Consider the following 230,686-nt stretch of genomic DNA (forward strand, 5'->3'; position numbering starts at 1 on the left):
ACTGAACGGGCCCGACGGCCGAGCGGGCACGCCGACGCTGCCCGCCGGTGCGGCATCTGCCCAGGGCAGGTGGGGCAGCCGAGCCGCCCACGCGGGTACCCCCCGGCCTTCTTTCAGCGGCGACGACGAAAGGCGCCGCATGGCCCGTGAGGGTGGGCGGAAGGCCCCTCGTGCCACTGGGACCACCGGCCCTGTTCACCCGGAACGCCAAGCCCGGTCAGCGGCCGCGCGCCCTGTGAGGCCCCGGGGCCGGTGGCAGGGGAGCGACGAACATCGAAGGTGAGGCCGGGCCCTCGCCCGCCTCGCCGGCCGACGTCCCTTGGAGTTGACGACATGACCGTGACCGTGCAGCCTTCCGCCGCCACCCGACCCACCGACTCCGCGTGGCGCGCTTTTACCGGTGGGCAGTGGCAGCAGGCGTCGACGTGCGGGCTTTCATCCAGGCGAACTACACGCCGTACGAGGGTGACGCCGCGTTCCTGGCGGGTCCCACCGACCGCACCCTGGCCGTGTGGCAGGCCGTCGCCGCCCTCTTCCCCGAGGAGCGCCGCAAGGGCGTGCTCGACGTCGACACCGCGACGCCCTCCACCATCACCTCCCACGCCCCCGGCTACATCGCCGAGTTGGCGGCCGCCTACGACCGGATGCTGGGCTGGCTCGCCGCGACGTACGTCAGCGCCCTGAACGTCATCCACTACATGCACGACAAGTACGCCTACGAGCGCATCGAGATGGCACTGCACGACCACCCGGTCCACCGCACCATGGCCTGCGGCATCGGCGGCCTGTCGGTCGCCGCCGACAGCCTCTCGGCCGTCAGGCACGCCCGCGTGCACGTCGTTCGGGGCGCCACCGGCATCGCCGTCGACCACCAGGTCCACGGCGACTACCCGGCCTACGGCAACGACGACGACCGCGCCGACGGCATCGCCGTCGACCTGGTCCGCTCCTTCATGGCCAAGGTGCGCCGGCACTCCACCTACCGCACCGCCGAGCACACCCAGTCGGTGCTCGACCTGGCCGGCGGAGGAGTAGTCACCGGGGGCGAGCCCCTGCTCCAGTCCGCCTTCACCGCCGAAGTGCTGCACCGGTGCAAGGAACTCGGCCTGCACACCGCCCTGGACACCTCCGGCGCGCTCGGCCCCCGGGCCGACGACGCGCTGCTTGCCGACACCGATCTGGTCCTGCTCGACATCAAGTCCTTCGACGCCGCCGTCTACCGCCGCCTGACAGGCGGCCATCTGGCCCCGACACTCGACTTCGCCACCCGCTTGAACCGACTGGGCGTCCCCGCTCGGATCCGCTACGTCCTTGTCCCCGGCCGGACCGACGAGCCCGCGGCCATCGACAGCCTGGCCGGCTTCCTGACGAAGTTGGACAACATCGACCGGGTCGACGTCCTCCCCTTCCACAAACTCGGCGCACCCAAGTACGGCACGCTCGGCACCCCCTTCCCCCTCCGGGACAACCCCGTACCGGACGGTGCCCTGGTCGACCGCGTGCGCGACCAGTTCCGCGCCCACGGCCTCCGAGCACTGTGAGGCACTGTCACTCCTTGGCCGTCGGTCACCGAACCAGCGGGCCTGCGCCGCGGACCCGATGACGCACGCGGCGATCCATCGTGGGCGGCCCTGGGCCATGCGGTCATCACGGGGACCCGACCGCCGGGGCCGGAAGTCGTACGGGTCCGGGTGCCGCCTGACGCCAACGCCCTGCTGTCCTGGGCCGGCCACGCCTGCTCGACCCGAAAACGTCAACGTCATCTGCGCGGGGAAGCAACCCTGCCTCGGTTGGCCGGTGAGGGAGCAGGCCAAGGCACACTGCGCGCGTGGTGCCGGCATCCGGGGACCTGAGGTGGTACCGAGACGGCGCTGGTGAACCAGACGTCGTGTTCGTCCACGCGGGCGACGTATCCCCCCCCCAGAAGGTCCGAACGTCCCGCTCACCACGGGCTGTTCAGCCCATGGTCGTGGACCATTGGCGCCCGGCGCGGCCCGGCGCCGGCCGGGAGAGTCGGTGGTGTCAGGAACCGAACGGAACGTCCTCGAAGGGATCATCACCATGGCCGTGCACCAGCACCCGAACCCGAAGGCCGGATACCACCTGCCGTTCAAGCGCCGGAACCAGGCCGCCTCCGCCCCGGAGTCCGCAGCGCCTGCGCGCATCGACACGGACACCGCACGGGCCTACGTCTTCTCCTCGGTCCGCGTGCTGATGGGATTCGTCTTCCTGTGGGCCTTCCTCGACAAGACCTTCGGACTGGGCTACGCCACCCAGTCCGGCAAGGGCTGGATCGACGGTGGCTCGCCCACCGAGGGGTTCCTCGGTCACGTCGCCGTCGGACCGATGGAATCCGCCTTCCACTCCTGGGCCGGCGCCGCCTGGGCGGACTGGCTGTTCATGCTCGGTCTGCTCGGCATCGGCCTCGCCCTGACCGCCGGGGTGGCGCTGCGCCTGACGGCCCTCGCGGGCACCGTGATGATGGCGCTGATGTGGGTGGCCGAGTGGCCACCCGCGCAGCACCTGTCCGACGGCTCACGGAGCATGTCGACGAACCCGTTCATCGACTACCACCTCGTCTACGCGGTGGTGCTCATCGCCCTCGCCGCCGCCTCCGCCGGCGACGCCCTGGGCCTGGGGCGGCCGTGGGCCAGGCTCCCCTTCGTCCGCGACCACAGATGGCTGCGCTGAACGCCGCCTGCGCGGTGGGCCCGCTGACGGGCCCACCGCGCCGGTTCGCCAAGAGGGCCCAACGGTCCCCGCCCGGGACCAGCGGTCCCTGCCCCGGACGGCCACCGACCGAGAAGCTCGAAGCAGATCACACAACGCAGGAGGTGGGCTCTGTGCCCGGAACGATTGTTGTGGGACTCGACGGCTCGACCGAGAGCCGTGCCGCCGCGGAATGGGCCGCCCGTGAGGCGGAGTTGCGCGACCTGCCGGTGAACCTGGTCCAGGTGTGGCAGCCGGTGCCGATGGCGCAGGCGCCGCTCCTCGGGGCCGAGACCCACCAGCACTGGACCGAGCGCGTCCTCCGCGAGGTCGCCGAAGACCTGCGGCAGCGTCACCCCGGCGTCGAGGTGAGCACCGAACAGCGCAACGGAACCCCGGCCGGTGTCTTCCTGGACGCCGCACTGGAGGCGGAGTTGCTGGTCCTCGGCTCCCGCGCGCTGAGTGGTATCGGCGGCTTCCTCGTGGGGTCCGTCGGCCAGTCCGTGACCGCCCACGCCGAGGTGCCCGTGGTCCTGGTCCGGGCCGGTGAGCAGGCCGTCGACGAGCACCTCAAGGACGCCGTCGGCATCGCGTCGGGTGCCCCCGGCTTCCGGCCCGTCGTCCTGGGGCTGGACACCGGCAGCTCCGACGACCGGGTGCTCTCCTTCGCCTTCGAGGAGGCACGGCGCCGCAAGGCCACCCTCACCGTCGTCCACAGTTGGGACCTGCCGCCCTCCTATGCGTACAGCATGGCCGGCGGGTACGACCCCCGCGCGGACATATCCCGTGCACAGGCAGGCGCCCTCACCGAGGTGCTCCTGCCCTGGCGGGAAAAGTACCCGGACGTCAGGGTGGACGAGATGTCCCGCATGGGTAGCCCCGCCGGCCACCTTGTCGACGCCTCCCGCGACGCCTCGCTCGTCGTCGTCGGCCGTCGCGTGCGTCGTGTACCGTTCGGCATCCACATCGGTCCCGTGGCGCACGCGGTATTGCACCATGCCGCCGCCCCTGTCGCCGTCGTCGCCCACGACTGACACGGCTGAGCGCGCAAGGCGATACACCACTACGGTGGCAGTCGCAGGGGAGCCCGGCGCACCCCCGCCGTGAACCGGCGACATGACTTCGAGACGGAGAGCCCGGCATCGGCCGTGACGCCCATATGACGCTCCGGTGCCGCGCAACCGACGTGGGAGAGCCTGGAAACGGCTCTGACCTGCAGGAGTGCGTGGTGATCCTGCAACGGTGAAGTAGGGGCGCCCACCTTCGGTTTTATGCTTGCGCACTGTATGCGGTGCGGGCGTTACGGGCGACGCTCCGACGCTGAAAGATCACCAAGTCAGTGGCAGGCGCCGTTGCTGAAGGTCGCGTGGGAGAGGTGGAAGGCGAGCATGCCGGGGCTGGGCGGCAGCCGGTCCTGGGCCCCCGGAAAGACCACCGGGGGCTGCTCTTCCAAGGTCAGCGTGATGCGGACGCAGTACTCCGTTCCGGTGTCCTCGGTGCTGACGGTGTAGCCCCCGTCCTCCGTCTCACGCGTGTCGACGCCATGTCCCGGCCCTATGCCGCTTTCCCTGATCGCCGCCGAGACAAGGGCGCCGTGGTTGCTCTCCAGGCTCGTGTAGTGCCGTTTGCCTTCCAGGTCCTGGACGCCCTTGCGGACGGCGTCGTGAAGCTCGCCCTCACTCCACGTCGACTCGGCCTGCATACCGAACAGCACGCCGAGCGCGATGAGCGGCGTGAGGATGATGAGTGCGAGACCAACCGGGTTGCGGTGGTTGTAGACGTACCTGCTGGTACCCCACTTGCTCCGGATGAAGACGGGTTCCTCGCTCAACGTGCGGCCTGTGCATCGCCGATGTACGCCGCCCAGGCAGCTGCCCCGAGCGCGAACTTCGGGACGTCGGGGCTCTGGCGGGGCACGCCCTCAAGCGGTCCGTCGAACTCGGCTTCGGCTCGGCTGATGAGGGCCGGGAACCTCCGGTGAGGTGCGGTCATCATGGGGGAACTGTAGCGGCGAGGGTGATCACCTCGGAAACCGCCGGCCGAGACGGCCTCGGATTCGGCGAGCCCACCCGTCCGAGCGCTCGTCGGCCGCGAACGCTCAGACTGGCCACGTGGAATCCCACCGGCCGACTCTGGCGCTCGGCGTGCGACACGAGGCCGCTCCCGCTCCAAGCAAGCAAGGACAGCCACGTGAAGGACGTATCGCTCGGCTGGACTTCGGGCCTGTGTCCAAGGCCCGTCCCGTCCCCGCGCTCCCCGGCGTCGCCCGAGCCCGGTGGGGCGGACACCGCTCTCCCGAGGTAAGAGGGGCGCCCACCCCGGCCGCGTCTCACTGGTGGGGAACGCGAAACCCCGTCGGGGTCCGGGCGATCAGCCTGGTGGGCCGGCTGGCCGAAAAGACCAAGCCCTGCGCGCCGCAGGATCGGCGAACCTCTGAGGACATCCGTCGGCCGAGAGGGAGCATACGGGCTTCCCGGTGCGCGGTCCGCCCTTCGCGTACGGCTTTGACGGCGATCCGACGGATCATGCCGAACGCGTCAATGCGGCGTCAGAATCGCCCGCTCCGGCGGAAGGAGGACGTCAACGCACCCCGGTGCGGTGGCGCGCGCGGTTTCCTGAGCGGGACGGATTCGGGTGGGGCAGTCGGCAGCAAAGGGAGTTGATCGCTCATGAGCGAGGAGAACTGGGTCGGGCTGATCGTGGCCGTGTCCCTCGTCGGCTATCTGGCCGCCGCCGTGATGCGGCCGGGGAGGTTCTGAGAGTCGCTCGGACGGGTACCTCGTGCCGCCCGCTGCCCGGTCCGGGGCGCCGAGGTAGGGTGACCGCCGCCGGTTCGTTGACGGGTTCGATACGCCCCCCGGCCATGGAGCGGTGAACCGAGGGAGGCCGGCGGGTGGCTGGGCAGCTGACGAGAGTGCGGCGGTCGCTGTTCGCCGTGCACCCGGCCCGGACCCTGGTCATGGCCTTCGGCGCGGTGATCCTGCTGGGCGCGTTTCTGCTGACACTGCCGGTGTCCTCGGAGGAGGGCGCGGCGACCGGGTTCGTGACGGCCCTGTTCACGTCCACCTCCGCAGTGTGCGTGACCGGTCTGGTCGTGGTGGACACCGGCACGTACTGGAGCGGGTTCGGCGAGGGCGTGATCCTCGCGCTGATCCAGGTCGGCGGCTTCGGCATCATGACCATGGCCTCGCTTCTCGCGCTGCTGGTCTCGGGCAAGCTGCGGCTGCGGATGCAGTTGACGGCCCAGGCGGAGACGAAGAGCCTGGGGATCGGCGACGTACGCCGCGTCCTGCTCGGCGTCGCGGGAACCACGCTCGCCGTGGAACTCGCCGTGGGGGCCTGGCTCGCGCTGCGCTTCCGGTTCGGCTACGACCAGTCCATCGCCGACGCGGCGTACTCGGGGCTCTTCCACGCCGTCTCCGCCTTCAACAACGCGGGCTTCGGCCTGCACGTCGACAGCCTCACCCCGTACGCGCAGGACCCCTGGGTGACGCTGCCCATCGCCCTGGCGGTCATCCTCGGCGGGCTCGGCTTTCCCGTCCTGCTGGAACTGCTGCGGCACCGCACGCGCCGGAGGCTCACCGGCCGGCGCACCTGGTCGTTGCACACGCGGATGACGCTGGTGACCACCGTCGCGCTGCTGCTGACCGGCACGGTGCTCACCTGCCTGCTGGAGTGGACCAACCCCGGGACTCTGGGGCGGTTCGACTGGGACGAGAAGTTCCTCAACGGGTTCTTCCACTCCGCGATGAGCCGCACGGCCGGGTTCAACGCCGTCGACATCGGCGCCATGCACGCCTCCACACTGCTGATGACCTGCACGCTGATGTTCATCGGCGGCGGCAGCGCCGGTACGGCCGGCGGCATCAAGGTGACCACGTTCGCGGTCCTGGCCGCCGCGATCTGGGCGGAGGTGCGGGGCGAGCCGAACTCCAGCGTCATGGGCAGGCGTCTGGCCCCCCACGTGCTGCGCCAGGCGCTGACCGTCGCTCTGCTGGCCGTGGGACTGGTGATCGGTGCCACGCTCGCCCTGCTCACGGTGTCCTCGGCCCCGATGGAAGCCGTCCTGTTCGAGGCGGTGTCCGCGTTCGGCACCGTCGGTCTGTCCACCGGCATCACGGCCGACTTCCCGGATTCCGGACAGTTGGTGCTGATCCTGCTGATGTTCGTCGGCCGGCTCGGTCCGGTCACTCTGGTCTCGGCCCTCGCCCTGCGCGAGCGGACCCGCCGCTACCAGCTTCCCGAGGAGCGACCTGTCATTGGGTAACTATCTGCACTCCCTTCGCCGGCGCCGCCGCAAGCGGCTCGCCGCCCAGTACCCGGAGATGAGCGACCAGCGTGTGGCGGTGATCGGTCTGGGCCGCTTCGGCAGCTCCCTGGCCCTGGAACTGACCCGGCGCGGCTGGGACGTGCTCGGAATCGACACCGACCCCGCGCTCGTCCAGCGCCACAGCGATACACTCACGCACTCCGCGGTCGCCGACTGCACCGACCCGGAGGTGCTGCGGCAGCTCGGCGTGCACGAGTTCACCAGCGCGGTCGTCGGTATCGGCACGGACATGGAGGCCAGCATCCTGATCGCCTCCAACCTCCTGGAGGAGAACGTCCCCAACATCTGGGCGAAGGCGATCAGCCGCCAGCACGGCCAGATCCTGGAGCGGCTCGGCGTCCACCACGTCGTTCTGCCCGAGCACGAGATGGGCGAGCGGGTGGCCCACCTGGTGACGGGCCGGATGCTCGACTTCATCGAGTTCGACGACGACTACGCCCTGGTGAAGACCGTTGCCCCGGACAGCGTCACAGGCGTTCCGCTCAGCCAGAGCGGCGTGCGCAGCAAGCACGGGGTGACGGTCGTCGGGATCAAGCGGCGTGGTGAGGACTTCACCCATGCGACCGCCGAGACGGTGGTCGCCAAGGGGGATGTCGTCATCGTCACCGGCAAGACCCGTGCGGTGGAGACGTTCGCCGAGATGAGCTGAGACCGGCACGGGCCACGGCCACGGCCGACCCGGTCGTCGGCTCAGGTGGTCGCATCAGCCGGAAGCTCGGGGCGGACCGGCTGATGGGCCGCTGACTTCGGGAGGGCGATCACCATCGTCAGACCTCCGCCGGGAGTGTCCTCGGCGCCGACGGTGCCGCCCATGGCCTCCACGAACCCCCGCGCGACCGCGAGGCCGAGCCCGACACCGGCGCCGCGAGGCGCGTCGCCGTACCTCTGGAACGGCTCGAAGACGGCGTCCTTGGCCTCGTCGGGGATACCGGGCCCGCGGTCGACGACGCGCAGTTCCACCCGGTCGCCGATCGCGCTGGCGGCCACCAGGACCGGGGTGCCGGACGGGGTGTACTTGACGGCGTTCTCGACGATGTTGGCCACGGCCCGCTCCAGCAGGCCCCGGTCCACCGTGACCATCGGCAGGGTCTCCGGGATGTCCAGGGCGACGCTGTCCTCCGGTACGCCGCCCAGCGCCATCGGCACGACCTCGTCGACGTCGGTCTCGCGGAACACCGGCATGACCGTCCCTGTCTGCAGCCGGGACATGTCGAGGAGATTCCCGACCAGGTGATCAAGACGGTCGGTGCCCTCCTCGATGCCGACCAGCAACTCGGCCCGGTCCTCCTCCGACCATTCGACGTCGTCGGCGCGCAGCGAGGTGACGGCGGCCTTGATGCCGGCCAGCGGGGTGCGCAGGTCGTGGCTGACGGCGGCGAGCAGGGCGGTACGGATCTTGTTGCCCTCTGCGAGCTTCCTGGCCTCGGCCGCCTCGCCCACCAGTCGCTGACGGTCCAGGACGACGGCGGCCTGGGAGGCGAAGGCGCCCAGGACACGACGGTCCTCGGCGGGCAGGACCCGGCCGGTAAGGGCCAGGGCCAGACGGTCGTTGACGGGCATGTCGACGTCGGCGTCCTCGGGCCGGGCGACCGGACGGGCCTGGCCGACACTGCCCACGCAGGTCCACGGCTCGACGTCGCTGGTGCGCTTGAGCAGGGCGACGGACTCCATGGCGAAGGTCTCCCGCACCCGGTCGAGCAGCGTCTCCAGGCTGGTGTCGCCGCGCAGCACACTGCCCGCGAGCAGGAACAGGGTCTCGGACTCCGCCCGCAGCCGGGCTGCCTGCTGGGTGCGGCGCGCCGCGAGACCGACGACCGAGGCCACGGACGCCGCGACGGCGAAGAAGACGAAGAAGGCGAAGATGTTCTCGGGGTCGGCGATGGTCCACGTGTGGACGGGGGGCGTGAAGTACCAGTTCAGGAGCAGTGAGCCGACGGTGGCCGAGGCGAGCGCCGGCCACATCCCGCCCAGCAGCGCCGCCGCGACGGTCACGGCCATGAAGAGCTGCATCTCGTTGGCCAGCCCCGTCCCGCCGCCCGTCGACGTCAGCACCAGGGTGAGCAGGAGCGGCCCGGCGACGCCGACCAGCCAGCCCGCCACGAGGCGCGGGCCTCCGAGGCGGCTGCGCTGCCGTCTGGGCAGCCCCCGGCCCTGGCCGACCGCGTCGTGCGTGACGATGTGGACGTCCAGGTCGGGGCCCGACTCACGGGCCACGGTGGCGCTTACCCCGGGCCCGAACACGTACTGCCACGAACGGCGGCGGCTCGCGCCCAGCACGATCTGGGTGGCGTTCACCCCGCGGGCGAACTCCAGCAGCGCGGAGGGGATGTCCTCGCCTATGACGTGGTGGAACGTTCCGCCGAGGTCCTCGACAAGGGTCCGCTGGACCGCAAGCTCCTTCGGCGAGGCCGAGGTAAGACCGTCGCTGCGGGCGATGTAGACGGCCAGCACCTCGCCGCCCGCGCCCTTCTCGGCCAGCCGGGCGGCCCGGCGGATCAGGGTCCGGCCCTCGGGACCGCCGGTGAGGCCGACGACGATTCGCTCCCGGGACCCCCAGATCGCGGAGACCCCGTGGTCCGAGCGGTACTGGTTGAGGTACTCGTCGACTCGGTCGGCCACCCACAGCAGCGCCAGCTCGCGCAGGGCGGTGAGGTTGCCGGGCCGGAAGTAGTTGGACAGGGCGGCGTCGATCTTGTCCGGCTTGTAGATGTTCCCGTGTGCCATCCGCCGCCGCAACGCCTCCGGCGACATGTCGACGAGTTCGATCTGGTCCGCGCGGCGGACGACCTCGTCGGGGACGGTCTCCTTCTGCCGTACGCCGGTTATCGACTCGACGACGTCGCCGAGTGACTCCAGGTGCTGGATGTTCGCCGTCGATATGACGTCGATGCCGGCCGCGAGGAGGTCCTCGACGTCCTGCCAGCGCTTGCTGTTGCGCGAGCCGGGGATGTTGGTGTGCGGGAGCTCGTCCACCAGGGCGACGGCCGGACGGCGGGCCAGGACGGCGTCGACGTCCATCTCGGTGAAGACGGTTCCCCGGTACTCGAGCTCGCGGCGGGGAATCTGCTCCAGGCCGTGCAGCATGACCTCCGTGCGCGGCCGGTCGTGGTGCTCGACGAAGGCGACCACACAGTCCGTGCCCCGCTCGACACGGCGGTGGGCCTCGGAGAGCATCGCGTACGTCTTGCCGACGCCCGGCGCCGCGCCGAGGTAGATCCGAAGCTTTCCGCGTCCCATGGGTGCGATCTTTCGTGTCGAAGCAGATGGTTCCGTGGCCGGCGCGGACGATTCCACGGCCTGCCCTGGGCGAGCGCCACTCAGCCTTCGAAGCGGTGGCCCATCCCCGGTTCCGTGATCAGGTAGCGCGGGTGGGAGGGGCCGTCTGCGCTCGGCGGCAAGCCGTGGTGCGGTGGTGCCGTCGGGGGCCGCGTCCACCTCGTACGCGCGCGCCCGGAGGTTGACCGTCAGGGCCACGGGCGGCGGTTCGTCCTCGACCACCAGGACCGGGTCATTGAGGGTGCCACCTTTCTTGTCGTCTCCTCGTTCAAGGATCCGTCGGCGGGTACGGGAACCGCCGGGCGGGTGGAGTCCCGGCCCGGCGGTTCCCAGCGGCCTGCCGACGGGACCGTCAGTGGGCGGCCAGGTCCTTCAGCGCGAGGTTGAGCCTGAGGACGTTGATGTGCGGCTCGCCGAGGAAGCCGGCGGTGCGGCCCTCGGTGTGATCGTCGACCAGCTTCGTGACCTGCTGCTCGGACAGCCCGTTGGCCTTGGCGACCCGCTTGATCTGGATCTCCGCGTACTCCGGGGAGATGTGCGGGTCGATCGCGGAGGCCGAGCCGGTGACCGCGTCCTTGGGGACCTCGGACTCCGGTACGCCGTTGAAGGAGGCGACCTGCTTCTTCGCGTCGCCGACCATCTTGGTGAGCTTGGCGTCGGAGGCGCCGAGCTGGCTGGAGCCGGTGGCCAGCGGGTCGTAGCCGCTGTTGGACGGGCGCGGCTGGAACCACTTCGGGTCCGGGTTCTCCGTGCCCCTGATGTTCCAGGTCTGGCCGATGAGCTCGGAGCCGACCTCCCTGCCATCGGCCTTCACGATCGAGCCGTTGGCCTTGTCGTTGAAGAGGCCCTGGGCGATGCCGGTGACCGCGAGGGGGTAGAGGACGCCGGTCACGACCGTGAGGACGAGCAGCATGCGCAGCGCGGCCCAGGCCAGGCGTCCCGTGTTCGCTACGGAGTTGTTCATAGCCGATCAGCCGATTCCGGGGATGAGGGAGATGAGCAGGTCGATGAGCTTGATCCCGATGAACGGGGCGACGAGGCCGCCGAGGCCGTACAGGCCCAGGTTCCGGCGGAGCATCTTGTCCGCGCTGGTCGGCCGGTAGCGCACGCCCTTCAGGGCGAGCGGGACGAGGGCGAGGATGATCAGTGCGTTGAAGACGACCGCGGAGAGGATCGCGGACTCGGGCGAGGCCAGGCCCATGATGTTGAGCTTGTCCAGCGACGGGTAGGCCACCGCGAACATCGCCGGGATGATCGCGAAGTACTTCGCGACGTCGTTGGCGATGGAGAAGGTGGTCAGCGCGCCTCGGGTGATGAGGAGCTGCTTGCCGATCTCGACGATCTCGATGAGCTTGGTCGGGTTCGAGTCGAGGTCGACCATGTTGCCGGCCTCCTTCGCGGCCGACGTGCCCGTGTTCATCGCCACGCCGACGTCCGCCTGGGCGAGCGCCGGGGCGTCGTTCGTGCCGTCGCCGGTCATCGCCACGAGCTTGCCGCCGGCCTGCTCGCGCTTGATGAGCGCCATCTTGTCCTCGGGCGTGGCCTCGGCCAGGAAGTCGTCGACGCCCGCCTCCTCGGCGATGGCCTTGGCGGTCAGCGGGTTGTCGCCCGTGATCATGATCGTCTTGATGCCCATGCGGCGCAGCTCGTCGAACCGCTCCCGCATGCCCTCCTTGACGACGTCCTTCAGGTGGACGACACCGAGGACACGGGCACCCTTGTCGTCCTTGGCGGCGACGAGCAGCGGCGTGCCGCCGGCCTGCGAGATGCGGTCGGTCAGCTCACGGGCGTCGGGGGCGACGGTGCCGCCCTGCTCCTCGACCCAGGCCACGACCGAACCGGTGGCGCCTTTACGGACCTGACGGCCGTCGACATCCACACCCGACATACGAGTCTGCGCCGTGAAGGCGATCCACGCGGCGTGGGCCAGTTCGCCCTGGTGGCGCTCGCGCAGCCCGTACATCTCCTTGGCGAGGACGACGATCGAGCGGCCCTCGGGGGTCTCGTCGGCCAGCGAGGAGAGCTGGGCGGCGTCGGCGACCTCGGCCTCGGTCGTACCGCGTACGGGCACGAACTCGGCGGCCTGGCGGTTGCCCAGGGTGATGGTGCCGGTCTTGTCGAGCAGCAGCGTCGACACGTCACCGGCGGCCTCGACCGCACGCCCGGACATCGCGAGGACGTTGCGCTGGACCAGTCGGTCCATACCCGCGATGCCGATCGCGGAGAGCAGCGCGCCGATGGTCGTCGGGATGAGGCAGACGAGCAGGGCCGTCAGGACGATCAACGACGTCTGCTGGTCGGCACCGGCGTAGATCGCGAAGGGCTTCAGGGTGACGACGGCGAGCAGGAACACGATGGTGAGGGACGCCAGCAGGATGTTGAGGGCGATCTCGTTGGGGGTCTTCTGCCGCGCCGCGCCCTCGACCAGGTTGATCATCCGGTCGATGAACGTCTCGCCGGGCTTCGTCGTGATCTTGATGACGATCCGGTCGGAGAGGACCTTCGTTCCGCCGGTCACGGCCGAACGGTCGCCGCCGGACTCGCGGATGACCGGGGCCGATTCGCCGGTGATGGCGGACTCGTCCACGGACGCGACGCCCTCGACGACGTCACCGTCGCCGGGGATGATGTCGCCGGCCTCGCAGACCACCAGGTCACCGATCTTCAGCCCGGTGCCGGGGACCCGCTCCTCGTCCTCGCCGATGATGCGGCGGGCGACCGTGTCGGTCTTGGCCTTGCGCAGGGTGTCGGCCTGCGCCTTGCCGCGGCCCTCGGCGACGGCCTCGGCCAGGTTGGCGAAGATCGTGGTGAGCCAGAGCCAGGCGGTGATCGCCCAGCCGAACCAGTCGCCCGGGTTCTTGACCGCGAGCACGGTGGTGACCACCGAGCCGACCAGAACCACGAACATGACCGGCGACTTGACCATCACGCGCGGGTCGAGCTTGCGCAGCGCGTCCGGCAGGGACTTCACCAGCTGCTCGGGGTCGAACAGGCCCCCGCCGACCCGGCCTGCCGGTTCCTTGCGCCCGGACGGGCCGTCGGTGTGGGGGGCCAGTGTCGGAGTGACCGTCGTCTTCTGGGGCACAGCGTCCTGCTTCGCTACGTCGGTGGTCATGCCGCGAGCCCTTCGGCGAGCGGGCCCAGCGCGAGGGCCGGGAAGAACGTCAGACCGGTGATGATCATGATCGTGCCGACCAGGAGGCCGGTGAACAGCGGCTTCTCGGTACGCAGCGTGCCCGCGGTCTCGGGGACGGGCTTCTGCTCGGCGAGCGAGCCTGCGAGCGCGAGGACGAACACCATCGGCAGGAACCGGCCGAGCAGCATGCACAGGCCGAGTGCCGTGTTGTGGAACCCGGTGTTCGCGCCGAAGCCGGCGAAGGCCGAACCGTTGTTGTTCGAGGCGGAGGTGTAGGCGTACAGCACCTCGGAGAAGCCGTGCGCGCCGGTGTTCGTCATCGACGACTCGCCGTTACCGGTCGCCATCGCGACGGCGGTGCCGATCAGGACGAGGGCCGGGGTGACGAGGATGTAGCAGGCCGCGTACTTCATCTCGCGGGTGCCGATCTTCTTGCCCAGGTACTCCGGGGTACGGCCGACCATCAGGCCGGCGACGAACACGGCGACAACAGCCATGATCAGCATGCCGTAGAGGCCGGAGCCGACACCGCCGGGCGCGATCTCGCCCAGCATCATGCCGAGCAGCAGCACGCCACCGGACAGACCGCCGAAGGAGTCGTGGAAGGAGTTCACGGAACCGGTCGAGGTCATGGTCGTGGAGACCGCGAACAGCGACGAGGCGCCCTCGCCGAAGCGCTGTTCCTTGCCCTCCATCGCGCCGCCCGCGAGCTGCGAGGCGGTGCCCGGGTGGGCGAACTCCAGCCAGGTCACCAGGACCACGCCGACGAACCAGATCGTGGCCATCGCGCCGACGATCGCGTAACCCTGCCGGACGCTTCCGACCATCCTGCCGAAGGTGCGCGGCAGCGAGAACGGGATGACGAGCAGCAGGAAGATCGTCAGGAGGTTCGAAAAGCCGTTGGGGTTCTCGAAGGGGTGCGACGAGTTGGCGTTGAAGTAGCCGCCGCCGTTCGTGCCCAGGTCCTTGATGGCCTCCTGGGAGGCGACAGCGCCGGGGCTGATGGACTGCGTCTGCCCGGTGACAGTGGTCAGCTCGTGGATGCCGGCGAAGTTCTGGACGGCGCCCGCGGCGACCAGCAGGACAGCGGCGACCACGGAGATCGGGATCAGGATGCGGACGGTACCGCGGACCAGGTCGGCCCAGAAGTTGCCCAGTTCACCGGTGCGGGACCGGGCGAAGCCACGGACCAGCGCGACCGCGACGGCGATGCCGACGGCGGCCGAGGCGAAGTTCTGCACGGCGAGACCGGTGGTCTGGGCGACGTGGCCCATGGACGACTCACCCGAGTACGACTGCCAGTTCGTGTTGGACACGAACGAGGCGGCCGTGTTGAACGCCTGGTCCGGTGTGATCGCCGCGAAACCGAGCGACCCCGGAAGGCCGTTCTGTATCCGCAGGATCAGGTAGAGGAACAGCACGCTCACGGCGGAGAACGCCAGCACGCCGCGCAGGTAGGCCGGCCAGCGCATCTCCGTGTCGGGGTTGGCTCCGACAGCGCGGTAGATCCACTTCTCCACCCGGAGGTGCTTGCCGGAGGAGAAGACGGCGGCCATGTAGTCGCCGAGGGGGCGGTGTACGAGGGCGAGCGCGACGATCAGCGCGGAGACCTGGAGCACGTCAGCAAGAACGGGGCTCATATCCGTACTCAGAACCTCTCCGGCTTGACGAGGGCGAGCACGAGGTAGCCCAGCAGGGCGACGGCCACGACGAGGCCGATGATGTTCTCGGCGGTCACAGCTTCGCCACCCCCTTGGCGATGAGGACCACCAGCGCGAACACCGCGATCGTGGTGACGACGAAGGCCACGTCGGCCATCGCATGCTCCTAGAAGAGGTTCGAGAGGAACGGACACCACGAGAAAAGCGCACCCTGGCGCGAAACCGACCCCCGTTGACGACGCCCTTACGCCTCCGAAGGCCCCCTTAACGGCATCCATATGCCGCAGTGCTCTGGATCATGCGCACGGCGGGCGCCGGCGACCGCGCCGCAGCGGCAGCCGGACAAGAACGACGGTCGCGAGAACAAGTACGGGCAGAAGAGAGACGGCCATTCCGACGGCATCCATGCCCACAGCAACACACCCTGAGATCGGTGGGCCCACCCGACTCCTCGGCCGAAGCCGCACGCGCGCCCGTTCACCCCAGAGTGGTCCCCGTCGGTGTGGGGGCGAGCAGGGTTGACGCAGCTCTGATGCCTGCGGCGCCGGGCCTGATGAGCTTCTGACGGCAGGAGGCCACCCCATCGAGCTGTGAGACCACCGCCCTGGTGGCCGGAGCGGGGTGTGACGACCGACTGCGGTGTTCGACTACCAGGCCGCCCAGGGCGTGGGCACCTCAGCTCGGCCGGCCGGTCATCACCTTCCACGGCGGGCACAAAGGCAACACCACCCACCTGCGGGCCTGGGCGGCACAGCTCCGCTCCACCCCGCTCGTCCACTGACCGTTGGCGATTCACACGGCAGTTGGCCCGACTTCAGGCGGCCGAGTGGCCGCGAGTCCTCGCATACGGCGATGACGTCGGCGACCCGGCGTTGCCCGTGCCGCGTACGCAGCCATGGCCGCGGGAGTTTCCCCCGGCTGTGAGTCACGGGACCCAGCTCCTGGCACCTGACCGGGCCCCCGTCGACCACCTCCGGTGGGGGCCCCGATGCCGCCGCTGCTCACCGTCGACAAAGGGGAGTGCGACGGCGGCTCCGAGGAGCTGGCTGCCCGTCGAGGAGGGCGCCGACGACGCCCCGGGAGTCGTCGATCCCGTCGGGGCGATCGCACATGACGCCCGTCCGACGCTCCGGATCGACGCCATCACCCCGGCCCCCGGCGAGTCCGCCGGGGCGCTGGCGTTCATGGAGATCGTCCGCGACTGCGCGGTCGATGTCGTGGCTCGCGAACGCCGACCGGCCCGCGTACGGGGTCAGCGCGAGGTGATCCAGGTGTGGATGCGCGCCGCGAGGTCGGCGCCGGAGCGGGCCCAGCGGATGTGGCCCGGGGCGGGGCCTTCCGCGGGGGCGTAGTGCCAGCGGTCGACCGAGGCTCCCGGCAGTTTGGCGCAGAGGCGGTCCACCGCCGTGACCGGTGCCAGGTCGTCTCCCTCGACGGAGATCGCCAGGACCGGGAGGCGGACCTGGGGGAGCAGGGCCTCGTAGTCGACGTCCGCGCCGGACGGCCTGAACCGGCCGGTGCGGCAGATACGGGCCCAGTCCCTCATCCGGCGGGCCGGCTGGCGCCCGCCGAAGCCGAGGCGGTGGCCCGGGAAGTAGCCCCACACCGTGCCGATCAGCGCCACGAGTTGCGTGCTGAGCAGAATGCGCACCCCGTGAATCCCCGGAAAGCCGCGGTGGTCGACGGAACCGGCCGCCACGAACAGCAGGCCGTCCACGCCCTTCGGCTCCCGCGCCGCGTAGAGCACCGACGCCTGGCCCCCGATGCTGTGCCCGAGCAGATGGAGCGGGACGGAGGGGAAGCGCTCCCGGACCGCCGCGACCATCGCCGGCCAGTCCACCGCGGCCAGATCCTGGTATCCGTCCCGGGACGACCGGCCCGCTCGGGGACGGCTCGCACCCTGGCCGCGCAGATCCGCGGCGACGACGGCGATGCCGCGTTCCGCGAGTTCCGAGCAGAACGGGTCGTAGTACGAGGCCGTCACACCGAGCGCCGGCCACAACAGGACCACGGCCAGCGGCTCCCCGGCCGGCTCCGTCACCCGGCCGACGAGCCGTGCCGTCGTGTCCTCGAGCGGTACCTCGATGAGGTCGGGGGCCTCGCTCACCGCTGCCCCCCGCCCAGGAGCATGTACGCGAGCCGCTGCTCCTGGGTCTCCCGTGACCATCGTTCCGCCGCCTCCATACGCTCCTCGATCCCCGTGTCGACCAGGCGCCGGCCGGGCCAGATCTCGTAGTCGCCGACCAGATGACCGTGCTCCGACAGGCCCTGCTGGAAGAGCGACTCCCGCCGGAACAGCAATTCCACCATGGGAAGCTCCTCCCACAGCCGGCGTCCCTCCTCGATGATCTCCTGCAACCGGGCCCGCTCGTGCGGATGTTCCGACAGATACCGGCGTACGACGGCGCTGCCGACCGCAAGGTGCCGGATCTCGTCCATGTTGGCGCCGCGCTCGACCAGCGCGGCGGCGGGGTCGAGCGGCCGCCACTTGCGTTCGCTGAGCTCGGCGGCCGGTGCGAGGACACCCTCCACCAGCACGGTCAGCACCAGGACGCCTCCGTAGAAGTCACCGCTGTCCCGGAGGACGCGCAGGCCGAACTCCTCCAGCGGGTCCAGGACGGCGGCCGACGCCGCACCCGCCGTCTTCTCGACCGTGGCCGCGAGTTCCGACGCCGGTACGCCGACCCGCAGCAAGTGGTCCCGGAAGGCCCGGGCATGGCGCGCCTCGTCGATGAGCTGGGTGGAGAAGAACTCCAGGCAGTCGCCGTCCGGGGCGTGGAACACGAGGAAGGACAGGGCGCGGGTGGCCTTCTCCTCGGCGATGTGCCGGAAGCAGAACTCGTCCAGCAGGGCGTCCCGCAAGGGGCCGGGAGCCGTGACCGCCGGTGTCGGGGCGGGGTCCGGGACGCTGCCGTCGGACAGGCGGCGCAGCATCCCGCCCGCCACGTGCTCCAGCCAGTAGGGCAGATTGCACTGCTGCGGCGTCAATTCCAGTGAGCGGGCGCCTTCGAGGACACCGGGGGCGTTGTCCCAGTCGGCTTCCGCGGGGATCGGGGCGGTCGTCATGGTCGTCTCCGTTCGTGGGTGGGGAATGGCGGGGAGCGGCCGGCGCGGTCCGGTCAGACGGCGCCGGTGACGCGCAGCAGGTTCCAGACGGCCGGAAGCCGCGCGCCGCCCTGGAAGGCGGCGTACTCGGGCTCGACCACGTGCGGCGCCCACTTCCGCTTGAACGCCTCCTGGCTGCGCGCCGGGTAGACGACGCGGCCGTGCTCGCCGAGCTGACCGACGATGCGGCTCAGCGTCCTCGACGAGCAGTCCGGCTCGTGGGCCGGGTCCAGACCGGCGAAGGGCGTGAAACCGAGGTGGAGCCAGCCCGCGCCCTCCTCCTGGAAGCGCTGGAGGGCGGTGAGGTTGACCAGTTCGATGGTGCCGACCGGAGCGGCCGTCGACCTGCGGGTGAGGTCGTACAGCATTCCCGGTCTGCTGCCCCAGACCGGCGAGTAGGTGATGTACGCGACGGTGCGGTCCTCGTGCCGGGCGAGGAACGTGCGCCTCAGCGGTGCACCGGGCCCTCCGCGCTCGCCGACGAGGAAGGTCAGCTCCTTCACATGACGGCCCTTGGACCGCAGCCATTCGGCGTCGATGGCGTCGAGTTCCGCGCGGCCGCGTACGTCGTCCCCGGTCACCTCGGTGACCCGAACGCCCTCGCGCCGGGCGCGGGAGACGTTCTGCCGGATCTTGGCGAGGGCCTTGCCGCCGAGGGTGAACCGCCGCAGGTCGACGCTGTACGAGCTGCCGATCTGGTTGACGGCGAAGCCGCGCGCCGCGTAAGGGCCGATGTCGTCGCGGCGGAGCTGCACTGCGGTGAGCCGCCGGCGCCCCGGGCCCGCGGCCAGCCCGCCGAGGAACTCGTCGAGCAGCGCGTCCCGTTCGGCCGGCGGGGCGAACGGGCCGCCGAACTGGACCGCGTGCCGGCGGCCGGTCCGGTGGGCGATCAGCCCCGACGCAACGCGCCCGAGATGGTGGGACGTGCCGTCGTTCAACGCCAGGAAGGCGCTGGGGTGGTCGGCGTGGCTGCGCAGCAGTCCGAGAGCGGCCTCCGTCCGCGATGCGGTGTTCATCGGCGGCTTCCCGCGCCGGCGGCCACCTCGGCCGTGAAGGCGGTGAACGCCGGGTGCGGGGCGGGCTCGAAGGGGACCGAGAACGGCTTGAGGAAGTTGCCGAGGAGCCCGCGGTCGCCGCACAGATGGATGGGGACGGCCAGGAGGGCCCACTCCGGGCGCACCAGCCACGACCACAGCGCCACCACTGCGCCGGCGGTCAGCCAGCTGTGCATGGTGTTGTAGAGGACGTAGTAGACGCGGGGTGTCGCGCCGCCGCGCGCCCTGCGGTGCGCGATCGCTCCCGGGAGGTAGCCGATGAGGTCGATGTAGGCGAACATCGCGATCGCGACCGGCCAGCGCACCTCGTCGAGGTGGGCGAGGAACAGGCCGGCGCTGATGGCGAGGCCGACGCAGTACTCGGCGCGCAGCAGCCGGTACGTCACGGTGGATTCGAAGCGGTTGGCCGCGTCCATCAGGCGATCCGTTCCGCCTGGACGTGCCGGACCGGCGCCACGGCTGCGCCGGCGGCCGTTGCGGGTTCCGGCGGAACGGCCGCGGCGCCGAGGAGCGAGGTGAGCACCAGGCGTATGTTCTCGCGGAGCACGCGCTCGGCCACCGGGTCGATGATGCCCGCGAGGCTGGGCAGCCCGAAGTCGAACCGCGCCGTGAACCGTACGGCGCAACCCGTGGGCCCGTCCGCCGTGACCTCCCAGCGGCCGCTGAACTCCTCGAAGTCGCCGTCGGTCTGGGTGAACGAGATCGTCAGGCCCTCGTCGTCGAAGACGTCCTCCTCGGTCCAGCCGAGGACGCCGTTGCGGAAGTTCACCTCCCAGTCGCTGCGCACCGGGCCGCCCGGTTCGCCCGGATGGACGGTGACCTCGCGCACCGTGTCCACCAGGTCCGGGTAGCGCGCGAAGTCGCGGATCCTCTCGTACGCCTCGTGCGGGCCGGTCGTCGACGACCGGTGCTCAAGTTCCACGGACCGCATCTCAGCTGCTCCTTGCCTCGTTCGGGCCGTCCTCGGCCGGGAAGCGCCCGGCGAGGGCACGTGCCGCTCCGTCGATGGCCGCCGCGAGCTCCTCCGTCTCGGCGTCCGTGAGGACGGCGGGCGGTGTGAGGCGTACGACGGCGTGCGCGTTCAGCGAGTGGTTGACGATCACTCCGCGGTCCAGGAGTTCCAGCAGGAACTCGCCGGCGAGACCGTCGTCCCGGAACTCCACGCCGAGCAGCAGGCCGACCCCGCGGACGTCCGCGACGAGATGCGGGCAGTGGGTCTCGAGCGGGGCACGCAGTGCGGTGAGCACCGTGTCCCCCAGCGCGCGGGCGCGCTCCACCAGGCCCTCTTCCTCGATCACGGCGATCGAGGCCTCCGCCGCAGCCATCGCGATGGGGGCCGCGGAGAAGGTGGACGTGTGGAGGAACGGGTCGCGGTCGAACGCCCGGAAGGCCCGGGCGGTGGCGATCGCGGCCGCCACCGGGACGACCCCGCCGCTCAGGCTCTTGCCGACGAGCAGGACGTCCGGAACGACGTCCTCACGCTCCGCGCCCCACCAGTGGCCGAGGCGGCCCAGACCGGTCATCACCTCGTCGAGGACGAAGAAGGCGCCCGTGCGCGCGCACAGCGCGGCGACCTCCCGCAGATATCCCTCGGGCGGGACGACCACGCCCGCCTCGCCCTGGACCGGCTCCAGCAGCACGACCGCGTCGGAGCCGTCCGGACCGACCGCCTCCGCGAGGGAGTCCGTGTCGCCGTACGGCACATGAACGCTGTCCGGCAGAAGCGGTCGGAACGGGTCCTGGTACAGGGCCTTGCCGGTCGCCGAGAGGGCGCCGAGCGTCTTGCCGTGGTAGCCGCCGACGGCCGAGACGATCCGGCGGTGCCCCTGGCTCCGCGCGAGCTTCAGCGCCGTCTCCACGGCTTCCGCCCCGGAGCCGGTGAAGTGGACCCGTTCGAGGCCCGCCGGGGCGACCCGGCTCAGGGCCGAGGCCGCGTCGGCGGCCCTCGGCTCCAGCAGCAGCCGCGTCGACAGCGGATGTGTTCGGATCTGCCGCTCCACCGCGGCCACGACCCGGGGGTGGCAGGCGCCCGTGAGGAAGACGCCGTAGCCGCCGCAGTTCAGATAGTCGCGCCCCTGTGCGGTGCGCACCCGGGAGCCTTGGGACGAGACCTCGACGTCGCCGCCGAACATCTCCCCCAGCTTGGCGCGGCCGCGGCTCAGATGCGCCCGGTAGCGGGCGGCGACATCGCCGAGGTGCCCGGGGGACACCGGGGCGCCGGTGGCGGGGGAGGCTGTGGTCGTTCCGGCAGTCATCCCGTGTCACCGCACCCGCAGCGGAGCGCCGTCGTGGTGGTCCAGCAGCGCCTGGGCGGCGCTCAGCCGCGACGGCGGGTGGAAGGCCAGCGCGCGGCTGACGGCCAGGAGCTGCCCGACCTCCGGGGAGGTGACGAATGCCAGGCCGCCGAGGAGCTCGGCGGACCGGTCCGCAAGATCGACCAGCAGGTCCTGGACGGCGTAGCGGGCGGTGAGCGCCGCCCCCAGCTCGTCGTTCCCGACCGTGCCGGAGTCGATCGCACCGGCTACGTTCTCGGTGAGCGCCGCGGCCGCCTCCATACCGATGACGAGGGCGGCCCGGTCGCCCGCGCTGCCCCGCCCGGCGCGGATGGCCCGCTCCGCAAGACCGCCGACCGCACCCGTGTAGGCCGAGGTGACCAGCAGCTCGAACCAGACGAACCCGACGGTCTGCAACGTGTCGAGTCCGGAGCCCAGTTCGACCTGGGGGCGCAGCATCAGCTCTTCGGCCACGAGGACGTCCCGGAGGACCAGTTCGTCGCTCTCGGCGCCCGCGAGGACGGGCGTTCCCCAGAACGGATTGCGGCTGATTCCGGGGGAGCCGGCGGGTATCAGGGCGACGCCCAGCTGGGTGGAACCGTCGTCCCCGGTGAGTGCGACGCTCGCGGTGAGCAGGTCCATCGAACGGGAGAGGCTGCACGGCTTCTTGCTTCCGTTGACGACGTAACCGTTCTCGGCGCGCCGGGCGGTGACCGCCGACTCGAGGATGCCGGAGCCCGTCCGGCCCTCGGCGAAGCCCGAGGCGACGAGCAGCCGGTCCCGGGCGATGCCCTCGATCAGCATCCATTCGAGACCGGAGGCCCCGGCCGAGCCGACGAGCGCGACGAGACCCGCAACCGAGAAGTTGTGCATGGCGCTCGCCACGCCGAGCGAGGGGGAGAGGGCGCCGAGCGCACGGGTGATCCGCGCCGCGTCGACGGCGCTCACCCCGGAGCCGCCGTACGTCGTCGGGATGAGCAGCCCGGGTCCTCCGGCGCGACGGAACGCGTCGAGTGCCGGCCCGCCCGGGGACTCCAGGGTGGTGGGCGGTACGTCCGCCAGTTCGTCGTACAGATGGGGCAGGTGCTTCTCGCACGCCTCGCGCGCGCGGTCCATGGAGCGCATCAGTGACGCTTCCTCTCGTTCTGGTCGCCGGGAAGGGCCGCCTCGGTCCGGGCGTCGCCGAACACCGCCTGCCGGGGGAGGACGCCCCGGGCGACGCTGACTCCCTGGAGGTGCGTGGTGCGCAGCAGCGGGAAGTTGGCCTCACCGCCCGGGCCGCCGGTCAGGCCGGTGCCGCCGTGCGTCGGCAGCAGGGGCAGGAAGCCGATGTGGGAGTCGTTGACCTTCAGCAGCCCCCCGCCGCGGATCGCGGCGAGGTAGCCGGCGATGACGTCCTCGTCCTCGGCCCACAGCGAGTTGCGCAGCCCGTACTCGTTGGCGCTGGTGAACGCGGTGACGGCGTCGAGGAGTTCGGCGTCCGGGCGGTCCTCGGGCACCACGACGGGCAGCAGGGGGAAGAACGTCTCGTGCCGCACGACGTCCAGGTCGCGGGCGCCCTTCAGCCCGTCCACCCGCACCACGGTCGGTTCCAGGAACACACCGTTCATGTCGTCGGCCTCGCCGTGCACGTCCAGGCGCCGGCCTCCGCACACCAGCCTGCCGCCGCCGTCCGTGGCCTGGCGCAGTACCTCGAAGAAGCGGTCGGTGCGCAGCACCGGCGAGAGGAGGGCTTCCGGCTCGTCGGGGAGGCCGGGACGGATCGCCCTCGCCCGGTCGGCGAGCAGGCCGAGCAGCTCGTCGGCCACGGCGGGGTGCACGACGGCGCAGTTGGGGACCATGCAGATCTGCCCGGAGCCGTAGAACGCCTCCGCCAGCGCGTCCGCCGCGCGCTCCAGGTCCGCGTCGCGCCACACGACCACGATGTCGTTGCCGGCGAGCTCCAGGACCGGCTTCTTGCCCCGCGCCACGCACTCGGCGCCGAAGGCGATGCCCTTCTCGCTGTCCCCGAAGTACATGATGTCGTCGACCAGCGGGCTGTCCAGCCACTGGGCCAGTGCGGGCCCGGCCGGTGAGCAGATCGCGGAGAGGACCCCGGGGGGTGCCCCGGTCCGTTCGAGCGCCGGCACGATCAGTTCGTGCAGTGCGTGCATCACGCCGAGCGGTGCGCTGCGGGGTGCCCGGACGACGAGGGAGTTGCCGCCCGCGAGGACCCAGATGCCGAGGAGCGCGTTGGCGACCGTGGCGTTCTGCGGGGGGTTGAGGCACACGACCCCGTCGGCGACCCGGCGGAGCGTCAGCTCACGGGGCCCCAGCCGCCGGCGGTGCTCCATCTGTCCCGCGATCCACTCCCTGGTCTCGGGCCCGGTGTTCGCCAGCATCCCGGCGACCTCCCAGCGGGCGAGCATCCGGGGGTGGCCCTCGGCGACCATCACGTCGATGATCTCGGCGCTCTTCTCACGGACGAGGTGGTGGAACTCCTCCACCACCCGCAGCCGGGTGGCCGGTGGAACCGCCGACCAGGCCCGGGCTGCCCCCGCGGCGACGTGGAGAGCCGCGTCCATGTCGTGGCCGTCGCCGACCGCCACCCGGCCGATGACGTCGTCCGTGGCGGCCTCCGGTGCGATCCGGCCCCGCTCCAGGCCCCGTTTGAGCCGGACCGAGCCCATCGTGTCCCGCAGCATCGCCGACGAGTGCACGGTGTAGACCCACTTGTCCGAGGGCCGCTCGTGGCCGTCCACGTAGGTGCCGTAGCTGCGCATTGCCGACTCCGTCCTCATCCCAGGTCCCCGTCTTTGCCGGCCGGTTCGGCGATCCGCGCCAGTGCCCGGTCGAAGGTCGCGGCGAGAGCTTCGAGCCGCCCGCCGTCCTCGAACATGCTGAAGTGGTCGCCGGGCGTCTTCAGGACCTCGACCCGGCCCTCGACGTGACCGCCCCAGAGGGACGCCTTGTCGAGGCGCCGGATGCGCATGGTGTCCAGAAGCGCGCCGTCCTCGTCCTCCTCGGCGACCACCAGCACGATGTCGCCGTCGAACCGGCGGTCCGGGTAGTGGCCCTTGAGCAGATCGTGGTTGTGCCGCCAGGCCGCGACGAAGCCCTCGCGGCGCAGCAGCTCCATCTGCTCCTCGTCGGCAGCGGCGGACGTGAGCAGCAGCGGAACGGCGCGCTCGAACTCGTCGTCGCCGATGTGGCCGCCGACGTACGCCTCCGGCGGGTGGCTGTCCAGCATCAGCAGCGTGTCGACCTCCTCGCCCGCAGCCCGCAGCTGGAGCGCCATCTCGAACAGCACATTGCCGCCGAAGGAGTAGCCGCCCAGCCGGTACGGGCCGTGGGGCTGCTCGCGCCGGATCTGTTCGACGTAGAGCGCCGCCAGTTCACGCAGCGTGCCCGGTCGCCCGTCCTCCTCGCCGGGGTAGGACACCGCGGCGAGGGGCTCGGCGGAGCGGGAGTGGACGGCCATCCGGAAGTAGACGAAGTTGGTGCCACCGGCGGGGTGGACGAGGAACAGCGTCCGGCCCTCGCCCTGGCGGATCGGCACGACGCGCCCGATGCGGTCCCGGGCACCGCCCGGGGCCGCGCCGACGGACACGACGTAGTCGGCCAGTTCGCCCACCGTGCTCAACTGCGCGAAGACATCGAGGTCGATCGGCACGCCGAACGCGTCGCGCAGGGAGGTCGCGATCTCGACCGCGAGCATCGAGTCCCCGCCGAGGTCGTAGTAGTCGTCGTCCTCGGCGATTCCGGTCACCCCGAGGTGCTTCCCCAGCAGGGCGGTGAACTGTTCCCTGGTCACTCCCGTGCCCGTGCCCGTGCCCGTGTCCACGGACTCGTCGGCCGTGACCGCCCCACCGGTCGGCGGGGCCGCCTCGATCCAGTGGCGGTTGCGCTGGAAGGGGTAGGCCGGCAGGGCGATCTTCCGTGCCGAGCGGAAGTCCCAGGCCTCGGCCCACTCGCCGGCGGGCAGGTCGCGCCCGGCCAGCCAGCTCCGCACGGCCTGTCCGGTGACACCGGAGTCCGCGGCCGCCCGGCCGTCCGCGCGTTCGTCCAGGAACGCGTCGAGCTCCTCCAGTACCTCGTCGATGTCCGCGGCGGCGAACGCGTGCCGTACGGGCATCGGCTGCCGGCCTGCGAGCAGCGTGTACGCGAGGTCGCGCACGGTCGGGCGGTGCCGCTCGGCCGCGAGGTGGTCCCGCAGCCGGCGCGCGACGGCCCGCAGACCGCGGTCGTCCTTCCCCGAGAGCACGACCGGGTAGCGCACGCCGGTCGGCCCGGACTCCGCGACCTGTGGCCGGGGCGCGGCCTCCAGTACGCAGTGCGCGTTCGTACCGCCCAGGCCGAAGGAGCTCACGGCCGCGGCCCGCAGACGCAGTTGGTGAGGGCCCTCGGCGGTGGTGCGCACCTGGTAGGGGAGTGCGTCCAGACCGATGTGAGGATTGGGCGCGGTGAAGTTGATCTGCGGCGGGACGGTCTGGTGGTGCAGCACCAGCGCCGTCTTGATCAGTCCGGCCACGCCCGCGGCGGCGTCGAGATGGCCGATGTTGGCCTTGAGGCTGCCGACGGCGCAATCGGGGGCCGGTCCGCCGGCGGCGCGGTGCGCCGCGGCGAGCGCCCGCAGCTCCAGCGGGTCGCCGAGCGCGGTTCCCGTGCCGTGCGCCTCGACGTACCCGATGGAGTCCGCCGGCACGCCGGAGTCCCGCAGGGCCGCTTCGATGACGGCCTGCTGCCCTGCGGGGCCCGGGGCGGTGAAACCGATCTTGTCGGAGCCGTCGTTGTTGACGGCGCTGCCGCGGAGCACCGCGTAGACGCGGTCTCCCTCGGCGAGTGCCCTGTCCAGCGGCTTGAGCACCACGACTCCGCAGCCGTTCCCCTTCACCGTGCCGCCGGACGCGGCGTCGAAGACCCGGCAGTGCCCGTCCTGGGAGAGGATTCCGCCTTCCTGGTACAGGTAGCCGCTGGTCTGGGGCACGGTGATGCTGACGCCGCCGACGAGGGCAGCGTCGCAGTCGCCGCGTTCCAGTGCCGTGCAGGCGAGGTGCACCGCGGTGAGCGAGCTGGAGCAGGCGGTCGCCACGCTGATGCCCGGGCCGGTCAGACCGAGCTTGTAGGCGACCCGGGTGGCGAGGAAGTCCTTGTCGTTCCCGATCAGCACCGGGTAGTTCATCGCCTCGTCGGCGTGGTCGGCCGACCGCAGGACCTGGGAGAGCAGATACGTGCTCAGGCTCGTGGCGGCGAAGACGCCGATCCGGCCGTCGCTCCAGTCCGGGCGGGTGCCCGCGTCCTCGAGCGCCTCCCAGGCGCAGGTCAGCAGGATTCGGTGCTGCGGGTCCATCAGGGCGGCGTCACGTCCGGTGATGCCGAAGAACTGCTCGTCGAAGAGGTCCGCGCCGGCCATGTCGGCACCCGCGGGGACGCGGTTGGGATCGGAGATCCCCGCCTCCGGTACGCCGGCGGCGCGCATCTCGTCGGCGGTGAACTCCCGCACGGACTCCTGGCCGTTCAGCAGGTTCTGCCAGAACTGGCCGATGTCGTCCGCGCCGGGGAAGCGGCCGGCCATGCCGACGACGGCGACGGGCGTGCCCCGGCCGGATCGCCGGGACTGCTCGGGTGCGAACTCGGTCACTGGGTCGCTCCTTCCTGGGCAGCGTGGGAGCCGGCGGCACCGGGGGCCTTCCCGTCCGCTCCGAGGGTGTCGATGTGTGCGGCCAGTCTGCGCACCGTGGTGTGCGTGAACAGGGCGATCATGTCGAGGGAAACTCCCGGGAGTTGTTCCTGGAGCCTCGTGTGCACGTCGGCCACGTGCATCGAGGAGCCTCCGATGTCGAAGAAGTTGTCGTCCTCGCCCACGCTCACGCCGGGCAGGACGTCACTCCACACGGAGAGCACCAGGTCGGTGGTGGTGCGACCGGTCGGCGTGCGCCCGAGCGGCGCCGGTGCGGCGTCGCCGAGGGCGGGCCAGGGCAGCGCGGCGTCGTCCACCTTGCCGTTCACGGTCAGCGGCAGGGCCGTCAGCCGCACCGTCCTGGCGGGAACCATGTAGGCGGGGAGCCGTTCGCGCAGCAGCCGCAGCAGGGGCCTGTCGTCCGGCACCGCCGCCGAGTCCACGACGAAGGCGACGAGGGACGGATGCTCCGGGTCGCGGCCGTCGAGCCGGACCGCGGCTTCGCGCACGCCGTCGACGGACAGCAGCGCCGACTCGACCTCACCGAGCTCGATGCGGAAGCCGCGCAACTGGACCTGGGTGTCGATGCGGCCCAGATGCACGAGAGATCCGTCCGGCCGGGCCAGGGCGAGATCGCCGCTGCGGTACGCCGTGACTCCGTCCGCGACGACGAAGCGCTCGGACGTCAGGTCGGGCCTGCCGAGGTAGCCGAGCGTCACACCCGGACCGGACACGACGAGTTCTCCGGGTACGCCGGGCGGGCAGTGGTGGCCCTCGCCGTCGACGACGCTGACGGTGAGATCGGCCAGGGGCCTGCCGATCAGCGAGGACCTCTCCATGAGGGCGTCCGCGGGAGTGACCGCGTGGTGGGTGACGTGCACGGTGGTCTCGGTGATCCCGTACATGTTGACCAGCCGTGCCTGCTCGCCCATCAGCTCGTACCAGGGGCGCAGGGCGGCGTAGCGGAGGGGCTCGCCGCCGAAGACGACGTACCGCACGTCGAGTGCGGTCCGGTCGCCCGGCCGCAGCACTTTCAGCAACTGGCCGAAGGCGGAGGGGGTCTGGTTGAGCACGGTCACGCCGTACTCGGCGAGGAAGTCGCGGAACTGCTGCGGTGAACGGGCCGTGTCCGCCGGCACCACGGCCACCTGGCCGCCGTACAGCAGGGCGCCGAAGATCTCCCAGACCGAGAAGTCGAACGCGTAGGAGTGGAACAGACTCCAGACGTCGTCGGGACCGAAGTCGAAGTGCTCCTCGCAGGCCCGGAAGAGGCGGACGACGTTCCTGTGCGTGACCTGGACACCCTTGGGGCGGCCGGTCGAGCCGGAGGTGAAGATGGTGTACGCGCAGGCGTCCGGGTCCTTCACCGGCTCCGGTGCGGGAACCGGTTCCCCGGGCACCAGCAGGGCCGAGGCGTCGAGGTGGCGCACCGCCCGGTCAGGCCAGCGCTCCTCGTCGGCGACGACGGGGAGACCGTCGGGGAAGCTCTCCAGGATCCGGCCGACACGGCTCGCGGGCGATCCCGGGTCGAGCGGCACGTACGCCTTGCCCGCCTTGAGCACACCGAGGATCACCGCGAGCAGGTCGGACCCGCGCCGCATGGCCACACCCACGTGTTCGCCCGGCACCTCGCGGCCGAGGGCGTGGGCCACCCGGTCGGCACGGGCGTCCAGTTCGGCGTAGGTGACGGACTCGTCACCGTCGCGCACGGCGACGCGCTCGGCATGGGTCCGTGCCACGTCCGAGAACCACGTCGTCAGGGACGGGAACGGGCCGTCGTCCACGACGCGCGCGCCGGGGTTGATGCGCCGGGACAGCTCCCTCTCCGCCTCGGGGGGCATCGCGGGGATGTCGCGCAGGGGCACGTCCGCACCGGCGGCGGACACCGTTTCCAGGACCTGCCGCATGCAGGCGAGCGGGTCGGTGCCCCACTGCTCCTCGGAGCACTCGACGTTGACGTTGAAGCTGGTACCGAAGTCCTCGACGTTCATGACGAGGGGGTACTTGGCGTACCGGCGCGGCAGTTCGATCGACTCGATGGTGCAGCCCGGGATCCGGATCTGCAGGGGTTGCTTGTAGTAGGTGAAGGCGCTGTTGAACGCGAGCGAGCCGCCCTCGGCACCGGGGCACACCTCCCGCACCTGGGCGGCCACGTCGAAGCCCTGGTAGCGGAGCATTCCGAGCGTGGTCTCCTGCACGTCCCGGCACAGGTCGCCGAAGCTGCCGAAGTCGGACAGGTCCACCGCGAGGGGAAGGATGTTGACGAAGTATCCGGACGCCTTGCGCTGGCGGATGCCCCGGCGGTTCGCCAGGGGGAGGCCGGTGACGACCTCGCGCCGGCCGGTGACGCGGGCGTGGACGAGGAGGTACGCCCCGAGGAAGAAGGCGAAGGGGCTGACACCGATGTCCTCGGCCCTGGCGCGGATCAGGCCGCTCTCCTCCTCGGTGAGGATGAGGTGACGCTGGTGCCCCCGCAGGGCGCCGCCGGCCGAACGGCTGCCCTGGAGACGGTCGTCGGAGAACGTCGTCACTCCACCGAGCCGCTTGCGGAAGAAGTCGACGGCGGCGGACGACGCGGGTGCGGCACCGGTGACGAGCGAGCCGGGCTCGTCCAGGGCGGCCGGGGTCAGTTCGGCGTCCGGGTCGGCGTACAGGCGCTCCAGCTCGGTGACGAACATGTAGAAGGTGTAGGCGTCGCAGATCAGGTGTGAGAACAGGAGCGTGACGAACACTCCGTCCGGAGCCCGGAAGATCTCGAAGTCGTACTGGCGGGGTGCCTCGGGAGGGATGGGGCGGTCGGCCTTGGCGGCGAACCGCCGGGGTGCCTCGCGTAAGCCCTCGCCGTGGAGTTCGGTCACCGTCACCAGGTCGGCCGGATCGGCGATGTCGGGGACGCGGTGGACCGCGTACACGATTCCGCCGCGCTCCTCGAATGAGGTGTTGAGCGCGCGGATTCCCGCCCCCAGCCGCCCGATGACCGTCCTCAGCCGGTCGACGTCGACCGGGCCCGTGATGTGGAACGTGCCACCCAGGTTGAACGACGGGTCTCTGGGGAACACCCGTGCGTGTGTGTAGAGCTTGAGCTGCGCCGGGGTCGCCGGCGTCACGCTCTCTTGGCTTCCCATGCTTCCCCCAAAAGTGCTTTCGTGTGCCCTCATCGGTGCGGATGGGCGCTGATGTCCCAGGCGCCCTGGCGTGTCAGCGATCGCGGCAGGTGCCGCAGCATCCAGGCGGCGGCCTTGTAGCGAAGGCTGGGCACGCTGATGACCTTTCCCCTGTGCAGGTCACGGAGCGCGGTGCGCACCACGTCGTCGGCGTCCAGCCACAGCCAGGCCGGCGGGAACGTCGTCGGGATGCCGGCGCGCTGGTGGAACTCGGTGCGGGTGTATCCGGGGAGGACCGCGGTCATGCGGACGCCGGCCTCGCGCACCTGGCGGGACCACGCCAGGGACTCGGTGAAGGCGATCACCCACGCCTTGCTCGCCGGATAGGTGGAGCTCAGCCACGACGGCCCGACGCCGGCGACGCTGGCGACGTTGAGGATCGCGCCCCCGCGGCGGTCGGTCATGGCGGTCAGTGCCGCGTCGGTGAGGCGCAGCACGGCCCTTACGTTGAGGTCGAGGAGTCGTTCTTCCGAGGCGGTGCCGTTCGTGAGGAAGGGGCGTTCGTGTCCGATGCCCGCGTTGTTGACGAGCAGATCCACTCGCGGCCCGGAGACGAGGCGGGCGCGGACCGCGTCGCAGCCCTCGTCGGTGGAGAGGTCGGCCGCGAGCACCTCGGCCGCCGTGCCGTGGGCGTCCCGCAGCTCTTCGGCCGTCTTCGTGAGCGCGGGTTCGGAACGGGCGACCAGGACCAGGCCGTATCCGTCCCGGGCGAGAGCCCGGGCGAAGGCGCGGCCGAGCCCGGCGGTCGCTCCGGTGATGAGTGCGGTGGGCATGGGTTCCTTGCCTGTCGAACGGCCGGTGGTCACGCGGCGTCTGTCAGCACGGGGCCGAGGTCACTCCGCACGGTCGCGAAGGCGGCGAGCGTCCGCTCGAGGTGCTCGTCGGTCTGGACGGCGGTGTAGCTGGTCCGCAGCCGGGGCGACGCGGCGGGTGGCAGGACGGCGTTGACGTACACGCCCTCCTCCATCAGACGCTTCCACCCGATGACGGTGTGCAGTTCGTCGTGGGTGTCGACGGGTACGACGGGGGACTCGGAGTTGCCCGTGCGGTAGCCGAGCGCGGCCAGTTCCCGCCGCATGTAGTCCGCCTTCTTCACCACGGTTTCGCAGCGCCAGGGCTCGTCACGGACGATGTCGAGCGCCGCCAGCGCCGCAGCGGTGTTGGCCGGGCTGCTGCTGGCGGAGAAGAGCAGGCTGCGGGCGTGGTGACGGAGGTACTCGATGACGGCCTCGTCACCGAGGACCGCTCCGCCGATGGATCCGAAGGCCTTCGAGAACGTCAGGGTGATGAGGGGCACCCTGTCGGTCAGGCCGAAGTGGTCACAGGTGCCGCGGCCGGCGCTGAGGACTCCCGCGCCGTGCGCGTCGTCGACGAGCAGCGTGGCGTCGAACTCCTCGCAGACCCGAACCAGTTCGGGGAGCGGGCAGAGGTCGCCCTCCATGCTGTAGACGCCGTCGACGGCGACGAGTCGGCCGCCGCGGCCCGGATGCCGGGCCAGCTTCGCCGCCAGATCGGCCGTGTCGTTGTGGTCGAACCACTGCAGCCTGGCGCGGCTGAGCCGGACCGCGTCGATGAGCGAGGCGTGGGCGTCCTTGTCGACGAACACGGTGTCCCCGGGACCGCACAGCCCCGCGACGGCCCCCAGGTTGGCCTGATACCCGGTGGTGAGGACCAGTGCCGCCTCCTTGCCGAAGAAGGCTGCGAGCTCGCGCTCCAGTCGTTCGTGCAGTTCGAGGTTGCCGTTGAGCAGGCGGGACCCGGTGCATCCGGCGCCGAGGTCGCGTGCGGCCTCGGCCGCGGCACCCGTCACGCGGGGATCGGTGCTCAGTCCCAGATAGTCGTTGGAGCCGCACATCACGAGTTCGCGGCCGTCGGAGAGCCGCGCCACCCCGTCGGTGCGGCCGTCGAAACTGACAAAGAAGGGGTAGTAGCCGCTTGCTTTCCCTTCCCGGGAACGGGTGTAGGAATAGCACTTTTCAATGACGCCCACGGTTCGCCTTTCGACAGGTCTCATCAAGGCATGGCGGTACGGAAATCTTCACCGGCGATTTCTATTTCCGAGCAGCCTTGAGCCGGCAATCGGCCCGCAGGGCACACACGGCACCGCATACCTGAAGACGGTGGCGTCCGGTGAGAAAGAGAAGAAAGTAAGAGTGCTCAGGCGCGTGAGCGCGCCAAGGCGATGGCCTCGTGCATGTGTACTCCCCCGTACGTTTGCAGACCGGCACTGGCTGGGCACGGACCGAGCACCAGGCCTGTCAGCAGCAGAGTCCCCCTGATGAGCCGACGGCCAGAACGATCCGGCTCGTTCAATCTAGGCCGCTGCCACCAACTCCGTCAAGTAAACCTTTGGCCGCCGCTTTGACCTGGACTTTTCCTTCGGTCGTGCCGAGGTGTCCGTAAGCGGGGGAAGGCGCTCCGGGAAAGTGGAGCCTTTCCGTCCGTCCTATGCAGGTTGACACTCTCCGGCCGGGTCGGCTTTGCTGGCTTTCAATTCTGCGAGGCCGCGATATTCCGGGAATGGGTGTCGCGCCCGCCGCCGGTGACAGCAGGCCGGCCATCAGTCGCCTTCCTTTGGAACACCGGTCAATCGTCGACGGCCGGCCGCGTACGCCGCGGGTCGTCCGCTCATCTTCGGAGGTTTATCCGCCCATGTCCGGACGCACCGCCCTCGTCAGCGGGGGGAACCGGGGGATCGGTCTCGCCGTGGCCCGGGCACTGCACGCCGGCGGCGACTCGGTCGCCGTCACCTGCCGGAGCTCCCCGCCACCCGACGACTTCCTGGCGGTCAAGTGCGACGTCACCTCGAAGCAGGAGGTGGACGACGCGGTCGGCCAGGTCGAGGAGGCCCTCGGTCCCGTCGAGGTGCTGGTGGCCAACGCCGGCATCACCCGCGACGCGTTGCTGGTCGGCATGGGCGAGGACGACTTCCTCGACGTGGTCGACACCAACCTGATGGGTGCCGTGCGCCTGGTCCGCCGCACGCTGCGCGGTATGGTCCGCCGCCGGCACGGCCGCATCGTGCTGATCTCCTCCACCTCCGCCCTCTCCGGCTCGTCCGGCCAGACCAACTACGCCGCGGCGAAGGCGGGGATGGTCGGGTTCGCCCGATCCCTGGCCCGCGAGCTCGGCCGCCGGGACATCACGGTCAACGTGGTCGCACCCGGCTGGATCGACACCGACATGACGGCCGCGCTGCCGGAGGAACTGCGCAAGGAAGCCGCCGGGGCGGTGCCGCTCGGGCGCTTCGGCACCCCGGAGGACGTCGCCGCCACCGTGCGGTTCCTGACCAGCCGGGAAGCGGGCTACATCACCGGAGCCGTCGTGCCCGTCGACGGCGGAATCGGAATGGGGAACTGATGGGACTGCTCAGCGGAAAGACCCTGCTGGTCACGGGGGTCATCACCGACTCCTCGATCGCCTTCCACGCCGCCCGGGCGGCTCAGGAGCAGGGCGCACGCGTCGTCCTCACCGGCTACGGACGGCTCAGCCTCGTCCAGCGCATCGCCAAGCGGCTGCCCGAGCCCGCCCCGGTCATCGAGCTGGACGTGACCGACGCGGAACAACTGGCCTCGCTGGCCGACCGCGTGCGCCCGCACGCCGACCGGATCGACGGCGTGCTGCACTCGGTCGCCTTCGCCCCGCCCGGGGCGCTCGACGGCAACTTCCTCACCACGTCGTGGGACGAGGCCGCCACCACGTTCCGTATCTCCACCTACTCCCTCCAGGCGCTCACCAGCGCCGTGCTGCCCCTCATGGACCGCGGCGGATCGGTCGTCGGGCTCGATTTCGACGCGTCCTCCGCGTGGTCCGGCTACGACTGGATGGGTGTGGCGAAAGCCGGCCTCGAGTCGTGCACCCGCTATCTGGCGTCGCATCTCGGCGCGCGCGGCATCAGGGTCAACCTCGTGGCGGCCGGGCCCCTGTTGACGATGGCCGCACGGAACATCTCGCCCACCGCCGAGTCCGAGGGCGCCGCGCCGTTCGGCTCGGAGTGGTCGGAGCGCTCGCCCCTCGGCTGGGACCCGTCCGACTTCGAACCGGTCGCCCGCGCGTGCGTCGCGCTGCTCTCCGATCTCTTCCCGGCGACCACCGGCGAGATCGTGCACGTCGACGGCGGGGCGCACGCCATCGGGGATCGCCCTGCACGCCTCGCGGCGGAGGTGGCGGGATGACGACGGCGGCAACACGGTCCTTCACCACCGAGGAGCTCGCGTCGCTGCCGACGGGGGAGCACCTCGGACACAGCACCTGGCACGGCGTCCCCCAGAGCCGGATAGATCTGTTCGCCGAGGCCACCGGCGACCACCAGTGGATCCACACCGACCAGGCCGCCGCGGCCGAAGGCCCCTTCGGCGGCACGATCGCCCACGGCTTCCTCACGCTCTCCCTGCTGCCCCTGCTGACATCCGAGGTGTACGACGTCACCGGTGTGTCGGCGGCCGTCAACCACCGTGTCGACAAGGTGCGTTTCCGCTCCCCGGTCCCCGCGGGCGCCAGGGTGCGGGCCGGAGTCGACCTCGTCTCGGTGCGCCCCCGCCCCCGCGGCTACACGGAGGTGACGGTGAAGGTCGCCATCGAGCTGGAGGACGGCGGAACCGCCTGCACCTGCGAGCAGACCACGCTCTACCGGGCCTGAGCGCCGGCCCACGCGCCCCGTTCCACGGGAGCCGCAAGACCTTCGCACCTTTTCCGGACGGCCCTGCGGGCCGTCCACCACCCAACAGAGAAAGGCAGTCTCATGGCACTCGACCTGAACGAGATCCTCACCGGCCTCAGCGAGATCGTGAACGAGGTAACCGGCACCCCGATCGAGGACGTCCAGCCCGACAAGTCGTTCGTCGACGAGCTGGACGTGGACTCGCTGTCCATGGTGGAGGTCATCGTCTCCGCCGAGGAGCGCTTCGACATCCGTATCCCGGAGGAGGAGGCCAAGACCTTCAAGACCGTCCGGGACGCGGCCGACTTCATCCTGCTGCACGCAGGCTGAGCGGCACTCCGTGGCGGAGCCCCCGGTCCTTCGGGGGTCCGCCGCGGAGGGGCTGGGGCAGCGCCCCGGATCGGCTCAGGCCTTCGCCGCCCCTCCGGTCAGCCGGTCGTAACCGGACCGCAGGATGCGGGTAAAGCCCTCGGGGTCGGTCAACGCCAGAATGTGCGTGCCCTTGACGTGCGTCAGCTCGGCGGTCGAGCCCGCGCTGTGGGCGGCCTCCAGGAACGCGCGCTCGTCGGCCGTGAGCAGGCGGTCGCCCCGGCAGTTCACGATCTGGAGAGGAACCGTGCACCGGCGGGCCATGGCGATGAAGTCGTGGCGCGGCAGTTCGTCCACCGCTTCGGAGAAGCCCCGCATGGAGAGCCCGCCGGCCAGCACCGCCTCGGCGCTCTCCTTGGGCAGCAACTTCCTGAAGAGCGCGGCGTTCAGCCGTGCCGACCGCTCCTCGCCGGCCCAGCGCATGAGCCGGCCTGCGTTGCGGTAGAGCCGGGCGGCCACTCCGCGCGGCTGGGCGGTCGAGTTGTTCACGAGCAGTCCGGCAACCAGCTCCGGATGGGCGGCGGTCGTGGCGAGCGCCGCGAAGCCGCCGAGCGACATGCCGGCCAGGACCACCGGACGGCCGGTGGCGGTCGCGGCCTCCTGAAGGGCGGCCCGGACCTGGGCCACCGCTCCGTCGAGGGTGAACCGTGAGCCGGCGAGGGCGCCGTGCCCCGGAAGATCACATGCGGTGACCCTGAAATCAGGGGCCAGCAGGCGGGCGTGCGGCTTCCACATGTGCGCGGAGACGCGGATTCCGTGAACCAGTACCAGTGGCTTTCCCGTTGAGCTGCCGGCGGTCCAAATTCCGGGCTCACCGGCCTTCCGCCATGGGCTTTCAGAATGCACCCAAGTCCCCTTCCCGAAAGCTGTCGTGAGGGCTCGTCAAATAGTCTCGAATTCCTTGACGAGGCCAGCCCCCACACTCTAGCCTGAACGAGTCGGATCGTTCCAGAGCGGTCCGCGTGCGAGCTCACTCACGGGGGAAGTTCTATGAAGAGGATCGCAAACGCGCTGTTCGGCGTCGCGCGCGACATCGTTTGGCTGGGGCAGACGCTCTGGTACTCCTGGCAGCGCCGGTAGCGTCGGCGCGGGCGGCTGCGCATCGCGCGGCGCCCCGTGGCAGCCATGCCGTTCACTCTTGAGCCGCGCTCTGCGCATTGGCTCGGGAGCTCTTGCACGCTCGAAACCCCTGGCAGTGATTTCGCCATGCCGCATTTCCATGACGGCCGCAAGAGAAATCGGAATTGCCGTGACGTCAAAGCTATTCACTCCGCATTCGGAAACGACCTACGACGAAGTCGAACGCCAGGCACTCGGCCTGGCGGAGGCGCTGCGCGCGCGTGGCATCGAAGCCGGTGACCGCGTCACTCTCAAGGCGGGCAATTCGGGCGGTTTCGTCGTCGTCCTCCTCGCCCTGATGCACACCGGGGTCTCGATCGTGCTCCTCGACGACCTCCAGCAGGACGCCGTCACCGAGCGGGTCGTGACCCTGGCCCGCTCCCGGCTGACCATCACCGACGGCGCGAACCGGGCACCGGCCGGTGCGACGGTCTCCGTGGACGAGCTGCTCGCCGAGGCGGCCGGCGGCCCGTCCACGACGGGCCATGAGGCGGGCGAGCTCTCCTTCACCGCCTGGCGCGCCCTCCCGGACGGCCTCATCACCTGGTCCTCGGGGTCGACCGGGGAGCCCAAGGGCATCGTCAAGTCCGGCGAGGCGATGCTCCGGAACCTCGACCGCTCCATCGAGCGGATGGGGCACCGCCCGGACGACGTGCTCCTGCCGCTGCTCCCCTTCTCCCACCAGTACGGCCTGTCCATGCTGCTCACCGCGTGGCTGGCCCGCTCGTCCCTGGTCATCGCCCCGTACCGGCGGCTCGACCACGCGGTGCGCATGGCAGGCATGTTCGGTGCCACCGTGGTCGACGCCACGCCGGCGGTGCACCTCAGCATCCTCAACCTCGCGGAACGCCGGCCCGAGATGGCGGCGGACCTGCGCAAGGTGCGGATGTACTGCACGGGCGGCGCCCCGCTCGACCGATCCGCGGCCGAACGGTTCGTCGCCGCCCTGGGCCTGCCGCTGCTCGACGGCTACGGCAGCACCGAACTGGGGAACATCGCCTTCGCCACTCCGGACAACCCGGTGGGCTGCGGTCCCGTACTCCCCGGCATTGACGTGCGGCTGGAGTCCGGCCCCGGCGCGGAGGCCCCCGGCATCGGAGAGGTGATGGTCCGCACTCCGGACCTCTTCTCCGGCTATCTGGGCGCGGACGGGCAGGTGGAGCCGGTGTCCGGCGACTGGTACCGCACGGGCGACCTCGGGCGCTTCGACGACGAAGGCAACCTGTTCGTCCTCGGCCGCAAGCTCGCCGTCCACCGCATGGGCTACACGCTCTACCCGGAGGTCATCGAGCGCACGGCCGGCGGTTGTGGAGCACCGGTCAAGATCGTCCCGCTGCCCGACGAACGGCTCGGCAGCCGACTGGTGTTCTTCGTCCAGGACCCCGAGGGCCGGGACGTCCTGTACTGGCGCGAGCGCATCTGCGCCCAGCTCTCGCCCTTCGAATACCCCAACCGCGTCGTGGTCTGCGGCGCCTTCCCGCTCAACCGCAACGGAAAGCCGGACAACAAGCAGCTCAGGGCCATGGCACTGGCCGGATCAGAAACACCCGAGGATCGGAGTTCACTCTAGTGCGCGCACACGAAACCCGACCGCTCAGGCGGGTGGTCGTCACAGGAACCGGTGTCATCACACCGATCGGCAACACCGTCGAATCGTTCTGGCAGTCCCTGATCGACGGCCGGAGCGGCATCTCCGCCATCGAGTCCTGGGACGCCTCGGACCTGCCGGTCCGTATCGGCGCCGAGGTCAAGGACTTCGACCCCGCGGCCTACATGCCGCACAAGGTGAGCCGCCGCATGGACCCCAGCGCCCAGTACGGGCTTGCGGCCGCCATGGAAGCGGTCCGCGAGGCCAAGCTCGAGATGAGCGACGACCTCGCCGCCCGTACCGGCGTCTATCTTGGCTCGTCCGTGGGCGCCGCACAGATGACCTACGACACCACGGTCAAGCTCCACGAGCGGGGAGCCCGGGCAGTCAGCCCGTTCTTCTTCGCCACCAGCGGATCGGAGAGCGCCGCCGGTGAGGTCGCCATGTGGCTGGGCGCGCGCGGTCCTTCGTCGAGTCTGAGCACGGCATGCGCCTCCGGTGCGACCTGCATAGGCGAAGCGGCCCGGCTCATCCAGTTCGGGGTGACGGACGTCATGATCGCGGGCGGTGCGGAGGCGCCCGTGACCAGGCTGAACATCGCGGGGGCCGCCGCCTGCCAGGCGCTGTCCCGCCGCAACGACGACCCGTCGCTCGCCTGCCGCCCGTTCGACCGCGAGCGCGACGGCTTCGTCATGGGCGCCGGCGCCGGTGTCGTCGTCCTGGAGGAGTACGAGCACGCGCTGCGTCGCGGTGCGCACATCCTCGGTGAGCTGGCCGGCTACGGCGCCACCACCGACGCGTACCACCTGACCGCACCACATCCCGACGCGCTGGGCACCAAGACGGCGATGCGCATCGCGCTCGAGTCGGCGGGCCTGCAGCCGCAGGACGTCGACTACATCAACGCCCACGGCACCAGCACGCAACTCAACGACTCCACCGAGGTGTCCGCCATCCGCGGGGTGTTCGGCGAGCACGCCACGCGCATCCCCGTCAGCTCCACCAAGTCCATGACGGGACACCTCATTTCCGCCACCGGCGCCGTGGAACTCATCGCCGCGCTGCTGGCCGTCCGCCGCGACGTCGTCCCTCCCACCCTCAACTGCAACGACCCGCTGGACCCCGACATCAACTTCGTCCCGGGCGTGGCCCAGGAGTGGGAGGTCGATGTCGCCATGAGCAACTCGTTCGGCTTCGGCGGCCACAACGCCGTCCTCGTAGTGCGCAGCCTCAAGGAGGAAGAGAGTTATGCCGCGTAACGATCTGATGGACACCGCAACGCTTCCGTCCGGGGAGAAGGGCTACGTCGCCCGGCAGGACGTTCCCGCAGGCGCGGTCGTCGGCTCCTGGGAGGAGTCGGCGGTCGACTCCGAGCCCACCAAGTTCACCATCCAGGTCGGCCGCGACCGTCACGTCGACGCCGACGCGGTGCGCTACCTCAACCACTCCTGCGTGCCCAGCACGTTCGTCGACGCCTCGACCGGCAGCGTCGTGGCCCTCCGCCCGCTCGCCGCGGGTGACGCGCTGACGTTCTTCTACCCCTCCACGGAGTGGGAGATGACCACGCCGTTCGACTGCGCCTGCGGTCACGCCGGCTGCCTCGGCAAGATCACCGGCGCCGAGGCGCTCTCCGCCGACGTGCTGCGGCGCTACGCCGTGAACGACCACATCCGCGCCCTGGTCGCCGACCGGGACGCCGTCGCGGTGGACTGACGTCCCACCCGTACCGACCTGCGCCGAACGGCCGTCCGGGTGCCGACCCGGGCGGCCGCTCCGGCCGGACCCGCTCTCCCTCCCCGAAGAGGAGCCCTTCACCGTGCCAACCGTCGGAGAACTACTGGTCTCCTCACTGCACGAGCACTCCGTCGACGTGGTGTTCGGCATTCCGGGAACGCACAACCTCGGGATCTACGCCCACCTCGAGCGGTACGGGCTGCGCCATGTCACGCCGCGGCACGAGCAGGGAGCGGGCTATGCCGCGGACGGCTACGCCCGGGTGTCCGGCCGCCCCGGTGTGGTGATCACGACGAGCGGTCCCGGCGTGCTCAACGCCGCCGCCGCCGCCGGCCAGGCGTACTCCGACTCCGTCCCGCTGCTGGTGATCTCACCGGGCATGCCGTCGGAGCACCACAGGGGCGACGGGCTGCTGCACGAGACCAGGGACCAGTCCGCGGCACTCGCCGCGGTCTGTTCCGCCTCGTACCGCGTGACGCGTCCCCAGGACCTTCCCGTTCTCGTCGCCGCGCTGTTCGCGGAGTTCGCCTCGGGCCGGCCGCGCCCGGTGCACCTCGAGATCCCCTACGACCTGCTGGACGCCGACGTCGACCCCGTACCCCTGCCGCCGCCCCTGCCCGTCGCGCTCCCGGCCCCCGACGAGGGGGCCGTGGCCGCCGCGGCCCGCACCCTGACGGCCGCCCGCCGCCCGGTGGTCGTCGCCGGGGGCGGCGCCCGGGCCGCCGCCGCCGAGCTGTGCCGGATCGCGGAAGCGCTCGACGCGCCCGTGGTGACCACCGCCAACGGCAAGGGCGTGCTCTCCGAGAGCCATCCGCTCTCCCTCGGCGCCGCCCTGCACGTGCCCCGGGTGCAGGAGCTCCTCGCGGCCGCCGACGTCGTCCTGGCCGTGGGCACCGAACTGTCCGAGACCGACACCTGGAACGGCCCCCTGCGCCTCTCCGGTCGCGTCGTCCGCGTCGACGTCGAGGCCGGCCAGATGCACCGGAACGCCGTCGCCGCCCATCCCCTGACCGGGGACGCGGCGCAGGTGCTGTCCGGGCTCCTGAAGCATCTCCGCTCCGCCCCTTCCATCCCCCGTGCCCCCGGGCGGAGCGGAGATACCCCCGTCGCCCCCGCGGTCCGTTCCGCGGTGCGCGCCTACGGGCGACGCTGGCGGGACGTCGTCGACGCACTGCGTAATGCCCTGCCCGCCGATGCCGTCCTGACCAACGACAGCGCGATGGCCTGCTATTTCGGAGCCATCGCGGGCTTCCCCGTGGAACGGCCGGGACGATTCCTGTACCCGACCGGCTTCGGCACGCTCGGCTACGCGCTCCCCGCCGCCATCGGCGCCGCCGTGGCACGCCCCGGCCGGCCGGTCGCCGCGCTGAGCGGGGACGGCGGGCTCCAGTTCACGGTGAACGAGCTCGCCACCGCCGTGGAGCTGGGCGCCCCCCTTCCGATCGTCGTGGTGTCCAACGGCGGTTACGGCATGATCCGCCAGGAGATGGCGGAACGGGGCCAGCCGGCCGTCGGAGTGGACCTCACCACCCCCGACTTCGCGGCCATCTGCCGTGCCTACGGAGGCCACGGCAGCCATGTCACATCACCCGACGAACTGCACGACGCCGTGGCGCGTGCGCTCACCGTTCCGGGCCCCACGGTCGTGGTCGTCCCGGAGCCACCCGCATTGTCCGAACCGCCATCCGCCTGACACGCATTCGGGAGCCCCCGTGGGACAGCAGCCCTATCTGCACGTGACCTGGACCGACGACACGACCGGCGCGACCGGCCACCTGGTGATCGACCGCCTGCTGCGCGGAGCGTCGAGCGGCGGGTTGCGCATGCGGTCCGGTTGCACCCTCGAAGAGGTCGCGGACCTCGCCAGGGCCATGACCCTGAAAGAGGCCCTGGTCTACCGGCCCGAGGACCACTACGCACCCTTCGGCGGTGCCAAGGGCGGTATCGACTTCGACCCGTCGCACCCGGACGCCCCCGCCGTGCTCGAACGGTTCCTGCGGGCCGTCCGCCCCCTCGCCGAGACCTACTGGTCGGTGGGCGAAGACCTCGGCACCCGGCAGGAGGACATCGACCGGGCCTTCGAGCGGATCGGCCTCCGTTCCTGTGTCCATGCCGCGCTGCCGTTCGTCGAGGACGGTGCCGACGCCGGTCTCACCCGGATCTCCGACGCGTTCGCCGTGGAGGTGGACGGTCTCGGACTCGGGGACACCGTGGGCGGCTACGGAGTGGCCCAGTCGGTCCTGGCCGTGCTGTCGGAGCACCATGAACTGCCGGGCGAGCAGACCGCGGTGGTCCAGGGCTTCGGCTCCATGGGGGGCGCCACCGCGCGCTATCTCGCCCGCGCGGGGATCCGGGTCGTCGCGGTCGTCGACCGGGACGGCGTCGTCGTCGACGAGCGGGGTGTCGACGTGGAGCGGCTGCTGGCCGACCGCAGCCCGGCCGGCCTGGTGAACCGGGAGACCCTGCCGCAGGGGGTCACCCTGCTCCCGGTCGAGGACTGGCTCACGGTCGAGGCCGACATTCTCGTCACCGCCGCCGCCTCGTACGCCGTCGACGACACCAACCACGCCGATGTGCGCTGCCGTTATCTGGTCGAGGGTGCGAACGTCTCGGTACTGCCGGGCGCCGAGGCGGCACTCGCGGCGCGCGGCGTCGTCGTCGTGCCCGACTTCGCCGCGAACTTCGCCGCCAACAGCTGGTGGTGGTGGACCCTCTTCGGGGACATCGGCCCGGACGCCGACCAGGCCCTTACCAAGATCGAGAAGACGATGAGGGAGATCACGACCGCGATCTTCCAGCGGGTCAGGGAGACCGGGGCGACCCCGCGGCAGGCCGCGACGGCGATCTCCGAGGAGAATCTGCATCAGGCCCGGGTCCGCTACGGCGACCTCCCGGCCTGACGCCGCTCCACACGGGTTCACACGGGAGGCGGCTCCTGTCCGTCCCCGTCCCCGTCGGGTCCGCGCGGTCCCGGGTGATCCGGCCCGTCCGGCCACCCCGGGACCGCAGGGCGTTCCGCGCCCGTGGGGCGCCGTTCACCGAACGGCGCCCCACGGGCGCGGTCGCATTGGGGCGGTCGCATCGGCGCCGGCAGCTCCCGCGCCCCACCGCGGCGGCCACGGGAGCGGGAACGGTGCTTCGCAGGTCAGCCGACGGGCTGGGAACCGCCCGTGCGGGGCGGGGACGCGATGGTGGCGTCGACGAACCGCTCGATGGTCTCGTCGTCCATGGCATCCGCCGAGAAGAGCGCGCGGAACAGCATCGTGCCCGCCCACATGTCGAGAACGAGCGAGACGTCGGTGTCGGCGGGCAGGTCGCCCCGGCCCAACGCCCGCTCCATGACGGTCATCGACTGCTTCTTGCGGGCCTCGACGATCTCCTCCCACAGCCGCTGGCGCAGCGCGGAATCCTCCGACAGGTCACCGACCAGGGCCGGCAGCACGGTCCTGATCCGCTCCGAGCCGTAGAACTGGCCGAGCGCCTGCGACGCCAGCGCTAGCATCTCGGCACGGCTGTCGCCCAGGTCCTCCGTGGGCACGTCCCGGAGTTCGCCACGGATCACGTCCAGCACCAGTGCCGCCTTGTTGGGCCACGACCGGTACAGCGTCGCCTTCCCGACGCCCGCCTCGGCCGCCACGCCACCGATGGTAAGTTTCGAGTAGCCGTGTTCGCCGAGCATCTTCATCGCGGTGGCAAGGACGCGGTCACGGGCGTCCAGGTCCCTTCGGTGGGCTCCACTGGAATCCACCACCACACCAAGGGTGCGCTTCTGTCCCATGGTTCCTCCTCTCCGGAAGCAAGCTCCTGCTTCGAGTCCCCTGCACGGGGAATTGTGAGAACGGTACGTTCCGTTCAAGATTCGATCAACTCGGCAGGCGTCACGGTAGGCCGGACGGCCGCCGGATGGGAATGCGCTGCGGTCGGGTCACACGACCGGTTTCACGGACCGGTGGCTGCCCGCTGCGCGGAGTCCGCCACCAGCACGAGCGTGTCCGGGTCACCGGACGACCGTGCGGGAGGCGTCGCGGGAGCGGCCTCCTCGCCGGCGCTCTCCGCGGGGCCCGGCGCAGGGGCCCCGCGCAGGGCGATCCATGTGGCCACCATCACGATCGCGGCCAGTGCCGAGCAGGCCGCCACCGTCGCGTGGAACCCGTCGATGAACGCCTCACGCGCCGTCGTCGCCAGCGCCGCGCCCAGATCGGCGGTCAGCCGGCCCGCGACGTCCATGGCGCCGGCGAGCGACTCCCTGACGACGGCCCCGTGTTCCCCGGGGATCCCCGGCGGCATGTCCAGGCCGTCGCGGTAGACACGGCTCAGCACACTGCCCAGCACCGCGATACCCAGGGCGCCACCCATCTCGTACGCCGTCTCGGAGATCGCCGAGGCGGCTCCGGCGCGTTCCCTGGGGACGGACTCCAACACGCTGTCGGCGGTCACGGTGAACGTCATCGCCACCCCGGAGCTGGTCACGATCAGCGCCGCGAGGACCGCCGGGTAGTAGACCTCCGTCGACAGCCACAGGTACTGCAGCAGTCCGACGGACACCAGCGTCAGTCCCAGCCCGACCGTGCGGGCCCGGCCCGCGGCGGCCGCCAGCTTCGGCGCCAGAACCGCCCCGGCCACGGCCCCGGCCACGCCCGGCAGTTGGGCGACCGCGGAACGGAGCGGCGACCAGCCCAGGACCACCTGGAAGTACTGCGAGCCCACGAACCCCACTCCGGCCAGGGCGAACATGGCCATCACCGTGGCGCCCACCGAGGCGCTGAAGCCCCGGTTCCGGAACAGTGCGACATCGATCAGGGGCGTCTCCAGGCGCCCTTGCCGCCAGGCGAAGAGCGTCAGGGCCCCGACGCCGACGACACAGGCCACCGCCACATCGGTCTGTGCGAACCCGTCGTGCGCGGCGTCCTTGATCGTGTAGATCACGGCGGCGATGCCGGTCACCGAGAGCAGCACACTGAGGGCGTCCAGCCGCCCGGGCCGCGGGTTCTTCGACTCGGGCAGCACGAAGAAGCCGACGACGAAGATGAGCAGCATCACCGGGATGTTGATCAGGAAGACCGAGCCCCACCAGAAGTGGTCGAGCAGCAGGCCGCCGATCAGCGGCCCGACGGCGAAACCCGCGGAGCTGACGCTCGACCAGATCCCGATCGCCCGGGTCCGCTCGACCGGATCCGTGAACGTGTTCCGGATGATCGAGAGCGTCGACGGCATGAGCGTCGAGCCGGCGACCCCCAGCAGGGCACGCGCCACGATGAGCAGTTCCGCGTTCCACGCGTACGCCGTCAGCCCGGATGCCGCACCGAACCCGAACGTGCCCACCAGGAGCAGTCGTCGGCGGCCGACCCGGTCGCCCACGTTGCCCATGGTGATGAGCAGCCCGCCGAGCGCGAAGCCGTACACGTCGGCGATCCACAGCAGTTGGGTGGACGTCGGCCGCAGCTCCGCGGTCAGCCGGGGAACGGCCAGGTGCAGGACGGTCAGGTCCACCGAGAGCAGCAGCATCGTGAGGCAGGCGGTCGCCAGCGTGGCCCATTTCCGGCGTTCGCTCAGCAGCGCGTGTTTCCCCATGTGCTCAGCGTGGCCGCCGCCGCTCACCGCTCACTCACGGATCTCTGACAGCGCCCTCGCGAGCAGTGCGAGACCCTCCTGCCGGGACAGCGCGGACCCCGCCCCGTAGGCCTGGCGGAACGCCCGCGCTCCCAGGTGCCGGCGGGCGTCCCGGACGGCGAGCACCGTGTCCTGGTCCGTGGCCCGCACTCCGCGGAGCGCGGTGCTCGCGCCGAGGACGGTGGCCGCCGTGACCGGGCTGTCGGCCACGAGAACGCCGGCCAGGCCGTCGGCCGTGTCGGCGATGGTCGCCAGGTCCCAGCCGACGAGAACGACGTCCAGCGCACGTCCGTGCCGTTCGCGCGCCCCGCCCTGGTCCCCCTCGGCCTGGCTGACCCGGCCGAGGGCCGTGAGCGTCCTGACCCGGATCTCCTCGCCGAGCCAGGTCCCCCCGCAGCCGCGGAGCGCCGACTCCAGAGCCCGTCGCGCACTCGCGTGGTCCCCGCGCAGCCGGGCGGTCTCACCGGCGTGATGCTGCGCCGCAGCGACCAGTTCCGGCGCGTCCGCGGCGCGTGCCAGCCGTCCGGCTGCCGCGCTGTCGGTCTCGGCACCGGCCAGGTCGCCGACGCTGCGGCGTTCGGCGGCCCGACGGCCGAGGAGATAAGCCTCGTTGGTGGTGGAGCCGAGCTGGACCGCCAGGGCGAGAGCCTCGTCGACGAACGCCACGGCACGCTCGTGGCGACCGTTCCACCCGGCGATCCGGGCCAGTTCGGGCAGGACCTGGATGGCGCCGAGACGGTCGCCCGACGCCCGGAAGCCGTCGAGCGCCACGGTGAACCAGCGCTCCGCGCGGTCGGGCCGGCCGCGTCCCTGGTGGAGCATGCCCAGCAGCTGGTGCATGGCGGCCCGCAGTGCCGGGTCCCCGTCCGGGGCGTTCGGCTCGGCCCGGCCCGTGTGGGGGAACGGGGGCAGTTCGGCGTCGTGGTCGCCGGTGGCGAGCGCGACGACCGGCCGGATCAGGGCGACCAGCGGATGGGCGCCGTCCGGGTCCAGGCCGTCTCCCAGGGCGACGGCGGCCCGCAGGTGCGAGTGCAGATCCGGCGTCGGACGCATGGAGAGCACGGTGCCGGCCACGCAGATGACGTACTGCGCCGCGAGATCGGGGGGCGGAGTGGTACCGGCGGACACCAGGACGTCCCGCATCCGCTCGGCGCCCTCACCGGCCGGGCCGCGCAGCCACCAGTAGGACCACAGTGCTGCGGCGAGCCGCAGGGCCCGGGCGGGGTCCGCGCGAGTGGACCAGTGCAGGGCGGCGACGATGTCGTCGTGGACCGCGGTCAGGCGGGAGAGCCAGTCGAGCTGGGCCGCGTCGCGCAGATGGGGCGCGGCTGCCTCGGCGAACTCGGTGACGTGCGCGGCGTGCGCGCGGCGGATCCACTCCGTCTCCCCGGCCTCGGCCAGCCGTCGTGCGCAGTAGGCCCGCACGGTCTCCAGCATTCTGTAGCGCGGCTCGGCCTCGCCCGTCGCGGTGACGAACGACTTGTCGCTCAGGGAGCTGAGCAGGTCGAGGGTGCTGCCGGAGAACGGTCCGCAGACGCGCTCGGCCGCGGCCTGCGTCGCGCCGGCGGGAAAGACCGAGAGGCGGCGGGCCAGGATGCGCTCCTCCTCGTCGAGAAGGTCCCAGCTCCAGTCGACGACCGCGCTGAGGGTGCGGTGCCGCGGCGGCGCCGTGCGGCTGCCGCGGGACAGCAGCGCGAAGCGGTCGTCGAGCCGTGCGGCGAGTTCGCCCAGGGGAAGTGAGCGCAGTCTCGCCGCCGCGAGTTCGATGGCGAGCGGAAGCCCGTCGAGTGCGCGGCAGATCTTCAGCACCGGCCGGACGGTGTCCGCGTCGAGGGCGAAGCCGGAGCGCACGGCCCGGGCGCGATCGGAGAACAGCCGCACCGCCGCATAGCGCAGCGCGCGCTCCGGGTCGGTGCCGCGGTCGTCCGGCGGCACCTCCAGGGGCGTCACGGCGAGAAGCGTCTCACCGGTGATGCCGAGTGCCTCGCGACTGGTGACCAGCACGGTGAGGCCGGGACAGCCGTCGAGCAGCTCCTGGGCGAGGCGGCTGACGTCCTCGACGACGTGTTCGCAGTTGTCGAGCACGAGGAGGGAGCGGCGGTCGGCGAGGGCCGAGACCAGCCGTTCGGTCACGGGCGACCCGGCGCGCCTGCGGCCGGCCGGCGCCACCGGCAGCACGGGCGCGTCGTGGATGCCGAGGGCGTCGAGGACCGCCCGCGGGACGTCGGTCGCAGGGGCCTGGCCGGCCAGTTCGACGAGGTACACGTCCTCGTCGCGGCGGGTGGCCGTCTCGATCGCGAGACGGGTTTTCCCCGATCCGCCCGGGCCCGTGAGCGTGACCAGGCGGACCTCGTCGAGGAGGTCGCCGAGGCGCCGTACCGGTTCGTCGCGGCCGACGAAGCTCGTGAGCGGCGCGGGCAGCCGGTGCCGCCGGGCAGGACCCGGTGCGGTGGGCGCGGTGGGCGCGGTGGGCGCGGGGGGCCGCCGGGCCCCGGCCGACGGTGCGCCGGGGGCGGCCGGTACCGGGTCCGGCCGGCTGCGCGGTGGCGGGGTTCCGTGGGCGCGGGGCGCCACCGGGGGCGGGGTGTCCGCGGGCTCGTCGCGCAGGACCGCAAGGTGCACGGCCCGCAGTTCGGCCCCCGGTTCCGTGCCGAGTTCGGCTGCCAGGACCCGGCGGGTCTCCTCGTAGAGGGCGAGGGCCTCGGCGGTCCGCCCGGAGGCGTGGAGCGCGCGCATGAGCTGGCCACGCGGACGTTCCCGCAGCGGGCCCGCGCAGATGCGCTCGCGCAGTTCCGCGACCAGGCCGTGGCAGCGGCCCGCCAGCAGTTCGGCGTCCGCCCTGTCCTCGAGCGCGGTGAAGCGCAGTTCCTCCAGGCGTGCGGCCTGGGCGGCGAGGAACGGCGTGTCGGTGACCCCGGAGAGCGCCGCCCCGTGCCAGAGCGAGAGCGCCTCGTCGAGTGCCTCGGTGGCACGGGCGGACTCTCCCGAGTCCAGCGCCCGTCGTCCGGCGGCGGCCAGCTGTTCGAAGCGATGGGCGTCGACGGACTCGGGTTCCACGGCGAGCCGGTATCCGGACTGGTGGAACTCCAGCTCCGCGTCGCCGTCCAGCGCGTGGCGGAGCCGCCACACCTGCGACTGGAGGGCCCGGGTCGCGTGGCGCGGTGGGCGGTCGCCGTACAGGCCGTCGATCAGGCGCTCCGTGCGGACGACCTGGCCGGCGCCGAGGAGGAGCAGCGCCAGCAGGCCGCGCACCCTCGGGCCGCCCACCGGCACCGCCGCTCCGTCGGCCCTCCTCATCTCCACGGGGCCCAGTACGTCGAAACGCATGAGGCGGTTATCCGAAGACGTCAGCCGACTGCCGGCGTCTGTTTTCCCGAACCATTGCGAATGGCTTCAAGAGGCCCTCCGGAGAAGATGGTCCCGAGAATCTCGGGAAGGGTGGGAATTTCGAGGAGGAAAGGCTCCTCGGGCATGTCGATGTCGGGCCGGACGGTATCGTCACGGCCCTGTTCAGGTCGCGTCAAAGCAGCGTTCCCCCGTTTCATCCCCGTGTCCCGCGTCCAGTCGCTCGAGACATAAGCACTGGTCACGCGAGAATCAGCCGGACGGAACGATCCGGCTCGTTCCAAGTTAGACGCTTGACAACGCACCGTCAAGCGAATGGGCGGAAACGTTCCCCGTGGAGAGCGGCATTCCGCTCCGGCGCGGCCCGAATGAATATCGGATCCGCCACGGAAAAACTTTCACGGGAAATCATTGCCGTCGACTTGATGGTCTGATTAGCATCTGCCGGGCGTCGCCATCGTCCCGTTCCCGTCGACCGGAGGAGATCCCATGCAGCGGCTGTGGGAAGTGGAAGAAAGCATTCACATCAAAGCCGCGGCGGACACGCTCTACGACTCCGTTGCGGACGTCAGGGCGATGGGCAGATGGAGCCCGGAGTGCCGGAGGGTCTGGCTGCCCCGGCCGCCGGCCCGCCGGGGCAGCGGCTTCGTCGGCTTCAACCGCAAGGGGCCGTGGGTGTGGTTCACCTGGTGCCGTGTCGTGCGTGCCGAGCGGCCCCACGCCTTCACCTTCCGGGTCAGCACCTTCGGACTGCCGGTCGCCGAGTGGGGCTACCGCTTCACCCCCACCGACGACGGCACCCGGGTCACCGAGCACTGGACCGACCTGCGCACCGGACGCGGGGCCCGGCTCACCGAACTGCTCGGGCTGGTGTTCACGGGCACCCGTCCGCGCCTGCGCGCCGCACGCAACCGGGCCGGCATGCGCACCACACTCCACCGACTGAAGCAGGCCGCCGAAGGCTGAAGCCGCCGGCGGCCCCCATCCGGGAGACGACCCGACCACCATGGAACCGACCACCACCACACCGGCGTCCGGTGTCACCGCGTCCTTCGAGCCGCTCCGGCGCGCGGTGCGCGAAGCCGGTCTGCTGGCACCACGACCCGCCTACTACGTACAGAAGTTCGTCACGAACACCGCACTGCTCGCCGGCGCCTGGACCGTGTTCTTCCTGCTCGGCGACTCGTGGTTCCAGCTGCTCACCGCCGTGCTGCTGGCCTTCGCCTACGGGCAGACCGGACTGCTCGGCCATGACCTGGGTCATTCCCAGGTGGTGCCCGGCCGCCTGGCGACGGAAGTGCTCGGACTCGTCCACGGCAACCTGCTCCTCGGCTTCAGCTACGGCTGGTGGATGAACCACCACGGGCGTCACCACAGCCATCCCAACCACCTCGAACTCGATCCGGACATCCTGCGCCGGGTGGTCGCCTTCTCCCCGGAGCAGGCGCGGAAGAGCCGCGGCACACGGGCGTTCGTCATCCGCCACCAGGCGGGGCTGTTCTTCCCGCTGCTCACCCTGGAGGCGTTCGGCCTCCGCATCGCCAGCGCCGTTGCCATACGCCGCGGAGCCGTCCGCAGGCCCGGGACGGAAGCCCTGCTGATGGCAGTCCATCTCGCCGCGTACAACGCCGCCCTGTTCCTCACCCTCCCCTTCGGCCTGGCGCTGGCCTTCTTCGCCGTTCACCAGGGGCTGTTCGGCGTCTACCTGGGCTGCGTCTTCGCCCCCAACCACAAGGGCATGCCGGTGCGGGACAGCGGCGAGGAGCCCGGCTGGCTCGCCCGCCAGGTGCTCACCTCGCGCAACATCCGCAGCTCCCGACCGCACGACTTCTTCTACGGCGGCCTCAACTACCAGATCGAGCACCACCTGTTCCCGACCATGCCGCGCCCGAACCTGAGGCGCTGCCGGCCGCTCACCATGGCCTACTGCGCCGAAGTGGGCCTGCCGTACCACGAGGTCTCCGCGACCCGTTCCTACGCAGAGGTCCTGCGCCACCTCCGGCTGATCGGTGGCAGCGCCGTCCCGGACCTCGGCCGTCCGTCCCCCGCAGCACCGTGACGGGCACGCACGCGTCCGCACCACCACGACCGGCCCGAACCGCCGACCGCAACCGACCGCCGAGGAGTCTCATGTCCCGCCGTCTGTTCACGTCCGAGTCCGTCACCGAGGGGCACCCCGACAAGATCGCCGACCAGATCAGCGACACGATCCTCGACGCCCTGCTGCGCGGAGACCCCACGTCCCGCGTGGCCGTCGAGACCATGATCACCACCGGTCTCGTCCATGTGGCCGGGGAGGTCACCACCACCGCGTACGCGCCGATCGCCCAGCTGGTCCGCGACAAGGTCCTGGAGATCGGCTACGACTCGTCCGCCAAGGGCTTCGACGGCTCCTCGTGCGGCATCGAGGTCTCCATCGGAGCGCAGTCGCCCGACATCGCCCAGGGCGTCGACACCGCCTACGAACAGCGGGTCGAGGGTGCCTCGGGCGGGGTCGCCGACGAACTCGACCGGCAGGGCGCCGGCGACCAGGGGCTGATGTTCGGCTACGCCTGCGACGAGACGCCCACGCTGATGCCGCTGCCCCTGGAGCTCGCGCACCGGCTCGCGCGCCGGCTCACCGAGGTCCGCAAGGACGGCACGATCCCCTATCTGCGTCCGGACGGGAAGACCCAGGTCACCATCGAGTACCTGGGAAGCCGCCCGCAGCGCCTGGACACCCTGGTCGTCTCCACGCAGCACGCCGCGGACATCGACCTCGACACCCTGCTGACCCCGGACGTCCGGGAGTTCGTCGTGGAGCCGGTCCTCGCCGCCCTCCACGAGGACGGCATCAAGCTGGACACCGAGGGCTACCGGCTGCTGGTCAACCCGACCGGGCGTTTCGAGATCGGCGGCCCGATGGGCGACGCCGGCCTCACCGGTCGCAAGATCATCATCGACACCTACGGCGGTATGGCCCGCCACGGCGGCGGCGCGTTCTCCGGCAAGGACCCGTCCAAGGTGGACCGCTCGGCCGCCTACGCGATGCGCTGGGTCGCCAAGAACGTCGTCGCGGCCGGTCTCGCCTCCCGCTGCGAGGTGCAGGTCGCGTACGCGATCGGCAAGGCCGAGCCCGTCGGGCTGTTCGTCGAGACCTTCGGCACCGCCCGCCATCCGCAGACGGCCATCGAGCGGGCCATCTCCGAGGTCTTCGACCTGCGCCCGGCCGCGATCATCCGCGACCTCGACCTGCTCCGCCCGATCTACGCCCAGACCGCGGCGTACGGTCACTTCGGCCGCGAACTGCCCGACTTCACCTGGGAGCGCACCGACCGCGTCGAGGCCCTGAAGGCGGCCGTCGCATCGAAGGGCGGCGACGCGCGGTGAGCGCGCTCGGCGACCTCATCAGCGCCGACGAACCCACCTTCTCCTTCGAGTTCTTCCCCCCGAGGACCGAGGCCGGGCAGCGGTCGCTGCTCCGCGCGATCCGCCGCATCGAGGCCCTGACGCCGTCGTTCGTGTCCGTCACCTATGGCGCAGGCGGCTCCTCGCGCGACCGCACCGTCGAGGTGACGAAGCGCATCGCCGCGGAGACCACCCTGCGCCCGGTGGCGCATCTGACCGCCGTCGGCCACTCGGTGGCGGAACTGCGGCACATCATCGGCCAGTACGCGGACGCCGGCATCCGGGACGTGCTGGTGCTGCGGGGGGACCCGCCCGGCAGCCCGCGCGGACCGTGGACGCCGCACCCGCAGGGCTTCGACTACGCCCATCAACTGGTCTCCCTGGTCCGGGGACTGGGGGACTTCAGCGTCGGTGTCGCGGCCTTTCCCGAGTGCCACCCGCGCTCTCCCGACCGCGACAGCGACATCCGCCACTTCGTCGCCAAGTGCCGGGCCGGGGCCGACTACGCCATCACCCAGATGTTCTTCCACGTGGAGGACTACCTGCGGTTCCGCGACCGGGTCGAGGCCGCCGGCTGCGAAACCCCGATCATTCCGGAGATCATGCCGGCCACGGACGTGCGCCAGATCCGACGGTTCTCCGAGCTGAGCGACGCCGCGTTCCCGGAGGACCTCGCGCACCGGCTGGAGGCCGCCCGCCAGGACCCCGGCACCGCCCACCGCATCGGCGTCGAGTACGCCACCGGCATGGCGCTGCGGCTCCTCGCGGAAGGCGCTCCGGGGCTGCACTACATCACCCTCAACCGCTCCGACGCCGCAGCCGACATCCACCGCAACGTCATGAGTTCAAGGAGTTCCGATGTCCTCTCAGGACACCGCTGACACCGTTCTTCCCGAGGAGGGGCCGGACGGGGGCGCCGACCTGCGCATCGCCGTCACCGGCTCCATCGCCACGGACCAACTCACCACCTTTCCCGGACTGTTCGCGGACCAGTTGATCGCCGATCAACTGGACAAGGTGTCGCTCTCGTTCCTCGTGGACGACTTGGAGGTCCGCCGCGGAGGGGTGGCGGCGAACATCGCCTACGGCATGGGCTGCCTCGGCCTCCGCCCGATCCTGGTCGGGGCGGTCGGAGCCGACTTCGCCGAGTACCGCGTGTGGCTGAAGGAGCACGGGGTCGACACCGAGTCCGTCCACGTCTCCGCCGAGCGCCAGACGGCTCGCTTCATGTGCATGACGGACCAGGCGCAGAACCAGATCGCCTCCTTCTACACGGGTGCCATGGAAGAGGCGGCCGGTATCGACCTGCACCCCGTCGCCGAGCGGTCGGGCGGAATCGATCTCGTGCTGGTCTCGCCGAACGATCCCCGGGCCATGCTCCGGCACACCGCCCAGTGCCGCGAGCTGGGCCTCCCGTTCGCCGCCGACCCCTCGCAGCAGCTGCCGCGACTGAGCCGCGACGACGTACGCGACCTGGTCGACGGCGCCCGGTGGCTGTTCACCAACGAGTACGAGGCGTCTCTCCTGCTGGAACTCACGGGATGGCGGCACCAGGACGTCCTCGCCCGCGTGGGCCTCTGGGTCGTCACCCGTGCGGAAGCGGGTGTCACGCTCCACCGCGACGGCGACGCCCCCGTCACCGTCCCTGCCGTACAGGCCGGCCCGATCGCGGACCCGACCGGCGTGGGCGACGCCTTCCGGGCGGGTTTCCTCGCTGCCGCCGGCCGCGGTCTGGAGCCGGTCGGGGCCGCCCGGTTCGGGTGCGCGATGGCCGTGCTCGCCCTGGAGAGCGTCGGTCCGCAGGAGTACACCGTCGCGCGAAGCGCACTCCTGCCCCGGATCGAGTCCGCGTACGGGCCGGTCACCGCGCAGGCGGTGGATGCGAGTGGGCTGCTCGGCCCCGGGAAGCGTCGCCCGGCTGAGTCTTCATGATCTGAAGTCAATGCTCTGGCGAAATCCGACTCCTGCTGGTCTTTGATGGCACACACTGGGTGCTGACATTCAACTAATGAAGTCGGAGATCCCATGCGACAGTTGGTCGGTTCAATAATCGGCGGCGCAGTGTTCATGACGCTCTCCGCGGCCGGAGCAGGGCACGCGGCGCCGGCGACCGAAGGAGGCGAGCCCGCGCCCGAGTGCGTCCGGTACGCGGCGAGCTGGCGCTACACCCACGTCACCAACGACTGCGGCACCGCGCACCGGGTGACGGTGGAGTACACGGACGGAGCCGAAGTGCCCTGCCGCGAGGCGCAGCCGGGGGCGACGGTCACCTTCCCCGGGTACGGCACCGGCGGCAACGGCGTTCTGCGCGTGCTGCTCTGCCCGCCGCAGCCCGTCTGAGCCCGTCCCCGACTGCCCACCGGCCGGCCGGCGCCGTTCACGCCGGCCGGCACCGGGCCCGCCTGCCCTTAGGGTCGCCCCATGGACACACGATTCCGCGAGGGCGAGGTCATCGTCCGCCGGGAGATGCTGGACGGCCGCGAATGGCTGGTCTACCCCGTGCGGGTGGCCGGTGACGACGAGCACGCGCTCGCCGTGTACCTGGCCCAGGGGACGCCGCTGACCTTCGGCCGCGGCGACTTCCGCTGGGGCCCGCACACCTGGCTCGAGTTCGCGCACGTGTGGCAGTCGAGCGGGGTGCTCCAGCTCCAGCGCCCCGGCGAGGGCTACGCGGTGTGGGGCCGCTGGGAGAGCGGCGAACTGTGCGAGTGGTACGTCAACTTCCAGGCCCCGTACGCCCGTACGGAGCGCGGGTTCGACACGCTCGACCACGAACTGGACCTCGTCATCCCCGGCGACGGCTCCCCGTACCGCTGGAAGGACGTCGAGCACTTCGAGGAACGGGTGCGCACGGGCGGCTTCACGAGCCGGGAGGCCGCCGCCGTGCGGACGGCCGCTGCCCGGGTCGTCGATCTCGTCGAGCGCGGCGAATGCTGGTGGGAGCGGTGGCGGGAGTGGACCCCGCCCGCCGGGTGGGACGTTCCCGGACCCGTCGCCCTGACGGACGGCGGCACTCCGGCCGCTCGCTGAGGACCCCTATGCCTTGGTTCCGCCGGGGCGCGAAGCGCCCCTCCTCGACGTCGCGGCCCGCACCAGCACGTGCAGGGCCCACTCCAGCGGTCCCCGCCCCGGCGCCCTGCCGCGGAAGACGCGCGCCCACAGTGCGCAGGCCGCCAGGGAGACCAGGCAGAACGCGCCCAGCGCCACCCAGCCGTGCTGGGGCCGCAACTCGGCACGGGCCAGGACGTGGACGGCGTACACCGAGAGCCCCATCGTGCCGACGGTGGCCAGGGGCCGCAGCAGCGGCCGGAGGGGCCCGCTGCGGGCGGCCGCGACGGCGAGGCCCAGGAGCAGCACACCCGCGCCGGTGTTGGCGACGGTCTCGAAAGGCGTCTGGCTGTACGGTCCGTCGACCAGCAGCCAGGCCCAGGAGGTGCTCGGTATCGCGCCCGCCTGGGCGGCGAGAACCGCCTGCACCGGATCGGGGGCGCTCAGCGCGAACGGATGGCTGTCGGCGACGGCCCGCAGCAGCGCCTCGCGCCCGCCGCCCGGCCCCAGCGCCAGCGCCGACAGCCCGTGCCCGGCCAGCGCGGCCAGGGCTCCCCAGCCGATGAGCCGGACCGCCGTCCCCGGCCTGCGCAGATCCACCACGCGGCCCAGCGCCATGCCCATCGCCACATACGGGAAGTAGGTGAGCCACGGGTACGCGCCGGACAGCAGCAGGGTGTCCAGCGCGTCGCGGAACCCCGGCAAGCTCGTGACCGCCTCGAACCCCGGATAGCGGCCGCGGCCGGACACGCGGTGGCCGAAGTACGGCCCCAGCACGTACGACAGCACGGGCCCGAGCACCGGCGACACAGCCGCCCCCACGAGCAGATTGCGCGTCCGCAGCCGGGCGAGCGGCTCGGCGGCCAGGAAGTACACCGCGAAGAAGGCCAGGATGACCGCGATCCCGGACCTGAGTTCCGCGAGAGCCAGGCCCAGCGCCGCGAGGGCGGCGCAGCGGACCAGCGTGCCGCGCCGGGCGCCCCTCGCCGCGGGACGCGGGCGGGTTCCGCCCCGGGACAGCGACAGCGACAGCCCCGCGATCAGGGTGAAGACCGCAGGCGCGCGCCCGTCGAAGGCGACCAGCAGATGGCCCGCCCCCTCGGGTCTCGCCGGCGGGCCGATGTGCGCCGCGAACATCGCGAAGACCGCGACGGCGCGGGCGGCGTCCACGCTCGTCAGCCGGTCTCCCGTTCGCCCCGGGCCCGCTGCTCCCCCCGGCCCGCCCGTTCTCCGGGCCCGCCCCGTTCCCCCGGGGTCTCGTGCCGCTCCCGTTTGCCCGGCTCCCGTGCCGTGGGCACCGCTGCACCGGCTGTACGTACCACCTGATCCGCCCCCGCGTCCCCGGTCGTGCCGCCGAACCGGTCGTACGGCCACGGTTCTGCCGTACGGCCCGGATCGGCCCTGCTGGTCGACCCCATTTGTATCGGTACGCGACGGGAGGCCCGGAACCGGGGGCGTTCCGGGTTCGCGTTGCGCCCGGCATCCCGGGACGGCAGCATGGTGAGACGGCCCGCGGGACGGGCCCCCGCCGGTGAGCCGGCGGCGACCGCCGGAAACCCCCCGGCGTGCCGGCGATGCGGCGATTTCCCCCAGATCAGCCGGACATCCCCGGGACCGGCTGAGCGGGCGCCTCGGGCGCCATGGAAGTCCGAGCGACTCCACCACGAGACCGATCAGCGTTCTTGCACGAGACGGTTCTGCCACTCGGGTACACCGGAGGCGTCGTCGCAGAAGCGGCCGATGCGGGCCGCGGCGCGGTACACCGCGCGTGGCGTCGTCCGGTACGGCGGCCATGTCGGCTCGGCAATGCACCGAAGGACGACGTGTCCGTTCACTCATCGCTCCGGACGAAGCTGGGAGTGAGCCATGACGACTGGGACCGCGTTGCACTGGATCGACGGCACCTGGGTCGGTCCGGGAAGCCGTGACGGCACTGACGTCCGTCCGGCGCCGGGGGAGCAGAGGACTGACGGGACCGCGGGCGACGGACGCGAGATGGCGGCACGGGCGGTCGCGGCGGCCCGGCGGGCCTTCGGCGAGACGCGCTGGAAGGACGACCGGCATCTGCGGGCCAGGACCCTGCACGAGATGGCGGACGTCTTCGCCGCGCACGTCGGGCAGTTGACCGAGGTGCTCGCCCTGACGGACGGAAGGCGCAGGCAGCACGCGCGCTTCGAGGCGGAGGCGGTGCCGTCGCGACTGCGCTACTTCGCCTCGCTCGTGCGCACCGAGCACGGCCGTGCCCTCGAAGCCGCCCCGGGGAAGTGCTCCCTGGTCCTGCGGCGCCCCCGAGGCGTGACGGGAATCGTCGTACCGCGCCGGTCGCCCGTCGTCGTGCTCATCTGCTCCCTGGCCCCGGCCCTGGCGGCCGGTACGACCAGTGTGGTGGGGATGCCGGAGCAGACGGCCCGCGTCAACTCCCTGGTCTTCGGGATCTTCTCCGAGATCGAGTCCCTGCCGCGTGGCGTCGTGAACGGGTTCACGGAGGAGGACGGCGCGGGCGCCCGGTATCTGGTGGCCGCCGCGGACGTGCCGTGCGCCCTCGACGGCAGCTCCCGGGAAGCGTCGGCGATGGAGGACTTCGTCGAGTGCGAGCGCGTGACCATCACCCCCGGAACCATTCAGCGATAGCCGCGTCCCGGGCCTGCTCCGCGCACGCGGGGAGCGGTTGACGGAGCGTCATGCACACCGGTGCGACCCGGCCCCGATCCGGTGCGGACGGGGACCGGCACCACCGCCGCGGCCCCGCCCCGGTGCACGATCGCCACCGCGGCCCACGGCGCCACCCCCCCCCGGGCGGCGCCCGCGTCGGCGACCGTGACCACCGCGACACCGAGATCCCCAGGAGCAGGCCGCACCACTGCCGCCGGGGACGCGCTGCCGCAGCAGCGGCCCGGCGAGCGCGCCTGCGACGAGCGGCTGTGCGGCGTCGACCAGGGCCGTGGTCCCCTCGTCCCGGCCGGCAGCCCCGGCGCATCACCCTGACCTCGGCGCCCGCCGCGTCCTGGAAGCCGCCTCACGGCTGTTCTACGAACACGGCATCCACGCAGTCGGGGTGGACCTGATCGCCGCCGAGGCCGGAGCGACCAAGAGGACCCTCTACGGCCCGTACGAGACCCGCCCGTACGAGACCCGCCCCTGCGAGGTGGACGCCCGTGCTCACTCCCGCACACGCGCGATGAGCAGCGCGACGTCGTCCTCCACCGGACCCCGCCGCAGCGAGTCGAGGAGGCGGTCGCACGTCTCCTCCAGCCCGGCGGCGGGCCCCGCCATCAGCGTGAGCAGCACATGCAGCCGGGCGTCGATGTCCTGGTCGCGCGTCTCCACCAGACCGTCGGTGTAGAGCACGAGGGTGTCCCCGGGGCTCAGGGCGAAGTCGACGGAGCGGAACTCCACTCCGCCGACGCCCAGCGGCACCCCGGTGGGCAGATCGAGCAGCACGGGCGCCTCACCGGGCCGCAGCAGCACCGGCGGCAGATGACCGGCCGTGGAGATGCACACACGGCCCTTGTGCGGGTCGTACAGCGCGTACAGGCACGTCGCGATGTACGGCTCCAGCTCACCGGTGATCGAGTCCAGGTGCCGCAGCACCTCGTCGGGCCCCAGGCCCAGGGAGGCGAGCGTCTGCGTGGCGGTGCGCAGCCGGCCCATCGCCGTCGCCGCGTTGATCCCGCTGCCCATCACGTCGCCCACCACCAGCGCGGTCTTGCCGTCGCTGAGGGGGAGGATGTCGAACCAGTCGCCGCCGACCTCGCTGACCGCTCCCGCGGGCTGGTAGCGGGAGGCGACCTCCAGCCCCACCAGGTTCGGCGGATGCCGGGGCAGCAGACTGCGCTGGAGGGCGAGCGCCGCGTTGCGCTGCTGCTGGTACCAGCGGGCGTTGTCGATGCACACCGCGGCCCGGCTCGCCAGTTCGCTCGCCAGCAGCACGTCGTCGGAGTCGAACGGGACCGGGTTGCGGAACCGCTTCAGGTCGAGCGCCCCCAGCACCTCCCCGCGGGCGATCAGCGGCACCGCCATGTACGAGTGCACCCCCGCCGCCGCCAGCAGCACCGACGCCGAGGCGTCCCGCGCGATCCGCGGCAGGTCCTCGTTCGCCACGTGCGGCACCACGATCGGCTCGCCCGTCTGCACGCACTGGGTGACCAGCCGGTCCGCCTCGTAACGGGTGATCTCGCCCGGCGGGTCGGCGGCCTGCACGGCGACGGTCGGATACGCGGCCGCCACGGCGAGCGCGCGGAACACCGCCGTGCTGCCCTCCTGCACCGACTCGCGGCGCCCCTCGACCGCGGAGTCCAGCACGTCCACCGCGGCGATGTCGGCGAGCTCCGGCACCGTGACGTCGGCCAGCTCCCGGGCGGTCTCCCACAGGTCCAGGGTGGTGCCGATGCGCATCGACGCGTCGGCCACCAGGGAGAGCCGGTGCCGGGCCCGCTCCGCCTCCTTCGCGGCGTGGTGCCGGTCCGTCACGTCCACCACGGACGCGGCGACCCCGAGGATGCGGCCGCGCGGGTCCTCCAGCCGGTACAGCGACACCGACCAGGCGCGCTCGGTGTCCAGGTCGGACGGCGTGCGCCCGAGCACCTGGCGGTCCACCATCGGCGTGCCGGTCTCCAGCACCCGGCGCATGGCCGCCTCGAGCCGGGCGGCGTCCAGGAACGGCAGGGTCTCGCTCACGCGGCGGCCCACGTGCTGCTCCGCCGGAAGTCCGCTGACGCCTGCCAGGGCGGGGTTGACCGTCACGCACCGCAGGTCGGGGTCCAGCACGGCCAGACCGATCGGCGACTGGTCGACCAGCCGCACTGACAGGGCCAGGTCCCGTTCCACCTGGCGGAGGGTCTCCTGGCTGGTGGACAGCCCCAGGGCGTAGAAGCCGCCGTGCTGGTCCTGGAGCCGCATGTTGCGGAACTCCAGCTGACGGACCGCGCCGTCCTTGTGCCGCACCGGAAACACCCCGGCCCAGTTCTCGCCGCTCTCCATCACGCTCGAGAACAGCTCGAGGACGGTGCCGATGTGATCCTCCTCGACCAGCAGCGGCAGCGCGTACTGCCCGAGCGCCTCCTCGGCGGTGTAGCCCAGCAGTTCCTCGGCCTGCTGGCTCCACAGGGCGATCCGCCCCTCCGCGTCCAGCACCACCGGTGCCAGGCCGAGCACGTCGAGCAGCCCGCCGGGCGGGGCGGGGCCGACCTCCACGCTCGGTACCAGGTCACCGGGGAACGCTTCGGTGCCACCCATCCGCAGCTGCTCCTCCCGCCACCGTCACAGGGTATTTGTGCAGGTCATGCCCACCCCGCCGGAAACCTGGGCGCTCTCATCGTCCCTCCGCGCCCGGATCCGTGCAGCTTCGGCCCCACCGGTCAGCCCGGCAGCTCCTGCTCGGTCCAGACAGTCTTGCCCTCATGTGCGTGCCGTGTACCCCACCGTGACGTCAGTTGTGCCACGAGCAACAGCCCGCGGCCGCCCTCGTCGGTGCTGCGGGCCCGCCGCAGATGCGGTGAGGTACTGCTGGGGTCGGAGACCTCGCAGATCAGACGGTGCAGACGGATCAGTCTCAGGGTCACCGGGCCGCCTGCGTAGCGGTAGGCGTTGGTGACGAGTTCGCTCACGATCAGCTCGGTGGTGAAGATCATCTCCTCCAGGCCCCACTCGGTCAGCTTCTCCGCGGTCAGCACCCTGGCCCGCGCCGGGGTGGTCGGCTCGGCGGGCAGTACCCAGGTCACGACCTGCTCGGGCGCCAGGGTGCGGGTCCTGGCCAGCAGCAGGGCCACGTCGTCGGTGGGCCGTGCCGGAAGCAGCGCGTCCACCACGGACTGGGCCATGTCCTCCAGCGGCCGGTCCCGGCCGCTCAGGGCCTCCGCCAGCCGGTCGAGACCCGCGTCGATGTCGTACGCGTCGCCCTCGATGAGCCCGTTGGTGTACAGGGCGAGCACGCTGTTCTCCGGCAGTTCCAGATCCTCGGACTCGAACGGCAGCCCACCGAGACCCAGCGGAGGCCCGGCGGGCAGATCGGGCAGGCTCACCTCGCCGTCCGGCGAGACGAGCGCGGGCGGCGGATGGCCGGCGCGGGCCACGGAGCAGATCCGGGACACCGGGTCGTACACGGCGTACAGACAGGTGGCGCCCACCACCTGCTCGCCGGGCGAGCCCTCGTCGCCGTGCTCCTGCTCCCCGGCCAGCCGGGTGACCAGGTCGTCGAGGTGGGACAGCACCTCGTCCGGCTCCAGGTCCAGATCGGCCAGGGTGTGCACGGCGGTGCGCAGCCGGCCCATCGTCGCGGCGGCGTTGATGCCGTGGCCCACGACATCGCCGACGACCAGCGCGACCCGGGCCCCGGACAGCGGGATCACGTCGAACCAGTCCCCGCCCACCCCCGCGGAGCCGCCGGCCGGCAGATACCGGTGCGCGACGCGCACCGCCGGCTGCGAGGGGACCTCGCGCGGCAGCAGCCGGCGCTGCAGGGCCAGCGCCGTCCGGTGCTCCTGGGTGTAGCGGCGGGCGTTGTCGATGGCGACCCCGGCCCGCGCGGCGAACTCGTTCGCCAGCGTCAGGTCGTCCTCCTCGAACGGCTCCGGGACGACGTACCGCCACAGGCAGACGAGGCCCAGCACCAGGCCCCGGGCGGTCAGCGGCACGACCATCAGCGAGTGGACGCCCAGCGCCCGCGCGTGCTCGCCCCGTTCGGCGTGCAGGCCGAGCTCCGCGTCGTCGGGATCCATGTGCGGCACGAGCACGGGGCGCCGGCTCACCAGGCACCGGGCCTGCGGCGAATCCTTCGGGAAGGATCTGAGCGTGCCCACCGGGTACATCACCCGCTCGGGGTACGGTGCGACCGACTTGAAAGCGGCCCTGCGCAGCGGACCGCCGCGCTCCGGGAACAGCGCCTCCCCGAGTCCGACGGCCGGCAGGAGGTCGACCGTCACACAGTCGGCGATACCGGGCACGGCGACGTCCACCAGCTCCTGCGCCGTGGTCTCCACGTCCAGCGTGGTGCCGATCAGCTCGCTCGCCTCGTTCAGCATCGCCAGCCGGCGGCGCGCCCGGTGCCGGTCGGTGACGTCCTCGACCAGCTGGGTCACCCCGAGCGTCCGCCCGCCCGAGTCCTCCATGCGGAAGGCCGACACCGCGACGTAGCGCTCGATGCCCGGCTCGATGAGCAGCCGGCACGGCTGCTCAGTGAAGATCATCGGCGTCCCGGTCTCCAGGACCTCCTTGAGCCGCGACTCGATCGTCTCGGCGTCCGCGGCCACCAGGAAGTCACCGATGCGATGGCCCCGGGCCTGGTCGCTGGTGATCCCGCCGATGTGCGCTATCGGCCGGTTGATCCGCAGGATCGCCAGATTCGGGTCGTGCACCGACAGACCGATGGGGGAGCGGCGGAACAGCCCCTCCATCACCGACCGGTCGATCTCCCACTGGGCGACCTCCTCGGCCGGCGCGCCCACCAGCAGCCACTCGTCCGCCCGGCCCTCCCGTATCACCCGTCGGGCCCGGACCCCGAATCGGGACCTGCGGCCCTCCTTGTCGACGACCGGCACCACCCCGAACCAGCCGCCGTCCCGCACGCAGTCGACCGCGGCCTCCCGCACGAGGCCGCGGTCACGCGCGTCGACGAGGAACTGCTCCGCGGGGCGGCCGAGTGCCTCCTGGTCCGTGAACCCCAGGACTTCGCGCGCGCGCTCGCTCCAGCCGACCACCGACCCCCGCTCGTCCAGCACGACGGAGACGGCCCGCCCCAGCGAGAACGGGTCCTCCGGGCTCTCACTGATCAGGGTCACGGATCCGGTCATCACTCTCATGCTCCACCGGCTCCGACGGTTGCGCACGCCCCGTGGCCCGTTTGACGCCGATTCACGGGGGCGAGGCCCCGGTGCGGCACCGGCGGGCACGCCGGCATGCGATCTTGATCGCCGCGGCGCACCCTGGAGCCATGGCGGCCGTCCGCCCGTGAAGTGTGCTCCCGGGCATGCCCGTGTGCCAACAGGCGTGCGCGCACTCTCCGTTGGCGCGGCCCCGGCGCTGCCCTCGCTGCGGGGCAGCGGCGGGGAGCCGCACACGCCTCGACTCGGCGCGGCCCCGCGCACGCTGACCTCGTGGATCTCGCCGGGGCTGTGCCCCGCCGCACCGCCGGAGCCGTGGCCCCGTCATATCGCCGGGTCCGCGGTCCCGTTCCGCACCCGGTGCCGCTCCCATGGGCCGGCTGCGGACTCGTTCGTGTCGCTGTTGGGCCGAATGGGTGAGGAGCGCGAAGATGGTCGCATGAGCAGGTACGAGAGGTACGACGTCACCGACGAGCAGTGGGAGGGCCTGGCCCAGGTCGTGCCGCTGCGCGGCCGCAACGAGTGGCCGTCACGCGTGGACCACCGCACGATCCCCCGGGACGGCCTCGCCGCCGCCGGGGCCGGCGCGGAGGCGGAGCAGCGCCGGATGGTCGTCCTGCGCGTCCAGGTCTTCGCCGACGCCCGCGAGGTCGCCGAGTACCTCATCGCCCGCATTCCCGTGCTGCTCGACCTCACCGGCGCCGACGCCGAAGTCGCCAAACGCATCCTCGACTTCAGCAGCGGAGTCGTCTTCGGGCTCGGCTGCGGCATGCACCGCGTCGACCGCAACGTGTTCCTGCTCGCACCCGTCGGCACGGAGGTCGACGGTCTCGCGGCCGCCGCCGTCCCCCATTCGTAGGAAGCGTTTCCAGAGGTAACGGTTCGGCGTGCCGGGCGCTGCGTAGCGTCCGCCGCATGGACGCATCCGCCATCCGCCCCACCGTCACCGAACTGCGACTCTCCTCCTTCGCCGCGCACCGGGGGAGAGTCCTTCCGCTCGGCCCCGTGACCCTCTTCGCCGGGCCGAGCGGCAGCGGCAAGTCGACCGCACTGCGCGCGTACGAGGCACTGGCCCGGCTCGGGTCCGGCGCCGCGCTGGGCGAGGTGTTCCCCGATCCGGCGGGCTGTGTGCCCGAGGTCGCGGCACCCGACGAGCAGGGCAGGCGGGGCTTCAGGATCGGCTGCACGGTCGACGGCCCGGAGGGGCCCGTCCGGCTCGACGTCGCCGTGCAGGCCGATCCCGCGCTGCGCATCGTCGGCGAACGGCTGACCGCGGGCGGGCGCACGCTGCTGAGCACCGCCCTGCGCGACCCGGGACGTGCCTGCGTCCAGGCCGAGTGGCACACCGCGGGCGACGCGCTGGTCACTCGTGCGCCGCTCCCCGACGACCTGCTCGGCACGGCGCTCCTGCCGCTGCGGGTCGCCGGGACGACGGACGGGCAGCGGCAGGTGCTCGCGGCCGCCGAGCAGGTCGTGGTGGCGCTGCGCTCGGTGTTCCCCTGCGATCCCCGGCCCGAGCGGATGCGCGAGCCGGTCCCGCCGGGGGAGGGGCGGCTTCGGCGCGGCTGCGACAACCTGGCCGCCGTGCTCCACCGCACCCGCCACGAGTGCACGCGCCGCCACGCCCGGCTGACGTCCGTCGCCCGCGCGGGGTGCGCCGGCCCCGTCAGCGAGGTCGGGGTCGAGGAGCTCACGGACGGGACGGTCCGGGCGGTCCTCGGCCGGGCCGCTGCGGACGGCCCGGCGCGGGCCACCCCGCTCGGCCGGCTCGGCGACGGCGAACTGCGGTTCCTGGCCCTCGCCCTGGTCCTGCTGACCGGTCCCGGTGTGCTGGCGGTCGACCAGGCCGCGGAGGTCCCGCGGGCCCTGCAGTCGCTGACCGTCCTCGCCGAGAACCTGGACCGCGCCCTGGACACGGCCCAGTTCCGCGCCCTCCTCGCCCTGGCCGCGTCCATCTGCGCCGACGGGCACCTGCGGCTGGTGGGGGAGGTGGGAGAGGCGGCGGCCGCGCGGGGAGTCCACGGCGTGACGGTGGTAGACCTGGTGCGATGACGGAACCGGACGTGCAGGCACTGCAGCGCAGACTGGCCGAGTTCGCCGCGGAGCGGAACTGGCAGCCGTACCACACCCCGAAGAACCTCGCCGTGGCGCTGACGGTCGAGGCGGCGGAACTCGTCGAGATCTTCCAGTGGTTGACGCCGGAGGAGTCGGCGCGGGTGATGGACGATCCCCGCAAGGCCCATCGGGTCGCCGACGAGGTCGCCGATGTGCTCGCGTATCTCCTCCAGTTCTGCGAGGTGGTCGGGGTCGACGCGCTCCGGGCGCTCTCGGAGAAGATCGACCGGAACGAGCTCCGCTTCCCTCCGGCCGAACGGGCGTCCGAGGGTCCTTCCGTACGGGATCGTCACTCTGCGGAGTGACTGATCTTTCCCCAAGCGGCCACCTGTCCACAGATTTCCGAATTCCCCTGGCTTTTCGTCTGGAGCGCCTTCACTCTGGGTAGTGACTCAGTGGGCAGAAAGTCGTACGAACGGGGGCGGCGTACATGGATGCGGAACGGCTCGTGGCGATCGGCAGGCGCGCACTCGCGGAGTGCCGCGCGGCGCTCGACGTCGTGGCGGAGGCCTGGCAGGCGCAGGCCCTCGCCCAGGCGATCGGAAGCCGACTGGCGGTGGACGGACCGCAGGAGCTCAGAGGCGAGGCGCGCGGCCTCAGCGAGGCAGGTGGCCGGGCCGGCATGCTAGCCGACCCGGCCGTCCTGCGCTCGGGCGGTCCAAGAGCCGCCCAGCTCACGGCAGTCGCGGATCCCGGACGGTCGTTGGACGCGCTCGGGACCCTGCTGGGCGAGGTCGGCATGGCGCTCGTCGGCGTCGCCTGCGCCACGGACGAGGAGGGGCTGTACTGGCAGTGCATCGAGGCGATCGACGCCGCGGACGAATCCAGCGACCACGTCCGCGCCATGCTCCACCGCCTCTCCCTGTGCGAGCGCGACAGGGAGCGCCGAAGAGACCGCGACCGGGAACGGGAAAGGGAGCGAGGCGGGTACGGGTACGGGTACGGGGACCGGGACGGCGGCCCGGTCACCGCCCGCCGGCCGGATCCGGCCGAACCGACGGCGAGCCCGCCTTGAGCCAGGAGGCCCCACGCCCGCTTCGCCCCGCAGCCGGGACGTCGCGGAGCCTGGACGGCGCGGCACGGCACGGCACGACGTGACCGGCGCGGCACGGCGCGGTGAGGTTGAAGCACGGACCGAGGTGCAGGATGGATGTATGGACCTGCGAATCTTCACCGAACCCCAGCAAGGGGCCTCCTACGACACCCTGCTCACCGTGGCCAAGGCCACCGAGGACCTGGGCTTCGACGCCTTCTTCCGCTCGGACCACTACCTCAGCATGGGCTCGGCGGACGGTCTGCCCGGACCGACCGACGCCTGGATCACCCTGGCCGGCCTCGCCCGGGAGACCAAGCGGATCAGGCTCGGCACACTCATGACGGCCGGCACCTTCCGGTTGCCCGGTGTGCTCGCCATCCAGGTGGCCCAGGTCGACCAGATGTCCGGCGGCCGGGTCGAGCTCGGGCTCGGCGCCGGCTGGTTCGAGGAGGAGCACAAGGCCTACGGCATCCCCTTCCCCAAGGAGAAGTTCGCCCGCCTCGAGGAGCAACTGGCCATCGTCACCGGCCTGTGGGGCACCGAGACCGGCAAGACCTTCAGCCATGACGGGCGGTACTACCAGCTGCAGGACTCACCGGCGCTGCCCAAGCCCGCCCAGCGGAAGCTCCCGGTGCTCATCGGCGGCCACGGCGCCACCCGCACCCCGCGGCTGGCCGCGCAGTACGCCGACGAGTTCAACATCCCCTTCGCGTCGCTGGAGGACACGGAGCGGCAGTTCGGCCGCGTCCGCGCGGCCGCCGAGGAAGCCGGACGGTCCCCCGACGACCTCGTCTACTCCAACGCCCTCGTCGTCTGCGTCGGCAGGGACGACGCGGAGGTCGCCCGCCGCGCCGCCGCCATCGGCCGCGAGGTCGACGAACTGAAGGCCAACGGCCTCGCCGGCTCGCCCGCCGAGGTCGTCGACAAGCTCGGCCGCTACGCCGCCGCAGGCTCCTCCCGCGTCTACCTCCAGGTCCTCGACCTGGACGACCTGGACCACCTGGAGCTCATCTCCTCCCAGGTCCAGCCCCAGCTGGGCTGAGGTCCCTCTCCCAGCCGCCCCCGCCACCGGAGCCAACCCGTGAAGCCCGCCCGCAGCCTGGCCGCCGCCCTCGCCGGGGACCGCCCGCTCGTCCTCGACGGCGGACTGTCCAACCAGTTGGAGGCGCAGGGCTGCGACCTGTCCGACGACCTCTGGTCGGCACGGCTCCTCGCCGACGGGCCCGAGCAGATCGAAGCCGCTCACACGGCCTATGTGCGGGCGGGCGCCCAGGTGCTCATCACCTCCAGCTACCAGGCCACTTACGAAGGCTTCGCCAGGCGCGGCACCGACCGGGGCGAAGCGGCCGCGCTCCTCACCCGCAGCGTGGCACTCGCGCGCGCAGCGGCGGAGGGGTCAGCACGGGAGGTGTGGGTGGCGGCCTCGGCGGGTCCGTACGGTGCGTTCCTCGCGGACGGCAGCGAGTACCGCGGCCGCTACGGGCTGACGGTGCGGGAGCTGGAGGCATTCCACCGGCCCCGCGTCCGGACCCTGGCCGAGGCCGGCCCGGACGTGCTCGCCCTGGAGACCGTGCCGGACACCGACGAGGCGGAGGCGATGCTGAGGGCCACGGCGGACCTGGGCGTGCCGGTGTGGCTCTCCTACACCATCGACGGCGGACGCACCCGCGCCGGCCAGGACCTCGTGGCCGCCTTCGCCCGCACCGCCCCGCACGGACACGTCATCGCCGTCGGCGTCAACTGCTGCGAGCCCGCCGACGCGGACCGCGCAGTGGAGATCGCGTCCCGGGAAACGGGCAGGCCGGTCGTGGTCTACCCCAACAGCGGGGAGCGGTGGGACCCCGGGGCCCGTGCCTGGGCCGGCGACACCGCCTTCGACCCGGCCCGGCTGACCGCCTGGGCCGCCGCGGGCGCCCGCCTGGCCGGCGGCTGCTGCCGCGTCGGCCCGGACCGTATCGCCGAGCTGGCCGCGCTCACCCGTGCCCTGCGGCCGTGAGCCGTCCTGTCTTTCCGCTCGGTCCGATGCCCCGGAAAAGTGCTGGTCGGCAGGGGAGGACTCGGTGATACTCGGACACGTGTTCCTGACGATCAGTACGACCGGCACCCCCGAGCGCCCCGCCACCGACCTGGGCTTCCTGCTGCACAAGCACCCCGACAAGGCGCAGGCGTTCTCCACCTCGCACGGCACGGCCCACGTCCTCTACCCCGAGGCGAGCGCCGAACGCTGCACGGCCGCACTGCTCCTGGACGTGGATCCGGTGGCGCTGGTGCGGCGCGGCAAGGGCAAGGGCAGCGGCGGGGCACCCGACTCCGCCCTCGCCCAGTACGTCAACGACCGCCCCTACGCCGCGTCCTCGCTGCTCTCCGTCGCCATGAGCACCGTCTTCAAGAGCGCGCTGCGCGGAGTGTGCGCCGCGATGCCGGAGCGGGCCGCCGGCCGGCTGCCGCTGCGGATCGAGGTGCCCGCACTGCCCGCGCGCGGCGGCGCCGAACTCGTCCGCAAGCTGTTCGGACCGCTGGGCTGGGACCGGGTGGAAGCCGAGCCGGTCGCGCTCGACGAGCAGTTCCCGGAGTGGGGCGACTCCCGCTACGTACGGCTGGCCCTCGAAGGCGAGCTGCGCCTCGCCGACGCGCTGCGCCAGCTCTACGTCCTGCTGCCGGTCCTGGACGACGCCAAGCACTACTGGGTGGCACCCGACGAGGTCGACAAACTGCTCCGGGCCGGCGAGGGCTGGCTCGCCGACCACCCCGAGCAGAAGCTGATCACCAGCCGCTACCTGTCCCGCCGCTGGAGCCTCACCCGGCAGGCCGCCGAACGGCTCGAGCTCGTACGGCTCGCCGAGAGCGACGACCTCGAAGTGGAGGACGTCGACAACGCCGTGGACGAGACCAAGGACACCGAGGAGCGCCCCGTCCCGCTCGCCGAGCAGCGGCGTGCCGCGATCCTGGACGCCCTCCGCACGGCGGGCGCGTCGAGCGTGCTCGACCTCGGCTGCGGACAGGGCCAGCTCGTCCAGGCACTCCTGAAGGACATCCGGTTCACCGACATCGTCGGCGTCGACGTGTCCGTGCGGGCCCTGGCGATCGCCGCCCGCAGGCTGCGCCTGGAGCGCATGGGCGAGCGGCAGTCCGGTCGCGTCACCCTCATGCAGGGCTCGCTCACCTACACCGACAAACGCCTCACGGGCTACGACGCCGCGGTCCTCAGCGAGGTGATCGAGCACCTCGACCTGCCGAGGCTGCCCGCCCTCGAGCACGCCGTGTTCGGCTCCGCACGCCCGCGCACGGTGATCGTCACCACGCCCAACGTCGAGTACAACGTGCGCTGGGAGACACTGCCCGCCGGACACGTACGCCACAGCGACCACCGCTTCGAGTGGAACCGCGAGGAGTTCTCCGCCTGGGCGTCCCGGGTCGCCGAGCGGCACGGCTACGGCGTGGCGTACGTACCGGTCGGCGACGAGGACCCGGAGGTGGGCCCGCCCACGCAGATGGCCGTGTTCACCCTGACCTCCGCGGACCCGGCGCCCGGCGGCCCGGACACCGGAGCACGGAGGGCCGGGAACCCGGACGGGCACACGACGTCCGCGACCGGCACGACCACCACGACCACCACGAAGGAGGGGGCGGCATGACCACCACCACCCGCGAACTGCCCGTCACCGACCTGTCCCTCGTGGTCCTCGTCGGCGCCAGCGGCTCCGGCAAGTCCACCTTCGCCCGCAAGCACTTCAAGCCCACCGAGGTCATCTCCTCCGACTTCTGCCGCGGGCTGGTCGCCGACGACGAGAACGACCAGAGCGCCAGCGGCGACGCCTTCGACGTCCTCCACTACATCGTCGGCAAGCGGCTCGAAGCCGGCCGGCTGACCGTCGTCGACGCGACCAGCGTCCAGCGGGAGAGCCGCCGCGAACTCGTCCAGCTCGCCCGCCGGTACGACGTCCTCCCGATCGCCATCGTCCTCGACATGCCCGAAGAGGTGTGCGCCGCACGCAACGCCGCCCGCCCGGACCGGGCCGACATGCCCCGCCACGTCATCCAGCGCCACCGGCGAGAGCTGCGCCGCTCACTGCGGGGCCTGGAACGCGAGGGCTTCCGCAAGGTCCACGTCCTGCGGAGCGTCGAAGAGGCCGAAGCCGCCGAGATCGTCCTGGAGAAGCGCTTCAACGACCTGCGCCACCTCACCGGTCCGTTCGACATCATCGGGGACGTCCACGGCTGCAGTTCCGAGCTGGACAGCCTGCTCGGCCGCCTCGGCTACGTCGACGGCGCACACCCCGAGGGCCGGACCGCCGTGTTCGTCGGCGACCTCGTCGACCGTGGACCCGACAGCCCCGGCGTACTGCGCCGGGTGATGGGCATGGTCGCCGCCGGCAACGCCCTGTGCGTGCCCGGAAACCACGAGAACAAGCTCGGACGCTGGCTCAAGGGCCGCAACGTCCAGCACACCCACGGACTCGCCGAGACCATCGAACAGCTGGAGCGCGAGGACGCCACCGACCCCGAGTTCCGGGAGCGGGTCGCGCGGTTCATCGACGGGCTCGTCAGCCACTACGTCCTCGACGAGGGCCGACTCGTCGTCTGCCACGCCGGCCTGCCCGAGAAGTACCACGGCCGTACCTCCGGCCGCGTCCGCTCCCACGCCCTGTACGGCGACACCACCGGCGAGACCGACGAGTTCGGCCTGCCCGTGCGCTATCCGTGGGCCGAGGACTACCGCGGCCGCGCCGCGGTGGTGTACGGACACACTCCCGTGCCCACGGCCTCCTGGGTCAACAACACCATCTGCCTCGACACCGGCGCCGTCTTCGGCGGCAAGCTGACCGCGCTGCGCTGGCCGGAGCGGGAACTGGTCGACGTCCCCGCCGAGCAGGTCTGGTACGAGCCCGTCAAGCCGCTTGCCACCGAGGCGCCCGGCGGGCACGAAGGCCGCCCGCTGGACCTCGCCGACGTCCACGGCCGGCGCATCGTCGAGACCCGCCACATGGGACGGGTCGCCGTCCGCGAGGAGAACGCGGCCGCCGCGCTGGAGGTGATGAGCCGGTTCGCGGTCGATCCGCGGCTGCTCGCGTACCTGCCGCCGACGATGGCGCCCACCGCCACCTCGCAGAAGGAGGGCTACCTGGAACACCCGGAGGAGGCGTTCGCCCAGTACCGGGCCGACGGGGTCGAACGGGTCGTGTGCGAGGAGAAGCACATGGGCTCCCGGGCCGTCGCCCTGGTCTGCCGCGACGCGGAAGTCGCACGGGACCGTTTCGGCGCCGACGGCGTCACCGGCGCCCTGCACACGCGCACCGGACGCCCGTTCTTCGACGACCCCGCCGTCACCGAGCAGATCCTCGGCCGGCTGCGCACGGCGATCACCGGAGCCGGGCTGTGGGACGAACTCGGTACCGACTGGCTGCTCCTGGACGCCGAACTGATGCCGTGGTCGCTCAAGGCGTCCGGGCTGCTCCGCAAGCAGTACGCGGCCGTCGGCGCCGCGTCCCGCGCGGTGCTCCCCGGAGCCACCGCCGCCCTCGAGGCGGCCGTCGCCCGGGGGGTCGACGTCGGGGCCCTGCTGACCCGCCAGCGCGAACGCGCCACGGACGCGGCCGCGTTCACCGACGCCTACCGCCGCTACTGCTGGACCACGGACGGACTGGACGGGGTGCGCCTCGCGCCCTTCCAGATCCTCGCCGCCCGGGGCCGCTCCCTCGCGGGCGTGCCGCACGACGAACAACTGGCCTGGCTGGACCGGCTGGTGGAGGCCGACGAGACCACCACCGGCACGGGGCTGCTCCAGCGCACCGGTCGCCTCGTCGTCGACACCGGGGACGAGGCCTCGGTGAAGGCCGGGACGGACTGGTGGCTGGAGATGACGGAGGCGGGCGGCGAGGGGATGGTCGTCAAGCCCCTCCAGGCGCTGGTGCGGGACGCCAAGGGCCGGCTCGTCCAGCCGGGCATCAAGGTCCGCGGCCGGGAGTACCTGCGGATCATCTACGGCCCCGAGTACACCCGCCCGGACAACCTGACGCGGCTCCGCGGCCGGTTCCTCGGCCACAAGCGCTCACTTGCCCTGCGCGAGTACGCGCTCGGGCTGGAGGCCCTCGACCGCCTCGGCGGCGACGAGCCCCTGTGGCGCGTCCACGAGGCCGTGTTCGCGGTGCTCGCCCTGGAGTCCGAGCCCGTCGACCCCCGGCTGTAGTTCCGCCGCAGCCGTGCGGGGAGGCATCTCGGTGCCTCCCCGCAGAGTGCGGTCACCTGCTCGGGACAGTCCCGTCCGGGCCGCTCCGGGGGCGCTCGCCGGCGGGTGCGCGGGCCCCGTCGGACTGCCCGGACGCGCGTGCCGGTCCGGAGGCCCGTACGGATCAGGGCGGCGCCCGTTCCGCAGGAGGCCCGCGTACCCGCCTCCGGACTGCTGCCGCGCCGGGCGACCCGTTCACGAGCGGCAGTCCGCCGCACGGGCCACCGGCTGATGGAACGGACGGCCGACTGCGACCCGTACGCGCTTGCTCGCCGGCCGGCTCGCCGCCGACTGCGGCATCACCTCGATCCCCCGCCAGGTGGGGGAGCCGACGGCCGCCGTCGGGCCGAACCAACGGCGGGGATACGCGCCCGAACCGCGCCCAGCCGAGCCGAGCCGAACCCAGCCGATGCTCGCCGAGCCCAACCGAGCCGAGCCCAACCGAGCCGAGCCGTGGCTCGCGGGCCGTGACCGGCAGCCCGTGACGCCTGGCGCGTGGCGCGTGGCCGCGCGACCGCAGCCGAGGCCCGCAGCGGCAGCCGCCGCATGCGGCCGGCAGCCCGTGGTGCGACCGCAGTGGCGGTGCGCCCGCAGGGACATCGCCCCTGCGGCCCGCGATCCGCTCAGGCGCCGAAACCGTCCGACGGCACGCCCTCGTCCGGGAGCCCGCCGCCGAGGCTCTCTTCTCGGCCGTGCGGTGCGGGATACGACAGGAGACGGTCCGGGCGTTCGCCGGGTGAACGGCCCTCCGGACGGCCAGGATGGGGGCATGGGATTCCATGTCGACTCCGAGACCGGGCGACTGCGCCGGGTCGTACTGCACCGGCCGGACCTGGAGCTGAAGAGGCTCACGCCCAGCAACAAGGACGCGCTGCTCTTCGACGACCTGCTCTGGGTCCGGCGTGCCCGCCAGGAGCACGACGGCTTCGCCGACGTGCTGCGCGACAGGGGTGTCGCCGTGCACCTCTTCGGCGATCTGCTGCGCGAGTCGCTGGAGATCCCGGCGGCCCGCAAACTCGTGCTGGACCGGGTGTTCGACGAGAAGGAGTACGGCCCGCTCGCCACGGACCATCTGCGGGCCGCCTTCGACGAGATGGACACCCGCGGGCTCACCGAGGCGCTCATCGGGGGCATGACGAAGCGGGAGTTCCTCGCCGGCCACTCCGAACCGTCGTCGGTCCGCTTCCACGTCATGGACCTCGACGACTTCCTCCTCGGCCCGCTGCCCAATCACATCTTCGCCCGCGACACCTCCGCCTGGATCTACGACGGCGTCTCCATCAACGCCATGCGCTGGCCCGCCCGTCAGCGCGAAACCGTGCACTTCGAGGCGATCTACAAGCACCATCCGCTGTTCACCGGCCCCGAGGCCGGCGATTTCCACCACTGGTCGGAGGGCCAGGACGACTACCCCTCCACGATCGAGGGGGGCGACGTCCTCGTCATCGGCAACGGAGCCGTGCTCATCGGCATGAGCGAGCGCACCACCCCGCAGGCCGTGGAGATGCTCGCCCGGGGTCTGTTCGCGGCCGGCTCCGCCCGGACGATCATCGCGCTCGACATGCCCAAGCGCCGGGCGTTCATGCACCTGGACACGGTGATGACGATGGTGGACCACGACACGTTCACCCAGTACGCGGGGCTCGGCATGCTGCGCTCGTACACGATCGAGCCGGCCGCGGGGGACCACACCATGTCGCTGCGGGTCACCGACCATCCGCCGGAGCACATGCACAGTGCGATCGCGGCGGCTCTCGGCCTGAAGGACATCCGCGTGCTCACCGCGACGCAGGACGTGCACTCGGCGGAGCGGGAGCAGTGGGACGACGGCTGCAACGTTCTCGCCGTCGAACCCGGCGTCGTCGTGGCGTACGACCGCAATGTGACGACCAACACGCATCTGCGCAAGCAGGGGATCGAGGTGATCGAGATCCCGGGCAGCGAACTCGGCCGGGGCCGGGGCGGACCCCGCTGCATGAGCTGCCCGGTGGAGCGGGACGCCGTCCAGACCGGCACCTGACATCCGGCCCCGACCCGATCGTATAGCAATACGGGATTACGTATAGACTTCCATTGTCCCGTCCGCGATCCAGGAGCAGCCGACCATGGCGACACAACTCGAAGGCCGCCACTTCCTCAAGGAGCTCGATTTCACGGCCGAGGAGTTCCGCGGCCTGATCGACCTGGCCGCCGAGCTCAAGGCGGCCAAGCGGGCCGGCGCCGAGGTGCAGCGCCTGCGCGGGAAGAACATCGCGCTGATCTTCGAGAAGACCTCCACGCGCACCCGCTGCGCCTTCGAGGTCGCCGCCGCCGACCAGGGCGCGTCCACGACGTACCTCGATCCGGCCGCCTCCCAGCTGGGACACAAGGAGTCGGTCAGGGACACCGCGCGCGTCCTCGGCCGGATGTTCGACGGCATCGAGTACCGGGGGGAGAGCCAGGCGGCCGTCGAGGAGCTCGCCGCATACGCCGGGGTCCCGGTGTTCAACGGGCTCACCGACGACTGGCACCCCACCCAGATGCTCGCCGACGTGCTCACCATGACCGAGCACAGCGACAAGCCGCTGACCGCGATCGCACTGGCCTACCTCGGCGACGCCCGGTTCAACATGGGCAACTCCTACCTCGTCACCGGCGCCCTGCTCGGCATGGACGTGCGGATCGTCGCTCCCAAGGCCTACTGGCCCGCCGACGAGGTCGTCGCTGCGGCCCGCGAGGCCGCCGCGACGAGCGGGGCGACGATCACCCTGACCGAGGACATCGCCGAGGGCGTCGGGGGCGCGGACTTCGTGGCCACCGACGTGTGGGTCTCCATGGGCGAGCCCAAGGAGGTGTGGGACGAGCGCATCGCGGCCCTCGCCCCGTACGCGGTGACGATGGACGTCCTGCGCGCCACCGGCAACGCGGACGTCGGGTTCCTCCACTGCCTGCCGGCCTTCCACGACCTCGGCACCCGCATCGGCCGCGAGCTCCACGAACGGCACGGGCTGACCGAGCTCGAGGTCACCGACGAGGTGTTCGAATCCGCTCACTCGCTCGTCTTCGACGAGGCGGAGAACCGGATGCACACGATCAAGGCCGTCCTCGTCGCGACCATGGCCACGGCCGGATAGCCATATCGGCGATTCGGGCCGTATGCGGCTCTGCGGTTAGCATCTGTCCCGTTCAGGTGGGGTCCGGGCTCACAAGGCCCGGACCCCATCGCGTTGTCCGCACCCCCCCACGCACCACCCCGCACCACCGAGAAGAGAACCACCCATGCGCATCAAGAGCCCTGCCCAACTGATCGCCGAATCCGGCGCGGATCGCGAGGGCCACGGCCTCAAGCGCACCATGGGACTCTTCCAGCTGGTCTGCTTCGGCGTCGGAGCCATCGTGGGCACCGGCATCTTCGTCGGCCTGTCCGACAGCGTCGCCGAGGCGGGCCCGGCCGTCGTCGTCTCGTTCGTCCTCGCCGCGATCACCTGCGTGTTCACCGCCTTCTCGTTCGCCGAGCTGGGCAGCGCCATCCCCGTCTCCGGCTCCTCGTACTCCTTCGCCTACGCCACCCTCGGCGAGCGTGTCGCCTTCCTCACCGGCTGGTGCCTGCTGCTGGAGTACGGCGTGTCCGTCTCCGCCGTCGCCGTCGGCTGGGGCCAGTACCTCAACGAACTCCTCGGCGGCCTGACCGGCCACCGGCTGCCCGCCGCACTCTCCGCCCCGCCCGGCGAAGGCGGCGTCGTGAACCTCCCCGCCGTCGTCGTCATCCTCCTCGCCGCGACGCTCCTCGTCCGCGGCATCCGCGAGTCCGCCCGCGCCACCGCCGCGATGGCCGTCGTGAAGCTCGCCGTCCTCGGCCTCTTCTGCGCCGTCGCGTTCACCGCCTACGAGTCCGGCAACCTCTCCCCGTTCGCGCCGCACGAGCTCGCCGGCATCACCTCCGGCGCCTCCCTCGCCTTCTTCTCCTACATCGGCTTCGACGCCATCACCACCGCCGGCGAGGAAGTGAAGAACCCCCGCCGCAACATCCCCCTCGCGATCATGATCTGCATCGGCCTGGTCACCCTGCTGTACTGCACGGTCGCGCTCGGTGCCATCGGCGCCATGTCCGCCGGCGACGTCGCCGACAAGCCCGCGGCCCTCTCGCTCATCGTCGACAAGGTCACCGGCTCCGGCATCGGCGGCGGCGTCATCGCCTTCGGCGCCGTGGTCGCCATCGCGTCCGTCGTCCTCGCCGTGATGTACGGCCAGACCCGCATCCTGATGTCGATGTCCCGCGACGGGCTCGTGCCCCGCGTCTTCCAGCGCGTCTCCCCGCGCACCGCGACCCCCGTCGCCAACACCTGGATCGTCGCCGCCGTCTTCGCCCTGCCCGCCGCCGTCGTCCCCCTCGACGTGGTGATGAACCTGACGACCATCGGCACCCTCGCCGTCATGGCCGTGGTGAACGTCGCCGTGATCGCCCTCCGCCGCCGCCACCCCGGCACCGAGACCTCGTTCCGGGTGCCGCTGTATCCCCTCAGCCCCGTGCTGGGCGTGCTGTTCTGCCTCTATCTGATGTGGGGCACCGGCTGGACGACCTGGCTCCAGTTCGCCGTCTTCCTCGCCGCCGGCGCCCTGGTGTACGCCTTCTACGGCCGCCGCAACTCATGCCTCGCCGGCTCCTCCGCCGCCCCGTCCGGGCAGGCGGAGGCGGAGGCCGCTCTCACGCCCGAGCGGGAGCCCCAAGAAGTCTGAACCAGACCGCCTTGCCGCGTGCGGTCGGACGGTGCCCGCACGCGGCGCTCAACGCACGCACCAGCGGCAACCCGCGGCCGTTCTCCTGCCAGGGGTCTGGCATCGCGTAGGGGAGCGGGTCCGACAGATCGCCGGGCGGGGCCGGGTCGGGGTCGTGGACCTCGACCCGGCAGCCCTCCGGCAGCAGCTCGACGGCCAGCTCGATGGGCGTGATGCCGTCGGTGTGCTCCACCGCGTTGGCGACCAGTTCCGCCGTGAGCAGCTCGGCGGTGTCGCAGTCGGCCCCCTGCTCGACGTCCGCCAGAGCCGTGCGCACCAGGGCTCGCGCGATCGGCACCGCCGCCGTGGTGTGCGGCAGTGCGATCCGCCAGAGGCCGGTGGCCTCGGCGGCAGGGGCGGTTCCGGGGGAGTGGGGCAAGGCTCTGATCCGATCACGGCGCGCAAACGGCCGGTATTGCGTCTGGTACTGGTTTCAACCTTACGAGATGCGATCAGCGGGGCCAGGGGGCCCCGGTCGGTCCTTCCGGGACCTGTGCCACATCCATGACAGGACCTTTGCCGAGTCGCAATGCCCGCCCGCGTTATCGCGCCCCCGTGACGGAAGTCACGGATGAGTGATAAATTTGGCTGGCAGGCAGACGTGGGACGCGACGCGCCCACCGAAGGAGGCGACACGTCCATGAGCCCCTTTCCAAGCTCCGCACCCCGTACCGAGCATTGGCAGCACATTCGTCTGACCAGGCAGGACGGTGTCGCCACCGTCACCCTCGACCGCCCCGAGAAACTCAACGCGCTCACCTTCGGCGCCTACGCCGACCTGCGCGACCTGCTCGCCGAACTCTCCCGGGAACGCTCCGTGCGCGCCCTCGTCCTCGCCGGCGAGGGCCGCGGGTTCTGCTCCGGGGGCGACGTGGACGAGATCATCGGGGCCACCCTCGCCATGGACACCGCCCAGCTCCTCGACTTCAACCGGATGACCGGCCAGGTCGTGCGGGCCCTGCGCGAGTGCCCCTTCCCCGTGATCGCCGCGGTCCACGGCGTCGCCGCCGGAGCGGGAGCGGTCCTCGCCCTGGCCGCCGACTTCCGCGTCGCCGACCCGACGGCCCGCTTCTCCTTCCTCTTCACCAAGGTCGGCCTCTCCGGCGGGGACATGGGCGCGGCCTATCTGCTGCCCCGCGTCGTCGGCCTCGGCCACGCCACCCGACTGCTGATGCTCGGCGAACCCGTCCGCGCCTCCGAGGCCGAACGCATCGGCCTCATCAGCGAACTCACCGAGGAGGGCCAGGCCGACAAGGCCGCCGCGGACCTCGCCCGCCGACTCGCCGACGGCCCCTCCCTCGCCCACGCCCAGACCAAGGCCCTGCTGACCGCGGAACTCGACATGCCGCTCGCCGCCTCGGTCGAACTCGACGCGGCCACCCAGGCACTGCTGATGAACGGCGAGGACTACGCGGAGTTCCACGCCGCCTTCACCGAGAAGCGCGCCCCGAACTGGCGGGGACGATGACCCCGCCGCGCACCCCGGACGCCCCATCCGCCACCGCACCCGGTACGCCGCCATCAGTCGCGTCAGTCGCGTCAGTCGCGTCAGTCGCGTCAGTCGCGTCAGTCGCGTCAGGCGTGCCCGGCGGCCAGGACACCCCCAGCGTCACCCCGAGCCCCGACCGGACACCACGGCCCAACGCCCCCCTGAGCGTCGCCGTCGTCGGCGGCGGCCCCGGCGGCCTCTACGCCGCCGCGCTCCTCAAACGCCTCGACCCGGCACGCGACATCACCGTCTGGGAACGCAACGCCCCCGACGACACCTTCGGCTTCGGAGTCGTCCTCTCCGACGAGACCCTCGGCGGCATCGAGCACGCCGACCCCACCGTCTACCGCGCACTCCAGCGGGCGTTCGTCCGCTGGGACGACATCGACATCGTCCGCCGCGGCCACACCCTCACCTCCGGCGGACACGGATTCGCCGCACTCGGCCGCCGTACCCTCCTGCGCATCCTCCACGACCGCTGCGAAGAACTCGGCGTGCGGCTCCACTTCCGCACCCCCGCCCCGCCGGCGGCCGAACTCGCCGGCGACCACGACCTCGTCATCGCCGCCGACGGCATCAACAGCACCACCCGCAACGCGCACGCCGACGTCTTCCACCCCCGTGTCACCACCCACCGCTGCCGCTACATCTGGCTCGCCGCCGACTTCGCGTTCGACGCCTTCCGCTTCGACATCGCCGAGACCGAACACGGAGTCATGCAGCTCCACGGCTACCCCTTCGAACGCCCCGCACCCGGCCCCCACCCCCAGAGCGGACCCCCCGGCGAGCCGCCGGCGACCGGCGCCTCCACCGTCATCGTCGAAATGCGCGAAGAGGTCTGGCGCGCGGCCGGCCTCGACGAGTGCGACGAACAGCAGTCCGCGGAACGCTGCGCCAAGATCTTCGCCGAAGCCCTCGGCGGCCGCCCCCTCCGCGGCAACAACTCCGCCTGGACCGCCTTCCGCACCGTCGTCAACGAACGCTGGTCCCACGGCAACACCGTCCTCCTCGGCGACGCCGCGCACACGGCCCACTTCTCCATCGGCTCCGGCACCAAACTGGCCGTCGAGGACGCCCTCGCCCTCGCCGCCTGCATCGAGGAACACCCAAGCCTCCCCGACGCCCTCACCGCCTACGAGGCCGAACGCCGCCCCGTCGTCGAATCCACCCAGCGCGCGGCCGCCGCCAGCCTCCGCTGGTTCGAGGACCTCCACACCTACCTCGACCAGCCGCCCCACCAGTTCGCCTTCAACCTGCTCACCCGCAGCCGGCGCGTCACCCACGACAACCTCCGGCTGCGCGACCCCGCCTTCACCCGCACCGTCGAGGACGACTTCGGCTGCCCACCCGGCACCCCGCCCATGTTCACGCCCCTGCGGCTGGGCGGACTGACCCTGCGCAACCGCGTCGTCGTCTCGCCCATGGACATGTACTCCGCCACCGACGGCAACCCCGGCGACTTCCACCTCGTCCACCTCGGCGCCCGCGCACTCGGCGGAGCCGGACTCGTCATGACCGAGATGGTGTGCGTCAGCGCCGAGGGCCGCATCACCCCCGGCTGCACCGGCCTGTACACCGACGCACACACCACAGCCTGGCGCCGCGTCACCGACTTCGTCCACGAACAGGCGCCCGGCACCGCCATCGGGGTCCAGCTCGGCCACTCCGGCCGCAAGGGGTCCACCCGGCTCATGTGGGAAGGCATCGACCAGCCCCTCCCCGACGGCAACTGGCCCCTCGTCGCCGCCTCACCCCTCCCGTACCGGCCCGGTGTCAACCAGACACCCCACCAGCTCGACCGCGCCGGACTCGCCCTCGTCCGCGACCAGTTCGCCGCCGCCGCCCGCCGCGCCGCCGACAGCGGATTCGACCTCCTCGAACTCCACTGCGCCCACGGCTATCTCCTCTCCGGCTTCCTCTCACCCCTCACCAACCACCGCACCGACGCCTACGGCGGCGGCAGCCTCGCCAACCGGCTGCGCTACCCCCTCGAAGTCTTCGACGCCGTCCGCGACATCTGGCCCGGAGACCGGCCCATGACCGTCCGGATCTCCGCCACCGACTGGGCCGCCGGCGGCACCACCGCCGACGACGCCGTCGAGATCGCCCGCGCCTTCGCCGCACGCGGCGCCGACGCCATCGACGTCTCCACCGGCCAGGTCGTCCCCGACGAACGGCCCGAATACGGCCGCTCCTACCAGACCCCCTACGCCGACCGCATCCGCAACGCCCTCCGCGTCCCCGTCATCGCCGTCGGCGCGATCTCCTCCTGGGACGACGTCAACTCCCTCCTCCTCGCCGGCCGCACCGACCTGTGCGCGCTGGCCAGGCCCCACCTGTACGACCCCCACTGGACTCTCCACGCCGCCGCCGAACAGAACTACACCGGCCCCGCCGCACCCTGGCCCGCGCCCTACCGCGCCGGCAGCCGCACACCGCCGACCGGCCGCACCGACGCCCCCAGGCCACGACTCACCCTCACCGGGAAGCCGAAGCCGAAGCCGTAGCCACAGTCCGCCGAGCCCGGACCGGTTCGAGCCGGCGCGGGTCCGAACCGGGACGCGGGTACCGCAGCCCGCCGAGCCCGGACCGGTTCGAGTCCGGAGCGGTTCGCACCGGGACCGGCCCGGCAGCCGTACAAGGAAGCCCCGCCGCCCCGGCGCGAAACCCCGCAGATCCCGCAGACCCCGAGGCAGGCGCTCAGGTGCCGTCGGGCCGGACGTACCCCGCGCCCGCGTCCCGAAGCCGCTCGTGCAGCCCCGAGAACACCGCCGCCGAGCGGCCGCCCGGCCAGCCCGCCGGCAACAGCTCCGCAGGCAGCCCCGGATCCGCGTACGGAAGCCGGCGCCACGAATCCAGCGCCAGGAGATAGTCCCGGTACGCCTCCTCCGCCGGCGTCTCCCCACGCGACTCCCACGCCCGCAGCACCGGGCCGTGCGCGTCCAGGAACTCCTCGTGCTGCTTGGCCACCCCGGCCAGGTCCCACCAGCGCCCCACCGCCTCGGCCGTCGCCGCGAACCCCAGATGCTCGCCCCGGAACAGATCCACGTACGGATCCAGCTGCAGCCGCCGCAGCGTGTGGCGGGTCTCCTCGTGGAAACGCGCCGGAGCGATCCACACCCCCGGAGCCGCCGTGCCGAACCCCAGCCGGCCGAGACGCGACCGCAGCAGATGCCGCTTGTGCCGCTCGGCCTCCGGCACCGAGAACACCGCCAGTACCCAGCCGTCCGACAGCAACGCCGCACGGCGGCCGAAAATGCGCTCGTCGCCGTCGTCCAGCAACTGCCGGGCGTCGGCCGAGAGGGCGTATCCCGCCGCCCCGGCCTCCGTCCGCTGCGGGACGAGCAACCCCCGCCGCTTCAGCCGCGACACCGACGAACGCACCGAAGGAGCGTCCACCCCCACCGCCCCCAGCAGCCGGATCAGCTCCGCCACCGCGAACGGCCCCGCCGACTCGCGTCCGTACGCGCCGTACAGGGTGACGATCAGGGAACGGGGGGTGTGCTGCTCGGCCACGTGATCACTCTAGGCCCCGCAGGCGGAACCGCTGCAGCTTCCCCGTCGGCGTGCGCGGCAACGCGTCCATGAAGACGATCGCCCGAGGGCACTTGTACGGCACCAGACGCGTCTTCACGAACTCCCGCAGCGCCTCGGCACCCGCCTCGTCGCGCGCGGCTCCGTCCCGCGGCACCACGTACGCCGCCACGATCTGGCCCCGCAGCTCATCGGCACGGCCGACCACCGCGGCCTCCACCACGTCCGGATGCGCGAGGAGGGCGTCCTCCACCTCCGGGCCCGCGATGTTGTACCCCGCCGAGATGATCATGTCGTCCGCGCGGGCCACATAGCGGAACCACCCGTCCGGCTCCCGCACGTACGTGTCGCCCGTCAGGTTCCAGCCGTCCCGCACGTACACGCCCTGCCGGGGATCCGACAGATAGCGGCAGCCCACCGGCCCCCGCACCGCCAGCAGCCCCGGCTCACCGTCCGGCACCGGCTCCCCGGAGTCCCCGTCCACCACCCGCGCCTCCCAGCCCGGGACCGGAACACCCGTCGTCCCCGGCCGGATGTCCCCGTCCGCCGCCGAGATGAAGATGTGCAGCAGCTCGGTCGCGCCGATGCCGTTGATGATCCGCAGACCCGTCCGCTCCTGCCACGCCCGCCATGTCGCGGCCGGCAGGTTCTCCCCGGCGGACACACAGCGCCGCAGCGAGGAGACGTCGTGGCCGTCGACGCCGTCGAGCATCAGCCGGTACGCGGTCGGCGCCGTGAACAGCACGGACACCCGGTGCTCGGCGATCGCCGGCAGCAACTGCCCGGGTCCCGCCTGTTCCAGCAGCAGTGCCGACGCCCCCGCCCGCAGCGGGAAGACCACCAGACCACCCAGTCCGAACGTGAAGCCGAGCGGAGGGCTCCCCGCGAACACATCGTCCGGCGACGGACGCAGCACCCGCGCCGAGAACGTGTCGGCCACCGCCAGCACGTCCCGATGGAAGTGCATGCACCCCTTCGGCCGGCCCGTCGTCCCGCTCGTGAACGCGATCAGCGCCACGTCGTCCGCCGCCGTCTCCACCGCCCGGAACACCGCCGGACTGCCCTCCGCCAGCCGGAGCAGATCGTCGGGCCCGTCACCGCCGAACGCCGTGACCCGCAGCCCCGGCACCTCGGCCTTCACCAGATCGTCCACGGAACGGATGTCGCACAGCGCATGCGTCACCTGTGCGATGTCACACATGACCGCCAGCTCCCGGGCGCGCTGCTGGGCGAGCACCGTCACCGCCACCGCGCCCGCCTTCATCACCGCGAGCCAGCAAGCGGCCAGCCACGGCGTGGTCGGGCCGCGCAGCAGCACGCGGTTGCCGGGCACCACGCCCAGCTCACCGGTCAGCACATGCGCGATCCGGTCGACCCGCTCACGCAGTTCGCCGTACGTCCAGACGGCGCCCGTCCCGTCGCGGAAGGCGGCACGGCCGCCCCCGTACCGGTCGATCGTGGCGTCCAGCAGCTCCGCACCGCAGTTGAGCCGCTCCGGATACCGCAGCTCCGGCAGGTCGAACAGCAGCCGCGGCCACTGCTCCGGCGGCGGCAGATGGTCCCGCGCGAACGTGTCGTGATGAGCCGAAGGTGTCAGCTCCGGGCCGGCCGAGGGTGTCAGCACCATTCCGCCCCCTTGTCGTGGTGGGGTCGCGCAACGAGCGTATCGTGATGGTGACGACAGTCAACGGTCCGCGATAACCTGCTTCACGAGGCCGCCGCACAACAGCGCCACCCGCCCCGTACTCCGGCCGCAGGAAGTGGGGAACCGGATGCCCGCATTCTCGCTCGAACCGGAACAGACCGCCTGGTGCGCCGAACTGCGCGACCTGGCCGCCGAACGGCTGCGCCCCCTCGCCGAGAAAGGCGAACCCGGCCGCGTCAACCGGCTACTCCTCACCGCACTCGGCGAACTCGGCCTCCTGGAGAGACTCTTCACCGCCGGCGCACTCGACCTCTGCCTCATGCGCGAGTCCCTCGCCCACGGCTGCACCGAGGCCGAGACCGCCCTCGCACTCCAGGGACTCGGCGCCCACCCGCTGCACCGATCGGGTACCCCCGCCCAGCGGGACCGCTGGCTGCCGGACGTCGTCACCGGCCGCGCTGTCGCCGCCTTCGCGCTGAGCGAGCCCGACGCCGGCTCCGACGCCGCCGCGCTCGCCCTCGACGCGGCACCCGAACCGCACGGCCCCGGCTGGCGGCTCACCGGCGAGAAACTCTGGATCTCCAACGCCCCCGAGGCCGACTTCTGCACCGTCTTCGCCCGCACGGGTGAAGCCCCCGGCGCCCGCGGCATCACCGCCTTCCTCGTCCCCGCCGACCGCCCCGGACTCACCGGCCGGCCCCTCGACATGCTGTCGCCGCACCCGATCGGCGCCCTCACCTTCGACGGCGTACCCGTCACCCCCGAGGACGTCCTCGGCCCCCCCGGCGCCGGCTTCCGGGTCGCCATGGACACCCTCAACCTCTTCCGGCCCAGTGTCGGCGCCTTCGCCGTCGGCATGGCCCAGGCCGCACTCGACGCCACCCTCGACCACACCGCACGCCGCAACGCCTTCGGCGGCCCCCTGAAGAACCTCCAGGCCGTCTCCCACCAGGCGGCCGAAATGGCCACCCGGACCGAAGCCGCCCGGCTCCTGGTACACGCCGCCGCCTGCGCCTACGACGCGGGCGCCCCCGACGTGCCACGCCGCTCCGCCATGGCGAAACTGTTCGCGACCGAGACCGCCCAGTACGTCGTCGACACGGCGGTACAACTCCACGGTGCACGCGCACTCCAGCGCGGCCATCTGCTCGAACACCTCTACCGGGAAGTGCGCGCCCCGCGCATCTACGAAGGCGCCAGCGAGGTCCAGCGCAGCATCATCGCCAAGGAGCTGTACACCACCGCCGGCACCGAGGAGACCACCCGATGAGCCTCGAACGCATCAACCCGCCCGGGCTCGCACCCGCCAGCGGCTTCTCCCACGCCGTCGCCGCCACCGGCTCCCGCCTGGTCTTCCTCGCCGGCCAGACCGCACTCGACGCCGACGGCAAGGTGACCGGCGACGGGCTCGTCGAACAGTTCGAGACCGCCCTCGGCAACCTCCTCGCCGCCCTCGCCGCCGCCGGCGGCACCCCCCACGACCTCGCCCGCGTCACCGTGTACGCCACCGACGTCGCCGACTACCGCCGCCACGCCAAAGAACTCGGCCGCGTCTGGCACCGGCTCGCCGGCCGCGACTACCCGGCCATGGCGGTCATCGGCGCCGTACGCCTCTGGGACGTACAGGCCCTCGTCGAGCTCGACGGAGCCGCCGTACTGCCCTGACCCCCGCCGGCGCATCAGCCCTCCAGCAGCGAGCCCATCCACTCCTCGACGGCCGCCGGCGACCGCGGCAGCGCGCCCGACATCAGCCGCGCCCCGTCCGCCGTGACGACCAGGTCGTCCTCGACGCGCACCCCGATTCCGCGCAGCTCGGCGGGCAGCGTCGCGTCGCCGGGCTGGAAGTACAGCCCAGGCTCGACCGTCAGCACCTGCCCCTCCTCCAGAACCCCGTCGAGATACGCCTCCGCACGGGCCCGAGCGCAGTCGTGGACGTCGAGCCCGAGCATGTGGCCGCTGCTGCACAGCGTGTACCGGCGGTGGCGGTCGCCCTCCCGGTCCTTCAGCACGCCCCAGTCCGCAAGGCCCTCGGCGATCACGCCCATGCAGGCCCGGTGGAAGTCACGGAACCGCGCCCCCGGCCGCAGCGCCGCCATGCCCGCCTCCTGCGCGGCGAGGACGAGTTCGTACACCCGTCGCTGCACGGGTGAGAACCGGCCGGACAGCGGCAGCGTGCGGGTGACGTCCGCCGTGTAGAGGGTGTCCGTCTCCACGCCCGCGTCCAGCAGCAGCAGCTCGGAAGGGTCCAGCCGGCCGTCGTTCCGGGTCCAGTGCAGCACGCAGGCGTGCGCGCCGGACGCGGCGATGGTCTCGTAACCCGTGCCGTTCCCCTCCAGCCTGGCCCGCAGCCCGAACACACCCTCGACCCACCGCTCACCGCGCGGATGCGTGAGCGCACGCGGCAGCGCACGCACGACGTCCTCGAAACCGGCCGCCGTGTGGTCGACCGCGCGTTGCAACTCCGCGACCTCCCAAGGGTCCTTGACCAGCCGGAGTTCGGAGAGCGCCGCGGCGAGCGAGGGGTCGGACGCGGCGTCGCGGCCGGGCGGCAGCAGGCCGAGATCGTCGAGATGGACACAGCGGACCCCCGTCAACCGCTCGGCCTCGGCCAGGTCGGGCCGCCGGCCGACCCAGAACTCCCCGTACCGGCGGTCCCGGTAGAACGTGTCGTCGCCGCCGGCGCGCACCGGCCGGGGACGGATGTACAGCACCGCCTCGTGCCCGCCGCCCGGACCGGACGGCTCCAGCACCAGCACATGGCCGTGCTGGTCCTCGCCGGTCAGCCCCGTCAGCCAGGCGTAGGCGCTGTGCGGGCGGAAGCGGTGGTCGCAGTCGTTGGAGCGGACCCTCAACTCCCCGGCCGGAACGAGCAGACGTTCCCCGGGGAAGCGCGCCGAGAGCCGGTTGCGCCGGGCCGGTGTCATGTCGCGGGCCGGGACGCGGGCACCGGACGGCAGCGTCTCCTCCGTCCAGCCCGTCCTCATGAACTCCGCCAACTCCGGGGAAACCGGCAGGTCATGGCTGCCGGTGTGAGGGCGCTGGGGGAGGGGGTCACTGCCGGCCATCTCGACTCCTCGAAATCCTCGAACCCATGGATCCCCGAATCCGCACATGCGGAACGGCCCTGAGGGGTTGTCAGTGCAATTTCACATTACTATGTTACGGGTCACATCGCGCCTCCGGATACAGCCAATCCCCCTGCACCGCCCAGGAGTTCGCGATCACCGCACCGCTGAAACACCACCCCCCAGCCACCTCCCACACAGGAGACACCGGTGTCCCAGCCCAGATCCGCTCTGCCCGGATCCCCGCGCAGACCACTGCTCGCCGCAGCCGTCGCCGCCACCCTCCTCGCCCCCTTCGGCCAGGCCGCCCACGCCGTCGACGCGCCCGGCGACCCCGCGTCCCGCACCGCGACCGCCGCTCTCGCCGGCCGGTCCGCACCCGCCGACCGCGGGGCGAACCCCCACGACGAAGTCGACCGTGTCGCACGGGCACCCAAGCCCGCCGCCGGCCCCGCCCCCGCGCCGGGAGGCCTCGCCCAGGGCCGCACCCCCGGCCGCCAGAGCACCGGCACCGACCACGCCGGCACGACCCGGGGCGCCGACCGCCGCACCTCCGCCGGCGTCCCCTGCACCCTCGACGGCCTCACCCGCCTCGGCCCCCAGCAGCTCGCCGACTTCCTCGCCGACCCCGCCGTCACCGCCGACGGCTGCCTCTCCGGACTGATCTGGACCTGGGACGCACGCCTCGCCCCGGTCATGTCCGACGCGCACGTCCAGGCCGTCGGCCGGCGAATATCCTCACTCGCCGCCGCGCACGACGGCACCAACCGCACGCACCTGCTGGAGATGTTCACCTATCTCCACGCCGTCGCCTACCACGACTTCTCGCGCCCCGAGATCGACATCACCGACGCCCCGACCACCGAGGTCCTGAGGCGCGCCGTCAACGACTTCGGCACCGCCCCCCGCACCTTCGACGTCACCCGCACCAACGCCGAGACCCTCCGCGAGGCGCTCTACACCGCCAGCGCCCCCGGCCTTCGGCACAGCCAGCTCGGGCTGATCAAGAAGGTCCTCGCCACGATGGACAAGTACCACAAGGGCCAGTACGACGACGCCTCCTGGGGCGGCGCGGCCCTCGCCGCCCTCTCCGTCAACTACCTCGGCGTCTACCCGGGCAACAAGGACACCGCGTTCCACAACGTCGTGACCGGGAACGTCTCGTACCGCGCCGCCTTCCGCGCCTTCGCCGGCCACACCCACCTCAAGGGCACCGTCAACGAGTGGATCGTGCGCGACGCGCTGAGCGAGTACGGCCGGTTCGGCCAGATCGCCCCGCTCAACGCCGGGATCGTGCCCGACCTCGGCGCCCTGCTGCCCGTCACCCGCGCCAACTTCGGCAACGGCAGCCGCCCCTGGGCCTCACTCGTCTCCTGGCTCAACTTCTACGAGGCATGCAGACCCTACGCGGTGTGCAAGGACGACATCGAGCGGCAGATCTTCCCGAACACCTTCACCTACGACAACGGCACCATCAAGGTCCGCACCGGCCTCGACCGCGCCACCGTCGACCAGCTCTACTACGCGAGCAAGCAGGTCAAGGCGCAGTTCCACCGGGTCCTCGGCGCCGAGACCCCGCTCGCCGGCGACACCAACACCGCACTCCGCATCGTGCTCTACGCCTCCCGCGCCGACTACGAGGTCTACCACCCGATCCTCACCGGCATGGGTACCGAGAACGGCGGCATCTACATCGAGCGCGGCGCCACGTTCTACACCTACCAGCGCAGGGTCCCGCAGGACTCCTCCCTCACCCTCGAGGAACTCTTCCGGCACGAGTACGTCCACTACCTCAACGGCCGTTGGGCCGTGCCCGGATACTTCGGGGAAGGCCCCTGGTACAGCGGCGACCGCACCACCGCCATGGACGAGGGCACGGCGGAGTTCTTCGACGGCGCAACCCGCGACGACGGCATAGCGGTCCGCAAGTCCCTGGTCCAGGGCGTCATCGACGACACCGCCGGCGGCGGCCCGCGGATGACCGTGGCCCAGCTCCTCCACGCCACCTACGACGGCGACGGCTTCCGCTTCTACGACTACGCGGGCACCTTCTTCGAGTTCCTGTGGACCGAACGGCCCTCACTGCTGCGGGAGATGTACGGCCTGCTCCGGTCGGACGACCCCGCGGGATTCGACGCCTGGCGCAGCCGGCTCGGCGGCGACCCGGCGCTCCAGCGCGCCTACGACACCTTCCTCGACGCACAGATCGCCAAGGTCGACGAACTGTTCGTGCCCAACACCGCCTACACCCCCAACGACCGTCTCAGGGACGCCTCGGCCGAAGCCGTCCGCGCCTCCTTCGCCGCCGCCACCGGGTCGGACCCCGCCTGCGGGGACAACGGCGACCCCGGAAAGCGGCGCTTCACCTGCACCGGCCGGATCACCGCCAACCTCTCCGACGCCGCCTCCCCGGACCTCGTCTTCAAGGACATGTCCGAGACCGTCGACTACTTCATCCTCGACCGGGCCGGAGCCGCCTCGACCAACCTCGCCGACATGAACTGTTCCTTCGGGCCCGTCGAGATCTGGACCAACGGACGTGCCGGTACGTCCACTTACCGCTGCGAAGGGCCCCTGCGCAGCTGAGCCGCTGCGGGGACGCACCGTTCCCGCGGTTCCCTTCCCGACGACACGGCAATGTGACATATTACTGCCGTGCCCACCGGAAACCCTCGTGGTCCCCTGGACGCCGTCATCGTCGGCGCCGGCGTCGTCGGAGCGGCCTGCGCCCACTACGCGAGCCGCGCCGGCCTCGCCGTCGCCGTCGTCGACCGCGGCTCCGTCGCGGGCGGCACCACCGGCGCCGGGGAAGGCAACCTCCTCGTCTCCGACAAGGAGGCGGGCCCCGAGCTCGACCTCGCGCTGCTGTCCACCCGGCTCTGGCGCGAACTCGCCGACGACCTCCCACCGGAGGCGGAGTACGAGCCCAAAGGCGGTCTCGTCGTGGCGCCCGACGAGACCGCCCTCGGCGCACTCCGCGACTTCGCCGCAGCCCAGCGCAAAGCCGGCGTCGAGACACACGAAGTCCCCTCCCACGCACTCCACGACCTGGAACCCCATCTGGCCCCCGGCCTCGCCGGCGGCTTCCACTACCCCCAGGACGCCCAGGTCCAGCCCGCCCGCGCCGCCGCCCAACTCCTGGCATCCGCACGGCGATCGGGCGCCGTCGTCCACCTCGGCGAAGAAGTCACCGGCTTCCTCGCCCACCCCGACGGCACCCTGCGAGGCGTCCGCACGCCCCACCGCGAACTCCACGCCCCCGCCGTCGTCAACGCCACCGGCACCTGGGCGGGCGACCTCGCCCGCCTCGCCGGCACCCACCTGCCCGTGCACCCGCGCCGCGGCTTCGTCCTCGTCACCGAACCACTGCCGCGCGTCGTCCGCCACAAGGTCTACGCCGCCGACTACATCTCCGACGTCGCCAGCGGCTCAGCGGACCTCCAGTCCTCCGCCGTCGTCGAAGGCACGCCCGCCGGACCGGTCCTGATCGGCGCCACCCGAGAACGCGTCGGCTTCGACCGCACCCTCTCCGCCGAAGCCCTCCGCCGCCTCGCCCACCAGGCCGCCGCCCTCTTCCCCGTACTCGCCGGCGTCCGCGCCATCCGCACCTACCACGGCTTCCGCCCCTACCTCCCCGACCACCTCCCCGCCATCGGCCCGGACCCGCGCGTCCCCGGACTGTTCCACGCGTGCGGTCACGAGGGCGCCGGCATCGGCCTCGCCCCCGCCACCGGACTCCTGACCGCCGCCGTCCTCACCGGCGACCAGCCCGCCCTGGACCTGCGGCCGTTCCGGCCCGAACGATTCGACCAGGCAGGAGCAGCCCAGTGACCACCACACCGGCGCGCCTCGTCCGCGCCGACCCCGGCCCCCCGTACGAGATCACCTTCGACGGACGCCCCGTCCCCGCCCTGCCCGGACAGAGCATCGCAGCGGCACTGTGGGCCGCCGGAATCCTCGCCTGGCGCACCACCCGCGACAGCGGCGCACCCCGAGGCGCCTTCTGCGGGATCGGCGCCTGCCACGACTGCCTCGCCACCGTCAACGGCCGCCCCAACCGGCGCGCCTGCCTCGTCCCCGCCCGCCCCGGCGACGTGATCACCACACAGAAGGGGACCGGCCATGACGACCTCGCCGTCTGAACACGGCGCACCCCCCGGCAGCACCGGCGACGACCCACCCTGCGACCTCGCCGTCGTCGGCGCCGGCCCCGCCGGACTCGCCGCCGCCGTCACCGCGGCCGGACTCGGACTGAACGTGATGCTCCTCGACGCGGGGGAGCGCCCCGGCGGCCAGTACTACCGCCACCCCGCACCCGGCCTCCGCGCCGCCCGGCCCCAGGCCCTGCACCACCACTGGCACGTGTTCGCCCGTCTCGAGCGCCGCCTGCGCGCCCACACCACCACGGGCCGCCTCCGCCACCTGCCCGGCCACCACGTGTGGACCGTCCTGCCCGAACAACCCGCGGAAACCCGGCAGTCGGCCCCCGCCCCGGCCCCGGTCTGGCGACTGCACGCCGTCGCGGACGAGGGCCCGGGCGCCGGCAGCGAGGACGGCGGCGAGAGCCCCGTCACCGTCCGGGCGCACACCGTCCTCCTCGCCACCGGAGCATACGAACGCCAACTGCCGTTCCCCGGCTGGACCCTGCCCGGCGTCGTCGGCGCCGGCGGCGCCCAGGCCATGCTCAAATCCGGACTCGTCCTCCCCGGCCGCCGGACCGTCGTCGCCGGCAGCGGCCCGCTGCTGCTCGCCGTCGCCGCCGCCCTCGCCGCCGCCGGCGGCACCGTGCCGGCGGTCGTCGAAGCCGCCGACTACCCCTCCTACGCGCACCGGCCCGCCGCCCTGCTGCGCAACCCCGGCAAGCTCGCCGAAGGGGCCGCGCACGGCGCCACACTGCTACGGCACGGCGTACGGCTCCTCACCCGCCACGCGGTCACCGCCGCCCACGGCACGGCCCGGGTCCAGGCGGTGACCGTCGAACGACTCGACCGCGACTGGCGTCCGCTACCGGGCAGCGCCCGCCGCATCCCCTGCGACGCCCTCGCCACCGGCCACGGACTGGTCCCCCAACTCGAACTCGCGACCGCACTCGGCTGCGCCACGCTCCGCACGGCCGACGGCACGCCGGCCCTCGACCTCGACGGTGAGCAGCGCACCTCGGTGCCGGGCGTCTGGTCGGCGGGGGAGACCGGTGGCATCGGCGGGGCCGAACTCGCCCTGGCCGAGGGCGAACTGGCCGCGTACTCCGTCGCCCGCGCCCTGCGCGGCACCCGCCTGCCGCCGCGCGCGGCGGTCCTGCGCGGACGCCGCGACCGGCTGCGGGCCTTCGGCGAGGCGATGGCCACCGTGCACCGGCCCGGCGTGGGCTGGACCGCGTGGCTCGACGACGCCACTCATGTGTGCCGCTGCGAGGAGGTCCCGGCCGGGGCGATCAGGGAGGCGGCCGGCGAACTCGGCGCACGCGACGCCCGTACCGTCAAACTTCTGACCCGTGCCGGCATGGGCTGGTGCCAGGGGCGTATGTGCGGCCCCGCGGTCGCCTGCCTGGCCGGTGCGGAGCCGGCCCCCGACCGGAGACCGCTGTCCTGCCCCGTACCGCTCGGCCACCTCGCCGCCCTGCCCGGCGCCGGTCCTCCCGCACAGGCGCCGCCGCCGCCCCAACCACCGGCCCCGGCGGACCGCTGACCCGAGGAACGGCATCCGGGACGACGGGCGCGACGGACGCGTGTGCCCGACTGCGTCGGGGGGCCGGGGCTGGTCCGGGTCACGGGCAGCCGGGCCTGGGCCCGACGGACCGTCAGGAGACCACGTCCGTACCGCCGCTCGCCCTTGTGGCGGCGGTACGGCGATTAGTAAAATGTCACACCTCACACTAGGAGTCGCCATGGCACCCGCACCCCGCACACGCCCCTGGCACGGCATCATGGTCGCCACCGCCCTGCCCCTCCGCGACGACCTCTCCGTCGACTACGACGCCTACGCCGCCCACGTGGCCTGGCTGATCGAGAACGGCTGCGACGGCGTCGTCCCCAACGGCTCCCTCGGCGAGTACCAGACGCTCACCGACGACGAACGCGCCCGTGTCGTCCGCACCGCCGTCGAGGCGGCTGGCGACGGGAGCCGCGTGATGCCGGGCGTCTCGGCATACGGCAGCGCCGAAGCCCGCCGCTGGGCCGACCAGGCCGCCGAAGCCGGAGCCGGATCCGTCCTCCTGCTGCCCCCCAACTCCTACCGCGCCGACCCCGGCACCGTCGCCGCCCACTACGCCGAGGCCGCCCGATCCGGCCTCCCCGTCGTCGCCTACAACAACCCCTACGACACCCGCACCGACCTCACCCCCGAACTGCTCGCCCGGCTGCACGGCGAACAGAGCATCGTCGCCGTCAAGGAGTTCAGCGGCGACGTCCGCCGCGCCTACGAGATCGCCGAACTCGCCCCCGGCCTCGACCTGCTGATCGGCGCCGACGACGTCCTGCTCGAACTCGCCCTGGCCGGCGCGGTCGGCTGGATCGCCGGATACCCCAACGCCCTTCCCTCCGCCTGCGCCACGCTGTACCGCGCCGCGGTCGCGGGCGACCTCGACACCGCGCTGCCGCTCTACAAGTCCCTGCACCCGCTGCTGCGCTGGGACTCCAAGACCGAGTTCGTCCAGGCCATCAAGCTCTCCATGGACCTCGCAGGCCGCCCCGGCGGTCACACCCGCCCGCCCCGCTCGCCCCTCACCGGCGAACAGGAGAGCGCCGTCCGCGCCGCGACCGAGAAGGCCCTCGCGGAGGGGCGCCACTAGCCGGCAGCACGAGACCGGCAGTACGCGACCGGGACAGCACGAACCGGGCCGTACGCGACCGGCAGCACGGAACCGGGGCAGCACGAGAAGGGGACACCCATGCGCACCCGCCACGTCTACCACGCCGTCGACTCGCACACCGAAGGGATGCCGACCCGCGTCATCACCGGAGGGGTCGGGGTCGTTCCGGGCGCCACCATGGCCGAACGCCGGCTGCACTTCGCCGAGCACCTCGACCACATCCGCACCCTGCTGATGTACGAGCCGCGCGGCCACTCCGCCATGAGCGGCGCGATCCTGCAGCCGCCCACCCGGCCCGACGCCGACTACGGCGTGCTCTTCATCGAGGTGTCGGGGCTGCTGCCCATGTGCGGCCACGGCACCATCGGCGTCGCCACCGTCCTGGTGGAGACCGGCATGGTGCCCGTCACCGAACCGGTCACCACCGTCCGCCTCGACACCCCCGCCGGACTCGTCTCCGTCGACGTGCACGTCGAGGACGGCGAGGCGCGCTCCGTCACCCTGACCAACGTGGCGTCCTTCTGCCTCGGCCTCGACCTCAAAGTCGATGTCCCGGGGTTCGGAACGGTCACCTATGACATGGCATACGGCGGCAACTTCTACGCCTTCGTCCCCCTGGACGCCCTGGGGCTGCCCTTCGAGCGCGACCGCAAGGACGACCTGCTCGCCGCCGGCCTGGCCGTCATGGATGCCATCAACACCACCGACCGGCCCGTCCACCCCGAGAACCCGGGCATCGCCGGCGTCAAGCACGTCTACCTCACCGCCCCGGGCTCGGACGCCGTACGGTCCCGGCATGCCATGGCCATCCACCCCGGCTGGTTCGACCGCTCCCCGTGCGGAACCGGCACCAGCGCCCGCATGGCACAGCTCCACGCGCGCGGCGAGCTTCCCGCCGGCCGGGACTTCGTCAACGAGTCCTTCATCGGCACCGAGTTCACCGGCCGGCTCGTGGGGGAGACCACCGTCGGCGGGCTGCCCGCCGTGATCCCCACCGTCACCGGCCGGGCCTGGATCACCGGCACCGCCCAGTACTTCCTCGATCCGTCCGACCCGTTCCCCGGAGGCTTCCTCCTGTGACCGCGCCCAACCCGCCGACCTCACCGGACTCGCCCGCTTCGCCGCCCACCCGGGCCCCGTCGTCCACCCCGGCCCGAACGGAGTCCCCGGCCCCGGCTGCCCCGACGGCCGCGCCGGCTCCGCATCGGGCAGAGCCGGCCGCTCCCGTTCCGGCCGCTCCCGTTCCGGCCGCTGCCGTGCCGGCCCCTGCCACGGTCGTCACCGGGCCCGCATCCGCCCGCCCGGTGGCGACCGTCCGCACCACCGACTACCACACGGCCGGAGAGCCCTTCCGCATCGTCACCGAAGGGCTGCCCCCGGTGCCCGGCCGCACCGTCGCCGAGCGCTGCGCGAACGCCATCGGCACGGGAGGTTCCCCCACCGCTCCCCGCTCCGGCCCGATCGACGACGTCCGCCGGCTCCTCGCACAGGAACCCCGCGGCCACGCGGGCATGTACGGCGGCTTCGTGGTGCCGCCGGACGACGACGGGGCCGATTTCGGCGTCCTGTTCTGGCACAAGGACGGCTACTCCACCGCCTGCGGCCACGGCACGATCGCGCTCGGCGCCTGGGCCGTCGACACCGGTCGGGTCACGGCCCCGGACGACGGCTCCGTACGGGTCCGGATCGACGTGCCGTCCGGCAGGGTGGCGGCCACCGTCCACCGCGCCGACGGCCGCACCACGGCCGTCACCTTCCGCAACGTCCCCGCCCGGGTCACCGCACGCAAGGTCCCGGTCGCCACCGGATTCGGCACCGCCGACGTCGACATCGCCCACGCCGGCGCCTGCTACGCGTCCGTACCCGCCGCGCAGCTCGGACTCGACGTGGACCGCGCGTCGCTGCCCCGACTCGTCCGCGCCGGACGGGAGATCCGGGCAGCGCTCGCCGGCCACCCCGCCACCTGGCACCCCGACAGCCCTCTGCTTTCAGGCGTCTACGGCGTGATATTGCACGAGGAACTCCCCGAGACCGCGACCGGCCCCTCACAGGCCAACGTGACCGTCTTCGCCGACGGCCAGATCGACCGCTCGCCCTGTGGATCCGGCACTTCCGCACGCCTCGCCCTCCTCGCCGAAGACGGCAGGCTGGGCCCCGGCGACGTCCTCCACCACGAGTCCGTCACCGGCACGGTCTTCACCGGCCGCGTGGTCTCCCGTACCGACGAGGGCACCGTCACCGACGTCACCGGCACCGCCCACCGCACCGGCGAGCACACCTTCTGCCTCGACCCCCACGACACCCTCGCGACCGGATTCCTGCTTTGAACGCGCACCCCCCGGAACTGCTCCACCTCGGCGCGGCCGACATCGCCCGACTGCTTCCGCCCGAGGCGGCGGCCGACGCGATCGTGGCCGCACTCCGCGGCGGCCTCGACCCGGAGGAGTGCCCGCCCCGCACTCAAGTGCCCGTCCCCGCCGGTCAGTTGCTGCTCATGCCCGCGGCCGCCGGCGGCCACGCCGGAGTGAAGATCGCCGGTGTCGCCCCGGCGAACCCCGCCCGCGGGCTGCCGCGCATCACCGGCGGCTATCTGCTCCTCGACGGCCGGACCCTGGTTCCGCTGGCACTCCTGGACGGCGCCGCGCTGACCGCGCTGCGCACTCCCGCCGTCTCCGCCGTCGCCCTGAGGCACCTCGCCGCCCACGACACGCGCCACGCGGTGATCTTCGGCGCCGGGCCCCAGGCGTACGGGCACCTCGAAGCAGTCCTCGCGGAACGGCCGTTGACCCGCGTGACCGTGGTCTCCCGGCGCACCGAGAGCGCCGAGGCGCTCGCCGCACACGCCCGCGCGCTCGGCCCGGACGCCCGGGCCGGCACACCCGGCGACGTGGCCGGAGCCGACCTGGTGCTGTGCTGCACCACCGCGCGCGAGCCACTGTTCGACGGCCGGCTGGTCCCCGACCACGCCACCGTGATCGCCGTCGGATCCCACGAACCGCACGTCCGCGAGACCGACACCGTCCTCGTCCGCCGCTCGGCCGTGTACGTCGAGGCGCGCACGGCCGCCCGGCGCGAGGCCGGGGACATCGTCGTCCCCGAAACCGAGGGAGCCGTCGGGCGGGACCACACCAGAGGAACGCTCGCCGAACTGGTCACCGGCCGCAGCGGGCCCACGGCGGGTTGTCCACAGCTCTTCAAGAGTGTGGGCATGGCCTGGGAGGATCTCGTCGTGGCCGCCGCCGTGCACAGCGCGGCAACGACCGGACGGGGCAGGGAAACGTGACATTGTACGCTTGCCCTCCACTGCATTCTCGGAGGAAGCACCATGGGGGACCTGAAGCAGATCGGCCTGATCACGGCTCAGGAGCGGCTGCGCGACCAGGTCGCCCACGCACTGCGGGCCGCCCTGGTGGCCGGTGAGCTCCGTCCCGGCCATGTGTACTCCGCGCCCGGACTCGCCGCGGACTTCGGGATCTCCGCCACACCGGTCCGCGAGGCCATGCTGGACCTCGCCCGCGAGGGACTGGTCGAACCCGTCCGCAACAAGGGCTTCCGCGTCACCGAGGTCAGCGAGCGCGACCTCGACCAGTACACCGAACTCCGCGCCCTGATCGAGGTGCCGACCATCGGCCGGGTCACACAGATCGCCACCGAGGCCCAGTTGGAGGCACTGCGCCCGGTGGCCGAGGAGATCGTGGAGCACGCCGGCAACCACAATCTGATCGGCTATCTGGACGCCGACCGCCGCTTCCACCTCGGTCTGCTCGCGCTGGCCGGCAACGACCGCCTCGTCGAGACCGTCGGCGACCTGCGCAAGCGCTCCCGACTCTACGGACTGACCCGGCTCGACGAACTCGGCCTGCTGGTCGCCTCCGCCGAGGAGCACCACGAACTGCTCGACCTGATGCTCACCGGTGACGAACTCGCCGCCGAGGAGTGCATGGCCCGCCATCTCGGCCATGTCCGCTCGCTCTGGGCGCAGGCCAGGGACGAACCGGTGGAGCCGCGTCCCAGGCGCACGCTCGGCGCCCGCTGACGGAACATCCGTCCGGCACCCCTGCGGGCCGGCCGGGCCCGGCCACCTCCGCCGTCGACCCGAGCCTCCCGGCGGCCCCGGCCGTCCATGCCCTCACGGGTCCATGCGCTCACGGGTCCATGCGCTCACGGGTCCATGCCCTCATGCGTCGACGGCTCCCGGACGTCAACGGCTCGGACATCAACGGCCCCGGGCGTCAATGGCATCGGGGCGTCGACGACACCCGGACGGTCACGGGGGCCGGCCCCCGCGAATCCGTCCGATCGCACGCTGCTCCGGCACCCGCGTGGCCCGCCCCGAACTCGAATGCCGATCGCCGCAGTTGATCAACCCGGGCAGGGCGCAACCCCAGATTTGATCAACTGGTCAACCTTTCCGCCCGGGCTTACGGTCGAAGGACGGATGCCCGCCATCCGACCAGGCAGCCACGCCATGACCACGCCCCGGCCCACCCCCGTACCGTCGACCGCCGCCCCCGCCCGGGGCGACGGGAACGGGATCGCCCTGCTGGTCATCGCCTCGTGCCAGTTGATGGTCGTCCTCGACGCCACCATCGTGAACATCGCCCTGCCGCAGATCCAGCGATCGCTGCACTTCTCCACCACGAGCCTGGCCTGGGTGGTCAGCGCGTACACACTCACCTTCGGCGGTCTGCTGCTCCTCGGCGGCAGGACGGGCGACATCCTCGGCCGACGGCGGGTGTTCGTCACCGGCGTGCTGGTGTTCGTCGTCGCGTCACTTCTCGGCGGACTCGCCCAGAACGCCCCGCAGCTACTCGCCGCCCGCGCCCTGCAGGGCGCCGGAGGCGCGGTCGCGTCCCCGACCGCACTCGCCCTGATCAGCACGACGTTCCGGGAGGGCCCCGACCGGAACCGGGCCTTCGGCGTCTTCGCCGCCGTGTCCGCGGCCGGCGGTGCCATCGGGCTCCTCGCGGGCGGCGTCATCGTCGAATGGCTCGACTGGCGCTGGGTGTTCTTCGTCAACGTCCCCATCGGGCTGCTCATCGTCCTCGCCGCCCCGCGCCGCATCCGCGAGTCCGCACGCCGTCCGGGGCACTTCGACATCGCAGGCGCCCTGACGTCGACCCTCGGCATGGTGCTGCTCGTCTACGGGTTCATCCGCGCCGCGCAGGTCGGCTGGCGGGACGCGGGCACCCTGGCGTCCTTCGCCACCGCGGCCGCGGTCCTCACCGTCTTCGTCCTGGTGGAGACCCGTTCCCGGCAGCCGATCACCCCGCTGCACATGTTCGCCGACCGCAACCGCGCGGGCACGTACGGGATGATGCTCAGCCTCGCCGCGGCGATGTTCGGCATGTTCTTCTTCCTGACGCTCTTCGTGCAGAACGTCCTCGGCTTCAGTCCGCTGCGGGCCGGTCTGTCCTTCCTCCCCGTGAGCGCGGTGATCGCAACCGGAGCGGGTCTGGCCTCGCGTCTGCTGCCCCGGTTCGGGCCCAAGCCCTTCATGGTGACCGGCGCGCTGCTCGCCACCGCCGGCCTCGCCTGGCTGACCGGCGTCGACGTCCACGCCACGTATGCGGGGGACGTCCTCGGGCCGATGATCCTCTTCGGCCTCGGCATGGGGCTGCAGTTCGTCTCCCTCACGCTCATGGCACTCTCCCGTGTCCCGCCGCACGAGTCGGGCGCGGCCTCGGGACTGCTCAACACCAGCCAGCAGATCGGAGGGTCGCTCGGCCTGTCCGTCCTGGTCACGGTGTTCGGGGCGGCTGCCGCGCACGAGGCGGCCCGCCTGACGCCGCAGTTCCTCGCCCGGGCCACCCCGCAGCAACGGCTGCTCCACGAGCGCACCGGGCAGCTGCCGCCGCCCTGGGGCGACCAGGTGCTCACCGCCGGGACCGGCGCCGCGTTCGTACTCGCCGCGGTCTTCACCGGTGTCGCCGCGCTGATCGCGCTGCTCGTCATCCAGGTGCGGCCGTCGGACATCGAACGGCTGAAGGGAGCGGCGGGACCGGCACGGCGCTGACGCACGGCACACCCGCGTCCCGCCGGCCCGTCCCTCGGCACCGGCGCCGCCTCACTCCGCCGGCAGCCGGAACCACACCCACTTGCCGTGGTCGCCGACCGTGGCCACACCCCAGGACGCCGCCAGGGCCTCCAGCAGGTCCAGGCCGCGGCCCGTCTCCATCTCGCCCGCGGGCGCGTCGCCCGAGCGGGATCCGGAGCCCATGGCCGGCTCGCGGTCGAAGACCGCGCCGGTGATCGCTCCCACGGCCGGGTCACGGGCCACGGCGACCTCGATGGCCGCTCCGCCCGCATGCCGTACCGCGTTCGAGACCACCTCGGACAGCAGCAGCGCCGCGGTGTCCACGACCGCGCAGTCCGTCGGGGCCACCTTCGCCAGGACCCGCCGGGCGTGGGCCGCCGAGCGCGGATGCCGCGGCAGGGTGGCGACTGCGCTGTGTCCCGTCATCAGTGATCTCCAGGGTTCCGTCGTCGGGCCGTCCGTACCGGCCTCCGCACTCCTTCCAGCCTCATGGCACGAGAGGGGCCGGGGACGTACCTTTCCGATGGAAGTCGGCATACCGGACGTCATGGTGCGGGCGTGACTTTCGTCGTACGCCCGCGCACCGCTCACGGCGAACGTGGAGACGCCCACCCGGTACGGATCGTGCAGCACGGGACGTTCCTCGCTCCGGATCGGGTCCGGCCGGGTACCCGGGCAGGGGTTGCGGACGAACAGGCGAACAGACGAAACAGGCGGACGGTCGCTTCGGCGATCGGCAGAAGCGCGGCGCGGCGCCGTCCCGGGGGATGGAACGGCACCGCGCCGCACATCGGCGGCCGGCCGTTTCCTGGGGGAGGGCGAACAGCGCGGCGCCGCACATCCAGGCTGAAGCCCGTGCGCTCCCGTTGCGCATGCCGATCCTCCACACACGAAGCGACGAAAGTGATGCAGGAGACGACGCCCGTCCGGTACCGCCCGGTCCGTCCGCGCCCGATCGGCCCTCCGCCCCTTTCCGTGCGCCCGCCCGGCCCTTCGCCCCCGCCCGCCCGGCCCTACGCACGGCCGGAGGGGGAACCGCGCCTTACAGTGGCCGCAAGGTGCGCATACCGGCATGCGCACGACGTCGCAGCGCATGCCGCGCCGCGCATGCCGTGCGAAGGCTCGCGCGAGGTGGTGAGGGCCCGGTGACCGGGTGCACAGGCCGAGAGGGCGGAGAGGCCCGGGAGGGCCATGGCGGCTGGTCGGTACGGCGGAAGGACGCCCTGCTCACCGCCGCCGTCGTGGCCATCGGAGTGGCCGACACCTGGGTGAAGCCGTCGAACGGACTGCTCACCGGCCTGCCGACCCCCCTGGTCGCCGTGGTGTCCGGTCTGGTCGGCTGCCTCCTGTGGTGGCGTCGCCGCAACCCCTGCGCGGTCGCCCTCGCCGTCATGGCCGGCTACGTCGTCGCCTTCACCCCGGTCTCCCTCGCCGTGGCCATGTACACCGTGGGGGAGACGTACCGGCGCATCCGCACGCTGGTGCTGCTCGGCGCCGCCGGCTGCGCGGCGGGGGCGATGGTGCTGTGGGCCGGCCCGCCGGACTGGGACCTGCGGGACGCGGGGTTCACGTTCGCGTTCATCCTCGGGCCACTGGTCGTCGGGTACGTCGTCGCCATCCGCCGCGACCTGGCCCTGGAGGCGCGGGCGACCGTCGAAGCCCTGGAGCGCGAGCAGCACCTGCTGGTCGAGCGGGCGCAGGTGGTCGAGCGGGCGAGGATCGCCCGCGAGCTCCACGACGTGGTGGCGCACCGGGTCGGCAACATCGTGCTCACCGCGGGGGCACTCAATGCGGGGCATCCGGCCCTCGACCCGGCCGTCGCCCGGGCGGCCGAGCTGATCCGGGGCGAGGGCCACCGGGCACTGGAGGAACTGCGCGAGGTGCTCGGCGTCCTCACCCCCGCCGCCGGGGCGGGTCCGCGCCGGCCGGATCCCCGCCGCCGGACGTCTCCCAGCTGCAGGCCCTCGTCGATCACGCAGGCCGGCTGGGACGCCGCACGACACTGCGCGTCGACGGGCACCCCGAGGCCCTGCCGCACGCGGTCCAGCGCGCGATCCACCGCATCGTCCAGGAGGGCCTCACCAACGCCGCCAAACACGCGCCGGGGGCGGAGGTCGGTGTTCTCGTGCAATGCCGGGTCGACGGGGTGGAGGTGTGGGTGACCAACGGCCCTGCAACCGGTTCCGGCGACGGCGCCCCGCCACCGGGCGGCGGCAACGGGCTGATCGGCCTGAGGGAGCGGGTCGGACTGCTCGACGGCACCTTTTCCGCGGGCCCCTGCGACGGCGGGTACCGAATCGACGCCTTCATCCCGCACCGCGCGACGCCGACGCCCCACTGAACCGGCGATCCGTCCGCGCTCCCGACCGTCCGCGCCGGCCGCCCTCCGCCGTGCCGTGCCGTGCCGCGCCCCGGCCGGCCTCTGCCGCGCCCCGCCCCCGCCTTCGTCAGCGCTCCAGCCCGGCGCGGTACGCCAGCCGGGTGGCCTGCACCCTGTTGTCCGCCTCCAGCTTGGCCAGCAGCCTGCTGACCTGGCCCTTGACCGTGCCCTCGCTGATGTGGAGGGCGGTTCCGATGTCGGCGTTGGACAGCCCTCTCGCGATCAGCCGCAGCACTTGCAGGTCGCGGTCCGTCAGCGACTCCAGCGCCTGCTGCTCCGCCGCCGTGAGCCGCGCCGACTGCCCGGCGAGCTGGTCCAGGACCCGCCCCGTCACCGCCGGGTCCAGCGCCGCCTTGCCCTCCGCGACCTGACGCACGGCGCGCAGCAGCTCCTCCGGGGGTGTGTCCTTCAGCAGGAATCCGCTGACGCCGGCCTGTACGGCCTCGTCGACGTACTCGTCCGCCCCGAACGTCGTCAGGATCAGCACCCGCGGCGGCCTCGGCAGCGCTCTGATCTCACGGGTCGCCTCCAGCCCGTCCATGCCCGGCATCCGGATGTCGAGCAGCGCCACGTCCGGGCTGAACTGCCGTGCCGCGTCCACCGCGCTGCGGCCGTCCCAGGCCTGGGCGACGACGTGCAGATCGTCACCGGCCTCGACGATGTCGCTCAGCCCGCGCCGCACGATCTCGCTGTCGTCGGCGATCAGGACATGGATCACCATGGCGGTCCTCCGGCACCGGCCCGGACGCGCCGCACGCGTCCCGCCTCCTCACCCCATCGTCGCCGTACGCGCGTGGTCCCGCCAAAGCGGAACGGAGACCGGGCGCGCCCGCGCGGAGGAACCACCACCGGCCGCGCCCACCCGTCGTCCCTGCGCCGCCGCGGTCCGCACGGCAGCAGCGCCGCGCGGTTGCCCGGTCCCTCCCACGGTGGCAGCGTTGTCCGCATCGCCGCATCGCCGCATCGCCGCATCGTGTATCGGCCCTGCACCCTTTGGTCCTTTCGCGCCTTCCGACGGAGGGAGACGGCATGACGGGGGAACACACCGCCGGCACACCGAGCGCATGGCCCGCGCTGCGCGTGGCCGACTGGACTGACACCCGGGACACGCTGCACATGTGGCTGCAGATCGTGGGCAAGGTCCGGCTCGCGCACGCGCCGCTGCTCAACCACTGGTGGCAGGTGACGTCGTACGTCAGTCCCCGCGGCCTGACGACGTCCGCGATCCCCTTCGGGTCGGGCGTCTTCGACATCGAGTTCGACTTCATCGACCACCAGCTGGTCGTCCGCACCAGCGACGGTGGTGTCCGCACCGTGGCCCTCGAGTCCAGACCGGTGGCGGACTTCTACCGCGAGACGATGCAGGCCCTCCGGGAGCTCGGGATTCCGACGACGATCCAGCCGTCCCCGAACGAGGTCGAAGTGGCCGTCCCCTTCGCCGAGGACGACCGGCACGACACCTACGACCCCGGCGCAGCGCACCTGTTCTGGCAGCAGTTGCTGCAGGCGGACAGGGTGCTCGGCGAGTTCCGTTCGTACTTCGTGGGCAAGGTCAGCCCGGTGCACTTCTTCTGGGGCGCGATGGACCTTGCCTGCACCCGCTTCTCCGGAAGGGCGGCGCCGCCCCACCCGGGCGGCGCGCCGAACTGCGGCGACTGGGTGATGGAAGAGGGCTACTCCCGCGAGCTGAGCAGCTGTGGCTTCTGGCCGGGCGGCGGGGAGGAGGGGGCCTTCTACGCCTACGCCTACCCCGAGCCCGACGGCTTCGCCGGACACGCGGTCGCGCCCGACGCCGCGTTCTACAGCAAGGACAACGGCCAGTTCCTCCTGCCCTACGAGGCGGTCCGCACCGCCGACGACCCCGACCGGGCCCTCGCGTCCTTCCTGCACACGACCTACGAGGCGGCCGCGGTGCACGGAGGGTGGGACCGGGCGGCACTGGAGGACGACCCCGACCGGTGGGCCCCGCGGCGGCCGCGCCACCACCGACGACAGCGCGAAGGGGACTGACATGTCCGACCGGCCAGACCTGCCCGTGCTCCCGGCACCCGAGTCGGGTCTGTTCCTGACGCACTTCCTGGTGGTGCGCGACGTGGCCCGTTCGCGGGACTTCTACGCGGACGTCCTCGGCGGCGAGGTCGTGACGGCGGAGAATCCGGCCATCGTGAAGGCCGCCAACAGCTGGATCATCATGAACCCCGGTGGCGGCCCCACCCCGGACAAGCCGGGCATCACCCTGACCGCGCCGGAGCCGGGGGACCCCGTGTCGGCGTTCATGAACATCCGCGTCGCGGACATCGCGGAGTTCTACGCCCGGGCGAAGGAGAAGGGCGTCCGGTTCCTGACCGAACCCCTCGACCGCAAGGCCGAACTGCGGTGCTACATGCAGGACCCGGACGGCCGTCTCATCGAGGTCGGTCAGGCGACCGGGATGCTGCGGGGCGTCTTCGCCGACCCGCCGGCCGGTTCCGGCACGGGCTGAGTGCCGCCCGGGGCACCCCGTCCGGCACGCGACGGCACCGGGCGCACTCGGTGCCCGGTCACTCGCCGCCCGGCCGCGCCGAGTGCCTGGCGCCCGCCGCCCGGCCGCGCCGAGTGACCGGCACCCGTACCTCCGCGCGAACCGGCGCGAGCCGGCCGGAGCTACGGGTGCCGTCCTCCCGGTCAGATGTCGCGGAAGATCTCGATCTGCGCGCCCACCGAGTTGAGGCGCTCCGCCAGGTCCTCGTAACCGCGGTTGATGACGTAGACGTTCCGCAGCACGGACGTGCCTTCGGCCGCCATCATCGCGAGCAGGACGACCACGGCCGGGCGCAGGGCCGGCGGGCACATCATCTCGGCGGCGCGCCAGCGGGTCGGGCCCTCGACGAGGACGCGGTGGGGGTCCAGGAGCTGGAGCCGGCCACCGAGGCGGTTGAGGTCGGTGAGGTAGATGGCGCGGTTGTCGTAGACCCAGTCGTGGATGAGCGTCTGGCCCTGGGCGACGGCCGCGATCGCCGCGAAGAAGGGCACGTTGTCGATGTTGAGGCCGGGGAACGGCATCGGGTGGATCTTGTCGATCGGCGCCTCCAGCTTGGAGGGGCGCACGGTCAGGTCCACCAGCCGGGTCCGCCCGTTGTCGGCGGTGTACTCCGGTGTGCGGTCGTGGTCGAGGCCCATCTCCTCCAGCACGGCGAGCTCGATCTCCAGGAACTCGATCGGAACCCGGCGGATCGTCAGCTGCGACTCGGTGACGACGGCGGCCGCGATCAGGCTCATCGCCTCCACCGGGTCCTCGGACGGCGAGTAGTCGACGTCCACGTCGATCTCGGGCACGCCGTGGACGGTCAGCGTGGTCGTGCCGATGCCGTCGACGCGAACACCCAGGGCCTCCAGGAAGAAGCACAGGTCCTGGACCATGTAGTTGGACGAGGCGTTGCGGATCACGGTGACGCCGTCGTGGCGGGCGGCCGCCAGCAGCGCGTTCTCGGTGACGGTGTCGCCGCGTTCGGTCAGCACGATGGGGCGGTCCGGGCCGGCCGAGCTCTCGACGACCGCGTGGTACTGGCCCTCGGTCGCGGTGATGTCCAGACCGAAGCGGCGCAGCGCGATCATGTGCGGCTCGATGGTGCGGGTACCGAGGTCGCAGCCGCCGGCGTACGGCAGGCGGAAGCGGTCCGTGCGGTGCAGCAGCGGGCCGAGGAACATGATGATCGAGCGGGTCCGGCGCGCGGCCTCGGCGTCGATGGCATCCATGTCGAGCCTGGCCGGAGGGACGATCTCCAGGTCGGTGCCGTCGTTGATCCATCGGGTGCGCACGCCGATGGAGTGCAGCACCTCCAGCAGTCGGTAGACCTCCTCGATCCGCGCGACCCGGCGCAGGACGGTTCGGCCCTTGTTGAGAAGCGAGCCGCAGAGCAGGGCGACGCAGGCGTTCTTGCTCGTCTTGACGTCGATGGAGCCGGAGAGGCGGCGCCGGCCGACCACCCGCAGATGCATGGGACCGGCGTAGCCGAGCGACACGATCTCGCTGTCGAGCGCCTCGCCGATCCGGGCGATCATCTCAAGGCTGATGTTCTGATTGCCGCGCTCGATACGGTTGACGGCGCTCTGGCTGGTGCCGAGCGCGTCGGCGAGTTGCGACTGTGTCCAGCCCCGATGCTGACGGGCGTCACGGATGAGCTTGCCGATGCGTACGAGGTAGTCGTCTGCCATAGGGGCAGGCTATCTCAGATATGAGATGAGAAGTCCAATGGGGTGGACCATACGGGTGATGCCTGGTTTTGATGGTCCATCACTTGCTCAACTCGGACAAAATAGGCTACGCCGTTCGGGTGTCCCGGCCGCGGTCCCGGCCGTGCTCCCGGGGGTTGCCCACCCTGGCGTGCTTGAGGCGTGCCCTCGGGGTGCTCCCGGGTGCCGCGCTCCCCGGCGTCGCGCGGCTGCCGCCCTCGTCGCGACGCGACTCGCCCGCCCGCCTCCGGCCTCCCCGCGCGCCCTGCCCCTTGCGGCGACGCTGCCTCGCCTACTCCGGGTGCCGGGTGCATACCCGCCGTCGCGCTCCTGTTTCCGGGCATACCGACCGCGCCGCCCGGGCTCCGGTGCGGCGTCCGTCACTCGCGTCCGGACATGACCCGTCAGCGGTCATGTACTAGAGTTATCTCGACATCGAGATATCTGCAGAAGGCGAACCGCAACCACCTTCCGCCGGACCGCTGGGTAAGGGTGACCTAACTAAGCCTTACCTTAGCGGATCGTCGTGGAGTCGCAGGGGGCAGGATGCGGTCAGTACGCGCACATTGATGAAGGAGACTGTCGTGTCGGCGAACAGCTTCGACGCCCGCAGCACGCTGCGCGTGGGCGACGAGTCGTACGAGATCTTCAGGCTGGACAAGGTCGAGGGCTCCGCGCGCCTCCCTTACAGTCTCAAGGTCCTCCTGGAGAACCTGCTCCGCACCGAGGACGGCGCGAACATCACCGCCGACCACATCCGGGCGCTCGGCGGCTGGGACTCGCAGGCGCAGCCGAGCCAGGAGATCCAGTTCACGCCGGCCCGCGTGATCATGCAGGACTTCACCGGCGTGCCCTGTGTCGTGGACCTCGCCACCATGCGCGAGGCCGTGAAGGAGCTCGGCGGCGACCCGGCGAAGATCAACCCGCTCGCCCCCGCCGAGCTGGTCATCGACCACTCCGTCATCGCCGACAGGTTCGGCACCCCGGACGCCTTCGCCCAGAACGTGGAGCTGGAGTACGGCCGCAACAAGGAGCGCTACCAGTTCCTGCGCTGGGGCCAGACCGCCTTCGACGAGTTCAAGGTCGTCCCGCCCGGCACCGGCATCGTCCACCAGGTGAACATCGAGCACCTGGCCCGTACCGTCATGGTCCGGGGCGGCCAGGCGTACCCCGACACCCTCGTCGGCACCGACTCGCACACCACCATGGTCAACGGCCTCGGCGTGCTCGGCTGGGGCGTCGGCGGCATCGAGGCCGAGGCCGCCATGCTGGGCCAGCCCGTGTCGATGCTCATCCCGCGCGTCGTCGGCTTCAAGCTCACCGGCGAACTGCGTCCCGGCACCACCGCCACCGACCTCGTCCTCACGATCACCGAGATGCTGCGCAAGCACGGCGTCGTCGGCAAGTTCGTCGAGTTCTACGGTGAGGGCGTCGCCGCCACCTCTCTGGCCAACCGCGCCACCATCGGCAACATGTCGCCGGAGTTCGGCTCCACCGCCGCGATCTTCCCGATCGACGGCGAGACCCTGAACTACCTCAAGCTCACCGGCCGCAGCGAGCAGCAGGTCGCGCTGGTCGAGGCGTACGCCAAGGAGCAGGGCCTCTGGCTGGACCCGGCCGCCGAGCCCGACTTCTCCGAGAAGCTGGAGCTCGACCTCTCCACGGTCGTCCCCTCCATCGCCGGCCCGAAGCGCCCGCAGGACCGCATCGTCCTCGCGAACGCCGCCGAGCAGTTCACCCAGGACGTCCGCAACTACGTCGACGACGTCGACGAGGCCGGCAAGGAGTCCTTCCCGGCCTCCGACTCCCCGGCGATCTCCCCGAACGGCGCTCCGTCGAAGCCGACCACGGTCACCGCCCCCGACGGCACGACCTACACGATCGACCACGGCGCCGTCACCGTCGCCGCGATCACCTCCTGCACCAACACCTCGAACCCGTACGTCATGGTCGCCGCCGCGCTGGTGGCCAAGAAGGCGGTCGAGAAGGGCCTGACCCGCAAGCCGTGGGTCAAGACCACCCTCGCCCCGGGCTCCAAGGTCGTCACCGACTACTTCGACAAGGCGGGCCTGACCCCGTACCTCGACAAGGTCGGCTTCAACCTCGTCGGCTACGGCTGCACCACCTGCATCGGCAACTCCGGCCCGCTGCCGGAGGAGGTCTCCAAGGCCGTCAACGACCACGACCTGGCCGTCACCTCGGTGCTCTCCGGCAACCGCAACTTCGAGGGCCGGATCAACCCCGACGTCAAGATGAACTACCTGGCGTCCCCGCCGCTGGTCGTCGCCTACGCCCTCGCGGGCTCCATGAAGGTGGACATCACCACCGAGGCGCTCGGCACCGACACCGACGGCAACCCGGTCTACCTCAAGGACATCTGGCCCTCCGAGGCCGAGGTCAACGACGTCGTGGCCAACGCCATCGGCGAGGACATGTTCAACAAGTCCTACCAGGACGTCTTCGCGGGCGACGCCCAGTGGCAGGCGCTGCCGATCCCGACCGGCAACACCTTCGAGTGGGACGCCGAGTCGACCTACGTCCGCAAGCCCCCGTACTTCGAGGGCATGACGATGGAGACCACCCCGGTCACCGACATCGAGGGCGCCCGCGTCCTCGCCAAGCTCGGCGACTCGGTCACCACCGACCACATCTCCCCGGCCGGTGCCATCAAGGCCGACACCCCGGCCGGCAAGTACCTCACCGAGCACGGTGTGGAGCGCCGTGACTTCAACTCCTACGGCTCGCGCCGGGGCAACCACGAGGTCATGATCCGCGGCACGTTCGCCAACATCCGCCTGCGCAACCAGATCGCGCCGGGCACCGAGGGCGGCTACACCCGCGACTTCACCCAGGACGGCGGTCCGGTCTCGTTCATCTACGACGCCTCCCGCAACTACATCGACCAGGGCATCCCGCTGGTCGTCCTGGCGGGCAAGGAGTACGGCTCCGGCTCGTCCCGCGACTGGGCCGCCAAGGGCACCGCGCTCCTCGGCGTCAAGGCCGTCGTCGCCGAGTCCTACGAGCGCATCCACCGCTCGAACCTCATCGGCATGGGCGTGCTCCCGCTGCAGTTCCCCGAGGGCACCTCGGCCGAGTCCCTCGGTCTGACGGGCGAGGAGACCTTCTCCATCGCCGGTGTCACCGAGCTCAACGAGGGCACGACGCCCCGCACGGTCAAGGTGACCACCGACACCGGTGTGGAGTTCGACGCGGTCGTCCGCATCGACACCCCCGGCGAGGCGGACTACTACCGCAACGGCGGCATCATGCAGTACGTGCTCCGGAGCCTGATCCGCAAGTAGGCGGACCACGGGCGGTCCGGCCGAGCGGCCGGACCGCCGCGGACACGCTCGCGCCACGGATTCGTACGCGCCACGGATTCGTACGCGCGCCGGCACGTTCGCGCCACCGGCACGGTCGTGCGGGCCGCACGGTGGTCCGGCAGCACGGTGAAGGCCCGCCCCACGAGGGGCGGGCCTTCACCGTTGTCCCGGTCCTGCCGTCGTCCGGCCCTTCACCGTCCTCCTGCCCGCCGGGGTGCCCGGGTCAGTCCGCCGCGGTCCGCTCCACCGGGATCCACAGCTCCGCCTCCGCCTCCGTCGCGTCCGGCGACAGCCGGGTGCGCAGGATCTCCGGGCCCGGCCTGCTGCGGTACGGGTTGGACGGGAACCACTGGGTGAAGACGTCACGCCACAGGTGCTGGAGCGTCTCCGGGAACCGCCCCGCGTGCTCGAACACGGCCCAGGTGCCGGCCGTCACGGTCAGCGCCGTCATGTCCTCCGGCGTCTCGGCACCGGTCACGACCCCGTGGTAGTAGTCGAGTTCGGTGCCCTCCGCCCGGCTGTCGTCGAGGTTGTCGCTCACCGAGACGATCCCCCTCGGCTCCTGGTCCGACAGCGCCTCCATGCGCTCCGTCGTCTCCCGCCCGATACCGCGCACGAACGCGACGATGTCCGGGTTCATGCCCTCGTGGACCAGCGGGACGCGGGCCTTCCTGCCCACGACCCGGAACTCGCCCTTCTCCACGATCCGGTACCGCATGCTGCTGCTCCCTTCGACAATCACGCGGAAGGACATCCGGGGCTGGGAACGCAGCGCCGCACCGGTTCTCCGGGCCTCCGCCGGCCCGACGCCGTGCACGGCACGGAACGCGCGTGCGAACGCCTCGCCCGATCCGTAACCGTGGCGGACGGCGATGTCGAGCAGCGTCCGCTCCCCGGCGAGGACCTCGGCACCCGCGAGGGTGAGTCTTCGGCGGCGGACGTAGTCGGACAGCGGCATCCCGGCCAGCGCGGAGAACATCCGCCGGAAGTGGTACTCCGACGTGAGGGCGGTCCGGGCGAGCCCGGCCACGTCCAACGGCTCGTCCGTCCGCTCGACGAGATGAGCCTCGATGCACTCCATGGCCAGGTTCAGGCGCTCCAGCACCCCGGCCTCCTTCCCTTTCGATCACCCACGCTAGGGACGGCACGCCCTGCCGCACCCGACATCCTGTGCCCGCTCCGGTCGGGCCCACCGGGCCACCGGGACCGCCGGGGGCACCGGGACCGCCGGGGCATGGGCGGGGCAGGGCCTCAGGGGGCGCGCTCCGCGAGACGGTCACCGGCGGCCGGCCACCGCCCCGCGGCAGCAGTCCACGAAGTCCCGCACCACCGCGTTGCCGTCGTCCACGGGAGCCCACGCCACTCCGACCCGGCTGGGGCTGACACCGCGCACCGGGCGGTAGGTGACCCCCGGCCGGGCGTAGAAACGGGCGGCCGACGCGGGCGCGAGCGCGATTCCGTAGCCGTTCGCGATCGCGCTGAGCCAGTCGTCCGGCTGGTCGGTCACGGCGCCGATGCGGACGGGCCGTCCGTCGCGCTCGTCCGTCGCCAGCCAGTAGTCCCGCCAGGGGCCCGTCTCCGGCGGGGCCGCCACGAAGGGCTCGTCCCACAGGTCGCCGAACGACAACTCCCCGCGCCCGGCCAGCGGATGAGCGGACGGCAGCGCGACCCACCGGGGCTCCTCGAGCAACTCCTCCACGCGCAGGGCGCCCTGGCCGGGGAACGGCAGCCGCAGCAGGGCGACGTCGACGTCCCCGTCGGCGAGCCCCGCGCTCGGGTTCGACCACGCGGCCTGCCGCATCTCCACCCGCCAGCCCGGCCGGCGCCGGGCGAACTCCGCGATGATGCCCGGAGTGGCCTCGTTGGCGGCACTGGCCAGGAAACCGACCCTGAGCACCCGCTCCGCCCGGCTCGCCGCGCCCTTCGTCTCGCGCAGCATCCCGTCCCATTCCGCCAGCAGCGACGGAACCCGCCGCGCCAGGGCCCGGCCGGGTTCCGTGAGCGCCATACCGGCCCGGGAGCGCGTGAACAGCCCCACACCCAGCAGGGTCTCCAACTGCCGGATCTGCTTGGTCAGGGCCGGCTGCGACACGAACAGCCGCTCCGAGGCGCGGGTCAGGCTTCCCTCCTCCGCCACGGCGACGAAGGTGCGCAGCAACCGGGTGTCGACATCCATGCCCCCAGGTTATGGAAACGGGTATTGGACGTGACGCAGCGGCCACGGCCAGGCTGGACGTGTCGAACGGCGGCCGCCCCGACACCACGCACCGACGCCCCGGGCCCGGGTGACCCTCCGCCCCGGAGCGAGGCCGGTGCGTGCACCGTCCCTCCCGCCGAGCCGAACGAAGGCCCTCCGTGTTCACCGCATACGCAGTCGTCACCGTCGTCACCATCACCGCCAACGCCGCGGAGTCCGTCGCCAACTTCCTGAAGGCACGGTTCGTGGTCGCCAACGCCGCCGAGGTCGGCGTCCCGCCGTCCTGGCTCCCCGCGCTCGGCGCGCTGAAGGGCGCCGCGGCCCTGGGGCTCCTGCTTGGCCTCCTCGGCCTCACCGTCGTCGGCGCGGCCGCTGCCACCGGCCTGGTGCTGTTCTTCCTCGGCGCCCTCGCCTTCCACGTCCGCGCCCGCGTCTTCCACAACATCGCGGGCCCGCTGCTCTTCCTGGCCCTGTCGGCCGCGTCGCTCGTGCTCGTGCTCGCCGTCCGGGTCGCACACGAAGGCCAGGCGGGCCTGTGAGTACGGCCGGGCAGGTGCACGCGTACGGGGCCGCCCGGGCGCGTCCGCCGGCGCCGCGACCGGGAACGGCGTACGGGCCGGGCACCCGCGTGAGGGGCGTCCGCCGCCGCCCGCTCAGGCAGCCGGCCGTGGCGTCGGCGGACCGTCCGGCGGCACGGCCTCCGTCAGCCGGGACGCCGGACGGCGCTGGAACGTCCTTCGACGCAGCCGGCCCCGGCGCCCGGCCCCTCCTCCGGCGCCCGGCCGGCGTTCCCCGGTGCACGGACGAGGCCGCAGCCCCGGGGGACTGCGGCCTCGGACACGGGGCGGCGGAACGGTCAGGAGATCAGTTCGACCTCCGCCAGCACCGGTTGCGCCGCACCCGCGGCGGGAACCAGCCGGTACTTCTGGTACGTACCGGGGCGGGCGACCGTGAAGACCCGGGTTTGCCGGTCCCACGCGAACGACTCACCGGACCGCCTGTCCAGATCGGTCCAGGCAGTGCCGTCCCGGGAGCCCTGCAGCACCCAGCCGCCGGGAGCCTTGTCGTGGCCCGCCGAGGTGAGCGTGTACTGCACGGCCCGCGTGGCCTCCGCGACCGGAAGGCCGACGGCCCCCTCCAGCGCCGCCTCCGTGGCGGAGGTGTTGTCGAAGAGCGCACCCGTGCCGCTGATCGCGTCGTGGCGGGGCGCGGGCACCTTGTCGTCCTTGGTGACCGAGACGGGCGCCGCGCCTTTGCCCGTGCCCCAGCGCGACGGCTCGGAGCCCATGTCGAACTCCAGCGTGCCGCCCCTCGCCAGCAGGGAGTGCGGGAGAGCGGTGGAGTTCCAGCTCTTCCCGTTCACCTTCAGGCCCTGGACGTAGATGTTGCGGGCGCTGTTCCGGGGTGCCTTCACCACGAGTTCGCGGCCGTTCTCCAGGTGGACCGTCGCCTTGGTGAAGAGCGGTGAGCCGACCGCGTACTCCCCGCTGCCCATCACCAGCGGATAGAAGCCGAGCGCGGAGAACAGGAACCAGGCCGACTGCTCGCCGTTGTCCTCGTCGCCGTGGTAGCCCTGCCCGATCTCGCTGCCGGTGTAGAGGCGGGACAGCACCTCGCGCACCTTCTCCTGCGTCTTCCACGGCTGCGAGGCCGCGTTGTACATGTAGGTGACGTGGTGCGCGACCTGGTTCGAGTGCCCGTACATGCCCATGCGCACGTCACGGGCCTCGGTCATTTCGTGGATCACGCTGCCGTACGAGCCGACGAACTCCGGTGACGCCGTCTCCGGGGTGGCGAAATAGGTGTCGAGTTTCTTCCCGAGTCCCGGCCGTCCGCCGTAGAGATTCGCCAGACCGCGGCTGTCCTGCGGCGCGGTGAACGCGTATCCCCAGCCGTTGGTCTCGGTGTAGTCGTGACCCCAGATCCGCGGGTCGTACGTGTCCGAAGGGACCCTCCAGTCGCCCTTGAGATTGCGGCCCTGGAAGAATCCCGCCTTCTTGTCGAACAGCGTCACGTAATTCCGCGCACGGTTCAGGAAGTACGCGGACTCGTCCTTGTAACGCGCCTTCTTCGTCTTCGCGTGGAGGGCGTCGGCCATCTTCGACAGGCCGTAGTCGTTGAGGTAGCCCTCGAGCGACCACGACAGGCCCTCGTGCGTCTCCGTGGAGGCGTATCCGAGGAACGGCGAGGTCTCCATGCCCTTGCGTCCCACGCCCCGGTGCGGCGGGGTCACCGTCGCGTTCTTCAGCGCCGCCTCGTACGCCTTCTCCGCGTCGAAGCCGCGGACGCCCTTCACATAGGCGTCGGCGAAGGCGACGTCGGATGAGGTGCCGGTCATCAGATCGGCGTAACCGGGGGAGGACCAGCGGGAGATCCAGCCGCCGTCCCGGTACTGCTGGACGAATCCGTCGACCAGCTCGCCCGCCTTCCTCGGGGTGAGGAAGGAGTAGGCCGGCCAGGTCGTGCGGTAGGTGTCCCAGAAGCCGTTGTTGACGTACACCCGGCCGTCGACGATCTTCGCGCCCGTGTGGGTCGGCGTGTCCGGTCCGGTCTGCGGCGAGAACGGGCTGGCGTACTTGTCCTCGCCGTCGACCTTCTCGAACCCGGAGTTCGGGTAGAGGTACAGGCGGTAGAGCGAGGAGTACAGGGTCACGAGCTGGTCGTGGGTGGCGCCCTCGACCTCCATCCGGCCCAGCAGATCGTCCCAGGCGTCCTGCGCCCGGTCCTTGATGCGGCCGAAGGACGCGGACGCGGGGATCTCCTGCGCGAGGTTCTTCCTGGCCTGGTCGACGCTGATCAGCGAGGTGGCGATGCGCAGGGTGACCGTGCGGTCCGCGCCGGCGTCGAAGCGGAGGTGGCCCTTGACGCCCTCGGACGCGGAGGAGGTGACGGGCGCGTCGAAGACTCCGTACACGAACAGCCGGGTGGCGCCCGTGGACAGCCCGCTCTTGACGTCCGAGTAGCCGGTGAAGGAGCTGGTCTCCGGGTCGAGCGTCAGCCCGGCCTGCTCCGTGACGTTGTCGAAGACCACCGACGCGTCGTCGCCCGGGTAGGTGAACCGCATCATCGCCGCGTGGTCCGTGGGAGTGATCTCCGCCTTCAGCCCGTTCTCGAACGTCACGCCGTAGTAGTGCGGGCGGGCGGTCTCCTTCTCGTGGCGGAAGGGCAGGGCACGGGCGGCGCGGCCGGTGTCCGGGGCGCCCTCGGCGACGGAAGGCATCAGCTGGAAGGTCTGCCGGTCGCCCATCCACGGGCTCGGCTCATGGCTGGCGCTGAACGCCTGCACGGTGGGCAGGTTGTCGGCGTTGTTGGCGCGCGCGTACTCGTACAGCCAGCTCAGCGAACCCGCGTTGGTCACCGGCGTCCAGAAGTTGAAGCCGTGCGGGACCGCGGTCGCCGGGAAGGTGTTGCCGCGCGAGAACGAGCCGCTGGAGTTGGTGCCGCGCACGGTCGACGCGTAGTCCGACAGACGCGCGAGCCGCTTCTCGGGAGCCTTCGGGGCGATGCGGACGTCGTCGATCCATCCCTGGAACTTCGCCGGGCCCTTGGGCGCGTCGTACGCCACGAGGATCCGGTCCACGGTCTTGCCCGCGGCGACCGAACCGATCCGGGACGCCACCTGGTTCCACTGGTTGACGTAGAGCCGCTTCGCGGCGCCCTGGCCCTGCGGCGTCAACAGGCCGCCGTGCGAGTCCACCGCCCGGAGGTCGCTCAGATAGGTCCCGTCGGTGAACGCGAGGTCGACCGCCACACTGGTGGCCGGGTAGTTGAGATCGGTCTCGGCCATCGAAGGGAAGATCCGGTACGACAGTTCGGTGTCGCGCCGCACGGCCGTGTCGACGTCGAAGACCTTGTTGTACGAGTAGGCGCGGCCGTCCGGCTTGTGCGTGCCGGCGTAACGCAGGGCGCGCTTGCCGGTGAAGCCGGCGTTGGCCTTCGCCGTCGGGGAACCGGCGGGACCGCGGTCGACGTGGCTGCGCATGTCCTCCGGCACCGGGCTGCCGCTGTCGCCGTCGGAGAACTGCACGTCGGCGAGCTGGACGATGCCCGAGGCCCCGTTGTTGCGGGTGATCTCCAGGCGGTAGTGCGCGTAGGAGCCGGCCTTCTCCGCGTCGATGCCGTACGTCCTCGTCTGGAAACGCTTCTCGAACGTCTGGCCCTCGCGGGTGTCCAGGACCGTCCAGTCGTTGCCGTCCGCCGACCCCTTGAGCGTCCAGTCCTTCGGGTCGCGCTCGGCGAAGTCGTTGGCCGAGGTCAGCGCGTAGGTGACGACCTTGACGGGGCTGTCCGTGTCGAACTCGACCCAGCCCGTGGGTTCGAACGTGAGCCATTTGGTGGACGGCTGGAGGTCGACCAGGTTCTCCTTGGTCTCCCCGGCGCCGGCGTTCTCGCCGCTGGCCCGCAGTTCGACGACCTTGTCGGTGACATTGCCCGGTATGCCCGAGGCGAAGCCGCCGTCGACCCCGTCGGACCGCTTCCCTCCGTCCGGTCCGGTGTCCACGGTGTTGCGCCAATCGGGCTGGGCCTCGTCCGCTTCGAACGAACTGGAGAACTCAGGTGCGGGGGCCGATGTCCGGGCGGGCAGGGCGACGGCCGCCGACTGCGCCGTCACCACCAGCAGGGAAGCGGCCGCCACCAGGGCGGCCGAGCGGGCGTAGGGGTGCCTGGGGCTGGATCTTGGCCGCATGTCGAAGCCGTTCCTCCCGCCGAAGCGATAGACAACGTTGTCAGGCGCAGTGCGCAGGCACTAGTAGGGAGGTAAGTGCCGCATGGTGTCAAGGGTGTTGACGGTGTGCGGGGTCCGGATTCGGCCGGGCCGGCGGGATTCCCGCGATGGAATGTCCGCGCCCGCGGTTACCGTGTCCGGGAGGTCTCAACTCGGGAAAGACTGCCGCGCAACCTTGCTTTCGATCTTGCTCCGTTGGCGGGAAGTGGACTATACCTGTCGGCGTCCGCCTCGCCGGAACACGCGGCGAAGGGCCAGGGGGAACGGGCAGGCGAAGTATCGTCTGCGGCCCGGGCAGAAGTCCGTTCCCACTGCCACGGTATTACCCCTGCACGACCAGCTTCAGCAATTGACCGCGGTGGCGGGGCCCTTCATCTCAGGAAGGCGGGCGACCGGTTCACCGCCTGAGTCCTGGAGAAGGCGAGGACTTGAGCATGGGATCCACCTCCGGCCACTCGAACAGCGGTCTCGGCCGCCGCGACCTGATCAAGCGGTCCGCGGCGCTCGGCCTGGTCACCATTCCCACGATGGGCTTCCTGTCCGCCTGCGCGAGCGGTGACGGCGGCGCCGGCGGCTCCAAGGTCGAGAAGGGCAAGGTCACCAAGACCAACCCGCTCGGCGTCAACGAGACCGCTGCCCTCGAAGTCGTCATCTTCGACGGTGGATTCGGGCAGCAGTACGCGATCGACGCGGAGAAGAAGTACAACGCGGCCTTCCCGAAGGCGCCCAAGGTCAAGCACAAGGCCACCCAGAAGATCCAGTCCGAGCTCCAGCCCCGCTTCAACGGCGGCACCCCGCCGGACCTCATCGACAACTCCGGCGCCGAGCAGATGGACATGGGCGTCCTGGTCGGCAAGAAGCAGCTCGCCGACCTCACCCCGCTGCTGGACGCGCCCTCCGTCGACGACCCGAACAAGAAGGTCCGCGACACCCTGCGCCCCGGCATCGTCGAGATGGGCCAGTTCGACGGCGCGCCCGTCTGGATCCTCTACTACGCCTACACGGTCTACGGCGTCTGGTACTCGCAGACGGCGCTCGACCGGCTCGACGCCCAGTACCCCGAGACCTGGGACGAGATGCTCGCCCTGTGCGAGAAGGCGAAGAAGCAGGGCATCGCGGGCTGGACGTACGCCGGCAAGCACCCCTACTACCTCCCGTTCTCGCTCTACCCGTTCATCGCCAAGATCGGCGGCCGGGAGGTCCTGGACTCCATCGACAACCTGGAGCCCAACGCCTGGAAGCACCCGGCCGTCAAGGCCGCGTTCGAGGCGTACTACGAGCTCTACAAGAAGGGCTACATCCTCAAGGGCACCCCGGGCCTGGACCACATCCAGTCCCAGACCGCCTGGACCAAGGGCAAGGCGCTGTTCATCCCCAACGGTTCCTGGGTGGAGAACGAGGCGGCCAGCACCATGCCGAAGGACTTCAACCTCGCCGTCGCCGCGCCGTCCGGCCTCGACGCCTCGGACAAGATGCCCTTCGGCACCATCTGGGCCTCCGGCGGCGAACCGTTCATCGTCCCGGCGAAGGCGAAGAACGTCGAGGGCGGCATGGAGCAGCTGCGCATCATGCTCAGCGAGGAGTCCTCGAAGAACTTCACCACCCAGGTCAAGTCCCTGACCGCGTTCAACGGCGGCACCGACGGCATCGAGCTGACGCCCGGTCTGAAGTCGGGCGTCGCCGCGCTGGAGAAGGCCGGCGAGAACGTCGTCAACCCGCGTCTGCAGGACTGGTACGTCAAGCTCCAGAAGGAGCAGATCGGCGTGGCCGGTCTGGGCGAGATGATGGCCGGACGGCTCACCCCGGCCGAGGCCATCAGCAAGATCCAGGGCTTCGCCGACAAGGCCGCCCAGGACTCGTCCGTCAAGAAGTACAAGCACCAGTGAGCGGCCTGTGCTCCCGGGGGCGGCGTGCCCCCGGGAGCACACAGCACCAGCGGCGGCACACTCCGGCAGATCGGGGTCGGTAACCATGCAGCACGGCAAGTACCGGTTCATCGTGGGGTTCCTCGCGGCGCCCCTGGCGCTGTACGCGGTCTTCGTCATCTGGCCGTTCGTCCAGTCGATCTACTACTCGTTCACGGACTGGACCGGTCTGAGTCCGGACTTCTCCATGGTCGGCTTCGACAACTACGCGCGGCTGCTGGACGACGACGTCTTCTGGAAGTCGCTCCAGCACAGCCTGCTGTTCGCGCTGGTGCTGCCGGTGGTGACGATCGGCCTCGCGCTGTTCTTCGCCTTCATGATCAACGTCGGTGGGCGGCACCGGAAGGGGGCCGCGATCTCCGGGGTGCGGGGCTCCTCCTTCTACAAGATCGCCTACTTCTTCCCGCAGGTGCTGTCGATCGCGATCGTCGCCCTGCTGTTCCAGTTCGCGTACAACCCGGAGAGCGGAGCGATCAACTCCGCGCTCAAGGCGGTCGGGCTCGGAGACGTCCAGCCGCTCTGGCTCGGTGATCCGGACCTCGCGCTGTGGTGCGTGATGGCGGTCCTCGTCTGGTCCACGGTCGGCTTCTTCGTCGTCCTCTTCTCGGCGGGCATGGCGTCCATCCCGAAGGACTTCTACGAGGCGGCGCTGCTGGACGGCGCGAGCCGGGTCACCACCTTCTTCCGGATCACGCTGCCGCTGCTGTGGGACACCATCCAGTCCGGCTGGGTCTACATGGGCATCCTCGCGCTCGGCGCCGAGTCCTTCGCGGTGGTGCAGATCATGACGACGGGGCCGGGCGGTCCCGACTACTCGACCACGGTGATGGTGCTGTACGTGTACCAGTCGGCGTTCCGCGACGGTGCGGCGGCCTACGCGACCACGATCGGCGTCGCCCTGCTGGTCGTCACGCTGGCCTTCGCGGCCGTCGTGATGAAGCTGGGCCGGCGCGAGCGCCTGGAGTACTGAGATGAAGACGACCGAAACCTCTCCCGCCGGCACCGCGGAGCCGCTGCCGCACGTGGTGAAGACCGACCTGTCCGGCGCGAAGCCGAAGAGGAAGAAGCGCGGTGACGGCCGGGTCCTCAACGTCTTCTCGCACGGGATGCTGGTCCTCTGGGCCTTCATGGTCGTCATGCCGCTGCTGTGGGCGGTGATGACCTCCTTCAAGGACGACAACGCGATCTTCAGTTCGCCGTGGTCGCTGCCGGACCGGCTGCACTTCGAGAACTGGTCCCGCGCCTGGGGCCAGGCGCACATGAGCGACTACTTCCTGAACACCGTCCTGGTGGTCGCCGGCTCCCTCGCGGGCACCCTGCTGCTGGGCTCGATGGCGGCGTACGTCCTCGCCCGGTTCGACTTCCCGGGGAACCGCTTCATCTACTTCCTCTTCATCGGGGGGATGAGCTTCCCGATCATGCTGGCGCTGGTCCCGTTGTTCTACGTCATGAACAACATCCAGCTCCTGAACACGATCCACGGCCTGATCCTCGTGTACATCGCCTACTCGCTGCCGTTCACCGTGTTCTTCCTGACCGCCTTCTTCCGAACCCTGCCGACCTCGGTCGCGGAGGCGGCGCTGATCGACGGGGCCTCGCACACCCGCACGTTCTTCCAGGTCATGCTGCCGATGGCCAAGCCCGGTCTGATCAGCGTCGGGATCTTCAACTTCCTGGGTCAGTGGAACCAGTACATGCTGCCGACGGTGCTGAACACCGAGCAGGAGAACAAGGTGCTCTCCCAGGGCCTGGTGCAGCTGGCCGTCAGCCAGGGGTACAAGGGCGACTGGTCCGGCCTGTTCGCGGGCCTGGTGATGGCGATGCTGCCGGTGCTGGCCGCATACATCGTCTTCCAGCGCCAGGTCGTCGCCGGCCTTACGGCGGGCGCCCTGAAGTAGCTCCCCGAAGGGGCTCCAGCCCGCTCCGCCACCGCGTCCGTACCGCCCGCCGGCCACAGTCGGCGGGTGGTACGCGTGCCTTCCGCGTGTTTGCCGGTCTTTCGCTCAGGTCTTGACGGGGGGCTGCCCGAAAGGCTCCCCTTAGAGTTCACATGTTGGAGTGAAGAGCGGGAGTGTGTGAGTCGATGGAGACTCCGGGGTCGCAGACATCTCTGCATCGGGCCAATCTCGAGCGCGTCGTACGCGCCGTGCGGCTGGCCGGTTCGCTCACCCAGGCCGAGATCGCCAGGAGCACGGGCCTGTCCGCCGCCACCGTCTCCAACATTGTCCGCGAGCTGAAGGACGGCGGGACCGTCGAGGTCACGCCCACCTCCGCGGGCGGCCGCCGGGCCCGCAGCGTCTCGCTCAGCGGCGACGCCGGCATCGTCGTCGGCGTCGACTTCGGCCATACGCACCTGCGCGTCGCGATCGGCAACCTGGCCCACCAGGTCCTCGCCGAGGAGTCCGAGCCGCTCGACGTCGACGCCTCCTCCGCCCAGGGCTTCGACCGGGCGGAACAGCTGGTCAAACGGTTGATCGAGGCCACCGGAATCGGCCCCGACAAGATCGTCGGGGTCGGTCTCGGCGTGCCCGGCCCGATCGACGTGGAGACCGGCACGCTGGGCTCCACCGCGATCCTGCCGGGCTGGAGCGGCATCAACCCCAGCGAGGAGCTCTCCGGCCGTCTCGGCGTGCCCGTGTACGTCGACAACGACGCCAACCTCGGCGCCCTGGGCGAGCTGGTCTGGGGCAGCGGCCGGGGGGTCAAGGACCTCGCCTACATCAAGGTCGCCAGCGGAGTCGGCGCCGGACTCGTCATAGAGGGCCAGATCTACCGCGGTCCCGGCGGTACCGCGGGGGAGATCGGGCACATCACACTGGACGAGTCGGGGCCCGTCTGCCGCTGCGGCAACCGGGGCTGCCTCGAGACGTTCGCCGCGGCCCGCTACGTGCTGCCGCTGCTCCAGCCCAGCCACGGCCCGGACCTGACCATGGAGCGGGTCGTACAGCTGGCGCGGGAGGGCGATCCGGGCTGCCGCCGCGTCGTCGCCGACGTCGGCCGGCACATCGGCAGCGGCGTGGCCAACCTGTGCAACCTGCTGAACCCCAGCAGGGTGGTCCTCGGCGGCAGTCTGGCGGAGGCCGGGGAGCTGGTGCTCGCGCCGATCCGCGAGTCCGTCTCCCGGTACGCGATCCCCAGCGCCGCCCGCCGGCTCTCCGTCCTTCCGGGGGCGCTGGGCGGCCGGGCCGAGGTGCTGGGGGCACTGGCCCTCGTACTCAGCGAAATGGGTGATTCGACACTTCTGGACAGCTCGGTACCGGCCGGGACGCCTGCCTTCACTTAGATAACGAATGGCACCGTTGTCATCTCGTTAAGGATTTACTCCTTGACGCTGGCGTTGCGGCCGAGTTGACTTCCAGCCACCTCGGCCGCAAGGACGCGGCCTCGTCAGGGAGGTTTCTGAATGAACACGCAGATGCGTCGTGTCGCCGTGGCCGTGAGCGCCACCGCGATGGCCGTGTCCCTCGCCGCCTGCGGCAGCGCCAAGGAGTCCGGTGACAACGGCGCCAAGACCGGTGCCGCCAAGGGCGACGCCCTCACCATCGGTCTCCTGCTCCCGGAGAACCAGACCGCGCGCTACGAGAAGTTCGACAAGCCGCTCATCGAGAAGAAGATCAGCGAGCTGACGAACGGCAAGGCGAAGGTCGTCTACGCCAACGCCAAGCAGGACGCGACGCTGCAGACGCAGCAGGTCGACACGATGATCACCAACAAGGTCGACGCGCTGATCGTGGACGCGGTGGACGCCAAGGCCATCGCGGGCGGCGTGAAGAAGGCCAAGGAGGCCGGCATCCCGGTCGTGGCCTTCGACCGTCTCGCCGAGGGCCCCATCGACGCCTACACCTCCTTCGACAACGAAGAGGTCGGCAAGGTCCAGGGCGAGGCCCTCCTGAAGGCGCTGGGCGACAAGGCCAAGAGCGGCCAGATCGTCATGATGAACGGCTCCATCACCGACCCGAACGCCGCGCTCTTCAAGAAGGGCGCCCACTCCGTCCTCGACGGCAAGGTGAACGTCGGCAAGGAGTACGACACCAAGGAGTGGAAGCCGGAGAACGCCAACGCCAACATGGAGGCCGCGATCTCGGCCCTCGGCAAGGACAAGATCGTCGGCGTCTACTCCGCGAACGACGGCATGGCGGGCGGCATCATCACCGCCCTGAAGGCCGGCGGCTTCGACAAGCTCCCGCCCGTCACCGGCCAGGACGCCGAGCTCGCCGGTGTGCAGCGCATCGTCGCGGGTGAGCAGTTCATGAGCGTCTACAAGCCGTACGCGCCGGAGGCCGCGGCCGCCGCCGAGATGGCCGTCGCGCTCGCCAAGGGCCAGAGCCTGGACGCGATCGCCACGGCCAAGGTCGACAGCCCGACCACCAAGGGCGTCCCGTCCGTGCTCGTCCCGGTCGTCTCGCTGACCAAGGACAACATCAAGGACTCGGTCGTCAAGGACGGCGTCTACACCGCCGCCGAGATCTGCACCCCGAAGTTCAAGGCCGCCTGCGACGCGATCGGCCTGAAGTAGGCACCACGTCCCTGAGGGACGCTCCCTGAAGCCTGGCCGGTGCCCCGCCCCCATCCAGCCCCCGCTATCGGGGCGGGGCACCGGACAGAAACGCTTCTCCCAGCTTCTGCTCAACCTCCGCGCCACCCCTCCCGGCGCGGCATCCCGCCGGTCAGGCGGCGAAGGAGATGGTTCACGTGTCCGCTACGCCCGTGCTGGCGTTGCGCGGGGTCTCCAAGCGGTTCGGTGCCGTTCAGGCGCTCACCGACGTAGAGCTTGAGGTCCACGCCGGTGAGGTCGTCGCCCTGGTGGGCGACAACGGTGCCGGAAAGTCCACGCTGGTCAAGACGATCGCCGGCGTGCACCCCATCGATGAGGGCGTCATCGAGTGGGAAGGCAGGGCCGTGTCGATCGGCAAGCCGCACGACGCCCAGAACCTGGGCATCGCGACCGTCTACCAGGACCTCGCGCTGTGCGACAACATCGACGTCGTCGGCAACCTGTACCTCGGCCGGGAGCTCCGCAAGCGCGGCGTCCTCGACGAGGTCGAGATGGAGCGCCGCTCGCGCGAGCTGCTGAGCACGCTCTCCATCCGCATCCCCAGCGTCCGCATCCCGATCGCCTCGCTCTCCGGTGGCCAGCGGCAGACCGTGGCCATCGCCCGCTCGATGCTCGGCGCGCCCAAGCTCGTCATCCTCGACGAGCCCACCGCCGCGCTCGGCGTCGAGCAGACGGCGCAGGTGCTCGACCTGGTCGAGCGGCTGCGGGAGCGTGGCCACGCGGTCATCCTCATCAGCCACAACATGGCCGATGTGAAGGCCGTCGCAGACAAGGTGGCGGTGCTCCGGCTCGGCCGGAACAACGGCGTCTTCGACGTCAAGTCCACCTCGCAGGAAGAGATCATCTCCGCCATCACCGGCGCCACGGACAACGCCGTGACCCGTCGTGCGGCGCGCACCTCGGAGGCGCAGAAGTGAGCATCGACAAGACTCCGGCACCTGCCGGCGGCCGCCACCGGGTGGTCAACCCGGACGCCGCCCACGACGCGGTGACCGCGGTCGACCCCCGGCTCCTGGTGCGCGAGCAGGGCTTCGGCGGCTACATCGCGGAGTTCAAGCGCAAGCTGCACGCGGGTGACCTGGGCTCCATCCCGGTCGTCATCGGTCTGATCCTGATCTGCGCGATCTTCCAGAGCCTGAACTCGAACTTCCTCTCCGCGCAGAATCTCAGCAACATCGCGGTCACGATGGTCGCCACCGGCATGATGGCCGTCGGCATCATCTTCGTGCTGCTGCTCGGCGAGATCGACCTGTCCGTCGGCTCCGTCAGCGGTGTGTCCGGCGCGATCGTCGCGGTGCTGACCGTCACCCACGGGATGAACGAGTGGCTGGCCGTCGTGGTCGCCATCGTCAGCGGCGCGGTCATCGGAGCCCTCCACGGCTTCTTCTTCGCCCGCATCGGCGCCCCCGCCTTCGCCGTCACCCTGGCCGGCCTGCTGTTCTGGCTGGGCTTCATGCTCCAGCTCCTCGGCTCCCAGGGCACGATCAACCTGGACGGCGACGGCATCGTCGGCAAGCTGACCACGTACTACTTCTCCGACGTGGCGGCCGCCTACGGTCTCGCCGCGCTGGCCGTGGCCGTGTTCTTCGTCTCGGCGTTCGTCGACAGCCGCCGCCGCGACGCGGCCGGCATCCCGTCCCGGCCGCTCGGCGACATCGTGTTCCGCACGGTCCTGCTCGCCGTCGTGGCCTTCGCGGCCGCCTACATGTTCAACCAGTACAAGGGCCTGCCCCTGGCGCTGGTGCTGTTCCTGTTGGTCCTGGTCGTCACGGACTTCGTCCTGCGGCGCACGGCCTACGGCCGGAAGATCTTCGCGCTCGGCGGCAGCGTCGAGGCGTCCCGCCGCGCCGGTATCAACGTCACCGCGGTCCGGATCTCGGTCTTCGCCATCGCCGGCACCTTCGCGGCCGTCGGCGGTCTGTTCTGGGCCTCCAAGATCGCCGCCGCCAACCAGAGCGCCGGCGCCGGCGACCTGCTGATGAACGTCATCGCGGCGGCCGTCATCGGCGGCACCAGCCTCTTCGGCGGCCGCGGCCGCACCTGGAACGCGCTGCTCGGCGTCATGGTGATCGTCTCGATCCAGTACGGCCTCGCGCTGGAGGGCATCGCCACCCCGATCCAGTACATGATCACCGGTGGTGTGCTCCTCGCCACCGTCGTGATCGACTCGGTCACGCGCAAGACGCAGAAGACCGCCGGCCGCGCGTAGCGGCCACCGCCAGCAGTGCCCGGCGCCGGAACCGGCGCCGGGCACTGCTGCGTGTTCCCCCCGGGGGCCGCGGCCCGTCCCGGAAGGACCTCCGTGTCCTCCGATGGCGTGACGCGGAACGCACCGCCCGATGACAGCGGCCGGGAGCGGAACATTAGACTCGACAGATCGGCAAGCTCGACCAGCTCAAACGCAAGGAGGCACGGGTGGCATTGCTTACCCGTATCAGGGGACCGCGCGATCTGGACCGACTCGGCCCGGAGCAGCTCGACCAGCTGGCCGCAGAGATCCGCACCTTCCTCGTGGACGCGGTCTCGAAGACCGGCGGGCATCTCGGCCCCAACCTCGGCGTGGTCGAGCTGACCATCGCCCTCCACCGCGTCTTCGACTCACCGAACGACAAGGTCCTCTTCGACACCGGTCACCAGAGCTACGTCCACAAGCTGCTGACCGGTCGCCAGGACTTCTCCAGGCTCCGCGCAAAGGGGGGCCTGTCCGGCTACCCCTCGCGCGCCGAGTCCGAGCACGACGTCATCGAGAACTCGCACGCCTCGACCGTCCTCGGCTGGGCGGACGGCCTGGCCAAGGCCAACGAGGTGCTGAAGAAGGACGACCACGTCGTCGCGGTCATCGGTGACGGAGCCCTCACCGGCGGAATGGCCTGGGAGGCGCTGAACAACATCGCCGACGCCAAGGACCGCCCGCTCGTCATCGTCGTCAACGACAACGAGCGCTCCTACGCCCCGACGATCGGCGGCCTCGCCAACCACCTGGCCACGCTGCGCACCACCGACGGCTACGAGCGCTTCCTCGCGCGCGGCAAGGACATCCTGGAACGCACCCCCGTCGTCGGGAGGCCGCTCTACGAAACCCTGCACGGCGCCAAGAAGGGCCTCAAGGACTTCATCGCCCCGCAGGGCATGTTCGAGGACCTCGGCCTGAAGTACGTCGGTCCCATCGACGGCCACGACATCGAGGCCCTGGAGTCGGCGCTGACCCGCGCCAAGCGGTTCCGCGGCCCCGTCATCGTGCACTGCCTCACCGAGAAGGGCCGCGGCTACCAGCACGCGGAGCAGGACGAGGCGGACCGCTTCCACGGCATCGGCCCGATCCACCCGGACACCGGCCTGCCGGTGAAGGCGTCGGCGGCCAGCTGGACGTCCGTCTTCGGCGACGAGATGGTCCAGCTCGGCCGGGAGCGCGAGGACATCGTCGCCATCACCGCCGCGATGCTCCAGCCCGTCGGCCTGAAGAAATTCGCCGACACCTTCCCCGAGCGCGTGTTCGACGTCGGTATCGCCGAGCAGCACGCGGCGACCTCCGCCGCCGGTCTGGCCACCGGCGGGCTCCACCCGGTCTTCGCCGTCTACGCCACGTTCCTCAACCGCGCTTTCGACCAGGTGCTGATGGACGTCGCCCTGCACAGGTGCGGAGTGACCTTCGTCCTGGACCGGGCCGGTGTCACCGGCGACGACGGCGCCTCCCACAACGGCATGTGGGACATGTCGATCCTCCAGGTCGTCCCGACCCTGCGGATGGCGGCCCCGCGCGACGCCGAGCAGCTGCGCGCCCAGCTCCGCGAGGCCGTCGAGGTCAAGGACGCGCCGACGGTCGTCCGTTACTCCAAGGGAGTGGTCGGCCCCGCCGTCCCCGCGGTCGGCCGTGTCGGCGGCATGGACGTCCTGCGGAAGGCCGGCACAGACCGGCCCGACGTCCTCCTCGTCTCCGTCGGCGCCCTGGCGCCGATGTGCCTGGAGATCGCCGGCCTCCTGGACAAGCAGGGCATCTCCACGACCGTCGTCGACCCCCGCTGGGTCAAGCCGGTCGACGAGGCCCTCGCCCCGCTCGCCGAGCAGCACCGCGTCGTCGTCACCGTCGAGGACAACGGGCGCGTCGGCGGGGTCGGCTCCGCGGTCTCCCAGGCGCTCCGCGATGCCGGAGTGGATCTGCCGCTGCGCGACTTCGGCATCCCGCCGCGCTTCCTCGACCACGCCTCCCGCAAGGAGGTCATGGCCGAGATCGGGCTGACCGCACCGGACATCGCCCGCCAGGTCACCGGCCTGGTCGCCAAGCTGGACGGCCGTCTCGACGACGAGCCCAGCCGGACGGCCGAACCCGCGCGCGACTGATCAGCGCGCCGTCCGGCGCACGCACCCGGCAGACGGATTGGGCCGGTCGGAGTACCGTAAGAGGTTTCCGGCCGGTCCTTTCGTGTGAAACGCACTCCGTGGGCGGGCGAGGTTCCGCACCCCTCTCGATCATGGATCCAAGGCCATGGGTACGGAGGTACGCCGGTGAGCACACAGCAGCAGCCCCCGAGGAGCACCGGGGCGTTCCGGACCAAGACGGTCGAGCAGTCGATCCGGGACACGGAGGAGCCGGAGCACGCGCTCAAGAAGTCGCTCTCCGCCTGGGACCTGACCGTCTTCGGCGTCGGCGTCATCATCGGCACGGGCATCTTCGTGCTGACCGGCATCGCCGCCAAGGAGAACGCCGGGCCCGCCACCGCCCTTTCCTTCGTCGCCGCCGGCATCGTCTGCGCCCTCGCGGCGCTCTGCTACGCCGAGTTCGCCTCCACCGTGCCGGTGGCCGGCTCGGCGTACACCTTCTCGTACGCCTCGATCGGCGAGCTTCCCGCCTGGATCATCGGCTGGGACCTGGTCCTCGAGTTCGCCCTCGGCACGGCGGTGGTGGCGGTCGGCTGGTCCGGGTACGCGCGCCACCTGCTGGAGACCAACCTGGGCTGGGAGATGCCCGCCGCGCTCTCCGGGCCCGACGCGGGAGGCCACTTCGACCTGCTGGCGTTCCTGCTCATCCTGGCGCTGACCGCGGTCCTCGTCATCGGCATGAAGCTGTCGGCGCGGATCACCGCGATCGTCGTCGCGATCAAGGTCACCGTGGTGCTGCTGGTCATCGTCGCCGGCGCCTTCTTCATCAGGGCCGACAACTACACGCCGTTCATCCCCCCGGCCAAGCCGCAGGAGACGGGCAGCGGCCTCATGGCGCCGCTGGTCCAGGTGCTGTTCGGCTACGAGCCCACGAACTTCGGCGTCATGGGCATCTTCACCGCGGCCTCCATCGTCTTCTTCGCCTTCATCGGCTTCGACGTCGTCGCCACCGCCGCAGAGGAGACGAAGCACCCGCAGCGGGACATGCCGCGCGGAATCCTGGGCTCCCTGCTGATCTGCACCCTGCTGTACGTGGCCGTGACCCTCGTCGTCACCGGCATGCAGAAATACACGGAGATGTCGGCGACCGCCCCGCTCGCCGACGCCTTCAAGGCGGTCGACCAGCCCTTCTTCGCCGGCGCCATCAGCCTCGGCGCGGTCGTGGGACTGATCACCGTCTGCATGATCCTGCTGCTGGGCCAGACCCGGGTGTTCTTCGCCATGAGCCGCGACGGACTGCTGCCGCGCTTCTTCTCCGTCACCCACCCCAAGTTCCGCACCCCCCACCGGGCGACCATCGTGCTGGGTGTGGTGATCGCCGTCATCGCGGGCTTCACCAGCCTCGAGGCGCTCGCGGCCCTGGTGAACATCGGCACGCTCTTCGCCTTCGTCATCGTGGCGCTCGGCGTCATCGTCCTGCGCAACACCCGGCCCGACCTGCACCGCGCGTTCCGGACGCCCTGGGTGCCGGCGCTGCCCATCGTGTCGATCCTGGCGTCGCTCTGGCTGATGCTGAACCTCCCGGCCGAGACCTGGCTGCGGTTCGCCGTCTGGATGGCGATCGGCGTGGTCGTCTACTACCTCTACGGCCGCTCCCACAGCCGCCTCGGCAAGGTGGGCAAGGAGGCCGAGTTCTGAGGGCCGGCCCGTATCGACGGCCCGGCCCCGCCCACCCGGCTCGGCCCGCCCCCGCCCACCGGCCCCGTGTCTCCCGCCACAACGGGAGACACGGGGCCGACGGCGTTGCGATGAGCCACCTGTCACCCGCAGCGCCCTCGCGCGCCGCCCTCCGACCACAGCGGCGGCGGCGACGGGCCTCGGACGGGGGAGAGGCGCGCGGTCGCCGGGTCATCCGGCGCGTCCTTGCCGGCGGGCCGCACGGCTGGCCCCGGCGCGGATCGCCGGCGACTCGCGGGACGGAGGTCCAGGTCGTCGCGCACGGCCGTCCAGCCGGGTCCCCAGGCCGGCTCGGCGAACTCGGCCCGTGCGCCCCCGAACACCTGCCCACCAAACCGTCAGCCGCGGCGGACCGTGCGCGGCCCCACGACCTGCGCGCCCAGTGCCTCGACCCGCTCCCGCAGTCCCCGGTCGGCCGTGACCACGACCGCGGGACGGCCGGCGTACTCCCGGACGAGTTCCACCACCCGGTCGTCACCGCTGCCGGGCGCCTCCTCGACCCGCACGCCGGGGACGGGCCCGACACCCTTCGCCCGGCCCTCGACGACGAGGACCACCTCGACCGGACCGGGGTGTCCGGCGATACCCTCCTCGGCGAACGGGACCAGTCCGTCGCGCAGCCGCTCGGCCGCGCCGCGGCGGTCGCGCCACCAGCCGTCCGGTACCGAACCGACCACGTTCGCGCCATCGACGATCACGACAGTGCCCATGGCGGAAGCGTGTCACAGGGCCGGTCGGCGGGCGGGCAAAAGGGTGTGTCGCCGGGTGTTATCGTCACGTGAATCAAGCGCTTGCACGGCGCTCAGGGAAGGTGGGCAACAGGCCATGTCATTGCGGTCTGCGCGGGGGTCGAAGCGTCGGACGGGCACCGCCCCCGACACCGTGGGCGCCGAGGGCCGGCAGCGCCGGGCGGCCCGGGCGACGGCCTCGCTCCCCGCCGACCCGTCGCTCCCGCCGACCACCGGCTGGCTGCTGCGCGGCAAGGACGGGCGGCTCTCCGCGTACACGCCCGCCGTCGACGGCGTGCTGCGCTGGACCGAGAAGCGGCCGGGCGGGCCGGGGTGGATCGGCCCCGAGCTGTTCCCCGCCCCCGGCATCCTGCCGTACCTGGCGATCGCCCAGGGCTCGGACGGCTATGTGCAGCTGGTCGGGCTGCGGCGCACGCCCGTCGCCGGGGGCGAGTTCGCCACGGACGTCGTCCAGGCCATCCAGTACCAGTCGGGGCGCCCCATGCGGGACTGGTACGCGCTCGGCACCCCGTACGCCCAGGACCGCGCCCTCGCGGCCACCATAGGGCTTCCCGCGGCCGTCGTGGACGCGGGGGGTTCCCTCCACGTCTTCGTGCGCAACGCGGGCGGCGGTGTCTGCGGCCGGGCGCAGGTGCCGAACGGCAAGTGGAACAAGTGGGCCGACCTCAAGGGCAGCGGGCTGCTCGGCCTGCCCGCCGCGTCGGTCACCGACCACGGGCTGATGGAGGTCCTCGCCCCGACGGAGGACGCCGTCCTGCGGTGGAACCAGGAGACGCAGGGCGTGAAGTTCCAGCGCGCCGACGACATCGCGTTCTCCGCCCCCGACGGCTCGGTGAGCTCCGAGCGCACCGGCCGCGAGCGGCTGACCCACTTCTGGCGCGACGCCGCCACGGGCGCCGTCCACGCCTGGCGCGAGGGCATGGCCGCGCCCGCGGCCCTCGGCGGCGAGGGCGGCACCGGACCGGTCGCCGTGCTCCGTACGCCGGTCGACGGCCAGGACTGCACGATCCTCGCCCAGCGCGGCGCCGACGGCCGCCCGGCGCTCGCCGCGTATCCGACGGAGGAGGAGTCCGCCGGCCTCAACTGGACTCCCACGGGCGATCCCTGCGTCGGCGCCCCGGCCCTCGCCATCGACGGCACCGGCCGCGTCGTCCTCGCCGCCCTCGGCGCGGACGGCTCCCTGCGCGTGACCCGCCAGAAGTCCGAGTCCGGTCTGGCCATGGAGGCGTGGACGCGGGTCTGAGCCCGCGGCCGGCGCGCTCCGGGGCCGCTCGCGGCCGGGGTGCGCCCCCGCGGACGGACACACGAGAACGGGCCGTACGGGATCTCTCCCGTACGGCCCGTTCCTGTCGGCCCGTCAGGCCGCCGAACCGTCACCGGTCAGGCGGCCGCCCGGACCCGTGGTCACGCGGGGACGCTCGCCACGCCCTGCGCCAGGAACCGCTTGCCGTTGACGCGCTCGGCGACGCCCTCGCGGTCCAGGTACGGCGTGATGCCGCCCAGGTGGAACGGCCAGCCGGCGCCCGTGATCAGGCAGAGGTCGATGTCCTGCGCCTCGGCGACGACACCCTCCTCCAGCATCAGCCCGATCTCCTGCGCCACCGCGTCCAGGACCCGGGCGCGGACCTGCTCCTCCGTCAGGACGACGTCGCCCTGCTTCAGCAGCGCGGCGACCTCCGGGTCCAGCTCCGGCCTGCCGCTGTCGTACACGTAGAAGCCGCGCTTGCCGGCCTCGACGACCGCCTTCAGGTTCGGGGAGACCGTGAAGCGCTCCGGGAAGGCGCGGTTCAGCGTCTCGGACACGTGCAGACCGATCGCCGGGCCGACGAGCTCCAGCAGCACCAGCGGGGACATCGGCAGACCGAGCGGCTCGATCGCCTCCTCGGCGGTGGCGACCGGGGTGCCCTCGTCGATGACGTTCTGGATCTCGCCCATGAAGCGGGTCAGGATGCGGTTCACGACGAACGCCGGGGCGTCCTTGGTGAGCACCGCGGTCTTCTTCAGCTTCTTCGCGACACCGAACGCCGTGGCCAGCGAGGCGTCGTCGGTCTTCTCACCGCGGACGATCTCCAGCAGCGGGAGGACCGCGACCGGGTTGAAGAAGTGGAAACCGACCACGCGCTCCGGGTGCTTGAGCTTCGAGGCCATCTCGGAGACCGACAGCGAGGAGGTGTTGGTGGCGAGGATCGCGTGCGCCGGGGCGACGGCCTCGACCTCCGCGAACACCTTCTGCTTGACGGACATCTCCTCGAACACGGCCTCGATGACGAAGTCCGCGTCCGCGAAGCCCTCGGCCTTGTCCAGGACACCGCTGACCAGTGCCTTCAGGCGGTTGGCCTTGTCCTGGTTGATGCGGCCCTTGCCCAGCAGCTTCTCGATCTCGGCGTGGACGTAGCCCACGCCCTTGTCGACACGCTCCTGGTCGATGTCGGTCAGGACGACCGGGACCTCGAGGCGGCGCAGGAAGAGCAGCGCCAGCTGGGAGGCCATCAGACCGGCGCCGACGACGCCGACCTTGGTGACCGGGCGGGCCAGGTTCTTGTCCGGGGCGCCGGCCGGCCGCTTGGCGCGCTTCTGCACCAGGTTGAAGGCGTAGATGCCGGAGCGCAGTTCGCCGCCCATGATGAGGTCCGCCAGCGCGGTGTCCTCGGCGTCGAAGCCCTTCTGCAGGTCGCCGTCCTTGGCCGCCTCGATGATGTCGAGTGCGCGGTACGCGGCCGGGGCCGCACCGTGCACCTTCGAGTCGGCGATGAAACGGCCGCGGGCGACTGCCGCGTCCCAGCCCTCGCCGCGGTCGATCTCGGCGCGCTCGACCACGATCTCGCCCTTGAGGACGGACGCGGTCCAGATGAGCGACTGCTCCAGGAAGTCCGCACCCTCGAAGATCGCGTCGGCGATTCCCAGCTCGTGCACCTGGGCGCCCTTGAGCTGCTTGTTCTGGTTGAGCGAGTTCTCGATGACGACCGAGACGGCCTTGTCGGCACCGATCAGGTTCGGCAGGATCGTGCAGCCGCCCCAGCCCGGCACCAGACCGAGGAAGACCTCGGGCAGCGAGAAGGCCGGCAGCGCCTGGGAGACCGTGCGGTACGAGCAGTGCAGACCGACCTCGACGCCGCCGCCCATCGCCGCGCCGTTGTAGTAGGCGAACGTCGGCACGGCCAGCGAGGACAGCCTCTTGAAGACGTCGTGGCCGCCCTTGCCGATGGCGAGCGCGTCCTCGTGGCGCTTCAGCAGCTCGACGCCCTTGAGGTCGGCGCCGACGGCGAAGATGAACGGCTTGCCGGTGATGCCGACACCGACGACGGCGCCCTCGGACGCCTCCTTCTCGACCTGGTCGATCGCCGCGTTGAGGTTCGCGAGCGACTGCGGGCCGAACGTCGTCGGCTTGGTGTGGTCCAGGCCGTTGTCCAGCGTGATGAGGGCGAACCTGCCCGCGCCGCCGGGGAGGTCGAGGTGGCGTACGTGCGCCTGCGTGACGACCTCGTCCGGGAACAGCTCGGCCGCGCCCTTCAGGAGCTCAGCGGTGGTGGTCACTTGTCGCCTCCGGCGTCCTTGTGGTGCGGGTTCTCCCAGATGACGGTGGCGCCCATGCCGAAGCCGACGCACATCGTGGTGAGGCCGTAACGGACCTCCGGCTGCTCCTCGAACTGCCGCGCAAGCTGCGTCATCAGACGCACGCCGGAGGAGGCCAGCGGGTGGCCGAAGGCGATCGCGCCGCCGTACTGGTTCACCCGGGCGTCGTCGTCGGCGATGCCGTAGTGCTCGAGGAAGGCCAGGACCTGGACGGCGAAGGCCTCGTTGATCTCGAACAGGCCGATGTCCTCGATGGACAGGCCCGCCTGGGCGAGGGCCTTCTCCGTCGCGGGGATCGGGCCGTAGCCCATGACCTCGGGCTCGACTCCGGCGAAGGAGTACGAGACCAGGCGCATCTTGACCGGGAGGTTGTTCTCCCGGGCGAAGTCCTCGGAGGCGATCAGCGAGGCGGTGGCGCCGTCGTTGAGCCCCGCGGCGTTGCCGGCGGTGACGCGGCCGTGGACACGGAACGGCGTCTTCAGGCCCTGGAGGTTCTCGAACGTGGTGCCCGGGCGCATCGGCTCGTCGGCGGTGACCAGGCCCCAGCCCGTCTCGCCCGCCTCGCCCGCGGCGGAGCCCCCGTCGGGTACAGCGGTGCGGCGCACCGACACCGGCACCAGGTCCTTCTGGATCTTGCCGTTGGCGTATGCCTTGGCGGCCTTCTCCTGCGAGCGCACGGCGTACTCGTCGGCGCGCTGCTTGGTGATGGTCGGGTAGCGGTCGTGCAGGTTCTCGGCGGTCATGCCCATGAAGAGGGCGGACTGGTCGACGAGCTTCTCCGACACGAAGCGCGGGTTCGGGTCAACGCCCTCGCCCATCGGGTGGCGGCCCATGTGCTCCACGCCACCGGCGATGGCGATGTCGTACGCACCGAAGGCGACGGACCCGGCGACCGCGGTCACGGCGGTCAGCGCGCCGGCGCACATGCGGTCGATGGAGTAGCCCGGGACGGACTGCGGCAGACCCGCGAGGATGCCGGCGGTGCGGCCGATGGTCAGACCCTGGTCGCCGATCTGCGTGGTCGCGGCGATGGCGACCTCGTCGATCTTCTTGGGGTCGAGGTCCGGGTTGCGGCGCAGCAGCTCCCGGATGGCCTTCACGACGAGATCGTCGGCACGGGTCTCGTGGTAGATGCCCTTCGGGCCCGCCTTGCCGAACGGGGTGCGGACGCCGTCGACGAAGACGACGTCCCTGACGGTACGAGGCACGATGGCTCTCCTCCAGGGTGCGGGGTGGCACTGCTGCGTGGCACACGGCTAAGCGTGCGCTTGCTGCCCTCATGCTACTTGCGGGTAACTGGGTTGCCCACCCCTCGCGGCGGGAGCGGCGAACGTCACATGCGTTCGCCCCGGCTCGGCGGCGGGCGCGCGCTCGGCGCGCCGGGCGACCTGTGCGCGCGGGGGGCCTTCCGTGCCCCGACCGGTCCTCCGTGCCGGGCCGCGGCTCGGGGCGGCCGGTGCGCCGGTCCCCAAGTGCCCGCCGGCCTACGGGTGCTGCGGCGCGCGTACGTCCGGGCGGACGGCCGTCCGCGACGGCGGCGGCCTTTCGCGCTCCGGTGCGCCGGCGGGAGGGCCCGGGCGGGGCGGGGCCCGTGTCCCGGTCACGCGAGCGTGAAGTGCGGGGCGGGACGCGCCGCATCCGGCGTGTGAGCCGGGACGCGCCGCATCGGGTGCGTGGCCCGGTCGCGGCGGGCCGTGCCGTCCCGGGCGCGAGCCCGGTGGTCCGGGGCGCCGCAGCCCCTGCCGCATCCCGCGCATGGTCCGGGGGCGGCAGACCGTGTCGTCCCGGGCGCGAGCCCAGTGGTCCCGGGGTGACGCGGCCGCCGCATCGCATCCGGCGTGTGAGCCGGGACGCGCCGCATCCGGCGCATGGCCGCGGTCGCGGCGGGCCGTGTCGTCCCGGGCGTGAGGCCCGGCGCCGCGCGGGCGCCGGAGCCGACCGTGCGGGGCCCGAGCGCGCCACGCGAGCGGCGGTGGCCCCGCGCGTGCGGCGCCACCGCGCGGACGTGCGGCGCCGACGGCACGTACAGCCTGCGCGGCGCCGGGTCAGGGAGTCGCCTGGAGCGCCCTGGTCAGAAGCGGTGTCACCTGTTCGACCTGCCACGGCCGCGCCCCCAGCGCGGACAGCGCGGAGGCGACCGCCTCCGGGGTCGTCTCCGCCGGCGGCTCCCAGCACAGGCGCCGCACCGTGTCCGGCGTGATCAGGTTCTCCTGGGGCAGGTTCAGCTGCTCCGCCAGCGTGGACACCGCCGCCCGCGCCGCGGACAGCCGCGCCGCCGCGACCGGGTCCTTGTCCGCCCAGGAACGCGGCGGCGGCGGTCCGGTCACCGGCTGCCCCGGCTGCGGCAGCTCCGCCTCGGACAGGCCCCGCGCGCGGTCCACCGCCGCCTGCCACTGCTCCAGCTGCCGCCGGCCCATGCGGTGCCCGAAGCCGGGCAGGGCCGTCAGCGCGTGCACGTTCAGCGGAAGCGCCAGCGCCGCCTCGATGATCGCCGCGTCGCCGAGCACCTTGCCGGGGGAGACGTCGCGACGCTGCGCCACCTTGTCGCGGGCGGTCCACAGCTCCCGTACGACGGCCATCTGACGGCGGCGGCGCACCTTGTGCATGCCCGACGTGCGCCGCCAGGGGTCCTTGCGCGGAGGCGCGGGCGGCGCCGACGCGATGGCCTCGAACTCCTGCCGCGCCCACTCCAGCTTCCCCTGCCGGTCCAGCTCCTTCTCCAGCGCGTCCCGCAGATCGACGAGCAGCTCGACGTCGAGCGCCGCGTACCGCAGCCAGGGCTCAGGGAGCGGGCGGGTCGACCAGTCCACCGCCGAGTGGCCCTTCTCCAGGGCGTAGCCCAGGACCGACTCGACCATGGCGCCGAGGCCCACCCGGGGGAAGCCGGCGAGCCGCCCGGCGAGCTCGGTGTCGAAGAGCCGGGTCGGCAGCATGCCTATTTCGCGCAGGCACGGGAGGTCCTGGGTGGCGGCGTGCAGGATCCACTCGGTGCCGGCGAGAGCGTCGCCGAGCGCGGAGAGGTCGGGGCAGCCGACCGGGTCGACGAGTGCCGTGCCCGCGCCCTGGCGGCGCAGCTGGACGAGGTACGCGCGCTGCCCGTAGCGGTAGCCGGACGCGCGTTCGGCGTCGACGGCGACGGGACCGCTGCCGGCGGCGAACGCGGCGACGACGGACTCCAGCGCCTCGGGCGTGGACACCACCGGGGGGATGCCTTCCCGCGGCTCCAGCAGGGGAATCGGCGCCCCTTCGTCAGAGACGCCGCCGTCCGGGGGGCCGCCCCCGGTGGTGCGCAGGTCCGGCTCTGCTGCGGTCTCTTGGGCGTCGGTCACCTGTCAAGGGTATCCGTGAACGGCAAGCGCCCGTCGACGGAACGTTCCGTCGACGGGCGCTGGTCCGATGTAAAGGATGATCAGTGGATGATGCCGGTGCGCAGCGCCACGGCCACCATGCCCGCGCGGTCACCGGTGCCGAGCTTGCGGGCGATGCGGGCCAGGTGGCTCTTCACCGTCAGGGCGGACAGGCCCATCGAGACACCGATCGCCTTGTTCGACTGCCCCTCCGCGACCAGCCGGAGCACCTCCACCTCGCGGCCCGACAGCTCGCGGTAGCCGCCCGGGTGGCTCGGGGCGCCGGGGGGACGGCGGTGCAGCCGGGCGGCCGCGGCGCCGATGGGGGCGGCTCCGGGGCGGGTGGGGTGGCCGAGGTTGGTGCGCGTACCGGTCACGACGTAGCCCTTCACCCCGCCGGCGAGCGCGTTGCGGACCGCGCCGATGTCGTCGGCGGCGGAGAGGGCGAGGCCGTTGGGCCAGCCCGCGGCGCGGGTCTCGGACAGCAGCGTCAGCCCGCTGCCGTCGGGCAGGTGGACGTCGGCCACGCAGATGTCGCGCGGATTGCCGACGCGGGGACGGGCCTCCGCGATGGACGACGCCTCGATGACATCACGCACCCCGAGCGCCCACAGGTGGCGGGTGACGGTGGAGCGGACGCGCGGGTCGGCCACGACGACCATGGCCGTCGGCTTGTTCGGGCGGTAGGCGACCAGGCTTGCGGGCTGCTCGAGGAGAACGGACACCAGGCCTCCTGGGAAGGTGGGGGACGGAGCCGGCTCGGGGATGAAGCCGGGGCGAACCGTGCTTGATGGGTCACCACCTCTTCGGCAGCAAACCTGGTCGCCTTTAGAGAAAGATCACGATTTGGTGAGTAACAATTCCGGCAATTAGGACGCGTGATCGATCATGCTGTGATCCCGTCCGGACATCCCGGCGCCCCTCACACGCCCTGGCCGTGGCCGGATCCCGCCGTCGCGGGCCGTGGCTGAGGCCGCCGACCCCGCGAGCCGACGCGCGGCCGCGACGGCTTCGGTCCGCCCCGCGCCGCTCCAGTACCTGTTCCGGTGGTGCCCGTGCCGGCGCCGCGTCCGCGACGCCCGCCCGAGGCCCCTCCTTATGCCGTCTCCCGCGCAGCGTCTCCCGCGCAGCGACGCCCCGGCGACGCCGCGCCGGGCACCTTGCGTCCCGCCGGGAAGCTACGGAGCGTGCGGTCCGCGGCGCTGGGGCAGGGTGACGACGCCCGCCGTCGCGCCGTCCGGAACGCCCGCGGGCGGCAGCCCGCCGATCTGGCAGAGCAGGTCGCACCAGGCCGCGAGGTGCGCCGCGGTGTCCGGGGCCCCGTCGCGGCCCTCGCGCGGGGTCCAGGACGCCCGGATCTCGATCTGCGTCGCCGGACGCCGGTCCGCGAGTCCTCCGAAGTAGTGAGACCCCGCACGGGTGACGGTGCCGCTCGGCTCCCCGTACGAGAGGTTCCGTGCCTCGAGCGCGCCCGTCAGCCACGACCAGCACACCTCCGGCAGCAGCGGGTCCGCCGCCATCTCCGGCTCCAGTTCGGCGCGCACCAGCGTCACCAGCCGGAACGTGCCCTGCCACGCCTCGTGGCCGTCCGGGTCGTGCAGCAGGACCAGCCGGCCGTCGGCCAGGTCCTCGCCGTCGTCGACGACGGCCGCCTCCAGGGCGTACGCGTGGGGCGCGAGCCGCTGCGGCGGCCGGGCCGGGTCCACCTCGATCCCGGGCCGCAGCCGTGCCGCACGCAGCGCGTCGACCGCGAGCCGGAACGCCCGCGGCACGGAGTTCCGCTCGGCGTCGTCCGTGCCCTCGGCACCGTCGGATGGATCGGAGAACTGTCCCTGAGCCGCAGCCATGCGGGGAAGAGTAGGCGGAACGCGGGCCCGGCGCAGGGAGGGACACCCACCCGCGCATGCTCCGTGCCCGCACATGCGAAGATTCTGGGCGTGAGCGCCAACGACCTTCCCCCGGCTCGGAGCACCTCCCCCGCCGGGGACGCCCCGTCCGCGGGCCAGCAGCCGACGACCGACGCCCTGCGGGATTCCGCCTTCCTTAAGGCGTGCCGACGCGAACCCGTGCCGCACACGCCGGTCTGGTTCATGCGGCAGGCGGGGCGGTCGCTGCCCGAGTACCTGAAGGTGCGCGAGGGCATCCCGATGCTGGAGTCGTGCATGCGGCCCGACCTCGTCACCGAGATCACGCTGCAGCCCGTACGCCGCCACAAGGTGGACGCCGCGATCTACTTCAGCGACATCGTCGTGCCGCTCAAGGCCATCGGTATCGACCTCGACATCAAGCCCGGTGTCGGGCCCGTGGTCGCCGAGCCGATCCGCCGCCGCGAGGACCTCGCCCGGCTGCGCGACCTGACCCCCGAGGACGTCTCGTACGTCACCGAGGCGATCGGGATGCTCACCGGTGAGCTCGGCGCCACCCCGCTCATCGGCTTCGCGGGCGCCCCGTTCACCCTCGCCAGCTACCTTGTCGAGGGCGGGCCGTCCCGCAACCACGAGCACACCAAGGCGCTGATGTACGGCGACCCGCAGCTGTGGGCCGACCTGCTGGACCGGCTCGCCGAGATCACCGCCGCCTTCCTGAAGGTGCAGATCGAGGCCGGGGCCTCCGCCGTGCAGCTCTTCGACTCCTGGGTCGGCGCGCTGTCCCCCGCGGACTACCGCCGCTCGGTCATGCCCGCCTCCACGAAGGTGTTCGCCGCGGTCGAGGAGTACGGTGTGCCGCGCATCCACTTCGGTGTCGGAACCGGTGAGCTGCTCGGTGCGATGGGCGAGGCCGGCGCGGACGTCGTCGGCGTCGACTGGCGCGTGCCGCTCGACGAGGCCGCCCGCCGGGTCGGTCCCGGCAAGGCGCTCCAGGGCAACCTGGACCCGGCGGTGCTGTTCTCCACCCGGGAGGCGGTCGAGGCCAAGACCCGCGAGGTCCTGGACGCGGCGCGCGGGCTGGAGGGCCATGTCTTCAACCTCGGCCACGGCGTACTGCCCACCACCGACCCCGACGCCCTGACCCGCCTCGTGGAGTACGTCCACACGAGCACGGCGCGCTGACCTCGCCACGACCGGCCCCGCCCGCCCCGCCGGGACGGGGCCCTCGGTGCCTCCGCACGGTGCCGCCGACGAGCCGTCAGCCCGCCCTCGCCACCGCCGCCGTCGCCTTGCGCGCCGCCACCAGGACCGGGTCCCACACGGGGGAGAAGGGCGGGGCGTAGCCCAGGTCCAGGGCCGTCATCCGTTCCACCGTCATCCCGGCGGTGAGCGCGACCGCCGCGACGTCCACGCGCTTGGCCGCACCCTCGCGCCCGACGATCTGGACGCCCAGGAGCCGGCCCGTCCGCCGCTCGGCGAGCATCTTGACCGTCATCGGCGCCGCGTCCGGATAGTAGCCCGCACGGCTGGTCGACTCGACGGTGACCGTCACGAAGCGCAGGCCCACCGCGAGGGCCTCCTTCTCCAGCAGGCCGGTGCGGGCGATCTCCAGGTCGCAGACCTTGCTCACCGCGGTGCCCACCACCCCCGGGAACGTGGCGTAGCCGCCCCCGGCGCCCGCCCCGATGATCTGGCCGTGCTTGTTGGCGTGGGTGCCGAGGGGAATGTGCCGCTCGCGGCCCGAGACGAGGTCGAGGACCTCGACGCAGTCGCCGCCCGCCCAGATGTGGTCGTACCCGCGTACGCGCATCGACAGATCGGTGAGCAGCCCGCCGTGGGTCCCGAGCGGGAGCCCGGCCGCCCGCGCCAGCGTCGTCTCGGGCTCCACGCCGATGCCGAGCACCACCACGTCCGCCGGGAACTCCCCCTCCTCCGTGGCGACCGCGCGGACCCTTTCCCGCGTCCCTCCGGGCACGTCGGGCGACCCCGTGTCCGGGCCGGTGAGGATCTTGGTGACCTCCGCGCCGTTCACGGTGGTGATGCCCAGGCCGTCCATCGCCTCGTGGACCAGCCGGCCCATGTCGGGATCCAGCGTCGCCATCGGCTGCTCGCCCCGGTTGACGACGGTGACGTCGAAGCCGCGCTTCAGCAGCGCCTCCGCCATCTCCACACCGATGTAGCCCGCGCCCACCACCACGGCGCGCCGGCCCTCCAGCCCCGCCAGGGTGTCCAGCAGCGCCTGGCCGTCGTCGAGGGTCTGCACGCCGTGCACGCCCGGCGCGTCGATCCCGGGCAGCCTCGGCCGCACGGGCCGGGCACCGGTCGCGATGACGAGCTTGTCGTAGTCCGTCCACGACTCCGCGCCGGACTCCAGATCCCGGGCCCTGACGCGCCGCCCCGGGACGTCGATCTCGACGGCCTCCGTGCGCATGCGCAGATCGATCCCGCGCCTGCGGTGCTCCTGGGGTGTGCGTGCGACGAGTTCGTCGCGGTGGCCCACGTCGCCGCCGACCCAGTAGGGAATGCCGCACGCCGAGTACGACGCGGAGTGGGACCGCTCGAAAGCGACGATCTCCAGCTCCTCGGGACCCCGGAGCCTGCGCGCCTGCGACGCGGCGGACATACCCGCCGCGTCGCCGCCGATGACCACCATTCGTTCCATACGGAACACGCTACGGGGGAGCGGCCCTTCAATCCCGCCCGGGGGCCTGCGCCGAGGAGGAGCCGGACCCCGCCGCGGCCCGCCGCGCCAGCAGCGGCCGGAGCAGCCACCTCCACACCGCGTACAGCACCGCGAGCGCCGCGCCGAACGGGAACACCGCGGCCACCACCACGGCCACCCACCGTGCGGTCGACACCAGAGCGTCCCAGCCGCCCGACAGCGCGTCCAGGAAGCCCGGACCGCCCTCGTCGACGGGCTGTTCCGGCTTCTCGGGCTCGGACAGCCGCAGCGTGATCGTCGCCATCGTCGTCCGGTCCTTCAGCGACGCCTGGCGGGCCAGCAGCGACTCCAGCTCGGCCTGACGCCTGCTCAGCTCGCCCTCCAGTGTGACCACGTCCGACAGCTCGGTCGCCCGGTCCATCAGCGCCCGCACCCGTGCCACGCTCGCCCGCTGCGTCGAGACCCTGCTCTCCACGTCGACGACCTGGTCGGTGACGTCCTTGGCGTCCGCCTTCCGGGACAGCAGCCTCCCCGCGCCCGAGAGGCGGGCGAGGACCGACGCGTACTGCTCCTGCGGCACCCGCAGCACGAGGGTCGACTCGACGCGGTCCCGGCCGACCCGCTCGGTGGACTCGTCGGCGACGTGCCCGCCGACGCCCTCGACCGCCGTACGGGCCTCCGCGAGCGCGCGGGTGGCGTCCTTCACCTCCACGGCCAGGTCGGCGGTCCTGATGACGTGGGTGGCGGGCAGTGGCTGCCCGGCGCCGGCGCCGGCGCCGGGCGCGCCGGCCTTCGGCCCCGCGGCTCCGGAGGCGGCGTCGGCGGCCGCGCCGGGGGCGCCCCCCTTCGCCGCCTCCGGAGCCGCGGCGGCATGTTCGCCCGAGGCGGATTTGCCGTCGGAGGCGCCGCAGCCGGCGAGTGCGAGTGAGGTGACGAGAAGTACTGCCGCGAACCTGTGCCGTGCACGCATGTCGGTCCCCCCAAGGGATGCGGTGGGTCGGTGCCGGTTCGACGTGCGGCCGCCGGGCGGGGTTGCCCGGCCCCGATTCCGAAGCGGTCACGGTAGGGACTCGTTACGGCACGGCACGCGACGGCCCGGCAGGAAGGGCCGGGGAGGGGACGGCGGTACGAACGGCAGTGCGCGGGACGGTACGCGGCACGGCACGCGACGGCCCGGGACGGGACCGGCGGCCGGGCCCGAGCCGATGGCGTTCGATCCGGGGCGGTTTGAGAGAGTGGAGGCATGCTGCCCTCGTCAGAGCACCCCCAAGCCCGCAGCGGCCGGGTCGTCGTCATCGGCGGCGGGATCGCCGGCCTCGCGGCGGCGCACCGACTGGCAACGTCCGGGGCGCGGGTGACCCTGCTGGAGGCCACCGACCGGCTCGGCGGCAAGCTCAGGGCCGGAGAGATCGCCGGAGCCCCCGTCGACCTGGGCGCCGAGTCGATGCTCGCCCGCCGGCCCGAGGCGGTCGCCCTCGCGCGTGCCGTCGGGCTCGGCGACCGGCTGCGCGCCCCCGCCACCACCACGGCCTCCGTGTGGACCCGCGATGCCCTGCGTCCCATGCCCAAGGGCCATGTGATGGGCGTCCCCGGCAGCCCCGACGCGCTGTCCGGGCTGCTGTCCGCCGAGGGCATCGCCAGGATCGGGCGGGAGCGCGAACTGCCCCCCGCCGAACTGGGTGACGACGTCGCCGTCGGCGGATTCGTCGCCGAACGGCTCGGCCGCGAGGTCGTCGACCGGCTCGTCGAGCCGCTGCTCGGCGGCGTGTACGCGGGCGACGCCTACCGCATCTCCATGCGGGCCGCGGTCCCCGCCCTCTTCGACGCCGCCAGGGCCGCCGGCGGCAACCTGCTGGACGGCGTCCGCGAAGTGCAGCGCCGGGCCGCCGAGCGGCAGGACACCGGCCCCGTGTTCATGGGCCTCGACGGGGGCATCGGCACCTTCCCGCCCGCCGTCGCGGACGCCGTCCGGGCCGCCGGCGGGGAGATCCTCACCGGTACGCCCGTGCTGGGCCTCACCCACGGCACCGACGGCTGGCGGATCCGCACCGACGAGCGGGAGCTCACCGCGGACGGCATCGTCCTCGCCACCCCCGCCTGGTCGGCCTCCGCGCTGCTCGCCGACGCCGCCCCGGCCGCCGCCGCCGAGCTCGCACGGGTCGAGTACGCGTCGATGGCGCTGGTCACCCTCGCGTTCCGCAGCGCCGACACGGCCGCACTGCCCGCCGGCTCCGGCTTCCTCGTGCCGCCGGTGGACGGCCGCACGATCAAGGCGTCCACCTTCTCCGCGCAGAAGTGGGGCTGGGTCGCCGACAGCGCCCCGGGGCTCTTCCTGCTGCGCACCTCCGTCGGCCGCTACGGAGAGGAGGAACAGCTGGACCGCGAGGACGACGACCTCGTCGCGGCCTCCCTCAAGGACCTCAGCGAGGCCACCGGACTCTCCGCACGACCCGTCGCCACCGAGGTCACCCGCTGGATCGGCGGCCTGCCGCAGTACCCCGTCGGGCATCTCGACCGGGTCGCCCGCATCCGGGACGCCGTCGCCGCGCTCCCCGGGTTGCGGGTCTGCGGGGCGGCGTACGACGGCGTGGGCATCCCCGCCTGCATCGGCAGCGGCCGGCGTGCGGCGGACGAGATCGTCGCCACGGCCCCCCTGGTGCAGGGCACTGTCCGTGACGGGCGAGAATAGCCCTATGAGTGCGCCCGAAAAGATCCCGAACGCCGGCAAGAAGGCGAAGGACCTCAACGAGGTCATCCGCTACACCCTGTGGTCCGTCTTCAAGCTCCGGGACGTGCTGCCGCAGGACGCGGACCGCGCCGGGTACGCAGGCGAGGTCCAGGAGCTGTTCGACCAGCTCGCGGCCAAGGACGTCACCGTTCGCGGCACGTACGACCTGTCCGGCCTGCGCGCCGATGCCGACCTGATGATCTGGTGGCACGCCGAGACCGCGGACCAGCTCCAGGAGGCGTACAACCTCTTCCGCCGCACGCGCCTCGGCCGCGCGCTGGAGCCGGTGTGGTCGAACATGGCGCTGCACCGGCCCGCCGAGTTCAACAAGTCGCACATCCCGGCCTTCCTCGCCGACGAGACGCCGCGCAACTACGTCTCCGTGTACCCGTTCGTGCGCTCGTACGACTGGTACCTGCTCCCCGACGAGGACCGCCGCCGCATGCTGGCCGACCACGGCAAGATGGCCCGGGGCTACCCGGACGTGCGCGCCAACACGGTCGCCTCCTTCTCCCTCGGCGACTACGAGTGGCTGCTCGCCTTCGAGGCCGACGAGCTGTACCGGATCGTCGACCTGATGCGTCATCTGCGCGCCTCCGAGGCCCGGATGCACGTCCGCGAGGAGGTTCCCTTCTTCACCGGGCGCCGCAAGAGCGTCGCGGACCTGGTGGCCGGCCTGGCCTGACGGCCGCGGACGACCTGGAGGCGGGCCCCCGCACGGGCGGCCCGCCTCCCTTTGACCCGGAAGATCAGACAGCCGGCGGCAGCACGCGCTCGACCGCCCGCTGGTCCAGCGACACCGGGTCCGGCTGCGGGTGCGGCGCGCACGAAGCGCGCCGCACCGGCGTCCTGCCGGTCAGCAGGTACGCCTCCATGTGGCCGTTGACGCAGTCGTTGTCACCGCCGGAGATGCCGTGCGTCCCCGCGCCCCGCTCCGTCACCAGCACTGAACCCGCGAGGCGCTCCTGGAGCCTGAGGGCACCCGCGTACGGAGTCGCCGCGTCCCGCTCGGCCGCCAGGATCAGCAGCGGCGGCACGTCCCCCGGGCCCGTGCGCACGTCCACCGGTCGCTGCCGCGGCGGCTCCCAGTACGCGCACGGCAGGTTCATCCAGACATTGGCCCAGGTCTCGAACGGCGCCCGCCGCGCCAGCGCGGTGTTGTCCCGGTCCCACACCGCCCAGTCGGCGGGCCAGGGCGCGTCGTTGCACTGCACGGCCGTGTAGACCGCGTTGCCGTTCTCCTCCTCGGCCGCCGCGGATGCGCGGGGCTTCGCCTGCTTGACGAGCTGCCGCGGATCGCCCTTGAGGTACGCCGACAGTGCGAGGGCGCGGCGAGGCCAGTACAGGTCGTTGTAGACGGTCCGGGTGAAGGCGGACTGCAGTTGGCCCGGGCCGACCGTGCCGCCCGCCGGCTTCCTCGCCAGAAGGGCGCGCGCCCGGTCGTAACTCGCCTGTACCCGCTGGGGAGTCGAGCCGAGGCCGTACGTCGCGTGGTGCCGGGCGACCCAGGCCCGGAAGTCCGCCCACCGGTTCTCGAAGGCGAGCGACTGCTCCAGGTTGCTGCGGTACCAGACCTTCGCCGGGTCGGGGTCGACGGGGGAGTCGAGCACCATGCGCCGCACCCGTTCGGGGAACATCACCGCGTACAGCGCGCCGAGGTAGGTGCCGTAGGAGGCACCCAGGAAGGTGAGCTGCCGCTCGCCGAGCGCCGCCCTCAGCACCTCCAGATCACGGACGTTGTTGAGCGAGTTGTAGTGCCGCAGCGCAGGGCCGGCGTTGTGGGCGCAGCCTCGTGCGTACGCCCGCGCACGGGCGATGCCCTCCCGCTTCTCCGCCGCGGTGGGATGGACGGGGGAGGCGGTGGGTCCCTTGGTGAACTCCATCGGGTGCTCGCAGGAGATCGGCGCGGAACGGCCGACGCCGCGTGGTGCGTAGCCCACCATGTCGTACGCCTCCGCGATGCGCTTCCACGCGGGCTCCTTGGCGAGGGCGGGGAAGTACATGCCGGAACCGCCGGGGCCACCGGGGTTGTACAGGAGCGCGCCCTGACGTACCGCGGATCCGCCCGTCGCCTTCACCCGGCTGACGGCGAGATCGATCTGCCGGCCCCAGGGGTCGGCGTAGTCGAGCGGGACCCGGACCGCGGCGCACTCGACGGTCGGCGGCAGGTCCTCCTCGGCCGGGCAGGCGCCGAAGGTGATGCCGGCGGCAACGGCCCGAGCGGCGGCGACGACGGTCCCGCGGTCCTCCGGGGCGCCGTACGGGGGAGTTCCGGCGGCAGGGGCCGCCGCGAGGGCCGACAGGATCAGGGAGCCGGCGGCTCCGGCGGCTCCGTACAGGGCTGCTGTTCTCATCGCGTTCCCTTCGCACCACCGGTCGTGGCTCGAAGGTCACCAGAACACCGGACTTTGTAAAGGATCTTGTTCGGGTGTCGCGCTCAATGACCCTTTTGCGGCACGCGTAATGTTTCACACTTCAGACGTGACGTGATGCGACCTGACGTGATTCGGCGTGACGTGCTGTGCTGCGCCGTGGTCAGGCGCGGCGGGTCGGCCACCGGTCGTCGAGCACGGAGCGCAGGGCCGGGTCGTCGAGGGCGCGCACTCCGTTCACGGCGACGTCGGTGAGGAAGCCCGGTTCCCCGTCGGGCGGTCCGGATCCGTCGCGGCCGTCGACGAGCCCCCGCAGTCGCAGGCGGCCCGCCGGTGAGGCCCAGCGAGTGTACGGATGCACCTCGACCCGAGCTATCACCAGACATCCCAGGGTGAGCACGAGCGGCAGCGCGAACCAGACCGCGACCGTGCCGCGGGAACCTGGTTCATGGGGGAGCACCAGCAGGGCGACGGCCGCGAGTGCGACGGTGAACGCGGCCGCGGCCCGCACCGCGCGCATGGCGCCCGCCAGGCCCGACCTGATCGCCTCGGGAACGGCGAGACCGGAGACGACGAGCCGTTCGGACAGGGCGCGAACCGCCTCCGTGGACTCCGCGGCCCGCCTGGCCGTCGCTATCGGGGACTGGCCACCGGGGCCGATCGCGTCGATGAGCGAGCGCTCCAGATCGTCCTCGCCCTCAGGGTCGACGACGGTCACCCAGCCGGTGTGCGCCAGCAGCAGCCGCCGTGCGCGGTGCATCGAGACCAACGTCAGCGTGGTGACGCGGTGGGGACCGCCGGCGAGGAAGGCCGCCTCGTACAGGCTCAACTGGCGCTTCCCGTGCGGACCCCGGGCCTGATCGCCGGCCGTTCGGGTCTCGTCCTCCCGGTCGTGCACGGTGTCAGGCCCGTGACCGCCGTCGGCGGCCGCGGCCGCGGCGAGACACAGCCGGCCGCAGCTGATTCCGGCCGCGGCCCAGGCCGCAAGCAGGAGAATCACCCAGAGCATGGCCGTGTTCTACGCGACATCGCCCCCGGGCGCCACGGGAATTCCATGATGCGGACCGACCGGCACGGCCCCGGATCGACGGGCCCGGATGCGGATCGACCGTCACGGCCCGGCCCCGGCCCGGCCGTCACGGCCCCGATCGACCGGCACGGTCCCGGAGCGACGGGCCCGGCCCCGGACCGACCGGCCGGCCCGGGGCCGGGGGAGCGGCGTGCTCCTCGGCCTCCGCACCCCGCCCCGGGTCCGTGCGCATCACGTCGAACCGCCTCCGCAGCCGGACCCACCGCCCGAACCGCCTCCGCAGCCGGACCCACCGCCCGAACCGCCTCCGCAGCCGGACCCACCGCCCGAACCGCCCCCGCTCGATCCGCAGCCGCTGCTGCAACCGCCGCCCGAACCGCAGGAGTTGCCGCCCGCGCCCCCGCAGCCTCCACCTCCGGTCCCGCCCGGGTCGCTGCCGGAGGCCGCGCACCACACGGCGATGGGGACATACGCCGCGGTGTCGGCCGTACCGCTGCGGCGGTCGCCCGTGCCGCGGGAACCGGCCCGGGCGGGCTGCCCCGCGCGCACCAGCCGGGCCGCCGTGATCAACTGCCCCTGGAGCACGGGGTCGCGTACGGCGCGCAGCCCGCCGAACGCCACCAGATGGCCGGCGTCGGTGTGGTACGCGTGCGCCATCCGGTAGTCCGCGGCCGCGCGGCGTCCGGCCGCCGTGACGCGGTTGCGGGCCCGGGACGAGCACACCGTCGCGACGATCGCGCCCACGAAGCACGCGGGCAGCACCTTGACGACGAACGGGAACGGCATGTCGGCGAAGCCCTCGTGGAACGCGTACTGCACGAACGTCGTGACGAACGAGACCGGCAGCAGCACCAGGGACAGCACGAGTTGCCAGGTGGCCCAGGTCTTCCAGCGCCGGACGTCGCCGGGCGCGATCATCAGCCCGCGCGCGGCGAGCCCGTCACCGATCTCCTGTACGGCGGGATTGCGCATCACCGCGAGCCGGAGTTGGTCCAGGGCGCCGGTCGGCGCCCGTGTCAGCTCGTCCAGGACCGCGCGCTCGACATGGTCGCGGGCGACGGGACGCCGGACGGCGACGATGCCCGGCCCGCCGACCATCAGCCGGCCGTCGGTGACCATGGCGGTCAGCGCGGCGTCGACGGCCCTCGCGGGCCCGCCGTTGAGGAACGCCGCCTCCATGACGTCGTGCACCGGGCCGCCCGGGCCGCGGCGCGCCTTCGCCAGGCCCTTGACCAGAAGGATCGAGGAGACGCCCACGGCGAGGTACACGAGGACGGCGAATACGTTCAGCGGCATCCGAGGATCACCCCCTGACGAGAGCGGCACGCGCCGCGCGGACGAAGCGGGTGGTGCGGCCCGGCGGGCGGGGCGCCGCCCGGTCCTGCCACCAGTGGGTCAGCCTGCGGTGTGCGACCGGGTCCTCCGGCCGCCCCGCGACCAGCAGGTACTCGGCGAAGTCCAGCGCATCACGGCGGTAACCGTCGCGCATCGGGCGGGACTTGGCGTAGTCGAGGTAGGCGGCGCGGTAGCCGGTGCCCAGGATCTCCGGCAGTTCCGGCGCCACCTTGGCGACGACGTCGGCCCGCTTCGCGGCGAGCGCCCGGGTCTGCACCCTCAGCCGCCGGGCGTCGAATCCCTCCGGCGGGGGCGTCCCGGCGACCAGCGCGGACAGCAGCGCGGCCTGCGCGAGCCCGAGACGCTCCCGCGCGGGCGCGTTCGGGCCTGGACCGGCACCGTCACCCGGTCGCGGACCCGGTCCGGCATCCGGTAGGGGACCGTGAAGCGCACCCTCACGTGGACCTGAACCCGGGACCGGACCGGCGCTCGCTCCCTTACCCGTACCCGTACCCGTACCCGGACCGTGGGCCGCCGCGGACGGCGCGCCGTGGAGCGCCGGCTCGTGGGCCGTGTCCACTCCATCTTCCCTGTCCGCCCTGCCTGCCTCATCAGCCTCGTCCACGGACGCGGGCGGGGTGATCTGTGCCTGTGCGCGAGGGCTCCGCCGCGCGGGTGCGGCGAGGGTCGCGCGGATCGTCTCCAGTTCCGCCGCCAGCTCCCCCTCCGGCGGGAAGTCGTCGTCGCGCTCCAGCAGCACCCCGGGCGGGTCGGTGCGCGAGCGCAGTTCGGCGAGGATGTCGAGGACCGGGCGCGGCACGGGGTGGGCGTGGGTGTCGTGCCAGACACCGTCGCGCTCCAGGCCGCCGGCGACGTGCACGTACGCGATGGCCTCGACGGGCAGTTCGTCGAGGGCCCTGACCGGGTCCTCGCCCCGGTTGACGTGATTGGTGTGCAGATTGGCCACGTCGATCAGCAGCCGCACCCCGGTGCGTTCGACGAGTTCCGCCAGGAACCGGCCCTCCGTCATCTCCTCGCCGGGCCAGGAGACCAGGGCGGCGATGTTCTCCAGGGCGAGCGGCACCGGCAGGCTGTCCTGGGCGATGCGGACGTTCTCGCAGAGGACGTCCAGCGCGTCCCGGGTGCGCGGGACCGGGAGCAGATGCCCGGCCTCCAGCCGGGGCGAGGCGGTGAGCGTGCCGCCCGCGCGGACGAACGCGATGTGCTCGGTGACGAGCGGCGCCCCCAGCGCCTCGGCGCGTTCAGCCAGATCGGCCAGCCGTCGCGCGTCCGGCCGTTCGGCCCCGCCGAGTCCCAGCGAGACGCCGTGCGGGACGACCGTGACGCCCCGCTCCCTCAGCCGCCCGAGAGACTCGGGGAGATGACCGGGGCAGACGTTCTCCGCGACGACCTCGACCCAGTCGAGCCCGGGGAGCCGCTCCACGGCAGCGGCGATCTCCGGTCGCCATCCGATACCCGTTCCGAGCCTGTCGAGCTGCTTCATGGGTCCCCCTCCTCTGCGTGTGCAGGGGTCATGGCCCCGTGGGACCCTGCCCAATCCGGAGGAGGGGACGTTCAGAGCTTCATTTGAGGTTCCCGCCCCCGGGGGCCGGGGGAGCCCGGAGCCCGGGGGCGGGAACCCGGAGTCAGTTGCTCGCCCCCGGGGCCGGGCGGTTGGTGTTGACCGCCGTCGGCGGTCCCGGCTGGGTCGAGGGCCGCGAGGTGGTCTCGATCTGGTCCGGCGGCACGACCGGGGTCGGCGCCGGAGGCAGGTTCCCGTCCGGCGGCGGCGGGCCCGTGGGGCTGGCCGTGGCGCCGCCCGCGGCCTCGTTGGCGATGGCGTCGAAGTCGACCATGCCGGTGTTCTCCAGCATCGTGATGTGGTCGAGCACCGTCTGGTTCGCGTCGGACGCCAGCTGGCGGATCAGGGTGTTGCGCGTGGTGTGGCGGACCTGGGCGATGAGGGCGAAGACCTTGCCGTGCGCGTTGCGCAGCAGGTTCGCGAACTTGTACTCGTACTCGCGGCCGCTCGCCGCCGACAGCTCTCTCAGCCACCCCTGCTGCTGCTCGGTGGGCTGGTTCGGCAGCTCCACGCCGAGCTTCGCCGCCACGTCGCGGGAGCGCTGGTCGAGGTCGGTGTGGCCGACGATGAGGTGGTCGCCCGCGTCCTTGATCGCCTGGGTCGGGGCGCGCTCGATCGCCTGCTGCCCGGCGGGCAGCTCCCACAGGCCGGCGAGCCGCACCTTGACCAGGAAGTCGCGGTCGGTGGCCGACAGCGGACCCCACTGTGTCGCCACGGACGAGGCGTTCAGATTGGCCTGGCCTGTTCCGGACCGGTCGGCGTAGGACCATACGGGGAAAGCGAGCGCGCCCACTGTGGCGACCAAGGCCGCGATGATGAGAGCTGTCCCGTTGACGCGACGCAGCAAGTGTGCCTCCCGATCCGATGTGCGTACCGCCGAACCGCCGGCTACGGATCCGGCGGTTCGAACTGCTTGGCAGTACCGGGAGGTACGTATCGGGGAGCGGATCCGTTCAGCCCTGAACGGAAAGTTCTCAATCCCGTACGGGGTGATCGGCGACGACCGTCACGGAGCCCGGGGCGATCTCCGTGAAACCGGCATCCCGGACCGTCGGCAGGCCGCTCGCGGCGAGTTCGGCCCAGCGGCCGGCGGCGGCGGTCCGGACGGCCAGCGGGAACCCCGCCTCGCGCCAGGACGCGCGCTCCTCCTCGTCCATGTCCCACCAGAGGAGTTGCGCTCCATGTCCGACCTGGGCCATCTCCTTGCCCGTCGACATGCGCAGCTCCGGATTGAGCCAGATCAGGGCCCGGCCGGGGCCGACGTCGCCGGCCGGCCCTCCCGGCTGTCCCGGCTCTCCCGTCTCTCCGGAAACCTCGGTGCCTTCTTCGCCTTCGGTATCCGCGCCGTCCTCGGCCCCCTCGGGGTCCACGAGCTCCGTGCCGGAGACCTGAAGCTTCGACAGCTCCCTGGGCCAGCCGTCCAGCGGCACCGGCGGGAACACCCGCACCTCGGCGCCGCTCCCGGTCACCGTGATGCCGGGAAGCTCCGACGCCTTGCGCCACTCGGCGCCGCGGGCCCTGCGCACCACCTTGCGGATCCGGCCGTCCTGCCAGTCCCGTACGCGCCCGGCCCACTCGCCGTCCCCGGACGACCGTTCGTCGGACAGCATCACCACGACCGCGCGGGCGGCGGTCTCCAGCGCGTCGGTACGGGACGGCGGCGCGTTCTTCTCGATCCGGACCACGAGCGGCAGTACGAACTGGGGGGCCTCGTCGCGCGGTGTCGGCTCCTGGCGGAAGGGGCTGCCGGGGCCGCGGGTGGTGTCGGGGCCGCCGGTGCCGTAGGGACTGTCGGTGCTGTTCACCCATACAGTCTGCCAGCCGGCGGAGAGGGGGCCCGGGCAGTCTGCCGGCCGGCGGAGAGGGGCTCCGGGCAGTCTGCCGGCCGGTGGAGAGGGGCTCCGGGGCCCGGTCCTCCCGGCGCCCCGTCCCGGCCGGTCGTGCCTCGGGAGCGCCGACCAGGCTCCATGACATGGACGAGGACGCCGGGTGCTGCGCGCCCCGGACGCCGCGCCGCGGCCCGCCCCCGGGCAGCGGGACGGTGAGCCCTTCGCCGACTGCGTGCTGTGCGGGGAGCCGACGGAGTACCCCGAGTCCGTGAAGGGCGCCACGCTCTGCCCCGTCTGCGAATGGCAGGAAGCCCAGCGGACGGCCTGCTCCGGCTGAAGCGTGTCGCGAACGTAGCTCCGTTGGCCCTCCGCTCCCTTCCGGTCCCGCGACGCCGCCGGACCGGCGCCGGCGCGCTGCTCACACTCCTCTCCCGCCGTTCCCGGCCGTGCTCCGCCGGCACCTGGCCGCAGGTCTTCTGATGCTGCGTCAAGAAGATTTCTTTGCGGGGGCGATGAACGGACAGGGGTGCGGCGTCCGTATGAAGGGCCGGACGCGTCCCCCCTCCCGGTCCACGTCGGCGACCGGAGTCCGTACCCAGCAGGAGGCGAAGAGTTGAGTCACAGGCGTATACCCAAGCGGAAGGCGATTCTCGCCGGAGCCGGAGCGGTGGGCATCGCCGCAGCTGCCGTACTGCTGCCAAATGCCAACGCTTCGCAGTCGGGATCCGAGGACGACCGGATCGCTCCCAGAAAGATGAGCGCAGCCTCGGCCGCGGATCTCCTCCAGCAGCTGGGCAAGGAGCTCGGCGACTCCTACGGCGGCGCGTACTACGACGCGTCGAAGCAGCAGCTCGTCGTGAACGTCGTCGGCGACGACAACGATGTGAACATCGAGGTCAAGCGGGCCGGTGCGGTTGCCCGCAGTGTGCAGAACAGCTTCACCACCCTGAAGTCCGCCACCCGTTCGCTGTCGAAGGAGGCCGCGGTACCGGGCACGGCCTGGGCGATCGACCCCAGGAACAACCGGATCCTCGTCACGGCCGACCGCACGGTGACCGGCGACCGCTGGAACACGGTCGAGTCGGCCGTCGAGTCGCTGGGCGACGGAGTGGCCCGGATCCAGAAGTCGAAGGGCGAGTTCAAGCCCCTCCTGGAGGGCGGGGACGCCATCTTCGGCGGCGGTTCGCGCTGCTCGCTCGGCTTCAACGTCACGACCCAGGACGGACAGCCCGGGTTCCTGACGGCCGGCCACTGCACCGCTGCCTCCGACCAGTGGTCCGAGCAGCAGGGCGGCCAGCCCGTCGGCACCGCCCAGGAGTCCGTCTTCCCCGGTGAGGGCGACTTCGCGCTCGTGACGTACGACGACCCGAACACCGAGGCGCCGAGCGCCGTCGACCTGGGCAACGGACAGCTCCTGGGGATCCGGCAGGCGGCCGACGCGGCGGTCGGCCAGGAGGTCTTCCGCATGGGCAGCACCACCGGCCTCAACGGCGGTCAGGTGACCGGACTGAACGCGACCGTGAACTACCCCGAGGGCACCGTCAGCGGTCTCATCCAGACCAACGTCTGCGCCGAGCCCGGCGACAGCGGCGGTGCGCTGTTCACCCGCGACGGCAACGCGATCGGCCTCACGTCCGGCGGCAGCGGCGACTGCACCTCGGGCGGCGAGACCTTCTTCCAGCCGGTGACGACCGCGCTCGAGGCGGTCGGCGCACAGATCGGCTGACGCAAGGGCACCGGCCCGGCCGGGCGCGGTGGAGAGAACCGACCCGAACACGACGGGAGAGCGAGGGACGGGGCAGGGGCGCGGCCCCGGGCATCGGTGGATGCCCGGGGCCGCGCCCCCGCCCGCACCCCGAGCCGGGCCTCAGCCGTTCCCCAGCAGCAGCTTCCTGCTCGCCCCGATGTCGAAGCCGCCCTTCGGATACTGCGGGTCGAGCTCCTCCAAGTGTTCCAGCAGCAGCCTGCTGACCGCCCAGTTGCGGTACCACTTGCGGTCGGCGGGCACGACGAACCAGGGCGCCTCGGGGGGCGAGCAGCGCTCCAGCACCCGCTCGTACGCCTTCCGGTAGGCCGGCCACAGGACCCGCTCCTCGACGTCCCCCTGGTCGAACTTCCAGTGCTTGTCCGGGTTGTCGAGGCGCGCGAGCAGCCGGCGCCGCTGCTCGTCGTGGGAGATGTGGAGGAAGACCTTGACGATGGTGTAGCCGTCCTCCGTGAGGGCACGCTCGAAGCCGTTGATCTCGTCGTAGCGGCGGCGGATCCGTTCGCGCGGCACCAGGTCGCGCACCCGGGCGATCAGGACGTCCTCGTAGTGCGAGCGGTCGAAGATCCCGATGTCGCCGGAGCGCGGCAGCTCCCGGGTGATCCGCCAGAGGAAGTGGTGGTCCCGCTCCTCCGCGGTGGGGGCCTTGAACGCCTTGATCCGGCAGCCGGCGGGGTTGAAGTGGCCGATGACGTGCTTGACGGTGCCGCCCTTGCCGCTGGTATCCATGCCCTGGAGGATCAGCAGCAGCCTGCGCCGGTCGCCGGCCGTCGCCGCCGCGTACAGCCGCTCCTGCAGCTCCGCCAGGCGCTTCCCCGCCGCCGCGGCCGCCTCCAGGCCCGCGGCCTTGTCGCGCGGACCGGCCGGGACCCCGGCGGGGTCGTACGAGGAGAGGTCGACCCGCCCGCCCGCCGGGACGTGCAGCACGTCACGTAGCCGGCCGGGGAACCGGTCGGGGAACTCGTCCGAAACCGGTTCGGGAGGCAGGTCCGCGGGCGGGCCGGGGGTACGGTCGCCGCGTCCGCTCTTCGTGGTCATCCTCGTCGCCTCGCACTCTCTTCCGGCCGTCTCCGGCCACGGCCTCCCTGCCGGGCCGGTCTCGGCCCTCCGATCCTCCAACGGAACCGCCACCGGCGCGAGCGACGCGCGGTCCGACGGCGCGGTGGACGGAGCCCCGGACCGGCGTGCGGCGGACGGGGGTGCGGCGGACGGGGGCACGACGTACGGGGTGCGACGGCGGCGGGCGCCCGGAAGGGGTTCCGGGCGCCCGCCGGCGGCGGCACTTCGGGACCGTGCGGTGCCGGGCCCACCGCCGGGGTTCGGCGCCAACAGCCCGGCGCCGCAGGGGAGTGCGGCGCGGCGGGCTTCAGCGCCAGGGGCCGGTCACGGCGAACGTCGTACCGGGCGTGTAGCAGTTGACGTACATCGTCCCGCCGTCGGGTGAGAACGTGACGCCCGCGAACTCGCCCCACTCGGGCTCCTCCGGGGCGCCGATGTCCTGGCGGTTGCGCGCCATGGCGTACACCTCGCCCCGCTTGGTCACCCCGTAGACGTGCTGGGCGCCGTTGCCGTCCTCCGCCACCATCAGCCCGCCGCCCGGGGCGAGGCAGATGTTGTCCGGGGACTCGCCGGGCAACTGCACGTCGGTCGCCGGACCGAAGACGATCACCAAGGTCAGCCGGCGCCGCTGCGGTTCGTACCGCCACACCTGCCCGAAGTGGTCCGCCGCCGAGCCCTCGGCGCTGCGGGCGAAACTGGAGACGAAGTAGACGGACGAGCCGCCCCAGTAGCAGCCCTCCAGCTTCTGGGCGTGGGTGATGCCCTTCGGCCCGAAGTCCTGCAGCCGGATGGGCGTCTGACGTGCCTGCGGATCGGGTACGGGAACCCATTCGACGCCGTCGAAGCAGGCGCCGGTCTCCTGGATCGCGGACAGGTCGGGCAGTCCCGGTACCCGCATCGCCTCCAGCCGTCCGCCGGCCCGCAGCGAGCCCGTGCCGCCGAGCGGCTTCTCCGGCAGGAAGCGGTAGAAGAGCCCGAACGGCCGCTCGAAGGCGTCCTCCGTCTCGTAGACGATCCCGCTGCGCGGATCGACCGCGATCGCCTCGTGCTGGAAGCGGCCCATGGCGGTCAGCGGTACGGCGCCGCTGCGCCGCGGATCGGCGCCGTCCACCTCGAAGATGAAGCCGTGGTCCTTGGTGTAGCCGTTGGTGCCGGCCTTGTCCTCGGTCTCCTCGCAGGTGAGCCAGGTGCCCCAGGGCGTGGGCCCGCCCGCGCAGTTGACGGCGGTGCCCGCGATGGCGACGCGCTCGTCCAGGACGTTGTTGCGGCCGTCGAGGGTCAGCGTCGTGCAGCCGCCCTTGGCCGCCGGGTCGTAGGTGAGGCCGTCGACGACGGGGACGCCGATGCGGCCGTTGTGCCGGTTCTCGTGGTTGCGTACGAGATGGACCCGGCCCCGGCGTCCGGGCAGTGCGGTCATGCCGTCGTGGTTGCTGGGCACGGGACCCTCGCCGGAGCGCAGCGGCTCGCCCTCACGGGAGAGCACCCGATAGCGGAAACCTTTCGGCAGGTCGAGGAGGCCCCGCGGGTCGGGGACGAGAGGGCCGTATCCGGAGTGGCCGCGGGCGGCGGCGGTGCCTGCGAACAGCTCGGAGAAGGCTCCGGTGAAGGCGATTCCGGCGACTGCTGCGCCGGTGCCGGCGAGGACCTGACGCCGTGTCGCGGAGGCGGGGCCGGGGACCCCGGGCGGTTCGGAGACCCCGCCCCCGGCGTTTCCCTGTACTTCCTGTGTGCGTTCTGCGGTCATGAGGCAACTCCCTGTTGGCGGACAGAGATGTGACCCGCATGTGTGTACCAGGCGTGTGGTCACGCGTGAAGCATGCGGGTCACGGTGCCTCGTGGGACGCGGGCTGTTGCGTGAGCAACGAGAGGCGTCGCGCGAGCGGCGAGGCGGGTTACGCGAGCTTCGCCGTCAGCGTGATCGTCGTGCCCGAAAGCGCCTGGCTCACCGGGCAGTTCTTCTTGGCCTCCTCGGCGGCGGCCTGGAAGCCCTCCTGGTCGAGACCGGGAACCTGGCCCTCGACGGTCAGGTGGATGCCCGTGATGCCCTCGCCAGGCTGGAAGGTGACGTCGGCCTTGGTCTCCAGCCTGGTGGGCGGCGTGCCGGCGCCCGCGAGGCCGTGGGAGAGCGCCATGGAGAAGCAGCTGGAGTGGGCGCCGGCGATCAGCTCCTCCGGGCTGGTCTTGCCGTTCGCCTGCTCGGCGCGCGACGGCCAGGAGACGGGGAAGTCGCCGATGCCGGAGGAGTCGAAGGTGACGACGCCCGAGCCGGAGAGCAGGTCGCCGTCCCAGACGGTGTGGGCCTGGCGAGTGGTGGCCATGATGGATCCCTTCCCAAGGCATTCGATGAATCGGTTCCAACCGGGCCCAACCTACTGGAACCTACTGTTCGACGAGGCCCTTGGCGTCCCGCGCCAGTGCCGTGAGCCGGGAGATCGCACGGAAGTACTTCTTGCGGTACCCGCCCTTCAGCATCTCCTCGCTGAACAGCCGGTCGAAGGGGAGGCCGGAGGCCAGGACCGGCACCTCGCGGTCGTAGAGCCGGTCCGCGAGCACGACGAGCCGCAGTGCGGTCGACTGGTCCGGCACCGGACGGACGTCCGTGAGGCAGACCGCGCGCACGCCGTCCGTCAGCGCGCCGTAGCGGCTGGGGTGCACCCGCGCGAGATGCTCCAGCAGTTGCGGGAAGTGGTCCAGCGAGGCGCCCTCGGTGGCGTGCGCGGCCCGGGTGACCTGCTCGTCCAGGAACGGCGCGGGCGCCTCGGGCAGGCCGCGGTGGCGGTAGTCCTCGCCGTCGATCCGCAGCGGCCGGAAGTGCGCGGACAGTCCCTGGATCTCGCGGAGGAAGTCGGCGGCGGCGAAGCGGCCCTCGCCGAGCTTGCCGGGCAGGGTGTTGGAGGTCGCCGCGAGCGCGACGCCGGCCTCGACGAGCCTGCCGAGCAGGGTCGACACGAGCACGGTGTCGCCGGGGTCGTCCAGCTCGAACTCGTCGATGCACAGGAGCCGGTGGCCGCTCAGGGTCTGCACGGTCTGCTGGAAGCCGAGCGCGCCGACCAGGTTCGTCAGCTCGACGAAGGTGCCGAACGCCTTGAGCGCCGGCTCGGCGGGCGTGGCGTGCCACAGGGAGGCGAGGAGGTGGGTCTTGCCGACGCCGTAGCCGCCGTCCAGATAGACGCCCCGCGGTGCGGTGGGCGCGGCGGGCTTCTTCGAGAACCAGCGGCGCCTGCCGCTGCCGGTGGCGTGCGCACCGCCCAGCCCCGCCGCGAACGAGCTCAGCACGGTGACCGCCTCGGTCTGGCTGGGCTGGTTCGGATCGGGGACGTACGTCTTGAAGCGCACCGAGTCGAAGCGCGGCGGCGGCACCATCTCCGCGACCAGACGGTCGGCGGGGACACGGGGCTCACGGGCGCACAGCGAGAGCGGGACGGCTTCGGTTATGGGGGTGGTCGACACAACCACCCACTCTACTGAGTCCGCACGGAGCGCCGCCGCGCACGTCAGGGGCCCCCGCGCGGGGAGGGCCCGGCGCCGGGCGGCTCCCCGTGGCCAGGGCGCCGGGTCCCCGCGGCTGCGGCGTGGGGAGCCCCTGCGTACGCGACCGGTCCGCTCGCGAAACTGGAGCGCCCGTATGCGTCCGCACCCCGTCGGCCGCGGTGCCCGCCGCCCGTCGTCCCCGGATGTCCGCCGCCCCCGCCCTCGGCGTTCCGCCGCCCCCGGATGCCGGGACGTCCACGGCGCTCCGCCGTCTCCGTAGGCCGTCCCGTGCCCGTGCGGCCGTCCGTGCCCGTGCGACGGGGCAGCGGTGCGTGCGTGGGTGGCGCCGGTACGTGACCGGGACGCCGCCGCACCGTGCCGTCGCCGCCCGCCGGGCCTGAGGCGTCGGCCCCGGCACGCGTGTGCGCGGGCCGTGCCAGACTGCTCGGTATGCGACGTCTGTTCCCCCTGCCCGACCCGAACGACCCCGCCGGCGCCCGTGCCGCGACCGACCGCGAGTGGGGGCTGGACGAGCTGGCCGACGCCTACGCCTATCCGGCCACGGAGGGCCCCTGGCTGCGGGCCAACATGGTCTCGTCGCTCGACGGGGCCGCACAGCACGACGGGAAGTCGCAGCCGCTGTCGTCCGACTCGGACATGCGGATCTTCGGCACTCTGAGGGGGCTGGCGGACGCGGTCGTCGTCGGCGCGCAGACCGTCCGGCAGGAGGGCTACCGCCCGGCCCGTGCCCGGGACGCGTTCGCCGAGCGCCGTGCGGCCGCCGGTCAGGGCCCCGCCCCCGCCATCGCGGTGGTCAGCGCGAGCCTCGACCTCGACTTCTCCCTCCCCCTCTTCACCTCGCCGCTCGTGCCGACGCTGGTCCTCACCGGCGCCGCCGCGCCGCCGGCGCGGGTCGCCGCAGCGCAGAAGGCCGGGGCCGAGGTCCTCGTCGCCGGGGACGGGACGGGCGTCGACCCGGCCCGGGCCGTCGAGGCGCTGGCCGGACGCGGCCTCCGGCGGCTGCTCACGGAAGGAGGGCCGAGGCTCCTGGGTCAATTCGTCGGATCCGGGGTACTCGACGAGCTGTGCCTGACGGTGTCGCCGACGCTCACCTCCGGCACCGCCCAGCGGATCGCGTACGGAACCGACCGGGCGGTGCCGGAGCGTTTCGCGCTGGCGTCCCTGCTGGAGGAGGCCGGGTTCCTTTTCACCCGATACCGTCGGACCTGACATTCGTGGCAGGTTATGCACCGGTTTGCCAAGGCTGGGCACACTACTCGCAGACCCCGTACGGACACGGGGAAGGACGGTTCCGGCAGAAGGGCTCCTGACGTGTTCACAAGCGTATTGATGATCGAGAAGCCCCTCACGGCGACCGACGTGGAATTCGTCACGACGCTGCACGGGGACGAGCCCGTGTCGTTCATCCTGCTCATGCAGCCGCGCGGCGACCAGGCCGATCTGCTGCTGCGCGCCATCGACGACGTGGCCATGGGCGAGCTCAAGGAAGCCGTCCGCGAGGGCGAGGAGCCGGAGGGCGAGAAGGCCCGGCAGCCGGCGGAGCTCGCCCTCGTGCACTCCCTGAACGTCCTGCGGGCCGCCGGGGCCGAGGCCGTCGGCCAGGTCGTCGAGGACCATCCGCTCGACAAGATGAAGGCCGTCGTCGAGGAGGCCGGCGCCGACGAGGTGATCGTCCTGACCGCCCCCCACTACGTCGAGGAGTTCTTCCACCGGGACTGGGCGTCCCGGGCCCGGCACAAGGTCGGCGTACCGGTGCTCAAGCTCTTCGCACACAGCGAATAGGCTGGGCATCTCGTACGACGTCACACCCTGGGAGACACGCGCATGGCATCCGGCATCCCCAACGCCATGGAACGGCCGCACTTCATCGGCATCGGCGGCGCCGGAATGTCCGGGATCGCCAAGATCCTCGCCCAGCGGGGCGCCAAGGTCGCGGGCAGTGACGCCAAGGAGTCAGCGACCGCCGACGCCCTGCGGGCCCTCGGGGCGACCGTGCACATCGGGCACGCCGCCGAGCACCTCGCGGACGACGCGTCCTGCGTCGTCGTCTCCAGTGCCATCCGTGCCGACAACCCCGAGCTGGCACGGGCCGCCGAGCTCGGCGTACCGGTCGTCCACCGCTCCGACGCCCTCGCGGCGCTGATGCGCACCTCGCGCACCATCGCGGTGGCCGGTACGCACGGCAAGACCACGACGACGTCGATGCTGGCCGTGGCCCTGACGGAGCTGGGCCTCGACCCCTCGTACGCCATCGGCGGAGACCTCGCCGGGCCCGGCACGAACGCCCGGCACGGCGACGGCGACCTGTTCGTCGCCGAGGCCGACGAGAGCGACCGCAGCTTCCAGAAGTACGACCCGGACGTCGCGATCGTCCTCAACGTGGAGCTCGACCACCACGCCAACTACGCCTCCATGGAAGAGATCTACGAGTCCTTCGAGGCGTTCGTCGCCAAGATCCCGGCAGGCGGGACGCTGGTCGTCGGCGAGCACGCGGGAGCCCGTGAGCTGGCCGCCCGCGTCTCCGGCCGCCCGGACCTCACCGTCGTCACCGTCGGTGAGGACGAGGGCGCCGACGTCCGGATCCGCTCGATCACGCCCCACGGCATGACCAGCGAGGTCACGGTCGTCCTCCCGGACGCCGCCGGGGAGATCACCTTCACCGTCTCCGTCCCCGGACGCCACTACGCCCACAACGCCGCCGCCGCTCTCGCCGCCGGCGTCCGCCTGGGCCTGGACCCGGCCGGGCTGGCCCACGCCCTCACCGCCTACACCGGCGTGGGCCGCCGCCTCCAGCTCAAGGGCGAGGCAAAGGGGGTCCAGGTCATCGACTCGTACGCGCACCACCCCACCGAGATGACCGCCGACCTGGAAGCCATGCGCGCCGCGGCGGGCGACCGGCGGCTGCTCGTCGTCTTCCAGCCGCACCTGTTCTCCCGCACCCAGGAACTCGGCACCGAGATGGGCCAGGCCCTTGCGCTCGCCGACGCCTCCGTGGTGCTCGACATCTACCCGGCGCGCGAGGACCCCATCCCGGGGGTCACCAGCGCGATGATCACCGACGCGGCGCAGGCGGCGGGCGCCCGGGTGACGGCCGTCCACGACAAGGCGAGCGTCCCCGACGTGGTCGCGGGAATGGCCGCACCGGGGGATCTGGTTCTCACCATGGGGGCCGGCGATGTGACGGACCTCGGTCCGCGGATCCTGGCCCGTCTGTCGGACTGAGGCCCTCCGGGGCCCATGTGGTGAAGGAGACCGATCATGGCCTACGACGTCGAGAAGCCGGACGAGCAGTGGCGAGCGGAGCTGAGCCCCGCGGAGTACGCCGTGCTCCGGCAGGCCGGGACCGAGCCCGCCTTCACCGGTGAGTACACGGACACCAAGACCAAGGGTGTGTACTCCTGCCGGGCGTGCGGCGCGGAGCTTTTCACCTCCGGTGAGAAGTTCGAGTCGCACTGCGGCTGGCCGTCCTTCTTCGACCCGAAGGACTCGGACGCGGTGGAACTGCTGGACGACCGGTCGTACGGCATGGTTCGCACCGAGGTCCGATGTGCGCGCTGCGGCTCGCACCTCGGGCACGTCTTCGAGGGCGAGGGCTACCCGACGCCCACGGACCAGCGCTACTGCATCAACTCGATCTCGCTGAGGCTGGAGCCGGCCGAGGACGCGTGATCACGGCGTGATCCATCGGGGCGACCCGATGTGTCGAGGGCCCGGAGGCGTGACGCCTCCGGGCCCTTCGTCCGTCCGGGAGGGAGTCCGTCCGGGAGGGGGAGGGCGCGGTGCGGCCCGGGCGGCCGGAGGCGGGAGGCGTGGTCCGCGTCACAGGCCGGTCCCACGGTCGCGATGGGGTCCTGCGGTCACCGGCCGTCCCGTCCCGTCGTCACCTCCCGTGGTCACCGGCCGTCACGCGGTCGCCACGGGTACGCCCTCGCAGCGGCACGCCTGCCCGGTACTTGACCGCGTCGCGTCGTAGCCGAGACCGTCCCGGACGGTCTCGGCGAGCAGGGAGCTCTCGTCGAACGGGTCGAAGTCGGTGAGACCGATCCGGTCGCCCCAGACGGCCCGGGTCGTGCCACGGTCGGCCACGCGCCGGAGGTTCAGCGTCACGTCCAGCCCGTGACCGAGCAGACGCTCCAGTTCCCGGTCGAGCAGCGTGCCCGGAGCGGCGTCGAGCAGCAGGACCCGGGCCCGTTCCATGCGATGCCCCCTCAACTCCCCTTGCCGCAGGGTTTCACGTAGCGGGCACCGCGCATCGGGCGGCCCGCGCGCTCGCCCGGCGGGCGGATATTCGGTGGAGGCCACGCCGATGTGCTGCCAGGGTGTCGCACATGCTGCCGGACCATGCCGAGCGGCTCCTGAGGGAGCTGCACGCCTCTCTCGGGCTCCGCAAGCGTCCCGAGGACGTCGCCCAGCTGATCCAGGACCTCTTCCGCGCGCGGAACACGGAGCCCGACCCCGCCACCGCCGCGGCCCTGGACAAGGCCACCGAACATTCGCTGCACAGGCTGTGGCACGGCTACACCTCCATGCTGGAGGACTTCGCCCGGCCGGTCGGGGCGCAGCGCCAACTCGCCCGAGCCTCGGCCCTGTTCACGAACGTGGCGGACCTCGCCCCGGAGGCCGGCGACGATCCGGCCGAGATCGAGTCGGTGATCCGCCGGGCCGGTGACGAGATCCGCCGCGCCTACGGCGACAACGACTTCGGCATGGACCGGCTGAACCGGGCCGAGCGCGCAGAGGCCGGCATCGGGGAGATCTCCAAGCGCCAGTACAACAAGCGCTTCCGGCTGCTGCGGAGGATGGAGGCCAAGCTCGCCAGGGTCTTTCACGAGCAGCGCCGTCGTGCGGTCACGATCACCGGCAAGGGCGCGCTCGCGCACACCCTGCCGTACGAGACGTTCGCCGCTGACCCCGACACCGCCGCGTTCGTCGCCTATCTCACCGCCCGCGCCCACATGCGCAGCATCTTCACCGACGGCACGCAGCGGCGCCCGTACGACGACGTCGCCGACGCCCTGTTCCAGCGGCTGAGGTCGGAACCCGCGCGGACGAACTGGTACGCGGTCGCGCACGCGCATCCCACGGCCGAGGTGCTCGGGCACGTCTCCGACGGGGACCTCGCCCGCCTGCTGGTGCGCTGGAACCGGTTCCTGCGCGACGTGGCCGAGCTGCTGGAGGCCGCCTGGAACCGCTCCCGGCTGGAACGGGACACCATGATCGTGCGGTCGGGGAACGACTCGTCGACGTGGAACCAGGCCGCGCAGGCCTGGGGCACCGCCCGGACGCACTGGTTCGCGCTCCTCACCGAACTCGGCGAGGAGCGGATCCTGGACCGGGTCTGCCCCGGCAAGGTGCCCCGCCTGATGGCAGCGGACGTGGCCTACTGGCACCGCAGGAGCGGCGGCGGACTGCACCCCGACACCCTTGTCTGGGCCGAACTGCCGCTTCCCTGGGAGGTCCTGCGGGGCGAGGCAGAGTGCCCGCGCTCGCTGGTCGAGGAGGTCTGCGCGCGCCACAGGGTCGATCCGGTGGCGGGCGGCTGGACCGCGCAGCGGCCCGCCCCGCAGGCCGTCCGCTTCAGCCGCACCCCGGAACTGGTGCACGGCGTCGCCGTCGGCGATCCGCTGATGGCGAGCGCGCTGCGGTCCGCGGGGGTGTTCTCGGGCAAGGGCAAGCACGCCGCCGCCCTGGAGTGGCTGTGACCGGACGCTGAGCGCCAGTGACGGGACGCTGAGCGCCCGTGATCGGCCCGGTACGGCCCGACGGGCCCGGTGGCGTCGCGCCGAGGGCGCCGGAGCCGTCTCTGCGCGCAGCGCGCCCGGCCACCGCGAGCCGCCGCAGGCCGTCCGAAATGGAGTTGCCCACGGACACCCCGGCGGACGAGGATCGGGCGCGGCGGCGAGGAAGCTCTGCGGAGGAGCGCCCGGCTCGATCTCCGGGTGGACGTAGGTTCGAATCCTGCCCTTGCCGCCGCTCTTCTTTCCCCGGGGCGGCGCCCGTGCGCGGACATGCACCCGGCTGCGGCCCCGGCGGAATCGCCCGGGGCCGGTTCCGGGTTCAGACCCCGTGCCGCGCGGTCCCCTCGTGCCGCGCGGTCCCCTCGTGCCGCGCGGTCCCCGCGTCCAGCGCGGCGCAGAGCCAGTCGTGGGCGGAGCCCGGATTCGGCTCGGGTGGGCTCCCCGGTGCGGTGGCCAGATCGGCCGTGAGCTGCCAGTACAGGTCGATACGGGGGTCCGCGGCCAGTTGCCGGCCGAGGAGCCGGCGGAAGTCCGGGGTGTCCCGGGTGCCGCGGGAGACGGCGTAGGCGGAGACGAAGGAGTCCAGGGCCTCGCCCGCCCGCGGGGGTCGCCCCGCCCGCAGCTCGGCCGAGGCCAGCGCGTACGCCTCGCCGAGACCGTCGTAGAGCACGGCGGGACGGTAGCCCCGGTCGGGCAGGTGCACCGCGGGCTGCGGCCGGACGGAGCCGGAGCAGTTCCCGGACACCAGCGCGTGCAGCCGCGCGAAGGCCCACACCTGCGCGGGCGTCGGGTCGTCGGGGATCTGGGGAACCGCCTGGTCGAGGAAGGCGGAGACCACCCGGGCGGGCAGCCGCGGCGGCAGCCAGTACCGCCAGAACCGTGCCATCGAGGCGGTACTGGGCGGGACGGTCACGGCGCCGATCAGCCGGAGCCGTTCGGCGCGTTCGCCGGCGTCGCAGTCGCGCAGCAGCCGGAGCGACGCCTCCCGCCAGCGCATGGCGGCCAGTTGGGAGCCCAGCACCTGCAACCGGTCGCCGATCGCGCTCTCCAGGGCGTCGCCCAGCGCCTCGTCGCCGTGGTCCAGGACCCGGCCGACCTCGGGCACCGGCAGATCGAGCCCGCGCAGTGAGCGGATCAGCCGGAGCCGGTCCAGTGCTTCGGGGCCGTACCGGCGGTGCCCGCCCGCGCTGCGGCCCGATTCGGGCAGCAGGCCGCGGTCCGAATAGAAGCGGACCGTCTTGACGGTGACGCCCGCACGCTCGGCGAGCTCTCCGATCGTCCATGTGCCGTCGGGCGACAAGGCTCGAGCCTCCCTCGGGTTGAACCTCCCTCAGGGGGAGTTCCTACGGTACCCGGACCGGACCGGCCCACGGGGGCCGGCCGTGCGGAACGTGCCCTGGCCGAGGAGGCGTTGATGACGGAGTTCGTGCTGGTGTCGGGCGGTCACACCGGAGGATGGATCTGGCGCGAGGTGGCCGCCGGGCTGCGGGGGGCTGGGGCCGGAGCGCACCCGGCGACCCTGACGGGACTGGGGGACCGCCGTCATCTCGCCGGCCCCGGAACGGACATGGACACCCACGTCGAGGACCTGGTGCAGCTCATCGACCACGTCGACGCGCCGGAGGCCGTCCTCGTCGGTCACTGCTACGGCATCTACCCGGTGCTCGGTGCCGCCGGCCGGCGCCCCGACCGGGTCGCCCGGATCGTGTACGTGGACGCGCCCCTGCCCCGCGACGGCCTCTCCCTGCTGGACCAGGTCCGCGAACAGATGCCGGAAGGGCCCGTCCGTGACCGGATGCTGGGGCAGCCCGCCCGGGCCGAGGGCGGCTGGCGCGTGCCCGCGCCCACGCCGGAGGAGTGGCGGCAGTGGGGGAACCTCGCGGGTGTCTCCGAAGAGGCCCTCGCCCGGCTGGCGCACCTCGCCGCACCCCAGCCGGTGCGCACGCTCACCCAGCCGGTCCGGTTCACGGACGTGGTGGACGAGCTGCCCATGACGGGCGTCTTCTGCACGGTCGGCGGCACGATGGACATCGCCGGGGTCCAGGCCCTGGTGGCGACGGGCAACCCGCTCTTCCGGCAGCTCGCCGAGCCGCGGTGGGGATTCTTCGAACTCGCCACCGGCCACTGGCCGATGCTGTCCGCGCCGGACGAACTCGCGACGGTACTGCTGCGCGCCGCCGCGGGCGAGGGACACCGGGTGGCGAGGGCCGAAGGCGTCCGCGAAGGTGCGCCCACGGGGTGATGCCACGGTGCGGTGGGCGCCCTCGCGGGCCGCTCCGCGGCACGATGGGCCGTGTCCCGGCCTCTGCGAACCGCGGGTGTTCCGGGGGTCTCGGGGTTTCCGGGAATCTCGCGGGTCGTGGGGGTCTCGGGGGTTTCCGGGAGTCTCGCGGGTCCCTCGAATCTCGGGAGTCCCGGGAACGGCGGGTGCCCGGGGAGTCTCAGATGTCCCGGGAGTCTCAGGTGTCCCGGGAACTCTGGTGTCCCGGGGCGTGCCCACACAAGGAGTCCGTGCGTGCGCGAAATCGCGATCATCGAGGCACCGTCTGTGCTCGGCCTGCGGCCGTCCGGCGTGCAGGACCTGCCGACGGCCCTCCTCGACGCCGGGCTTCTCGACCAACCCGGGGCGGTACGGGGCGGCCGCCTGGAGGCCCCGCCGTACGACCCCGAGCGGGACCCCGGCACCGGAGTCCTCAACCCCGGCGCCATCGCGAGCTATTCCGTCGTGCTCGCCGACACGGTCGGCGACATCCTCGACCGAGGGGCGTTCCCGCTGGTCCTCGGAGGCGACTGCAGCATCCTGCTCGGCAATCTCCTCGCCCTGCGCCGCCGCGGACGCCACGGCCTGCTCTTCCTGGACGGCCACACCGACTTCTACCAGCCGTCGGCCGAGCCGCTCGGCGAGGCGGCCTCCATGGACCTCGCCCTGGTCACGGGCCGCGGCCCCCGTCTCCTCACCGACCTGGAGGGCAGTGGGCCGCTGGTGCGGGACGAGGACGTCGTGGCGTTCGGCTTCCGCGACTCCGCCGAATCCGCGGAGGCCGGTATGCAGCCGCTCCCGCCTGAGCTGCACGCGGTCGACCTCGACGCCGTACGCGCGGCGGGTGCCGAAGCCGCGGCCCGCGACGCGGTCGCCCGGCTCACCGGCCGCGCGAGCGCCGGATACTGGGTCCACCTGGACGTCGACGTCCTGGACGACGCGGTCATGCCGGCCGTCGACTACCGCCGGCCCGGCGGACTGACCTGGTCGGAACTGGAGAGCGTGCTGCGGACCGCGCTGGCCGACGAGCGGGCCGCCGGCCTCGACGTCACGATCTTCAACCCACGGCTCGACCCGGACGGCGGCATCGCGGCCCGCCTCACGGAGTGCCTGCGTCACGGCCTGTCGGCGCTGACCGGAAGGGGCGACCCGGGCAGGACGAGTGGCGAGGCCCCGGCCTGAACGTAGGTCCGGCCCACCCGCCGTGAGGCCCTGTCAGCGGTGCCGCCGGTGAAGGAACGCCGTCCGGGCACCCGGCGGGGACGCCTGCGGACGATCTCCATGGACAGGGTGCTCGGAACGGCGTATGTTCCGCGAGCGGTCGCTGACCTGGGCGAGCGCTCGTGTTCCCGTGGGGGGTTCTTCTCGTGTCCGTCGATTCCGTCAGCGCCGCACCGACCGGCCGGACGGGTGTGCGTTCGCTCAGAGGGCTCGGTGTCGCCGTCGTCCTGCTCCTCGGCCTGGTGATCGCGGCGGACGTCTTCGCCGTCGTCGCCGGAGCGAGGATGTACGCCTTCTGGGGTGCGGAGCCCGTCGACTTCGAGGTGTACTCCGAGTGGGAACGGCTCTACCGCTGGTCCGATGTGGCCACGATGAGCACCTTCGTGGCCTGTGGCGTCGTCTTCATCCTCTGGTTCCGCCGCGCGCGGATCAACGCCGAGGTCTTCGCTCCGGACGGGCACAGTCTCGTGCGCGGCTGGGCGGTGTGGGGCTGGCTCGTGCCGGTCGTGAACCTGTGGATCCCGCGCCGGGTCGCCCTCGACATCTGGTCGGCGAGCACCACGGGCGCCCACCTCGGCCAGGCGCCCCGGCAGTCGAGCGGACTCGTCAATGCCTGGTGGACGCTCTGGGTCGTGAGCACCGTCCCCACGGCCCTGGCGACATGGAGCCACGCCAAGGCCGAGGGGCCGGCCGAAACGCGGCAGGCGGTGGCCCTGACGCTGCTCTCCGTGCTGCTCGACATCGCGGCCGCGGTGCTGGCCGTCCGCGTCGTCCGGCGTCTTACGGCCATGCAGCACCGCAAGGCGCTGGAGGCCACGCCGGTGCCTTAGGTGTCAGTTCCGGGTGGCGTAGGCAACGAAGTCCGCCCAGGCGGTGGGGGAGAGGGCGAGCCGGGGGCCCTGGGTGTGCTTGGAGTCCCGGACGTGGACGGTGGTGGGGCAGGCGGCGACCTCGACGCAGTCGCCTGAACCGCCGCTGCTGTAGGAGGACTTGTGCCAGGAGAGCGCGACCTCCACGCAGTCGTCGCCGGATCCACTGCTGTAGCTGCTCTTGAACCAGGCCAGTTCCGCCGTGCCGCTCATAGCACTCCTCGCATCCGCCGCAACAGGCTCAGGGAGTCCTCCAGGGTAAGAGCCTGTGAGCGCATCCTGGCATACCGCATCTGGAGCATGCTGACCACTTTCGCGTCGGAGACGAACTGACCGCTCTCCTGCCCCTCGCAGTAGCCGAACCACTTGTTGTCGGGGGTCTCCAGCAGCTGCATCGGGCCGTCGAGCCCCGCATGGCTCTCCCGCACCAGCGGCATGATCTGGAGCTCGATGTTGCGCAGTCCGGCCAGTTCGAGGATGTGGTCGACCAGCTCGCGGGTCACCGCCGCGCCCCCCGTCCGCCGAAGGAACAGGTGCTCCTCGAGGATGAAGCCGTACGCCGTGTTGGGGCGTTCCCGCAGCAGCCGCTGCCGTTCCAGCCGGGCCGTCATCTGCGCCTCGATCTGCTCGTCCCCCAGCGGCGGGAGCTGGTTGACGAACAGCGTCCGGGCGTACGCCTCCGTCTGCAACAGGTCCGGAATCAACCGGCATTCATACGTGTAGAGACTGCTCGCCACCGCCTCCAGCCGCACCCACCTCCGGAACCACGCCGCCAGCCCCGGCCGCCGCGAGAGGTGCCGCGCGGCCCGCCGCAGCGCCCCCGTGTTCCCGAGCGCCGCCTCCGCCCGCTCCACGAAGTCGTCGTCCGGCATCCGGCGGCCCAGTTCGATCGAGGCCACCGTGTGCTTGGAGTACCCCACGAGCGGGGCGAAGTCGCCGCGGCTGAGGCCCGCGTGCTCGCGTAACGCCTGGACCACCGCGCCGAACGTCCTGAGACTGTCCGAGGACTCCGGCTCCGTCGCGTTCGTACCGGCTCCGCCGGTGTCCGTCATCGCCATCGGACCATGGTCACGGATGGTGACGCGTACCGTCCACCCGGAGTGCGCGTACGCTGACGGGGCGTACACGGCTCCCCTCTGGAGAAACCCCTGGTAAGGCCGTCAGATTGGGGTTCATGACCGCACCGGCCACCCCACCGACCGCCACCGCCGCGCCCCGACCGCCCGTCACCGTACGTGTGTTCACGCAGCGCTTCAGCTCCACACCGCGCGGCGCCCGGCTCGCCCGGCACCTCGCGCTCCACCAGCTCCACTCCTGGGGCGTTCCACACGGGACGGAGGTGTCCGAGACCGCGGCCGTGCTGGTCGCCGAACTGGCGGCGAACGCGGTGACCCACGGCCGCGTACCGGGGCGGGACTTCGAGCTGAGGCTCGCGCTCGCCCCGGGGAAGCTCACCGTCGACGTGTCGGACACGCGGGGCGAGCGCCGTCCGCCCCGGCCCGGAGCGACCGGCTTCCCGGCCGACCCGGCCGGTGACGCGGAGACCGGCCGGGGCCTGGTGCTCGTCGCCGCGCTCGCCGACCGGTGGTCGGTCCTCGACCGCGTGCCGGTCGGGAAGACCGTGCGCGCCGAACTCGACCTGCCGCGGTGAGCGTTCGCCAGTCGCCTCCGGTGCCGGGCTACTCCACGGGCTGCGGCAGGTCGCCGGGTCACACGGGCTGCAGCAGGTCCCAGCGGTTGCCGTACAGGTCCTCGAAGACGGCGACCGAACCGTACGGCTCGTGGCGGGGCTCCTCCAGGAAGCGGACGCCCGCCGCCGTCATCCGGGCGTGGTCGCGGGCGAAGTCGTCGGTGTGGAGGAAGAAGCCGACCCGGCCGCCGGTCTGCGCGCCGACGCTCGCCGACTGCTCGTCGCCCTTCGCCCGCGCCAGCAGCAGGTCGGTGCCGCCCGCGTCGCCGCCCGGCCGGACCACGACCCAGCGCGTACCGTCGCCCCGGTCGGTGTCCTCGACGAGGGTGAAGCCGAGAGCGTCCCGGTAGAAGGCGACGGCCTCGTCGTAGTCGCGGACGACGAGCGTGACGAGGGCGATACGGGGCAGCGGTGCGGTGGACACGGGGATCGGATCTCCTTGCTCGGGGGCGCCCCAGTATCGCCGACGCTGTGCACAATGCCTCGTATGGACCCGTCGATCGAGCAGCTCACCGACCGTGCCCGACGGCTCGCGCACCCCGGCGCACGGCACCTCCTCGGCATCGCCGGGCCACCGGGGGCGGGCAAGTCGACGCTCGCCGCGGAGCTCGTGGGGCGACTGGGACCGGAGCGTGCCGCGCTCGTCCCCATGGACGGCTTCCATCTCGCCGGGGCCGAGCTGGAACGGCTCGGCCGTGCGCAGCGCAAGGGCGCGCCCGACACCTTCGACGCCGCCGGGTACGCGGCGCTGCTGACGCGGCTGCGCGCCCCCGAGGCGGGTTCGGCGGTGTACGCGCCGGCCTTCGACCGGACCCTGGAGGAGCCGGTCGCGGGCAGCATCCCGGTCGGTCCGGACATCCCGCTCGTCGTCACCGAGGGCAACTACCTGCTCCACGACGAAGGGCCCTGGTCGCGGATCCGTGCGCTGCTCGACGAGGTCTGGTACCTGGAACTGCCCGACGCGGTCCGGGTGTCCCGGCTCGTCGACCGGCACGTCCGCTTCGGCAAGGACCGCCCCCGCGCCGAGCGCTGGGTCCGCGACTCCGACGAGCTCAACGCCCGGCTGGTGGCGCACGGTCGGCACCGCGCCCACCTGACGGTGCAGATGGGGCCCGGTGACTGATCGGCGCCGCTGCCGCGCGCGGGCGCCTGCCTCAGCGGCAGAGTGCGTCGATGTCGTCGGAGAACGTGGGGAATTCGGCCCCGGCCCCGTCGATGATCTGCCCTGCGGGCCGGCGCGGGGTGGTCGCGTGCCGCTCGGCGACGGCGGCCACTCCCGGGTCGGCGTTCGGGCGTGCCTCGCGTTCCCCGAACTCGACGGCCTCCAAGGGGCCTATGCCGTCGGCCAGCACCCAGAGGAAGTCCGACAGGTTCCCCGCCACGACGCCGCGCTCGCCCTCCGAACCCATGAACACCACGGGCTGGTCGGCCGCCGGCCGTCCGGGGCGGGCGAACCATATGGCGGCGAGGCCGCCGGAACCGTCCTGGCCGAAGATCCGGAAGGCGTCGCCGTCCAGCTCGTGGTTGCCGGTCCAGTGGCGCAGCCAGTCGGTCGTCTCCTCGGCGGAGTCGAAGGCGTCGTACGGTTCGAAGTCGACGCCCTCGCCGTCCTCCCCGTACACGAACTCCACGCGGGCCACCTCGGCCAGGGCGGGCGGGAAGGCGCGGTCGTCAGCGGTCGTCTCGATCATGCGGGAACCGTAACCCGCCCCACTGACACAGCCGCCCGTCCCCGTCCCCGGCCGCGCTATGCGCCGAGGCTGCCCATCGCGCGCCCGATGAGCGCGTCGTACGCCCGGTCGGGCAGCACACGGCGGGTCAGGATCAGCGGCTTGGCGCCCATGCCCACCGGGTAACGGGTCCTGGGGCGGCGGCTGGTGGCGGCCCGGCCGATGGCGCGGGCCACGACCGACGGGGACGAGGACCGGCGCGCGTTGCTCTCCGACTCCAGCGCCCCGGCCATCGACGCGATCTGCGCGGCGTACGCGCTGCCGCCGCTCACCTTGCGGAGCCTGTCGGCCGCGATCCCGCTCCATTCGGTGCGGATGGCGCCCGGCTCCACGATGACCACGTCGATGCCGAAGGGCCTGACCTCCATGCGGAGGGAGTCGCTGAAGCCTTCCAGGGCGAACTTCGTGCCGTGGTACCAGGCGCCCAGCGGGGTGTGGATCCTGCCGCCCATCGAGGTGATGTTGATGATGCGGCCGCTGCGGTGCGCGCGCATGTGCGGCAGGACGAGCTGGGTCAGCCGGGCGGCGCCGAAGACGTTGACCTCGAACTGGTACCGGGCCTCGTCCAGGGTGACGTCCTCGACCGGGCCGTACGAGCCGTATCCGGCGTTGTTGACGAGGACGTCGATGCGGCCGGCCTCGGCGACGATCCGGTCCACGCCGGCGCGCAGCGAGTCCTCGTCGGTGACGTCCATGGCGATCGTGCGGATCCCTCGCTCGGCCAGCTCGGACATCCGCTCGACGCGGCGGGCGGCGCCGTAGACGGTGAATCCGCGTGCGTGGAGTTCCATGGCGGCGGCTTCGCCGATTCCGGACGAGGCTCCGGTGATGAGGGCGACCTTGTTCGACATGGCGGGTCCTCCGACGGGGGGCGGCAATAAAGTGAACCAGGACTCACAATCATCATGAGCGCTGGTTCATGTTTGTGCAAGCGGAGGATCCGTGATCCTGAACTAGAATTCATGTTCTTGCCGCGGGCCCGGTGCCGGGCTCCGGCACGACAGCACGGCAGACCGTCCCCTGGCGGACTTGGAGGAACCGATGGCCGCTTCCCGGCCGCTGCGCGCGGACGCCGTCCGCAACCGGACGAAGATCCTGGCCGCCGCGCGCGAGCAGATCACCCTCCACGGGCCCGATGCCCCGATGGACGCGATCGCCGAGGCGGCCGGAGTGGCCGTGGGCACGCTCTACCGCCACTTCCCGACCAAGACGGACCTGGTGGGGGCCGTCATCGCCGAGCACAGCGAGGTCATCACGAGGGAGATCGAGGCCGCTGCCGAACGGGTCGGGGAGGGCTCGCGGGCGATGGCGGAGATCACCCGCCTGGCCGAACGCACGGTCGAGGCCGCGGCCCGGGACCGCAGCATGAAGGCGGCGGCCCAGACCCTGGGCGCCGCGCACTGGACCCAGCAGCAGGAGGAGCGGTTCAGGGGCGCGATGGAGCGGATCGTCGCCGCCGCCGTGGCCGACGGGGACCTCCACCCCGACGTCACCGTCGACGACTTCCTGATGCTCATCCTCACCGCCCCCACCGACCAGGGGCCCGCCGTACGGTCCCGCTGGCTCACCCTTTTCCTGGCCGGGTTCACGGTCCGTGCGCGGCAGGGCGGCGGCGGGGCCTGACGGCGCACCGGCCCGGACCCCGTACCGGACCCGCCAGGCGCCCGGCGCCGGCCGGGCCTGGCAAGCGGGGCGCGTGGTCCGGTCGGTACGCTCGAAACCTGAGCACACGCGGAGGAAAACCGAGCACACGCACGCAACACCTGAGCAATCAGGATCCGATCCGACACAGGACGAGCGGGGGCCGACGTGAGGCTGTTCCGGCGAGGGCCGAAGCGGGACGGGGACGACGCGCCCCGGGACGCGGAGTTCGCCTTCTTCTCGGTGGCGGAGGGCTCGCACTTCCGCGGCCAGGTCCGGGAGGCGTTCGCCGAGCGGGGCCTGGAAGTCACCGTCTACTCCGACGTCGTCACCGACAGCGCCGGACGCCAGTTCGGGCTCGGAAACCTGGCCGCCGTCTGCCACAACGACGAGCGCGGCCCCCGCGTCTGGCCCAAGGTCATCCGCGGCCACGTCGGCATGGTGCTGCGCACCATGGACGCGCCGTCCGCGCTGGACACCCTCCCGCCCGACCAGATCCGTTCCCAGCTGTACCCGCGCGTGATCGGCTCCGAGGGCCTGGACAGGGAAACGTTCCGCTACGCCAGGGCGCTCGCGCCGGGACTGAGCGAGGTGCTCGCGCTCGACCTGCCCGAGAGCGTGATGATCCTGACCGACGACGCCCTCGAGCCGCTCGGGGACGTACCGGTGCTGCGCGAGCGCGCGATGGCCAATTTGCGGGACCTCCCCGTGGAGGGCCACGAGACCATCAAGGACGCCGGGGGCATGCACCTGGAGGTGGTGGTCGGCGACTCCTTCTACACGGCCAGCCGCGTCCTCGTCCTGGACGCGCTCGTCCGCCGGGTCACCGGGCAGCAGCTCACGGAGGACGGCGCGCTGGTCGCGCTGCCGTTCCGGCACCAGATCGCCTTCCACGTCATCCGCGACGCCGGAGTCATCCCGTCCCTGAACGCGCTCGCCGCCTTCGCCGCGTCCGGGTACGCCGACACACCGGGCGCGATCACCCCGTACGTGTACTGGTGGCGGTCGGGGACGCTGACCCAGCTCAGCGACCGCGACGAGGACGGGGACGGGCTGCGGATCGTGGTCGGCGCGGACTTCCAGGACATGCTGGAACGTCTCGTGGCCCGGCATCGCGGCGACGACTGACCCCGGTCCGGCCCGAGAACCGCCATCGTGCCGTTCCGGGGGCCACCGGCCCCGCGGACGAAGAAGGCCGGCCCGGCCGGGGACGGCAGCCCGCTCGACCCGAGGACCGCCGTCCCGGCCCCGGACCGCGACCCGGCCGGCCCAGGACGAGCACCGACCGCAGGAGGAGCCCATGTCCAGCACCGCCGAGTCCGCGCAGCCGGCGCCGTTCACCGCCGACGACCACCGGGCGCGGATGGCCCGGGCCGCCCGGTCCGCCGCCGAGGCCGGGCTGTCCGGTCTGCTGGTGGCCCCCGGCCCGGACCTGGTCCACCTCACCGGCTACCAGCCCGTGCCGACCGAACGGCTGACGTTCCTGGTCCTCGTCGAGGGGCAGGACCCGGTGCTCGTCGTCCCGACCCTGGAAGCCCCGGACGCCGAGCGCGCCGCCGGAGGGCCCGCGCTCAAACTGCGCGACTGGACCGACGGCAAGGACCCGTACGCCGTCACCGCCGCACTGCTCGAAGGACGCGGCCGCTACGGGATCAGCGACAACGCCTGGGCCATGCACCTGCTCGGCATGCAGCACGAACTGCCCGGCACGACGTACACCGCGCTGACCCGGGCCCTCCCCATGCTGCGCGCGGTCAAGGACGAGCGGGAACTGGCCAGGCTGGAGGCGGCGGGAGCCGCCGCGGACGCGACGTACCGCGAGATCCTGAAGGTGCGCTTCTCCGGCCGCAAGGAGACCGACGTGGCCGCGGACCTCGCCGCCCTGCTGCTGGACTTCGGCCACTCGCAGGTGGACTTCACCGTCGTCGGCTCCGGTCCGAACGGGGCGAACCCGCACCACGAGGCCGGTGAACGCGCGATCGAGGAAGGCGACATGGTCGTCCTGGACTTCGGCGGGCTCAAGCACGGCTACGGCTCCGACACCAGCCGGACCGTGCACGTCGGACAGCCGACCGACGAGGAGCAGCGGGTCCACGACATCGTGCGCGAGGCGCAGCAGGCCGGGTACGAAGCGGTCCGGCCGGGTGCCACCTGCCAGGACGTCGACCGGGCGGCGCGCGCGGTGATCGACGACGCCGGCTACGGGGCGTACTTCATCCACCGCACCGGCCACGGGATCGGCGTCACCACCCACGAGCCGCCGTACATGATCGAGGGGGAGGAGCAGCCGCTGGTGCCCGGGATGTGCTTCTCCGTCGAACCCGGCATCTACCTCCCCGGCCGCTTCGGGGTGCGGATCGAGGACATCGTGACGGTCACGGAGACGGGCGGCCGGCGGCTGAACAACACGCCGCGCGAGCTGGCGATCGTGGAGTAGCGGGCGCCGGGGTGGTCCCACGCCTTCGTCGAGGTGATCGGCACCGTCAGGGGTCTGTGGCTGCAGGCCGGCTTCGGCGCAGCTGGCCGTGAGCCTTTTCCCAACCTCGCTTTGAGCTGGTCAGATGAAGGGTGAGGACGGCCTGGACGAGGCTGGTGATCCGGGTGGTCGAGCACCGTAGTCTGCGGAGGCTCGCCGGGACTTTACGGGCGACGGCCTTCTCGACGAGGGCTCGGAAGTTCGCGTGGGACCGGTTCACCGCCTGCTGGCCTGCGGAGAGGGCCTCCCATCGTCCCCACCACGGAACCGGGACCGTGCCGCCGGCACCTCGGCATCCCTTGTCGGCCCAGCACTGGATGCCGGCTTCGGTGAGGGCGCCGACGATGCCTTGGCTTCTGAACTTGATTGGGTGATGTCGGGGGTGTTTGCCAGACGCCGGCCTGTCGGCTGCGGTAGCTGTGGGGCTGTGAGGTACGCGCAGGGCGGCGGGCTGACCGACGCCGAGAGGGCCGCGCGGGAGCGGATCCGGCTGCATGCCGTGAAACGCTTCGAGGGCGCGGAGAAGAACCGGGATCGCTGCCGCGCTGCGGGTGAGCGAGCGGTCGGTGGATCGGTGGCGCCGGGCTTGGCGCGGGTGAGGCGAGGCCGGGATGTCGAAGGGATCGCCCGGACGTCCCAGGCTCAGTTTGGTTCAGATTGCGAGACTGGAGCGGGAGTTGGAGCGTGGACCGCTCGTCCACGGCTGGGCCGATCAGCGGTGGACGCTGGCGCGGGTCAAGACGCTGATCGGTCGACTGTTCCACGTTTCGTACACGGTGGAGGGCCCGTGGCGGCTGCTGAGACGGCACGGCTGGTCGTGGCAGCAGCCCACCTGCGGGGCGATCGAGCGCGACGATGCGGCGGTTGAGTTGTGGAAGAAGGAGGTCTGGCCGCGGGTAAGAGCTGTGCGGCGGCGTGTAACGGCTGGATCGTCTTCGAGGATGAGGCCGGCCAGTCGATGACGCCGCCGCGCTCTCGAACCTGGGGACGGATCGGGCCGAACCCCGGTCGTCCGGGTTCGCGGCCGGGGCTCCGGACGGGCGTCGATGGCGGGTATGACCTGCTACAAGCCGGGCGAGCGGTCCCGACTGATCTACGCCATCCGCGAGTACCGAGGGCGCAAGGGCGAGCCGAAGGGCTTCGGCCGGCGGGACCTCCGCGACCTCTTGGTGCGTGCCCGCATCCAGCTCGGCGGACCGATCGTGCTGGTCTGGGACAACGTCCGCCTCCACCTGACCGCCGGGATGCGGGAGTTCATCGCCGCGAATGCCGCCTGGCTCACAGTGTTCCAACTCCCCACCTACGCGCCGGACCTGAACCCGCAGGAGGGCATCTGGTCGCTGGTCAAACGCGACATCGGCAACCTCGCCGCATCCGACCTGGGCCAGATCACCAGGGCCGTGAAGCGCAGGCTCAAGCAGATCCAGTACCGCCCGGATTTCGTCGACAGCTGCCTTGCGGGCACCGGCCTCATCACGGACGACTGACCGGCGCTGCAGATTCGTCAGTCGCCGTAGTACCGGTCGTAGACGGCGGAGCGCGCCTCCACTGAGAAGCCCTCGAATTCACCGTCTGCCTCGAGTTCGCGCAGTCGATCCAGTGCCGCCGCCGCAGAAGGTGCACGGTTGGCCGAGAGGTGGGCCTTCGTCGCGTCGAGCCCGTGCCCAAGCAGGAATTCGATGTCGATCGAGCACGCTGCGTCGAAGCTGGCTTGCTTCGCACTCCAGATCAGGAGCACGTCGTCGAGGTCGCCGCTGTTGAACAGCTGGAAGCAGCAGAGCCTCATCAGCTCAGTGTCGCCCGCGCCCTGGACGCGTCGCTCACGCGCCGTGTGCTCTCTGAGGAGTGCGCGGATCTCGTCGAGGTCCGCGCCGACGGGGCGAAGCCCGTAGCGGCGCCAGCATTCCTTGACATCCATCGCTGGTCTCCTTGATCGTCCGGCCCGGCCCGTGGCCTATCGGCACGCACCCATCGCCGTTCGGTCGGACGACGGCCCCTCTGCCGGTCACAGTATGCACACCGAGGGCCAGTCCATGTGGGTCGGCGGTCACCGGCGCAGGTAACCGATGGCCCACGCCACCCGACATCACCCAATCAAGTTGAGTTGTTTGTCGCTGCCGCGTTTTCTGACTTCGGGTAGTCCCGGGTACGAAGAAGCGGCTCGCCAAGAAGGACCTTGGCGAGCCGCTTCGGCCGCACGCGATGTCACCCGGCGCCTGTAGTGGCCGACTGCAACACCGTGCAGTCCGAATTCCACGACGGCAGCTCGTGCCGGTCTTGATCGAGATTGCGCCCCGGGTAGCCCGGTGGACCTTCAGGGATCCCGTGGGCTTCCAGAAGGTAGAAGTCCGCACGGTCCCCACTGACGGAAACCTTGCCGTCAGGGAAGAACTCCAACTCCAGTCGCAGACCGCCGTCGGTGATCCGCGAAGGGCGGCTGGACACCACTGAGAATGCCATCAGCTTCTGCTGCTGTGGCACCCCGTCCCACTGGAACGATCGCAGCCCGCGGACCACGAGGAGAGCGGAGTTTCCCATCGGATAGAACAGCGCACTGCGCATCTCGAACAGCAGTGCCGCGCGATTTGCGGTCGGACACACCCTGCAGTCCAGGAGTTGGGCGTCGTCCAGGGCGTCTTGTTCCTTCAGCGGGTCCCAGTTGATGGGCTCCGCAGCCCGCCGGTAATCCTGAGACGTGAAGAGGTCTTCTACAAGGGTCATGGGATCGGAATGTGCCAGTAAGGGTCGGACTTGGTCATGTTTGCTGCCCCGGTTATCGGATGAATGATCTGACCTGCTTCGTTGAGGTAGCTGATGTAGCCCTTGGGGTACGGATGTGGCCCGGTGGTCACCGGATCCGTGACGCACGTACCTGACGGTCTTGTGGAATCCGTTGGCCGAAGCTTGGTCCACTCGGCCTAACCGCTTCATGCGGCCAACAGTGTCGGCTTCACGCCCTGAGTGGGACCCTGGCAACGGTCAGTGCTCCGGAGAACGAGATCTCTGCCATGACCCGACCCTGCAGGGAATGGATCCAGAATTCTGGAACCGTCTCCAGAATCTCAGACATCCGCATAAGCGCAGTTTCCTTGGTCATCTTCAAACTCGGGATGACAATGCTGCCCCACATGAAGATGAGATCGCCTTCGCTCGGCATGAAATCCTGGATGGCATCGCCTACCCGGGAGGCGTCGGCATCTGGTGACTGGACCAGTAAATCGACTGCCGTTCCAGTCCAATCAATGGAAGCGTCGGAGTTACGTGGCAAGCGCCCCAGGCTCTCGTGTTCGTAGTGCAGATGCACTTCCAAGGCCAGCAACTCCACTCCCGGCCGCCCGATCCGCTTTCGAGCTCGAACACCCCCTTCGCCAACCAGAGTCAGTTTGGCCAAGGATCGCGGCAGCATATCCGGTCTTGTGCCATACAGGTTTTCTAGGCTCATTGAATGCTGTCCAGGATCTTGATGAATTCTGCTTCCGTCCCCTTCCAGAGGGCAGTCCACTTTTACGCGTTTCACCGACTTCCACATTGATGTGCGGGCCTTTCTCGGGGTCCCAGTCCAATCGGAACCTCTTGAATTCCCCGTTCACGTGCGTCGTGAATCCGACAACCTTGTTATACGTACTTGTTGCGGTCTCCATGCGGCTGACGTACGGCAAACGCGTCTTTGAATCGAGCTCACCTAGAAGTTCCAACGCCTTATTGCGGGCCGGCTCGTACGCGTCAAACGCGTCGAGGACGATTTCCTTGCACGGCCTGGAATTGTGAACAAGGACCGGCGTGACACCAGCGAGTACATAGTACGTGTGGAGGTTGTTGACGGTGAGGTTGTAGGCGGGGGCGAGCCGGTCCAGTGACGGACGCTGTTGATCTGCGCCGTGCCGCCATCGGGAGTGCGGAGGGTGTCCTGCGATGTGAGGTCGGCGGCGTTCTTCCACTTCTTGTCATTCTCGGCCCAGAAGGGGGGGTGGCCGGTGGCGGTGAGGGAACCGTCGCCGTCGGCCGCGTGTACGGTGATGCTGGTGAAGTCGCGGTCGTCGGGGGTGTAGATGGTTGCGTCGACGCGATGCGAGCCGGTTTCCCCTGTTTCGGGGTTGGTGGCCAAGACATGGTCGCCGACCCTGATCTGTTCGATCGGGCGCGGGGTGCGGTCGCCCATGAGGACAGGAGCGCCAGCAGGGAAGCTGTCCCCGACAGCCTCTCTGGCGCAATCGATCACATCCTTGCCCCGTCGGGTTCCTTTGGCGGCGTCCTCGACGGCGTCTGCGCCCTTCTTGATGATTTTGAGTTTGCCGGCGGGGGTGATGGTGACGACTGCCATGGCGCAATCGCCCCAGGAGGGGTTCTTGACGCATTTCTCGATGTCAGCGCCGCCCACGAGCTCCCATACGAGGTCGTCGAGGCCGAAGGCGTCGCTTTCCTCGCAAGGGTTGGGGTGGGCGTAACCCGCCACCATGGTGTAGCCGCAGGCACCCGGTTCTTTGCGGGCTTCTTCGGCCCGGCAAGGGCAACGGCACCTTCAACACGGCCAAGAAGACCGGCGCCGGCTGGCAGAACATGCGACTGCTCTCCGAAGCCGACTTCAACGGCGACCAGAAGAGCGACCTGATCGCCATCCACACCAACGGCAACATCCACGCCTACCCCGGCAACGACAAGGGCGGCTTCGGCACCCCCATCGTCACCCCCGCCCCAGCCAGCTGATGTGCAAATGACCAGCCGCATGCTGTGAAGTCCTGCGCTTCGACTTCGGTCCGTTCCTCCTCGTTCAGGTGGAACGGACCGAAGTCGTGCAGCAAGCCGGCAACAGCGAAGGGACTCGCACCTGAAAGCGCCGCACGGCACGTGCCATGTCACGCGTCGTGCAGCACCACGCACGACTCGCCCGGCAGTTCCAGCACGCCCTCGGGGCCCGGGGGGCCGGTCTCTTCCCAGGCGGCCAGTACCCTGCCGCCTCCGGCGCCCAGGGGGATGGTGACCGGTTCCTTGCCGAAGTTGGCCGCGACGCGTACGTCGCCCCGGCGGAAGACGAACCAGCGCGCCGCCTCGTCGTAGGCGACCCGCACGGCCGCGAGGTCCGGGTCGGACAGGTCGGGTTCGGTGCGGCGCAGGGCGATCAGCTCGCCGTACCAGGCCAGGAGCCGGGCATGGGGTTCACGGTCCCGTTCGGACCGGTCCAGGCAGGAGCGCTCCCGGGTGGCCGGGTCCTGCGGGTCGGGGATCTCCCGCGCCGCCCAGCCGGTCCCGGCGAACTCCCGCCGCCTGCCCTGCCGTACCGCCTCCGCGAGTTCCGGGTCCGTGTGGTCGGTGAAGAACTGCCACGGCGTACGGGCGCCCCACTCCTCCCCCATGAACAGCATCGGGACGAACGGCCCCGTCAGCACCAGCGCCGCCGCGCAGGCGAGCAGCCCGGGGGAGAGGGTCGCGGAGAGCCGGTCGCCGGTCGCGCGGTTGCCGATCTGGTCGTGGGTCTGGGCGTAGCCCACGAACCGGTGCGCGGGGGTGCGAACCAGGTCGACGGGCCGCCCGTGGGTACGGCCGCGGAACGTCGAGTACGTGCCGTCGTGGAAGAAGACGTGTCCGAGTGTCTTGGCGAGCGCGCCGAGGGGTGCGCGCGCGAAGTCGGCGTAGTAGCCCTGTGATTCACCGGTCAGCGTGGTGTGCAGGGCATGGTGGAAGTCGTCGTTCCATTGGGTGTGGATCCCGAGCCCGCCCTCCTCGCGCGGTGTGGTCGTCCTCGGGTCGCACCGGTCGGACTCGGCGATCAGGAACACCGGCCGCCGTACGTCCGCCCCGAACCGGTCGACCGCCGCCGACAGTTCCTCCAGGAACGTCAGAGCCCGGGTGTCGACCAGGGCGTGGACCGCGTCCAGCCGCAGACCGTCGACGCGGTAGTCCCGCAGCCACGCCAGCGCGCTGCCGATCAGATACGCGCGCACCTCGTCGGAGCCGGGCGCGTCGAGGTTGATCGCCGAACCCCAAGGCGTGTGATGAAGGTCCGTCAGATAGGGGCCGAACGCGGGCAGATGGTTGCCGGACGGTCCCAGATGGTTGTGGACGACGTCCAGGACCACGCCGAGGCCGAGACCGTGGGCCGTGTCGACGAAGCGCTTCAGCGCCTCCGGGCCGCCGTACGGCTCGTGCACGGCCCAGGGCGCGACACCGTCGTAGCCCCAGCCGTGCCTGCCCGGGAAGGGGCACAACGGCATCAGCTCCACATGGCTGATGCCGAGTTCGGCCAGCTCGCCGAGCCGAGCGGCCGCGGCGTCGAGCGTGCCCTCGGGGGTGTAGGTGCCGATGTGCATTTCGTACAGGACCGCGCCGGTGAGGTCCCTGCCGCGCCAGTCGTCGCTGCGCCACACGTACGCGTCGGGAGCGACCACCGCGCTGGGCCCGACCGGGCCGTCGGGCTGCCGGCGCGAGCGCGGATCGGGCAGGACGGGGCCGCCGTCGAGCCGGAAACCGTACCGGTCTCCGTCGACCGCGTCCGCCTCGGCCGTCCACCAGTCCTCCCGCGACGGATCGCGCTCCATTCCCTGTTCGGTGTCCTCCAGCCACAAGTCGACCCGGTCCTGCGCCTGCGGTGCCCATACCTCGAACAGCACTGGTGATCGGTCCCCTGTCTTCTCGGCGTCGGTGGTGCCGGCGCCGGCGGAACGTGGTCGTCGTCGGCGGTTCTTCCCATCCTGGCAACTTCGCCCTCTGGAGGCGCCGTACTCGCCGGTACTAGGGTCCGCGCCATGACATCGCCCTCCGCGACACCTCCCTCCGCGACACCGCTGCCCGCCTTCCCGCCCGGGTTCCTGTGGGGCGCCTCGGCGTCCGCGTTCCAGACGGAGGGCGCCGCCGACGCCGACGGCAAGGGCCCCTCCGGGTGGGACGTCTTCGCCGCGGAGCCAGGACGGATCAAGGACGGCGCCGACGCCGCCCGCGGAACCGGCTTCCACGAGCGCTACCGCGAGGACGTGGCCCTGCTCGCCGGACTGGGCGCCGGCGCCTTCCGGTTCTCCGTGAGCTGGCCCCGGGTGATCCCGGGCGGCAGCGGGCCGGTGAACCCCGCCGGGCTCGGCTTCTACGACCGGCTCGTCGACGAGCTGTGCGAGCACGGCATCACCCCCGCGCCGACCCTCTACCACTGGGACACGCCGCTGCCCCTGGAGGAGGCCGGTGGCTGGCTGAACCGCGACACCGCCGCCCGGTTCGCCGACTACGCGGCCGTCGTCGCCGAGCGCCTCGCCGACCGGGTCCCCATGTGGATCACCGTCAACGAGCCCGCCGAGGTCACCATGCTCGGCTACGCGCTCGGCGAACACGCCCCCGGCAGGCAGCTCCTCTTCGACGCCCTGCCCGCCGCCCACCACCAGCTCCTGGCCCACGGCCTCGCCGTCCGGGCCCTGCGCGCCGCGGGCGCCGGCAACATCGGCCTGGCCGTGTCCCATTCGCCCGTGCACCCGTCGAGCGACAGCGACGAGGACCGGTCCGCCGCCGAGCTCTGCGACACGCTCACCAACCGGCTCTTCTCCGACCCGCTGCTGACGGGCCGCTACCCGGACGGATTCGACGGGCTGATGCCGGGGCCCGTCGCCGACGACCTCGCGGTCATATCCGAGCGCCTGGACTGGTACGGGGTGAACTACTACAGCCCCATGCTGGTCGGCGCGCCCGCGGCGGACGCGCTCGCCTCCTACGCGGGACTGGGCATGCCCGCGGAACTCCCCTTCGGACTGCGGGAGATCGAGGGCACGGAGCGCACCCACTTCGGCTGGCCCGTCGTCCCGGACGGCCTGCGGGAACTGCTGGTCGCCCTCAGGGCGCGCTACGGCGACCGCCTCCCGCCCGTCCACATCACGGAGAACGGCTGCTCCTACGACGGTCTCGACGACGACGCCCGGATCGCGTTCCTCGACGGCCATCTGCGGGCCCTGCACCGCGCGGTCGAGGAGGGCGTCGACGTCCGCGGCTACTTCGTCTGGTCGCTGACCGACAACATCGAATGGGCGGAGGGCGCTTCGCAGCGCTTCGGCCTGGTCCACGTCGACTACGACACGCTGGAGCGCACCCCGAAGGCGTCGTACGCGTGGTATCGGGACGTCATCCGCGCCCAGCGCGCCGTGGGGCCGGCGGACTGACAACACCGCGCCCGGGTCGGGGGATCGCGCCGGGACCGCCGTCGCGGCGCGTCCGCCCTCCTGCGGGGGTGCCGAGCCTGCGGACACCCCCGGACTGATCACCGCACCGGGTCAGAAGTCCAGGTGGACGCGTTCCTGCACCACCGGGTGCCCGGCCTTGGCGAAGTTGGCCGCCATCGGCGCGTTGCCCTGGTCGGTTGCGCCGGCGATGAACTCCGCGCCCTGCTCCGCCAGGTAGTGCGTGCACTCGGCGAGCAGGTCGTACGCGTAGCCGTTGCCGCGGTGCTCCGGAACGACGCCGATGAAGCCGATGCACGGGCCCGACGGGTTGTGCGCCGGGATGTGCAGACCGACGAGGTCGCCGTCCCGGGTGTACGCCAGCTGCCACCACTCGCGCGGCGACGGGCACCAGTGGAAGAAGTCCAGCTCCTCCCGGGCGGCCTGGTCCAGGCCGCCCTCGGCGATGGCGCGCAGCGCATGGGCGTCGAGGGTGCCCGAGTGCACACGGCGCAGCACGTCGAGGAACACCGAGTCGTCGGGTTCGGGCCGGAACTCCAGTCGCCCGGGACGCTCGGGGAGGCCGCAGCCGGGCGTCCACCGGTACTGGAAGCGCTCCACGAGGACGCTCATACCGGCGGCCTTCGCGGTACGGAGCCGCACCTCGGCGGCGGCCCGGGACACGGGGTCCTCACGCCAGGCGGCCGGCAGGATCAGTTCGTACTCGACCCGGAACGGGGAGGTGCGCAGCAGTTCGGCGCCGGCCTCCTCCTCGCCGTCGGCGACGTCGAACCAGTTGAGGTTGACGGGGGCCGTGTCGTCGGCACCGCCCCACCAGGCGGCTCGTGCGACGACCTTCCCGTCGCGCAGGGCGACCCGCTTCCACTCGGGGCGGTGGGTGGCTCGGGCCAGTGCCCGGCCCACACCGAGCGGATCGGGCAGGGTGTCGAAGAGATGTGCGTCGCTCTCGGAGAGCGCGCGGAAGATCGGACCGGTCGAAGCGGTCATGAGAAATGTCCTCCGGGACTGCGGAACGGGTACTGCGCTCCCGGTCAGACGACGGACGCCGGGCGGTCGGGGCGGGAGCGCGGGAAACATGGGTTCGTCACGGCACTCGCCTCCTTCCACCGGTCCTGGGCGTCGTGGTCAGGGTAGACGCACCGGGGGGAGTTCTCCAGTGCCTTTTTGACAGGCCGTCGGGCCGCCTGCCGGTGCGCGGGCCGTGGGCACGCGGGCCGCCTCGCCGCGCGGGGGCTCCCGGCGCGGATACGCGGGGAAGGGACGCGACACGGGCCGAGTCCCTCTCCCGTGTCCCTGCCCGCGTCCCCTTCCCCGCGTTGCCGAAGGTGCGTGCCCGTGCCGTGCCCCTGCCGTGCCCGGGCTCAGCCGCCGGACACCGCCGCGTTCAGCTGCTCGCGGACGTAGTCGGCATGACGGAGCAGCCCGGTCGCCGCCTCGCTCTCCAGCTCCTTCAGCTCTCCCACGAGGGCGTCCATCCGGGCGACCCCGTCCTCGGCGCGGCCGAGGGCTCGCTCCGTCCAGGCGGCGCGGACCAGGCACTGGACGCGGTCGCGCAGCGCGGCCTCGCCGAACTCCGCGAAGGCCGCACCCGCCCGGTCGAGCAGCCGGACCATCTCCTCGCGGGTGGCGGCATCGGAATCGGGACCGCTTCCCTCTCCGGCTCCTTCGCCGGCCCCGTGCTCCGCGACGCCGGGGTCGTCGGTCTCGTCGAACTGCTCCTCCCCGTCGAGCTCCTCGGCGTCCTCGTCCTCGTCGTGATCGTCGTGATCGAGGCCGTCGTCCAGCAACTGGGCCAGCTGTAGCCAGGTCTGGGCCCGCTCGTAGCGCAGCTGGGGTTCGTCCGAGCCGTCGAGCACGTCCAGCGCCTGCTCCATCAGGGACCGGGCACGCTCGCGGTCCGCGCCGGACCCCGCGTCATCCTCGCCCTCGTCGTGATCGTCGCCGGCGGACATCCAGGCGAGGGAACGCAGCGCCCGTACCTCACCGACGGGGTTGTCGCCCGCGAGCCGGTAGAGCTCCAGGGCACGGGCGTACGCGGACTCGGACTCCTTCCTGAGCCCGGCCTGGCCGAGTGCCTCGGCGGCCGAGTGGGCGAGACCGGCCTCGGGGCCGGGCTCTCCCCAGCCCTTCACCGTCTCGGCGGCCTGCAGGAACTGCTCGGCGGCGGCGCGCGGGTCGCGCAGCTCCTGCAGCAGCCGGCCCAGCGTCTCCCGGGCCTGTACGCCTTCCTCCTCGCCGTGCTCCAGCAGATCGGGCAGCGCCGACTGGAGCACCTCGGCCGCCTCGGCGGTGCGGTCGGTGACCGCGTACGCCCGGGCCAGCAGCAGCCGCGCCCGCGCGCCGCCGCTTCCGGCCAGCCCCTCCTGGTCGAACCAGTGCGCCGCGTCCAGCGCGTGCACCGCGGCCTCCTCGGCTCCTTCGCCGCCCCGGCGCATCAGCGCCTCCGCGAGGCTCATCCGTACGGAGGCCTGCTCACCGCCGTCGGTCACCTCACCGGCGTGTTCCAGGGCGGTACGCGCCACCGCCTCTGCCTCGCCGAGGGCTCCGAGTGCCGCCAGTACCCGCGCGCGCACCGCCAGCGGTTCCACGGCCTCCCACGGGCGTTCGGCGGCGAGGCAGTGCCGGGCCGCCGAGTCGAGCAGCGGATCGGCCCGGACGAGGTCTCCCACCGTCAGGGCCAGCTTCGCCAGCAGCAGCTCGGCGGCGCCGACCACATCCGCCACGTCGGCCGCCACGGCCGCCTCCCCGGAGCCGGACGCACCCGCGCCGGCGACGAAAGCCTCCAGCTCGGCCACCATCAGGGCGTCCACCCCGTGACCGGGTACGTCGTGCCCAGCCCCGTCGCCGTGCCCGGCTGCCTGCTCGGCGCCCTCCGGGCCCTCGCCGGTGCCGTCCTGCCCCTCCTGACCGTCGTCCGCTCCGCGGGAGTGCTCCTCGTGTCCGCGCAGGAACGACTCGATGCGGATCCTGGTCAGTTCGGCCGAGGCGAGACGCCGGGGCCGCGCCGGGTCGGACCCGTCCACGGCTTCGGCGGACGCCAGCGCCGTGCCCAGCAGCCGGCGGATCTCCTGCGGCGCGGACCCGAACTGGACCGCCGTCCCGGCCGCCGCCAGGTCGGCCCAGGCCGCCCGGCCGTGCTCCCCGGCCTCCCGGTGCGCTCCGGCGGCCTCGGTGAACAGCGTCACCGCCTCCGCCTCGCCGGCGATCGCGGCCGTGTGCGCCCGGTGTTCCAGCAGGTCTCCCGCGAGCCCCGCGTCCGCGCCGTCCTCGTGCGCACCGGCGAGCCGCGCGACGGCTGTCCACAGGTCGTCGGCGGACGGGTGCCCGCGGCGGCGGGCCGCACGGGCACGCTCGACCAGCGCGGGGAAGTCCGCGTCGGCCGTTCCCGGACCCGTCCCGCCGGCAGATGCCACGCCCACACCGACCGGACCCGCCGCGGCGGTCGTGCCCGTTGCCGCGAGGCCGGACGCACTCGCACCGGACTCCGGGAGCGTGCGCGCCGGGCGCGCGGGCACCGTGCCGGAGGGCAGCGCCTGGTTGCGCACGCCGAGCGGGAGCGCGTCGACCAGAGGCTGCCGCGCGATGCGCTCGGACAGCTGCGCCGAGACGTGCGCCGAACCGTTGCGCGCGTCGAACCGGGCGGCGATCCCGAACGCGTCCGCGTGCAGCAGCTCGTACAGCTCGCCCACGGTGCGGGGCGTGCCCTGGTAGGAGGCCGCGGGCAGTTCGCCGTGCCCGAGGTCCACGAGCCTGCGCAGCAGGACCAGGATCCCGCCGGTGAACTCCATCTGCGACTCGACGTCCGCGAGCGGCCCGAGGTGGCTCGCGTGCTCGGCGAGGATCTCCAGACCGCGCGACTCGTTGCCGGTCAGGGCGCAGAACTCGATGTGCTCGCCCACCGAGCGCAGCAGGCTGTCCTTGCCGCGCGTCATCCGGTAGCCGCGCAGATGGTGGGAGCGGGCCTCCGCGGACCGGCCGAGCCGCACCAGAGGCAGCAGCGAGTGGGCGAGCACCCGGTGCGGTTCCTCCATGCAGGACTTGCCGCCGGACAGCACCGGTTCCCAGATCTCGACCGCTCTGGCGTCGTCGCCCTTGCGCGCCCGGTACCAGCCCTGGGTGTTGATCTCGCAGGCGTGGCAGTCGCTCATGCCGTCGCGTTCGGCCGCGGCCCAGCCCGCCATGGCCCGGTCCATCCGGTCCTCGTCGCCGATCGCGTCGGCGAGGTGGAACTCGGCCTGGCGCACGGCCCGTTCGCTGTAGCCGGCCAGCCGGTAGCGGCGCTCCATGTCGGTCAGCCACCGGTCCACCGTGCCGAGCGGGATCTCCGGGGACTCGACGATCCGTCCCGCCACCCACTTGAAGCGCCAGAACAGGCTGTGCACCTCGTAGGAACCGAACGACGACGGGTCCTTGTCGTACTCCTGGAGGAGCCGGGCGAACGGCACCACCATCCTGGTGCGCTCGGCGCTGTACTCGTACGCGTCGATGAGGCCCTGGAGCGACCTGCGGAAGAGTTCGCGGTCACCGGTGGCCTCGGCGGCGGCGCTCAGCGCTTCCGCGCGGGCGTTGCGGGCGGCGCCGTGGGGGGCGCAGGAGTTCTCGCCGAGTCCCTGGCGGATCTCGTCGGGGGTCATCGAGGTCACTGCTGGTCCTCCTGGGGGTTCGCGCTCTGCGCCGCGGAGTGGGTCGCCCATTCCAGGAGCCCGAGGAAGGCCCGGTTGAGCAGGGTGGAGTCGGCCGGGCGCAGCGGGCGCTGCGACATCAGCAGGGCCTGGCCGTACAGCGACTCGACGGCGGTGCCGGTGAGCTCGGCGTCGGGCAGCGCGGCGATCCTGCGGATCAGCGGGTTGTTGTGGTTCAGCACCAGCCGGGCACGCGGCGCCGAGCCGCGCAGCGAGCCGAGGATGTCGCTCCACAGCGAGTCGGCGGTCTCCTGCGCGCTCGCCCGGTCGCGCTCGTGCCTGGCCTGCCGGTCGTCGAGGAACAGCGCGGGCACCGTCACCGGCTGGAAGGCGCGCAGCGCCACGTCGCAGCCGTGCGGGTCCAGCCTGGCGCGGGCGGTGCCGAGGAAGGCGGCGAGGGCCAGTTCCTCGGTGGTGGGGACCGGGTCGAGCCGGTCCGTGACCGCTCCGGCGTCGAGCTCGCTGACCTTCACCGACGGCCGGATGCCGCTGAGCAGGCCGAGCAGTTCGGCGTCGTACGTGTAGCCCGCGTTGACCACGCCCAGACCGTGGGCGGCGGCGATCGGGGCGATCTGCCGGAACTCCTCGACGGTGCGGGTGAAATGGATCTCGGAGTGCGCGGCGGCGAACTCCTCCAGGTTCTGCTGTCCCTCGCTGGTCTCGAACGGCAGCCACGGCAGCATGAGCTCGAACAGCTCGGGATCGTGCCGGGCCAGGGACTTGACGCCGAGGTGGTGGACGGACAGGAACGCGGCGAGCCGGTCGGGCGCCCCGGCGGCGAGCTCCGCCAGCCACTGCCGGATCCGGGCGCCGAGGGCGTCGCGGACGGCGGCCAGCGTCTCGTCGTCGTACAGGTGCTCGCGGGAGGCGGTGGGGCGCAGGGAGTCGGCGTCCACCACGGCCCGGACGAAGAACGCCCACTCCGGCAGGAGCTTGTCCTCGTGGTCCGTGAGGAGCATGCCCTTCAGATAGGCACGGTGACCGGTCCGGTGCGCGGGGCTCGTCGGCTCCGGCAGGACGTAGGCGACGCCGCGGACCCCGGCGACCGGCAGGTCCAGGTCGATGATGTCGAGCGGGGTGAAGCCGAACAGCCGTGCGCAGTGGCCCGACAGTGCGACCCGGCGGGCGGCGGGGGTCGGGTGGTCGCGCTCCCAGACGGCCGGACGGTCGGTGACGGGACGCTCGTCGCCGTCGTCGCCCCGGAAGGTGATGTCGTACGGGAGGAGCGACCCGAAGTCCCGGGCCAGTTCCTCGACGCGGGCAGCCGCCGTCCACTCCTCCGCGCCCGGGCGCGGCTCGAGGTACACGGTCGTGCCGGCCTCGGGGCGCGCCTCGTCGGGCAGGACGCGGACGGTGTACGAGCCGTCGTCGGACGCGAGCCACTCCACGGGGGCCGCGTCGGAGGTCCTGGCCGAGCGGGTGACCACGCGGATCTCCCGGGCCACGACGAAGCAGGCGAGCAGGCCGATCCCGAACTGGCCGAGGAACTCGCGGCGTGCGGACTCAAGGCCGAAGTCGCCGCCGCGCTTGCTGCTCCGGCCGATCGTGGCCAGGAGGGTGCGGACCTCGTCTGCGGTCAGGCCGATCCCGCTGTCCTCGATCGAGACCCGGCCGGCCTCGGAGGAGAGCCGGACGCGGACCGGCGCGGCGGGGTCGACGGCGTGGCGGGCGGTGACCGCGTCCACGGCGTTCTGCAGCAACTCGCGTACGTACACGCGCGGGCTGGAGTAGAGATGGTGGGACAGCAGATCGACCAGTCCGCGCAGATCGACCTGGAAGCTGCTGACGTCCGGCGGGGTCTCCCCGGCCCGTGCGTCGGAAGTCATCGTGCATCACCTCGCGTTGGAAACTCATGGGAAGTGGTGATCGCGAGGTCCCCCCCTCACAGATCACGAAGCGAGAGACAGAGTACGGGCGGCCACCGACAACCTCCTCCGGATTTGCCCCGGGCCGCCTCCTGTCGCCAGTGGGCGGGCCGGGTGGCGGGCGTTCACGGCACGGCGGGAGACCGCTGTGCCCCCTGCCCGCCGGGGCGGTGCCGCCGGGCGGTGGGCGTTCACGGCACGGCACGGCGGGGCGACCGCCGTACCGCCCTGCCCGCCGGGGCGGTGCCGTACCGCACGAAAGTGATCTTCAACGTTCCTTCTGGACACCCGGGGCGCTCGGCCGGACAATCACGACTGTGACGTCCTCCTTCGAGTTCCAGACCTATCCCGCGCGGCCCTCCGACGCCGAGCGGGAGCGCGTACTCGGAGTGCTCCGGGAGGGCGCCGTCCAGGGCCGGTTGTCCCACGACACCTTCGTGCGGCGCATGGAGCTCGCCCTGACCGCCCGCGGACCCGACGAACTCCGCGCGCTCACCGCGGACCTGCGGCCCGACGGCGGCCGGCTGGCCGAGAGGCTGTACGGCGCGGTGGGCAGGATCTCGGCGTTCTCGGTGCGGCTCGGCCGCGCCTGGCGGGCGGAGCGGCTGCCTCCGCTGCTGCTGCCTGAGCCGGGACCGTATCCGCTGCGCATCGGCCGCGACCCTTCCAACGGACTGCGGCTCAGCCACGAGACGGTGTCGCGGTTGCACGCCGAACTGGCGCTGCGCGGCGGGCTGTGGGTGCTCCGGGACCTCGGTTCGACCAACGGCACGACCGTCAACGGCCGTCGTGTGACGGGCTCCGTGGTGGTCCGGGCCGGCGACATGGTGAGCTTCGGCCACATGAGCTTCCGCCTCGACGCCCGCTGAGACTTAGGGCGTCGCGGGGCACATCACGGGTACGGCTCACGCGGACGCCTTTCGCCCCGGGCCCGTCCGCCGCGCCCCGGGACGGGCTCCGCGCGCGGGGTACGGGCGGGCCTTCGCCCGGGACCCCGCGTACGGGATTCGGCGCCCGCCCCGTGCGCCCAGCCGCGGCCGGCCGGCCCAGGGGCGGAGACCGCACCGTCACCGTCCGTCATCCCCTGAATCGCGCCGTTCCTCCCGAGTCGGTACTTTCTTGATCAGGTGTCCTCTCGCGTCGACGGCCGCGCCCCCGCGCCCGGCCCTTCGCCAGAGCCCGAGGCAAGGAGGCAACATGTCCCGACCCATCGCCGTGGGAGTGGACGGCTCCGACGGAAGTCTCGCGGCCGTGGACTGGGCCGCCGACGAGGCCGCGCTCCGCGGCGCTCCACTCCGGTTGGTGAACGCCACCCGGTGGGCCGAGCACCAGTTGCAGGCCGTACGGGTGTCCCACGAGGACCGGGCCAGCCAGGCCGAGGGCGTTCTCGGCGCGATGGAGGAGCGCGTCCGGTCCCGCAGGCCGGAGCTCTCCATGACCGCGGACGAGATCGAGGATTCGCCGGCGAGCGTCCTGCTGGAGGCGGCGTCCCGCGCCGATGTGCTGGTCGTCGGGTCGCACGGACTCGGCACCGCCGGCGGTTTCATCATCGGCTCCGTGGGCCAGGAGGTCGTCGCGGACGCCAAGGAGCCCGTGGTGCTGGTGCGGCCGGACTACCGCGAGGACGCGCACGGCACGCCCGGCGGCGGACAGCGCAGGGTGGTCCTCGGCCTCGACGTGGCCGACGCCAGGGACGAGCTCATGGAGTTCGCGTTCGACTACGCGGCACGGAGAGACGTCCCGCTCCACGTCGTGCACAGCTGGCACGCCCCGTTCTTCCACCGGCACCGGTCCTCCGCGGACGCGGAATCGGGTACGCAGGCCGAGATGGCCGCGGCGCTGGCCAAGGTCGTACGTCCGTTCCGCGACAAGTTCCCCGCCGTGAAGGTGACGGAGGAGTCGGCTCCCGGGCGGCCCGCCGGCTGGCTCGTGGAGGCCGCGGCGGATGCCCGTCTGGTCGTCGTGGGCCGGCGCCGGGCGTCCTCCGGTTCGCACATCGGCTCGATCACCCACGCCGTCATCCACCACGCCTCCTGCCCGGTGGCCGTGGTCCCGCACGGCTGACGCGGCGGCGTGTCCGACGCGGATCGCCCACGCCGGGCACGCGGCCCGGGGCACCCGGCCCCGGGCACGTCATCCGTCGAGGTACTGACTGCCGCGCGTCCCGGGCAACGCACCCGCCCCCGCATCTCACCCCGAGCGGGTGAGGCCCGCCCCGGGCCGTCGGGGACACGATGCGGGCAGGGCCCGGCGCGGGCCCGCTGCCCCCTGCCGTCCGTCGCACGAGGCTCCGCGCGCGGACCGCGCGCCGTGTCCGCCCGCCGAACCGGACCGCCGGCCCGCTCGACCCGGCCGGAAGGCCGCCATCCACCCGCAACCCCGCAGCCCCGGAATCCGGAACCCAGACGCCCGGAGCCCGGAGCCCGGAACCGGAACCGGAAACGCCGAGAACGCCGAGAACGCCGAGAACGCCGAGAACGCCGAGATCGGGGAACGACGCCGAGAACGGGGAGCGCTCATGACCGACGACCTGGACACCTTGTCGGTGAACACCATCCGCGGCCTGTGCATGGACGCCGTCCAGCGTGCCGAGTCCGGGCACCCGGGCACGCCGATGGGCATGGCCCCCGTGGCCTACACGCTCTGGCAGCGGTTCCTCCGGTACGACCCCCGCGACCCGATCTGGCCCAACCGCGACCGCTTCGTTCTCTCCGAGGGCCACGCCTCGACGCTGCTCTGGTCCCTCCTCTACCTGACCGGGGTCCACGCCGTCGACCCGGACTACGAGGTGCTCGGCCGCCCGGCGGTCACGATGGAGGACCTGAAGTCCTTCCGCCAACTGGACTCCCGCTGCCCCGGGCACCCCGAGTACCGCTGGACGAGCGGCGTGGAGACCACGACGGGCCCCCTCGGCCAGGGCGTCGCCACCTCCGTCGGCATGGCCCTCGCCGGCCGTTGGCTCGGCGCCGAGTACAACCGCGAGGACTTCCCGCTCTTCGACTTCGACGTGTACGCCCTCGCGGGGGACGGCTGCATGATGGAGGGCATCGCCTCCGAGGCCGCCTCGCTCGCCGGCCACCAGCGGCTGTCCAACCTGTGCTGGATCTACGACTCCAACCGGATCACCATCGAGGGCCACACCGACATCGCCTTCACCGAGGACGTCGCGGCCCGGTTCCTCGCGTACGGCTGGAACGTGACGACCGTCGCCGACGCCAACGACCTCGACGCCGTCGCCCGGGCGTTCCACGACTTCCGGGCCGAGTCCGAGCGCCCCACCCTGGTGCTGGTGCACAGCCACATCGGCTACGGCTCGCCCGTCGAGGACTCCCCGAAAGCGCACGGCTCGCCGCTCGGCCCCGACGGGGTCCGCGCGGCCAAACGCTTCCTCGGCCTGCCCGAGGACGAGGAGTTCTGGGTGCCCGACTCCGTGCGGGAACGGTTCGCGGCGGGCATGGGCACCCGCGGAGCCGAACTGCGCGCCGCGTGGGAGAAGCGGTTCGAGGAATACCGCGCCGCCTGGCCGGCCGAGGCCGGCGAACTGGAGCGCATGCAGCGCCGCGAACTGCCCGACGGCTGGGACCGGGCGCTGCCGGAGTTCCCCCCGGACCCCAAGGGCCTCGCCACCAGGGAATCCTCGGGCCGGGTGCTGAACGCCCTGGCGCGGAACATCCCCTGGCTCCTCGGCGGCTCCGCCGACCTCGCTCCGTCCACGAAGACCAGGCTCACCTTCGACGGCGCGGGGGACCTGCAGCCGGAGGAGCCCGGCGGGCGCAATCTCCACTTCGGCGTCCGCGAGCACGCGGCCGCCGCGGTCGCCAACGGGATGGCCCTGACCAAACTCCGCCCCTACTGGTCCGGTTTCCTGATCTTCTCCGACTACGCCAAGGGCGCCATCCGGCTGTCCGCGCTGATGGAGCTTCCCGTGGTGCACATCTTCACCCACGACTCCATCGGCGTCGGCGAGGACGGACCGACCCACCAGCCGGTCGAGCAGCTCGCGGGACTGCGGGCGATGCCGGGTCTGCTGGTGTTCCGCCCCGCGGACGCCGGCGAGGTCACCGAGACCTGGCGCCACGTCGCCGCGCTGCGGCACGAACCGGCGGCGCTGGTGCTCTCCCGCCAGGCGCTCCCCACGCTCGATCGCTCCCGGCTCGGGGCCGCGTCCGGTGTCGCGCGCGGCGCGTACGTCCTGGCCGACGCGCCGTCCGGCGAGCCGCAGGTGATCCTGCTCGCCACCGGGTCCGAGGTGTCCCTGGCGCTGTCTGCGCGGGACGAGCTCGTGTCCGAGGGCATCGGCGCACGGGTGGTCAGCATGCCGTGCTGGGAGCTGTTCGACCGTCAGCCGCAGTCGTACCGGGACGAGGTGCTGCCGCCGTCCGTGACCGCACGGGTCGGCATCGAGCAGGCGTCCACGTTCGGCTGGGACCGGTACGTCGGCGACCGGGGCGCCCTCGTCGGCATGCACACGTTCGGCGCCTCCGCGCCCCTGAAACAGCTGCTCGGCAAGTTCGGGTTCACCGCCCAGCGGGTGGCCGAGACAGCCCGCGGGCTGCTGGCGGCCGGCCGGGAGGCGGCGCCGTGACGGACCGTCGCCGAGCAGTCCCGCAGACCGTCCGCCCTCACCGAGAACCGGGAGATCGACCATGACCACGGACACACCCATGCAGCTCGGCATGGTCGGACTCGGCCGGATGGGCGCCAACCTCGTGCGCCGGCTGATGCGCGACGGCCACCGCTGCGTCGTCTACGACCTGGACACCGACGCCGTCAAGGAGATGGAGAAGGAAGGGGCGACCGCCGCCTCCTCGCTCCACGACCTCGTCGACAGGCTCGAACAGCCGCGGAACGTCTGGCTGATGCTGCCCGCCGGTGTCGTCCAGCCGACCCTGGACCAGCTGGCGGCCCTGCTGGCGGCCGACGACACCGTCGTCGACGGCGGGAACTCGTACTACCGGGACGACATCGCCCGCGCCGCGCAGCTCGCCCCCAGCGGCATCCACTACGTGGACTGCGGCACCTCCGGCGGAGTGTGGGGCCTCGAACGCGGCTACTGCCTGATGATCGGCGGCGAGGACGAGCCGGTGGCACGCCTCGGCCCGGTCTTCCGCACCATCGCCCCGGGCATCGGCGACGCGGCCCCCACCCCCGGCCGGACCCGCACCGACGGGACCGCCCCGCAGGGCTATCTGCACTGCGGACCCAGCGGAGCCGGCCACTTCGTGAAGATGGTCCACAACGGTGTCGAGTACGGGATGATGGCGGCCATCGGCGAGGGGCTCAGCATCATCAAGCACGCCGACGCGGGACTGCGTTCCCGTACGGTCGACGCCGAGACCGCCCCGTTGCGCGAGCCGGAGGCCTACCGGTACGAGATCGACGTGGCCGAGGTCGCCGAGGTGTGGCGGCGCGGCTCGGTCGTCGGCTCCTGGCTGGTCGACCTCGTCGCCGACGCGCTGGCCCGCTCGCCCGAGCTCGACGCGTACACCGGCCGGGTCTCCGACTCCGGTGAGGGCCGCTGGACGGTCCTGGCGGCGGTCGACGAGAGCGTGCCGGCGCCCGTCATCACCAACGCGCTGATCCAGCGCTACGAATCGCGCGGGCTGGGGCAGTTCACCGACAAGGTGCTGTCCGCGATGCGCGGCGAGTTCGGCGGGCACGCCGAGAAGGCGGGGTGAACCATGACGGGCACGACCCGCTCGGAGCACCACGGTGCCGTTCCGGACGACCACGTCATCGTGCTGTTCGGGGCCACCGGCGACCTCGCCCGGCGCAAGCTTCTGCCGGGACTGTTCCATCTGGCCAAGGCCGGACTGCTGCCCGACCGCTACCGGATCGTCGGCTCGGCGCCCGCCCAGGCGGCCCTCAGCGACGACGAGTTCCGCAAACGGGCACGGGAGTCGGTCGCCGAGTTCGGCAGGTCCCGGCCCGAGGGCAAGGCGTGGCAGAGGTTCGAGGAGTCGCTGTCCTTCGGCGCAGCCGACCCCGAGGACCCGGGGCCGCTGCTGGAGGCCGTGCGCGACGCCGAGCAGGCCCTGGGCGGCAGCCCGCGCCGGCTGTTCCACCTCGCCGTGCCGCCGGCGGCCTTCGCCTCCGTCATCGAACTGCTCGGAGCGACGGGCCTCGCCGACGGCGCACGCGTCATCGTGGAGAAGCCGTTCGGCACGGACCTGCCGTCCGCCCGGGCCCTCAACGCGACCATCCACTCCGTCTTCGACGAGTCGCGCGTCTTCCGCATCGACCACTTCCTCGGCAAGGAGTCGGTCGACAACATCCTGGCGCTGAGGTTCGCCAACGGCCTGCTGGAGCCCGTCTGGAACCGCGACCACATCAGCCATGTGCAGATCGACGTCCCGGAGAAGATCGGCATCGAGGGCCGTGCCCAGTTCTTCGAGGGAACCGGCACCTTCCGCGACATGATCGTCACCCATCTCTTCCAGCTGCTGGGCTTCGTCGCGATGGAGCCGCCCACCACGCTCGCCGCCAAGCCGCTGCGGGACGAGAAGGAGAAGGTCTTCCAGTCCATGCGCTCACTGGACCCGGCCCACGTGGTGCGCGGACAGTACGAGGGCTATCGCGACGAGCCGGGCGTCGACCCCCGGTCGGACACCGAGACGTTCGTCGCGCTGCGCGTCGAACTCGACAACTGGCGCTGGGCGGGCGTGCCGTTCTACCTGCGCTCCGGGAAGTCCCTGGCGGAGGGGCGGCACATCGTGACGCTCGGCTTCCGGGAGCCCGCGCTGCGGATGTTCCCGCTGACCGCGCGCCACCGCACCCGCACCAACGAGCTGGTGATCGACTTCGACGACCCTGGCAGGATCGCCGCCCGCTTCCTGGTGAAGGACCCCGGGCCCGCCATGCGGCTGAGCGATGCCGAGATGGTCTTCAGCTACGCCGAGTCGTTCAACACCATGCACGCGCTCGAGGGGTACGAGCGCCTGATCCTGGACGCGATGCTCGGCGACCAGTCCCTGTTCACCCGCTCCGACGGCATCGAGCGGCTCTGGGAGGTGTCCACCCCGCTGCTGGACGATCCGCCGCCGGTCGAGCCCTACGCCCCCGGCTCCTGGGGACCGGACGGCATCAACCGCCTCATCGCGCCGTACCACTGGAGCCTGCCGGGCCGGCGGTGAAGCCCTGCCCTGGGCGCCGGTCCCGGGCCCGCGTCCACACCGGCCTCCGCGTCCCTTCCGGACGGAGGCCGGCGGGTGCCGGGGAGCGGCGGGCTGCTCCGGATGGCACCGGGCACGTCATCCCCACGGGGTACGCGCGGTGCGGCGGGAGTCGGCTGCCGCACCCGGCGGCCGCCGTCGCCTCCTAGCCTCGACCGCATGCTGGGGCTTCCCGATCACGTGCGCACCTGTCTGTTCGACCTCGACGGCGTCCTCACCCGCACGGCCAAGGTCCACGCCGCCGCCTGGAAGGAGATGTTCGACGACTTCCTGCGCCGGCGCGCCGACCGCGAAGGCGCCGGCTTCGTACCGTTCGACGCCGTCCGCGACTACGACGAGTACGTCGACGGCCGGCCCCGGGAGGACGGCGTCCGCACCTTCCTCGCCTCCCGAGGCGTCGAGCTGCCCGACGGGGCGCCCGACGACCCGCCGGAGCGGGAGACGGTCAACGGCCTGGGCACCCGCAAGAACGAGCTGGTGCTGCGCCGGATCCGCGAGGACGGGGTGGAGGCGTACGAGGGCTCCGTGGCCTATGTGCACGCCGTCCGCGACGCCGGGATGCGCACCGCCGTCGTCTCGTCCAGCGCCAACTGCCGGGACGTGCTGGTCGCCGCCGGTATCGAGGACCTGTTCGACGAGCGCGTCGACGGGATCGTCGCCCGCGAGCAGGGGCTCCACGGCAAGCCCGCGCCCGACACCTACCTGGCCGCGGCCCGCGTCCTCGGTGCCGCCCCGCGGGACGCGGCCGTGTTCGAGGACGCGCTCGCCGGGGTGGAGGCGGGCAGGGCGGGGAGCTTCGGCCTCGTCGTGGGGGTCGACCGCACCGGGCAGGCCGCGGAGCTGCGGCGGCACGGCGCGGACGTCGTGGTGGCCGACCTGGCCGAACTGATGGAGTCGCGATGATCACCCACTCCGGCTACGCGGTCGAACCGTGGTGCCTGCGCGAGACCGGGCTCGATCTCGGCGTCCTCTCGCAGAGCGAGTCCGTCTTCGCCCTCGCCAACGGCCACATCGGCTGGCGCGGCAACCTCGACGAGGGCGAGCCGCACGGGCTGCCCGGCTCCTACCTGAACGGCGTCCACGAACTCCATCCCCTGCCGTACGCCGAGGCCGGCTACGGATATCCGGAGTCCGGCCAGACGATCGTCAACGTCACCGACGGCAAGGTCGTCAGGCTGCTCGTGGACGACCATCCCTTCGACCTCCGCTACGGCGAACTCACCGCCCACGAGAGGGTGCTGGACTTCCGTGCCGGCGTCCTGCGCCGCACCGCGGAGTGGACCTCCCCGGCCGGCCGGTCCGTCCGCATCACCTCCGAGCGGCTGGTGTCCTTCACCCAGCGCGCCATCGCCGCGATCGCCTACGAGGTGGAGCCGCTGGAGGGGGCCGTCCCGGTCGCGGTCCAGTCCGAACTCGTCGCGAACGAGCAGATGCCGCACGACACCGGCGACCCCCGGGTCGCCGCGGCCGTGGACTCACCGCTGGAGGCCGAGGAGGACTTCGCCCAGGACACCCGGCTGCGCCTCGTGCACCGCACCAGGAGCAGCGGACTGCGGGTGGGCGCCGCCGCCGATCACATCGTCGAGGGCCCCGAGGGAACGGCCTGGTCCGCCGGGAGCGAGCCGGACGTCGCCAGGTTCACGGTCACCTCCACGCTGCGGCCCGGGGAGCGGCTGAGGCTGGTGAAGTTCGTCGGCTACGGCTGGTCGGGCCGGCGCTCGCTCCCGGCCGTGCACGACCAGGTCGACGCGGCGGTCGCCGTCGCCCGCAGCACGGGCTGGGAAGGCCTGCTCGCCGAGCAGCGGGCCTTCCTCGACCACTTCTGGGCCTGCGCCGACGTGGAGGTCGACGGCGACGCGCAGATCCAGCAGGCGGTGCGGTTCTCCCTGTTCCACGTGCTCCAGGCGGCCGCGCGCGGCGAGGAGCGCGCGATCCCGGCCAAGGGCCTCACCGGGACCGGCTACGACGGGCACTCGTTCTGGGACGTGGAGTCCTTCGTGCTGCCGATGCTCACCCACACCGCCCCCCAGGCCGTCGCACCGGTGCTGCGCTGGCGGCACTCCACGCTCCCCGCCGCGCGGGAACGGGCCCGGCAGCTGGGGTTGGCCGGGGCGGCGTTCCCCTGGCGGACCATCAGCGGACCCGAGTGCTCGGCCTACTGGCCCGCGGGGACGGCCGCGTTCCACGTCAACGCCGACATCTCCTTCGCCGTGGCCCGCTACGTGGAGACCACAGGCGACGAGGTGTTCGAACGGGGTCCGGGACTGGAACTGCTCGTGGAGACGGCACGGCTCTGGCACTCCCTCGGCCACCACGACCCCGAGGGCGTCTTCCACATCGACGGAGTCACGGGCCCCGACGAGTACAGCGCCATCGCCCGGGACAACCTCTACACCAATCTGATGGCGCGCCGGAACCTGCTGACCGCGGCGGACACGGCGGCCCGCCACGCCGACCGGGCCGAGGAGCTGGGCGTCGACGACGAGGAGACCGCGGCCTGGCGGGACGCGGCCGTCCGGATGGCCATGCCGTACAACGCGGCCCTCGGCGTGCACGAGCAGTCCGCCGGATTCACCACCTTCCAGCACTGGGACTTCGCGAACACCCCGCCCGACAAGTACCCGCTGCTGCTCCACTTCCCCTACTTCGACCTGTACCGCAAACAAGTCGTCAAACAGGCCGACCTGGTCTTCGCCATGGTCACCTGCGGGGACGACTTCACGGCCGAGCAGAAGGCGCGCAACTTCGCCTACTACGAACCGCTGACCGTGCGGGACTCCTCGCTCTCCGCCTGCTGCCAGGCCGTGATGGCCGCCGAGACCGGGCACCTGCGGCTCGCCTACGCCTATCTGGCCGAGGCGGCACTGATGGACCTGGAGAACCTGGAGCACAACACCCGCGACGGGCTGCACATCGCCTCCCTCGCGGGCACCTGGATGGCCCTGGTCCTCGGCCTCGGCGGGATGCGCCGGCACGAGGGCAAGGACGGTGCGCACGGCATGCTGGGGTTCTCCCCGCGGCTGCCGGAACAGCTGACACGGCTTCGGTTCACCGTGATCGTGCACAACCGGAAGCTGAGGGTGGACGTGCGCGGCGACACGGCCCGCTACTCCGTGGACGAGGGCGGTCCGCTGCGGATCCTGCACCACGGCGAACCGCTCACCGTCTCCGCGGACCGTCCGGCGGAGCGCCCCGTACCGCCGTCTCCGGTGCTGCCCGAAGCACAGCAGCCGAGGGGCCGCCGGCCGGCCGATCGCGTCCTGTCCGGCACACCCGCGGACGACGACGCGGCCTGCTGACCCCGGGGGGCGCCCCGCCTCAGCCGGCGACCGTGCGCTCCAGCAGCGCGACCGGTCCCGTGGCGAACAGCTCCGCCATCGGCACGGAACCGCCGCCCGCGAACTCCCGGCCGGGAGAGAGCAGATCCGTCCACCGTCCGGCCGGGAGGGGCAGCGAGGTGTCCCGCCAGCCACCCGACTCCTCGAGCCGCAGCGCCAGCCGGGTCACCGCCGTGATCACCTCGCCCGAGCGGGAGAACGCCAGACAGTGCCCGGCCGCGGGTCCCTCCGCCGTCAGCGGCGCGTACGTCCCCGACTCGCCGAAGACCTCCGGGCGCCGCCGGCGCAGGCCCAGCGCCGCCCTCGTCACCTCCGTCTTGCGGTCCTCGCCCCGCTCCCGGAACGGCCGCCGGTTGTCCGGGTCCACCAGCGCGACGTACTCGCCCTCCGTGCCCTGGTACAGATCGGGCACCCCGGGCATGGTCAGATGCACCAGTGCCGCGCCGAGCGAGTTGGCCCGCACGTACGGGTCGAGTTCCCGGGCGAACAGGGCCACCTGGTACAGGGGCGGACCGGCGGGACCAGCCTCCACGAACTCCTGCACGGCCTGCTCGTACCCCTCGTCCGGTTCGGTCCAGCCGGTGTGCAGTCCCGCCTCGCGCGCCGACTTCAGCAGCGCCGGGCCGAGCCGCTGCGGATGGGGGATCCCGAAACCGGACGCCGTCTGCCACGCCACCCACGCGAAGTGACGGTCCGGCGCCGGTGCCCAGTCCAGGCTCGCCAGGAGCCGTGCCCAGCGCTCCGGGCACTCCGACAGCACCGCGATCCGCGCCCGTACGTCCGCGCTGCGCTTGGTGTCGTGCGTGGAGAGCACCGTCCCGGTGGCCGGCCAGTCCCGGGCGATCCTGCCGCAGTGGGCGTGGAACTCCTCCGGGCCCACCGCGGGCCGGCCGGGGTCGCCACCCACCTCGTTGGCCGAGATCAGCGGCACATAGCGGTAGAAGGCCGTGTCCTCCACCGACTTCGCCCGCAGCGCCGACGACGTCTGCGCGAACCGCGCCCGGAACGCCCTCTCGTCCGGGCCGTCGCCGAGCCGGCCCAGAGCCAGGTCCCGGATCACGTCGACCGCGTCGCCCTCCCGGGCCACCGCGAACGCCGCCTTCGCCCGCAGCGCCGCGTCCGCCGTCACCACCTGCTCGCCGCCGGTGCGGTACGGGCGGTAGACGGGCACCCGCACCAGCAGCTCGCGGATCGCGGTGCGCAGCGCCCAGGGCGCGTGGTCGCGCAGCGCGGTGTCCGCCGCGCAGACCCGCTCGGCCAGCCGGGCCAGGGCCTCGGTCTCGGCCGCCAGTTCGTGCGTCACCACCTTGTACGCGGCCCGCCGCACGGTCGCCCCCCAGTAGCCCCCGCGGTCGCCTGCGGGGGTGGCGTAGTCCCGGTACTGCCGGAGCAGTTCCCCGGCCCCGTCCGGATCGGTGAACAGCCCGTCGATCCGGTGCAGCGCGTCGTAGCCGGTGGTGCCGGCGACCGGCCAGGACGCCGGCAGCCGCTCGTCGCCGGTGAGGATCTTCTCGACGACGGTCCAGCAGCCGCCTGCCGCCTCGTCCAGCCGCAGCAGATAGCCCTCCGGGTCGGCGAGCCCGTCCGGGTGGTCGATCCGCAGTCCCTCGACCACACCGTCCCGCACCAGCTCGAGGATCTTGGCGTGGGTGGCGGCGAAGACCTCGGGATCCTCCACGCGGACCCCGATCAGATCGGAGATGGTGAAGAAGCGCCGGTAGTTGAGTTCGGTGCGGGCCAGCCGCCACCAGCCGAGCCGGTACCACTGGGCGTCCAGCAGTTCGGGCAGCGGCAGCTCCTCCGTACCCTCCCGCAGCGGGAACGAGTGTTCGCCGTAGTGGAGGGTCCGCCCCTCCACCCGCAACGCGTCGAGCTCCTCGCCCAGGCGCTCTCCCAGCACCGGCATGAGCACCTTTCCGCCGCCCGCGTCCCAGTCGATGTCGAACCAGCGGGCGAACGGCGACTCGGGGCCCTCCCGGAGCACCTCCCGAAGGGCCCGGTTGTACCGGGGGACGGCGGCCATGTGGTTGGGCACGATGTCGAGCACCAGTCCGAGGCCGTGCTCGCGCGCCGTGCGGGCCAGCGAACGCAGCCCCTCCTCGCCGCCGAGCTCCTCCCGCACCCGGTCGTGGTCGACGACGTCGTAACCGTGCAGGGAGCCGGGCACCGCCTCCAGGACGGGGGAGAGGTGCAGATGGGAGACGCCGAGGCCGGCGAGGTAGGGGACCGCCTCCTCGGCGGCCCGGAAGGGGAAGTCCGGTTGCAGCTGGAGCCGGTACGTGGCGGTGGGCGTCATGCGAACGTACGTACCCGGATCGGGGCCCTCTGTGTCATCGGCCCCGGCGCCGGGCGCGCTCACCGGCCGAACGTTCACCTGATACGACGAACGCGCCCCGGGTCCGGGAGAAGACCCGGGCCCGGGGCGCGCCGCGCCCGCCGCCGGTCAAGGGCGGGACAGCCCTCAGGCGGGACGCCGCAGCACCGTCAGGCTGCGGCTGATCATCCTGATCCGCTCACCCGCGTCCACCTTCGGCCCCTGCCCCGGCGGGACGCCCTCGGGCCGTGCGGTGTCCACCACGACCTGCCACTGGCGGCCGTGGTCGACCGGCACGGCGAAGTCCAGGTCGTCGTCGCTGGCGTTGAACATCAGCAGGAACGAGTCGTCCGAGATCCGCTCGCCGCGCGGCCCCGGCTCCGAGATGGCATGGCCGTTCAGGAAGACCGTCAGGGCCTTCGCATGGGCCGCCTGCCAGTCCCGGGACGTCATCTCCCCGCCCTCCGGGGTGAACCAGGCGATGTCGGACAGCTCGTCGTGCGTGCCCTCCACCGGCCTGCCGTGGAAGAAGCGCCGCCGCCGGAACACCTGGTGGTCGCGGCGGAGCCACACCATCGCGCGCGTGAACGCGAGCAGCGTGCCGTCCTGGTCGGCCGTGGACTCCGGCCAGCGCACCCAGGACAGTTCGTTGTCCTGGCAGTACGCGTTGTTGTTGCCCTGCTGGGTGCGGGCGAACTCGTCGCCGTGGCTGAGCATCGGCACGCCCTGCGACAGCATCAGGGTCGCGATGAAGTTGCGCATCTGGCGGTTGCGCAGTTCCCGGACCTCACCGTCCTCCGTCGCGCCCTCGGCGCCGCAGTTCCAGGACCGGTTGTGGCTCTCCCCGTCCCGGTTGCCCTCCCCGTTGGCCTCGTTGTGCTTCTCGTTGTACGAGACGAGGTCGTGCAGGGTGAACCCGTCGTGGCAGGTGACGAAGTTGACCGAGGCGAGCGGGCGCCGGCCGTCGTCCTGGTACAGGTCGGACGAGCCGGTGAGCCGGGAGGCGAACTCGGCGAGGGTGCGCGGCTCCCCGCGCCACAGGTCCCGCACCGTGTCCCGGTACATGCCGTTCCACTCCGTCCACAGCGGCGGGAACTTGCCCACCTGGTAGCCGCCCTCGCCGACGTCCCACGGCTCGGCGATCAGCTTCACCTGGCTGACCACCGGGTCCTGCTGGACCAGGTCGAAGAACGACGACAGCCGGTCCACCTCGTGGAACTGGCGTGCGAGAGTCGCCGCCAGGTCGAAGCGGAAGCCGTCGACGTGCATCTCGGTGACCCAGTACCGCAGCGAGTCCATGATCAGCTGGAGGACGTGCGGCGAGCGCATCAGCATCGAGTTGCCGGTGCCGGTGGTGTCCATGTAGTACCGGCGGTCGTCGGTGAGCCGGTAGTACGAGGCGTTGTCGATACCGCGGAACGAGAGCGTCGGGCCGAGGTGGTTCCCCTCTGCCGTGTGGTTGTAGACGACGTCGAGGATGACCTCGATGCCCGCCTGGTGCAGCGCGCGCACCGCCGACTTGAACTCCAGGACCTGCTGGCCCCGGTCGCCCCAGGACGCATAGCTGTTGTGCGGGGCGAAGAACCCGATGGTGTTGTAGCCCCAGTAGTTGTTCAGCCCCGCGTCGACCAGGCGGTGGTCGTTGACGAACTGGTGCACCGGCATCAACTCCAATGCGGTGATGCCCAGTTCGGTCAGGTGCGAGATCACCTCCGGATGGGCGAGCCCCGCGTACGTCCCGCGCAGTTCCTCCGGCAGCGCGGGGTGCAGCATCGTCAGGCCCTTGACATGGGCCTCGTAGATGACCGTGCGGTGGTAGTCGGTGCGCGGCGGGCGGTCGTCACCCCAGTCGAAGTACGGGTTGACGACGACCGACGCCATCGTGTGCGGCGCGGAGTCGAGATCGTTGCGCGAGTCCGGTCTGCCGAAGTGGTAGCCGTAGACCGCCTCCCCCCAGTCCACGCGGCCGCTCATCGCCCGCGCGTACGGGTCGAGGAGCAGTTTCGCCGAGTTGCACCGCTGCCCGTGCTCGGGCTCGTACGGGCCGTGCACGCGGAAGCCGTAGCGCTGTCCGGGCATCACGCCCGGCAGATAGGCATGGCGCACGAACGCGTCGGTCTCGCGGAGCTCGACCGCGGTCTCGGAGCCGTCGTCGTGGAGCAGACACAGCTCGATTCGGTGCGCGGCCTCTGAGTAGACCGCGAAATTGGTGCCGGCGCCGTCGTACGTGGCACCGAGTGGATACGCCTGTCCCGGCCAGACCTGCATAGATAAGACTCTTCCACTTCTGATCCGGGTGCTGGGGACCTCTTCGGCCAGATCCTCCCCGAAAGTTGGGCAACCTCCTAGGACTTACCACCGTCCTACCGGGTGACCACGGGTACGAGGGGGAAAAAGTGCGCACATTGATGCGCCGCCACCTGGGGAAGCTGGTGGCGGGCACCGCCATTGCGGTGACGTGCACGGCCGCGATGGTCGCCGCCACCCTGCCGGACACGGCGGGCGTCCGGACGGGCCGGGGCGCTCCGGCCGCCGCCGCGGAGCGGCCGGCGGGGGAGCCGGGCGGCGGGCCGCCCGGCCCCCGGGTCGTCGCGCCCGCACCCGTGGAGGGGGAGCGGGGAACGGGGCGCGACCCGCTCACCGACGGCGAACTGGAGCGCGCCCGGCGACTGGCGGCCGCTCCCGCGGCGCGCACCGCCGAGAACGCGGCCGGGGCCCCCGGCCCACAGCACCTCACCGCCGATCTGGCCGAACCCCTGCCCTCCGAGGCCGGTACCGCCGCGCCGTCGCGCCGTGCCGTCGTCTCGTACTACGACTACCGCACCGACCGGCTCGTCACGGCGACCGTCGACGTCAGCTCCGGCAGGGTCGAGAGCCGGGGTGCCCGGCAGGGCGTGCAGCCCTCCCCGGTCGGGGCCGAACTGCGGGAGGCCGTCGAGCTGATCCTCGCGAGCCCGCACGGCGCCGGGCTCAGGGCGGACTACCGGGACGCCACCGGCGCGGCGCTGACCACCCCCGCCCCGCTCACGCTCAGCGGCTACGTGTACCGCAAGGAGCGGGAGGCCAGGGTGCCGCCGGAACTCCGCTCCTGCGGCGTGCACCGCTGTGTGCGGGTCGTCACCAGGATCACCGGAGGGCCGTGGATCGACACGAGGGACCTCGCCGTCGACCTGAGCGCCCGCACCGTCGTCGTCACGCCGTCCGGCTGAGGGGTCCGCTTGCGCATGGACAGGAACGGACTTCCGGGTGCACGCGGGCTTGCCGGCGGCTCGACGGCCGGGCCACCGGACCACGCCCGGGCCGCCCCGGCGGGCGGCACGGGCCCGGACGACGGCACCCGGGCCACCCGGGTGGGGGGTGCCGCGCCCCCGCGCCGCGTCCGGATGCGCGCGCCCCGCAGGGCGGCCGCCGTGGCCGCCACCGCGGTGCTGCTCGGCGGCGCGCTGACGGCGGCGGGCCCCGCCGCGGCCGGGGCGTCCCCGGCGGCGGGCCGAACGCCGCCGCCGGTCCCGGGCTGCAGCGCCCCCTACCGCGTCACGGGGAAGCTCGCCGGCGGAACCACCTGGCGCATGTGCTGGCACTACGACTCCTCCGCCGGGCTCGTCCTGGACGACGTCAGCTACCAGCCGCGCGGCGAGGCCCGGCCGATCCGCGTCCTGACCAGCGCCAAGCTCGCGCAGGTCCACGTCCCCTACGACGACGGCCAGGCCGAGTACGACGACCTCACCGGCTTCGGCTTCGGCTACGGACTGCAGAACCTGAAGCCCGAGGAGTGCCCCGGCGGGACCATACGCTCCGTGAAGGTCCCCGACACCGGAGCGGTCGACGGGCTGTGCGTCACCACCCGCTCCCGCGGCCACGCCTACCGGATGGCGAAGGACGACGGGACCGGCGTCTGGCACGAGGAGGGCAGGGACCTGCTCCTCTACACCGTCAACAAGGTCTCCTGGTACGAGTACATCACCGAGTGGCGCTTCTCCTCCGACGGGACCGTGTCCGCGAACGTGGGCGCCACCGGCAGCCTCTCCCCCGGGGACTACGACGCCGGGGACGGCCGGGGCTGGCCCATCGGCAAGGGCGCCGCGGACTACGCGGTCAGCCACAGCCACAACGTCTTCTGGCGGCTGAACTTCGGACTCGACGGCGGCGCCGGCGACCGGATCGAGCAGTACGACTCCGCGGTCACCCCGCCCCCCGCGCAGGGCAGCCCCACGACACGGACCACCCGCACCCCCGTCACCAGGGAGCTGGCCGGGGACGCCGCGGACATGCGCTGGTGGCGCGTGGTGAGCGCGAAGGGCCGCAACACCGACGGCCACGCCCGCAGTTGGGAGATCGTGCCGGGGCCGACGGCCAAGCACGCCGGGCGCCCGTACACCCGTCACGACGTCTACTTCACCCAGAACCGCGCCTGTGAGCAGTTCGCCAGCAACAACACCCTCGACTGCGGCCCGAGCGCGCCCGACAGCGTGGACGGGTGGGTCAACGGCGAGACGCTCGCCAACCCGGTCGTGTGGGTCCACATCGGCTTCCACCACATCGCCAGGGACGAGGACCAGCAGCCGATGCCCGTCCACTGGCAGGGCTTCCAGCTCGCGCCCAGGGACGTCACGGCTATGAATCCGCTCACGCCGGCGGACCTCGCCGACCAGAACGGTGCGCCTCCGACAGGGAGTTGAGCGAAGAGCCTGTGCATCCTGCTGCACCGCGTCCCGCTCCCGGAGTACCCTTCCTTGATCGTTGAAGACGGGTGTGCGGGACAGAAGGCGGTGCGCGGGTGAGCTCGGGAGGGCTTGAGCTACCCCCAGGTGACACGGGTCACGACGGGGACTCCTCCGACGCGCCGCCGGGCGCGGTCTCCCTCGCCCGGCCGGTGGACATGGGATCCGAGATCGGGCCCGAACTGGACTGGAGCGCGGATGCCTGGAGCGAGGTGCGCACCCGCGCCCAGCGGGCCGGGCGGGCCTACATTTGGCTGAATCTGGTCGAACAGCGGCTGCGTGCCGTGGTGGCCGCGGTGCTGAGACCCATCTACGAGCCCGTGCACGGCGAGGAGTGGGTCGTCGCCGCCGCGGGCCCGGCCGGGCAGGAGTGGGTGCAGCGGGCCGTCGCGGTACGGGAGGTCAGCCGGCGCAAGGGCTACCTCCTCGACCCGGCCGACGACAACGTCCTCAGTTTCCTCACGCTTCCGCAGCTCAGGGAACTGATGGTCCAGCACTGGCCCTGCTTCGAGCCGTACTTCGACGACCGGCGCGACGTGGAACTGGCCCTGGACGAGCTGGAGGTCGCGCGGAACGTCGTGTCCCGCAACCGGGCGCTCAACGAGACGGTGCTCGCCCAGGCCGAACGGGCCTCGGCACGGCTGCTGGAGATCCTCGGCAGCGGTGCCGGCGTGCCGTCCGCCGACCGCCTCCCGGTCGACGCGGTCGAGGACCTGGTCGGCGACCGGTACGCGGACGTGGTCTCCATCCATCCCGACCGGGTGCGGCTGCAGCGGCAGCTGCCGGCGGAGGACCTGTTCGGGGGCGCGCGGCGCCTCGACGCCGTCGGCATAGGCCTGAACCTGCTGGTGCAGAACTTCTCCGGGCGCCGGCTGGTGCGGCTGGCCGAGTCCGGCTGCCGGGTGCGGCTGCTCTTCCTCAACCCGGCGAGCAGCGCGGTGAAGCGCCGTGAGCGGGAACTCGGGCTGCGGAAGGGTGAGCTGAGCCGCTCGGTGGAGATGAACATCCTCCACATGCGGAGGGTGCGGTCACGGCTCCGTGACCCGGGGGCCTTCGAGATCCACGTCTTCGACGAGACGCCGCGCTTCACCGCGTACCTCGTCGACGGGGACGGGGCGGACGGTCTCGCCGTCGTCCAGACGTACCTCCGGCGGGCGCGCGGCATGGAGGCGCCTGTGCTGGTCCTGCGCGGCGGGGGCCGGTCGGTCGTGAGGTCGGGTCAGGACACCGAGCACGGCCTGTTCCAGACCTACCGTGAGGAGTTCGAGTCGGTGTGGGCGGACTCCCGGCCGGTTTCCTGAACGGGCCGGGCCCCGGCCCGGCACCGGTCGCGGCCCTGCCGGGTGCGCCGCCGACCCGGGGCGCGCGGCGGGACGGGGCACACGGCGGACGGCCCCGTGGAAGGACTGTCAGTGCCGCGTGCGAGAGTTCTTCGTCAGCAGGACCGACAAGGGGGGACGATGACCTGGCACCGTGAGCCGCTGGTGGCCTTCGACCTGGAGACCACGGGTACGGACGTCGAGACGGACCGCATCGTCACGGCGGCGGTCGTGCGGCTGGAGCCGGACGGCGCCGTCTCGGCGGAGCGGACCTGGCTGCTCGATCCCGGTGTGGTGATACCCGAACAGGCTTCGGCGATCCACGGCATCTCGACGGACCGCGCCCGCGAGCACGGGGTCCCGGCATCGACCGCGATCGAGGAGATCACCCGGGCCGTCGCCGAGGTGCTGCGCTCGGGGACGCCTCTGGTCGTGATGAACGCGCGCTATGACCTCTCGCTGCTGGACCGCGAGTGCCGGCGGTACGGGCTGGAGTCGATCAGCGAGCGACTGGGCGAGGAACCTTCGCCCGTCATCGATCCCCTGGTGATCGACAAGCACGTCGACAGGTACCGGAAGGGCCGGCGCGCCCTGCACGCCTTGTGCGCGCACTACGGAGTGCCGCTCGAAGACGCCCACGACGCACGGGCGGACGCGGTGGCCGCCGCCCGCGTGGTGCGGCGCATGGGCGAGGAGCACGAGTCCGTCAGGACGATGCCCCTGGCGGAGCTGCACGACCTCCAGGCGCGTGCGGCGGCTGCGCAGTCGGCCTCTCTGCAGGCGTACCTGCGGCGGACCACGAACCCGACGGCAGTCGTGGAGACGGCCTGGCCGGTCATCCCGCGGAGCAGGTGACCCGGGCCGATCGGCGCCGCTCGTGCGCGAGGGCCCGCACGCCGGCGCCCGAGAACGCCGTCCGGACCGTCTTCGGCCAACGGACCCGGCGCCGCGTCGGTGGCCCTGCGGGCCGGGCGGCGACCGATGCGCGCGATGCCGTCGCCCGGGCCCGCCGTCCGGGGGAGACACCGGTCCACGGCGCGGGGAGCCGCACGGGCCGCCGCCGGGATGATCACGGCTGCCGGGGCGCCCGGACCTTCACCGGGAGCGGGCAGTGACGGCCCTGGTTCCGGAGGGCGGACGCTCCGTCAGAAAGGGTGCCAGCGCACCTCGGGGTCGCCCTCGCGCAGCGACGCGACACGGCGGCGGAATTCGGCCAGGGCGCGAGGGTTCGCGGGGGCGTGCTGGGCCACCCAGGCGCAGCTCGCCGTCTCCCGGGCGCCGCGCAGGACCGCGCAGCCCTCCCACTCGCGGACGTCCCACCCGTAGGCGCCGGTGAACGCCTCGTAGGCCGCCGGGTCGAGCCCGTAGCGGTCGCGGGAGAGGGCCAGCACGACCAGGTCGTGCTCGCGCAGGTCGGAGGAGAAGGTCTCCAGGTCGACCAGGACCGGACCGTCGGGCCCGACGAGCACGTTGCGGGGGAGCGCGTCGCCGTGGATCGGCCCGCGCGGCAGCCGCGGCGTCAGCGCGGCGGCCGCGGCCGTGAAGCCGTCCCGGCGCTCCCGCAGAAAGGCCGCGTCCTCGGGATCGATCGCGTCGCCCGCCAGCCGCAGCCAGCGCTCGACACCCCCGAGCAGTTCCCGCCGGGGAAGCACGAAAGGCGCCTCCGGCAGGCTGTGCACCTGGCGCAGCAGCGGCGCCAGATCACGGGGTTCCGCCGGGCGGACGGGCTCGGGCAGCCGGTGCCACACCGTCACCGGATGGCCGTCGACCAGCCGTGCCTCGGGCTCCGCGGCCCGTACCGCCGGGACGCCCGCCGCCGCCAGCCACTCGGACACCGCCAGCTCGCGTTCCGCGCGTTCCAGCAGGTCGGCGCTCCGCCCGATCCGCACCACGCGGGCGCCGACCGCGAACACGGCGTTCTCGCCGAGCGCCAGCAGTTCACCGCTGCCCGGCAGTCCGGCCGCCGCCAGCACCTTGCGCGCACGTGTCTCGTCCATGGCGCGAATTCTCGCATCCCCGCAGGTGGCGTCGGCGCACGCGGGGTTGACGAACCGACGGGCCGTCAGCACGATGGCGAGGGCCGCTGCATTTTCGCAAAGGGGTCGATTCCGTGACATCGGCGACCGTAACGGAGCGGTCCGGCAGGGCGAGTCCGACACCGCGCCCCGGAGCGCGGCGCCCCGGCGCGGACCACGGAACCTGGTTCCTCGTCCTGCCCGCACTGATCCCGATCCTGGTGCTCAGCGTGGGTCCGCTGCTCTACGGCATCGCGCTCTCCCTCACCGACGCCCAGTTCGGCCGTACCCGGGCCACCCGATGGACCGGCACGCTCAACTTCCAGGACCTGCTGCACGACACGCTCTTCTGGGAGTCGTTCCGCATCGGCCTGCTCTGGGCCGCCGGCGTCACCGTCCCGCAGTTCGTGCTGGCGCTCGGACTCGCGCTGCTCCTGAACCAGAACCTCCGGCTGCGCTGGGCGGCCCGTGCCCTCGCGATCGTCCCGTGGGCCATGCCGGAGGTCGTCGTCGGCATCATGTGGCGCCTCGTCTACCACCCCGACGCCGGCGTCCTCAACGAGACCATCCGCGACCTCGGCCTCGGCGACGGCCGCGACTGGCTCAGCGGACTGGCCACCGCCCTGCCCGCCGTCATCGTCGTCGGCATCTGGTCCGGACTGCCCCAGACCACCGTCGTCCTGCTCGCCGGGCTCCAGAACACCCCGCAGGAACTCCACGAGGCCGCGGCGCTCGACGGCGCCGGCGCCTGGCGGCGGTTCCGCACCGTCACCTGGCCGGCGCTCCGGCCCGTCGCCCTCGCCGTCACCGCGCTCCAGCTCATCTGGAACTTCAACTCCTTCGCCCTGGTGTACGTGCTCACCAGCGGCGGTCCCGGCGGCCGCACCCGCCTGCCGATGCTGTTCGCCTACGAAGAGGCCTTCCGCTACGGGCAGTTCGGCTACGCGGCCGCCATGGGGTGCGTCATGGTGGCGGTGATCTCCGTCATGCTCTCGCTGTACCTGGTGGGCCGGCTCAGGGGAGGTGCGCCGCGATGAGCATGCGCACCGGAAGACCCGCGCGGACCGGCCAGTACCTCGCGCTCCTCGCCTATCTCGTCTTCCTGGCCTTCCCGTTCCTGTGGCTGGTCTCCACGGCGTTCAAGCCGCCCCGGGAACTCGGCTCGCTCCATCCGTCGTGGATACCGGACGAGCCCACCCTGGCCAACTTCCGCCAGGCGTTCGGCGAGCAGCCGCTGCTGCGGGCCGCCGGCAACAGCCTGCTCGTCGCGCTGTGCGCGGCGGCCGTCGCGGTCCTCGTCGCCACGCCGGCCGCCTACGTCGCGGCGCGGCACCGCGGGAGGCTCGCGAAGGCCGCCACCGGCTGGGCGGTGATCAGCCAGGCGTTCCCGTTCGTCCTGCTGATCATCCCGCTGTTCCTGATCCTCAAGAACCTCCGACTGGTCGACACCCTCACCGGACTGGTGCTCGTGTACGTCGTGTGGTCGCTGCCGTTCGCCCTCTGGATGCTCATCGGCTACGTCCGGGCAGTGCCCTCGGAAATCGAGGAGGCCGCCGCGGTCGACGGCGCCGGGCGCGTCCGCACGCTCGTCTCCGTCACCGCTCCGCTGCTCGCTCCCGGCGTCGCGGCGACCGCGACGTTCGCCTTCGTCACCGCGTGGAACGAGTTCTTCTTCGCGCTCGTGCTGCTCAAGACCACGGAGAAGCAGACCCTTCCGGTCGTCCTCACCCGCTTTCTCGGCGCGGAGGGCGTCGCCGACCTCGGGCCGCTCGCCGCGGCCGCCTTCCTCGCGACGATCCCCTCGCTCGTGATCTTCGCGGTCATCCAGAAACGGATCACGGGCGGGATGCTCGCCGGGGCGGTGAAGCACTGATGCGCATGCGTGTCGGGCTCGCGGCCGGTGCCGCGCTGGCGCTGCTCCTCACCGGCTGCGCCGGTGAGGACCGTTCGGCCGACGACGGGACGATCACCCTACGGTTCCAGTCCCTGGCCTGGCAGCAGGAGTCCGTCGCCGCCAACAAGCAGCTCGTCGAGGAGTGGAACGCCACCCACCCGCGCGTGCGGGTCGAGTACGTCCAGGGCAGCTGGGACAGCGTCCACGACCAGCTGGTCACCTCCTTCGAGGCCGGCGAGGCACCCGACATCGTGCACGACGCCTCCGACGACCTCGCCGATTTCGCCTACGGCGGGTACCTGGCCGATCTGCGCGGTCTGCTGCCCGCGCGGCTGACCGCCGACATCCCGGCGCAGAGCTGGGAGACGACGACGTTCGGCGACGGCGTCTACGGTGTGCCGTTCCTCCAGGAACCACGTGTCCTCATCGCCAACAAGAAGATCCTCGAGGCCTCGGGCGTCAGGATCCCGACTCCCGAGGAGCCCTGGAGCTGGGAGGAGTTCCGCCGGATCAGCGAGGACCTGACCCGAAGGCCGGGCCCGGACAGGTACGGCGTGGCCTGGCCGTTCAGGGACCCGGTCTCGGCCACCCTCAACCTCGGCCTCTCGGCGGGCGGCAGGATGTTCCAGCGCGAGGCGGACGGGAAGGTGCGCATCGAGTTCACCGAAGCCGACGCCGTCGTTCCCGGTACGGTCCACGACCAGGTGAACGTGGACCGCAGCGCGTCGCGGACCGCGCTCGGGGGAGGCGGTTCGGACGCCCTGCCCGGCTTCTTCGCGGGCAGGTACGCGATGGTGCCGCTCGGGTTCTCGTACCGGCAGCAGATCGCCCTGCAGGCGCCCGAGGGCTTCGAGTGGATCGTACTGCCCGCGCCCGCAGGACGGGCGGGGCTCGCGCAGGGGGTGAGCCCGCAGACCCTGTCCGTGGCCGAGGACAGCCCGCACAAGAAGGAGGCCGTCGCGTTCATCGACTTCCTCCTGCGCCCGGCGAACATGGTGCGCCTGGCGAAGGGCGACTGGATGCTCCCGACGGGGCGGCAGGCCCTCGCCGATCCCGCCCTGCGGACCACGAGGGACGGCTGGGCGACGGGCGTGGCGCTCGCCCGGCATCTGCGGCCCGCGCCCGCCCAGTCGGTGCGGGGCTATCCGGAGTGGAAGGACAAGGTGGCGACACCGGCGCTGCAGGAGTACTACTCCGGCGGCATCGACCGTGACGAGTTGAGGAGGCGGCTGGTCGAGGACGGCAACCTGGTCCTCGCCCGCTACCAGCGCGACTGAGGCCGTGTCGTGGAAGTCCCGCGCCCTCGAAATTGCACGAGACGTCTCGTCTCGCTTATGGTGAGTGCATGACCGAAGCGAAGCGTGCCCACATCGCCATGTTCTCCATCGCCGCCCACGGGCACGTGAACCCGAGCATCGAAGTGATCCGGGAGCTCGTGGCCCGCGGGCACCGCGTCAGCTACGCGATCCCGCCGTCCTTCGCCGAGAAGGTCACCGCCACGGGCGCGGAGCCGGTGCTCTGGAACTCCACGCTGCCGACCGACGACGAGCCGGAGGCATGGGGGACCGAACTGATCGACAACATCGAGCCGTTCCTGAACGACGCGATCCAGGCGCTGCCGCAACTCGCCGACGCGTTCGCCGGGGACGAGCCGGACCTCGTCCTGCACGACATCACCTCCTACCCCGCGCGCGTCCTCGCCCACCGCTGGGGCGTCCCCGCGATCTCCCTCTCGCCCAACCTCGTCGCCTGGGACGGGTACGAGGAGGAGGTCGGCGAGCCGATGACCGCCGGGCTCAGGGCCACCGAGCGCGGCAGGGCCTACTACGCCCGGTTCGAGTCCTGGCTGTCCGAGAACGGGATCGGCATCCACCCCGACCCGTTCGTCGGCCGCCCGGCCCGCTCCCTGGCGCTGATCCCCAGGGTGCTGCAGCCGAACGCCGACCGGGTCGACGAGAGCGTCCACTCCTTCGTCGGCGCCTGCCAGGGCGACCGCGCCGAGCAGGGGGAGTGGCGGCGGCCGGCGGGCGCCGGGAAGGTGCTGCTGGTCTCCCTGGGCTCGGCCTTCACCAAGCAGCCCGCCTTCTACCGCGAGTGCGTGAAGGCCTTCGGCGACCTGCCGGGGTGGCATGTGGTGCTCCAGATCGGCAAGTTCGTGGACCCGTCGGAGCTGAGCCCCGTGCCCGCGAACATCGAAGTGCACGACTGGGTGCCGCAGTTGGCGGTCCTCCGGCAGGCGGACGTCTTCGTCACCCACGCCGGCGCGGGCGGCAGCCAGGAGGGCCTCGCCACCGCGACCCCGATGGTCGCGGTTCCGCAGGCGGTCGACCAGTTCGGCAACGCCGACATGCTCGCCTCGCTCGGCGTGGCGCGCCACCTGCCGATGGAGGAGGCCACCGCGGGCGGCCTCCGCGACGCCGTCCTCGCCCTGGCGGCCGACCCGGAGGTGGCCCGCCGCCTGGAGGAGATCCGCCTCTCGATGCTTCTGGAGGGCGGCACGCGCCGCGCCGCGGACCTGATCGAGGCGGAACTGCCGCCGGGCGATTAGCCGAAGGGGCGCGTGGGCGTCGAGAGGGAGAACGCGCGGAGGTCCAGAGGTGCGAGGGTCCGAGCACGGTCGACCGTCGGCGCATGCTGAGGCGTCCCGGAGGTGAGCCGAGGCGGAGAACGACGGGCCGGCGTGCGGCGGTCGCGGTGGACCGTCCGGCGACGTGCCGTGACGCCCCGGAGGGTCCGGTGGACGGGGTCCGCGTCGCCCGCAGCCGTCCCCGTCTTCACCCTGTGACCGTCGCATGACCGCGCCGCACCGGGGGAGTGACCGCCCCTCCGGGGCTTCCGCGCTTTCGTGCGGGGTGCGCCGGTCGGAGCGTAAACCTGCCTTTCGGATCAAGCCGATCCTCCCGCCCGGCATTGGCGGTTCGCGCTTCTCCATTGGCGTCCGACCGGCGCGCCGCCGTGCGATTCCCGTTCGCCCGGGAGTGCGCGGCGGCGTATACCCGCATTCCCCCTGGGCACACACCGATTACCGCATGGGCACATTTCCTCGACAGAAATTCCCTGCGTGTGAGGGAAGTTCGACCACTGGTCCGACTTGTGGAGTGCTGGCCGATTTCGTATTACAAACTCTTGTTGATCAAGTCACAGCTGCGTGAAGGCCTTGATCTGAGCCCGTCAATCGGTCAGGGTTTCGACTCAGTCCCCGGAGATTTTCCTTCCGGGGGCCAATCCCCCCACAAATGATGACGAGGAGAACCCCTCTTCATGGCATCCCACAAGCGCACCAACAGGATGAAGCTGACCGCGGCAATAACCGCCGTTGCGGCCGCCGCCGGAGTGACCGTCCTCAACGCCTCGTTCGCCGGCGCGGCACCCGCGCCCGCCGAGGGCAAGATCTACGGTGCGAACGCCGAAGGCGCCGTCGCAGGCAGCTACATCGTTCTGCTGGACGAGAAGGCGGACAAGAAGGAACTCGCCGAGGAGTACGGCGGCTCGCTCCGGCGCAACTACAGCTCGGCGGTGAACGGCTTCTCCGCAAGCGGCCTTTCGGAGACCGAGGCCAAGCGCCTCGCCGCCGACCCGGCCGTCGACAAGGTCGTCCAGAACAAGAAGTTCACCGTCAACGCCACCCAGGACAACCCGCCGTCGTGGGGCCTGGACCGCGTCGACCAGGCCGACACCGCCGGGGACAGCAAGTACACCTACCCCGACGGCGCCGGCGAGGGCGTCACCGCGTACGTCATCGACACCGGAGTCCGCATCACGCACAAGGACTTCGAGGGCCGGGCCACCCACGGCTTCGACGCCATCGACAACGACGAGACCGCCGACGACGGCAACGGGCACGGCACCCACGTGGCGGGCACCATCGCCGGCGCCTCCCACGGCGTAGCCAAGAAGGCGAAGATCGTCGCCGTCCGCGTGCTCGACGACAGCGGATCCGGCACCACCGAGCAGGTCGTCGCCGGTATCGACTGGGTCACCAAGAACCACCAGGGCCCGTCCGTGGCCAACATGAGCCTCGGCGGGGGCGCCGACCCCGCGCTCGACGAGGCCGTGCAGAAGGCCATCGCCGCCGGCGTCACCTTCGGTGTCGCCGCGGGCAACGAGTCCAGCGACGCCGGCCAGGGCTCGCCGTCTCGCGTCAAGGAGGCCATCACCGTCGCCTCCTCGACCAAGGACGACAAGCAGTCCGACTTCTCCAACTTCGGCTCGGTCGTCGACATCTACGCCCCGGGCTCGGACATCACCTCCGCCTGGAACGACAGCGACGAGGGCACCAAGACCATCTCGGGCACGTCCATGGCGACCCCGCACGTCGTCGGCGCCGCCGCGGTCTACCTCGCCGGTCACAAGGACGCCACGCCGGACCAGGTCGCCAAGGCCCTGACGGACGGCGCCACGCCCGACAAGATCGGCAACCCGAGCGAGGGCACGCCCAACAAGCTGCTGAAGGTCGTCGAGTAGCCGACCGGCCGACAGCATGATCCGGCGGCCGCCGTGCCCTCCCCCACGGGGCACGGCGGCCGTCCTATGGTGTGCGCATGGCGAAGACCCACGCGTACGCCGCGCTGCTGCGCGGCATCAACGTCGGCGGCCACCGCAAGGTCCCGATGGCCGACCTGCACGGCCTGGTGACGGACCTCGGCCACGGCCACGTACGCACCTACCTGCAGAGCGGCAACGCCGTGTTCACCAGCGACACGGACGACGAGGACGCGCTCGCGCGCGGCATCGAACGGGCCGTCGAGGAACGCTTCGGCTTCACCGTGGACTGCCTCGTCCGCGGCGGGCCCTACCTCGCCTCGGTCGTCGGTGAGTGCCCCTTCCCGGCCGGCCGGCTCGAGGGCAGGCAATTGCACGTCACCTACTTCTCGGAGCGCGTCGACCCCGAGCGGTTCGCCAACGTCGACCGGGAGGCGCACCTGCCGGAGGACTTCCGGCTCGGGGACCGCGCGCTGTACCTGTACACACCCGGCGGGATCGGCCGCTCGAAGCTGGCCGACGCGCTCGCGCGGTCCAGTGTGAGCAAGGGGCTCGTCGCCACGACCCGCAACTGGAACACCGTCGTCAAACTCGCGGAGATGACCGGGGAACCGGCCTGAGCCGTTCCGCGCTCGACCTCACGGCGCCGCGGCACCGCACACGCGTGCCTCAGCGCCGCCGGAAGTCCCGGTGCCAGCTGAACCCGCCGGGCAGCCGCACCGACGCCCTGCCGTGGCCCCCGCTGCCGCGGGTGATGTGGGCCCGGCGCGTGCCGAGGCTCAGGGACCAGCCGTGCGTGCCGATGTTCAGGTGCAGCAGCTTCGGGACGATCGTGATCCGCTTGTGGTAGTAGAGCGACATGTCGGCCTCCTCGCAGCCATCATGCGCCGCCGGCTGCCCGTCTCCGTCACGACGGTGCCACGGTCGTGTCACCGCGGGGCCCGGCGCCTCGTGCAAGGCCGCTCTCCCGGGCTCTCCCCGAGGCGGTTCCCCGGGGGCGCCCGCCCCACCGGTGTGCACCGCGCCGCTCCGGACGGGCCGAAAGCGGACGGCCCGAAAGCGGACGGCCGAACGCGGACAGGCCGAAAGCGGAGGGCCGAACGCGGAGGCACGGCCCGGCCGGTGACTGTCGGTGCCGCGCCCTATCGTCGGTGCCATGTACGACGACGGTGACGGACCGCCGCGTTCGGGCGGCACGCGCGAGGCGCGGGCACGGGCCGCCGAGGTGCGGGTCGCGTTCGAAGGCATGCTGCAGATCCGCCGGCTGACCAACAGCGGCGCCGCCGACCCCGAGTCGCTGCCCGCACCCTGGGAGCGGGGCCGGACGGTCCGTGCCGTGGCGGTCGCACTGGAGGCGGCCGGAATCACCCCCTCCGCCGTCGACGCCGATTCCGGGCAGCGGGTGGTCACCGGATACCGCGTGCGCCGGGCCCCGGACGAACCCGGCACGGTCACGGTCGAGTGGCTCGGACCGCACGGCAGCGGGGCCGCGGGCGAGGAGGAGAGCGCCCTCGCCGACTGCGCCCGCGTGCTGCAACGCCTCGGCTGGGACGCCCTGGTGTACCGGGGGCGGAACCGGCGCCGCTTCGTCGAGGTGCGCCCACCGCACCCCGAAGGCTGAACCGCCCGGCGGTCAGGTCGAAATGGCCCAGGACAACCGGCTCCCATTGGCCCGGGTGGACGGGACACACCGGACCTAGGCTCACGGTCATGACCAACGAGCACCGCACCACCGTCGACTTCTGGTTCGACCCCGCCTGCCCGTTCGCCTGGATCACCTCGCGCTGGATGCTGGAGGTGGAGCGCCGGCGCCCGGTCGACGTCCGCTTCCACGCGATGAGCCTGTACCTGCACAACGCCGGCAACGAACTTCCCGACTGGTACCGGGACCTGGTCGACCGGTCCATCGGGCCGGTGCGCGTCGCGGCCGCCGCCGCCGAGCGGCACGGCGAACACGTCCTGCGCGACCTCTACACCGCCATGGGCAGCCGTATCCACCGGCAGAAGTGCGAGGACTTCGACACCGTCATCGCCGAGGCGCTGGCCGAGACGGGCCTTCCCGCCGCGCTCGCCGGGGCCGCGCACGACCCGGGCCTCGACGACGCGGTGCGCCGCAGCCACGACGCGGGCAAGGACCCGGCCGGGGACGGTTACGTCGGCACGCCCACCCTGCACGTGGACGGGGCCGTCTGGTTCGGGCCCGTCCTCAACTCCGTGCCCCGCGGGGAGGAGGCGGGGCGGCTCTTCGACAGCTTCCGCGTGCTCGCGGGACACCCCGACTTCTTCGAACTGAAGCGCACACGCACGGGGAAGCTCGACCCGCACTGACCCGCCGCACCCGGGCAGCGGCAGGAACCCTCAGCCCGCGGCCGCGAGGCGGCGCACGATGCGGGCCTCGTCGTACCGGCGCAGCATCAGCCGGGCCAGCTCCGGAGACGGGCCGAGCACGTCGGCCAGCACCTCCGCGCCCGCCGCCCGGGCGCCCTCCGCGATCCGGTCGGGCAACCGGCCGGGGGCGACGACGTACGGTGCCACCGCCACCCGGGCGACGCCCTCGGCGCGCAGCGCCCGCACCGCGTCCTCGGGACGCGCCGGGCTCGTGGCCGTGACGGCGGAGGCGAACGCAGGCCGCACGGCGCACCAACCGGTGTGCCGCAGCTCCCGCGCCATGTCAGCGATCACTGCGATCGCCTCCGGGTCGGAGGAGCCCGCCGAGGCCAGGACGACCCCGGTCGAGCGCTTGTCTGCCGGGGTCAGCCCGGCCTCGTACAGCCGCCGCTCGACCGCCTCCAGCAGCAGCGGGGACGGGCCGAGCACATCCGCCTGGGTGATCCGCAGCCGTGGATGCCTGGCCCGCGCCTCGTTCAGCACGGACGGGATGTCCGACTTCGCGTGGTAGGCGCGGGTCAGCAGCAGCGGCAGCGCGACCACCTCACCCACCCCGTCGTTCGCCATGCGCTCCAGGACCTGCGGCACCGACGGCGCGTTGAAGTCCAGGAACGCCGTGCTCACCCGCAGCTCCGGCTGCTGCGACCTGATGTGCCGCACGAGGGCGTGCACGGTCGCGGCGTGCCGCGGGTCGCGGCTGCCGTGGGCGACGACGAGAAGGGCGGGGCGGTCGGGGCCGTACATGGGATCAGCTCAGCTCTTGACGAGAAGCCCGCGGCTGCGGAGCACCCAGCGCTCCAGCGGGCTGAAGACGAGCAGGTCGACGGCGATGCCGACGATCAGGATCAGGATGATCGCCAGGAACACGCCGGGCATGTCGATGTTGTTGCGGCCGTTCTCCAGCAGCTGGCCGAGGCCGAGGCCCAGGTCGGGGGAGGAGGCGATGATCTCCGCCGCCATCAGCGAACGCCAGGAGAAGGCCCAGCCCTGCTTCAGACCGGCCAGGTAGCCGGGCAGGGCCGCCGGCATGACGATGTGCCAGGTCCCCTTGAGACCGGTCGCGCCGAGCGTCCGCCCGGCCCGCAGGAACAGCGGCGGCACCTGGTCGACGCCGGCCACCAGCCCGTTGGCGATCGACGGCACGGCGCCGAGCAGGATCACCGCGTACATCATCGAGTCGTTCAGGCCCAGCCAGATCACGGCCGGCGGCACCCACGCCACCGACGGCAGCGACTGCAGCCCGGACAGGATCGGGCCGATCGCGGCACGGACGAACCTCACCCGCGCGACCAGCAGACCCAGCGGAGTACCGATGGCCAGGGCCATCAGGAAGCCGAACAGGCCGCGCGACACGCTGGTCCAGATGACGTCGAGCAGAGTGCCCTGCAGCCACATGTCGGACAGGCCCGTCCACACCGCGGACGGAGCCGGCAGCTTGTCCTCGGTCGTGACCCGCGCGGAGACGAGGACCTGCCACACCACCAGGACGAGGGCGATCGCGACGACCGGCGGCACGACCTTCTTCACCAGGATCTCGCGCAGCGGCGTACGGCGGACCTCGACGGCGTCGAGCGCGTCCAGGCCCGCCTCCAGACCGGCGAGGTCGTCCGGCCCGGCGGGCGACGGGCCCGCCTTCGTGACGCCGTCGCGGACTTCAGTGCTGGCCATGTCGGCGGATCTCCCCACGCAGTTGTTCAGTGATCTCGACGGAAAGCTCCGCCACGGCGGCATCCTCGATACGGCGGGGCTGCGGGATGTCCACCGTCCACTCGCGGGCCACCCGTCCTGGCCGTGACGACAGCAGGACCACGCGCTGCGCGAGCCGGACCGCCTCGCGGACGTTGTGCGTGACGAAGAGGACCGACACGTTCGTCTCGTGCCAGATCCGGGTCAGCTCGCCGTGCAGCACGTCACGTGTGATGGCGTCGAGCGCCGCGAACGGCTCGTCCATCAGCAGCAGATCGCTGTCCTGCGCGAGCGCCCGGGCCAGGGCGACGCGCTGGCGCATGCCGCCGGAGAGCTCGTGGACGCGCTTGCGGTGCGCGCCGCCGAGCCGGACCAGCTCCAGCAGCCGCTCGGCCTCGGTGCGGCGCTCGGCCTTGGGGACTCCCCGCAGCCGCAGGGCCAGTTCGATGTTCTTGCCCGCGGTAAGCCACGGGAAGAGGGCGTGCTCCTGGAACATCAGGGCGGGCCGCCCGCCGGGCGTCCCGATGGACCCGGCGCTCGGCCGGTCCAGTCCCGCGACCAGGTTGAGCAGCGTGGACTTGCCGCACCCCGACGCCCCCAAGATGGTGACGAACTCGCCGCGGGCGACATCGAGACTGATGTCGTCGAGGACGAGCTGCGATCCGGCCGGACCGGTGAAGGACTTCGAGACGTGCTCGATCCTGGCGGCGTGCGACACCGCGGTGGTGTCCTCGGCAGCCTTGGCAAGTGTGGTGGCCATGGTCGTCACCTCCTGGGAACGTACGGTTCGGGGACTCGCGCGGCTACTTTGCGCCGAGACCGGCGTCGGCGACCTCGGGCCGGCCCTCGGCCTTCAGCACCTTGTTGAGCAGCGTCAGGTCGTAGATGCCGTTCAGATCGGGCTTGTCGATCAGCTCGGCCTTCACCGCCCACTCGGACTGCGTCCTGAGCGTGGCGGCCAGCGGGTCGTCCGTGATCCGGATGCTCGGCCAGGCCGGGTCGATGACCTCCGGGGCGAGTTCCTTGCCGGTCTCGGCCTTGAGGGCCGCGTTGGCCGAGGCCTTGGCCTTCTCCGGGTTGGCGTTGATCCAGGCGTTCGTCCTCACCGTGCCGCGGAGCACGGCCTCGACGACGTCCGGGTGCTCCTTGAGGAACGTCTGCGACACGATGATGTTCGTGATCACGAACTTCCTGTCGGGCCACAGCGCCGTCTCGTCGAGGAGGACCTTCGCGCCCTCCGAGACCAGCTTGGACGCGGTCGGCTCCGGCACCCAGGCGCCGTCGACGGAGCCGGACTTGTAGGCGCCCGGGGTGACCTTGTTGTCCGTGCGGACCACGGACACGTCGCCCTTGCCGCTCTCCGCGTCGACCTTCCAGCCCTTCTCGGAGGCCCAGTTCAGGAACGCGACGTCCTGGGTGTTGCCCTTCTGCGGGGTGGCGATCCGCTTGCCCTTGACGTCGTCCAGGGTCTTGATCCGGTCCGGGTTGACGACGAGCTTCACACCGCCGGACGCGGAACCGGAGATGATCCGCAGGTTCTTGCCCTTGGACTTCACGTACCCGTTGATGGACGGCGAGGGGCCGATGAAGCCGATGTCCAGGGAGCCTCCGTTGAGGGCCTCGATCTCGGACGGGCCGGCGTTGAAGGTCTGCGGTGCGAGCCTGGTACCGCCGAGCTCCTTCTGGATCAGCCCTTCCTGGACGCCGACGAGAGCGGTGGCGTGCGTCAGGTTCGGGAAGTAGCCGATGCGGACGGTGTCGGCGGAGAGCTTCTTGCCCTCGGCGGCCACCTCGGACTTCTTGTCGTCCTTGGCCTCGGAGCCGTAGCCGCAGGCGGTGGCGGCGACGGCCAGCAGGGGGAGGGCGGCGGCAGCGGCGAGACCGCGGCGCAGGGGCGAACGGGATGCAGGCACGGGAGGCTTTCCTCTCGGAGCCCCGGCTCTCACGTCCCCCGGTGGTTCCGGGTGTTGCGGGACGCGGCCGGGAGATCGGCGGGTCTGTGTCTTCGTCTGTGGTGGGGTCGGGGCGTCGCGCCGGTCATCGGACACATCGCGTGACACCTCCCGAACCCGAGCCGAGGACACCGCTGCCCACGCGGCCGCCCTCCTTCGCGAAGGTCGCGTACACGTCGATCGTCATCAGAAGTCCCACCCCTCGTCGTCCTGGACCGGCGCGGCCTCGGCGGCGGCGAAGGACTCGCCCGCCATGCCGGCCGCCAGGGTCGTGCCGTCCGCCGGGTCGATCAGCAGGAAGGACCCGGTACGGCGGGAGGCCGCGTACGCGTCGAGCGCGAGCGGCTCGGCGGTACGGACCCGGACCCGGCCGATGTCATTGGCCACCAGCTGCCCGGGAGCCGGGTGCTGGGACAGGTCGTCGAGCGTCAGCCGCGACGGGATCTCCTTCACGATCGCCTTCACCGTGCGGGTCGTGTGCTTCAGCAGCACCCGCGCGCCCACCGTGAGCGGGGTGTCGGCGACATGGCAGACAGTGGCCTCCACGTCCTGCGTCGTGGGCGGCGCGTCGCCGCTCGGCACCACGATGTCGCCGCGGGAGACGTCGATGTCGTCCTCGAGCAGGAGTGTCACCGACTGCGGGGTCCACGCGACGTCCACCGGCTCGCCCAGCAGGTCGATCCCCGCGATCCTCGACGTCCGGCCCGACGGCAGCACGGTCACGCTCTCGCCGACACGGAACGTGCCGGCCGCGATCTGGCCCGCGTAGCCGCGGTAGTCCGGGTGTTCCGCGGTCTGCGGACGGATCACGTACTGCACCGGGAAGCGGGCGTGGCAGTCCGTCAGGTCGTGACTGACCGGCACGGTCTCCAGGTGCTCCAGCACCGTCGGCCCGCCGTACCAGTCCATGGTCGCGGAGGCCTCCACCACGTTGTCGCCGGCCAGCGCCGAGATCGGGATGGCGGTGATCTCGGGGACGCCCAGCTCGCTCGCGTAGACCGTGAACTCCTCGGCGATCGCGGCGAACACCGACTCCTCGTAGCCCACGAGGTCCATCTTGTTCACCGCGAGGACGACGTGCGGGACGCGCAGCAGCGCTGCGATCGCGGCGTGCCGGCGGGTCTGCTCGACCACGCCGTTGCGGGCATCGACCAGGATCACGGTCAGCTCGGCCGTCGAGGCGCCCGTGACCATGTTCCGGGTGTACTGCACGTGCCCCGGGGTGTCGGCCAGGATGAACCGCCGCCGCGGCGTGGCGAAGTAGCGGTACGCCACGTCGATGGTGATGCCCTGCTCCCGCTCGGCCCGCAGGCCGTCGGTGAGCAGCGCCAGGTCGGGCGCCTCCTGGCCGCGGGAGCGGGAGGCGTGCTCGACGGCCTCCAACTGGTCGGCGAGCACCGACTTGGAGTCGTGCAGCAGCCGGCCCACCAGGGTGGACTTGCCGTCGTCGACGGACCCGGCGGTGGCGAAGCGCAGCAGGGTGGTGGCCGACAGGTGCTCGGCCGTCTGCTCGGTGGAGCTGGTCATCTCTAGAAGTACCCCTCGCGCTTGCGGTCTTCCATCGCGGCCTCGGACAGCTTGTCGTCGGCGCGGGTCGCGCCCCGCTCGGTGAGCCGGGAGGCGGCGATCTCGGCGATCACGGCGTCGAGCGTCGTGGCGTCGGAGTCGACGGCGCCCGTGCAGGACATGTCGCCGACGGTGCGGTAGCGGATCAGCCGCTTCTGGGGAGTCTCGCCTTCCTTGGGGCCGCCCCAGTCGCCTGCGGTCAGCCACATGCCGCTGCGGGCGAAGACCTCGCGTTCATGGGCGAAGTAGATCTCCGGCAGTTCGATCCGCTCGCGCTGGATGTACTGCCAGACGTCCAGCTCGGTCCAGTTGGAGAGGGGGAACACGCGGACGTGCTCACCGGGCGCGTGGCGGCCGTTGTAGAGCTGCCACAGCTCCGGGCGCTGGCGGCGCGGGTCCCACTGGGAGAACTCGTCGCGCAGCGAGAACACCCGCTCCTTGGCCCGGGCCTTCTCCTCGTCGCGCCGCCCGCCGCCGAACACGGCGTCGAAGCGGTGCTGCTGGATGGCCTCCGTCAGCGGAACGGTCTGGAGCGGATTGCGGGTGCCGTCCGGGCGCTCGCGGAGCACACCGCGGTCGATGTAGTCCTGTACGGAGGCCACATGGAGCCGGAGACCATGCCGGCGGACCACACGGTCGCGGTACTCGATGACCTCGGGGAAGTTGTGCCCGGTGTCCACGTGGAGCAGCGAGAACGGGATCGCCGCCGGAGCGAACGCCTTCAGCGCGAGATGCAGCATGACGATGGAGTCCTTGCCGCCGGAGAAGAGGATCACCGGCCGCTCGAACTCGCCCGCCACCTCGCGGAAGATGTGCACCGCCTCGGACTCCAGCGCGTCCAGGTGCGTCAGCGCGTACGGACTGTCCGTGCCGGCGCCCCTGACGCCGATGCCCGTCGTCATGCCAGTCCCCTCTCGATGAGCAGCGCGTGCAGCGCCTCGGCCGACTCCTGCACGGTCTGGTCGTGCGACTCGATCCGCAGGTCCGGCGCCTCGGGTTCCTCGTACGGGTCGTCCACACCGGTCAGGCCGCTGATCTCGCCGGCCGCCTGCCTGGCGTACAGACCCTTCACGTCGCGCACGGCGCACACCTCGACCGGGGTGGCGACGTGCACCTCCACGTACGGAGTGCCCTCGGCGCCGTGCCGCTTGCGGACGGCCTCGCGGCTGTCTGCGTACGGGGCGATCACCGGCACCAGCACCTTCACACCGTTGGACGCCAGCAGTTCGGCGACGAAGCCGATCCGCTGGACGTTGGTGTGCCGGTCCTCGCGGCTGAAGCCGAGGCCCGCGGACAGGAACTCGCGGATCTCGTCGCCGTCGAGCACCTCGACGCGGTGGCCCTGGCCGCGCAGCCGGCCGGCCAGCTCGTACGCGATCGTGGTCTTGCCCGCGCTCGGCAGACCCGTGAGCCAGATCGTGGCCCCAGTCACGTGCTTCTCCCGTTGGTTCAGGGTCGGTTCGGTTGCTTCGGCCGTCCCGGCCGTCTCGGTCGCGTGTTCGGCGGGCGTCGCCATCAGCCGTGCAGCCCGCACTCGGTCTTAGCGCGGCCCGCCCAGCGGCCGGCCCGGGCGTCCTCGCCCTCCAGCACCCGCCTGGTGCAGGGGGCGCACCCCACCGAGGCGTAACCGTCCATGAGCAGCGGATTGGTCAGGACACCGTGTTCGGCGACGTAGGCGTCCACGTCGGCCTGCGTCCAGCGGGCGATCGGCGAGACCTTGACCTTCCGCCGCTTCTCGTCCCAGCCGACGACCGGCGTTCCCGCCCGGGTCGGGGACTCGTCGCGGCGCAGTCCCGTCGCCCACGCGTCGTACGCGGTCAGCCCTTCCTCGAGGGGCTCGACCTTGCGCAGTGCGCAGCACAGGTCGGGGTCGCGGTCGTGCAGCCGAGGTCCGTGCTCGGCGTCCTGCTCCGCCACCGACCGGCGCGGGGTCAGCGTGATGAGGTTGACGTCCATCACGGCCTCGACCGCGTCACGCGTGCCGATGGTCTCGGGGAAGTGGTAGCCGGTGTCGAGGAAGACCACGTCGACCCCGGGCAGGACGCGCGAGGCCAGATGGGCGACGACCGCGTCCTCCATGGAGGAGGTGACGCAGAAACGGGGGCCGAATGTCTCCGCCGCCCACGTCAGGATCTCCAGGGCGGACGCCTCCTCGAGGTCCCGCCCGGCCGACTCCGCCAGCGACTTGAGCTCGTCACCTGTCCGTTCGGTCCGTATCGCCGTCATATCGCCTCCCCTCCGCCGTCGTTGTGCCGGACCCCGCGGGCGAGCAGCCCGAGGAACTTCAGCTGGAAGGCCCGGTTGCACGCCGCGCACTCCCAGGCGCCGTGGCCCTGCTCGTTCGGACGCAGGTCCTCGTCGCCGCAGTAGGGGCAGTGGAAGGGGGCCGCCCGCTCGCTCATGGTGTCCCGCCCTTCGCGTCTGCGCCCGCGCGGCACGTGGGCGCGGTCTTCCCGGTCGGCCGCGGCCCGGTGGCCGCGTGCGCGTGACTCATGAGAGTGCCTCTTCGCTGGCCCGCGCCGCCCAGGTGGCGAAGCGCTCGCCGTCCGCGCGCTCCGCCTGGAAGCGCTTGAGGACGCGCTCGACGTAGTCGGGCAGCTCGGCGGAGGTGACCTTCAGCCCGCGGACCTTCCGGCCGAAGCCGGCCTCCAGGCCCAGCGCACCGCCCAGGTGCACCTGGAAGCCCTCGACCTGCTCGCCGTTCTCGTCCAGCACCAACTGGCCCTTGAGACCGATGTCCGCCACCTGGATACGGGCGCACGCGTTGGGGCAGCCGTTGATGTTGATGGTGATCGGCTCGTCGAACCCGGGGACGCGGCGCTCGAGTTCGTCGATCAGCGCGGCGCCGCGTGCCTTGGTCTCGACGATGGCCAGCTTGCAGAACTCGATGCCGGTGCAGGCCATCGTGCCGCGCCGGAACGGGGACGGGGCGACCCGCAGGTCCAGCGACTCCAGCGCGGACACCAGCGACTCGACCTGCGACTCCTCGACATCGAGGACGATCATCTTCTGCTCGGCGGTGGTACGGAGCCGGCCCGAGCCGTGTGCCTCGGCCACCTCGGCGATCTTGGTGAGGGTGGCGCCGTCGACGCGGCCGACGCGCGGCGCGAAGCCGACGTAGAAGCGGCCGTCCTTCTGACGGTGCACCCCGACGTGGTCACGCCAGCGCTGCACGGGCTGCTCGGGCGCCGGGCCGTCGGTCAGCGGACGCCCCAGGTACTCGTCCTCCAGCACCTGCCGGAACTTCTCCGCACCCCAGTCGGCGACCAGGAACTTCAGCCGTGCGCGGGTGCGCAGCCGGCGGTAGCCGTAGTCGCGGAAGATCGAGATGACGCCCTCGTACACGTCCGGGACCTCGTCCAGCGGCACCCAGGCGCCCAGCCGGACGCCGATCTTCGGGTTGGTGGAGAGGCCGCCGCCGACCCACAGGTCGAAGCCGGGGCCGTGCTCGGGGTGGTTCACCCCGACGAAGGCGATGTCGTTGATCTCGTGCGCCACGTCCAGCAGGGGGGAGCCGGAGATCGCCGACTTGAACTTGCGGGGGAGGTTGGAGAAGGCCTTGTTGCCGACGATCCGCCGCTGGATCTCCTCGATGGCCGGGGTGCCGTCGATGATCTCGTCCTCGGCGATCCCGGCCACCGGCGAGCCGAGGATGACGCGCGGGGTGTCGCCGCACGCCTCCGTGGTGGACAGGCCGACGGCCTCCAGCCGCTCCCAGATCTCGGGCACGTCCTCGATGCGGATCCAGTGGTACTGGACGTTCTGCCGGTCGGTGATGTCGGCGGTGCCGCGCGCGAACTCCTGCGAGATCTCGCCGATGACGCGCAGCTGCTCGGTCGTCAGCCGTCCGCCGTCGATGCGGACGCGCAGCATGAAGTACTCGTCGTCCAGCTCCTCCGGCTCCAGGATCGCGGTCTTGCCGCCGTCGATCCCGGGCTTGCGCTGGGTGTACAGGCCCCACCAGCGCATCCGGCCGCGGAGGTCGTTGGGGTCGATGGAGTCGAATCCGCGCTTGGAGTAGATCGTCTCAATGCGTGTCCGCACATTGAGACCGTCGTCGTCCTTCTTGAACTGCTCGTTGCCGTTCAGGGGCGTGAAGTGGCCAACGGCCCACTGGCCCTCGCCGCGGTGGCGTCCGGCCTTGCGGCGGGGCGTGGCGGTGGCGGGCTTTCCGGGGGTGGCGGCCATGGCGGGTACGTCCTTCGGGACTACGGGAGGGCGGCTCTGACCTGCACATGCGCGCCCGGGGTCACGGGAGGGCGCGGCGATGCGCGGAGGTCTGGGATCTCAGGGAACGCGGATGAACTGGTGCCGGGGCCGAAGGCCCCCGAGGGCACTCAGTCCGCGCGACACATGGCGCTGGACATGCGGCCGAGGTCGACGTGCCGCCGACTCACCAAGGCAATTCCAGCTCGAGACATGACGGAAGCGTGGCACGGGACTTTGGACCCAGTCCACCGTTATCCATAATGTGGACAAGAGTGTCCCGCATCACGAGACATCGATGAGTTCGGCCCCGGCCCGCCGAGCGGGAGCCGGGGCCGGGGCGCCGCCCGTGGCCGGGACGGGCGCAGCGCCGGGAGCCTTCCCGGGGCGGCCCCGGGCTCCCGGGAGGGGTCAGGCCAGGGCGCCGGGCCACGGCCCGGGGGTGGCGACCTCCGGCTCCTCCTCCACCTTGGTGTCGAAGAGCGTGAAGCCGCGGCGCAGGTAGTTGTCCATCGCATGCGGGCCGTCCTTGGAGCAGGTGTGGAGCCAGACCCGCTTCGTCGGGGGCAGCTCCGGCCGGCGCTCCCCGAGGTCCCAGGCGCGGGCGGTGGCGTACGACAGCAGATGACCGCCGATCCGCCTGCCGCGGAACGCCGGGATCAGCCCGAAGTACACGATCTCGACGGCGCCCTCTTCCTGCGCCTCCAGCTCGACGTACCCGGCGGGCGTGCCCCGCTCGTACGCCACCCACGTCTCGACGCCCGGCCTGCTCAGCGTCTCCTCCCACTGCGCGTAC

General features: G+C 72.0%; 189 protein-coding genes, 1 tRNA gene and 5 pseudogenes (2 of these 195 running past the window's edge). 107 read left to right on the forward strand and 88 right to left on the reverse strand.

All coding sequences use genetic code 11. From position 1 onward, the window contains the following. The 4 genes from BLT82_RS00700 to BLT82_RS00715 form a co-directional block, all read left to right on the forward strand. A protein-coding gene (locus BLT82_RS00700; protein WP_093651782.1) for a universal stress protein crosses the window boundary here: on the forward strand, positions 1-5 show its final stretch. The gene continues 865 nt to the left of window position 1, outside the view; 5 of the gene's 870 nt are visible here — the last part of the coding sequence; its start codon lies beyond the left edge, outside the window; the stop codon is at positions 3-5. A gap of 552 nt (positions 6-557) precedes the next feature. Next, positions 558-1,541 carry a pyruvate formate lyase family protein gene (locus BLT82_RS38765; RefSeq protein WP_404202741.1) on the forward strand — a complete coding sequence of 328 codons (984 nt, stop codon included), beginning with the start codon at positions 558-560 and terminating at the stop codon, positions 1,539-1,541. A 520-nt stretch (positions 1,542-2,061) separates the two neighbouring features. Beyond that, positions 2,062-2,691: a DoxX family membrane protein gene (locus BLT82_RS00710; protein ID WP_208867663.1), complete on the forward strand. Its 630-nt coding sequence runs from the start codon at positions 2,062-2,064 to the stop codon at positions 2,689-2,691. A gap of 152 nt (positions 2,692-2,843) precedes the next feature. Further along, positions 2,844-3,743 carry a universal stress protein gene (locus BLT82_RS00715; protein ID WP_093651784.1) on the forward strand — a complete coding sequence of 300 codons (900 nt, stop codon included), beginning with the start codon at positions 2,844-2,846 and terminating at the stop codon, positions 3,741-3,743. 302 nt (positions 3,744-4,045) lie between these two features. Here the strand turns inward: BLT82_RS00715 and BLT82_RS00720 are convergent, their stop codons facing one another. Continuing rightward, complete coding sequence (locus BLT82_RS00720) at positions 4,046-4,540, reverse strand: hypothetical protein (protein WP_093651785.1); 495 nt, start codon at positions 4,538-4,540, stop codon at positions 4,046-4,048. Beyond that, a complete protein-coding gene (locus BLT82_RS37000) occupies positions 4,537-4,704 on the reverse strand; it encodes a hypothetical protein (RefSeq protein WP_167745928.1) in 168 nt (55 codons plus the stop codon). Before BLT82_RS37000 ends, BLT82_RS00720 begins: the two co-directional genes overlap by 4 nt. Before the next feature lie 674 nt (positions 4,705-5,378). On the opposite strand from BLT82_RS37000, the gene BLT82_RS00725 reads away from it, so the two are divergent. The 3 genes from BLT82_RS00725 to BLT82_RS00735 all read left to right on the forward strand — a co-directional run bounded on the left by BLT82_RS00725 (position 5,379) and on the right by BLT82_RS00735 (position 7,688). Next, on the forward strand, positions 5,379-5,468 hold the full coding sequence (locus BLT82_RS00725) for a potassium-transporting ATPase subunit F (RefSeq protein ID WP_093651786.1): 90 nt from the start codon (positions 5,379-5,381) through the stop codon (positions 5,466-5,468). A gap of 134 nt (positions 5,469-5,602) precedes the next feature. Further along, positions 5,603-6,976, forward strand: a complete 1,374-nt coding sequence (locus BLT82_RS00730) for a TrkH family potassium uptake protein (protein ID WP_093651787.1) — start codon at positions 5,603-5,605, stop codon at positions 6,974-6,976. Continuing rightward, complete coding sequence (locus tag BLT82_RS00735; protein WP_208867622.1) at positions 6,969-7,688, forward strand: potassium channel family protein; 720 nt, start codon at positions 6,969-6,971, stop codon at positions 7,686-7,688. The genes BLT82_RS00730 and BLT82_RS00735 overlap by 8 nt, the downstream gene beginning before the upstream one ends. A gap of 41 nt (positions 7,689-7,729) precedes the next feature. Here BLT82_RS00735 and BLT82_RS00740 read toward each other — a convergent pair whose 3' ends face one another. The 17 genes from BLT82_RS00740 to BLT82_RS00825 all read right to left on the reverse strand — a co-directional run bounded on the left by BLT82_RS00740 (position 7,730) and on the right by BLT82_RS00825 (position 32,358). Then, positions 7,730-10,276 carry a sensor histidine kinase gene (locus BLT82_RS00740; protein WP_093652200.1) on the reverse strand — a complete coding sequence of 849 codons (2,547 nt, stop codon included), beginning with the start codon at positions 10,274-10,276 and terminating at the stop codon, positions 7,730-7,732. A 391-nt stretch (positions 10,277-10,667) separates the two neighbouring features. Beyond that, positions 10,668-11,279, reverse strand: coding sequence for a potassium-transporting ATPase subunit KdpC (gene kdpC / locus BLT82_RS00745; RefSeq protein ID WP_093651788.1), 612 nt, complete (start codon positions 11,277-11,279; stop codon positions 10,668-10,670). Between the two features lie 6 nt (positions 11,280-11,285). After that, positions 11,286-13,430 (reverse strand): potassium-transporting ATPase subunit KdpB, encoded by a 2,145-nt coding sequence (gene kdpB / locus BLT82_RS00750; RefSeq protein WP_093651789.1) that lies wholly within the window; start codon positions 13,428-13,430, stop codon positions 11,286-11,288. Further along, the gene (gene kdpA / locus BLT82_RS00755) at positions 13,427-15,091 is read right to left on the reverse strand and encodes a potassium-transporting ATPase subunit KdpA (RefSeq protein ID WP_093651790.1); all 1,665 of its coding nucleotides are present in this window, start codon (positions 15,089-15,091) and stop codon (positions 13,427-13,429) included. The genes kdpB and kdpA overlap by 4 nt, the downstream gene beginning before the upstream one ends. Before the next feature lie 8 nt (positions 15,092-15,099). Further along, positions 15,100-15,189 (reverse strand): K(+)-transporting ATPase subunit F, encoded by a 90-nt coding sequence (gene kdpF, locus BLT82_RS00760; RefSeq protein ID WP_019888110.1) that lies wholly within the window; start codon positions 15,187-15,189, stop codon positions 15,100-15,102. Positions 15,190-16,364: 1,175 nt separating this feature from the next. Beyond that, on the reverse strand, positions 16,365-17,219 hold the full coding sequence (locus BLT82_RS00770; RefSeq protein WP_167745929.1) for an alpha/beta hydrolase family protein: 855 nt from the start codon (positions 17,217-17,219) through the stop codon (positions 16,365-16,367). Further along, the gene (locus tag BLT82_RS00775; protein ID WP_093651793.1) at positions 17,216-18,178 is read right to left on the reverse strand and encodes a VlmB-like protein; all 963 of its coding nucleotides are present in this window, start codon (positions 18,176-18,178) and stop codon (positions 17,216-17,218) included. Before BLT82_RS00775 ends, BLT82_RS00770 begins: the two co-directional genes overlap by 4 nt. A 53-nt stretch (positions 18,179-18,231) precedes the next feature. Beyond that, a complete protein-coding gene (locus BLT82_RS00780; RefSeq protein ID WP_093651794.1) occupies positions 18,232-19,233 on the reverse strand; it encodes a DUF2156 domain-containing protein in 1,002 nt (333 codons plus the stop codon). After that, positions 19,230-19,688 carry a hypothetical protein gene (locus BLT82_RS00785; RefSeq protein ID WP_093651795.1) on the reverse strand — a complete coding sequence of 153 codons (459 nt, stop codon included), beginning with the start codon at positions 19,686-19,688 and terminating at the stop codon, positions 19,230-19,232. The genes BLT82_RS00780 and BLT82_RS00785 overlap by 4 nt, the downstream gene beginning before the upstream one ends. Then, complete coding sequence (locus BLT82_RS00790) at positions 19,688-20,203, reverse strand: type II toxin-antitoxin system RatA family toxin (protein ID WP_093651796.1); 516 nt, start codon at positions 20,201-20,203, stop codon at positions 19,688-19,690. Before BLT82_RS00790 ends, BLT82_RS00785 begins: the two co-directional genes overlap by 1 nt. 1 nt (position 20,204) lies before the next feature. Beyond that, positions 20,205-21,527: an aspartate aminotransferase family protein gene (locus BLT82_RS00795; protein ID WP_093651797.1), complete on the reverse strand. Its 1,323-nt coding sequence runs from the start codon at positions 21,525-21,527 to the stop codon at positions 20,205-20,207. Positions 21,528-21,533: 6 nt separating this feature from the next. Further along, entirely contained in the window at positions 21,534-22,670 is a 1,137-nt protein-coding gene (locus BLT82_RS00800) for an acyl-CoA dehydrogenase family protein (RefSeq protein WP_093651798.1), read from the reverse strand. Then, positions 22,670-24,307 (reverse strand): aldehyde dehydrogenase family protein, encoded by a 1,638-nt coding sequence (locus BLT82_RS00805; RefSeq protein ID WP_167745930.1) that lies wholly within the window; start codon positions 24,305-24,307, stop codon positions 22,670-22,672. Before BLT82_RS00805 ends, BLT82_RS00800 begins: the two co-directional genes overlap by 1 nt. Positions 24,308-24,321: 14 nt before the next feature. Continuing rightward, positions 24,322-27,165: a type I polyketide synthase gene (locus BLT82_RS00810; protein WP_093651799.1), complete on the reverse strand. Its 2,844-nt coding sequence runs from the start codon at positions 27,163-27,165 to the stop codon at positions 24,322-24,324. Further along, positions 27,162-30,329 (reverse strand): non-ribosomal peptide synthetase, encoded by a 3,168-nt coding sequence (locus BLT82_RS00815; RefSeq protein ID WP_167745931.1) that lies wholly within the window; start codon positions 30,327-30,329, stop codon positions 27,162-27,164. The genes BLT82_RS00810 and BLT82_RS00815 overlap by 4 nt, the downstream gene beginning before the upstream one ends. A gap of 29 nt (positions 30,330-30,358) precedes the next feature. Then, positions 30,359-31,141 (reverse strand): SDR family NAD(P)-dependent oxidoreductase, encoded by a 783-nt coding sequence (locus BLT82_RS00820; protein ID WP_093651801.1) that lies wholly within the window; start codon positions 31,139-31,141, stop codon positions 30,359-30,361. A 29-nt stretch (positions 31,142-31,170) separates the two neighbouring features. Beyond that, positions 31,171-32,358: an aminotransferase class I/II-fold pyridoxal phosphate-dependent enzyme gene (locus tag BLT82_RS00825; RefSeq protein ID WP_244291768.1), complete on the reverse strand. Its 1,188-nt coding sequence runs from the start codon at positions 32,356-32,358 to the stop codon at positions 31,171-31,173. 662 nt (positions 32,359-33,020) lie between these two features. Between BLT82_RS00825 and fabG the strand changes: the two genes are divergently transcribed. The 4 genes from fabG (at position 33,021) to BLT82_RS00845 (ending at position 35,358) form a co-directional block, all read left to right on the forward strand. Then, complete coding sequence (fabG, locus tag BLT82_RS00830; protein WP_093651803.1) at positions 33,021-33,728, forward strand: 3-oxoacyl-ACP reductase FabG; 708 nt, start codon at positions 33,021-33,023, stop codon at positions 33,726-33,728. Further along, positions 33,725-34,543: an enoyl-ACP reductase FabI gene (gene fabI / locus BLT82_RS00835; RefSeq protein ID WP_167745945.1), complete on the forward strand. Its 819-nt coding sequence runs from the start codon at positions 33,725-33,727 to the stop codon at positions 34,541-34,543. Before fabG ends, fabI begins: the two co-directional genes overlap by 4 nt. Further along, positions 34,540-35,007, forward strand: a complete 468-nt coding sequence (locus BLT82_RS00840; protein ID WP_093651805.1) for a MaoC family dehydratase — start codon at positions 34,540-34,542, stop codon at positions 35,005-35,007. The genes fabI and BLT82_RS00840 overlap by 4 nt, the downstream gene beginning before the upstream one ends. A gap of 102 nt (positions 35,008-35,109) precedes the next feature. Beyond that, positions 35,110-35,358, forward strand: a complete 249-nt coding sequence (locus BLT82_RS00845) for an acyl carrier protein (RefSeq protein ID WP_093651806.1) — start codon at positions 35,110-35,112, stop codon at positions 35,356-35,358. 75 nt (positions 35,359-35,433) lie between these two features. Here BLT82_RS00845 and BLT82_RS00850 read toward each other — a convergent pair whose 3' ends face one another. After that, entirely contained in the window at positions 35,434-36,243 is an 810-nt protein-coding gene (locus BLT82_RS00850; protein WP_404202454.1) for an alpha/beta fold hydrolase, read from the reverse strand. 403 nt (positions 36,244-36,646) lie between these two features. On the opposite strand from BLT82_RS00850, the gene BLT82_RS00855 reads away from it, so the two are divergent. The 5 genes from BLT82_RS00855 to BLT82_RS00875 all read left to right on the forward strand — a co-directional run bounded on the left by BLT82_RS00855 (position 36,647) and on the right by BLT82_RS00875 (position 42,738). After that, a complete protein-coding gene (locus tag BLT82_RS00855; protein ID WP_093651807.1) occupies positions 36,647-38,086 on the forward strand; it encodes a class I adenylate-forming enzyme family protein in 1,440 nt (479 codons plus the stop codon). A 32-nt stretch (positions 38,087-38,118) separates the two neighbouring features. Further along, positions 38,119-39,363, forward strand: coding sequence for a beta-ketoacyl-ACP synthase II (gene fabF, locus BLT82_RS00860; RefSeq protein ID WP_093651808.1), 1,245 nt, complete (start codon positions 38,119-38,121; stop codon positions 39,361-39,363). Next, a complete protein-coding gene (locus BLT82_RS00865; RefSeq protein ID WP_093651809.1) occupies positions 39,353-39,817 on the forward strand; it encodes an SET domain-containing protein-lysine N-methyltransferase in 465 nt (154 codons plus the stop codon). Before fabF ends, BLT82_RS00865 begins: the two co-directional genes overlap by 11 nt. A gap of 103 nt (positions 39,818-39,920) precedes the next feature. After that, the gene (locus tag BLT82_RS00870) at positions 39,921-41,531 is read left to right on the forward strand and encodes a 5-guanidino-2-oxopentanoate decarboxylase (protein WP_093651810.1); all 1,611 of its coding nucleotides are present in this window, start codon (positions 39,921-39,923) and stop codon (positions 41,529-41,531) included. A gap of 19 nt (positions 41,532-41,550) precedes the next feature. Continuing rightward, positions 41,551-42,738 carry a Glu/Leu/Phe/Val dehydrogenase dimerization domain-containing protein gene (locus BLT82_RS00875; RefSeq protein WP_093651811.1) on the forward strand — a complete coding sequence of 396 codons (1,188 nt, stop codon included), beginning with the start codon at positions 41,551-41,553 and terminating at the stop codon, positions 42,736-42,738. A 245-nt stretch (positions 42,739-42,983) separates the two neighbouring features. On the opposite strand, the gene BLT82_RS00880 is transcribed toward BLT82_RS00875, so the two are convergent. The 4 genes from BLT82_RS00880 to BLT82_RS36745 all read right to left on the reverse strand — a co-directional run bounded on the left by BLT82_RS00880 (position 42,984) and on the right by BLT82_RS36745 (position 49,038). Then, complete coding sequence (locus BLT82_RS00880) at positions 42,984-43,616, reverse strand: TetR/AcrR family transcriptional regulator (RefSeq protein WP_093651812.1); 633 nt, start codon at positions 43,614-43,616, stop codon at positions 42,984-42,986. A 161-nt stretch (positions 43,617-43,777) separates the two neighbouring features. After that, complete coding sequence (locus tag BLT82_RS00885) at positions 43,778-45,409, reverse strand: MFS transporter (protein ID WP_093651813.1); 1,632 nt, start codon at positions 45,407-45,409, stop codon at positions 43,778-43,780. 30 nt (positions 45,410-45,439) lie between these two features. Beyond that, positions 45,440-48,775 carry an AfsR/SARP family transcriptional regulator gene (locus BLT82_RS00890; protein WP_093651814.1) on the reverse strand — a complete coding sequence of 1,112 codons (3,336 nt, stop codon included), beginning with the start codon at positions 48,773-48,775 and terminating at the stop codon, positions 45,440-45,442. Between the two features lie 20 nt (positions 48,776-48,795). Then, entirely contained in the window at positions 48,796-49,038 is a 243-nt protein-coding gene (locus tag BLT82_RS36745) for a hypothetical protein (RefSeq protein WP_143041462.1), read from the reverse strand. A 244-nt stretch (positions 49,039-49,282) separates the two neighbouring features. On the opposite strand from BLT82_RS36745, the gene BLT82_RS00895 reads away from it, so the two are divergent. The 7 genes from BLT82_RS00895 (at position 49,283) to BLT82_RS00925 (ending at position 55,210) form a co-directional block, all read left to right on the forward strand. Beyond that, positions 49,283-49,759 carry an SRPBCC family protein gene (locus tag BLT82_RS00895; protein WP_093651815.1) on the forward strand — a complete coding sequence of 159 codons (477 nt, stop codon included), beginning with the start codon at positions 49,283-49,285 and terminating at the stop codon, positions 49,757-49,759. A gap of 40 nt (positions 49,760-49,799) precedes the next feature. Then, positions 49,800-50,852, forward strand: coding sequence for a fatty acid desaturase family protein (locus BLT82_RS00900; RefSeq protein WP_093651816.1), 1,053 nt, complete (start codon positions 49,800-49,802; stop codon positions 50,850-50,852). Between the two features lie 71 nt (positions 50,853-50,923). Continuing rightward, on the forward strand, positions 50,924-52,162 hold the full coding sequence (gene metK, locus BLT82_RS00905; protein WP_093651817.1) for a methionine adenosyltransferase: 1,239 nt from the start codon (positions 50,924-50,926) through the stop codon (positions 52,160-52,162). Then, positions 52,159-53,061 carry a methylenetetrahydrofolate reductase [NAD(P)H] gene (gene metF, locus BLT82_RS00910; protein WP_093651818.1) on the forward strand — a complete coding sequence of 301 codons (903 nt, stop codon included), beginning with the start codon at positions 52,159-52,161 and terminating at the stop codon, positions 53,059-53,061. Before metK ends, metF begins: the two co-directional genes overlap by 4 nt. 40 nt (positions 53,062-53,101) lie before the next feature. Continuing rightward, on the forward strand, positions 53,102-54,112 hold the full coding sequence (locus BLT82_RS00915) for a carbohydrate kinase family protein (RefSeq protein WP_093652203.1): 1,011 nt from the start codon (positions 53,102-53,104) through the stop codon (positions 54,110-54,112). Positions 54,113-54,205: 93 nt separating this feature from the next. After that, on the forward strand, positions 54,206-54,520 hold the full coding sequence (locus BLT82_RS00920; protein ID WP_093651819.1) for an alpha-amylase: 315 nt from the start codon (positions 54,206-54,208) through the stop codon (positions 54,518-54,520). An 81-nt stretch (positions 54,521-54,601) separates the two neighbouring features. Next, positions 54,602-55,210, forward strand: coding sequence for a ribonuclease FAU-1 family protein (locus BLT82_RS00925; RefSeq protein ID WP_093651820.1), 609 nt, complete (start codon positions 54,602-54,604; stop codon positions 55,208-55,210). A 6-nt stretch (positions 55,211-55,216) separates the two neighbouring features. Here BLT82_RS00925 and BLT82_RS37005 read toward each other — a convergent pair whose 3' ends face one another. Continuing rightward, the gene (locus BLT82_RS37005; RefSeq protein WP_093651821.1) at positions 55,217-56,398 is read right to left on the reverse strand and encodes a DUF418 domain-containing protein; all 1,182 of its coding nucleotides are present in this window, start codon (positions 56,396-56,398) and stop codon (positions 55,217-55,219) included. Between the two features lie 696 nt (positions 56,399-57,094). On the opposite strand from BLT82_RS37005, the gene BLT82_RS00935 reads away from it, so the two are divergent. Together BLT82_RS00935 and BLT82_RS00945 are read left to right on the forward strand one after the other, a co-directional pair. After that, on the forward strand, positions 57,095-57,859 hold the full coding sequence (locus tag BLT82_RS00935) for an aldehyde dehydrogenase family protein (RefSeq protein ID WP_093651822.1): 765 nt from the start codon (positions 57,095-57,097) through the stop codon (positions 57,857-57,859). Between the two features lie 344 nt (positions 57,860-58,203). After that, positions 58,204-58,335, forward strand: a pseudogene (locus BLT82_RS00945) (helix-turn-helix domain-containing protein); the annotation flags it as partial. Between the two features lie 52 nt (positions 58,336-58,387). Here the strand turns inward: BLT82_RS00945 and BLT82_RS00950 are convergent. Further along, positions 58,388-60,463 carry a SpoIIE family protein phosphatase gene (locus tag BLT82_RS00950; protein WP_093651823.1) on the reverse strand — a complete coding sequence of 692 codons (2,076 nt, stop codon included), beginning with the start codon at positions 60,461-60,463 and terminating at the stop codon, positions 58,388-58,390. 122 nt (positions 60,464-60,585) lie between these two features. After that, entirely contained in the window at positions 60,586-63,015 is a 2,430-nt protein-coding gene (locus tag BLT82_RS00955) for a SpoIIE family protein phosphatase (RefSeq protein WP_093651824.1), read from the reverse strand. A 469-nt stretch (positions 63,016-63,484) separates the two neighbouring features. Between BLT82_RS00955 and BLT82_RS00960 the strand changes: the two genes are divergently transcribed. From BLT82_RS00960 to BLT82_RS01010, 11 genes are all read left to right on the forward strand, one after another. Continuing rightward, positions 63,485-63,904, forward strand: a complete 420-nt coding sequence (locus tag BLT82_RS00960; protein WP_093651825.1) for a cell division protein SepF — start codon at positions 63,485-63,487, stop codon at positions 63,902-63,904. Between the two features lie 56 nt (positions 63,905-63,960). Further along, a complete protein-coding gene (locus BLT82_RS00965) occupies positions 63,961-65,097 on the forward strand; it encodes an AAA family ATPase (protein ID WP_093651826.1) in 1,137 nt (378 codons plus the stop codon). Beyond that, positions 65,094-65,465: a nucleotide pyrophosphohydrolase gene (locus BLT82_RS00970; protein WP_093651827.1), complete on the forward strand. Its 372-nt coding sequence runs from the start codon at positions 65,094-65,096 to the stop codon at positions 65,463-65,465. Before BLT82_RS00965 ends, BLT82_RS00970 begins: the two co-directional genes overlap by 4 nt. Before the next feature lie 125 nt (positions 65,466-65,590). Next, positions 65,591-66,175 carry a DUF6099 family protein gene (locus tag BLT82_RS00975; RefSeq protein ID WP_244291770.1) on the forward strand — a complete coding sequence of 195 codons (585 nt, stop codon included), beginning with the start codon at positions 65,591-65,593 and terminating at the stop codon, positions 66,173-66,175. Between the two features lie 139 nt (positions 66,176-66,314). Continuing rightward, positions 66,315-67,238 (forward strand): LLM class F420-dependent oxidoreductase, encoded by a 924-nt coding sequence (locus tag BLT82_RS00980; protein WP_093651828.1) that lies wholly within the window; start codon positions 66,315-66,317, stop codon positions 67,236-67,238. A 39-nt stretch (positions 67,239-67,277) separates the two neighbouring features. Next, positions 67,278-68,192 (forward strand): homocysteine S-methyltransferase, encoded by a 915-nt coding sequence (gene mmuM / locus BLT82_RS00985; protein ID WP_093651829.1) that lies wholly within the window; start codon positions 67,278-67,280, stop codon positions 68,190-68,192. Positions 68,193-68,271: 79 nt separating this feature from the next. Beyond that, on the forward strand, positions 68,272-69,831 hold the full coding sequence (locus BLT82_RS00990) for a 3' terminal RNA ribose 2'-O-methyltransferase Hen1 (protein WP_093651830.1): 1,560 nt from the start codon (positions 68,272-68,274) through the stop codon (positions 69,829-69,831). Beyond that, positions 69,828-72,383 (forward strand): polynucleotide kinase-phosphatase, encoded by a 2,556-nt coding sequence (locus BLT82_RS00995; protein WP_093651831.1) that lies wholly within the window; start codon positions 69,828-69,830, stop codon positions 72,381-72,383. The genes BLT82_RS00990 and BLT82_RS00995 overlap by 4 nt, the downstream gene beginning before the upstream one ends. A gap of 808 nt (positions 72,384-73,191) precedes the next feature. Beyond that, entirely contained in the window at positions 73,192-74,442 is a 1,251-nt protein-coding gene (locus BLT82_RS01000; RefSeq protein WP_093651832.1) for an arginine deiminase, read from the forward strand. Positions 74,443-74,527: 85 nt separating this feature from the next. Then, complete coding sequence (argF, locus tag BLT82_RS01005) at positions 74,528-75,535, forward strand: ornithine carbamoyltransferase (RefSeq protein WP_093651833.1); 1,008 nt, start codon at positions 74,528-74,530, stop codon at positions 75,533-75,535. A gap of 145 nt (positions 75,536-75,680) precedes the next feature. Further along, positions 75,681-77,138, forward strand: a complete 1,458-nt coding sequence (locus tag BLT82_RS01010; protein ID WP_093651834.1) for an amino acid permease — start codon at positions 75,681-75,683, stop codon at positions 77,136-77,138. Here the strand turns inward: BLT82_RS01010 and BLT82_RS01015 are convergent. Next, positions 77,107-77,556 (reverse strand): ATP-binding protein, encoded by a 450-nt coding sequence (locus tag BLT82_RS01015; protein ID WP_093651835.1) that lies wholly within the window; start codon positions 77,554-77,556, stop codon positions 77,107-77,109. The two genes, BLT82_RS01010 and BLT82_RS01015, sit on opposite strands and share 32 nt — an antisense overlap. A gap of 261 nt (positions 77,557-77,817) precedes the next feature. Between BLT82_RS01015 and BLT82_RS01020 the strand changes: the two genes are divergently transcribed. Both BLT82_RS01020 and BLT82_RS01025 read left to right on the forward strand, forming a co-directional pair. Then, complete coding sequence (locus BLT82_RS01020) at positions 77,818-78,645, forward strand: enoyl-CoA hydratase family protein (protein WP_093651836.1); 828 nt, start codon at positions 77,818-77,820, stop codon at positions 78,643-78,645. A 182-nt stretch (positions 78,646-78,827) separates the two neighbouring features. After that, a complete protein-coding gene (locus BLT82_RS01025) occupies positions 78,828-81,173 on the forward strand; it encodes a bifunctional salicylyl-CoA 5-hydroxylase/oxidoreductase (RefSeq protein WP_093652205.1) in 2,346 nt (781 codons plus the stop codon). 193 nt (positions 81,174-81,366) lie between these two features. On the opposite strand, the gene BLT82_RS01030 is transcribed toward BLT82_RS01025, so the two are convergent. Together BLT82_RS01030 and BLT82_RS01035 are read right to left on the reverse strand one after the other, a co-directional pair. Beyond that, positions 81,367-82,182, reverse strand: a complete 816-nt coding sequence (locus tag BLT82_RS01030) for a PaaX family transcriptional regulator (protein WP_093651837.1) — start codon at positions 82,180-82,182, stop codon at positions 81,367-81,369. 4 nt (positions 82,183-82,186) lie between these two features. Continuing rightward, positions 82,187-83,827 (reverse strand): AMP-binding protein, encoded by a 1,641-nt coding sequence (locus tag BLT82_RS01035; protein ID WP_093651838.1) that lies wholly within the window; start codon positions 83,825-83,827, stop codon positions 82,187-82,189. A gap of 145 nt (positions 83,828-83,972) precedes the next feature. Between BLT82_RS01035 and BLT82_RS01040 the strand changes: the two genes are divergently transcribed. Both BLT82_RS01040 and BLT82_RS01045 read left to right on the forward strand, forming a co-directional pair. Then, on the forward strand, positions 83,973-85,115 hold the full coding sequence (locus BLT82_RS01040; RefSeq protein WP_093651839.1) for an acyl-CoA dehydrogenase family protein: 1,143 nt from the start codon (positions 83,973-83,975) through the stop codon (positions 85,113-85,115). Further along, positions 85,112-85,510, forward strand: a complete 399-nt coding sequence (locus tag BLT82_RS01045) for a RidA family protein (protein WP_093651840.1) — start codon at positions 85,112-85,114, stop codon at positions 85,508-85,510. The genes BLT82_RS01040 and BLT82_RS01045 overlap by 4 nt, the downstream gene beginning before the upstream one ends. Before the next feature lie 14 nt (positions 85,511-85,524). Here BLT82_RS01045 and BLT82_RS01050 read toward each other — a convergent pair whose 3' ends face one another. Next, a complete protein-coding gene (locus BLT82_RS01050) occupies positions 85,525-86,910 on the reverse strand; it encodes an aminopeptidase P family protein (protein WP_093651841.1) in 1,386 nt (461 codons plus the stop codon). Between the two features lie 210 nt (positions 86,911-87,120). Here BLT82_RS01050 and BLT82_RS01055 point away from each other — a divergent pair, with 210 nt between their 5' ends. From BLT82_RS01055 to BLT82_RS01100, 10 genes are all read left to right on the forward strand, one after another. Continuing rightward, a complete protein-coding gene (locus BLT82_RS01055; protein WP_244291772.1) occupies positions 87,121-89,496 on the forward strand; it encodes a collagenase in 2,376 nt (791 codons plus the stop codon). Between the two features lie 69 nt (positions 89,497-89,565). Further along, positions 89,566-90,741 (forward strand): NAD(P)/FAD-dependent oxidoreductase, encoded by a 1,176-nt coding sequence (locus BLT82_RS01060; protein ID WP_093651842.1) that lies wholly within the window; start codon positions 89,566-89,568, stop codon positions 90,739-90,741. Continuing rightward, on the forward strand, positions 90,738-91,052 hold the full coding sequence (locus tag BLT82_RS01065; RefSeq protein WP_093651843.1) for a (2Fe-2S)-binding protein: 315 nt from the start codon (positions 90,738-90,740) through the stop codon (positions 91,050-91,052). Before BLT82_RS01060 ends, BLT82_RS01065 begins: the two co-directional genes overlap by 4 nt. Further along, a complete protein-coding gene (locus BLT82_RS01070; protein ID WP_093651844.1) occupies positions 91,033-92,595 on the forward strand; it encodes an FAD/NAD(P)-dependent oxidoreductase in 1,563 nt (520 codons plus the stop codon). The genes BLT82_RS01065 and BLT82_RS01070 overlap by 20 nt, the downstream gene beginning before the upstream one ends. Positions 92,596-92,794: 199 nt before the next feature. Continuing rightward, positions 92,795-93,697 carry a dihydrodipicolinate synthase family protein gene (locus BLT82_RS01075; protein ID WP_093651845.1) on the forward strand — a complete coding sequence of 301 codons (903 nt, stop codon included), beginning with the start codon at positions 92,795-92,797 and terminating at the stop codon, positions 93,695-93,697. Positions 93,698-93,796: 99 nt separating this feature from the next. Then, a complete protein-coding gene (locus BLT82_RS01080) occupies positions 93,797-94,798 on the forward strand; it encodes a proline racemase family protein (protein ID WP_093651846.1) in 1,002 nt (333 codons plus the stop codon). Between the two features lie 176 nt (positions 94,799-94,974). Then, the gene (locus BLT82_RS01085) at positions 94,975-96,045 is read left to right on the forward strand and encodes a proline racemase family protein (protein ID WP_208867626.1); all 1,071 of its coding nucleotides are present in this window, start codon (positions 94,975-94,977) and stop codon (positions 96,043-96,045) included. Further along, complete coding sequence (locus tag BLT82_RS01090) at positions 96,042-97,001, forward strand: ornithine cyclodeaminase family protein (protein ID WP_244291773.1); 960 nt, start codon at positions 96,042-96,044, stop codon at positions 96,999-97,001. Before BLT82_RS01085 ends, BLT82_RS01090 begins: the two co-directional genes overlap by 4 nt. 42 nt (positions 97,002-97,043) lie before the next feature. Next, positions 97,044-97,754 carry a GntR family transcriptional regulator gene (locus tag BLT82_RS01095; protein WP_093651848.1) on the forward strand — a complete coding sequence of 237 codons (711 nt, stop codon included), beginning with the start codon at positions 97,044-97,046 and terminating at the stop codon, positions 97,752-97,754. A 432-nt stretch (positions 97,755-98,186) separates the two neighbouring features. Then, positions 98,187-99,734 carry an MFS transporter gene (locus BLT82_RS01100; RefSeq protein WP_093651849.1) on the forward strand — a complete coding sequence of 516 codons (1,548 nt, stop codon included), beginning with the start codon at positions 98,187-98,189 and terminating at the stop codon, positions 99,732-99,734. A gap of 51 nt (positions 99,735-99,785) precedes the next feature. Here BLT82_RS01100 and BLT82_RS01105 read toward each other — a convergent pair whose 3' ends face one another. Continuing rightward, positions 99,786-100,181: an ATP-binding protein gene (locus BLT82_RS01105; protein ID WP_167745932.1), complete on the reverse strand. Its 396-nt coding sequence runs from the start codon at positions 100,179-100,181 to the stop codon at positions 99,786-99,788. A gap of 719 nt (positions 100,182-100,900) precedes the next feature. Between BLT82_RS01105 and BLT82_RS01110 the strand changes: the two genes are divergently transcribed. Then, positions 100,901-101,917 (forward strand): sensor histidine kinase, encoded by a 1,017-nt coding sequence (locus BLT82_RS01110; protein ID WP_107490219.1) that lies wholly within the window; start codon positions 100,901-100,903, stop codon positions 101,915-101,917. After that, a complete protein-coding gene (locus BLT82_RS01115; protein ID WP_143041464.1) occupies positions 101,914-102,096 on the forward strand; it encodes an ATP-binding protein in 183 nt (60 codons plus the stop codon). Before BLT82_RS01110 ends, BLT82_RS01115 begins: the two co-directional genes overlap by 4 nt. 106 nt (positions 102,097-102,202) lie before the next feature. Here BLT82_RS01115 and BLT82_RS01120 read toward each other — a convergent pair whose 3' ends face one another. After that, on the reverse strand, positions 102,203-102,856 hold the full coding sequence (locus BLT82_RS01120; protein ID WP_208867628.1) for a response regulator: 654 nt from the start codon (positions 102,854-102,856) through the stop codon (positions 102,203-102,205). A 308-nt stretch (positions 102,857-103,164) separates the two neighbouring features. Between BLT82_RS01120 and BLT82_RS01125 the strand changes: the two genes are divergently transcribed. Together BLT82_RS01125 and BLT82_RS01130 are read left to right on the forward strand one after the other, a co-directional pair. Next, positions 103,165-104,145, forward strand: a complete 981-nt coding sequence (locus tag BLT82_RS01125; RefSeq protein ID WP_093651853.1) for a DUF5996 family protein — start codon at positions 103,165-103,167, stop codon at positions 104,143-104,145. Position 104,146: 1 nt separating this feature from the next. Next, entirely contained in the window at positions 104,147-104,617 is a 471-nt protein-coding gene (locus BLT82_RS01130; protein WP_093651854.1) for a VOC family protein, read from the forward strand. 182 nt (positions 104,618-104,799) lie between these two features. Here the strand turns inward: BLT82_RS01130 and BLT82_RS01135 are convergent, their stop codons facing one another. Then, positions 104,800-106,329, reverse strand: coding sequence for a helix-turn-helix domain-containing protein (locus BLT82_RS01135; RefSeq protein WP_093651855.1), 1,530 nt, complete (start codon positions 106,327-106,329; stop codon positions 104,800-104,802). Positions 106,330-106,931: 602 nt separating this feature from the next. On the opposite strand from BLT82_RS01135, the gene acnA reads away from it, so the two are divergent. Next, complete coding sequence (gene acnA, locus BLT82_RS01140) at positions 106,932-109,649, forward strand: aconitate hydratase AcnA (protein ID WP_093651856.1); 2,718 nt, start codon at positions 106,932-106,934, stop codon at positions 109,647-109,649. A gap of 244 nt (positions 109,650-109,893) precedes the next feature. On the opposite strand, the gene BLT82_RS01145 is transcribed toward acnA, so the two are convergent. Together BLT82_RS01145 and BLT82_RS01150 are read right to left on the reverse strand one after the other, a co-directional pair. Then, entirely contained in the window at positions 109,894-110,775 is an 882-nt protein-coding gene (locus BLT82_RS01145) for an AraC family transcriptional regulator (RefSeq protein WP_093651857.1), read from the reverse strand. 171 nt (positions 110,776-110,946) lie between these two features. Then, positions 110,947-111,846 carry a LysR family transcriptional regulator gene (locus tag BLT82_RS01150; protein WP_093651858.1) on the reverse strand — a complete coding sequence of 300 codons (900 nt, stop codon included), beginning with the start codon at positions 111,844-111,846 and terminating at the stop codon, positions 110,947-110,949. 179 nt (positions 111,847-112,025) lie between these two features. Between BLT82_RS01150 and BLT82_RS01155 the strand changes: the two genes are divergently transcribed. After that, the gene (locus BLT82_RS01155) at positions 112,026-112,406 is read left to right on the forward strand and encodes a DoxX family protein (RefSeq protein WP_093651859.1); all 381 of its coding nucleotides are present in this window, start codon (positions 112,026-112,028) and stop codon (positions 112,404-112,406) included. 317 nt (positions 112,407-112,723) lie between these two features. Here the strand turns inward: BLT82_RS01155 and BLT82_RS01160 are convergent, their stop codons facing one another. Further along, on the reverse strand, positions 112,724-116,554 hold the full coding sequence (locus tag BLT82_RS01160) for a GH92 family glycosyl hydrolase (protein ID WP_093651860.1): 3,831 nt from the start codon (positions 116,552-116,554) through the stop codon (positions 112,724-112,726). A gap of 473 nt (positions 116,555-117,027) precedes the next feature. Between BLT82_RS01160 and ngcE the strand changes: the two genes are divergently transcribed. The 9 genes from ngcE (at position 117,028) to BLT82_RS01205 (ending at position 129,088) form a co-directional block, all read left to right on the forward strand. Beyond that, positions 117,028-118,479 carry an N-acetylglucosamine/diacetylchitobiose ABC transporter substrate-binding protein gene (gene ngcE / locus BLT82_RS01165; RefSeq protein ID WP_093651861.1) on the forward strand — a complete coding sequence of 484 codons (1,452 nt, stop codon included), beginning with the start codon at positions 117,028-117,030 and terminating at the stop codon, positions 118,477-118,479. 85 nt (positions 118,480-118,564) lie between these two features. Then, positions 118,565-119,488, forward strand: a complete 924-nt coding sequence (locus tag BLT82_RS01170) for a carbohydrate ABC transporter permease (protein WP_093651862.1) — start codon at positions 118,565-118,567, stop codon at positions 119,486-119,488. A 1-nt stretch (position 119,489) separates the two neighbouring features. Then, the gene (locus BLT82_RS01175; protein WP_093651863.1) at positions 119,490-120,416 is read left to right on the forward strand and encodes a carbohydrate ABC transporter permease; all 927 of its coding nucleotides are present in this window, start codon (positions 119,490-119,492) and stop codon (positions 120,414-120,416) included. A gap of 185 nt (positions 120,417-120,601) precedes the next feature. Next, a complete protein-coding gene (locus BLT82_RS01180; protein ID WP_093651864.1) occupies positions 120,602-121,801 on the forward strand; it encodes an ROK family transcriptional regulator in 1,200 nt (399 codons plus the stop codon). Between the two features lie 120 nt (positions 121,802-121,921). Then, positions 121,922-123,034 carry a substrate-binding domain-containing protein gene (locus tag BLT82_RS01185; RefSeq protein WP_093651865.1) on the forward strand — a complete coding sequence of 371 codons (1,113 nt, stop codon included), beginning with the start codon at positions 121,922-121,924 and terminating at the stop codon, positions 123,032-123,034. A gap of 167 nt (positions 123,035-123,201) precedes the next feature. Then, a complete protein-coding gene (locus tag BLT82_RS01190) occupies positions 123,202-123,990 on the forward strand; it encodes an ATP-binding cassette domain-containing protein (protein WP_093651866.1) in 789 nt (262 codons plus the stop codon). After that, a complete protein-coding gene (locus BLT82_RS01195; RefSeq protein ID WP_093651867.1) occupies positions 123,987-125,282 on the forward strand; it encodes a sugar ABC transporter permease in 1,296 nt (431 codons plus the stop codon). Before BLT82_RS01190 ends, BLT82_RS01195 begins: the two co-directional genes overlap by 4 nt. Before the next feature lie 206 nt (positions 125,283-125,488). Then, positions 125,489-127,411 carry a 1-deoxy-D-xylulose-5-phosphate synthase gene (dxs, locus tag BLT82_RS01200; RefSeq protein WP_093651868.1) on the forward strand — a complete coding sequence of 641 codons (1,923 nt, stop codon included), beginning with the start codon at positions 125,489-125,491 and terminating at the stop codon, positions 127,409-127,411. Positions 127,412-127,576: 165 nt separating this feature from the next. After that, positions 127,577-129,088 carry an amino acid permease gene (locus tag BLT82_RS01205; RefSeq protein ID WP_093651869.1) on the forward strand — a complete coding sequence of 504 codons (1,512 nt, stop codon included), beginning with the start codon at positions 127,577-127,579 and terminating at the stop codon, positions 129,086-129,088. A gap of 377 nt (positions 129,089-129,465) precedes the next feature. Here the strand turns inward: BLT82_RS01205 and BLT82_RS01210 are convergent, their stop codons facing one another. Then, positions 129,466-129,837, reverse strand: coding sequence for a PIN domain-containing protein (locus BLT82_RS01210; protein WP_093651870.1), 372 nt, complete (start codon positions 129,835-129,837; stop codon positions 129,466-129,468). Between the two features lie 172 nt (positions 129,838-130,009). Between BLT82_RS01210 and BLT82_RS01215 the strand changes: the two genes are divergently transcribed. After that, complete coding sequence (locus BLT82_RS01215) at positions 130,010-131,119, forward strand: DUF8189 domain-containing protein (RefSeq protein ID WP_093651871.1); 1,110 nt, start codon at positions 130,010-130,012, stop codon at positions 131,117-131,119. A 161-nt stretch (positions 131,120-131,280) separates the two neighbouring features. Here BLT82_RS01215 and BLT82_RS01220 read toward each other — a convergent pair whose 3' ends face one another. The 5 genes from BLT82_RS01220 to BLT82_RS01240 all read right to left on the reverse strand — a co-directional run bounded on the left by BLT82_RS01220 (position 131,281) and on the right by BLT82_RS01240 (position 138,643). After that, positions 131,281-133,410, reverse strand: a complete 2,130-nt coding sequence (locus BLT82_RS01220) for a 3-hydroxyacyl-CoA dehydrogenase NAD-binding domain-containing protein (protein WP_093651872.1) — start codon at positions 133,408-133,410, stop codon at positions 131,281-131,283. Then, entirely contained in the window at positions 133,407-134,657 is a 1,251-nt protein-coding gene (locus BLT82_RS01225) for a thiolase family protein (RefSeq protein ID WP_093651873.1), read from the reverse strand. The genes BLT82_RS01220 and BLT82_RS01225 overlap by 4 nt, the downstream gene beginning before the upstream one ends. Positions 134,658-135,494: 837 nt before the next feature. After that, complete coding sequence (locus BLT82_RS01230) at positions 135,495-136,778, reverse strand: HRDC domain-containing protein (protein WP_093651874.1); 1,284 nt, start codon at positions 136,776-136,778, stop codon at positions 135,495-135,497. An 80-nt stretch (positions 136,779-136,858) separates the two neighbouring features. Further along, positions 136,859-137,521, reverse strand: a complete 663-nt coding sequence (locus BLT82_RS01235; protein WP_093651875.1) for a helix-turn-helix transcriptional regulator — start codon at positions 137,519-137,521, stop codon at positions 136,859-136,861. Positions 137,522-137,974: 453 nt separating this feature from the next. Next, positions 137,975-138,643, reverse strand: coding sequence for a DUF3000 domain-containing protein (locus BLT82_RS01240; protein ID WP_093651876.1), 669 nt, complete (start codon positions 138,641-138,643; stop codon positions 137,975-137,977). 90 nt (positions 138,644-138,733) lie between these two features. Between BLT82_RS01240 and hemE the strand changes: the two genes are divergently transcribed. Further along, positions 138,734-139,846 (forward strand): uroporphyrinogen decarboxylase, encoded by a 1,113-nt coding sequence (hemE, locus tag BLT82_RS01245; RefSeq protein WP_093651877.1) that lies wholly within the window; start codon positions 138,734-138,736, stop codon positions 139,844-139,846. A gap of 76 nt (positions 139,847-139,922) precedes the next feature. Here the strand turns inward: hemE and BLT82_RS01250 are convergent, their stop codons facing one another. Both BLT82_RS01250 and BLT82_RS01255 read right to left on the reverse strand, forming a co-directional pair. After that, positions 139,923-141,326 carry an FAD-dependent oxidoreductase gene (locus BLT82_RS01250; protein WP_093651878.1) on the reverse strand — a complete coding sequence of 468 codons (1,404 nt, stop codon included), beginning with the start codon at positions 141,324-141,326 and terminating at the stop codon, positions 139,923-139,925. A 28-nt stretch (positions 141,327-141,354) separates the two neighbouring features. Then, positions 141,355-142,296: a DUF4349 domain-containing protein gene (locus tag BLT82_RS01255; protein WP_093651879.1), complete on the reverse strand. Its 942-nt coding sequence runs from the start codon at positions 142,294-142,296 to the stop codon at positions 141,355-141,357. Positions 142,297-142,569: 273 nt separating this feature from the next. Here BLT82_RS01255 and hemG point away from each other — a divergent pair, with 273 nt between their 5' ends. Both hemG and hemQ read left to right on the forward strand, forming a co-directional pair. Continuing rightward, positions 142,570-144,015 carry a protoporphyrinogen oxidase gene (gene hemG / locus BLT82_RS01260; protein ID WP_093651880.1) on the forward strand — a complete coding sequence of 482 codons (1,446 nt, stop codon included), beginning with the start codon at positions 142,570-142,572 and terminating at the stop codon, positions 144,013-144,015. A gap of 4 nt (positions 144,016-144,019) precedes the next feature. Continuing rightward, the gene (hemQ, locus tag BLT82_RS01265; RefSeq protein WP_093651881.1) at positions 144,020-144,739 is read left to right on the forward strand and encodes a hydrogen peroxide-dependent heme synthase; all 720 of its coding nucleotides are present in this window, start codon (positions 144,020-144,022) and stop codon (positions 144,737-144,739) included. A gap of 64 nt (positions 144,740-144,803) precedes the next feature. On the opposite strand, the gene BLT82_RS01270 is transcribed toward hemQ, so the two are convergent. The 6 genes from BLT82_RS01270 to BLT82_RS01295 all read right to left on the reverse strand — a co-directional run bounded on the left by BLT82_RS01270 (position 144,804) and on the right by BLT82_RS01295 (position 152,178). Continuing rightward, positions 144,804-146,408 (reverse strand): alpha/beta hydrolase, encoded by a 1,605-nt coding sequence (locus BLT82_RS01270; RefSeq protein WP_093651882.1) that lies wholly within the window; start codon positions 146,406-146,408, stop codon positions 144,804-144,806. A 181-nt stretch (positions 146,409-146,589) separates the two neighbouring features. Beyond that, positions 146,590-147,435, reverse strand: a complete 846-nt coding sequence (locus tag BLT82_RS01275; protein ID WP_093651883.1) for a TIGR04222 domain-containing membrane protein — start codon at positions 147,433-147,435, stop codon at positions 146,590-146,592. A gap of 252 nt (positions 147,436-147,687) precedes the next feature. Beyond that, a complete protein-coding gene (locus BLT82_RS01280) occupies positions 147,688-148,752 on the reverse strand; it encodes a TIGR04222 domain-containing membrane protein (RefSeq protein ID WP_093651884.1) in 1,065 nt (354 codons plus the stop codon). Positions 148,753-148,759: 7 nt separating this feature from the next. Beyond that, on the reverse strand, positions 148,760-150,295 hold the full coding sequence (locus BLT82_RS01285; RefSeq protein WP_093651885.1) for an MbnB/TglH/ChrH family RiPP precursor modification enzyme: 1,536 nt from the start codon (positions 150,293-150,295) through the stop codon (positions 148,760-148,762). Between the two features lie 142 nt (positions 150,296-150,437). After that, the gene (locus BLT82_RS01290; protein ID WP_208867668.1) at positions 150,438-151,217 is read right to left on the reverse strand and encodes a DUF4142 domain-containing protein; all 780 of its coding nucleotides are present in this window, start codon (positions 151,215-151,217) and stop codon (positions 150,438-150,440) included. 130 nt (positions 151,218-151,347) lie between these two features. Continuing rightward, on the reverse strand, positions 151,348-152,178 hold the full coding sequence (locus tag BLT82_RS01295) for a peptidyl-tRNA hydrolase (protein ID WP_093651887.1): 831 nt from the start codon (positions 152,176-152,178) through the stop codon (positions 151,348-151,350). A 184-nt stretch (positions 152,179-152,362) separates the two neighbouring features. On the opposite strand from BLT82_RS01295, the gene BLT82_RS37010 reads away from it, so the two are divergent. Together BLT82_RS37010 and BLT82_RS01300 are read left to right on the forward strand one after the other, a co-directional pair. After that, positions 152,363-152,539, forward strand: coding sequence for a hypothetical protein (locus tag BLT82_RS37010; RefSeq protein WP_167745933.1), 177 nt, complete (start codon positions 152,363-152,365; stop codon positions 152,537-152,539). Positions 152,540-152,956: 417 nt separating this feature from the next. Next, complete coding sequence (locus BLT82_RS01300) at positions 152,957-153,928, forward strand: S1 family peptidase (protein WP_455431869.1); 972 nt, start codon at positions 152,957-152,959, stop codon at positions 153,926-153,928. A 141-nt stretch (positions 153,929-154,069) separates the two neighbouring features. On the opposite strand, the gene BLT82_RS01305 is transcribed toward BLT82_RS01300, so the two are convergent. The 4 genes from BLT82_RS01305 to zapE form a co-directional block, all read right to left on the reverse strand. Next, positions 154,070-155,005 (reverse strand): PPK2 family polyphosphate kinase, encoded by a 936-nt coding sequence (locus tag BLT82_RS01305; RefSeq protein WP_093651889.1) that lies wholly within the window; start codon positions 155,003-155,005, stop codon positions 154,070-154,072. Positions 155,006-155,333: 328 nt separating this feature from the next. After that, complete coding sequence (locus BLT82_RS01310) at positions 155,334-156,770, reverse strand: alkaline phosphatase PhoX (protein WP_093651890.1); 1,437 nt, start codon at positions 156,768-156,770, stop codon at positions 155,334-155,336. Between the two features lie 148 nt (positions 156,771-156,918). Further along, entirely contained in the window at positions 156,919-157,344 is a 426-nt protein-coding gene (locus BLT82_RS01315) for an OsmC family protein (protein WP_093651891.1), read from the reverse strand. A 61-nt stretch (positions 157,345-157,405) separates the two neighbouring features. Beyond that, positions 157,406-158,482, reverse strand: coding sequence for a cell division protein ZapE (gene zapE / locus BLT82_RS01320; protein WP_404202510.1), 1,077 nt, complete (start codon positions 158,480-158,482; stop codon positions 157,406-157,408). A gap of 465 nt (positions 158,483-158,947) precedes the next feature. Between zapE and BLT82_RS01325 the strand changes: the two genes are divergently transcribed. From BLT82_RS01325 to msrB, 4 genes are all read left to right on the forward strand, one after another. Then, positions 158,948-159,727, forward strand: coding sequence for a pyrimidine reductase family protein (locus BLT82_RS01325; RefSeq protein ID WP_208867634.1), 780 nt, complete (start codon positions 158,948-158,950; stop codon positions 159,725-159,727). 102 nt (positions 159,728-159,829) lie between these two features. After that, on the forward strand, positions 159,830-160,300 hold the full coding sequence (locus BLT82_RS01330) for an indole-3-glycerol phosphate synthase (RefSeq protein WP_093651893.1): 471 nt from the start codon (positions 159,830-159,832) through the stop codon (positions 160,298-160,300). 42 nt (positions 160,301-160,342) lie between these two features. Continuing rightward, positions 160,343-161,740 carry a UDP-N-acetylmuramate--L-alanine ligase gene (gene murC, locus BLT82_RS01335; protein WP_093651894.1) on the forward strand — a complete coding sequence of 466 codons (1,398 nt, stop codon included), beginning with the start codon at positions 160,343-160,345 and terminating at the stop codon, positions 161,738-161,740. Between the two features lie 36 nt (positions 161,741-161,776). Next, positions 161,777-162,187: a peptide-methionine (R)-S-oxide reductase MsrB gene (gene msrB / locus BLT82_RS01340; protein WP_093651895.1), complete on the forward strand. Its 411-nt coding sequence runs from the start codon at positions 161,777-161,779 to the stop codon at positions 162,185-162,187. Positions 162,188-162,421: 234 nt separating this feature from the next. Here msrB and BLT82_RS01345 read toward each other — a convergent pair whose 3' ends face one another. After that, the gene (locus BLT82_RS01345) at positions 162,422-162,715 is read right to left on the reverse strand and encodes a hypothetical protein (protein ID WP_208867635.1); all 294 of its coding nucleotides are present in this window, start codon (positions 162,713-162,715) and stop codon (positions 162,422-162,424) included. A 131-nt stretch (positions 162,716-162,846) separates the two neighbouring features. Here BLT82_RS01345 and BLT82_RS01350 point away from each other — a divergent pair, with 131 nt between their 5' ends. Together BLT82_RS01350 and BLT82_RS01355 are read left to right on the forward strand one after the other, a co-directional pair. Beyond that, positions 162,847-164,220, forward strand: coding sequence for a hypothetical protein (locus BLT82_RS01350; protein WP_093651896.1), 1,374 nt, complete (start codon positions 162,847-162,849; stop codon positions 164,218-164,220). A gap of 195 nt (positions 164,221-164,415) precedes the next feature. Then, positions 164,416-164,488, forward strand: a tRNA-Ser gene (locus BLT82_RS01355). An 87-nt stretch (positions 164,489-164,575) separates the two neighbouring features. Here the strand turns inward: BLT82_RS01355 and BLT82_RS01360 are convergent. Next, the gene (locus tag BLT82_RS01360) at positions 164,576-165,556 is read right to left on the reverse strand and encodes a MerR family transcriptional regulator (RefSeq protein WP_093651897.1); all 981 of its coding nucleotides are present in this window, start codon (positions 165,554-165,556) and stop codon (positions 164,576-164,578) included. A gap of 114 nt (positions 165,557-165,670) precedes the next feature. Here BLT82_RS01360 and BLT82_RS01365 point away from each other — a divergent pair, with 114 nt between their 5' ends. From BLT82_RS01365 to BLT82_RS01375, 3 genes are all read left to right on the forward strand, one after another. Beyond that, entirely contained in the window at positions 165,671-166,498 is an 828-nt protein-coding gene (locus BLT82_RS01365) for an alpha/beta fold hydrolase (protein WP_093651898.1), read from the forward strand. Between the two features lie 273 nt (positions 166,499-166,771). Further along, positions 166,772-167,698 carry an arginase family protein gene (locus BLT82_RS01370; protein WP_093651899.1) on the forward strand — a complete coding sequence of 309 codons (927 nt, stop codon included), beginning with the start codon at positions 166,772-166,774 and terminating at the stop codon, positions 167,696-167,698. A gap of 185 nt (positions 167,699-167,883) precedes the next feature. Continuing rightward, positions 167,884-168,567 (forward strand): DUF4328 domain-containing protein, encoded by a 684-nt coding sequence (locus tag BLT82_RS01375; protein ID WP_093651900.1) that lies wholly within the window; start codon positions 167,884-167,886, stop codon positions 168,565-168,567. 3 nt (positions 168,568-168,570) lie between these two features. On the opposite strand, the gene BLT82_RS01380 is transcribed toward BLT82_RS01375, so the two are convergent. Both BLT82_RS01380 and BLT82_RS01385 read right to left on the reverse strand, forming a co-directional pair. Continuing rightward, positions 168,571-168,819, reverse strand: coding sequence for a DUF397 domain-containing protein (locus tag BLT82_RS01380; protein WP_093651901.1), 249 nt, complete (start codon positions 168,817-168,819; stop codon positions 168,571-168,573). After that, positions 168,816-169,664 carry a helix-turn-helix domain-containing protein gene (locus BLT82_RS01385; protein WP_093651902.1) on the reverse strand — a complete coding sequence of 283 codons (849 nt, stop codon included), beginning with the start codon at positions 169,662-169,664 and terminating at the stop codon, positions 168,816-168,818. The genes BLT82_RS01380 and BLT82_RS01385 overlap by 4 nt, the downstream gene beginning before the upstream one ends. Before the next feature lie 116 nt (positions 169,665-169,780). On the opposite strand from BLT82_RS01385, the gene BLT82_RS01390 reads away from it, so the two are divergent. Beyond that, complete coding sequence (locus BLT82_RS01390; RefSeq protein WP_093651903.1) at positions 169,781-170,257, forward strand: ATP-binding protein; 477 nt, start codon at positions 169,781-169,783, stop codon at positions 170,255-170,257. A gap of 58 nt (positions 170,258-170,315) precedes the next feature. On the opposite strand, the gene BLT82_RS01395 is transcribed toward BLT82_RS01390, so the two are convergent. Next, positions 170,316-170,705 (reverse strand): VOC family protein, encoded by a 390-nt coding sequence (locus tag BLT82_RS01395; protein ID WP_093652210.1) that lies wholly within the window; start codon positions 170,703-170,705, stop codon positions 170,316-170,318. Positions 170,706-170,783: 78 nt separating this feature from the next. On the opposite strand from BLT82_RS01395, the gene BLT82_RS01400 reads away from it, so the two are divergent. Further along, entirely contained in the window at positions 170,784-171,419 is a 636-nt protein-coding gene (locus BLT82_RS01400; protein ID WP_093651904.1) for a nucleoside/nucleotide kinase family protein, read from the forward strand. A 31-nt stretch (positions 171,420-171,450) separates the two neighbouring features. On the opposite strand, the gene BLT82_RS01405 is transcribed toward BLT82_RS01400, so the two are convergent. Both BLT82_RS01405 and BLT82_RS01410 read right to left on the reverse strand, forming a co-directional pair. Next, positions 171,451-171,987, reverse strand: a complete 537-nt coding sequence (locus tag BLT82_RS01405; RefSeq protein WP_093651905.1) for an SMI1/KNR4 family protein — start codon at positions 171,985-171,987, stop codon at positions 171,451-171,453. Positions 171,988-172,043: 56 nt separating this feature from the next. Next, on the reverse strand, positions 172,044-172,877 hold the full coding sequence (locus BLT82_RS01410; protein WP_093651906.1) for an oxidoreductase: 834 nt from the start codon (positions 172,875-172,877) through the stop codon (positions 172,044-172,046). 190 nt (positions 172,878-173,067) lie between these two features. On the opposite strand from BLT82_RS01410, the gene BLT82_RS01415 reads away from it, so the two are divergent. The 3 genes from BLT82_RS01415 to BLT82_RS01425 all read left to right on the forward strand — a co-directional run bounded on the left by BLT82_RS01415 (position 173,068) and on the right by BLT82_RS01425 (position 176,104). Next, on the forward strand, positions 173,068-173,649 hold the full coding sequence (locus BLT82_RS01415; protein ID WP_093651907.1) for a TetR/AcrR family transcriptional regulator: 582 nt from the start codon (positions 173,068-173,070) through the stop codon (positions 173,647-173,649). Positions 173,650-173,835: 186 nt separating this feature from the next. Beyond that, positions 173,836-174,795, forward strand: coding sequence for a DUF1444 domain-containing protein (locus tag BLT82_RS01420; protein WP_093651908.1), 960 nt, complete (start codon positions 173,836-173,838; stop codon positions 174,793-174,795). A gap of 172 nt (positions 174,796-174,967) precedes the next feature. Beyond that, complete coding sequence (locus tag BLT82_RS01425; protein WP_093651909.1) at positions 174,968-176,104, forward strand: aminopeptidase P family protein; 1,137 nt, start codon at positions 174,968-174,970, stop codon at positions 176,102-176,104. A gap of 112 nt (positions 176,105-176,216) precedes the next feature. Here BLT82_RS01425 and BLT82_RS01430 read toward each other — a convergent pair. Beyond that, a pseudogene (locus BLT82_RS01430) lies at positions 176,217-176,555 on the reverse strand (IS5/IS1182 family transposase); the annotation flags it as partial. A gap of 15 nt (positions 176,556-176,570) precedes the next feature. On the opposite strand from BLT82_RS01430, the pseudogene BLT82_RS38945 reads away from it, so the two are divergent. Next, positions 176,571-177,630: pseudogene (locus tag BLT82_RS38945) on the forward strand (IS630 family transposase). Between the two features lie 17 nt (positions 177,631-177,647). On the opposite strand, the gene BLT82_RS01445 reads toward BLT82_RS38945, so the two are convergent. The 5 genes and pseudogenes from BLT82_RS01445 to BLT82_RS38640 all read right to left on the reverse strand — a co-directional run. Beyond that, positions 177,648-178,061 (reverse strand): hypothetical protein, encoded by a 414-nt coding sequence (locus BLT82_RS01445; protein WP_093651910.1) that lies wholly within the window; start codon positions 178,059-178,061, stop codon positions 177,648-177,650. Between the two features lie 287 nt (positions 178,062-178,348). Next, complete coding sequence (locus BLT82_RS01450; RefSeq protein WP_093651911.1) at positions 178,349-178,864, reverse strand: hypothetical protein; 516 nt, start codon at positions 178,862-178,864, stop codon at positions 178,349-178,351. Between the two features lie 229 nt (positions 178,865-179,093). Next, complete coding sequence (locus tag BLT82_RS36755) at positions 179,094-179,534, reverse strand: hypothetical protein (protein ID WP_167745922.1); 441 nt, start codon at positions 179,532-179,534, stop codon at positions 179,094-179,096. A 397-nt stretch (positions 179,535-179,931) separates the two neighbouring features. Then, positions 179,932-180,081, reverse strand: a pseudogene (locus BLT82_RS37695) (hypothetical protein); the annotation flags it as partial. Further along, positions 180,072-180,599: pseudogene (locus tag BLT82_RS38640) on the reverse strand (Hint domain-containing protein); the annotation flags it as partial. The pseudogenes BLT82_RS38640 and BLT82_RS37695, both read right to left, overlap by 10 nt. Before the next feature lie 101 nt (positions 180,600-180,700). Between BLT82_RS38640 and BLT82_RS01465 the strand changes: the two are divergent. Then, positions 180,701-180,847: a hypothetical protein gene (locus BLT82_RS01465; protein WP_244291775.1), complete on the forward strand. Its 147-nt coding sequence runs from the start codon at positions 180,701-180,703 to the stop codon at positions 180,845-180,847. 149 nt (positions 180,848-180,996) lie between these two features. Here the strand turns inward: BLT82_RS01465 and treZ are convergent, their stop codons facing one another. Further along, positions 180,997-182,748, reverse strand: a complete 1,752-nt coding sequence (gene treZ, locus BLT82_RS01470) for a malto-oligosyltrehalose trehalohydrolase (protein ID WP_093651913.1) — start codon at positions 182,746-182,748, stop codon at positions 180,997-180,999. Positions 182,749-182,883: 135 nt separating this feature from the next. Here treZ and BLT82_RS01475 point away from each other — a divergent pair, with 135 nt between their 5' ends. Beyond that, a complete protein-coding gene (locus BLT82_RS01475; RefSeq protein ID WP_093651914.1) occupies positions 182,884-184,272 on the forward strand; it encodes a GH1 family beta-glucosidase in 1,389 nt (462 codons plus the stop codon). Between the two features lie 111 nt (positions 184,273-184,383). Here the strand turns inward: BLT82_RS01475 and BLT82_RS01480 are convergent, their stop codons facing one another. The 3 genes from BLT82_RS01480 to BLT82_RS01490 all read right to left on the reverse strand — a co-directional run bounded on the left by BLT82_RS01480 (position 184,384) and on the right by BLT82_RS01490 (position 190,798). After that, positions 184,384-185,277: a GNAT family N-acetyltransferase gene (locus BLT82_RS01480; protein WP_093651915.1), complete on the reverse strand. Its 894-nt coding sequence runs from the start codon at positions 185,275-185,277 to the stop codon at positions 184,384-184,386. Positions 185,278-185,651: 374 nt separating this feature from the next. Next, positions 185,652-188,933: a hypothetical protein gene (locus BLT82_RS01485; protein WP_093651916.1), complete on the reverse strand. Its 3,282-nt coding sequence runs from the start codon at positions 188,931-188,933 to the stop codon at positions 185,652-185,654. Continuing rightward, positions 188,930-190,798: an HSP90 family protein gene (locus BLT82_RS01490; protein ID WP_093651917.1), complete on the reverse strand. Its 1,869-nt coding sequence runs from the start codon at positions 190,796-190,798 to the stop codon at positions 188,930-188,932. The genes BLT82_RS01485 and BLT82_RS01490 overlap by 4 nt, the downstream gene beginning before the upstream one ends. A 356-nt stretch (positions 190,799-191,154) precedes the next feature. On the opposite strand from BLT82_RS01490, the gene BLT82_RS01495 reads away from it, so the two are divergent. The 7 genes from BLT82_RS01495 (at position 191,155) to BLT82_RS01525 (ending at position 201,308) form a co-directional block, all read left to right on the forward strand. After that, the gene (locus BLT82_RS01495; protein ID WP_093651918.1) at positions 191,155-191,706 is read left to right on the forward strand and encodes a DUF1707 and FHA domain-containing protein; all 552 of its coding nucleotides are present in this window, start codon (positions 191,155-191,157) and stop codon (positions 191,704-191,706) included. 328 nt (positions 191,707-192,034) lie between these two features. Beyond that, complete coding sequence (locus BLT82_RS01500) at positions 192,035-192,901, forward strand: universal stress protein (protein ID WP_093651919.1); 867 nt, start codon at positions 192,035-192,037, stop codon at positions 192,899-192,901. Positions 192,902-193,355: 454 nt separating this feature from the next. Next, positions 193,356-195,422, forward strand: a complete 2,067-nt coding sequence (tkt, locus tag BLT82_RS01505) for a transketolase (protein WP_093651920.1) — start codon at positions 193,356-193,358, stop codon at positions 195,420-195,422. Between the two features lie 61 nt (positions 195,423-195,483). Continuing rightward, positions 195,484-196,515: a phosphogluconate dehydrogenase (NAD(+)-dependent, decarboxylating) gene (gene gnd / locus BLT82_RS01510; protein ID WP_093651921.1), complete on the forward strand. Its 1,032-nt coding sequence runs from the start codon at positions 195,484-195,486 to the stop codon at positions 196,513-196,515. A 3-nt stretch (positions 196,516-196,518) separates the two neighbouring features. Next, complete coding sequence (gene zwf / locus BLT82_RS01515; RefSeq protein ID WP_093651922.1) at positions 196,519-197,970, forward strand: glucose-6-phosphate dehydrogenase; 1,452 nt, start codon at positions 196,519-196,521, stop codon at positions 197,968-197,970. Between the two features lie 198 nt (positions 197,971-198,168). After that, the gene (locus BLT82_RS01520; RefSeq protein ID WP_208867637.1) at positions 198,169-198,912 is read left to right on the forward strand and encodes an HAD family hydrolase; all 744 of its coding nucleotides are present in this window, start codon (positions 198,169-198,171) and stop codon (positions 198,910-198,912) included. After that, on the forward strand, positions 198,909-201,308 hold the full coding sequence (locus BLT82_RS01525) for a glycoside hydrolase family 65 protein (RefSeq protein ID WP_093651923.1): 2,400 nt from the start codon (positions 198,909-198,911) through the stop codon (positions 201,306-201,308). Before BLT82_RS01520 ends, BLT82_RS01525 begins: the two co-directional genes overlap by 4 nt. 19 nt (positions 201,309-201,327) lie before the next feature. On the opposite strand, the gene treY is transcribed toward BLT82_RS01525, so the two are convergent. Next, positions 201,328-203,643, reverse strand: coding sequence for a malto-oligosyltrehalose synthase (gene treY, locus BLT82_RS01530; RefSeq protein WP_093651924.1), 2,316 nt, complete (start codon positions 203,641-203,643; stop codon positions 201,328-201,330). A gap of 165 nt (positions 203,644-203,808) precedes the next feature. Beyond that, on the reverse strand, positions 203,809-205,929 hold the full coding sequence (gene glgX / locus BLT82_RS01535) for a glycogen debranching protein GlgX (RefSeq protein WP_093651925.1): 2,121 nt from the start codon (positions 205,927-205,929) through the stop codon (positions 203,809-203,811). 128 nt (positions 205,930-206,057) lie between these two features. Here glgX and BLT82_RS01540 point away from each other — a divergent pair, with 128 nt between their 5' ends. From BLT82_RS01540 to BLT82_RS01555, 4 genes are all read left to right on the forward strand, one after another. After that, on the forward strand, positions 206,058-206,870 hold the full coding sequence (locus tag BLT82_RS01540) for a Tat pathway signal sequence domain protein (protein ID WP_093651926.1): 813 nt from the start codon (positions 206,058-206,060) through the stop codon (positions 206,868-206,870). Between the two features lie 174 nt (positions 206,871-207,044). Next, complete coding sequence (locus BLT82_RS01545) at positions 207,045-208,340, forward strand: copper amine oxidase (RefSeq protein ID WP_093652212.1); 1,296 nt, start codon at positions 207,045-207,047, stop codon at positions 208,338-208,340. 98 nt (positions 208,341-208,438) lie between these two features. Continuing rightward, positions 208,439-209,683 carry an SAV2148 family HEPN domain-containing protein gene (locus BLT82_RS01550; protein ID WP_093651927.1) on the forward strand — a complete coding sequence of 415 codons (1,245 nt, stop codon included), beginning with the start codon at positions 208,439-208,441 and terminating at the stop codon, positions 209,681-209,683. Between the two features lie 159 nt (positions 209,684-209,842). Beyond that, on the forward strand, positions 209,843-210,556 hold the full coding sequence (locus tag BLT82_RS01555) for an exonuclease domain-containing protein (protein ID WP_093651928.1): 714 nt from the start codon (positions 209,843-209,845) through the stop codon (positions 210,554-210,556). A gap of 290 nt (positions 210,557-210,846) precedes the next feature. Here BLT82_RS01555 and BLT82_RS01560 read toward each other — a convergent pair whose 3' ends face one another. Then, positions 210,847-211,698 (reverse strand): phosphotransferase enzyme family protein, encoded by an 852-nt coding sequence (locus BLT82_RS01560; protein WP_093651929.1) that lies wholly within the window; start codon positions 211,696-211,698, stop codon positions 210,847-210,849. A 113-nt stretch (positions 211,699-211,811) separates the two neighbouring features. On the opposite strand from BLT82_RS01560, the gene BLT82_RS01565 reads away from it, so the two are divergent. The 6 genes from BLT82_RS01565 to BLT82_RS01590 all read left to right on the forward strand — a co-directional run bounded on the left by BLT82_RS01565 (position 211,812) and on the right by BLT82_RS01590 (position 218,712). Further along, entirely contained in the window at positions 211,812-212,753 is a 942-nt protein-coding gene (locus BLT82_RS01565; RefSeq protein WP_093651930.1) for a carbohydrate ABC transporter permease, read from the forward strand. Between the two features lie 2 nt (positions 212,754-212,755). Next, positions 212,756-213,589 (forward strand): carbohydrate ABC transporter permease, encoded by an 834-nt coding sequence (locus BLT82_RS01570; RefSeq protein ID WP_093651931.1) that lies wholly within the window; start codon positions 212,756-212,758, stop codon positions 213,587-213,589. Then, positions 213,589-214,887, forward strand: coding sequence for an ABC transporter substrate-binding protein (locus BLT82_RS01575; RefSeq protein ID WP_093651932.1), 1,299 nt, complete (start codon positions 213,589-213,591; stop codon positions 214,885-214,887). The genes BLT82_RS01570 and BLT82_RS01575 overlap by 1 nt, the downstream gene beginning before the upstream one ends. 68 nt (positions 214,888-214,955) lie before the next feature. Further along, entirely contained in the window at positions 214,956-216,158 is a 1,203-nt protein-coding gene (gene mgt, locus BLT82_RS01580) for a macrolide-inactivating glycosyltransferase (protein WP_093651933.1), read from the forward strand. 713 nt (positions 216,159-216,871) lie between these two features. Further along, complete coding sequence (locus BLT82_RS01585; RefSeq protein ID WP_093651934.1) at positions 216,872-218,074, forward strand: S8 family peptidase; 1,203 nt, start codon at positions 216,872-216,874, stop codon at positions 218,072-218,074. 77 nt (positions 218,075-218,151) lie between these two features. Further along, positions 218,152-218,712, forward strand: a complete 561-nt coding sequence (locus BLT82_RS01590) for a DUF1697 domain-containing protein (RefSeq protein WP_093651935.1) — start codon at positions 218,152-218,154, stop codon at positions 218,710-218,712. A 49-nt stretch (positions 218,713-218,761) separates the two neighbouring features. Here the strand turns inward: BLT82_RS01590 and BLT82_RS01595 are convergent, their stop codons facing one another. Continuing rightward, on the reverse strand, positions 218,762-218,953 hold the full coding sequence (locus tag BLT82_RS01595) for a DUF4236 domain-containing protein (RefSeq protein ID WP_093651936.1): 192 nt from the start codon (positions 218,951-218,953) through the stop codon (positions 218,762-218,764). A 295-nt stretch (positions 218,954-219,248) separates the two neighbouring features. Here BLT82_RS01595 and BLT82_RS01600 point away from each other — a divergent pair, with 295 nt between their 5' ends. Both BLT82_RS01600 and BLT82_RS01605 read left to right on the forward strand, forming a co-directional pair. Then, positions 219,249-219,713, forward strand: a complete 465-nt coding sequence (locus BLT82_RS01600) for a hypothetical protein (RefSeq protein WP_093651937.1) — start codon at positions 219,249-219,251, stop codon at positions 219,711-219,713. A gap of 89 nt (positions 219,714-219,802) precedes the next feature. After that, positions 219,803-220,420 (forward strand): mycothiol-dependent nitroreductase Rv2466c family protein, encoded by a 618-nt coding sequence (locus BLT82_RS01605; protein WP_093651938.1) that lies wholly within the window; start codon positions 219,803-219,805, stop codon positions 220,418-220,420. Between the two features lie 30 nt (positions 220,421-220,450). Here BLT82_RS01605 and BLT82_RS01610 read toward each other — a convergent pair whose 3' ends face one another. The 12 genes from BLT82_RS01610 to BLT82_RS01660 all read right to left on the reverse strand — a co-directional run. After that, entirely contained in the window at positions 220,451-221,224 is a 774-nt protein-coding gene (locus BLT82_RS01610) for a sirohydrochlorin chelatase (protein ID WP_093651939.1), read from the reverse strand. Positions 221,225-221,233: 9 nt separating this feature from the next. Beyond that, a complete protein-coding gene (locus BLT82_RS01615) occupies positions 221,234-222,148 on the reverse strand; it encodes an ABC transporter permease (RefSeq protein WP_093651940.1) in 915 nt (304 codons plus the stop codon). Further along, positions 222,135-222,926: an ABC transporter ATP-binding protein gene (locus BLT82_RS01620; RefSeq protein WP_093651941.1), complete on the reverse strand. Its 792-nt coding sequence runs from the start codon at positions 222,924-222,926 to the stop codon at positions 222,135-222,137. Before BLT82_RS01620 ends, BLT82_RS01615 begins: the two co-directional genes overlap by 14 nt. A 43-nt stretch (positions 222,927-222,969) precedes the next feature. Then, on the reverse strand, positions 222,970-224,079 hold the full coding sequence (locus tag BLT82_RS01625; protein ID WP_093651942.1) for an aliphatic sulfonate ABC transporter substrate-binding protein: 1,110 nt from the start codon (positions 224,077-224,079) through the stop codon (positions 222,970-222,972). Between the two features lie 225 nt (positions 224,080-224,304). Beyond that, entirely contained in the window at positions 224,305-225,645 is a 1,341-nt protein-coding gene (locus BLT82_RS01630; protein WP_093651943.1) for a sulfate adenylyltransferase subunit 1, read from the reverse strand. Positions 225,646-225,647: 2 nt separating this feature from the next. Beyond that, entirely contained in the window at positions 225,648-226,586 is a 939-nt protein-coding gene (gene cysD, locus BLT82_RS01635; protein ID WP_093651944.1) for a sulfate adenylyltransferase subunit CysD, read from the reverse strand. After that, a complete protein-coding gene (cysC, locus tag BLT82_RS01640; RefSeq protein ID WP_093652213.1) occupies positions 226,583-227,116 on the reverse strand; it encodes an adenylyl-sulfate kinase in 534 nt (177 codons plus the stop codon). Before cysC ends, cysD begins: the two co-directional genes overlap by 4 nt. A gap of 83 nt (positions 227,117-227,199) precedes the next feature. Continuing rightward, positions 227,200-227,910 (reverse strand): phosphoadenylyl-sulfate reductase, encoded by a 711-nt coding sequence (locus tag BLT82_RS01645; protein WP_093651945.1) that lies wholly within the window; start codon positions 227,908-227,910, stop codon positions 227,200-227,202. Beyond that, the gene (locus tag BLT82_RS01650) at positions 227,907-228,086 is read right to left on the reverse strand and encodes a hypothetical protein (protein WP_093651946.1); all 180 of its coding nucleotides are present in this window, start codon (positions 228,084-228,086) and stop codon (positions 227,907-227,909) included. The genes BLT82_RS01645 and BLT82_RS01650 overlap by 4 nt, the downstream gene beginning before the upstream one ends. Positions 228,087-228,174: 88 nt before the next feature. Then, positions 228,175-229,872 carry a nitrite/sulfite reductase gene (locus BLT82_RS01655; protein WP_093651947.1) on the reverse strand — a complete coding sequence of 566 codons (1,698 nt, stop codon included), beginning with the start codon at positions 229,870-229,872 and terminating at the stop codon, positions 228,175-228,177. Between the two features lie 149 nt (positions 229,873-230,021). Further along, entirely contained in the window at positions 230,022-230,105 is an 84-nt protein-coding gene (locus tag BLT82_RS38770; RefSeq protein ID WP_352105732.1) for a putative leader peptide, read from the reverse strand. 196 nt (positions 230,106-230,301) lie between these two features. Beyond that, a protein-coding gene (locus BLT82_RS01660; protein WP_093651948.1) for a GNAT family N-acetyltransferase crosses the window boundary here: on the reverse strand, positions 230,302-230,686 show its 3' portion. The gene runs 182 nt beyond the window's last position; the window shows 385 of its 567 coding nt (coding positions 183-567); the start codon falls outside the window, past its right edge; the stop codon is at positions 230,302-230,304.

This window comes from Streptomyces wuyuanensis, from assembly GCF_900103455.1.
Taxonomy (GTDB): domain Bacteria; phylum Actinomycetota; class Actinomycetes; order Streptomycetales; family Streptomycetaceae; genus Streptomyces; species Streptomyces wuyuanensis.

What these genes read in the sequence shown, in the direction of transcription:
- BLT82_RS00710 (WP_208867663.1), top strand. Translation starts at nt 2,062, where the DNA reads ATGGCCGTGCACCAGCACCCGAACCCGAAGGCCGGATACCACCTGCCG.
- BLT82_RS37000 (WP_167745928.1), bottom strand. Translation starts at nt 4,704, where the DNA reads ATGATGACCGCACCTCACCGGAGGTTCCCGGCCCTCATCAGCCGAGCC.
- BLT82_RS00725 (WP_093651786.1), top strand. Translation starts at nt 5,379, where the DNA reads ATGAGCGAGGAGAACTGGGTCGGGCTGATCGTGGCCGTGTCCCTCGTC.
- BLT82_RS00740 (WP_093652200.1), bottom strand. Translation starts at nt 10,276, where the DNA reads ATGGGACGCGGAAAGCTTCGGATCTACCTCGGCGCGGCGCCGGGCGTC.
- kdpC (WP_093651788.1), bottom strand. Translation starts at nt 11,279, where the DNA reads ATGAACAACTCCGTAGCGAACACGGGACGCCTGGCCTGGGCCGCGCTG.
- kdpB (WP_093651789.1), bottom strand. Translation starts at nt 13,430, where the DNA reads ATGACCACCGACGTAGCGAAGCAGGACGCTGTGCCCCAGAAGACGACG.
- kdpA (WP_093651790.1), bottom strand. Translation starts at nt 15,091, where the DNA reads ATGAGCCCCGTTCTTGCTGACGTGCTCCAGGTCTCCGCGCTGATCGTC.
- BLT82_RS00775 (WP_093651793.1), bottom strand. Translation starts at nt 18,178, where the DNA reads ATGACGACCGCCCCGATCCCCGCGGAAGCCGACTGGGACAACGCCCCC.
- BLT82_RS00780 (WP_093651794.1), bottom strand. Translation starts at nt 19,233, where the DNA reads ATGAACACCGCATCGCGGACGGAGGCCGCTCTCGGACTGCTGCGCAGC.
- BLT82_RS00785 (WP_093651795.1), bottom strand. Translation starts at nt 19,688, where the DNA reads ATGGACGCGGCCAACCGCTTCGAATCCACCGTGACGTACCGGCTGCTG.
- BLT82_RS00790 (WP_093651796.1), bottom strand. Translation starts at nt 20,203, where the DNA reads ATGCGGTCCGTGGAACTTGAGCACCGGTCGTCGACGACCGGCCCGCAC.
- BLT82_RS00795 (WP_093651797.1), bottom strand. Translation starts at nt 21,527, where the DNA reads ATGACTGCCGGAACGACCACAGCCTCCCCCGCCACCGGCGCCCCGGTG.
- BLT82_RS00800 (WP_093651798.1), bottom strand. Translation starts at nt 22,670, where the DNA reads ATGCGCTCCATGGACCGCGCGCGCGAGGCGTGCGAGAAGCACCTGCCC.
- BLT82_RS00805 (WP_167745930.1), bottom strand. Translation starts at nt 24,307, where the DNA reads ATGCGCAGCTACGGCACCTACGTGGACGGCCACGAGCGGCCCTCGGAC.
- BLT82_RS00815 (WP_167745931.1), bottom strand. Translation starts at nt 30,329, where the DNA reads ATGGGAAGCCAAGAGAGCGTGACGCCGGCGACCCCGGCGCAGCTCAAG.
- BLT82_RS00820 (WP_093651801.1), bottom strand. Translation starts at nt 31,141, where the DNA reads ATGCCCACCGCACTCATCACCGGAGCGACCGCCGGGCTCGGCCGCGCC.
- fabG (WP_093651803.1), top strand. Translation starts at nt 33,021, where the DNA reads ATGTCCGGACGCACCGCCCTCGTCAGCGGGGGGAACCGGGGGATCGGT.
- BLT82_RS00840 (WP_093651805.1), top strand. Translation starts at nt 34,540, where the DNA reads ATGACGACGGCGGCAACACGGTCCTTCACCACCGAGGAGCTCGCGTCG.
- BLT82_RS00845 (WP_093651806.1), top strand. Translation starts at nt 35,110, where the DNA reads ATGGCACTCGACCTGAACGAGATCCTCACCGGCCTCAGCGAGATCGTG.
- BLT82_RS00865 (WP_093651809.1), top strand. Translation starts at nt 39,353, where the DNA reads ATGCCGCGTAACGATCTGATGGACACCGCAACGCTTCCGTCCGGGGAG.
- BLT82_RS00880 (WP_093651812.1), bottom strand. Translation starts at nt 43,616, where the DNA reads ATGGGACAGAAGCGCACCCTTGGTGTGGTGGTGGATTCCAGTGGAGCC.
- BLT82_RS00885 (WP_093651813.1), bottom strand. Translation starts at nt 45,409, where the DNA reads ATGGGGAAACACGCGCTGCTGAGCGAACGCCGGAAATGGGCCACGCTG.
- BLT82_RS00890 (WP_093651814.1), bottom strand. Translation starts at nt 48,775, where the DNA reads ATGCGTTTCGACGTACTGGGCCCCGTGGAGATGAGGAGGGCCGACGGA.
- BLT82_RS00895 (WP_093651815.1), top strand. Translation starts at nt 49,283, where the DNA reads ATGCAGCGGCTGTGGGAAGTGGAAGAAAGCATTCACATCAAAGCCGCG.
- BLT82_RS00900 (WP_093651816.1), top strand. Translation starts at nt 49,800, where the DNA reads ATGGAACCGACCACCACCACACCGGCGTCCGGTGTCACCGCGTCCTTC.
- metK (WP_093651817.1), top strand. Translation starts at nt 50,924, where the DNA reads ATGTCCCGCCGTCTGTTCACGTCCGAGTCCGTCACCGAGGGGCACCCC.
- BLT82_RS00920 (WP_093651819.1), top strand. Translation starts at nt 54,206, where the DNA reads ATGCGACAGTTGGTCGGTTCAATAATCGGCGGCGCAGTGTTCATGACG.
- BLT82_RS00925 (WP_093651820.1), top strand. Translation starts at nt 54,602, where the DNA reads ATGGACACACGATTCCGCGAGGGCGAGGTCATCGTCCGCCGGGAGATG.
- BLT82_RS00935 (WP_093651822.1), top strand. Translation starts at nt 57,095, where the DNA reads ATGACGACTGGGACCGCGTTGCACTGGATCGACGGCACCTGGGTCGGT.
- BLT82_RS00950 (WP_093651823.1), bottom strand. Translation starts at nt 60,463, where the DNA reads ATGGGTGGCACCGAAGCGTTCCCCGGTGACCTGGTACCGAGCGTGGAG.
- BLT82_RS00955 (WP_093651824.1), bottom strand. Translation starts at nt 63,015, where the DNA reads ATGACCGGATCCGTGACCCTGATCAGTGAGAGCCCGGAGGACCCGTTC.
- BLT82_RS00960 (WP_093651825.1), top strand. Translation starts at nt 63,485, where the DNA reads ATGAGCAGGTACGAGAGGTACGACGTCACCGACGAGCAGTGGGAGGGC.
- BLT82_RS00965 (WP_093651826.1), top strand. Translation starts at nt 63,961, where the DNA reads ATGGACGCATCCGCCATCCGCCCCACCGTCACCGAACTGCGACTCTCC.
- BLT82_RS00970 (WP_093651827.1), top strand. Translation starts at nt 65,094, where the DNA reads ATGACGGAACCGGACGTGCAGGCACTGCAGCGCAGACTGGCCGAGTTC.
- BLT82_RS00975 (WP_244291770.1), top strand. Translation starts at nt 65,591, where the DNA reads ATGGATGCGGAACGGCTCGTGGCGATCGGCAGGCGCGCACTCGCGGAG.
- BLT82_RS00980 (WP_093651828.1), top strand. Translation starts at nt 66,315, where the DNA reads ATGGACCTGCGAATCTTCACCGAACCCCAGCAAGGGGCCTCCTACGAC.
- BLT82_RS00995 (WP_093651831.1), top strand. Translation starts at nt 69,828, where the DNA reads ATGACCACCACCACCCGCGAACTGCCCGTCACCGACCTGTCCCTCGTG.
- BLT82_RS01000 (WP_093651832.1), top strand. Translation starts at nt 73,192, where the DNA reads ATGGGATTCCATGTCGACTCCGAGACCGGGCGACTGCGCCGGGTCGTA.
- argF (WP_093651833.1), top strand. Translation starts at nt 74,528, where the DNA reads ATGGCGACACAACTCGAAGGCCGCCACTTCCTCAAGGAGCTCGATTTC.
- BLT82_RS01010 (WP_093651834.1), top strand. Translation starts at nt 75,681, where the DNA reads ATGCGCATCAAGAGCCCTGCCCAACTGATCGCCGAATCCGGCGCGGAT.
- BLT82_RS01020 (WP_093651836.1), top strand. Translation starts at nt 77,818, where the DNA reads ATGAGCCCCTTTCCAAGCTCCGCACCCCGTACCGAGCATTGGCAGCAC.
- BLT82_RS01035 (WP_093651838.1), bottom strand. Translation starts at nt 83,827, where the DNA reads ATGGTGCTGACACCCTCGGCCGGCCCGGAGCTGACACCTTCGGCTCAT.
- BLT82_RS01040 (WP_093651839.1), top strand. Translation starts at nt 83,973, where the DNA reads ATGCCCGCATTCTCGCTCGAACCGGAACAGACCGCCTGGTGCGCCGAA.
- BLT82_RS01045 (WP_093651840.1), top strand. Translation starts at nt 85,112, where the DNA reads ATGAGCCTCGAACGCATCAACCCGCCCGGGCTCGCACCCGCCAGCGGC.
- BLT82_RS01050 (WP_093651841.1), bottom strand. Translation starts at nt 86,910, where the DNA reads ATGGCCGGCAGTGACCCCCTCCCCCAGCGCCCTCACACCGGCAGCCAT.
- BLT82_RS01070 (WP_093651844.1), top strand. Translation starts at nt 91,033, where the DNA reads ATGACGACCTCGCCGTCTGAACACGGCGCACCCCCCGGCAGCACCGGC.
- BLT82_RS01075 (WP_093651845.1), top strand. Translation starts at nt 92,795, where the DNA reads ATGGCACCCGCACCCCGCACACGCCCCTGGCACGGCATCATGGTCGCC.
- BLT82_RS01080 (WP_093651846.1), top strand. Translation starts at nt 93,797, where the DNA reads ATGCGCACCCGCCACGTCTACCACGCCGTCGACTCGCACACCGAAGGG.
- BLT82_RS01095 (WP_093651848.1), top strand. Translation starts at nt 97,044, where the DNA reads ATGGGGGACCTGAAGCAGATCGGCCTGATCACGGCTCAGGAGCGGCTG.
- BLT82_RS01100 (WP_093651849.1), top strand. Translation starts at nt 98,187, where the DNA reads ATGACCACGCCCCGGCCCACCCCCGTACCGTCGACCGCCGCCCCCGCC.
- BLT82_RS01105 (WP_167745932.1), bottom strand. Translation starts at nt 100,181, where the DNA reads ATGACGGGACACAGCGCAGTCGCCACCCTGCCGCGGCATCCGCGCTCG.
- BLT82_RS01120 (WP_208867628.1), bottom strand. Translation starts at nt 102,856, where the DNA reads ATGGTGATCCATGTCCTGATCGCCGACGACAGCGAGATCGTGCGGCGC.
- BLT82_RS01125 (WP_093651853.1), top strand. Translation starts at nt 103,165, where the DNA reads ATGACGGGGGAACACACCGCCGGCACACCGAGCGCATGGCCCGCGCTG.
- BLT82_RS01130 (WP_093651854.1), top strand. Translation starts at nt 104,147, where the DNA reads ATGTCCGACCGGCCAGACCTGCCCGTGCTCCCGGCACCCGAGTCGGGT.
- BLT82_RS01135 (WP_093651855.1), bottom strand. Translation starts at nt 106,329, where the DNA reads ATGGCAGACGACTACCTCGTACGCATCGGCAAGCTCATCCGTGACGCC.
- BLT82_RS01150 (WP_093651858.1), bottom strand. Translation starts at nt 111,846, where the DNA reads ATGGATGTCGACACCCGGTTGCTGCGCACCTTCGTCGCCGTGGCGGAG.
- BLT82_RS01160 (WP_093651860.1), bottom strand. Translation starts at nt 116,554, where the DNA reads ATGCGGCCAAGATCCAGCCCCAGGCACCCCTACGCCCGCTCGGCCGCC.
- ngcE (WP_093651861.1), top strand. Translation starts at nt 117,028, where the DNA reads ATGGGATCCACCTCCGGCCACTCGAACAGCGGTCTCGGCCGCCGCGAC.
- BLT82_RS01170 (WP_093651862.1), top strand. Translation starts at nt 118,565, where the DNA reads ATGCAGCACGGCAAGTACCGGTTCATCGTGGGGTTCCTCGCGGCGCCC.
- BLT82_RS01175 (WP_093651863.1), top strand. Translation starts at nt 119,490, where the DNA reads ATGAAGACGACCGAAACCTCTCCCGCCGGCACCGCGGAGCCGCTGCCG.
- BLT82_RS01180 (WP_093651864.1), top strand. Translation starts at nt 120,602, where the DNA reads ATGGAGACTCCGGGGTCGCAGACATCTCTGCATCGGGCCAATCTCGAG.
- BLT82_RS01185 (WP_093651865.1), top strand. Translation starts at nt 121,922, where the DNA reads ATGAACACGCAGATGCGTCGTGTCGCCGTGGCCGTGAGCGCCACCGCG.
- BLT82_RS01190 (WP_093651866.1), top strand. Translation starts at nt 123,202, where the DNA reads ATGGTTCACGTGTCCGCTACGCCCGTGCTGGCGTTGCGCGGGGTCTCC.
- BLT82_RS01210 (WP_093651870.1), bottom strand. Translation starts at nt 129,837, where the DNA reads ATGGGCACTGTCGTGATCGTCGATGGCGCGAACGTGGTCGGTTCGGTA.
- BLT82_RS01240 (WP_093651876.1), bottom strand. Translation starts at nt 138,643, where the DNA reads ATGGCTGCGGCTCAGGGACAGTTCTCCGATCCATCCGACGGTGCCGAG.
- BLT82_RS01250 (WP_093651878.1), bottom strand. Translation starts at nt 141,326, where the DNA reads ATGGAACGAATGGTGGTCATCGGCGGCGACGCGGCGGGTATGTCCGCC.
- BLT82_RS01255 (WP_093651879.1), bottom strand. Translation starts at nt 142,296, where the DNA reads ATGCGTGCACGGCACAGGTTCGCGGCAGTACTTCTCGTCACCTCACTC.
- hemG (WP_093651880.1), top strand. Translation starts at nt 142,570, where the DNA reads ATGCTGCCCTCGTCAGAGCACCCCCAAGCCCGCAGCGGCCGGGTCGTC.
- hemQ (WP_093651881.1), top strand. Translation starts at nt 144,020, where the DNA reads ATGAGTGCGCCCGAAAAGATCCCGAACGCCGGCAAGAAGGCGAAGGAC.
- BLT82_RS01270 (WP_093651882.1), bottom strand. Translation starts at nt 146,408, where the DNA reads ATGAGAACAGCAGCCCTGTACGGAGCCGCCGGAGCCGCCGGCTCCCTG.
- BLT82_RS01275 (WP_093651883.1), bottom strand. Translation starts at nt 147,435, where the DNA reads ATGCTCTGGGTGATTCTCCTGCTTGCGGCCTGGGCCGCGGCCGGAATC.
- BLT82_RS01280 (WP_093651884.1), bottom strand. Translation starts at nt 148,752, where the DNA reads ATGCCGCTGAACGTATTCGCCGTCCTCGTGTACCTCGCCGTGGGCGTC.
- BLT82_RS01285 (WP_093651885.1), bottom strand. Translation starts at nt 150,295, where the DNA reads ATGAAGCAGCTCGACAGGCTCGGAACGGGTATCGGATGGCGACCGGAG.
- BLT82_RS01300 (WP_455431869.1), top strand. Translation starts at nt 152,957, where the DNA reads ATGAGCGCAGCCTCGGCCGCGGATCTCCTCCAGCAGCTGGGCAAGGAG.
- BLT82_RS01305 (WP_093651889.1), bottom strand. Translation starts at nt 155,005, where the DNA reads ATGACCACGAAGAGCGGACGCGGCGACCGTACCCCCGGCCCGCCCGCG.
- BLT82_RS01310 (WP_093651890.1), bottom strand. Translation starts at nt 156,770, where the DNA reads ATGACCGCAGAACGCACACAGGAAGTACAGGGAAACGCCGGGGGCGGG.
- BLT82_RS01315 (WP_093651891.1), bottom strand. Translation starts at nt 157,344, where the DNA reads ATGGCCACCACTCGCCAGGCCCACACCGTCTGGGACGGCGACCTGCTC.
- BLT82_RS01325 (WP_208867634.1), top strand. Translation starts at nt 158,948, where the DNA reads ATGCGACGTCTGTTCCCCCTGCCCGACCCGAACGACCCCGCCGGCGCC.
- murC (WP_093651894.1), top strand. Translation starts at nt 160,343, where the DNA reads ATGGCATCCGGCATCCCCAACGCCATGGAACGGCCGCACTTCATCGGC.
- msrB (WP_093651895.1), top strand. Translation starts at nt 161,777, where the DNA reads ATGGCCTACGACGTCGAGAAGCCGGACGAGCAGTGGCGAGCGGAGCTG.
- BLT82_RS01345 (WP_208867635.1), bottom strand. Translation starts at nt 162,715, where the DNA reads ATGGAACGGGCCCGGGTCCTGCTGCTCGACGCCGCTCCGGGCACGCTG.
- BLT82_RS01350 (WP_093651896.1), top strand. Translation starts at nt 162,847, where the DNA reads ATGCTGCCGGACCATGCCGAGCGGCTCCTGAGGGAGCTGCACGCCTCT.
- BLT82_RS01365 (WP_093651898.1), top strand. Translation starts at nt 165,671, where the DNA reads ATGACGGAGTTCGTGCTGGTGTCGGGCGGTCACACCGGAGGATGGATC.
- BLT82_RS01380 (WP_093651901.1), bottom strand. Translation starts at nt 168,819, where the DNA reads ATGAGCGGCACGGCGGAACTGGCCTGGTTCAAGAGCAGCTACAGCAGT.
- BLT82_RS01385 (WP_093651902.1), bottom strand. Translation starts at nt 169,664, where the DNA reads ATGGCGATGACGGACACCGGCGGAGCCGGTACGAACGCGACGGAGCCG.
- BLT82_RS01390 (WP_093651903.1), top strand. Translation starts at nt 169,781, where the DNA reads ATGACCGCACCGGCCACCCCACCGACCGCCACCGCCGCGCCCCGACCG.
- BLT82_RS01400 (WP_093651904.1), top strand. Translation starts at nt 170,784, where the DNA reads ATGGACCCGTCGATCGAGCAGCTCACCGACCGTGCCCGACGGCTCGCG.
- BLT82_RS01405 (WP_093651905.1), bottom strand. Translation starts at nt 171,987, where the DNA reads ATGATCGAGACGACCGCTGACGACCGCGCCTTCCCGCCCGCCCTGGCC.
- BLT82_RS01410 (WP_093651906.1), bottom strand. Translation starts at nt 172,877, where the DNA reads ATGTCGAACAAGGTCGCCCTCATCACCGGAGCCTCGTCCGGAATCGGC.
- BLT82_RS01415 (WP_093651907.1), top strand. Translation starts at nt 173,068, where the DNA reads ATGGCCGCTTCCCGGCCGCTGCGCGCGGACGCCGTCCGCAACCGGACG.
- BLT82_RS01425 (WP_093651909.1), top strand. Translation starts at nt 174,968, where the DNA reads ATGTCCAGCACCGCCGAGTCCGCGCAGCCGGCGCCGTTCACCGCCGAC.
- BLT82_RS01445 (WP_093651910.1), bottom strand. Translation starts at nt 178,061, where the DNA reads ATGGATGTCAAGGAATGCTGGCGCCGCTACGGGCTTCGCCCCGTCGGC.
- BLT82_RS01450 (WP_093651911.1), bottom strand. Translation starts at nt 178,864, where the DNA reads ATGACCCTTGTAGAAGACCTCTTCACGTCTCAGGATTACCGGCGGGCT.
- BLT82_RS01465 (WP_244291775.1), top strand. Translation starts at nt 180,701, where the DNA reads ATGCGACTGCTCTCCGAAGCCGACTTCAACGGCGACCAGAAGAGCGAC.
- BLT82_RS01475 (WP_093651914.1), top strand. Translation starts at nt 182,884, where the DNA reads ATGACATCGCCCTCCGCGACACCTCCCTCCGCGACACCGCTGCCCGCC.
- BLT82_RS01480 (WP_093651915.1), bottom strand. Translation starts at nt 185,277, where the DNA reads ATGACCGCTTCGACCGGTCCGATCTTCCGCGCGCTCTCCGAGAGCGAC.
- BLT82_RS01490 (WP_093651917.1), bottom strand. Translation starts at nt 190,798, where the DNA reads ATGACTTCCGACGCACGGGCCGGGGAGACCCCGCCGGACGTCAGCAGC.
- BLT82_RS01500 (WP_093651919.1), top strand. Translation starts at nt 192,035, where the DNA reads ATGTCCCGACCCATCGCCGTGGGAGTGGACGGCTCCGACGGAAGTCTC.
- tkt (WP_093651920.1), top strand. Translation starts at nt 193,356, where the DNA reads ATGACCGACGACCTGGACACCTTGTCGGTGAACACCATCCGCGGCCTG.
- gnd (WP_093651921.1), top strand. Translation starts at nt 195,484, where the DNA reads ATGACCACGGACACACCCATGCAGCTCGGCATGGTCGGACTCGGCCGG.
- zwf (WP_093651922.1), top strand. Translation starts at nt 196,519, where the DNA reads ATGACGGGCACGACCCGCTCGGAGCACCACGGTGCCGTTCCGGACGAC.
- BLT82_RS01520 (WP_208867637.1), top strand. Translation starts at nt 198,169, where the DNA reads ATGCTGGGGCTTCCCGATCACGTGCGCACCTGTCTGTTCGACCTCGAC.
- BLT82_RS01525 (WP_093651923.1), top strand. Translation starts at nt 198,909, where the DNA reads ATGATCACCCACTCCGGCTACGCGGTCGAACCGTGGTGCCTGCGCGAG.
- treY (WP_093651924.1), bottom strand. Translation starts at nt 203,643, where the DNA reads ATGACGCCCACCGCCACGTACCGGCTCCAGCTGCAACCGGACTTCCCC.
- glgX (WP_093651925.1), bottom strand. Translation starts at nt 205,929, where the DNA reads ATGCAGGTCTGGCCGGGACAGGCGTATCCACTCGGTGCCACGTACGAC.
- BLT82_RS01545 (WP_093652212.1), top strand. Translation starts at nt 207,045, where the DNA reads ATGCGCGCGCCCCGCAGGGCGGCCGCCGTGGCCGCCACCGCGGTGCTG.
- BLT82_RS01555 (WP_093651928.1), top strand. Translation starts at nt 209,843, where the DNA reads ATGACCTGGCACCGTGAGCCGCTGGTGGCCTTCGACCTGGAGACCACG.
- BLT82_RS01560 (WP_093651929.1), bottom strand. Translation starts at nt 211,698, where the DNA reads ATGGACGAGACACGTGCGCGCAAGGTGCTGGCGGCGGCCGGACTGCCG.
- BLT82_RS01570 (WP_093651931.1), top strand. Translation starts at nt 212,756, where the DNA reads ATGCGCACCGGAAGACCCGCGCGGACCGGCCAGTACCTCGCGCTCCTC.
- BLT82_RS01575 (WP_093651932.1), top strand. Translation starts at nt 213,589, where the DNA reads ATGCGCATGCGTGTCGGGCTCGCGGCCGGTGCCGCGCTGGCGCTGCTC.
- mgt (WP_093651933.1), top strand. Translation starts at nt 214,956, where the DNA reads ATGACCGAAGCGAAGCGTGCCCACATCGCCATGTTCTCCATCGCCGCC.
- BLT82_RS01585 (WP_093651934.1), top strand. Translation starts at nt 216,872, where the DNA reads ATGGCATCCCACAAGCGCACCAACAGGATGAAGCTGACCGCGGCAATA.
- BLT82_RS01590 (WP_093651935.1), top strand. Translation starts at nt 218,152, where the DNA reads ATGGCGAAGACCCACGCGTACGCCGCGCTGCTGCGCGGCATCAACGTC.
- BLT82_RS01595 (WP_093651936.1), bottom strand. Translation starts at nt 218,953, where the DNA reads ATGTCGCTCTACTACCACAAGCGGATCACGATCGTCCCGAAGCTGCTG.
- BLT82_RS01600 (WP_093651937.1), top strand. Translation starts at nt 219,249, where the DNA reads ATGTACGACGACGGTGACGGACCGCCGCGTTCGGGCGGCACGCGCGAG.
- BLT82_RS01605 (WP_093651938.1), top strand. Translation starts at nt 219,803, where the DNA reads ATGACCAACGAGCACCGCACCACCGTCGACTTCTGGTTCGACCCCGCC.
- BLT82_RS01610 (WP_093651939.1), bottom strand. Translation starts at nt 221,224, where the DNA reads ATGTACGGCCCCGACCGCCCCGCCCTTCTCGTCGTCGCCCACGGCAGC.
- BLT82_RS01615 (WP_093651940.1), bottom strand. Translation starts at nt 222,148, where the DNA reads ATGGCCAGCACTGAAGTCCGCGACGGCGTCACGAAGGCGGGCCCGTCG.
- BLT82_RS01620 (WP_093651941.1), bottom strand. Translation starts at nt 222,926, where the DNA reads ATGGCCACCACACTTGCCAAGGCTGCCGAGGACACCACCGCGGTGTCG.
- BLT82_RS01630 (WP_093651943.1), bottom strand. Translation starts at nt 225,645, where the DNA reads ATGACCAGCTCCACCGAGCAGACGGCCGAGCACCTGTCGGCCACCACC.
- cysD (WP_093651944.1), bottom strand. Translation starts at nt 226,586, where the DNA reads ATGACGACGGGCATCGGCGTCAGGGGCGCCGGCACGGACAGTCCGTAC.
- BLT82_RS01645 (WP_093651945.1), bottom strand. Translation starts at nt 227,910, where the DNA reads ATGACGGCGATACGGACCGAACGGACAGGTGACGAGCTCAAGTCGCTG.
- BLT82_RS01650 (WP_093651946.1), bottom strand. Translation starts at nt 228,086, where the DNA reads ATGAGCGAGCGGGCGGCCCCCTTCCACTGCCCCTACTGCGGCGACGAG.
- BLT82_RS01655 (WP_093651947.1), bottom strand. Translation starts at nt 229,872, where the DNA reads ATGGCCGCCACCCCCGGAAAGCCCGCCACCGCCACGCCCCGCCGCAAG.
- BLT82_RS38770 (WP_352105732.1), bottom strand. Translation starts at nt 230,105, where the DNA reads ATGTCTCGAGCTGGAATTGCCTTGGTGAGTCGGCGGCACGTCGACCTC.